Annotated in this window: 204 protein-coding genes, 40 tRNA genes, 4 rRNA genes, 2 pseudogenes, 3 riboswitches and 1 other annotated feature (1 of these 254 running past the window's edge); of the genes and pseudogenes, 181 read left to right on the top strand and 69 right to left on the bottom strand. The window is 37.8% G+C overall.

What is annotated here, in order from left to right; all coding sequences use genetic code 11:
• Window positions 1–167 precede the first annotated feature (167 nt).
• Complete coding sequence (locus tag JNUCC52_RS17900) at window positions 168–1610, bottom strand: sensor domain-containing diguanylate cyclase (RefSeq protein WP_337980471.1); 1443 nt, start codon at window positions 1608–1610, stop codon at window positions 168–170.
• Window positions 1611–2028: 418 nt separating this feature from the next.
• On the opposite strand from JNUCC52_RS17900, the gene JNUCC52_RS17905 reads away from it, so the two are divergent.
• From JNUCC52_RS17905 to JNUCC52_RS17945, 9 genes are all read left to right on the top strand, one after another.
• Window positions 2029–2625 carry a DUF1643 domain-containing protein gene (locus JNUCC52_RS17905; RefSeq protein WP_337980472.1) on the top strand — a complete coding sequence of 199 codons (597 nt, stop codon included), beginning with the start codon at window positions 2029–2031 and terminating at the stop codon, window positions 2623–2625.
• Window positions 2626–3009: 384 nt separating this feature from the next.
• The gene (locus tag JNUCC52_RS17910) at window positions 3010–3762 is read left to right on the top strand and encodes an alpha/beta family hydrolase (RefSeq protein ID WP_337980473.1); all 753 of its coding nucleotides are present in this window, start codon (window positions 3010–3012) and stop codon (window positions 3760–3762) included.
• Window positions 3763–4806: 1044 nt separating this feature from the next.
• On the top strand, window positions 4807–5883 hold the full coding sequence (locus JNUCC52_RS17915; protein ID WP_337980474.1) for a protein NO VEIN domain-containing protein: 1077 nt from the start codon (window positions 4807–4809) through the stop codon (window positions 5881–5883).
• 362 nt (window positions 5884–6245) lie between these two features.
• Window positions 6246–7163: an HNH endonuclease gene (locus tag JNUCC52_RS17920; RefSeq protein ID WP_337980475.1), complete on the top strand. Its 918-nt coding sequence runs from the start codon at window positions 6246–6248 to the stop codon at window positions 7161–7163.
• A gap of 213 nt (window positions 7164–7376) precedes the next feature.
• Window positions 7377–8210: a GIY-YIG nuclease family protein gene (locus tag JNUCC52_RS17925; RefSeq protein WP_337980476.1), complete on the top strand. Its 834-nt coding sequence runs from the start codon at window positions 7377–7379 to the stop codon at window positions 8208–8210.
• A 276-nt stretch (window positions 8211–8486) separates the two neighbouring features.
• Entirely contained in the window at window positions 8487–9212 is a 726-nt protein-coding gene (locus JNUCC52_RS17930) for a GntR family transcriptional regulator (protein WP_337980477.1), read from the top strand.
• Between the two features lie 64 nt (window positions 9213–9276).
• Window positions 9277–10578, top strand: a complete 1302-nt coding sequence (locus JNUCC52_RS17935; protein ID WP_337980478.1) for an SLC13 family permease — start codon at window positions 9277–9279, stop codon at window positions 10576–10578.
• Between the two features lie 9 nt (window positions 10579–10587).
• Entirely contained in the window at window positions 10588–11355 is a 768-nt protein-coding gene (locus JNUCC52_RS17940; protein ID WP_337980479.1) for an amidohydrolase family protein, read from the top strand.
• Window positions 11356–11563: 208 nt separating this feature from the next.
• The gene (locus tag JNUCC52_RS17945) at window positions 11564–12136 is read left to right on the top strand and encodes a hypothetical protein (protein ID WP_337980480.1); all 573 of its coding nucleotides are present in this window, start codon (window positions 11564–11566) and stop codon (window positions 12134–12136) included.
• A 268-nt stretch (window positions 12137–12404) separates the two neighbouring features.
• On the opposite strand, the gene JNUCC52_RS17950 is transcribed toward JNUCC52_RS17945, so the two are convergent.
• Complete coding sequence (locus JNUCC52_RS17950; RefSeq protein WP_337980481.1) at window positions 12405–14021, bottom strand: MFS transporter; 1617 nt, start codon at window positions 14019–14021, stop codon at window positions 12405–12407.
• Window positions 14022–14214: 193 nt separating this feature from the next.
• Complete coding sequence (locus JNUCC52_RS17955) at window positions 14215–14781, bottom strand: TetR/AcrR family transcriptional regulator (protein WP_337980482.1); 567 nt, start codon at window positions 14779–14781, stop codon at window positions 14215–14217.
• Between the two features lie 131 nt (window positions 14782–14912).
• On the opposite strand from JNUCC52_RS17955, the gene JNUCC52_RS17960 reads away from it, so the two are divergent.
• From JNUCC52_RS17960 to JNUCC52_RS18020, 13 genes are all read left to right on the top strand, one after another.
• The gene (locus tag JNUCC52_RS17960) at window positions 14913–16484 is read left to right on the top strand and encodes a class I adenylate-forming enzyme family protein (protein ID WP_337980483.1); all 1572 of its coding nucleotides are present in this window, start codon (window positions 14913–14915) and stop codon (window positions 16482–16484) included.
• Window positions 16485–16506: 22 nt separating this feature from the next.
• Window positions 16507–17670 carry an acyl-CoA dehydrogenase family protein gene (locus JNUCC52_RS17965; protein ID WP_173479495.1) on the top strand — a complete coding sequence of 388 codons (1164 nt, stop codon included), beginning with the start codon at window positions 16507–16509 and terminating at the stop codon, window positions 17668–17670.
• A gap of 21 nt (window positions 17671–17691) precedes the next feature.
• A complete protein-coding gene (locus JNUCC52_RS17970; RefSeq protein ID WP_173479496.1) occupies window positions 17692–18207 on the top strand; it encodes an FAS1-like dehydratase domain-containing protein in 516 nt (171 codons plus the stop codon).
• A gap of 11 nt (window positions 18208–18218) precedes the next feature.
• Window positions 18219–18659 carry a hotdog family protein gene (locus tag JNUCC52_RS17975; protein WP_173479497.1) on the top strand — a complete coding sequence of 147 codons (441 nt, stop codon included), beginning with the start codon at window positions 18219–18221 and terminating at the stop codon, window positions 18657–18659.
• A gap of 4 nt (window positions 18660–18663) precedes the next feature.
• On the top strand, window positions 18664–19830 hold the full coding sequence (locus JNUCC52_RS17980; protein WP_337980484.1) for a thiolase C-terminal domain-containing protein: 1167 nt from the start codon (window positions 18664–18666) through the stop codon (window positions 19828–19830).
• 6 nt (window positions 19831–19836) lie between these two features.
• Window positions 19837–20253 (top strand): Zn-ribbon domain-containing OB-fold protein, encoded by a 417-nt coding sequence (locus tag JNUCC52_RS17985; RefSeq protein ID WP_337980485.1) that lies wholly within the window; start codon window positions 19837–19839, stop codon window positions 20251–20253.
• 13 nt (window positions 20254–20266) lie between these two features.
• Window positions 20267–21436: an acyl-CoA dehydrogenase family protein gene (locus tag JNUCC52_RS17990; protein WP_337980486.1), complete on the top strand. Its 1170-nt coding sequence runs from the start codon at window positions 20267–20269 to the stop codon at window positions 21434–21436.
• A gap of 12 nt (window positions 21437–21448) precedes the next feature.
• Window positions 21449–22621 (top strand): CaiB/BaiF CoA transferase family protein, encoded by a 1173-nt coding sequence (locus JNUCC52_RS17995; protein ID WP_337980487.1) that lies wholly within the window; start codon window positions 21449–21451, stop codon window positions 22619–22621.
• 15 nt (window positions 22622–22636) lie between these two features.
• On the top strand, window positions 22637–23851 hold the full coding sequence (locus tag JNUCC52_RS18000) for a CaiB/BaiF CoA transferase family protein (protein WP_337980488.1): 1215 nt from the start codon (window positions 22637–22639) through the stop codon (window positions 23849–23851).
• A gap of 148 nt (window positions 23852–23999) precedes the next feature.
• Window positions 24000–24143, top strand: coding sequence for a hypothetical protein (locus JNUCC52_RS18005; protein WP_173479504.1), 144 nt, complete (start codon window positions 24000–24002; stop codon window positions 24141–24143).
• Between the two features lie 13 nt (window positions 24144–24156).
• On the top strand, window positions 24157–25824 hold the full coding sequence (locus tag JNUCC52_RS18010; protein ID WP_337980489.1) for a CoA transferase: 1668 nt from the start codon (window positions 24157–24159) through the stop codon (window positions 25822–25824).
• Window positions 25821–26600 carry an enoyl-CoA hydratase/isomerase family protein gene (locus tag JNUCC52_RS18015; RefSeq protein ID WP_337980490.1) on the top strand — a complete coding sequence of 260 codons (780 nt, stop codon included), beginning with the start codon at window positions 25821–25823 and terminating at the stop codon, window positions 26598–26600. The genes JNUCC52_RS18010 and JNUCC52_RS18015 overlap by 4 nt, the downstream gene beginning before the upstream one ends.
• A gap of 11 nt (window positions 26601–26611) precedes the next feature.
• The gene (locus JNUCC52_RS18020; RefSeq protein WP_139859698.1) at window positions 26612–27340 is read left to right on the top strand and encodes an enoyl-CoA hydratase/isomerase family protein; all 729 of its coding nucleotides are present in this window, start codon (window positions 26612–26614) and stop codon (window positions 27338–27340) included.
• On the opposite strand, the gene JNUCC52_RS18025 is transcribed toward JNUCC52_RS18020, so the two are convergent.
• The gene (locus JNUCC52_RS18025) at window positions 27337–28107 is read right to left on the bottom strand and encodes an IclR family transcriptional regulator (protein ID WP_337980491.1); all 771 of its coding nucleotides are present in this window, start codon (window positions 28105–28107) and stop codon (window positions 27337–27339) included. The two genes, JNUCC52_RS18020 and JNUCC52_RS18025, sit on opposite strands and share 4 nt — an antisense overlap.
• Before the next feature lie 89 nt (window positions 28108–28196).
• Window positions 28197–29720 (bottom strand): amidohydrolase, encoded by a 1524-nt coding sequence (locus JNUCC52_RS18030; RefSeq protein WP_337980492.1) that lies wholly within the window; start codon window positions 29718–29720, stop codon window positions 28197–28199.
• Between the two features lie 82 nt (window positions 29721–29802).
• Here JNUCC52_RS18030 and JNUCC52_RS18035 point away from each other — a divergent pair, with 82 nt between their 5' ends.
• Window positions 29803–30777, top strand: a complete 975-nt coding sequence (locus JNUCC52_RS18035; RefSeq protein WP_337980493.1) for an MBL fold metallo-hydrolase — start codon at window positions 29803–29805, stop codon at window positions 30775–30777.
• A 427-nt stretch (window positions 30778–31204) separates the two neighbouring features.
• Here JNUCC52_RS18035 and JNUCC52_RS18040 read toward each other — a convergent pair whose 3' ends face one another.
• Window positions 31205–31894, bottom strand: a complete 690-nt coding sequence (locus JNUCC52_RS18040) for an FHA domain-containing protein (protein WP_337980494.1) — start codon at window positions 31892–31894, stop codon at window positions 31205–31207.
• 189 nt (window positions 31895–32083) lie between these two features.
• Here JNUCC52_RS18040 and bla point away from each other — a divergent pair, with 189 nt between their 5' ends.
• Both bla and JNUCC52_RS18050 read left to right on the top strand, forming a co-directional pair.
• Window positions 32084–32923, top strand: a complete 840-nt coding sequence (bla, locus tag JNUCC52_RS18045) for a subclass B1 metallo-beta-lactamase (RefSeq protein WP_337980495.1) — start codon at window positions 32084–32086, stop codon at window positions 32921–32923.
• 1051 nt (window positions 32924–33974) lie between these two features.
• Complete coding sequence (locus JNUCC52_RS18050) at window positions 33975–34697, top strand: GntR family transcriptional regulator (protein ID WP_173479509.1); 723 nt, start codon at window positions 33975–33977, stop codon at window positions 34695–34697.
• 99 nt (window positions 34698–34796) lie between these two features.
• Here JNUCC52_RS18050 and JNUCC52_RS18055 read toward each other — a convergent pair whose 3' ends face one another.
• The 6 genes from JNUCC52_RS18055 to JNUCC52_RS18080 form a co-directional block, all read right to left on the bottom strand.
• Window positions 34797–36470 (bottom strand): amidohydrolase, encoded by a 1674-nt coding sequence (locus JNUCC52_RS18055; RefSeq protein WP_337980496.1) that lies wholly within the window; start codon window positions 36468–36470, stop codon window positions 34797–34799.
• Between the two features lie 12 nt (window positions 36471–36482).
• Window positions 36483–37424: an AEC family transporter gene (locus tag JNUCC52_RS18060; protein WP_173479511.1), complete on the bottom strand. Its 942-nt coding sequence runs from the start codon at window positions 37422–37424 to the stop codon at window positions 36483–36485.
• Window positions 37425–37456: 32 nt separating this feature from the next.
• Entirely contained in the window at window positions 37457–38875 is a 1419-nt protein-coding gene (locus JNUCC52_RS18065) for a sodium:solute symporter family protein (protein WP_173479512.1), read from the bottom strand.
• Window positions 38876–38899: 24 nt separating this feature from the next.
• Complete coding sequence (locus tag JNUCC52_RS18070; protein ID WP_173479513.1) at window positions 38900–39106, bottom strand: DUF3311 domain-containing protein; 207 nt, start codon at window positions 39104–39106, stop codon at window positions 38900–38902.
• Between the two features lie 462 nt (window positions 39107–39568).
• The gene (locus JNUCC52_RS18075) at window positions 39569–41236 is read right to left on the bottom strand and encodes an amidohydrolase (protein WP_337980497.1); all 1668 of its coding nucleotides are present in this window, start codon (window positions 41234–41236) and stop codon (window positions 39569–39571) included.
• 10 nt (window positions 41237–41246) lie between these two features.
• The gene (locus JNUCC52_RS18080) at window positions 41247–42188 is read right to left on the bottom strand and encodes an AEC family transporter (protein ID WP_139860486.1); all 942 of its coding nucleotides are present in this window, start codon (window positions 42186–42188) and stop codon (window positions 41247–41249) included.
• Window positions 42189–42724: 536 nt separating this feature from the next.
• Here JNUCC52_RS18080 and JNUCC52_RS18085 point away from each other — a divergent pair.
• Window positions 42725–43573, top strand: coding sequence for an MBL fold metallo-hydrolase (locus JNUCC52_RS18085; protein ID WP_337980498.1), 849 nt, complete (start codon window positions 42725–42727; stop codon window positions 43571–43573).
• A gap of 715 nt (window positions 43574–44288) precedes the next feature.
• Here the strand turns inward: JNUCC52_RS18085 and JNUCC52_RS18090 are convergent.
• Window positions 44289–45467, bottom strand: a complete 1179-nt coding sequence (locus tag JNUCC52_RS18090; protein ID WP_173479515.1) for a NupC/NupG family nucleoside CNT transporter — start codon at window positions 45465–45467, stop codon at window positions 44289–44291.
• 379 nt (window positions 45468–45846) lie between these two features.
• On the opposite strand from JNUCC52_RS18090, the gene JNUCC52_RS18095 reads away from it, so the two are divergent.
• From JNUCC52_RS18095 to JNUCC52_RS18105, 3 genes are all read left to right on the top strand, one after another.
• Window positions 45847–46554 (top strand): DNA alkylation repair protein, encoded by a 708-nt coding sequence (locus JNUCC52_RS18095; RefSeq protein ID WP_337980499.1) that lies wholly within the window; start codon window positions 45847–45849, stop codon window positions 46552–46554.
• 110 nt (window positions 46555–46664) lie between these two features.
• On the top strand, window positions 46665–47126 hold the full coding sequence (locus tag JNUCC52_RS18100; protein WP_337980500.1) for a GNAT family N-acetyltransferase: 462 nt from the start codon (window positions 46665–46667) through the stop codon (window positions 47124–47126).
• Window positions 47127–47229: 103 nt separating this feature from the next.
• Window positions 47230–48099, top strand: a complete 870-nt coding sequence (locus tag JNUCC52_RS18105) for a M23 family metallopeptidase (RefSeq protein WP_337980501.1) — start codon at window positions 47230–47232, stop codon at window positions 48097–48099.
• Between the two features lie 55 nt (window positions 48100–48154).
• On the opposite strand, the gene JNUCC52_RS18110 is transcribed toward JNUCC52_RS18105, so the two are convergent.
• Window positions 48155–48526 (bottom strand): hypothetical protein, encoded by a 372-nt coding sequence (locus JNUCC52_RS18110; protein ID WP_337980502.1) that lies wholly within the window; start codon window positions 48524–48526, stop codon window positions 48155–48157.
• A gap of 239 nt (window positions 48527–48765) precedes the next feature.
• Here JNUCC52_RS18110 and JNUCC52_RS18115 point away from each other — a divergent pair, with 239 nt between their 5' ends.
• Both JNUCC52_RS18115 and JNUCC52_RS18120 read left to right on the top strand, forming a co-directional pair.
• Window positions 48766–50448, top strand: a complete 1683-nt coding sequence (locus JNUCC52_RS18115; protein ID WP_337980503.1) for a methyl-accepting chemotaxis protein — start codon at window positions 48766–48768, stop codon at window positions 50446–50448.
• 350 nt (window positions 50449–50798) lie between these two features.
• Complete coding sequence (locus tag JNUCC52_RS18120; RefSeq protein WP_337980504.1) at window positions 50799–51095, top strand: hypothetical protein; 297 nt, start codon at window positions 50799–50801, stop codon at window positions 51093–51095.
• 173 nt (window positions 51096–51268) lie between these two features.
• Here JNUCC52_RS18120 and JNUCC52_RS18125 read toward each other — a convergent pair whose 3' ends face one another.
• Window positions 51269–57073, bottom strand: coding sequence for an NPCBM/NEW2 domain-containing protein (locus tag JNUCC52_RS18125; RefSeq protein WP_337980505.1), 5805 nt, complete (start codon window positions 57071–57073; stop codon window positions 51269–51271).
• A 238-nt stretch (window positions 57074–57311) separates the two neighbouring features.
• Window positions 57312–57395: riboswitch (cyclic di-GMP riboswitch) on the bottom strand.
• Between the two features lie 478 nt (window positions 57396–57873).
• Between JNUCC52_RS18125 and JNUCC52_RS18130 the strand changes: the two genes are divergently transcribed.
• Together JNUCC52_RS18130 and JNUCC52_RS18135 are read left to right on the top strand one after the other, a co-directional pair.
• Window positions 57874–58908, top strand: a complete 1035-nt coding sequence (locus JNUCC52_RS18130; RefSeq protein ID WP_337980506.1) for an ABC transporter permease — start codon at window positions 57874–57876, stop codon at window positions 58906–58908.
• Between the two features lies 1 nt (window position 58909).
• On the top strand, window positions 58910–59593 hold the full coding sequence (locus tag JNUCC52_RS18135) for an ABC transporter ATP-binding protein (protein WP_173479524.1): 684 nt from the start codon (window positions 58910–58912) through the stop codon (window positions 59591–59593).
• A gap of 178 nt (window positions 59594–59771) precedes the next feature.
• On the opposite strand, the gene JNUCC52_RS18140 is transcribed toward JNUCC52_RS18135, so the two are convergent.
• On the bottom strand, window positions 59772–60221 hold the full coding sequence (locus tag JNUCC52_RS18140) for an AraC family transcriptional regulator (RefSeq protein WP_337980507.1): 450 nt from the start codon (window positions 60219–60221) through the stop codon (window positions 59772–59774).
• 152 nt (window positions 60222–60373) lie between these two features.
• Between JNUCC52_RS18140 and JNUCC52_RS18145 the strand changes: the two genes are divergently transcribed.
• Window positions 60374–61015, top strand: coding sequence for a hypothetical protein (locus tag JNUCC52_RS18145; RefSeq protein ID WP_173479526.1), 642 nt, complete (start codon window positions 60374–60376; stop codon window positions 61013–61015).
• 571 nt (window positions 61016–61586) lie between these two features.
• Here the strand turns inward: JNUCC52_RS18145 and JNUCC52_RS18150 are convergent.
• Entirely contained in the window at window positions 61587–62486 is a 900-nt protein-coding gene (locus tag JNUCC52_RS18150) for a 3-hydroxyacyl-CoA dehydrogenase (protein ID WP_173479527.1), read from the bottom strand.
• Between the two features lie 475 nt (window positions 62487–62961).
• Between JNUCC52_RS18150 and JNUCC52_RS18155 the strand changes: the two genes are divergently transcribed.
• Entirely contained in the window at window positions 62962–64020 is a 1059-nt protein-coding gene (locus JNUCC52_RS18155; protein ID WP_173479528.1) for an S-layer homology domain-containing protein, read from the top strand.
• A 123-nt stretch (window positions 64021–64143) separates the two neighbouring features.
• On the opposite strand, the gene JNUCC52_RS18160 is transcribed toward JNUCC52_RS18155, so the two are convergent.
• Window positions 64144–64830, bottom strand: a complete 687-nt coding sequence (locus JNUCC52_RS18160; protein WP_337982235.1) for a ZIP family metal transporter — start codon at window positions 64828–64830, stop codon at window positions 64144–64146.
• Window positions 64831–65102: 272 nt separating this feature from the next.
• On the opposite strand from JNUCC52_RS18160, the gene JNUCC52_RS18165 reads away from it, so the two are divergent.
• The 3 genes and pseudogenes from JNUCC52_RS18165 (at window position 65103) to JNUCC52_RS18175 (ending at window position 69542) form a co-directional block, all read left to right on the top strand.
• Window positions 65103–65807, top strand: a complete 705-nt coding sequence (locus JNUCC52_RS18165) for a TspO/MBR family protein (protein WP_337980508.1) — start codon at window positions 65103–65105, stop codon at window positions 65805–65807.
• Window positions 65808–65929: 122 nt separating this feature from the next.
• Window positions 65930–67618 (top strand): annotated as a pseudogene (locus JNUCC52_RS18170) (FAD-dependent oxidoreductase).
• A gap of 235 nt (window positions 67619–67853) precedes the next feature.
• A complete protein-coding gene (locus JNUCC52_RS18175) occupies window positions 67854–69542 on the top strand; it encodes a GNAT family N-acetyltransferase (RefSeq protein ID WP_337980509.1) in 1689 nt (562 codons plus the stop codon).
• A gap of 69 nt (window positions 69543–69611) precedes the next feature.
• Here JNUCC52_RS18175 and JNUCC52_RS18180 read toward each other — a convergent pair whose 3' ends face one another.
• Complete coding sequence (locus JNUCC52_RS18180) at window positions 69612–70214, bottom strand: NUMOD4 domain-containing protein (protein WP_173479530.1); 603 nt, start codon at window positions 70212–70214, stop codon at window positions 69612–69614.
• Window positions 70215–70416: 202 nt separating this feature from the next.
• On the opposite strand from JNUCC52_RS18180, the gene JNUCC52_RS18185 reads away from it, so the two are divergent.
• The 11 genes from JNUCC52_RS18185 to JNUCC52_RS18235 all read left to right on the top strand — a co-directional run bounded on the left by JNUCC52_RS18185 (window position 70417) and on the right by JNUCC52_RS18235 (window position 80605).
• The gene (locus tag JNUCC52_RS18185; RefSeq protein ID WP_173479531.1) at window positions 70417–70620 is read left to right on the top strand and encodes a helix-turn-helix transcriptional regulator; all 204 of its coding nucleotides are present in this window, start codon (window positions 70417–70419) and stop codon (window positions 70618–70620) included.
• A 2-nt stretch (window positions 70621–70622) separates the two neighbouring features.
• Window positions 70623–70925: a hypothetical protein gene (locus JNUCC52_RS18190; protein ID WP_173479532.1), complete on the top strand. Its 303-nt coding sequence runs from the start codon at window positions 70623–70625 to the stop codon at window positions 70923–70925.
• 42 nt (window positions 70926–70967) lie between these two features.
• The gene (locus tag JNUCC52_RS18195; protein ID WP_337980510.1) at window positions 70968–71420 is read left to right on the top strand and encodes an SACOL1771 family peroxiredoxin; all 453 of its coding nucleotides are present in this window, start codon (window positions 70968–70970) and stop codon (window positions 71418–71420) included.
• Window positions 71421–71585: 165 nt separating this feature from the next.
• Window positions 71586–72221 (top strand): sugar transferase, encoded by a 636-nt coding sequence (locus JNUCC52_RS18200; protein WP_337980511.1) that lies wholly within the window; start codon window positions 71586–71588, stop codon window positions 72219–72221.
• 18 nt (window positions 72222–72239) lie between these two features.
• Window positions 72240–73364 (top strand): glycosyltransferase family 4 protein, encoded by a 1125-nt coding sequence (locus JNUCC52_RS18205; protein ID WP_337980512.1) that lies wholly within the window; start codon window positions 72240–72242, stop codon window positions 73362–73364.
• Entirely contained in the window at window positions 73357–75039 is a 1683-nt protein-coding gene (locus JNUCC52_RS18210) for a GNAT family N-acetyltransferase (RefSeq protein ID WP_337982236.1), read from the top strand. Before JNUCC52_RS18205 ends, JNUCC52_RS18210 begins: the two co-directional genes overlap by 8 nt.
• Complete coding sequence (locus JNUCC52_RS18215) at window positions 75020–75766, top strand: hypothetical protein (RefSeq protein ID WP_228134161.1); 747 nt, start codon at window positions 75020–75022, stop codon at window positions 75764–75766. Before JNUCC52_RS18210 ends, JNUCC52_RS18215 begins: the two co-directional genes overlap by 20 nt.
• Window positions 75754–76770, top strand: a complete 1017-nt coding sequence (locus JNUCC52_RS18220; protein WP_337980513.1) for a polysaccharide deacetylase family protein — start codon at window positions 75754–75756, stop codon at window positions 76768–76770. Before JNUCC52_RS18215 ends, JNUCC52_RS18220 begins: the two co-directional genes overlap by 13 nt.
• A gap of 196 nt (window positions 76771–76966) precedes the next feature.
• On the top strand, window positions 76967–78238 hold the full coding sequence (gene hutI, locus JNUCC52_RS18225; RefSeq protein ID WP_228134159.1) for an imidazolonepropionase: 1272 nt from the start codon (window positions 76967–76969) through the stop codon (window positions 78236–78238).
• A gap of 1 nt (window position 78239) precedes the next feature.
• A complete protein-coding gene (locus tag JNUCC52_RS18230; RefSeq protein ID WP_173479536.1) occupies window positions 78240–79238 on the top strand; it encodes an agmatinase family protein in 999 nt (332 codons plus the stop codon).
• A 479-nt stretch (window positions 79239–79717) separates the two neighbouring features.
• Window positions 79718–80605, top strand: coding sequence for a 5'-3' exonuclease (locus JNUCC52_RS18235; RefSeq protein WP_337980514.1), 888 nt, complete (start codon window positions 79718–79720; stop codon window positions 80603–80605).
• Here JNUCC52_RS18235 and JNUCC52_RS18240 read toward each other — a convergent pair.
• Together JNUCC52_RS18240 and JNUCC52_RS18245 are read right to left on the bottom strand one after the other, a co-directional pair.
• Window positions 80598–81101 (bottom strand): C39 family peptidase, encoded by a 504-nt coding sequence (locus JNUCC52_RS18240; RefSeq protein ID WP_337980515.1) that lies wholly within the window; start codon window positions 81099–81101, stop codon window positions 80598–80600. The genes JNUCC52_RS18235 and JNUCC52_RS18240 overlap by 8 nt on opposite strands.
• A gap of 133 nt (window positions 81102–81234) precedes the next feature.
• Entirely contained in the window at window positions 81235–81552 is a 318-nt protein-coding gene (locus JNUCC52_RS18245; RefSeq protein ID WP_337980516.1) for a thioredoxin family protein, read from the bottom strand.
• A gap of 489 nt (window positions 81553–82041) precedes the next feature.
• Between JNUCC52_RS18245 and JNUCC52_RS18250 the strand changes: the two genes are divergently transcribed.
• From JNUCC52_RS18250 to JNUCC52_RS18320, 15 genes are all read left to right on the top strand, one after another.
• The gene (locus JNUCC52_RS18250; RefSeq protein ID WP_139860528.1) at window positions 82042–84426 is read left to right on the top strand and encodes a 3-hydroxyacyl-CoA dehydrogenase/enoyl-CoA hydratase family protein; all 2385 of its coding nucleotides are present in this window, start codon (window positions 82042–82044) and stop codon (window positions 84424–84426) included.
• A gap of 51 nt (window positions 84427–84477) precedes the next feature.
• Window positions 84478–85650 carry an acetyl-CoA C-acetyltransferase gene (locus JNUCC52_RS18255; RefSeq protein ID WP_173479540.1) on the top strand — a complete coding sequence of 391 codons (1173 nt, stop codon included), beginning with the start codon at window positions 84478–84480 and terminating at the stop codon, window positions 85648–85650.
• Between the two features lie 71 nt (window positions 85651–85721).
• Window positions 85722–87506 carry an acyl-CoA dehydrogenase FadE gene (locus tag JNUCC52_RS18260; protein WP_337980517.1) on the top strand — a complete coding sequence of 595 codons (1785 nt, stop codon included), beginning with the start codon at window positions 85722–85724 and terminating at the stop codon, window positions 87504–87506.
• A gap of 472 nt (window positions 87507–87978) precedes the next feature.
• A complete protein-coding gene (locus tag JNUCC52_RS18265; protein ID WP_228134524.1) occupies window positions 87979–88332 on the top strand; it encodes an arsenate reductase family protein in 354 nt (117 codons plus the stop codon).
• 81 nt (window positions 88333–88413) lie between these two features.
• On the top strand, window positions 88414–88794 hold the full coding sequence (gene gcvH, locus JNUCC52_RS18270) for a glycine cleavage system protein GcvH (RefSeq protein ID WP_228134158.1): 381 nt from the start codon (window positions 88414–88416) through the stop codon (window positions 88792–88794).
• 257 nt (window positions 88795–89051) lie between these two features.
• A complete protein-coding gene (locus tag JNUCC52_RS18275) occupies window positions 89052–89393 on the top strand; it encodes a toprim domain-containing protein (RefSeq protein WP_228134157.1) in 342 nt (113 codons plus the stop codon).
• A 13-nt stretch (window positions 89394–89406) separates the two neighbouring features.
• Window positions 89407–89718, top strand: a complete 312-nt coding sequence (locus tag JNUCC52_RS18280; RefSeq protein WP_228134156.1) for a thioredoxin family protein — start codon at window positions 89407–89409, stop codon at window positions 89716–89718.
• 55 nt (window positions 89719–89773) lie between these two features.
• A riboswitch (SAM riboswitch) is annotated at window positions 89774–89878 on the top strand.
• 83 nt (window positions 89879–89961) lie between these two features.
• Window positions 89962–90990 carry a methionine ABC transporter ATP-binding protein gene (locus JNUCC52_RS18285; protein ID WP_337980518.1) on the top strand — a complete coding sequence of 343 codons (1029 nt, stop codon included), beginning with the start codon at window positions 89962–89964 and terminating at the stop codon, window positions 90988–90990.
• Window positions 90980–91648 (top strand): methionine ABC transporter permease, encoded by a 669-nt coding sequence (locus tag JNUCC52_RS18290; protein ID WP_228134154.1) that lies wholly within the window; start codon window positions 90980–90982, stop codon window positions 91646–91648. Before JNUCC52_RS18285 ends, JNUCC52_RS18290 begins: the two co-directional genes overlap by 11 nt.
• 62 nt (window positions 91649–91710) lie before the next feature.
• Window positions 91711–92565 carry a MetQ/NlpA family ABC transporter substrate-binding protein gene (locus tag JNUCC52_RS18295; RefSeq protein WP_228134153.1) on the top strand — a complete coding sequence of 285 codons (855 nt, stop codon included), beginning with the start codon at window positions 91711–91713 and terminating at the stop codon, window positions 92563–92565.
• Between the two features lie 363 nt (window positions 92566–92928).
• On the top strand, window positions 92929–93864 hold the full coding sequence (locus JNUCC52_RS18300; RefSeq protein ID WP_228134152.1) for a glycosyl hydrolase family 8: 936 nt from the start codon (window positions 92929–92931) through the stop codon (window positions 93862–93864).
• Entirely contained in the window at window positions 93839–94696 is an 858-nt protein-coding gene (locus JNUCC52_RS18305; RefSeq protein WP_337980519.1) for a diguanylate cyclase domain-containing protein, read from the top strand. The genes JNUCC52_RS18300 and JNUCC52_RS18305 overlap by 26 nt, the downstream gene beginning before the upstream one ends.
• On the top strand, window positions 94686–96125 hold the full coding sequence (locus tag JNUCC52_RS18310; RefSeq protein ID WP_337980520.1) for a hypothetical protein: 1440 nt from the start codon (window positions 94686–94688) through the stop codon (window positions 96123–96125). The genes JNUCC52_RS18305 and JNUCC52_RS18310 overlap by 11 nt, the downstream gene beginning before the upstream one ends.
• On the top strand, window positions 96118–97377 hold the full coding sequence (locus JNUCC52_RS18315) for a glycosyltransferase family 2 protein (RefSeq protein ID WP_337980521.1): 1260 nt from the start codon (window positions 96118–96120) through the stop codon (window positions 97375–97377). The genes JNUCC52_RS18310 and JNUCC52_RS18315 overlap by 8 nt, the downstream gene beginning before the upstream one ends.
• Before the next feature lie 11 nt (window positions 97378–97388).
• The gene (locus JNUCC52_RS18320) at window positions 97389–99440 is read left to right on the top strand and encodes a cellulose biosynthesis cyclic di-GMP-binding regulatory protein BcsB (protein ID WP_337980522.1); all 2052 of its coding nucleotides are present in this window, start codon (window positions 97389–97391) and stop codon (window positions 99438–99440) included.
• Window positions 99441–99536: 96 nt separating this feature from the next.
• On the opposite strand, the pseudogene JNUCC52_RS18325 reads toward JNUCC52_RS18320, so the two are convergent.
• Both JNUCC52_RS18325 and gltC read right to left on the bottom strand, forming a co-directional pair.
• Window positions 99537–99677: pseudogene (locus tag JNUCC52_RS18325) on the bottom strand (IS5/IS1182 family transposase); the annotation flags it as partial.
• A gap of 315 nt (window positions 99678–99992) precedes the next feature.
• Window positions 99993–100895 (bottom strand): glutamate biosynthesis transcriptional regulator GltC, encoded by a 903-nt coding sequence (gene gltC, locus JNUCC52_RS18330; RefSeq protein ID WP_173479794.1) that lies wholly within the window; start codon window positions 100893–100895, stop codon window positions 99993–99995.
• Between the two features lie 703 nt (window positions 100896–101598).
• Between gltC and sufC the strand changes: the two genes are divergently transcribed.
• The 14 genes from sufC (at window position 101599) to JNUCC52_RS18400 (ending at window position 114591) form a co-directional block, all read left to right on the top strand.
• Window positions 101599–102378 carry a Fe-S cluster assembly ATPase SufC gene (sufC, locus tag JNUCC52_RS18335; RefSeq protein WP_370635669.1) on the top strand — a complete coding sequence of 260 codons (780 nt, stop codon included), beginning with the start codon at window positions 101599–101601 and terminating at the stop codon, window positions 102376–102378.
• Window positions 102379–102396: 18 nt separating this feature from the next.
• Window positions 102397–103701 carry a Fe-S cluster assembly protein SufD gene (gene sufD / locus JNUCC52_RS18340; protein ID WP_173479793.1) on the top strand — a complete coding sequence of 435 codons (1305 nt, stop codon included), beginning with the start codon at window positions 102397–102399 and terminating at the stop codon, window positions 103699–103701.
• Complete coding sequence (locus JNUCC52_RS18345) at window positions 103701–104930, top strand: cysteine desulfurase (protein ID WP_173479792.1); 1230 nt, start codon at window positions 103701–103703, stop codon at window positions 104928–104930. Before sufD ends, JNUCC52_RS18345 begins: the two co-directional genes overlap by 1 nt.
• Window positions 104920–105348: a Fe-S cluster assembly sulfur transfer protein SufU gene (gene sufU / locus JNUCC52_RS18350; RefSeq protein WP_173479791.1), complete on the top strand. Its 429-nt coding sequence runs from the start codon at window positions 104920–104922 to the stop codon at window positions 105346–105348. Before JNUCC52_RS18345 ends, sufU begins: the two co-directional genes overlap by 11 nt.
• A 24-nt stretch (window positions 105349–105372) precedes the next feature.
• Complete coding sequence (gene sufB / locus JNUCC52_RS18355; RefSeq protein ID WP_173479790.1) at window positions 105373–106770, top strand: Fe-S cluster assembly protein SufB; 1398 nt, start codon at window positions 105373–105375, stop codon at window positions 106768–106770.
• Between the two features lie 103 nt (window positions 106771–106873).
• Window positions 106874–107731, top strand: coding sequence for a DUF72 domain-containing protein (locus JNUCC52_RS18360; RefSeq protein WP_337980523.1), 858 nt, complete (start codon window positions 106874–106876; stop codon window positions 107729–107731).
• Window positions 107731–108552: a sulfite exporter TauE/SafE family protein gene (locus JNUCC52_RS18365; RefSeq protein ID WP_173479786.1), complete on the top strand. Its 822-nt coding sequence runs from the start codon at window positions 107731–107733 to the stop codon at window positions 108550–108552. The genes JNUCC52_RS18360 and JNUCC52_RS18365 overlap by 1 nt, the downstream gene beginning before the upstream one ends.
• Before the next feature lie 16 nt (window positions 108553–108568).
• On the top strand, window positions 108569–109936 hold the full coding sequence (locus tag JNUCC52_RS18370; RefSeq protein ID WP_337980524.1) for a bifunctional metallophosphatase/5'-nucleotidase: 1368 nt from the start codon (window positions 108569–108571) through the stop codon (window positions 109934–109936).
• A 37-nt stretch (window positions 109937–109973) separates the two neighbouring features.
• On the top strand, window positions 109974–111083 hold the full coding sequence (locus JNUCC52_RS18375; protein WP_173479784.1) for a cyclic di-GMP phosphodiesterase: 1110 nt from the start codon (window positions 109974–109976) through the stop codon (window positions 111081–111083).
• A 65-nt stretch (window positions 111084–111148) separates the two neighbouring features.
• Window positions 111149–111898, top strand: coding sequence for a sporulation protein YunB (gene yunB, locus JNUCC52_RS18380; protein ID WP_337982237.1), 750 nt, complete (start codon window positions 111149–111151; stop codon window positions 111896–111898).
• Window positions 111899–112012: 114 nt separating this feature from the next.
• A complete protein-coding gene (gene lipA, locus JNUCC52_RS18385) occupies window positions 112013–112936 on the top strand; it encodes a lipoyl synthase (RefSeq protein ID WP_173479782.1) in 924 nt (307 codons plus the stop codon).
• A gap of 33 nt (window positions 112937–112969) precedes the next feature.
• On the top strand, window positions 112970–113323 hold the full coding sequence (locus JNUCC52_RS18390) for a YutD family protein (RefSeq protein WP_173479797.1): 354 nt from the start codon (window positions 112970–112972) through the stop codon (window positions 113321–113323).
• 491 nt (window positions 113324–113814) lie between these two features.
• Complete coding sequence (locus JNUCC52_RS18395) at window positions 113815–114348, top strand: D-glycero-alpha-D-manno-heptose-1,7-bisphosphate 7-phosphatase (RefSeq protein WP_337982238.1); 534 nt, start codon at window positions 113815–113817, stop codon at window positions 114346–114348.
• A gap of 57 nt (window positions 114349–114405) precedes the next feature.
• Entirely contained in the window at window positions 114406–114591 is a 186-nt protein-coding gene (locus tag JNUCC52_RS18400; protein ID WP_370635667.1) for a hypothetical protein, read from the top strand.
• Between the two features lie 162 nt (window positions 114592–114753).
• Here JNUCC52_RS18400 and JNUCC52_RS18405 read toward each other — a convergent pair whose 3' ends face one another.
• Window positions 114754–115020 carry a DUF3055 domain-containing protein gene (locus JNUCC52_RS18405; protein WP_139859850.1) on the bottom strand — a complete coding sequence of 89 codons (267 nt, stop codon included), beginning with the start codon at window positions 115018–115020 and terminating at the stop codon, window positions 114754–114756.
• Window positions 115021–115108: 88 nt separating this feature from the next.
• Between JNUCC52_RS18405 and JNUCC52_RS18410 the strand changes: the two genes are divergently transcribed.
• Together JNUCC52_RS18410 and JNUCC52_RS18415 are read left to right on the top strand one after the other, a co-directional pair.
• A complete protein-coding gene (locus tag JNUCC52_RS18410; RefSeq protein ID WP_139859848.1) occupies window positions 115109–115561 on the top strand; it encodes a DUF86 domain-containing protein in 453 nt (150 codons plus the stop codon).
• Window positions 115558–116319 carry a TIGR01457 family HAD-type hydrolase gene (locus JNUCC52_RS18415; RefSeq protein WP_337980525.1) on the top strand — a complete coding sequence of 254 codons (762 nt, stop codon included), beginning with the start codon at window positions 115558–115560 and terminating at the stop codon, window positions 116317–116319. Before JNUCC52_RS18410 ends, JNUCC52_RS18415 begins: the two co-directional genes overlap by 4 nt.
• A 121-nt stretch (window positions 116320–116440) precedes the next feature.
• On the opposite strand, the gene JNUCC52_RS18420 is transcribed toward JNUCC52_RS18415, so the two are convergent.
• Window positions 116441–116677: a YuzB family protein gene (locus JNUCC52_RS18420; protein WP_337980526.1), complete on the bottom strand. Its 237-nt coding sequence runs from the start codon at window positions 116675–116677 to the stop codon at window positions 116441–116443.
• Between the two features lie 406 nt (window positions 116678–117083).
• Here JNUCC52_RS18420 and JNUCC52_RS18425 point away from each other — a divergent pair, with 406 nt between their 5' ends.
• Window positions 117084–118151 (top strand): NAD(P)/FAD-dependent oxidoreductase, encoded by a 1068-nt coding sequence (locus tag JNUCC52_RS18425; protein WP_139859842.1) that lies wholly within the window; start codon window positions 117084–117086, stop codon window positions 118149–118151.
• Between the two features lie 86 nt (window positions 118152–118237).
• Here the strand turns inward: JNUCC52_RS18425 and JNUCC52_RS18430 are convergent, their stop codons facing one another.
• A complete protein-coding gene (locus tag JNUCC52_RS18430) occupies window positions 118238–118573 on the bottom strand; it encodes a YuzD family protein (protein WP_139859840.1) in 336 nt (111 codons plus the stop codon).
• Between the two features lie 84 nt (window positions 118574–118657).
• On the opposite strand from JNUCC52_RS18430, the gene JNUCC52_RS18435 reads away from it, so the two are divergent.
• The gene (locus JNUCC52_RS18435; protein WP_024364841.1) at window positions 118658–118894 is read left to right on the top strand and encodes a NifU family protein; all 237 of its coding nucleotides are present in this window, start codon (window positions 118658–118660) and stop codon (window positions 118892–118894) included.
• Between the two features lie 50 nt (window positions 118895–118944).
• Here the strand turns inward: JNUCC52_RS18435 and JNUCC52_RS18440 are convergent, their stop codons facing one another.
• Window positions 118945–119631, bottom strand: a complete 687-nt coding sequence (locus tag JNUCC52_RS18440) for a DUF2225 domain-containing protein (RefSeq protein ID WP_173479779.1) — start codon at window positions 119629–119631, stop codon at window positions 118945–118947.
• 183 nt (window positions 119632–119814) lie between these two features.
• On the opposite strand from JNUCC52_RS18440, the gene JNUCC52_RS18445 reads away from it, so the two are divergent.
• Complete coding sequence (locus JNUCC52_RS18445) at window positions 119815–120189, top strand: HesB/IscA family protein (RefSeq protein WP_173479778.1); 375 nt, start codon at window positions 119815–119817, stop codon at window positions 120187–120189.
• Between the two features lie 194 nt (window positions 120190–120383).
• On the opposite strand, the gene JNUCC52_RS18450 is transcribed toward JNUCC52_RS18445, so the two are convergent.
• Window positions 120384–120878 carry a GNAT family N-acetyltransferase gene (locus JNUCC52_RS18450; protein ID WP_173479777.1) on the bottom strand — a complete coding sequence of 165 codons (495 nt, stop codon included), beginning with the start codon at window positions 120876–120878 and terminating at the stop codon, window positions 120384–120386.
• Between the two features lie 328 nt (window positions 120879–121206).
• The gene (locus tag JNUCC52_RS18455) at window positions 121207–121698 is read right to left on the bottom strand and encodes a CarD family transcriptional regulator (RefSeq protein ID WP_173479776.1); all 492 of its coding nucleotides are present in this window, start codon (window positions 121696–121698) and stop codon (window positions 121207–121209) included.
• Between the two features lie 134 nt (window positions 121699–121832).
• On the opposite strand from JNUCC52_RS18455, the gene JNUCC52_RS18460 reads away from it, so the two are divergent.
• From JNUCC52_RS18460 to JNUCC52_RS18470, 3 genes are all read left to right on the top strand, one after another.
• Entirely contained in the window at window positions 121833–122285 is a 453-nt protein-coding gene (locus JNUCC52_RS18460) for a MarR family winged helix-turn-helix transcriptional regulator (RefSeq protein WP_370635741.1), read from the top strand.
• A 509-nt stretch (window positions 122286–122794) separates the two neighbouring features.
• On the top strand, window positions 122795–123292 hold the full coding sequence (locus JNUCC52_RS18465) for an NUDIX hydrolase (protein ID WP_173479774.1): 498 nt from the start codon (window positions 122795–122797) through the stop codon (window positions 123290–123292).
• 138 nt (window positions 123293–123430) lie between these two features.
• Window positions 123431–123760 (top strand): YuiB family protein, encoded by a 330-nt coding sequence (locus JNUCC52_RS18470; protein ID WP_173479773.1) that lies wholly within the window; start codon window positions 123431–123433, stop codon window positions 123758–123760.
• A 63-nt stretch (window positions 123761–123823) separates the two neighbouring features.
• On the opposite strand, the gene JNUCC52_RS18475 is transcribed toward JNUCC52_RS18470, so the two are convergent.
• Window positions 123824–124306: a divergent PAP2 family protein gene (locus JNUCC52_RS18475; RefSeq protein ID WP_173479772.1), complete on the bottom strand. Its 483-nt coding sequence runs from the start codon at window positions 124304–124306 to the stop codon at window positions 123824–123826.
• Window positions 124307–124430: 124 nt separating this feature from the next.
• Here JNUCC52_RS18475 and JNUCC52_RS18480 point away from each other — a divergent pair, with 124 nt between their 5' ends.
• The 7 genes from JNUCC52_RS18480 to cysI all read left to right on the top strand — a co-directional run bounded on the left by JNUCC52_RS18480 (window position 124431) and on the right by cysI (window position 131744).
• On the top strand, window positions 124431–125939 hold the full coding sequence (locus JNUCC52_RS18480; RefSeq protein ID WP_337980527.1) for a leucyl aminopeptidase: 1509 nt from the start codon (window positions 124431–124433) through the stop codon (window positions 125937–125939).
• A gap of 65 nt (window positions 125940–126004) precedes the next feature.
• Window positions 126005–126214, top strand: coding sequence for a uroporphyrin-III methyltransferase (locus JNUCC52_RS18485; RefSeq protein WP_173479770.1), 210 nt, complete (start codon window positions 126005–126007; stop codon window positions 126212–126214).
• Window positions 126215–126505: 291 nt separating this feature from the next.
• Entirely contained in the window at window positions 126506–127282 is a 777-nt protein-coding gene (gene cobA, locus JNUCC52_RS18490) for a uroporphyrinogen-III C-methyltransferase (RefSeq protein ID WP_337980528.1), read from the top strand.
• Between the two features lie 12 nt (window positions 127283–127294).
• Complete coding sequence (locus JNUCC52_RS18495) at window positions 127295–128044, top strand: sirohydrochlorin chelatase (RefSeq protein WP_337980529.1); 750 nt, start codon at window positions 127295–127297, stop codon at window positions 128042–128044.
• The gene (locus JNUCC52_RS18500; RefSeq protein ID WP_173479767.1) at window positions 128044–128193 is read left to right on the top strand and encodes a YezD family protein; all 150 of its coding nucleotides are present in this window, start codon (window positions 128044–128046) and stop codon (window positions 128191–128193) included. Before JNUCC52_RS18495 ends, JNUCC52_RS18500 begins: the two co-directional genes overlap by 1 nt.
• A 28-nt stretch (window positions 128194–128221) precedes the next feature.
• Complete coding sequence (locus JNUCC52_RS18505; RefSeq protein WP_337980530.1) at window positions 128222–130009, top strand: assimilatory sulfite reductase (NADPH) flavoprotein subunit; 1788 nt, start codon at window positions 128222–128224, stop codon at window positions 130007–130009.
• Window positions 130010–130025: 16 nt separating this feature from the next.
• Window positions 130026–131744, top strand: coding sequence for an assimilatory sulfite reductase (NADPH) hemoprotein subunit (gene cysI / locus JNUCC52_RS18510; RefSeq protein WP_337980531.1), 1719 nt, complete (start codon window positions 130026–130028; stop codon window positions 131742–131744).
• Window positions 131745–132126: 382 nt separating this feature from the next.
• Here cysI and JNUCC52_RS18515 read toward each other — a convergent pair whose 3' ends face one another.
• From JNUCC52_RS18515 to JNUCC52_RS18530, 4 genes are read right to left on the bottom strand one after another with little or no spacing between them, the layout of a single operon-like run.
• On the bottom strand, window positions 132127–133197 hold the full coding sequence (locus JNUCC52_RS18515; RefSeq protein ID WP_337980532.1) for a sulfate/molybdate ABC transporter ATP-binding protein: 1071 nt from the start codon (window positions 133195–133197) through the stop codon (window positions 132127–132129).
• Between the two features lie 15 nt (window positions 133198–133212).
• Entirely contained in the window at window positions 133213–134088 is an 876-nt protein-coding gene (gene cysW / locus JNUCC52_RS18520) for a sulfate ABC transporter permease subunit CysW (RefSeq protein WP_173479764.1), read from the bottom strand.
• Window positions 134089–134100: 12 nt separating this feature from the next.
• The gene (gene cysT / locus JNUCC52_RS18525; RefSeq protein WP_139860254.1) at window positions 134101–134934 is read right to left on the bottom strand and encodes a sulfate ABC transporter permease subunit CysT; all 834 of its coding nucleotides are present in this window, start codon (window positions 134932–134934) and stop codon (window positions 134101–134103) included.
• Window positions 134935–134945: 11 nt separating this feature from the next.
• Window positions 134946–135998, bottom strand: a complete 1053-nt coding sequence (locus tag JNUCC52_RS18530; protein WP_337980533.1) for a sulfate ABC transporter substrate-binding protein — start codon at window positions 135996–135998, stop codon at window positions 134946–134948.
• 520 nt (window positions 135999–136518) lie between these two features.
• Between JNUCC52_RS18530 and JNUCC52_RS18535 the strand changes: the two genes are divergently transcribed.
• From JNUCC52_RS18535 to cysC, 4 genes are read left to right on the top strand one after another with little or no spacing between them, the layout of a single operon-like run.
• On the top strand, window positions 136519–137220 hold the full coding sequence (locus tag JNUCC52_RS18535) for a phosphoadenylyl-sulfate reductase (protein WP_173479762.1): 702 nt from the start codon (window positions 136519–136521) through the stop codon (window positions 137218–137220).
• 16 nt (window positions 137221–137236) lie between these two features.
• Window positions 137237–138298 carry a sulfate permease gene (gene cysP, locus JNUCC52_RS18540; protein WP_443136927.1) on the top strand — a complete coding sequence of 354 codons (1062 nt, stop codon included), beginning with the start codon at window positions 137237–137239 and terminating at the stop codon, window positions 138296–138298.
• Between the two features lie 41 nt (window positions 138299–138339).
• Window positions 138340–139479, top strand: coding sequence for a sulfate adenylyltransferase (sat, locus tag JNUCC52_RS18545; protein WP_337980534.1), 1140 nt, complete (start codon window positions 138340–138342; stop codon window positions 139477–139479).
• A complete protein-coding gene (cysC, locus tag JNUCC52_RS18550; protein ID WP_139860680.1) occupies window positions 139476–140069 on the top strand; it encodes an adenylyl-sulfate kinase in 594 nt (197 codons plus the stop codon). Before sat ends, cysC begins: the two co-directional genes overlap by 4 nt.
• A gap of 141 nt (window positions 140070–140210) precedes the next feature.
• Here the strand turns inward: cysC and mnhG are convergent, their stop codons facing one another.
• The 7 genes from mnhG to JNUCC52_RS18585 are packed head-to-tail and all read right to left on the bottom strand — an operon-like array spanning window position 140211 to window position 145972.
• Window positions 140211–140579: a monovalent cation/H(+) antiporter subunit G gene (gene mnhG, locus JNUCC52_RS18555; protein ID WP_139860683.1), complete on the bottom strand. Its 369-nt coding sequence runs from the start codon at window positions 140577–140579 to the stop codon at window positions 140211–140213.
• Window positions 140563–140844, bottom strand: coding sequence for a Na(+)/H(+) antiporter subunit F1 (locus JNUCC52_RS18560; RefSeq protein WP_139860686.1), 282 nt, complete (start codon window positions 140842–140844; stop codon window positions 140563–140565). Before JNUCC52_RS18560 ends, mnhG begins: the two co-directional genes overlap by 17 nt.
• Window positions 140841–141320: a Na+/H+ antiporter subunit E gene (locus JNUCC52_RS18565; RefSeq protein ID WP_139860689.1), complete on the bottom strand. Its 480-nt coding sequence runs from the start codon at window positions 141318–141320 to the stop codon at window positions 140841–140843. The genes JNUCC52_RS18560 and JNUCC52_RS18565 overlap by 4 nt, the downstream gene beginning before the upstream one ends.
• 4 nt (window positions 141321–141324) lie before the next feature.
• A complete protein-coding gene (locus JNUCC52_RS18570; protein WP_173479760.1) occupies window positions 141325–142812 on the bottom strand; it encodes a Na+/H+ antiporter subunit D in 1488 nt (495 codons plus the stop codon).
• The gene (locus JNUCC52_RS18575; protein WP_173479759.1) at window positions 142805–143146 is read right to left on the bottom strand and encodes a Na(+)/H(+) antiporter subunit C; all 342 of its coding nucleotides are present in this window, start codon (window positions 143144–143146) and stop codon (window positions 142805–142807) included. The genes JNUCC52_RS18570 and JNUCC52_RS18575 overlap by 8 nt, the downstream gene beginning before the upstream one ends.
• Window positions 143146–143568 carry a Na(+)/H(+) antiporter subunit B gene (locus JNUCC52_RS18580; RefSeq protein WP_173479758.1) on the bottom strand — a complete coding sequence of 141 codons (423 nt, stop codon included), beginning with the start codon at window positions 143566–143568 and terminating at the stop codon, window positions 143146–143148. The genes JNUCC52_RS18575 and JNUCC52_RS18580 overlap by 1 nt, the downstream gene beginning before the upstream one ends.
• Window positions 143555–145972, bottom strand: a complete 2418-nt coding sequence (locus JNUCC52_RS18585; protein WP_337980535.1) for a Na+/H+ antiporter subunit A — start codon at window positions 145970–145972, stop codon at window positions 143555–143557. Before JNUCC52_RS18585 ends, JNUCC52_RS18580 begins: the two co-directional genes overlap by 14 nt.
• 154 nt (window positions 145973–146126) lie before the next feature.
• Here JNUCC52_RS18585 and JNUCC52_RS18590 point away from each other — a divergent pair, with 154 nt between their 5' ends.
• Window positions 146127–146690, top strand: a complete 564-nt coding sequence (locus tag JNUCC52_RS18590; protein WP_173479756.1) for a DUF5366 family protein — start codon at window positions 146127–146129, stop codon at window positions 146688–146690.
• 197 nt (window positions 146691–146887) lie between these two features.
• On the opposite strand, the gene JNUCC52_RS18595 is transcribed toward JNUCC52_RS18590, so the two are convergent.
• Window positions 146888–148738, bottom strand: a complete 1851-nt coding sequence (locus tag JNUCC52_RS18595; protein WP_337980536.1) for a transglycosylase domain-containing protein — start codon at window positions 148736–148738, stop codon at window positions 146888–146890.
• Between the two features lie 347 nt (window positions 148739–149085).
• Between JNUCC52_RS18595 and JNUCC52_RS18600 the strand changes: the two genes are divergently transcribed.
• The 3 genes from JNUCC52_RS18600 (at window position 149086) to JNUCC52_RS18610 (ending at window position 151561) form a co-directional block, all read left to right on the top strand.
• Window positions 149086–149673, top strand: a complete 588-nt coding sequence (locus JNUCC52_RS18600; protein WP_173479754.1) for a peptidylprolyl isomerase — start codon at window positions 149086–149088, stop codon at window positions 149671–149673.
• A 24-nt stretch (window positions 149674–149697) separates the two neighbouring features.
• Window positions 149698–149910, top strand: a complete 213-nt coding sequence (locus tag JNUCC52_RS18605) for a hypothetical protein (protein ID WP_173479753.1) — start codon at window positions 149698–149700, stop codon at window positions 149908–149910.
• Between the two features lie 298 nt (window positions 149911–150208).
• Window positions 150209–151561, top strand: a complete 1353-nt coding sequence (locus tag JNUCC52_RS18610) for an IS1182 family transposase (RefSeq protein ID WP_337980537.1) — start codon at window positions 150209–150211, stop codon at window positions 151559–151561.
• 182 nt (window positions 151562–151743) lie between these two features.
• Here the strand turns inward: JNUCC52_RS18610 and JNUCC52_RS18615 are convergent, their stop codons facing one another.
• Window positions 151744–152928, bottom strand: a complete 1185-nt coding sequence (locus JNUCC52_RS18615; RefSeq protein ID WP_337980538.1) for a MalY/PatB family protein — start codon at window positions 152926–152928, stop codon at window positions 151744–151746.
• Between the two features lie 73 nt (window positions 152929–153001).
• Here JNUCC52_RS18615 and JNUCC52_RS18620 point away from each other — a divergent pair, with 73 nt between their 5' ends.
• Window positions 153002–153262, top strand: a complete 261-nt coding sequence (locus JNUCC52_RS18620) for a DUF1871 family protein (protein ID WP_173479751.1) — start codon at window positions 153002–153004, stop codon at window positions 153260–153262.
• 117 nt (window positions 153263–153379) lie between these two features.
• On the opposite strand, the gene JNUCC52_RS18625 is transcribed toward JNUCC52_RS18620, so the two are convergent.
• Window positions 153380–154714: a sodium-dependent transporter gene (locus tag JNUCC52_RS18625; RefSeq protein ID WP_173479750.1), complete on the bottom strand. Its 1335-nt coding sequence runs from the start codon at window positions 154712–154714 to the stop codon at window positions 153380–153382.
• Between the two features lie 265 nt (window positions 154715–154979).
• Between JNUCC52_RS18625 and JNUCC52_RS18630 the strand changes: the two genes are divergently transcribed.
• The 3 genes from JNUCC52_RS18630 (at window position 154980) to yugI (ending at window position 157630) form a co-directional block, all read left to right on the top strand.
• Window positions 154980–155528 carry an RNA polymerase sigma factor gene (locus JNUCC52_RS18630; protein ID WP_173479749.1) on the top strand — a complete coding sequence of 183 codons (549 nt, stop codon included), beginning with the start codon at window positions 154980–154982 and terminating at the stop codon, window positions 155526–155528.
• Window positions 155521–157164 carry a hypothetical protein gene (locus JNUCC52_RS18635; protein WP_337980539.1) on the top strand — a complete coding sequence of 548 codons (1644 nt, stop codon included), beginning with the start codon at window positions 155521–155523 and terminating at the stop codon, window positions 157162–157164. Before JNUCC52_RS18630 ends, JNUCC52_RS18635 begins: the two co-directional genes overlap by 8 nt.
• Before the next feature lie 88 nt (window positions 157165–157252).
• Window positions 157253–157630, top strand: coding sequence for a S1 domain-containing post-transcriptional regulator GSP13 (gene yugI, locus JNUCC52_RS18640; protein ID WP_173479747.1), 378 nt, complete (start codon window positions 157253–157255; stop codon window positions 157628–157630).
• A gap of 56 nt (window positions 157631–157686) precedes the next feature.
• Here yugI and JNUCC52_RS18645 read toward each other — a convergent pair whose 3' ends face one another.
• Window positions 157687–158994 (bottom strand): AAA-type ATPase lid domain-containing protein, encoded by a 1308-nt coding sequence (locus tag JNUCC52_RS18645; RefSeq protein ID WP_173479746.1) that lies wholly within the window; start codon window positions 158992–158994, stop codon window positions 157687–157689.
• 148 nt (window positions 158995–159142) lie between these two features.
• Here JNUCC52_RS18645 and pruA point away from each other — a divergent pair, with 148 nt between their 5' ends.
• The 4 genes from pruA to JNUCC52_RS18665 all read left to right on the top strand — a co-directional run bounded on the left by pruA (window position 159143) and on the right by JNUCC52_RS18665 (window position 164878).
• Complete coding sequence (gene pruA / locus JNUCC52_RS18650; RefSeq protein ID WP_173479745.1) at window positions 159143–160687, top strand: L-glutamate gamma-semialdehyde dehydrogenase; 1545 nt, start codon at window positions 159143–159145, stop codon at window positions 160685–160687.
• A gap of 228 nt (window positions 160688–160915) precedes the next feature.
• Window positions 160916–162109 carry an ornithine--oxo-acid transaminase gene (locus JNUCC52_RS18655; RefSeq protein ID WP_173479744.1) on the top strand — a complete coding sequence of 398 codons (1194 nt, stop codon included), beginning with the start codon at window positions 160916–160918 and terminating at the stop codon, window positions 162107–162109.
• Between the two features lie 83 nt (window positions 162110–162192).
• Window positions 162193–163437: a Glu/Leu/Phe/Val family dehydrogenase gene (locus JNUCC52_RS18660; protein WP_173479743.1), complete on the top strand. Its 1245-nt coding sequence runs from the start codon at window positions 162193–162195 to the stop codon at window positions 163435–163437.
• Window positions 163438–163714: 277 nt separating this feature from the next.
• Window positions 163715–164878 carry an iron-containing alcohol dehydrogenase gene (locus tag JNUCC52_RS18665; protein WP_173479742.1) on the top strand — a complete coding sequence of 388 codons (1164 nt, stop codon included), beginning with the start codon at window positions 163715–163717 and terminating at the stop codon, window positions 164876–164878.
• Window positions 164879–164918: 40 nt separating this feature from the next.
• Here JNUCC52_RS18665 and JNUCC52_RS18670 read toward each other — a convergent pair whose 3' ends face one another.
• Window positions 164919–165911, bottom strand: a complete 993-nt coding sequence (locus tag JNUCC52_RS18670; RefSeq protein WP_173479741.1) for a cation diffusion facilitator family transporter — start codon at window positions 165909–165911, stop codon at window positions 164919–164921.
• Window positions 165912–165926: 15 nt separating this feature from the next.
• Window positions 165927–166649, bottom strand: coding sequence for an MgtC/SapB family protein (locus JNUCC52_RS18675; protein ID WP_173479740.1), 723 nt, complete (start codon window positions 166647–166649; stop codon window positions 165927–165929).
• 132 nt (window positions 166650–166781) lie between these two features.
• Between JNUCC52_RS18675 and JNUCC52_RS18680 the strand changes: the two genes are divergently transcribed.
• The 24 genes from JNUCC52_RS18680 to JNUCC52_RS18795 all read left to right on the top strand — a co-directional run bounded on the left by JNUCC52_RS18680 (window position 166782) and on the right by JNUCC52_RS18795 (window position 174831).
• Window positions 166782–167681 carry a DMT family transporter gene (locus tag JNUCC52_RS18680; protein WP_337980540.1) on the top strand — a complete coding sequence of 300 codons (900 nt, stop codon included), beginning with the start codon at window positions 166782–166784 and terminating at the stop codon, window positions 167679–167681.
• A gap of 271 nt (window positions 167682–167952) precedes the next feature.
• Window positions 167953–169505 (top strand): 16S ribosomal RNA (locus JNUCC52_RS18685).
• Between the two features lie 305 nt (window positions 169506–169810).
• Window positions 169811–172738, top strand: a 23S ribosomal RNA gene (locus JNUCC52_RS18690).
• A 102-nt stretch (window positions 172739–172840) separates the two neighbouring features.
• Window positions 172841–172956 (top strand): 5S ribosomal RNA (gene rrf / locus JNUCC52_RS18695).
• The 16S, 23S and 5S rRNA genes sit together here with 20 tRNA genes alongside, the layout of an rRNA operon.
• Before the next feature lie 10 nt (window positions 172957–172966).
• Window positions 172967–173042, top strand: a tRNA-Val gene (locus JNUCC52_RS18700).
• Window positions 173043–173045: 3 nt separating this feature from the next.
• A tRNA-Thr gene (locus JNUCC52_RS18705) sits at window positions 173046–173121 on the top strand.
• 7 nt (window positions 173122–173128) lie between these two features.
• A tRNA-Lys gene (locus JNUCC52_RS18710) sits at window positions 173129–173204 on the top strand.
• A gap of 25 nt (window positions 173205–173229) precedes the next feature.
• Window positions 173230–173314 (top strand) — tRNA-Leu (locus tag JNUCC52_RS18715).
• Between the two features lie 47 nt (window positions 173315–173361).
• Window positions 173362–173436 (top strand) — tRNA-Gly (locus JNUCC52_RS18720).
• Window positions 173437–173441: 5 nt separating this feature from the next.
• Window positions 173442–173530, top strand: a tRNA-Leu gene (locus tag JNUCC52_RS18725).
• A 15-nt stretch (window positions 173531–173545) separates the two neighbouring features.
• Window positions 173546–173622 (top strand) — tRNA-Arg (locus JNUCC52_RS18730).
• Between the two features lie 9 nt (window positions 173623–173631).
• Window positions 173632–173708 (top strand) — tRNA-Pro (locus JNUCC52_RS18735).
• 21 nt (window positions 173709–173729) lie between these two features.
• A tRNA-Ala gene (locus tag JNUCC52_RS18740) sits at window positions 173730–173805 on the top strand.
• Between the two features lie 26 nt (window positions 173806–173831).
• Window positions 173832–173905: transfer RNA gene (locus JNUCC52_RS18745), tRNA-Met, on the top strand.
• Window positions 173906–173912: 7 nt separating this feature from the next.
• Window positions 173913–173989 (top strand) — tRNA-Ile (locus tag JNUCC52_RS18750).
• A gap of 12 nt (window positions 173990–174001) precedes the next feature.
• Window positions 174002–174094, top strand: a tRNA-Ser gene (locus JNUCC52_RS18755).
• 53 nt (window positions 174095–174147) lie between these two features.
• Window positions 174148–174222 (top strand) — tRNA-Met (locus JNUCC52_RS18760).
• 3 nt (window positions 174223–174225) lie between these two features.
• A tRNA-Asp gene (locus JNUCC52_RS18765) sits at window positions 174226–174301 on the top strand.
• 37 nt (window positions 174302–174338) lie between these two features.
• Window positions 174339–174414, top strand: a tRNA-Phe gene (locus tag JNUCC52_RS18770).
• Window positions 174415–174419: 5 nt separating this feature from the next.
• A tRNA-Gly gene (locus tag JNUCC52_RS18775) sits at window positions 174420–174493 on the top strand.
• Window positions 174494–174496: 3 nt separating this feature from the next.
• A tRNA-Ile gene (locus JNUCC52_RS18780) sits at window positions 174497–174573 on the top strand.
• 4 nt (window positions 174574–174577) lie between these two features.
• A tRNA-Asn gene (locus tag JNUCC52_RS18785) sits at window positions 174578–174654 on the top strand.
• Window positions 174655–174666: 12 nt separating this feature from the next.
• Window positions 174667–174757, top strand: a tRNA-Ser gene (locus JNUCC52_RS18790).
• Window positions 174758–174759: 2 nt separating this feature from the next.
• Window positions 174760–174831 (top strand) — tRNA-Glu (locus tag JNUCC52_RS18795).
• A gap of 103 nt (window positions 174832–174934) precedes the next feature.
• Here the strand turns inward: JNUCC52_RS18795 and nadA are convergent.
• The 3 genes from nadA to nadB are packed head-to-tail and all read right to left on the bottom strand — an operon-like array spanning window position 174935 to window position 178428.
• The gene (nadA, locus tag JNUCC52_RS18800; protein WP_228134148.1) at window positions 174935–176038 is read right to left on the bottom strand and encodes a quinolinate synthase NadA; all 1104 of its coding nucleotides are present in this window, start codon (window positions 176036–176038) and stop codon (window positions 174935–174937) included.
• Complete coding sequence (gene nadC / locus JNUCC52_RS18805; RefSeq protein WP_228134147.1) at window positions 176025–176885, bottom strand: carboxylating nicotinate-nucleotide diphosphorylase; 861 nt, start codon at window positions 176883–176885, stop codon at window positions 176025–176027. The genes nadA and nadC overlap by 14 nt, the downstream gene beginning before the upstream one ends.
• On the bottom strand, window positions 176842–178428 hold the full coding sequence (gene nadB, locus JNUCC52_RS18810; RefSeq protein WP_337980541.1) for an L-aspartate oxidase: 1587 nt from the start codon (window positions 178426–178428) through the stop codon (window positions 176842–176844). Before nadB ends, nadC begins: the two co-directional genes overlap by 44 nt.
• Window positions 178429–178527: 99 nt before the next feature.
• Here nadB and JNUCC52_RS18815 point away from each other — a divergent pair, with 99 nt between their 5' ends.
• From JNUCC52_RS18815 to JNUCC52_RS18945, 27 genes are all read left to right on the top strand, one after another.
• Window positions 178528–179619 carry a cysteine desulfurase family protein gene (locus tag JNUCC52_RS18815; protein ID WP_337982240.1) on the top strand — a complete coding sequence of 364 codons (1092 nt, stop codon included), beginning with the start codon at window positions 178528–178530 and terminating at the stop codon, window positions 179617–179619.
• Between the two features lie 556 nt (window positions 179620–180175).
• Window positions 180176–180291, top strand: a 5S ribosomal RNA gene (rrf, locus tag JNUCC52_RS18820).
• Window positions 180292–180301: 10 nt separating this feature from the next.
• Window positions 180302–180377, top strand: a tRNA-Val gene (locus tag JNUCC52_RS18825).
• 3 nt (window positions 180378–180380) lie between these two features.
• Window positions 180381–180456, top strand: a tRNA-Thr gene (locus JNUCC52_RS18830).
• 6 nt (window positions 180457–180462) lie between these two features.
• A tRNA-Lys gene (locus JNUCC52_RS18835) sits at window positions 180463–180538 on the top strand.
• Between the two features lie 25 nt (window positions 180539–180563).
• Window positions 180564–180648: transfer RNA gene (locus tag JNUCC52_RS18840), tRNA-Leu, on the top strand.
• A 47-nt stretch (window positions 180649–180695) separates the two neighbouring features.
• Window positions 180696–180770: transfer RNA gene (locus JNUCC52_RS18845), tRNA-Gly, on the top strand.
• Between the two features lie 5 nt (window positions 180771–180775).
• Window positions 180776–180864 (top strand) — tRNA-Leu (locus tag JNUCC52_RS18850).
• Window positions 180865–180879: 15 nt separating this feature from the next.
• Window positions 180880–180956: transfer RNA gene (locus JNUCC52_RS18855), tRNA-Arg, on the top strand.
• 9 nt (window positions 180957–180965) lie between these two features.
• Window positions 180966–181042 (top strand) — tRNA-Pro (locus tag JNUCC52_RS18860).
• A gap of 21 nt (window positions 181043–181063) precedes the next feature.
• Window positions 181064–181139, top strand: a tRNA-Ala gene (locus JNUCC52_RS18865).
• Window positions 181140–181165: 26 nt separating this feature from the next.
• A tRNA-Met gene (locus JNUCC52_RS18870) sits at window positions 181166–181239 on the top strand.
• Between the two features lie 7 nt (window positions 181240–181246).
• Window positions 181247–181323, top strand: a tRNA-Ile gene (locus tag JNUCC52_RS18875).
• Window positions 181324–181335: 12 nt separating this feature from the next.
• A tRNA-Ser gene (locus JNUCC52_RS18880) sits at window positions 181336–181428 on the top strand.
• A gap of 53 nt (window positions 181429–181481) precedes the next feature.
• A tRNA-Met gene (locus tag JNUCC52_RS18885) sits at window positions 181482–181556 on the top strand.
• Window positions 181557–181559: 3 nt separating this feature from the next.
• Window positions 181560–181635: transfer RNA gene (locus JNUCC52_RS18890), tRNA-Asp, on the top strand.
• Between the two features lie 37 nt (window positions 181636–181672).
• Window positions 181673–181748 (top strand) — tRNA-Phe (locus JNUCC52_RS18895).
• Window positions 181749–181753: 5 nt separating this feature from the next.
• Window positions 181754–181827 (top strand) — tRNA-Gly (locus JNUCC52_RS18900).
• Window positions 181828–181830: 3 nt separating this feature from the next.
• Window positions 181831–181907: transfer RNA gene (locus tag JNUCC52_RS18905), tRNA-Ile, on the top strand.
• A 4-nt stretch (window positions 181908–181911) separates the two neighbouring features.
• Window positions 181912–181988, top strand: a tRNA-Asn gene (locus JNUCC52_RS18910).
• A gap of 12 nt (window positions 181989–182000) precedes the next feature.
• Window positions 182001–182091 (top strand) — tRNA-Ser (locus tag JNUCC52_RS18915).
• Between the two features lie 2 nt (window positions 182092–182093).
• A tRNA-Glu gene (locus tag JNUCC52_RS18920) sits at window positions 182094–182165 on the top strand.
• Window positions 182166–182354: 189 nt separating this feature from the next.
• A complete protein-coding gene (locus JNUCC52_RS18925; RefSeq protein ID WP_337980542.1) occupies window positions 182355–183566 on the top strand; it encodes a diaminopropionate ammonia-lyase in 1212 nt (403 codons plus the stop codon).
• A gap of 105 nt (window positions 183567–183671) precedes the next feature.
• Window positions 183672–184445, top strand: a complete 774-nt coding sequence (locus tag JNUCC52_RS18930) for a DUF7683 domain-containing protein (protein WP_337980543.1) — start codon at window positions 183672–183674, stop codon at window positions 184443–184445.
• Window positions 184446–184556: 111 nt separating this feature from the next.
• Window positions 184557–185318 (top strand): MerR family transcriptional regulator, encoded by a 762-nt coding sequence (locus tag JNUCC52_RS18935; RefSeq protein WP_337980544.1) that lies wholly within the window; start codon window positions 184557–184559, stop codon window positions 185316–185318.
• Between the two features lie 73 nt (window positions 185319–185391).
• On the top strand, window positions 185392–185841 hold the full coding sequence (locus JNUCC52_RS18940; RefSeq protein WP_173477637.1) for a TraR/DksA C4-type zinc finger protein: 450 nt from the start codon (window positions 185392–185394) through the stop codon (window positions 185839–185841).
• Between the two features lie 64 nt (window positions 185842–185905).
• Window positions 185906–186832 (top strand): dipeptidase, encoded by a 927-nt coding sequence (locus JNUCC52_RS18945; RefSeq protein ID WP_173477636.1) that lies wholly within the window; start codon window positions 185906–185908, stop codon window positions 186830–186832.
• A gap of 343 nt (window positions 186833–187175) precedes the next feature.
• On the opposite strand, the gene JNUCC52_RS18950 is transcribed toward JNUCC52_RS18945, so the two are convergent.
• Window positions 187176–188096, bottom strand: a complete 921-nt coding sequence (locus JNUCC52_RS18950) for a 1,4-dihydroxy-2-naphthoate polyprenyltransferase (RefSeq protein WP_173477635.1) — start codon at window positions 188094–188096, stop codon at window positions 187176–187178.
• Window positions 188097–188459: 363 nt separating this feature from the next.
• On the opposite strand from JNUCC52_RS18950, the gene JNUCC52_RS18955 reads away from it, so the two are divergent.
• From JNUCC52_RS18955 to JNUCC52_RS18980, 6 genes are all read left to right on the top strand, one after another.
• Window positions 188460–189845, top strand: coding sequence for an isochorismate synthase (locus JNUCC52_RS18955; RefSeq protein ID WP_337980545.1), 1386 nt, complete (start codon window positions 188460–188462; stop codon window positions 189843–189845).
• Window positions 189838–191562: a 2-succinyl-5-enolpyruvyl-6-hydroxy-3-cyclohexene-1-carboxylic-acid synthase gene (gene menD, locus JNUCC52_RS18960; RefSeq protein WP_173477633.1), complete on the top strand. Its 1725-nt coding sequence runs from the start codon at window positions 189838–189840 to the stop codon at window positions 191560–191562. The genes JNUCC52_RS18955 and menD overlap by 8 nt, the downstream gene beginning before the upstream one ends.
• Entirely contained in the window at window positions 191550–192359 is an 810-nt protein-coding gene (gene menH, locus JNUCC52_RS18965; protein ID WP_337980546.1) for a 2-succinyl-6-hydroxy-2,4-cyclohexadiene-1-carboxylate synthase, read from the top strand. Before menD ends, menH begins: the two co-directional genes overlap by 13 nt.
• Window positions 192360–192420: 61 nt before the next feature.
• The gene (gene menB, locus JNUCC52_RS18970; protein ID WP_173477631.1) at window positions 192421–193239 is read left to right on the top strand and encodes a 1,4-dihydroxy-2-naphthoyl-CoA synthase; all 819 of its coding nucleotides are present in this window, start codon (window positions 192421–192423) and stop codon (window positions 193237–193239) included.
• 134 nt (window positions 193240–193373) lie between these two features.
• Entirely contained in the window at window positions 193374–194813 is a 1440-nt protein-coding gene (locus JNUCC52_RS18975) for an o-succinylbenzoate--CoA ligase (RefSeq protein WP_337980547.1), read from the top strand.
• A gap of 570 nt (window positions 194814–195383) precedes the next feature.
• Window positions 195384–196532, top strand: a complete 1149-nt coding sequence (locus tag JNUCC52_RS18980) for a transglutaminase domain-containing protein (RefSeq protein WP_337980548.1) — start codon at window positions 195384–195386, stop codon at window positions 196530–196532.
• Between the two features lie 44 nt (window positions 196533–196576).
• On the opposite strand, the gene JNUCC52_RS18985 is transcribed toward JNUCC52_RS18980, so the two are convergent.
• The 4 genes from JNUCC52_RS18985 to ytzI form a co-directional block, all read right to left on the bottom strand.
• Window positions 196577–197626, bottom strand: coding sequence for a metal ABC transporter solute-binding protein, Zn/Mn family (locus tag JNUCC52_RS18985; protein ID WP_337980549.1), 1050 nt, complete (start codon window positions 197624–197626; stop codon window positions 196577–196579).
• Between the two features lie 106 nt (window positions 197627–197732).
• On the bottom strand, window positions 197733–197966 hold the full coding sequence (gene yidD, locus JNUCC52_RS18990; RefSeq protein ID WP_139860316.1) for a membrane protein insertion efficiency factor YidD: 234 nt from the start codon (window positions 197964–197966) through the stop codon (window positions 197733–197735).
• The gene (locus JNUCC52_RS18995; protein WP_173477629.1) at window positions 197963–198124 is read right to left on the bottom strand and encodes a hypothetical protein; all 162 of its coding nucleotides are present in this window, start codon (window positions 198122–198124) and stop codon (window positions 197963–197965) included. Before JNUCC52_RS18995 ends, yidD begins: the two co-directional genes overlap by 4 nt.
• Window positions 198125–198217: 93 nt before the next feature.
• Window positions 198218–198358, bottom strand: a complete 141-nt coding sequence (gene ytzI / locus JNUCC52_RS19000) for a YtzI protein (RefSeq protein ID WP_337980550.1) — start codon at window positions 198356–198358, stop codon at window positions 198218–198220.
• Between the two features lie 133 nt (window positions 198359–198491).
• Here ytzI and JNUCC52_RS19005 point away from each other — a divergent pair, with 133 nt between their 5' ends.
• Entirely contained in the window at window positions 198492–198809 is a 318-nt protein-coding gene (locus JNUCC52_RS19005; protein WP_173477628.1) for a transposase, read from the top strand.
• Window positions 198810–198843: 34 nt separating this feature from the next.
• Here the strand turns inward: JNUCC52_RS19005 and JNUCC52_RS19010 are convergent, their stop codons facing one another.
• Window positions 198844–200316: an L-lactate permease gene (locus JNUCC52_RS19010; RefSeq protein ID WP_337980551.1), complete on the bottom strand. Its 1473-nt coding sequence runs from the start codon at window positions 200314–200316 to the stop codon at window positions 198844–198846.
• Between the two features lie 257 nt (window positions 200317–200573).
• Here JNUCC52_RS19010 and JNUCC52_RS19015 point away from each other — a divergent pair, with 257 nt between their 5' ends.
• The 3 genes from JNUCC52_RS19015 to JNUCC52_RS19025 are packed head-to-tail and all read left to right on the top strand — an operon-like array spanning window position 200574 to window position 202421.
• Window positions 200574–201134, top strand: coding sequence for a helix-turn-helix domain-containing protein (locus JNUCC52_RS19015; protein ID WP_173477626.1), 561 nt, complete (start codon window positions 200574–200576; stop codon window positions 201132–201134).
• A gap of 59 nt (window positions 201135–201193) precedes the next feature.
• Window positions 201194–201661, top strand: coding sequence for an NUDIX domain-containing protein (locus tag JNUCC52_RS19020; protein ID WP_337980552.1), 468 nt, complete (start codon window positions 201194–201196; stop codon window positions 201659–201661).
• The gene (locus JNUCC52_RS19025; RefSeq protein WP_337980553.1) at window positions 201645–202421 is read left to right on the top strand and encodes an alpha/beta hydrolase family protein; all 777 of its coding nucleotides are present in this window, start codon (window positions 201645–201647) and stop codon (window positions 202419–202421) included. The genes JNUCC52_RS19020 and JNUCC52_RS19025 overlap by 17 nt, the downstream gene beginning before the upstream one ends.
• 272 nt (window positions 202422–202693) lie before the next feature.
• Here the strand turns inward: JNUCC52_RS19025 and JNUCC52_RS19030 are convergent, their stop codons facing one another.
• Together JNUCC52_RS19030 and pckA are read right to left on the bottom strand one after the other, a co-directional pair.
• On the bottom strand, window positions 202694–203653 hold the full coding sequence (locus JNUCC52_RS19030) for an alpha/beta hydrolase (protein ID WP_337980554.1): 960 nt from the start codon (window positions 203651–203653) through the stop codon (window positions 202694–202696).
• 103 nt (window positions 203654–203756) lie between these two features.
• Window positions 203757–205343 carry a phosphoenolpyruvate carboxykinase (ATP) gene (gene pckA, locus JNUCC52_RS19035; RefSeq protein ID WP_173477622.1) on the bottom strand — a complete coding sequence of 529 codons (1587 nt, stop codon included), beginning with the start codon at window positions 205341–205343 and terminating at the stop codon, window positions 203757–203759.
• A 202-nt stretch (window positions 205344–205545) separates the two neighbouring features.
• A riboswitch (SAM riboswitch) is annotated at window positions 205546–205664 on the top strand.
• 254 nt (window positions 205665–205918) lie between these two features.
• Here pckA and metK point away from each other — a divergent pair.
• Complete coding sequence (gene metK / locus JNUCC52_RS19040; RefSeq protein ID WP_139860749.1) at window positions 205919–207115, top strand: methionine adenosyltransferase; 1197 nt, start codon at window positions 205919–205921, stop codon at window positions 207113–207115.
• Between the two features lie 292 nt (window positions 207116–207407).
• Here metK and JNUCC52_RS19045 read toward each other — a convergent pair whose 3' ends face one another.
• Window positions 207408–207920 (bottom strand): gamma carbonic anhydrase, encoded by a 513-nt coding sequence (locus tag JNUCC52_RS19045; protein ID WP_139860748.1) that lies wholly within the window; start codon window positions 207918–207920, stop codon window positions 207408–207410.
• A 135-nt stretch (window positions 207921–208055) separates the two neighbouring features.
• On the opposite strand from JNUCC52_RS19045, the gene JNUCC52_RS19050 reads away from it, so the two are divergent.
• Window positions 208056–208862 (top strand): alpha/beta hydrolase, encoded by an 807-nt coding sequence (locus tag JNUCC52_RS19050; RefSeq protein WP_173477621.1) that lies wholly within the window; start codon window positions 208056–208058, stop codon window positions 208860–208862.
• Between the two features lie 129 nt (window positions 208863–208991).
• Window positions 208992–210500 (top strand): alanine/glycine:cation symporter family protein, encoded by a 1509-nt coding sequence (locus JNUCC52_RS19055; protein ID WP_173477620.1) that lies wholly within the window; start codon window positions 208992–208994, stop codon window positions 210498–210500.
• Window positions 210501–211225: 725 nt separating this feature from the next.
• On the opposite strand, the gene mnmM is transcribed toward JNUCC52_RS19055, so the two are convergent.
• Window positions 211226–211804 carry a tRNA 5-(aminomethyl)-2-thiouridylate-methyltransferase MnmM gene (mnmM, locus tag JNUCC52_RS19060; RefSeq protein WP_337980555.1) on the bottom strand — a complete coding sequence of 193 codons (579 nt, stop codon included), beginning with the start codon at window positions 211802–211804 and terminating at the stop codon, window positions 211226–211228.
• Window positions 211801–212757, bottom strand: coding sequence for a tRNA modification radical SAM protein MnmL/YtqA (mnmL, locus tag JNUCC52_RS19065; protein ID WP_173477618.1), 957 nt, complete (start codon window positions 212755–212757; stop codon window positions 211801–211803). The genes mnmM and mnmL overlap by 4 nt, the downstream gene beginning before the upstream one ends.
• Before the next feature lie 294 nt (window positions 212758–213051).
• Here mnmL and JNUCC52_RS19070 point away from each other — a divergent pair, with 294 nt between their 5' ends.
• From JNUCC52_RS19070 to JNUCC52_RS19080, 3 genes are all read left to right on the top strand, one after another.
• Entirely contained in the window at window positions 213052–214242 is a 1191-nt protein-coding gene (locus JNUCC52_RS19070; protein ID WP_173477617.1) for an MDR family MFS transporter, read from the top strand.
• A 131-nt stretch (window positions 214243–214373) separates the two neighbouring features.
• A complete protein-coding gene (locus JNUCC52_RS19075) occupies window positions 214374–214721 on the top strand; it encodes an ArsR/SmtB family transcription factor (protein WP_173477616.1) in 348 nt (115 codons plus the stop codon).
• A 95-nt stretch (window positions 214722–214816) separates the two neighbouring features.
• Window positions 214817–216598: a SulP family inorganic anion transporter gene (locus JNUCC52_RS19080; RefSeq protein ID WP_337980556.1), complete on the top strand. Its 1782-nt coding sequence runs from the start codon at window positions 214817–214819 to the stop codon at window positions 216596–216598.
• A 45-nt stretch (window positions 216599–216643) separates the two neighbouring features.
• Here JNUCC52_RS19080 and JNUCC52_RS19085 read toward each other — a convergent pair whose 3' ends face one another.
• Entirely contained in the window at window positions 216644–217207 is a 564-nt protein-coding gene (locus JNUCC52_RS19085) for a transposase (protein WP_337980557.1), read from the bottom strand.
• A 251-nt stretch (window positions 217208–217458) separates the two neighbouring features.
• Window positions 217459–217671 (top strand) — a binding site (T-box leader).
• Between the two features lie 91 nt (window positions 217672–217762).
• Here JNUCC52_RS19085 and leuS point away from each other — a divergent pair.
• The 4 genes from leuS to JNUCC52_RS19105 all read left to right on the top strand — a co-directional run bounded on the left by leuS (window position 217763) and on the right by JNUCC52_RS19105 (window position 223757).
• Window positions 217763–220180 (top strand): leucine--tRNA ligase, encoded by a 2418-nt coding sequence (gene leuS, locus JNUCC52_RS19090; protein ID WP_337980558.1) that lies wholly within the window; start codon window positions 217763–217765, stop codon window positions 220178–220180.
• A 229-nt stretch (window positions 220181–220409) separates the two neighbouring features.
• Window positions 220410–222161 carry a methyl-accepting chemotaxis protein gene (locus JNUCC52_RS19095; protein ID WP_337980559.1) on the top strand — a complete coding sequence of 584 codons (1752 nt, stop codon included), beginning with the start codon at window positions 220410–220412 and terminating at the stop codon, window positions 222159–222161.
• Window positions 222162–222301: 140 nt separating this feature from the next.
• Window positions 222302–222823: a sigma-70 family RNA polymerase sigma factor gene (locus tag JNUCC52_RS19100; protein WP_337980560.1), complete on the top strand. Its 522-nt coding sequence runs from the start codon at window positions 222302–222304 to the stop codon at window positions 222821–222823.
• Window positions 222810–223757, top strand: coding sequence for a hypothetical protein (locus JNUCC52_RS19105; protein ID WP_337980561.1), 948 nt, complete (start codon window positions 222810–222812; stop codon window positions 223755–223757). The genes JNUCC52_RS19100 and JNUCC52_RS19105 overlap by 14 nt, the downstream gene beginning before the upstream one ends.
• Before the next feature lie 64 nt (window positions 223758–223821).
• Here the strand turns inward: JNUCC52_RS19105 and JNUCC52_RS19110 are convergent, their stop codons facing one another.
• From JNUCC52_RS19110 to nikC, 7 genes are read right to left on the bottom strand one after another with little or no spacing between them, the layout of a single operon-like run.
• On the bottom strand, window positions 223822–225087 hold the full coding sequence (locus JNUCC52_RS19110; RefSeq protein ID WP_337980562.1) for a permease: 1266 nt from the start codon (window positions 225085–225087) through the stop codon (window positions 223822–223824).
• Between the two features lie 5 nt (window positions 225088–225092).
• Complete coding sequence (locus tag JNUCC52_RS19115; protein ID WP_173477609.1) at window positions 225093–225791, bottom strand: response regulator transcription factor; 699 nt, start codon at window positions 225789–225791, stop codon at window positions 225093–225095.
• Window positions 225792–225829: 38 nt separating this feature from the next.
• Entirely contained in the window at window positions 225830–226573 is a 744-nt protein-coding gene (locus JNUCC52_RS19120) for a sensor histidine kinase (RefSeq protein ID WP_337980563.1), read from the bottom strand.
• Between the two features lie 42 nt (window positions 226574–226615).
• Entirely contained in the window at window positions 226616–227608 is a 993-nt protein-coding gene (locus JNUCC52_RS19125) for an ABC transporter ATP-binding protein (RefSeq protein ID WP_173477607.1), read from the bottom strand.
• Window positions 227605–228618 carry an ABC transporter ATP-binding protein gene (locus tag JNUCC52_RS19130; protein ID WP_173477606.1) on the bottom strand — a complete coding sequence of 338 codons (1014 nt, stop codon included), beginning with the start codon at window positions 228616–228618 and terminating at the stop codon, window positions 227605–227607. The genes JNUCC52_RS19125 and JNUCC52_RS19130 overlap by 4 nt, the downstream gene beginning before the upstream one ends.
• A 13-nt stretch (window positions 228619–228631) precedes the next feature.
• Window positions 228632–229552 (bottom strand): nickel ABC transporter permease, encoded by a 921-nt coding sequence (gene nikB, locus JNUCC52_RS19135; protein WP_173477605.1) that lies wholly within the window; start codon window positions 229550–229552, stop codon window positions 228632–228634.
• Window positions 229553–229566: 14 nt separating this feature from the next.
• The gene (gene nikC, locus JNUCC52_RS19140; protein ID WP_173477604.1) at window positions 229567–230469 is read right to left on the bottom strand and encodes a nickel transporter permease; all 903 of its coding nucleotides are present in this window, start codon (window positions 230467–230469) and stop codon (window positions 229567–229569) included.
• Window positions 230470–230650: 181 nt separating this feature from the next.
• On the opposite strand from nikC, the gene JNUCC52_RS19145 reads away from it, so the two are divergent.
• Window positions 230651–230686, top strand: the 5' end (the start) of a protein-coding gene (locus JNUCC52_RS19145; protein WP_337980564.1) for a glutathione ABC transporter substrate-binding protein. 1524 nt of this gene lie beyond the right edge of the window; 36 of the gene's 1560 nt are visible here — the first part of the coding sequence; the start codon lies at window positions 230651–230653; the stop codon falls past the right edge of the window.

The following is a 230686-nucleotide window of genomic DNA, read 5'->3' on the forward strand; positions in this document are numbered from 1 at the left end:
TGGGATTGGTTCAGCCCCATTCAGATAAATAGTCGAAAATAATCTGCTTATATTACTTTCGCTGGTTACTTACTTGAAGGTAGGAGACTTCCGGGGGGACGTAAACATAAGAAAAAAATCCCTCGCTACTTTTCTGTAGTGGGGAATTTTTTTGGGAGGATGCCTGTCTAGTTACGGGCAAATTGGTTTCCCTTTTGCTTGAACTTTTCTTTATACATTTCCTTGTCCGCCAGTTCAAGGATTTCGTCAGGACTAAAGTTGCTTCCAGATTTATATTGATACAAACCATGGCTGGCTGAGATTGGATAGGGCTTTTGGTCAATTATAGCCATATCCTGAAACTCAATTTGAATGCTGGACCAGATTGCTTGTGCGACGTCTATTTGTTGATCGAAAATTAGAATTATAAATTCATCACCGCCAAGGCGGAAAAGGACATCCTTTTCTCTGATATGGTGTTTGATTGTTTCGCAGCAAGTAATAATTAGGTCATCGCCTGCAGAATGTCCGTACCTGTCATTTACCATTTTTAAATTGTTTACATCAATATAGCAGACAATAAAATCTGATGCTCCGTCTAGTTGTTGAGAAAGTATTTCCATTCCTCGCCTTCTGTTGAGGACCCCTGTAAGCGGGTCAAGCGATGCATGATTATAAAGCTCTTCTTCGGTTTCCTTCAAATTTGTAATGTCAGTGCTTCCAATAAGAACACAGCACTCTCCTAAATAATTGACCAGTTCAAAATTAAGCATTGACCATTTCTGTTCAAGTTTGACCATATAATTTTTTAAGCTCTGATGTTCTTCGAGTTTTTTTACTATCGTTTGTTTTTCCTCAGGTGTGGTCAGCATGAACCATCCATCAAGTTTTGCCATATCTTTATTTTTTAAATGAAAGTATTCGATAGCCTGCTGATTCAGGAGCAAAATATTGCTAGTTTTAAGGTTGAAAAGGACCAATGGATTAGGATTCATGTGAAATAATGTGCGAAAGCTTTCTTCATTCTTCTTTAGTTTCCATTCGTTTGTAAAATTATTTTTGCGAAATGAGTAGAAGGCATACGCTATCGTAAATGAAATGACAGCTGTACCTGTTGAATTCACCAGCTTAAATAGGAATGAAAAGTGATTTTCTTCCAGGAAGAACAACCCTGTAATGAAAAATAGATGAATTCCTGTGATGAGGCAAGCTTGGTGCTTTGGCCGAATTGGGAAGATAACACCAGCAGCTAAGAGAATAATAATATAAGCATAGATATTACCGTTATTAAGCTGACTATTGATTGAAGAGACGGCACCTATAAACAAATAAAGTAATAAATAGGTGAGAATAATCGACCCTTTGGCGTGGCCCTTACTTCGGCGGTAGAGGATTAAAAAGATTAGGGAAATTATTAGGCCTATGATATGGAAGGTTGATAGGATAAATTTATAAATCGGGTTGTTTAATTTAGCCAAAAGGATAAAGTCCACAATGTAAAAACAGGGATATGTGAAGATGAGCATATAGGAAACGTATTTAATTCGCTCGAATAAGAGGTTTTCATTACAATCGATAAATTGTTGCTCCATATCATTTCCACCCGTTGCGTGTTTTGCCAATAACTCCATCAGAACAACCATCCTTTATAATCGAATCACATCAGTATATTTTATCATTGAAAACAGTAACGTGTCACGGAAACTGGGGCCAGTTCTTGAAGAGGGACAGCACCACCTGACATGTACTGTCCCTCTTTCTATGATTTACGTTTGTATACCAGTTGCAAGTAAGGGACCATCTATAGTTACAAATAGTATACTGTTTATTCTAAATATAAAGAAAAATATTTTTTAATTTTGTAAAGTATGGATAGAAAGGGCGTATAATAAAAATTAATTTATATATATAATATTGTAAATTATTATAAATTTTATTTAAAAGTTCTTCTTTAACAGAAATTATAGAGATTAATAATCTGTTGATTTTTGTAAAGAATAGATTGAAATATTTACTCCATAGATATTTCGTATATAGAGGAGGGGAAGTATGGAAAGAGTAAAAAAAAGAATTTTCCACTATAAAAATGAGTATGTGAAAAGTGTTAAATTAGTACATCATGATGTTGCGACTAATAGAAGATATCGGTTAGATATAGAATTGAAGAATGGGGATAACGAAAAAGCTGTCCATTTAATGATGATCAATCCTAGTAAAGCAAATGAGGAAATTTCCGATAACACGCTTAATCGTATTATCAAATACGTTTCGTTAAATAATGTTGCTGGTGTTTTACAGGATATAGGAAAAATTATTATTACTAATCTTTATGTCGTATGTGAGACATATCCAGAAAAAGTGGATGAATATATTTCAGCACAAAGTTTGGATTTTGCTAAAGGGATAGATGCTGACGGAAAATATAATAATGATTCGATAATTGAAATGGCTAACAAAGAGGCCCAATTAATAATTATTGCTTGGGGCAAAGGATACATATTTGATTATGACAAGCGGATTCAAGAAATTTTTAGCTTAATGAAAAACAAGGTAATATATCAAATGGAAGATTTAACGCAAGAGGGGTACCCGAGGCATCCTCGAACTTGGGCTTATTCTTGGAAATTAAAAAGATACAGTATTTAGGGGGAAAGTAGGGGTGTTTTTTCCTTTCCCTTATATTAATCAATCTGAGTTTCGGGATTTTAAAAGGTAAACCTTAGTTGAATATCTAAAATGATGTAGCCATCTCAATTGAGGTGGTGTTTTTTATGTGCAAAGTAAGTTATGTCACTTTGCACCTCCAAGTGAAAACGAGATGCGGGTGCTATCATTAAAATAATGTTAAACTTTGTCGTGGGGATTGAAGGATGGCTCAGCGTATTAGTCAATCTTGAAGACAAAAAATGGACAGAACAAAATGTGAACGAGCATATTTTAGGGCTAGTATTAATGGGGAAGTGGATACTGGTACATAATTAGAACATTTTTGTATAGGTGAATATAATAAATAGGATAGGAGGATATCCGATGAAACAAAAGAAATCTTTAAAGTTTAAAATTTTTACTGGAATTTTTGCTTTATTAATATTACTTATTGCGGGATTTTTTATTTATGTAAGTTCATACTATAAGGCCAGCTCGTTGGCGTTGGATAGTTTGAAATCTGATGAACTCGTCAACGTAGAAGAAAATGGCGATATTTTATTTGAACCTGTATCGAATGCTAAAAATATCGGCTTTATTTTTTATCCAGGAGCAAAGGTAGAAGCTTCCGCATATGCACCGATAGCCAAAGAGATTGCAGCAAAAGGTTATACCGTTAGTATTGCGAAAATGAGCTTTAACTTAGCCATTTTTTCACCGAACAAAGCAGACAGTATAATAAGTAACCATAAAGAAATTGATACTTGGGTAATCGGAGGCCATTCTTTAGGGGGCGTCATGGCAGCAGATTACGCACTAAAAAATGATAAAATAAAAGGTTTAGTACTATTAGCATCTTATCCCCAATCAAAAACAAATCTAAGTAGTCAACCAATCAAAGTGTTATCACTGTGGGGAAGTAATGATAAAGTTGCAGACTTAAACAAAGTAAAAGATGCAAAAGAAGTTATGCCAAGTGACGCACGTTTTATAGAAATTAACGGTGGCAATCATGGAGGTTTTGGAGATTATGGACATCAAAAAGGTGACGGTGAATCTTCTATAACAAATAAACAGCAGATGATGGAAACGACACAATATATTGTAGAAATGTTGGATAGTTTAAAGAAGGAATAAGATAAAAATTCCATTATTAAAAACTACCTTAAATAGAACTGAACCCGAATTGTTAGACAAACAATTTAGGTGCAGTTTTTCTATGGCCTGCTGAAGCATTTAGTACAGGATTAGCACATGTACAAACACATTATAGTGCTGCAGCATTTGAGGGGAATGTGAATAATTTTTAAGAATAAAGATGATTTAGAGACTTTTTTACTAAACAAAAAGGAGAATGGAATAAACCTATTGAATTTGAATAAATGCCCTTTTAATAATCAAAGAAGCATACTATAGTATTTGTTAATTTTATAAACGATCAAAGACACAGACACTTCATACACGGAGGGGAAATATGGAGAGAGAGAAAAAAAGAATTTTCCATTATAAGAATGAGTATGTGAAAATACATACTTTTGAATACGTTGGTAATAAGCTGATTAAGAGTTTATACAGTATTGGTCTACTTTCAGCACCTCTCTATAGAAACTCAATCCCCTTGTGTATTAAAGTGATCCTAAAAGTTAGATACGGCTATTTCATTAGACAAATAAGTGCGGTGTTGCAGGGGACTCATAAGTCATTTTTATAAGTTTTAGTATTGTATTATTGTGAGCTAGAAGTATAGTTAATAAGTAAGCCAAGTACTACTAAAATCATACATACAAAACAAATAATAGTGAAGAATGTGATTTAAAATATAAGCCAAATAACAGTCATTGCCTTTTATTAACATAGTCTTTAATAGCAAAGATAGTATGCCCATTATAATTTTGCTTGAAGAAGTATCTTCACTAATACAAATCCTTTTTTAAAACACTAAAAGATAATTACCAGAATGATTATTCCAACTATTTGTAGAAATAAAGGGGCTGGGAAAACAACGTAAAGTGGCAACAAAGATAGGGTACAGCAATTAACATAGCATAAGAAGTCGTTAGAAAATGAGAATATTATTAAATAAAGATTAAACGCTTTGATTTTTTGATTAACTAGATATTGTATAAAACTACAAATAATAATGAGTTGTAAAACAAATATATTGTGTAAGGAGAATTATTAATGAAGAGTTTTATAGTTATGCAAAATAAAACATATAGAGAAGAATTGAATGGGGGATATATTTGGTCACCTCAAAAAAATAAAGCCGGTAATAAAAATCATGGATATGAGCGGATGAAGGAAGTAAAAAAGGGAGATAGAATTTTTAGTTGTTATAATCAGGCAATACAAGCAGTAGGTATTGCAATTGTAGATTGTTATGAATCACCTAAACCGCAAGAGTTTAATAATCAAAAGTGGGAAGTAAAAGGATTTAGAGTTGATATAGAATATTCAATATTAGAAAACCCTATCAAAATATCCGATGTTTGGGAAAATATGAAGCCATACAAACCAGCGAAATATTATGCTTTCAAAGAAAATGGAAGTGGAGTAGAAGCTTATTTGTTTCCTTGCCCAGTAGAATGGTCAAATATCTTTGAAAGAGAATCAAATTTTATTACGCAAGAAGTTGAAGTAGAAGAAGTTGATGTTGAAGCCATTATAGATGGTGAAATTGTAGAAGAGATAATGGCAATTTCAAGTTTTAAAAAAGGAAAAGAGAAAGTAAGAAATAGGATGAGTTCTAGTCGAGAAAAAGGAAATAGAGTATCGAGTCAAGATGAAATACAAAGAGATTTGAAAAAAAGGAAAGAAATTGGTGATATAGCAGAAGAAAAAGTATATACATACGTTCAAAAGAAAGTAGAAGAAGTTTTTGGAAAAGAATACCTAGAAAAAGTTGAGCATGTAGCAAAAACACAAGGTGATGGATTAGGGTATGATATTACTGCATTTGATTATCGAAATCCGTCGAATCCTCCAAGACCAATAAAAATTGAAGTTAAGGGAACAACTTTAACAGATAAGAGGGTTCCATATTTTATTTCATATTCTGAACTTGAGAAATTTATTAAGCACAAAGAAAATATTTGGGTAATTCGAGTTTTTGGTGTTACTAAGCAGGAAAGATTAGTAATTGAAATTGATGATAGTTTCGAACAATATGAGTCTGCAGCTGATTTATTGGAGAGAAAATATGCTTACATTCCATCAATTATTGAAGTATTTGGAGTGAAAGTAGAGGAAGAACAATAATTGTATAAAGTACTTTTCAATCAAAGTTGCTACACGTTTAATGAATTAAAAACGCTTATAACATAGGTATGGTAGGGTTTTTAGATCTATTACCCACTGTCTCCATAATAAAACTTCATCGAATTTCACTTAATCTCAAAGCCCTTGTATTTCAAGGTTTTTTTTAAGACCAAATTAATATGCAGTTCAATTATTGGATACTTTACTTTTACGTAAACAGTGTTGTAATCATGTATGTGAATCTCATTTATTTGTAATTAAGTACTTAAAAACTGAATTTATGTATTAACTCAATTCTATTTACATAACTACTTTGAAGACTTTAGCTATAATAGAAGTAATGAATAGAAGAGGAGAACATAATGAATCATTACATCGTCATGCAAGGGCACACCTATCAAGAAGAAAAAGAAGCAGAAATCATCTGGATACCACAAAAAGATAAAGGCGGAAACACTCCGCATTCATGGCGACGTGTGGAGGAAGTGAGCACGGGAGATCGTATCTTTCATTACGTAAAAGGAAAAATCGTTGCGATTAGCATTGCGTTGTCTGATTGTGAGGAAGGCAAAAAGCCCGTTTCTTTGACATCATATGACCAGTGGGAAGAGCAAGGTTTACTCGTGAAGCTACAATATCATGAATTAGAACAACCATTAACGATAAAAGATTATATTAATGAGTTGAAAGTGTTATTGCCTGTTAAATACTCAGCTTTCCAGCAAGATGGGGATGGAAATCAAGGCTATTTATATCCATGTAATGAAGAGCTTGCAATCAAGCTATTAGATATTATTAGTGATATGAATATTTATCAAGTGGATGATGAACAGCTAGAATTTGCGATTGGCACGGTAGTACGTACAGAACGAAATACGCTTATCCCTGTGATTACAGAAACAGAAGCGGAAGCAAAACGTAAAATTCGTATTGGCCAAGAGAAATTTAAAACAGCATTATTACCTTTATGGAATCATCAATGCGCACTTTGTGGTATCGAACTACCAGCTCTTTTGCGCGCAAGCCACTCTAAGCCATGGCGTGAAAGTTCCAATGAAGAACGGTTAGATCCGTATAACGGTGTATTGCTTTGCTGTAATCATGATGCATTATACGATCAAGGCTATATTACATTTGATGGAACAGGCTTAATTCATATTTCAGACCGAATTCCAGCAACGAATTATGGAATGTATAACCTTCATCAAAAGATGAAGGTTTCAAGGTATGAAGAGAATAAGCTATATTTTAGATGGCATCGGAAAAATATTTTTCGTTAAGTAGAGAGCGCATTAAAGCCTCTCTGCTTTTTTGTTGTCTGATGCACGGGATTAGTAAATTTATTCTAAAATTAGAAGTTGGAAGTAATAATTTAGTGGTAAAATAATCATAATACATAAGGTTGAAAATGATCTATAAATCCATATAAATGAAGTGCACGATTTGTGCTTGTGTAAAAGTAAATCGTGCATATGAATTAAAGGAGTGGTTCAATGAGTTTTGGTAAAACGATCAAAATGTTCTTAATAGATGGAGATCCCAGTGGAAGATTAACGTGTGAATTATCCAACTGGACAGGGCTGGCATATAGAATACCAAGAACCGAAGTGAAAAAATGCTCGGATCGTCCTAACTTGAATTCTACTGGTGTGTATATGTTATTCGGTCGAAATGATGAAGATAAAGAAGCGGTATACATAGGGGAAGCAGAAGAAGTTTATACACGATTACAAAGCCATTTGCGTGAAAAAGATTTTTGGAATGAAGTGATTGTATTTATAAGTAAAGATGAGAATCTCAATAAAGCACATATAAAATATATTGAAAATAAGCTATATGAAAAGGCTAAAGTCGCAAATCGTTACTTTTTAATGAATGGGAATATTCCTCCAATGCCTTCCATTTCTGAAGCTGACCGTGCAGAGATGGATGAATATATTAGCAATCTTACAATGATGGTCAACACACTGGGCCATAAATTATTTGAAGAGATCAAAGATAGCGCAGAAGTTAATGCAGATGATGTTTTATTTATCAAATCGACTCTTGGTGTCGATGCTAAAGGCGTTCAAACACAAGAAGGTTTTGTCGTATTAAAAGGGTCAAAAATTGCAAATAGAAAATCCTATTCAGAGCGTTTATTAGCAAAAAGAAAAGATTTATTACATACAGAACAAGTGAAAGTTGTGAATGATGAATTTGTAGTAATGGAAGATCTATTATTTACTAGCCCTTCGGCAGCAGCTGATATTGTAACGGGGCGAAGTGCGAATGGGTTGACTGAATGGAAAGATAGGAATGGAAAAAGTCTGAAAGATTTAGTTTGATTATTATAATATTGATAGCATCGAAAAAATATCCTTCACTAACAGAAAATGCAGAGAGGCTTGACTCCCTCTCTGCATTTTTTCTATGCTTTGAGACCCCCTCACCCCACTAAATTTTATACCAATATACCAAAATCCCCCTAAAATACAAATAAAAAATTCTAAAAATTATGTTGATTCTTAACTTTTAGTTCTGTACAATGTAAAACAAGTCATCTAGATGTATAGATGATGTGGGGTGTTTTGTAATTTAATTTCATTCATAGGAGGGTGAGCATGAGTAATAATTATAATTCTCTGATACCAAAGTATGTTCAGATTGCAGATAGGTTAAGAATAAAAGTAGATGAAATGTATAAAGAGGGAAATGAGAAGTTTGCAAGTGATGATGAACTCATCAAGATGTTTGATGTTTCTAGAATGACGATTCGTCAGGCGGTTCAAGTGCTTGTAGAGGAAGGACTTTTAAAACGTATCCAAGGAAAGGGTACCTTTATTGTTCGAAAAGAAAAATTGAAGACGGATATTGCTAAACTAGATACCTTTTTTAGAGGGTGGTACCTAGAAAACTTTACTGTGGAGTTGCTATATCGAGGTTCTGTTTCTTGCCCAGTAGGATTAGAAGAAAAGTTGGGGGTACAGCCTGGAGAAGAAGTTTATCAAGTAAAGCGTTTACGTCTTTCGGAAGGTATACCGATTGTTATTGATAACCGCTATCTTTTAAAAAAGTATGGTGAACAAATTACGGATGAGGAATATGTGAATTATTCTTTTTCTCATTTATTTTTAAATAAATTTAAGATGGCGCTTACTGAAGGAGAAATAGAAATAGAAGCCGTTCTTGCTAATCAAGAGATTGCAAACATTCTTGGTATTTCTGAAGGTGCCCCAATTTTATATAGAAGTGTTGACTTAAAAGTAAAAAATGGCTGTGTTTTAACAGGTGCTTCTTCCTATCGTGGAGACATGTATAAATACAAATCATTATTGAGTTTAGACTAAAAAATATAAAGTAGCTGTCCATTTTGAAAGCGCTTTATATGCATGTGACGACAAGGAGGAACTTATGTTTTATTCCATTTTAATTATATTGGCAATCATCATTGCCATCTACATGGGCGAAAAACTAGATATTAATACTGGTTTAGTAGCTTTAGCATTAGCTTATGTAATTGGTTGTTTTGTGTTGGGGATGTCGATTAATGATTTATTGGCAACTTTCCCGACAAAATTATTTTTAGTGATTTTCACATTGGCACTGTTTTTTAATTTTGCCGTGGTTAATGGTACTTTAGAGAAAATAGCTCAATTATTACTTTATCGTTTTCAAAAGCAAACAAAATGGTTGCCTTTAATTTTGTACTTTATTACAGCGTTAGTTTCTGGAATGGGTGCAGGTTTCTTTACCTCTGTGGCTGTGATGGGTGCCATTGCAATGGCATTATGTAAATCTTCAGGGATGAATAAATTAAATGCTTCATTCGCCGTTTCCTTAGGTTCCCTTTCAGGTGCGAATTTCATGTATAGTGCGCATGGGGTACTGTTTAACTCATTATTAAGTAACACGGCTGTTGCTGATCAGGCAGATATGTTAACAAGAGATATTTTTGTTGTATCATTTATTTATCCGATATTTATTATGTTAATTTTGATGTTTTTTGATAGAAAAAACAGTCAAAGCATTAACTTGAATATAGATAGACCAGAAGCTTTTACTAAAAATCAAAAAGTAAATATTTCATTAATCATTCTTCTTATGGTCATTGTTCTAGGCGTACCAATGCTGTCTAATTTTATGCCTGACAATGAAACAATTCAATTTATTAATGCACGTACGGACATTACGTTACTAGCACTTGTATTTGCAATTGTTGCGTATATATTAAAATTAGCTGGGGACAAACCGAAAGAAGTCATGGCAAGAATTCCTTGGAGTACGTTATGGCTTGTGTCAGGGGTTGGCATGTTAATTGATGTTGCAGTTGAAGCGGGGACTATCGATTTATTAGCCTCTATGATAAATAATATGCCGACTTTTATTGTGCCTATTGCGGTAGCACTCATTGCGGGTGTGATGTCGATATTTAGTAGTACGTTAGGTGTTGTTGCACCGCTTATGTTCCCGATGATTGCTGGTATAATAGGTACTACAGGTTACAGCCCTTCGTTAATTGCAGTGGCTATTATTATCGGTGCGCAATCATCAGCTTTAGCACCATTCTCTACGGGTGGGAGTTTAATTCTTGGTAATAGTGGTTTAGGTGAAGATGAATCTAAGAAGTTTTATAATGATTTACTTTATAAAGCAACACCATTAGGGTTAGGGTTTGCTGTTGTCGCAACTTTGATTTTAATGTTTATTTTGTAGGGGGTAGTTATGCAAAAAATATTTGACACTCATTTTCATATTATTGATCCGAAGTTTCCGCTTGTGGAAAATCAAGGATTTGTCCCTGACTTTTATACAGTCGATGATTATTTACAGGAACTGAAGGAAATGTCGATTGAGTTAACTGGTGGCGCCATTGTATCAGGCTCATTTCAAGGGTATCATCAGCATTATTTTGAGGAGGCAATTTCAGCGTTAGGTACTAATTTTGTAGGTATTACGCAGCTTCCATTTGATACAAAGGATGAAGACATTTTAAAATTAAATGATATCGGAATAAAGGGAATACGATTTAATCTATACAGAGGGCTATCTGCTTTACCAAAAGAAATTAATGAGCTTTCAGAGAGAGTTTATCATTTATGCAATTGGAAAACAGAGCTTTATGTAAATTTGCAGACCATTGATAAAGAGATTGAAGAATTAATGTTTACATTACCAAAAGTATCAATTGATCATCTTGGGATGCATCAGTGTTCGGTTGATAAATTAAAAAAAATTGTTCATGCTAATATACCAATTCGCTTAACAGGCTTTGGTCGAGTAGGATATGAACGTGAAGAAATACGTGAATTAATATCCATATTGTATAGCGAAAATCCAAATAGCCTGATGTTTGGTAGTGATTTACCATCAACCCGAGCAAAAGAGCGATTCTCCTATAATGATATTCAATTAATTCAAGAAACAGTAGGTAGTAAAGCACAAGATAAAATTTTCTTCGCGAATGGTGAAAACTGGTATTTAGATAAATAACTTAGACATCTAAATAATGATTTCAGTATTAGGACAGGTATTTCCTCCTTATAGTAAACGGTAAAAGGTAACTTTTGACCGTTTACTTTGGAGGGATTTTTTATAAATAGCAGGCGCTACAATACAAAGATTGTAATAGATTTCTTCAAATTACTACCCATCCTAAGCTATACTTATCATCAAAGCAATTGAATGGAGCTGGTAGCAAGTGTTAAAAACACAAATAGAATCATTAATAAACAACGAAGCTAATAGTAAATTACTAGAAGTAGAAAAGGCGTATGCTCAAAAGCACGCATTGTTAGATGAGGATGCAACAGTAGATACGATTGCATTGCAATTTGAAGTAATTGAACGTTGCAATAAGGAGACGGAAGAGTTAATTGTTGAAGAAACAGCTTCGTTTCTAACAAATTCAGTTCAATATTTAAAAGAGCATGCAAATGAATTTTTGTATGTGGCATCAGAACGTTTTGATGTGATTCGCGTCGATTCGTTTGCGCTTGAATTTGACGGGGCGTTTGGTGTGTATAGTGCCTTGTTTGGGCTTCGACTACAAAAGAAGTACAGTGAGTTTTTGCACTCGTATTTAAAAGCACATTTGCAACATGAGAAGATGACGTACAATGTGGCATTTTCTGGAGAAGACGGTCTTTGGGAAGTAAATCTTGCGTTAGATGCGCTGGATGGCTTTAGTGAGCAGCAGTCATTTGACGAAGTGTTAGCACAATTATATTCGCTTGTTTTTGAGCTTCTTGAAGAACTTGAAGCGGCTGTCTGATGAGGATGCTGATTTTAAGATTTAGAAGAGAATACTAGTTGATGGTAGCGAAGGTGGTGACTCCTGCGGGAATAGCACACAATGTAAGACGCAAAAAGACCGCGCGTTAGCGAGGGTTGCTCCTTATTGTAAACCTAAAGACATCCCCGCTAAAAGCGAGTAAATCGCCCGTAAACCCGCACATAGAAAGCACCGCCGTAGCGAACATCAACGTCTAAGCAAAAAGTGTTAGCTTGATCGCCATCAAGCTAACACTTTTTCTCGTCTCTTAAGAAACCGTCTCCTCGACAACGACCATTTCCGAGGCAATAACCGCTGTAGCAGGTGCCTTCTTTGCCTTTGGAATCAAGAAGCAAAGGAACAGAATCGTAGCAAACAATGCCATTGCAATATAGGCAATCGAATGGACAGCGGACGTAAGACCTGCTGCATTAGCCGTAGTATAGATGGACTCGAATGATACGCCTAAAGATGTAAGGTGTTCAGCTAAGGCACTGTTTTCGACAGTACCTGTTTGACCAGCGGCTAGTAGTGCGGCTGAATGCTCGCTTGTGATACCTGCTTCCGTTGCATTCGCTACTAATGTTTCTTTAAATGCCGCGTCTTTAAAAATGGAGAATAGTACAATACCTGAGACAGAGCCTAATGGTGTGCCGAAATCACGGATGAATGAGAATAGACCTGCGCCTGCCGCTAGTTTTTCTTTTGGTACTTCGTTTAAGGCGAATTTCATTAAGATTGGTGTATTGGCTCCAGAAACGAAACCGAGACAAACGGCTAATGTCGCAATAATATTAAATGGCATGGATGCGTCTAGCATTGTAAAAATAAACATAACAATCGTTGGGATAAAGAAAATGGCAATTAAAATGGAACGGCCATTGATTTTATCTGACAAGCGACCTACAACTAAGCCACCGATCGATGAGGCGCCGTATAAGAACATATAAAATAATCCTGTTTGGGAGGCGTCTCCACCTGGGCGTGATGTGATAAAGAAGTTCATGCAATAAATAAATAGCATAAAGGTTGCCACGATAAGCAAGTTAATGCCGACCGCCATGCTAAATAGTTTAATTTTTAATAACGACAATTCAACTAGTGGATTGTTAATGCGGTTTTCGCAAATCCATAACAGCGTAAGTGCCACGATTCCGACAATCAACGTAATGATTGTATACGAGGAAAAGAAGCCGAACGTTTTGCCGATTGTTGACACGGACAACAGTGTGGCTGATGTAACAAAGATAAGGATAAGACCGATGTAATCAAAGGATGATTGCTTTTCTCCCTTCGATTCCTCTACGAAAATTAAGACAACAATTAAGCCAAGAAACGCTAATGCCGCACTAATCCAATAAATAATGGGCCAGCCATATTGTAAAATTAAATAGCCAGCAATTGCCGCACCTGACATGGCAGCGATAGCTTGTACGGATGAAAAAATGCCCGATGCCATGCCGCGTTTTTCTGGTGGGAAAATAACACCGATATAAGCAATCGCTATGGGTAAGATAAACCCAACAGCTACGCCTTGGAATACCCGCGCAATAAGGAACACTGTGAAATCTGGTGCTATCGCAGCCGCAACTTCAGAAATAGCAAAAATGACCATGCCGATGAGCAACATCTTTTTTCGACCATACTGATCCGCAAGACGACCTACAATTGGATATAGTGTAGCAGAAGCAACATAAAAAGTTAGTAAAATTAAACCAGCTAAATAGGTTGGTAATTTAAAATGTTGCGAAATTACTGGAATGGCTGGTGCCTGAAATGCCATTGCCTCAATTGCTACAAATGCCCCAAAAACTAATGCTAAAAATTGAATCCATTGTGACCTCGTGACCTTTGCATTTTGTGGTTTACTTTCCGTACTTGCCATCTCTACTCATCCCCCTTAATGGTAATAAAGCGTTTACAATTCAATGCATCTCCTTCCGCAAGATTTTATTAAGCCCCATTATAAGAGATATATTTTTCGGAATTCAATCCACAAAATCTATGAAAATGTCGTATAAACAACAATGTCTTGTGCTTTGTTGTGTTTTTACTGATGTTTCGACATTTTTCTTTCTTTAACGATCTAATTGCTGACAAAGCATGTTGGACTCAAAAAGTTTTGTCGTTTCTTGCGCTATAAATTGTGCGGAATATTGATAATAGGTTTCCACACTCCAATGATAAATCATGCCTGTTATGACGGAGGCATAATACGTGGCAGCAATTTGAGGTGCTGGCATCTTGTCCTTTACTACAAGTAAAAATTGGTTATAAATTTCCGCAGAAAGTCTTTTCATAAAAGAGTCGCTAAACGTTAAAAAGGTGTGGAAGGCCACATAGTGCTGTTCTACATAGCTAAAGATTGCATGTTGTACATCATATTGAAAAAAGAAGGTTGGAGAAGGTTCGGCATACTGAACCATAATCCCGCAAATATCTTCAATGAAATCCAAAACAATTTGATTTTGTAAGTGTTCCTTTGTTTGAAAGTGCATGTAAAACGTAGAGCGATTAATATTACAACGAGCGACGATATCTGTAATCGAAACAACTGTAGAGCCTCTTTCTTGAACTAAAGCAATGTACGTTTGCTTGATTAAGTTACGCGAATGCTGTGCACGACGGTCTTTTTTTACCTTCATAAAAACACCCCACTTTTTTATTTCAGTTCCAATAAAAAAATTAAAAGTAATATTGCTATATTCGAAATTATATATTATCATAATCGAAATGACTATAATATTCTGAATATTCAATAAAGGAGTGTGGAGAAGTGAACGCATATTTGCTATTGTCAATTGCCTCAAGTATTGCACCAGAGCAAGAAATTTTAACTTTTTTTAAAAGGCGTCTAACTTATGGGCAACTATCCAAGCGTGTTGGTGCATTGGCTAGTCGGTTGGCAGCCGATGGTGTTAAACGTGGTGATCGAGTGGGGATTGTTTCGACAAATAGCCCTGAAGTAGTAGAAAGTTTTTTTGCAGCATTTCAACTAGGTGCAACCATTGTGCCGATTAATTATCGTGCTAAGCCAGAAGAGTTGGCATATATGCTACGAGATAGTGGGATTAAAGTTTTACTAATTGAGAGTCGCTATGTCCAATCAATCGAACAATTTTTAACTAACCCAATGTGCAATATTGACAAGACGATTGTAATTGGCGATGACGCACAAGGTTACGAATTGTATGAAACATATATTGCGAACAATGAGCCAATAATTGACTTTGCTGACATAGAAGAAGACGATATTGCGATTTTACTCTATACGAGTGGGACAACGAGCTTGCCGAAAGGGGTCATGCTTACTTATACACAGCTAACGAATTATGTGATGGGGCATACCGAAGCAGCAACGGGTTTGCCGAATGGTGCATCGTTAACATGTGTTCCGAATTATCATGTAGCGGGGGCAACAAGTATTTGTAACTGTATTTATGGTGGTCGCCGTATTGTATTGATTCGCCAGTTTGAGGCAGATACGTGGCTAGACACGTTAGAGCAAGAGCAAGTGACACATGCTTTTTTAGTACCTACGATGCTCAAGCGTATTATCGATCATCCACGCTTCGGACAAACTGATTTTTCAAGTTTACAAAGCTTATCGTACGGTGCAGCTCCGATGCCATTCCCGATTATTCGTCAGGCGATTGAGATGTTCCCTTTATCCGTCGATTTTGCCAATGCGTTTGGTATGACAGAAACGACATCAACAGTTGCTGTGTTAGGACCAGATGATCATAAGCTTGTAGGCACACCAGAAGAAATTGCACGCAAGATTGAACGCTTACATTCGGTAGGAAAGCCGTTGCCAAATGTGGATATTAAAATACTCGATGACAGTCAACATGAGTTACCGCCTAATGAAATTGGTAACGTTTACATCAAAACGGCAAAGGCGATGAAGGGCTACTGGAATCGTCCCGATGAATCGCAAGAAACGTTGATTGATGGCTGGATTAACACAAAAGATATGGGTTATTTAGATGAGGATGGCTATTTATTTTTAAAAGGTCGCAACTCGGACATGATTATCCGTGGTGGTGAAAATATTGCGCCGCAGGAAATTGAAAATGTGCTCATTGCTCATCCAGAGATTTCGGATGCAGCGGTGATTGGCGTACCTAGTGTGGAGTGGGGCGAAGAGATTTTAGCGGTCATTATTCCAAGTAATGCACTTGCACCGCCTGCTATTGCGGATATTACGGCTTATTGTCGAGAGCGACTCGCTAGTTTTAAATGTCCTAGAATAATAGAATTTGCAACGGAATTACCACGTACATCATCTGGAAAGTTATTAAAGCGTGATTTACGTGATCAATATACTACTAACTTAGTGGAATAAAAATAGAAAGGTGATGGGGGAAATGAAATTCGAATTAACAGCAGAACAAGAATTGTTACGAAAAACAATTCGTGAGTACTTGGCGGAGCAAATAACAGAGGAGTTAATCGAAGAGTTAAAAGATACACCTGAAGGGGGACCTATTTGGAAGTCGTACATTCAAAAGCTTGGTGAAGATGGCTGGCTCGGTGTTGGTTGGCCAAAGGAATATGGGGGGCAAGGTCTTACGCCGCTTGAGCAATATATTTTCATCGAGGAAATAGATCGTACAGGTGTCAATATTCCATTCATTACGCTAGAAACAGTCGGTCCAACGTTAATGAAATTAGGGACTGAGGAACAAAAAAATTATTTTCTACCAAAAATATTAAAAGGTGAAGTTGAGATAGCGATTGGCTATTCAGAACCGCAAGCAGGTACTGATTTAGCTGCATTAGAAACAACAGCGATTCGTGATGGTGATGACTATATCATTAACGGTCAAAAGATTTTTACAACCAATGCACATATTGCTGATTATATTTGGCTTGCCGCGCGCACAGATACAACAGTGTCAAAGCATAAGGGCATTTCGATTTTTTTAGTGCCAACGTCAGACCCAGGATTTTCAGTCACACCTATGGCATTAATGGGTGAGGAAACAAATGTTACGTACTATGAAAATGTGCGCGTACCAGCTTCGGCACTTGTTGGTGAAGAAAATAAAGGCTGGCAATACATTACGTCACAGCTATCCCTTGAGCGTTTAATGCTTTCTACATATGCACGGATGGAGCGTATGGTGGAAGAAACATTGGCATTTGCTCAAGATGCAGTCATTGATGGAGAACGTGTCATTGATCGACCGTGGGTAAAAGAGCATTTTGCACAAATGAAGATGAATTTAGAAGTATTGCGTTTACTCAATTACCGTGCTGCATGGGGCCATGACAATGAACAAGAAGCGCCATTTAGACCTTCGATGAATAAAGTGTTTGCAGCTGAAATTAATCAGCGTGTCTTTGATTCTTGTATGCATATTATGGGGCTATTTGGGCAAGTGCGAGATGGCTCTGATTGGGCAATCGCGAACGGCGATGCAGAAAGTTATGCAAAGAAACGCCTAGTGTTCTTATTTGGAGGCGGTGCCAATGATGTGCAACGTGATTTAGTCGCGCGTTTTGGTTTAGGCTTACGCCGTGCTTAATACAAAGGAGGGGATGAAGATATGTCATTAACAACAGAAATGTTACAATCGCTCGTTGGCATTGAATCAGAGGTGACAAAGGGCACTGACGAAGTGTGCCGTCCGATGATTCGCCATTATTGTGAGGTAATGGAAGATGCCAATCCACTCTATCATGATGACGCATATGCAAAGAATTCACGCTACGGGGAAATCATCGCACCACCAACACAGGTGCAAGTATATACGATGAATCCACTTTGGCCCAAAGTAGAGCGTGAAAAAAATTCAATGGAAAACTTAGTAGATTTACTAAAGGAGCATGGCTATTCTTCGATTGTTGCGACAGCGCAAGTACAAGAATATTTTGAGCCAATGAAAATTGGAGATGACATTAGTTATACGCTGTCCGTAAAAGAAATCTCACCGTTAAAGCAAACGGCACGTGGGCCAGGATACTTCTCGACATTTTTATATACCTTTTTAAATCAGCGCAATGAGGTTGTCTGTAAGCAGTCATTTACAATCTTATCGTATCAAGCACAAGTGCAAGAATAGGAGGAATGAGAATGGAAGCGACGACATATGCAAGCATAACGTGGAATGCCATTGAAGTCGGAACGGAATTGCCAACTACCTCTAGGGAGGTAACGGCAGCATTAGTTGTGGGCGGTGCCATTGCAGCGACGCATGATTATGAAAACGTCCATCACGATCATAGGGCAGCAAAGGCAGCTGGCGCAGATGATGTCTTTATGAATATTTTAACGACGAACGGTCTTGTTGGTAAGTACTTAACTGATTGGGCAGGGCCAGAAAGCACGTTGAAAAAAATTGCGTTGAAATTGGCAGTTCCGAACTATCCAAATGACACGCTCGTTTTTAGCGGTCATGTCAAAAACAAGTATGAGGACAATAATGAATGGCTAGTAGAGATAGAGTTTGTCGGTAAAAACAATCTAGGCTATCACGCATTAGGAGAAGGCGTTTTAGCAATACCAAGGGGGTAAAAGTGTGGAAACGATTCAAGGGAAAGCAGCAATTGTAGGAATTGGACAAACGGAATTTAGTCAAAATTGTGGAAGAACGGAATTAAGAATGGCTCTTGAAGCGATTCTAGCTGCAGCAGAGGATGCAGGTTTAGCTATAAACGAAATCGATGGCATGGTCAATTATACGATGGATAGTGCGACTCAAATAGATATAGTACGTGCACTTGGCATTCCTAACTTAAGCTACTTCAATCAAATTCCATATGGTGGTGGTGCGAGTTGTGGCACGGTTGCCAGTGCAGCGGCAGCTGTCGCATCGGGTATGGCGAACTATGTCGTTTGTGTACGGTCCATTCGTGATGCATCTGGTCCGATGCGTTATGGCGATTTCGAGCCAACACGTGTAAGTGGAGATTTGAACATGGGCATGTATCATCCATATGGCTTATTAACACCTGTGTCATGGGTAGCGATGTTTGCCAACCGCTACATTCATGAATATGGCATAAAGGATGGACAGCTAGCGTGGGCACCGTTAGTTAATCGTGAAAATGCGAACCGTAATCCAAATGCTATTTTTCATCATCGCAAAATGACGATGGAGGAATACTTAGAATCGCCAATTAATGTCGAGCCATTGCGTCGCCATGATTGCTGTTTAAGTACGGACGGTGCCATTGCAGTTATTGTAACAACGCCAGAGCGTGCAAAAGCATTAAGGCAAAAGCCTGCGATTATAGCTGGCGCGAGCCAAGGAATGTCTACAAATGGAGAAGTGATGACGAGTTATTACCGCGATGAAATTACGTTTTTGCATGAAGTAGAAGCATCAGGTAAAAAGTTATTCCAGCAAGCTGGTATTACACCGCAGGACATTGATGTGGCACAGATTTACGATGCATTTAGTCCATTAATTCCGATGCAACTGGAAGCACTTGGCTTTGTTAGTAGAGGCGAAGGGGTTGCGTTTTGTGAAGGCGGCACGCGCATTAATCGTCACGGGGAGTTACCGATTAATACAGCAGGAGGCTTAATGTCGGAAGGTTATTTACATGGCATGAATTTAATAACAGAAGGTGTTCGTCAAATTCGTGGTACATCCACAACACAAATAGATAACGTAGAAAATGTGCTTGTTACAGGTGGTACATGTGTGCCAACAAGTGGGCTCATTTTAAGAAGGGGGTAAAACAATATGGTGCAATATACGGGTATTGGCACGCCAAAGCCAAATATGAATGAAGATACGGAAATGTTTTGGCACAAGCTTCGGGAAACAAAGAAACTACATTTTCAACAATGTTGTAAGTGCGGTACAGTGTTACATCCACCGCGTCCTATTTGTTATAACTGCCATAGTTTTGACTTGGAATGGGTAGAAACGCCTACGAAAGGAACAATCTATTCTTATGTTGTGTATCACCGTTCGGTACACCCAGGATTTCAAACACCGTACGAAGTAGTATTAGTTGAATTAGAAAATGGTGCAAGAATTGTTGGCAATATGCTGGACGCTGCCCCAGATGAATTGGCAATCGGTATGCCTGTAGAAGTAGTCGTAGACGATCAGGTCTATGAAGACTTATCTCTTATTAAGTTTAAAAAAATATGAGGAGGGGTCGTAAATGGATTTTCATTTAAATGATATTCAAAAAGAGTTTAAACAAACTGCACGCAAGTTTTTTAAAGAGAAGTGTGCATTGGAGGAACTACACGCTTTTGAAAAAAATCCACATCATTTTTCAGAGAAGCTATATACCGAACTGGTAGATTTGGGCTTTGTCGGTCTTGTTGTGCCAGAGCAATATGGAGGCTTTGATGGAGACTTTTTAGATTTAGCGATTGTCATGGAGGAAGCGGGTTGGGGCTTATTCCAAGGTCCTTTCTTCTCCACAATCGTAAGTGGTGTCATGCCAGTACTTACACATGGTACGGAGACACAAAAGGAAACTTTGCTTCCTGCATTTACAAGTGGCGAACAAAAGGTCAGCTATGCGATTGCAGAGCCACATGCTCATAACAAATTGGAGCATTTGACACTAGAAGCGGTTTTTGCGGGCGACAAATATGTGTTAAATGGCACGAAGTTATTTGTTCCATTTGCACAGTCAGTTGAAAAACTATTTGTTGTAGCTCGTACAGATCAGGGTGCTGTTGGGTCAGAAGCAGGTTTGACAGTTTTCCTTATTGATAAGGCTACAAAAGGAATTGAAGTGAAAGACATTCCAACGATTAGTGCAGACGGTTTATGTGAAGTGCAGTTCAATCATGTAGAAGTAAGCGTGGAGCAAATCGTAGGAAAGGCTGGAGAAGGGTTCCGTGTAGCAAGCGATATGCTAACATTTGCGACTGCATTAAAGTCTATTGAAATGACAGGTGTACTCAGCCGAGCAGTTGATATTACCTCTGATTATGTGAAGGAGCGTCATCAATTTAATGTACCGATCGGTTCGTTCCAAGCGGTTCAACATCGCATGTCGGATATGTTAACAATTGTTGAAGGTGGTCGTCTAGCAGCCTTTCATGCCTTTTCAAGATTAGTAGAAGGCAAAGATGCGAAAACAGAAGTAGCCATTGCAAAAGCTTGGCTTAGCCAGGAAGGGCAAAAGGTAGTAACAGGTGCCCATCAACTGCACGGTGGAATGGGGATTGATTATGACTACCCATTACAGTTTTGTTACCGTCGCTTCAAAGGGCAACAACTAGCGTTTGGTTCATCAGAAGTTCATCTGCACAATCTAGGTGAATGGTTGTCCATAAAGCAAGAAGAACCTTCAAAAGTATCTAGTATGTAAGGGGGGGAGTAGATGACACAAACAGCATTAACACATCTGAAAGTACTCGATTTGTCCTGGCATATTGCAGGACCGTATTGTACCAAAATATTGGCGGATTATGGGGCTGAAGTCATTAAAGTGGAACGTCCTGAAACAGGAGATCCATCAAGAGCAGCGGGTCCCTTTAAAAATAATGAGGAAAATTTAAATGCGAGCGGTTTATTTGCTTATTTAAATAATAATAAGCAAAGTATTACTCTCGATTTAAAATCCGAGCATAGTATACGTATTATTAAGCAATTAGTGAAGGATATGGATTTACTTGTTGAAAACTTTGCGCCTGGTGTGATGCAGCGACTAGGCTTAGATTATGAAACGTTAAAGGCGATTAATCCTAAGCTTGTTATGGTATCGATTTCAAACTTTGGGCAACAGGGAGAGTTTGCGCATTATAAGGCAACAGAGATTATTACGCAGGCAATGAGCGGTTTTTTATCTTCAGTTGGTGAGCCGAATCGAGAGCCAGTTCGTGCAGCAGGACAATTACGTATTTTAGAGTATATCACTGGTACATTTGCCGCCTCCTCCGCTATTGCGGCATGTCGAGGGGCACGTGTAGCTGGAATAGGTGCACATTTAGATATATCCATCGCAGAAATGGGTTTATTACAGCGTTCCTATCCAACTGTTCAAAACTCTTATCCGACAAGTATTTTTAAGTATGAAGGACGTTATGTTATGCTGCCAGGCATTGAACAATGTAAGGATGGGCATGTCGGCATAAGTGTTCTGACAGGTCAACATTGGCAAGGGTTCTGCTTTATGATTGAGGCTTATGATTGGGTAGAAGATGAGCGTTTTACAACGTTACCTCAGCGATTAATGCATAAGGACATTTTTCAAGAGCGTCTTGATGCGTTTTTAATGGAGCGTACGACTGAGGAAGTGCTTGCTTTAGGCAATGAATGGCGTGTACCTGTAACGCTTGTTCCGACTTTTGAAGACCTACTATCCTTAGATCAGTATGTAGAACGTGAATTTTTCGTCGAGGTCAATCATCCAGAGCTTGGCATCATGAAGCAACCTGGTGCACCTTTCCGAATGTCGAAAACACCTTGGTCGATTCGTACAAGCGCTCCTTTGCTAGGTGAGCATAACGAAAAAACATTCAAACCATTTTATGATAAAAGTACACAAGTCTAGAAAGGGTGAAATCATATGCATCAACCATTAAAGGGAGTACGCATTTTAGATTTGTCGATGTGGTGGTCAGGCCCAATGTGTACATCTTATCTCGGTGCACTTGGTGCGGAAATTATAAAGTTGGAATCTATTCAATCACCAGATGGCTTCCGTTTTATGTTAACTTCCCCGAAGGAAGATTGGTGGGAGTTTGGTCCACAATTTAACGCTGCCAATCATAATAAATTAGGTGCAACGCTTAATTTAAATGATGAAGAGGGAAAAGCGTATTTTAAAAAGGTGATGGAAAAATGCGATATTGTTATTGAAAACTATACACCACGTGTGATGGAAAACTTTCATTTAACATATGACGTGCTATCTCAATATAAGAAAGATGTGATTATGCTTTCAATGCCAGCCTACGGGAAAACAGGGCCATATCGTGACCAACCTGGATTTGCTTATACATTTGAAATGTTATCGGGTATTGCACAATTAAATGGTTACCAAGATGGTAAACCGATGACTGTACTTGGCGTTGCAGATGTATTAGCAGGCTTTCATGCGGCGGCTGCCTTGTTAATTGCATTAGAGCATCGCGATCGTACTGGTGAAGGACAGGAAATTGAGCTTGCGCAAAATGAAGGCTGTGTGAATTACATGGGTGCACCTATTGCAGACTTTATATTGAATGGTGAAAATTGGAGTCGTGTAGGCAATCGTCAGCCAGGAATTGCTCCACAAGGTGTATACCGTACTCAAGGCAAAGATAGTTGGGTTGCGATTTCCATCACTTCAGATGAGGAATGGCAAAACTTATGCCAAGAAATGAATGCGCAATCGCTTCTAGAGGATGAGCGTTTCAAGACAGTAGCAGGGCGCATAGCAGCGCATGATGAATTGGATGCCATTATTTCGAAGTGGACGCAGCATGAAACACATCATGCAATTGCATCACGTCTCCAAAAAGTCGGTGTGCCAGCAGGTCCTGTATTGGAAGTGCATGAAATGGAGCATGATCCATTTTTAAAAAATATGTTTCAAGAAGTAACACGAGCGTATGTAGGAACACATCTATATCCGTCTTGGCCAATTAAATGGAACAATGAACGTGTTTTACATAAAGCACCCGCGCCATTACTTGGTCAGGATAATGAATATGTATTTAAGGAGTTATTACAACTTTCAGAGGAAGATTATAATCGCTTGCTAGAAAAAAATATTATCGGCAGTCAAATGCTTAGCTAAAGGGAGGGAGCGTAAATGACTATTAAAATCGGTACGAAATTCACATGCCCAAAATGTCAAAGCGAGTTCATTATGATGAAAATCGGTGAAGGACAATTAACTTGCTGTGGGCAAAAGATTAGTGAGAAAAAGTAAGGAGTGATGTACGATGGCGAATCAATTAGGAAAACGCTTTGAATGTTTGGAATGTGGGAGTGAAGTAATGTGCATCAAATCCGGTGAAGGTTCTGTACAATGTTGCGATAAAAATATGCAGGTGAAAAAGCCCGTCGCATTACCAACAGCGGACTAAGATAGGAGGTCGTATGATGAAGCAGCAAACACTTAAGGGCTGTCGAATACTGGAACTTTCAACAACGCTTGCAACGAGTTATGCTGCTGAATTATTACGGCAGCAAGGAGCATATGTCGAAAAAGTAAGTGTGAAGCAACCTTTCTTTTGTGATTCACAGAAGGTGCTTACATCATCGGTACAAACAGGGAGTGAATGGGATATTGTACTAACGGAAGATCGTAAGTGGAGAGCAGCGTGTTTTCCACAGGCAGTCACAATATTCATTAACTTTCAATCTTTTCAAACAGGTGATGAGCGTGAACTACAAGTGAAAGCTGGCTGGCTTAAGGAAAGTGAGCAAGAATCATCCCCTTCTATTGCCATCGGAGGTTTCCCCGCCTCTATATTAGTGGCAGCTCATATTGCTTTTGTCTCAGTTTGTCAGTTACTTGAAGGGCAACGCGGTGCCACAGTAGTTGTACATGTTGCCTCCATTTTAGCGAGTGCACTACATGGTCGCCTGTTTACAAAAGAAGAACAAGAGATTGTGCCGATGATCCTAACCCCTGCTGTGGATGGTCCACTGTTCATTGGTGCGCCTAGTGATGAACAGTGGGCATTTTTAACCCGTTGGGCACAAGTAGATTTACCAACTTGTACAACACAATTGGAACGACGGTTGCAAAAAAGCACTATCGAGGCTTCACTAAGTAAGTGGAGTTCCAGTCAGTTACGGCAAGAGCTAATGACACTCGGGCAAACGTTTAGATTACCTTTTGCTAGTGTCCAATCGCATCAGGAAGTAATACAATGTCCCCAACATAAAAGTCGAGGTTTTATTGAACAACAACGCATCATCCGCTCCCCATGGATTATGTCAAAAGGGCTGGCAGCAAACCAGTCCTTTTCTTTTACCAGTTTTAAGGCGTTGCAAATTGTGGATATGACAGCGATGTGGGCTGGCCCGTATTGTACACGTTTATTTGCGGATTTAGGAGCGACAGTAATTAAAATTGAAGCGCCCCATCGTCCAGATGGCATTCGCGGTAAGTCGGGATCAACTCCTTTTTTTGAAGAGCTAAATCGCAATAAAAAATCAGTCGTTCTAGATTTGAATGTGGAAGCAGATAAAGAGGTTCTATTACATCTCATAGAAGACAGCCATATTGTCGTAAATAATTTTAGCCCACGTGTAATGGTGAATTTTGGCTTGACGGATGATGTACTACAGCTACACAATGCATCAATTATTCATGCATCGTTATCCGCATTTGGTCAAACAGGACCTTTTCGAGATTATGTAGGCTATGGCTCGACATTGGAGTCAATGGGTGGAATCGTCGCACAAACAGTAGATCATACAGGGACACCTACGCTTCCTCTGTTTTCTATTAGTGATATGTTGGCAGGTGTTATCGGTGCCTTTTCGATTGCTCTTGCTTTGTATGAACAAACGACAACGTATGCGGCCTATATGATTGATGTCTCGCAATATGAAGTAGCGACGCTGGTTGCTTGGGTTCCTTATGAGCCTACTTCGGATGCATCAGGTGTCAACACAATGAATAACTGTGATGACAATATAATAGAAGAAACACTAAGTTCATGGCACGAACAGAAAGAAAGAGCACCTTATTTTGGTGAGCATACTGCTTTTTACAAGTCACATTATTCCAAAGAAAAGAGGGATACATTATGAATTATCAATTTATTAATATAACCCAACAGCAAGGCATCGCCTACATACAACTAGTAGACAGTAAAACACAAAATGAATGGCATGCACCCTTTATTCAAGAGTTGCGAGATATCGCTATTTATTTGCGTGATGCAACGAATATTAAGGTAGTTGTTGTCGGTTCGAGTGCAGATGAGTTTTCAATTGGCAGTAGACTCCCTGCATTTTCAGAGGAAGATGTTCCACAACAATATCAGACAGTAAGTCTTGCAACAGACGTACTTGAACTTTGGGCAAAGCTCCCATATCCAATTATTATGGCCATCCATGGGCAATGCACATCATTAGCATTTAGTTTTGCTTGTATTGCAGATATTCGGATTATTGCGGAAGATGTGCAATTTGCGGTACCTGAATTAGCTTACGGTTTAGTACCAGCAGGGGGCATTACACAGCGATTGCCAAGACTAATTGGTAAAGGCGCAGCGATGAATGTCTTGCTAGGTCAGTCTACTGTAGATGCGCAAGAAGCGATTGCACTAGGTTTAGCTACAACACAAGTGCCACGTGAGGAGCTATGGCAAACGGCTTGTACTGAAGGACTGCGTCTAAGCGAGCTTTCTACTTTATCATTACAGTATACGAAGGAATGCTTATACCGTGGTAGTGAGCTACCATTTGAGCAAGGGTTACGTTTAGAGTTAGATGTTTATTTATTATTACAAACTTCACGTGATCGTATGGAAGGTGTTGAAGCATTTTTAGAGAAGCGCAAGCCACATTTTATTGGGGAGTAGGAGGCGATTACATGGAATCAATCGTTTTATTAGAGAGAGATGAAAATATAGCTATTATTACATTGAATCATCCTGAAAAATTAAATGCCGTTAGTGTGGCGATGCGTGATGCATTGTATGAACAAATTTTAGCAGTACAAGCTGATCCTACAATCGATGGCGTTATATTACGTGGTAATGGCAAAGGATTTTGCGCAGGCGCAGATTTAAAGGAATTTGGCACAATCCCTTCTGTTATTGAGAAACGGAAAATTCGGATTCAGCATGATATATGGGAGGAATTCCGCCGATGTCCAAAGCCGATTGCCGCTATTTTGCATGGCTTTGCTGTTGGCTCAGGAATAGAGATGGCGATGATTTGCGACTTTCGTTTTGCAGCACCGAAAACAAAAATATCGTTGCCTGAATGTGCGCTAGGGATGTTACCAGCCGCTGGAGGGACACAAAGCCTACCCCGTTTAATGAGACATGGTTGGGCGATAGATTTTGCGATGAAAGGTTATTATTTATCGGCAGAGGAAGCGAAGGCTCGTCAAATTGTCACAGACATTTTTCCAGAAGAGCATTTATTTGATGAAGTAATGCGTTTTATGAAGCGTATAACGACGTATTCTAAAACAGCACAGCAAATTAAACGGCTCATTTCTAGTGGGATGGATCGATCTTTAGAGCAAGGGCTTGCATTTGAACAAACCCTTGTTAAGGAATGTTATAAGCAAAAGGTCATCGCAAATGGCTAGTGTTGTTGTTCAAGAAAATCTTGTGTAATTTTTGCTGTGTATTCTTGTACAATTTTTTCCATCTGTTCTTTGATGTCCTCATGATAACGGGCAAGCGGGAGGAGAATCGTGAGTGCAGCTAAAGGCTCTTCACTATTACCCCAAATAGGCGCGGCAACGCCAATCATACCATCTGCTCGCTCACCGAGGCTCCAAGCATAACCGTCTTGCTTGATGGTGGAGAGCTGTTGCTTAAAAAGTTCAATATCAAGTGTAGTTTCTGTATATTGGATATAGGTAGTGCGATTAAAATACGTTTGTAAATCTTTTGGCGACATGTAGGCCATATGTAATTTGCCGATAGCGCCATAATATAATTCATATTCTTCCCCAAGTGGCGTAGTGACTTTTAAAGCATGTTCACTCTCAACCCCCGATAAAAAGAGGTGTTTATTACCTGAGCGTATTGATAAGTAAACAGACTCTTTTGTTTTAGCTGCTAGTTCCACCATGTACGGTTGAGCAATCGAAACAATATCTGGCGAATGAAAGCGATTGACGATTTGGAAAATAATTGGCCCTGGCTGATACGTTTTACTATCCGAATTTTTTAAAAGCATGCCACGGTCAGTTAAAGTGGCAGCTAAACGAAATGCCGCTGTTTTACTAATTTTTAGTTCACGCTCAATATCAACTAGCCCAATGGATTTGTATTTTAAAAATAATGTGAGTAATGAGATGGCATTATCCACAGTACTTAATCGGTGGACGGTTTTTGTATTATCCATGGTTTTCACACCTTTACGTTTTTTGAAAATTGCGATTATAGCAATTAACTATTTATTATATATAGTTATTGTACGAATTACAATATTTGTTATAAAGAATGATAAAGTCGCTCACCAGCAATCCACGTCTCTAATACTTGCATATTTCGAAGCTGAGCCAATGTGCAGTTTAAGGGATGCTGTTCCACAATAATAAAATTAGCGTCATAGCCTGGTGCAAGTTGACCTATTCGTTGTTGTTCACCAATAACGAAAGCGGCATGGGTTGTATAAAGATTCAGAGCTTCCTGGCTTGACACAGCCTCTTGCATATTGACTGGCAAGCCATCCTTACTTTGCCTTGTACATGACGCATACATGCCAAGCCAAGGGGAGATAGGGGCGACAGGTGCATCTGAACCAGCTGCAACTGTTATACCGTGTTGTAGTAAAGAATTCACTGGATAAAGCCAACTGTGCTCACTGTCGTCTACTTGCTGTATGTAGCGATCACCATGAACGTCGATAAACGGAGGATTTGTGACGACTTGTATTTGATTTTCATGTAACATCTCAAAAAAAGCTTCGGGACATAAACTCAAATGTTCAAAGCGGCAAATTCCTTTTATTTCAGGGAGTTGCTGACGTACTGTTTGTAAAGCATCAATGGCATGCCAAACCATTTCAGGATTAACAACATGAATTGCCACTGGGCTATTTTCGAGAAATGCTTGTTTCATCATGTGTACAACGATATCTTGACGAGGGTAAATTTCTGGCATTGTCTCCAATACAATTTTTAAGGCATTGCGTTTAAATATGGGTATAGGTTGAAGCTGATTTGCAAGGTCATCAAAGTGAGCGCTACCTGTCATCCAGTGAACGGGAATTTTCCAAAATTGTTGAGCCGCTTTTTTCCATACTGTAAGCTGCGAAGCGGATGTCGTGGCAGATGCATCACAAACAGTAGTAATGCCTAAAGATAGAAGTTTTGATTGTAAAGTTTTTATACCAGCTAACCACTGCGCTTCAGGTAATTTCGGTAATACAAATTCGTTTAGGAAAGCATCGGCTCCATGAATAATACCTGTAGGCAGTCCAAAAGAATTTAGCTCCAAATGAATGCCTTCTTTAGAGTGACTTTCTAAAGCATGTTTAAAATAGTCCCAGGCATTGCTGTTTAACACGGATGTATGTCGTGTTACATAACGTAAACGGATTGGGTGTTCTGTAGAAAGCTCATCTAGCATCGCCATAGTGAAAGGCTCTATTTGCGAGAAATGATAAGGATGATAGCCATTAATACGAACCCAATTTCCAGTTGGAATGAGCGATATTTGCTCACGAAGATAGGCAAAAAGCGTCTCTTTCGTTTCGTATGAGGTCGGTATATGTATATTAAACTGCTCGCTAACCATCGCTTGTAAGTGACAATGTGCATCGATGAAACCAGGCAAAATCACTTTTTGCTGTGCATCAATATTTATTTTAGCTCGATAGGGTGAACAATCATTATGTCCAAATAAAGCGATGATTTTTCCGTTAAGAATGGCCATACTTGTAGCGATTACTACAGATTTTGATTGCGTTACGATAACGGCATTATAAATAAATAAATCGATTTGTTGTACCATAAGTTGGCTCCTTTCCATAAGAAGTGCTATTATCTTAACATAAAAAGACAGAATAATAGAATAATTAAGTAGAGGTGGAAAGATGCAAAATCAAAAGCTTTTAAATTGGCAAGTTGTTACATTGCCGATTCCTTATGATTTACGAAGTGTTAACTGCTATGTAATTGAAGAGCCTTCTGGAATTACAATTATTGATACAGGTGACGATAATGCTGAGTCGAAAGAAATATGGCGGCGGGTCATTGGTGAACGTAAAGTTAACCGTGTGCTTATCACACATTTGCATATTGATCATTTTGGTTTGGCAAAATGGCTCCAAGATGAGTATGAGGCAACTATTTGGATGTCTCAACGAAGTTACGAGGAATTAACAAGCAGACGGGAACGTTTTGAAAACGGCATTACCGACGATGGCAGTTTATCTTTTCTAGCTGATTATGGGATGGTGCAAGATCAAGCGGCATCAGCGGTATTTAATCGTTACGAACCATTTCAAGTACATGTCGATGTTATTTTTTCGGAGCATCAAATGATTGAAAGTGAAACCTTTAATTTGCAGCCAATTTGGACACCAGGTCACTCGGCAGATCATTATTGTTTTTATGAAAAAGAGGCTGGCGTTTTATTTTTAGGGGATCATTTATTAGAAATTATTAACCCGATTGTTATGCCTTCAACAAAAATGCAAAATCCGCTCGCCTTATATTTGGCGACATTTGAAAGCTTAGGTCAATTAAAAATTCATGATGCATTGCCTGCCCATGGGACACAAATTGAAGACTTTAATGAGCGCGTATCACGATTAATGGCACACTATACTGACAAATGTCAGCAAATTTTAAATGCAATACCTGAAGAAGGTGCCTCAGCACAGGAAATTACGAATCAGGTGTATGCACATAAGCCTGTAGAGCTTCGAGGAGCTGCTTTTATTCAAGTGATTACCTTTGTGCATTATTTAATGGAGCGCAATTATTTAATACGAAAGCGCAAAGGTCAAAGTTACAACTTTTATAGAAGCGGTTTGACAGATGAAAAGCCGTTTACACTTTGTTAAGGCGTATGCGCACTTTATCTTTCATGAAGTGTATTTTTGCCGTACTGGCAAGGATATACTTCTTTTTATTTTTCGCAAAAAACAATGGTAGTTCTTTTTCCTAATTATAAAAAATTTCTAGAAGGGGTGCATGAAAATAGAATAAGGCGATAGTGACCTTCTTCGCTTGGACAATGTTTTGGCAGGAAGGTATATAAGGGATTTATGTGAAATGGCTACAGACTGTGCAGAGTTAGCAAGTGGGGGATTATAAAGAAACGTCTTTGGTAGCAAGTGATTATGTTTGATACATACATAGTTAGGAGCTGCCCCATATATTTTTCGTCGCTGATGTATTACGAAAAGGGGGGCAGTATCCCAACAATGGTAGTAGTCTTGTTACAAATCTCATCTCATTTTTTTAAAGTAGATTATGTAGGAGTAGTGCTTATATGTCTAACATATATCCATACCGTGGGACCGATATAATGTTTTCCCCATATTTCCCTAATTTCTTTCGTAATCTATAGACAAGGGTATTAATTTCTTCTCGTCCTACGTCTGGTTTTTCATTTTGATATAAAATGCGTTCAGGCCAAACGGTAATTTTGATTTCATCATAACTTACTGCACAACCTTTATTTTGATGTAACAACCAAAATAGCCCTGTGTCTTTACTTGTAAGATAAATTTGAACACCGTCAATTAGTATTTCTCTTCGTTCGATATTAATCGTTAATCCAATACAATCATCCACATTGTTCTTTTGTATTATAGGTAACTCAAGAGTTTTATCGAGACTGCTCTTCGACTGATGGTGGAAAGTAAGAACAGAAGTGCCTTGCGCTAAACTAATAGTATCCATATCGTGAAGGAAAAAAGGTTTGTTCTTCTCAATGCTAGAATAATTAACTTCTGTTCCGTGTTTACTCATAAGATCAATAATATAAAAATTTCCACATTCCACACCAATTAAAGCATGTTTTCTTGAAATATATTGGCTAATAAAAGCAACGTCAGGTGTAAAATTGCTCCCTTCACGCCCTAATAAAACTTCGTTATTTGTAATAGTAATTCTATTTTGCTTAGTAAGTGTTTCTCCCTTATTTATTGAAATATAAACATCCTGATCTAACATCTCTATACTCCTTAAGGAACAAATTTTGTTTAAAGTATGCAAAATGTATCTTATCACATGAACTTAAAATGTAAAGAATCAGAAAAGGAGAAGTCCGTCTGATTACTGTTAGCGTTTTGTTAGCGTTATGTTATTGAACAAGGTAACCTCTCCTTCTAAAATAAACAAAGAAAAGGAGGAGTTAGAAACATGATGAAAAAATTATTGAGTTCAAAAAAAGCATTATTGTGTGTGTTAAGTTTCGCAGTAATTATTGGATCTTTCTTATTGCCAATAGAAAAATCGAAAACATACGCATCTACTAAAAGTGAGGAAAATGAGGGCGTTTTTAAAGGCAGAAATCAAACAGAAATTAGCAACGAGGATGGTACGGTTAAACTAACAAAAATAAATGATGAAGTTTGGGTCCACACTACCTATATAAATATGGATGGCTTTTCAGTACCAGCAAATGGTCTGCTTATTAACTCATCTAAAGGTCTTTATCTTATAGATGCTACTTGGAATGACCAATTAGCAAATGAACTATTAAAAATGATTGACCAAAATTTCCATAAACGTGTAAAGAAAGCGATTATTACTCATCATAAAATTGATCGTGTAGGGGGGATTCAAGCGTTATTGGATGCTAAAATTCCCGTTGAAAGTACGTCATTTATTGCAAAAATGATGAAGGATGAAGGCTATCCGCAAATTAAAACTACCTTGGATCGAAACCCTGTATTTAAAGCAGGGAAGGTTAGTATAGAGACATATTATCCAGGTGAAGCGCATACAAGAGATAATATTGTTGTATGGTTACCTCAATATAAAATTTTATTTGGCGATATGATTTTTGCACTTGAACAAGGTAATGTCGGAATAATCGACGAAGCAAATATGAATGCGTGGCCATATACAATGCAAAATCTCATTAATAAATATCCAGACGCAAAAGTAGTTATTCCTGGGCATAAAAGTTGGGGAGATTTTTCGCTTCTCACGCATACAATAGATAACTTAAAAAACTATGAATTAGCTAACCAATAAGTAAGCTTAAACAAGTGTGAGAAGTTAGCCTCTTCTAACTATTTCTATCTTGAAATTAGGCAAGCATTAGGATGTAAATAGAGTTTCATGCAATAACCACATGTGATAACTTTGTTGCAATCTTTAGAGCATTAAATGCTACAAATTATTATAGTGAACATGCATTTTATATATAGGACAGCAATAGAGCCATCTAACTATAGATGGCTCACAGCTTGTCGACAAAAGGGATTAAGAATAGAAATCTTACTCCCTTTTGTTATTTTTTATTGTAAAAAAGGGGTTCTTACTTTCGTGTTGCCATACTCTTCGAGCATCTCCTCCCTGTAAAGCTGTTTGCCATGATTATAGTAGACTGTTAGAAATTCATATAAAGTTGATTGGAGTGAAGGGCGGGTGACTCCTGCTCAGAAAGCACAGTACGTAAGACGCGGGCATTCCTCGCGTTAGCAAGGGTTGCGGCTTACGATGTGCCCGCGGAAAGCGCCCGCCCGTAGCGGAAATCAACGGCAGTAGACCTCTAATGTATTTAATGATTCAAGCAGACGGCTATCCTTATAATCAATGCGAAAATTGTACTGTATTTTAACTTTGTCCTGCGAAAAAGCATGTTGACACTATTTGATTGCAGCGGAGGGTGGGCGACTCCTGCGGGAACAGCACAAAACGTAAGACGCGGACATTCCGCGCGCTAGCGAGGGTTGCGACTTACGATGTGCCCGCGGAAAGCGCCCACCCATAGCGGAAATCAACCGCAGTAGTCATCACCTATATTAGTTTTTTTAAAAAAAGGACGATAGACAAATTCGAAAAACCTCGGGTTTGTCTACAGTCTGAGAGCCATCTAACTATAGATGGCTCTATTTAATTTAGAAGAATACCTTAAATGTAGAACGACAAGAATAGAGTAATTTACAACGCAATGATGTGGACGCGGTCTTGTCGGTCTAGATATAATAGAAGTAATGATAATTATGGGTATTCAGTTACTTTTAGGATTTATGATGATATGTACATCAATCTAATTATCCCTTTTGAAAGGAGTGCAAAAATGATTAACTCAAATAATCCAATACCTCTCCATATACAATTAAGAAAAATGATTGAAAAGAAAATTAATCAAGGTATATATATCGGTAAAATACCAAGTGAACGTGAATTAATGGAAGAATTCAATGTTAGTAGAAGTACAGTGAGAGAAGCCATCTCACATTTAGCAATAGACGGTATTGTGGAGAAAAGACATGGTAAAGGTACATATATTACGAGAAAACCAGTTCATTACTGGTTAGGTAATTTAATTAGTACGACTAAAAGTATTGAAAATATGGGAATGAAGCCAGGAACGAAGTTAATTAAACATGGGATTGTGACGGTTCCAAATGAAGTGAAAGAAGCGATCAATTTAACTGAAGCATATTTGATTAAGCGTGTACGTTATGCAGACGATATGCCAATCGCTATTGAGACACAATACTACCCAATTGAAATTGGCGAAAAGCTTTCTAAACTCGATATTAAAAGTGGTACATTGTATGACTTATTAGAGGATGAAATGAATATTCAATTACATGATGCAGATGAGGTTATTACGAGCAAGCCAATTTCCAAGGAGGATTGTAAATTGCTTGATATTAAGGAAAACAGTAATACACTCCATCTGACTCGCTTTGTTTACGATATTAATGGGGATCTTATTGAATATTGTATAGCTGATTATAATCCTGGTAAGTATGCATTTCACTTCAAGTCTCAACGGTTAAAGAAGCAATAAAACTGGATAATTAAATTTTAAAAACTACTGACAAATGGGGAGTCAGTAGTTTTTTAAAAAAATATATAAATAGTTACTATTGGGGAATAGTAATTATTTTCACTTTGAAAAAGCTAATTGTTTACTTTCATACACAAATTCACCATTAATAATCGTAGCTAAAATATGAATGTCTTTAATTGTCATAGGATCAACGGCTGTAGGGTCCTTATCTAAAATTGCGAAATCAGCTAATTTTCCTATTTCAATACTACCTAAATCCTGTTCGTCGAAGTTCAATTGCGCACCATAAATCGTCATAGATTTTAAGGCACTTTCAACATCAATTTTTTGTTCTTCTCCTAATACATGCCCATCTCTCGTTATACGGTTAACTGCTGCCCATACTGAAAAGAGTGGGGAAATAGGTGTAATAGGACAATCGGAATGTAATGTATATAATAAGCCTAAATCATCGGCTTCTTTTAATGGGTTCATTCTCGCTGCTCTTTCAGGCCCTAAAAAGATGTTTTTATGGCGATCGCCCCAGTAATAAACATGATTAATGAAAAATGAAGCAGCAATATTGTAGTCTTTCATTAATTTCAAATCTTCAGGTGTAGCAGTTTGCACATGTTCAATTCGATGACGATGATCGCTTTGTGGTGAAGTATCAAGTGCATACTGATACGCTTCTAAAATCGAGCCTATAGAACGGTCTCCATTTCCGTGTGTTGCTATTCTATAGCCACGATTATGGAAATCTAATACGTAATTGTTCAAAATATGTTGTGGGAAAATAAGATCTCCATATAAATTTGGATCATTATAATATGGTTGACGTAAAGCGCCAGTAAGTCCTTGAATGGAGCCATCTTGGAATAGTTTTGCACTATCTAACTTGGCCATGCCGTTAGAATCTTTTACTATTTTTTGATTTAGTTGATGTGCATCATATTCCTCGAAAATACCACCCTCCAATAATAAATCATTCATTATCATGAATCGCATTCGCATTGGATGTGCTTTTTCTTTCAATGCCTCAATATGGATATCGTACTCAATTGGACCTAATGTTAATCCAACCCCTGCATCCGTATTCGTTGTGATTCCTTGTGCTAAATAATCTTGAGAAGCTATGCGAATTAACTCAATTACTTCTTCGGTCGATGGAGTAGGGATACTATTGAAAACTAAGTCCATTGCAGCTGGCTCATATAAAACGCCATTTAAATTATTGAATGCATCCCGTCCAAAATGTCCCCCATCTGGGTCTTTAATAGAAGCATCTAACTGCGCGATTTCTAGTGCTTTTGAGTTTGCAACTGCAAGATGATTTGAAATATGGCGGATAAATATAGGTCGATCTGTACTTACTTTATCTAAGTCTTCTCGAGTAGGATGTCTATTTTCAGTAAGCATTGTATCATCATAGCCAAAGCCTAAAATCCAACCGCTATCAGCGCGTTCGTTATGGAACTCCGTTAACTTACGTAATATATCTGTAATGCTTTTATTATACGTCGGGGAACAATCTACTTGAGACTTGTTTAGCGCATAGATTAATAGATGGTTATGTGTATCGATAAAACCAGGAATTAACGTTGCCCCATTTAAATCTACTTCGTTAATGCTTTTAGTCAAAACTAAAGATTCTTTAACTCTAGTAAACTCATCCTCAGACCATAATCCTACAATTTTTCCCTCGTAAGAAGCTAAAACATTAGCACGAGTACTTTTGGCATCTAACGTAATAATATTTGCATTTTTAATAAGTAAATCAACTGTAATCATTTTATTGACCTCCTAAAAGTAATTTAATTTAACCAATATTAATAGAAGTAACGGTATCGATAACAATGAAAAGATTGTTGAAATAACTGTGACAATAGCACCTAATTTATCATTTGCATTATATTTACTAAATAAAATAGATGACAATGTTAGAGCAGGCATCGTTGCTTGAATTAGTAAAGTTTGTGCAATGATATGATCGACCGTAATAAAACTAATTATGATAAATACTACAATCGGTAAACCAAGAAGTTTCACTAAAGTAGGAATAATCGATTTACTTTTCAGTACTGTAAATTGAGATTTATTTACAGACATAATTAGTATCCCGATATAAAACATAGCAAGTGGTGATGCCAGTGCAGCTAATTGATTAGTTAATGTAATAAAAATAACGGGAGGACGATAATTAACAAAAGCAAAGAATAAGCCACATACAATTGCAATCGTAGGAATATTAATCATCGATTTTAACGTGCTAAATGAAAATTTCATCGTTTTTTGCAACAGCATAACCCCAACAGTCCAGATGACCAAGTCCACACCTGCATCAAAAATTGCGGCATATAAAGCACCTTTTGGACCTAAAATTGCAGCACATAAAGGTATTCCGATAAAACCTGTATTGCCAAGTCCAGAGAGAAGGGCAACTTCAGGTTTCATCGTACTTTCCTTATCAAAAATAGTAATCAATAGCCATCCTAAAAAAATGCCAATTAGACAAATCATTATAGATAATATAAATACCATGCCAATATTTTTAAGAATAGTAGGGCTAATCTCTACCTTAAATATGCTTGAAAGAATAATACAGGGCATCGCAACGTTCACGATGATTAGTGTATAGGTTTTACGAGTGCTTTCATTAATAGGTGTAATTCGAGCAAGTAATATACCTATTAAAATCATAAATCCTATTAATAGTATTGATTCAAAGACAATAGAATACTCCATTAAATGCACTTCCTAAAACGATCATTATTAAACTATTTCTCCATGCGTACAGCTACTATCGGTGTTAGCAACTGTTTGTTTTTAGATGTTAGTAGACTCACAATAATCAACACAGGGAAGTTGAAACATAATGCAATCAGTCCTGTATTAATTGCAAAAATACTAATACCTGCAAATTGGAAGGATAATGCGATTACCGTACCCGTTAGAATACCTGCACCAACCCCTATCGCAGTAGCTCTTTTCCAAAAAATAATGGAAAGAATACCAGGCAATATTTGACCAAAGCCAAAGTAAGCTGTGTTAATTAGATTTAGCATTAAACTTGGAAGAGATACAGTTAACAACATTGAAATTAATAAATAAACAATAACAACAACTTGTGACCATTTACGTTGTTTATTTTCTGGAATACTTGTCACAATGTTACGAGTAAAAATACCACCAACTACTAAAGAAATAACGGCTAGTACGAGTAGCCCTGATAGTGCGGCCCCAGCAGCTACTAATCCAACTACCCATGAAGGTAATAATTCAATGGAAGTTGCAATAAATGCATGGTTAGGGTTATCAATGTTCGGTAAAGCAACTAGAGCAAAATATGCCGAAGCAATTAAGAATGGATACATAAGCATATACAGTGGCATAAACCTTTGAGCACGCTTAATTGTCCCTTCTGATTTACTTGTGAACAATACATTTATAATAAATGGGAAACAATAGAAAGCTACTGCTTGGAAAATAATTGTCGTTATTGAAAACGTAACTTGTTCTGTCGAACCAAAAGATAATGAAGCACCGTGTTCTTTTGCAGTAGTAAATAGATTATTTACACCATCAAGTTTTGAAAAGGCTGCCCAACCTACGATAATAATAGCTGCGAATAAAAGAATATCTTTTAAAATTGATATAACAGCAGGTGCTTTTACTCCAGAAATCGCAACATACACATATGCAATAGCCCCAGCAATGATTACAGCAATAATAGGTGGGAAATCGAAGCCTAAAGCATTTAAAGCAACTATAAGCCCTTCAAACTGTAACTGTCCCCAAGGAATGAGGAATAGTAAACAAGTACAAGCCACTAGTAATTCTAAAGGTCTGCTAGAAAAATGGCTTTTGAATAAATCAGGAGCGGTCATCGCATTGTAGTGTTTGCCAGCCCGCCAAATAAGAGGTGAAAGGAAGTAGCCTACTGGATAGGCTAAAAGAATGTATCCTAGAAACCAAATTCCGTAGCTAGCCCCTTTTGCGTATATACCTCCAGGAAACCCAATAATTGTTCCGATACTATACACTTCACCGATTGCAAGGAAGAATAAGATAAATCCGTTAAAAGATCTTCCACCAACTAAATAATCTGCTACGTTGTCTTTTTTCGATTTACCTTTTGAAAGAACTGCTAGAATTAGAGAAAAAATAAGAACACCTATGAAAATTGCAACTGCCATTATCCATCCCACCTTGTAAATTAATTAATCATAATTTTTTTTATCGAAGAAAAACCAAGAACAAGAAATACAAATAGATGTCAGAATGAACCATAAGAACATCCAAAAATAAAGAATAGGAAAACCTAAAATAAAATGTTCGGAGTAACGAAAATAAATTAACCCACCAGGTATACAAACAACTGGTATAACAAGACCAATAAAGACATTCAAAATTGTTTTGCGGGACATAGTATAACTCCTTTCTAAAAAGTAAATAACTATAACTTGTCATGACGTACGTACCAGTTGCGTTATATTCATTTACATTTCCATGGTTTATTTTGGAATAGTATATAAATTTTAAAAAAGGTTGTCAACATAATAATGGTGTTAAAGTAGAAAAAAATGATTTAAAAGAGAATTATTATTTAGTATATAAATATCTTTTATAGGTATTTTCACTTAAATTTGAAGGTGGAAAAGAGGATATTGGGACTCGGAAATGTGATGAATAAAGTATGTCTAAAGATTCTGATAATATCAACGAAGTAATAGAATAATTTTACTAAGAGAACAATGAAAACACAGGGGAATGAAGGGCGCAATACAGAACTGGTATGATTTTTGAATATTCGGAAAACTACTGACGGATGGGGATCGTCAGTAGTTTGTCTAACATTTATAAATAGTTACTATTTGGGGAGATAGTAATTATTTTAACTTTGATAATGCTAACTCTTTATTTTCAAATACAATTTCACCATTAATAATGGTAGCTAAAATATGAATATCTTTTATCGTCATCGGATCAACGGCTGTTGGATCCTTTTCTAAAATTGCAAAATCAGCTAATTTCCCTATTTCAATACTACCGATATCTTGTTCGTCGAAGTTCAATAGGGCGCCGTAAATCGTCATTGATTTTAAAGCGGTTTCAACATCAATTTTTTGAGCTTCACCTAGTACGTGCCCTCCGCTCGTTACGCGATTAACCGCTGCCCATATTGAGAAAAGCGGGGAGATTGGCGTAACAGGGCAGTCCGAATGTAATGTAAACAATAAACCTAAATCATCTGCTTCTTTCAATGGGTTTATTCTCTCTGCTCTTTCTGGCCCTAAAAAGATATTTTTATGGCGGTCACCCCAGAAATATATATGATTAATGAAAAATGAAGCAGCAATCTGATAGTCTTTCATAAACTTCAAATCATCTGGTGTAGCTGTTTGCACATGTTCAATTCGATGACGATGGTCACTCCGAGGAGACGTTTCAAGTGCATGCTGATAGGCTTCAAGGATCGAACCTATCGCACGATCTCCATTACCGTGTGTGGCAATTCTAAAGCCCCGATTATGGAAATTTAATACGAAGTCATTCAAAGTTTGTTGTGGAAAAATAAGATCCCCATATAAACTTTGATCACTATAGTATGGTTGTCGTAATGCTCCTGTAAGCCCCTGAATAGAGCCATCTTGGAATAGCTTCACGCTATCTAATTTAGCCATGCCATTAGAGTCCTCTAAAATTTTTTGATTTAGTTGATTTGCATCGTATTTTTCGAAAAAGCCATCTTCCAACAACACATTGTACATAAACATTAAACGCATTCTCATTGGATGTATATGATCGTTTATTGCATCTATATGAATATCATATTCTGCCTGTCCTACCGCTGCATCTGTATTAGTAGTGATTCCTTGTTCAACATAATCTTGCGCAGCAATACGAATTAAATCCATGAATTCTTCTTTTAAAGGAGCAGGAATATGATCGTAAACAAAGCTCATAGCAGCATGTTCATATAAAACCCCATTTAAATTATTCGCAGCATCTCGTCCGTAATGACCGCCTTCAGGATCGTTCACAGAAGCATCAATATTCGCAAGTTCCAGTACTTTGGAGTTGACAACGGCAATATGATTTGAAATATGGCGGATAAATATAGGGCGATCTGTACTTACTTTATCTAAGTCTTCTCGAGTAGGGTGTCTGTTATCTATGAGCATTGTATCATCATAACCAAAGCCCAAAATCCAACTGTTGTCATCTCGCTTCTTATGAAACGCCTCTAAATTGTATACGATATCTGCAATGCTTTTATTATGCGGAGATGAACAATCTACTTGGGCCTTATTTAAGGCATACATAAATAGATGATTATGTGTATCAATGAAACCTGGGATTAATGTTGCCCCATTTAAATCGAGTTCCTTTGCATTTATTTCGAGAACTAACGAATCCTCTGCCTGCTTAAATTGCGCTTTAGACCATATTCCTACAATTCTTCCTCTATAAGAAGCTAAAACATTAGCACGAGTATTTTGAGCATCTAAAGTGATAATATTTGCATTTCTTATAAGTAAATCAACCTTCATCATATAATTCCTCCTAAAAGTAATTTAATTTAACAAAAATTAAAAGAAGCAATGGTATTGACAATAAAGAAAAAATTGTTGAAATTACTGTTACAATTGCACCTAATTTATCGTTCGCATTATATTTACTAAATAAAATAGATGACAATGTCAAAGCAGGCATTGTAGCTTGAATTAATAAAGTTTGTGCAATTACATGATCGAGCGTAATAAACCTTATCATTATGAATGCTACAACCGGCAAACCTAGGAGTTTAACGAGTGTAGGAATAATCGATTTACTTTTTAGTGCTGTAAATTGCATTTTATTTACAGACATTATAAGTATTCCGATATAAAACATGGCGAGTGGAGAGGCAAGTGCGGCTAATTGATTTGTTAACGTAATAAAAATCATAGGAGGACGATAATTAACAAAAGCGAATAATAAGCCACACACAATTGCAATGGTAGGAATATTAATCATCGATTTCAGCGTGTTAAATGAAAATTTTACCGACTTTTGCAGCAACATAACGCCAAAAGTCCAAATGACCAAATCAACACCTGCATCAAAAATGGCAGCATATAAGGCACCTTTAGGCCCTAAAATAGCCGCACATAATGGTATGCCGATAAAGCCTGTATTGCCAAGTCCAGAGAGAAGGGCAACTTCAGGTTTCATCGTACTATCTTTATCAAATATAGTGATGGATAGCCATCCTATTAAAATGCCAACTATACTAATAATAATTGACAGCCCAAAGACTATACCAATATTTTTAAGAATAGAATGATCGATTTCTACTTTAAAGATACTCGATAGAATAATACAGGGCATCGCGACATTTACGATAATGAGCGTGTAGGTTTTACGAGTACTATCATTAATCGGCGTAATCCGAGCAAGTAATACACCTATTAAAATCATAAATCCTATCAATAAAATCGATTCAAAGACAACAGTATACTCCATTAAATGCACTTCCTAAAACAATCATTAGTAAACTATTTTTAATGCACATAGAGACTTAGATTTCAGTAAACTGACAATATAACGTTTTAAGTTCAGTAAAATGCAAGAGGAACACTACATAACCACATAGTATTGATGGATAGAGAATAACTCCTTTCTAAAAAGTAAATAAAATAACTTATTGTGATGTACGTACCAGTATAGTTAGGTTTATCTACCTTTTGAGGTTTAATTTGGAATAGTATATAAAATTTAAATTACGATTGTCAACATAAAAATGGTTTAAAGTAGAAAAAAATAATTCGAAAGAGAATTATTATGCATTTTCAAAAATGTGACATAGTTATTTCTAGTATATAATTTTTTTATAGCTATTATTACTGTTGCATTATCTAAGTATTGGACAACAAAGAACGGTACTATTTCCTTCGTCTGGTTTAGCGTATTTACCCTCTTTTGTATTAAAAAACTTCTTCTAAATAGTAAATTTATGCTTTTTGAATTAAACTATTATAAACGGAAGGAGATAATTTATTATGCATTCAATTAACAAAATAGGTGACCGTTTTTGGTTTATTACGCCAATCTCAGAAACCGATCGTCCCATTCTAGGAATGGTAGTAGGCAATAACAAAACATTAATGATCGATGCAGGTAACTCGGAAGATCATGTACAGTATTTTCAGGATGAACTTTTAAAAATGGGGGTTCCTAATGCGGATATGGTAGTTTTAACGCACTGGCATTGGGATCATATTTTTGGCCTTTCAGCATTACGTAATCTCGTTTCCATTGCTAGCAGCGCAACAAAGGAAGAAATGGAGAAATTAATTCCGTTCTCTTGGTCAGATGAAGCGATCGATGAGCGTGTAAAAGAGGGAATTGAAATTGAATTTTGCGCTAGTGCGATTAAAGAAGAATTCAAAGATCACCGTGATATTAATATTGTTTTACCAGATATGACGTTTGATAAACGGGTGGAAATTGATCTAGGTGGGATAACTTGTATTGTTCAACATGTTGGAGGGGACCATGCAGCGGATTCTGTAGTTGTCTATATTAAAGAAGAAAAGATTCTTTTCCTTGCTGACTGCATTTATCCTAATCTTTATGCTGTAAAAGAAAATTATACAATTAAGGAAACACTGCGATTATTGGATGTTTTAGAGCAATTTGATGCAGACACATATATCCCTTCCCATCAAAAGCCGATTTCAAAAGAAGAGTTTAATCAAGAAGTGGTGAAGCTTCGAACAATTGCCAACTTTACAGATCGTCTTGGTGGAGACCAACAAAACATTATTAAGGAATATGAAAAACACGTTCAAAGAGAACTGACAGAAGACGAACGCGAAACAATCGCTAACTTTGTAAATGGTTATTAATTCAAAATAATAATACTGCGGTTGATTTCCGTTACGGGCGACGCTTTCCGCGGGCACAGAGTAAGCCGCAACCCTCGCTAACGCGCGGATTGTTGCGTCTTACGTGCTGTGCTGTTCCCGCAGGAGACGCCCCCCTTCACTCCAATCAACTAGTGTCACATTCTCTTGCAGAGGAAAAGTATAAAATACAGCACAATTATCGCACTTAGTCGTCTGCTTCAATTATTAAAAAATAACTTTAGAAGACTACTGCGGTTGATTTCCGTTACGGGCGACGCTTTCCGCGGGCACAGGGTAAGCCGCAACCCTCGCTAACGCGCGGATTGTTGCGTCTTACGTGCTGTGCTGTTCCCGCAGGAGACGCCCCCCTTCACTCCAATCAACTAGTGTCACATTCTCTTGCAGAGGAAAAGTATAAAATACAGCACAATTATCGCACTTAGTCGTCTGCCTCAATCATTAAAAGATAAATTTAGAAGAATACTGCGGTTGATTTCCGTTACGGGCGACGCTTTCCGCGGGCACAGGGTAAGCCGCAACCCTCGCTAACGCGCGGATTGTTGCGTCTTACGTGCTGTGCTGTTCCCGCAACTAGTGAAATTGTTTGAGAATTGTTTGAGTGCCTGACACCGATAAAAAAGGCATTAAGAATGACTTCTTAATGCCTTTTGTCGATGAACTGAGGAAGTAGTGTCCGCCACTTCCTTTTTCTTTTTTATAAAATTAAGCTAACAATAATACCTGATAGCACGCTTACAAGTGTAGCACCAAATAATAATTTTAAGCCAAAGCGTGCGACTACATTACCTTGCTTTTCATTGAGACTTTTTACAGCACCGACAATGATACCAATCGATGAGAAGTTGGCAAAGGAAACAAGGAATACAGAAAGAATACCCATTGTACGTTCACTAAAGTGATGATCGCCTCCTGATAAATCCAACATCGCCACAAATTCATTCGTTACCAGTTTAGTCGCCATAATTGATCCAGCACTAACTGCTTCAGAGAAAGGAATCCCCATGATGAAGGCAACTGGTGCAAAGATATAACCTAGAATACTTTGGAACGAAATGCCGAACAATAGCTCAAACACACTATTGAATCCAGCCATCAATGCAATAAACCCAATTAACATGGCGCCGACGATAATGGCAACCTTAAAGCCATCAAGAATATATTCACCAAGCATTTCGAAGAAGGATTGCTTTTCATGTTCTATTTCTAAAATATCCTCGTTCGGGTCAATTTCATACGGATTCATAATTGTAGCGATAATAAAACCACCAAATAGATTTAGAACTAATGCCGTCACAATATATTTTGGTTCTAGCATTGTCATATAAGCACCTACGATGGACATGGATACAGTTGACATGGCCGATGCACATAGAGTATATAATCGCTGTTTAGAAAGTAGACCGAGCTGTTTTTTTAATGTGATGAAAACCTCTGATTGGCCGACCATCAATGAAGCAACAGCATTATAAGATTCAAGTTTTCCCATTCCGTTTACTTTACTTAATACCCATCCAATTCCTTTCATAATAAACGGAAGGATTTTTAGATGCTGTAAAATCCCAATTAATGCAGAAATAAATATAATAGGTAGTAATACTGTTAAAAAGAATGGCGCTTCCCCTTCGTTCGCTAAGCCGCCAAAGACAAAGGAAACCCCTTCGCTTGCATATTCGAGCAACTTGTTAAAAACAGTAGCTATGCCCTTAATAATAATTAACCCAAATTCTGTATTTAACAATAACAATGACAATAGAATTTGAATAACAATCATGGTGATAATTGGTTTGAATTTTATTTCTTTACGATTGGTACTTGCCAACCATGCCAAAAATAGCACAATAAGAATACCTATAATTGAAATAATGTATTGCATATGTAACCTCCTGATGAATTAAAACATGATGTGTTAGCTTTTCATAAAACCTTTCGCATTAGAAACTTTTTTTATTTTGATTGTAGTTATAATGTGTATATTGCCCAATTTAATAAAAAGAAACCGTACGTATTAATTTTAATTAAGCTTTTCTGTTTAATGGTAACTAAGTGATATTAATAGAAAGTTGATAAAAAAGCAAAAAAAATGATTATAAACGAGTTTTTTGGTGAGTCTTAGGAAATAAAAGGATGAAAAATACACTTATTTACATACCTGAATTTAGTTAATAGCTCGGCTGACAAATGATACTTAGATATAGGATAATGGTGATATATTCGAAATAGACAAACCTATTTAATGAAGGGAGTGCAAATTAATGAATGTGGAAGAGGTAATGCAAGAACTTGAGGCGCTAGGGAAGGAACGAACTAAAAAAATATACATGTCCAATGGTGCACATGAGCCACTTTTTGGAGTGGCAACAGGTGCAATGAAGCCTATAGCGAAGAAAATAAAAATTAATCAACCTTTAGCTGAAGAGCTTTATGCATCGGGGAACTATGACGCAATGTATTTTGCTGGCATTATTGCCGATCCTAAAGCAATGACGGAGTCCGATTTTGACCGTTGGATGGATTCGGCATATTTTTATATGTTGTCTGATTATGTAGTAGCTGTTACGTTAGCCGAAGCGGATATTGCCCAACAAGTTGCTGATAAATGGATTGCTAGTGGGGAAGAGCTGAGGATGTCAGCGGGCTGGAGCTGCTACTGCTGGCTTTTAGGAAATCGTAAAGATATTGAATTTTCCAAGGATAAGATTGCCACTATGCTAGAAAACGTGGAAAATTCAATTCACGATTCGCCAGAAAGAACGAAATCTGCCATGAATAATTTCCTAACGACAGTAGGTGTTTCGTATATACCACTGCACGACATGGCGCTTGCCACTGCTAAAGCGGTGGGGCTAGTAGAACTAAAAAAGGACAATAAAAAAAGTAGCTTCCTTCATGCTTATGAAAGTATTCAAAAGGAAGTTTATAAAGGAAGAATTGGCTTTAAACGTAAATATGTTAGATGTTAAAAGTACCGAAATCACCTAGTGTGAGCATCATTAACCCTTGAGTTTCGAGGGTTTTTTATTACTGCTAAATAGACATTACCCCGCAAGTTAGTCTTGTAAGGAGGACTTTAATGAACCAACATAAAATCTCTGTTATACCATACAGCCCTGAATTTTCTAGGGAAACAGTAGCAATGTGGCGTGATAGCAAGGAAAAGGCCATTGGTCAAAAAGAAATACACAGCTTTGAAGATCATGTTTATTTTTTAAATCATATATTACTTGAGCAATATCAAATAGATTTAGCATTTATGGAAGAGTCAGTTGTTGGGATGATTGCCTATCATGATAGTGAGATAAGCCAACTATATATTCATGTCGATTATCAAGGGTTTGGTATAGGTCGCACATTATTAAATAAAGCAAAAAGCCTATCAAGTGGGAGATTAACATTATATACATTTGAAATAAACGAAAAGGCACAACGTTTCTATGAAAAACATGGATTTGTAGTTATCGGTAGAGGGCATGAAAATGAAGAAAATTTACCTGATATTCAATATGAATGGATAAGTCAACATAATAACTCCTAGCGAAAATTTCCAGGTTTGTGTGCCTGGCACTTTACAGGTGAAACTTATTGCCGAAACAACCGTATATGTTTAATAGTAAGATTTTGTAAAGGGGATATTACATATGCGAAGTCGTTCTATTAAACAAGTAACACCTCAAAATTTCGGGATAGTTTTTTTACATGAGCAATTTGATGAGATTTATAAGCAATGTAATGAAGACTTTAAAGAGATGATTTCTTATGAGCAGTTTAATGAGCTGGCGAGGTCCTTTAACTCGAATGTTAAAAACTATGAATTAATTAGTGAGACAACATTAAATTATGTACATTCATATGTTTGGGTAGATGATCAGCAAGAAAAAGCTATAAATGTCATGATGGATTCACACAATAGGATACATGGGTTATTATTAAAACCTTTTTTGAGTTTTCCAGAAAGTGATAAAAAGTATACGCAAAATACATATATCATGCCTTTGAATGAAGAATGGTATGTATTTTGGGGTGGGGTAAATGAATTTATCAATTACCATTATGCTTATGAAACGCAAAGGTATGCATATGATTTAGTAATTATGAAGAACGGTACAACATTTAAAGATTCTGCAATGTGCAATGAAAACTATTACGCTTTTAATAAAGAAGTGCTGGCACCAGCAGACGGTAAAGTTGTACAGGTAATTGATCATTTAACTGATAATGCTCCTGGCGAAATGAATGCATTACAACCAGCTGGAAATTTAATCGTTATTGAACATAATAATAAAGAATATAGCATGGTAGCCCATTTGAAAAATAAATCCAGTCTTGTACAAATAGGAGATACAGTTAAACAAGGAGATGCGATTGCCCTGTGCGGAAATTCAGGAAATTCCTCAGAGCCACATATCCATTTTCAAGTGATGGACTCCCAAGACTATATGAATTGTCAGTCGATACGTATTCGTTTTCCAGAAGGTAAAGAACCGATACAAGGTGATTTTACAAAATAATAGACAAAAAAGAACCGATGAGCGAATTTCTTGTTCATCGGTTCTTTCTTGTTTTTTAAATGCTTTGGATTAACTCACTATATTTAAGTGAAAGCAGGTTAAGGGAGTAGTTTTTAATTTTATCGGTTGCAATGATGCCTGTTAGAATACACTCAATCATGTCTTTATATTGGTAAATTAAGTGTATTTCGTTCATAAAAGGTGTATCGATAGTAATGCCATCTTGAATAGTTTTTAACACTACTTTTTGTTCCTCATATACATAAACTAGTTCGTATTTTGAATTGTAAATTAATGTAGTGATTTCTGGGAAAATTTTCTTATCGTTTAAAACCTCTAAAATGACATCAACCGATTTTACACCTTCTATAGATTGCAAATGTGAAAAGGTTTCACGTAGTTTTTTTTCTAAAAAATCAGTACTCATTGAAAATCTCCTTCTTTTTAAAAATTTTATATCCATTTTTATAAACTAATTATTAATTTTGTGATTATAGTATCAGATGGCAGTAGTAATAATTATTAAAATACTTACTGTTTTTTGAATTAATCGGGATAGTTTCATTTTAAATAAATTTTTAATGGTAGTAAATACTGTATAGATAAAAATTCAAATATAGTCTATAATGACTAATTATAACCATTATATTGAAAAAGGGGTCTAGTATGTCTATCACAAAGAAATTAGTTTTAGGTTTTATGACAATGATGTTGATAACACTTGTATCTAGTTCAAGTATTTATTTACAAATTGTCGATATCGGTAAGCATTATAATAGTACTTTAACAGTCGGTCTCCCACAGCTCTATGCGACAGGGGATCTCAATAAATACATAGCTTTGGAAGGGTCACAAGTACAAACATATCTTTTAGGAGATGAGGAGTCGTTAAATCATGTGCGTGAAACACAAGCGATAGTAGATGAAACGATGAGTTTACTGAAGGAACAATTCGATTCAGAGGAAGCGAAACAAACGTTAAGTAATGCAAGTGAAAAAGTGGATACGTTTGAAAATGAACTTGAAAAGGTCATCGCATTAAATCAAAATGAAGACGTTTTTGCAGCTGCTGCTTATTACACGAAAAATGTTATTCCTATTCGTGGGGAAGCAATAGATGCATCTGATGAGTTAAAAGATTTAATTGAAGCCAATTTCGATCAAGCTCAGCAAGAAGCAAATCAAAATGCAAAAGAATCATTCCTTATCGCTATTAGCATTATTTTAGTGTCGATTTTAGTAGGGAGTGGCATTGCTTATGTATTGAATAGAAAGATTGCAATACCCCTACGTCAATTACAGCAAGGAGTAAAGACAATTGCAGCGGGGGATTTAACCGCTGACGATATTCAACTTCGCTCTAAGGATGAATTAGGTCAACTTGCGGTAGATTTTAATTCTATGAAAGATATTTTGAGAAGACTTTTAAATCAGTTTGCAGAAAGTGCTAGTCAATTAAGTGCGTCTGCTGAACAATTAAGTGCTTCAACGGAAGAAGTGACGGCATCTTCTGTTGATATCGCAAATCAAGCAGAAGTCGCATCTGAAAACACGTTGACGACTGCAACATCAGCACGGGAAAATGCTGTCGCAATGGACGAAACAGCTAGTGCTGTACAACATATTGCACAATCTTCACATGTCTTACGAACTTCCGCTTCTGAGACAACGGATGTTGCAAGTCAAGGTGTCATAAACATTCAGTCGGCAAGTGACCAAATGTCAACAATTTATGATGCAACGAAAGTAACGACTGAACTTATTCAACGTTTAAGTAAACAAACCGAAGATATCGAGCATATTTCAAAAGTTATAACAGGCATTACAGAACAAACGAATCTGCTGGCATTAAATGCTGCTATTGAGGCAGCACGTGCAGGGGAGGCTGGGAAAGGATTTGCTGTAGTAGCTGATGAAGTAAGAAAATTAGCAGAGGAATCGAATAAATCTGCAGGACAAATTGTCACACTTACGAATGAAATACAAAAGGATACAAAAAATGTGGAGCAGGCAATGCGTGACAGCTTACATACAGTAGAAACAGGTGTCGAAATAATCGAAAATGCTGGGACTTCTTTCAATGATATTGTACAAGCAGTTGATCATATGAGAACGCAGATTGAAAACATTTCTGCTGTGACAGAGGAAATTTCCGCAAGTACTGAACAAGTTTCTGCCTCAGTCACACAAATTGCTGCTTTATCAGAAACGACAGCTGAACAGGCAGAAGGCTCACAAGCAGCTTCACAACAACAGCTTTCAACTTTACAAGAAATAAGCGCAGTCGCAAATGATTTAAGCAATCAAGCAATGGACTTACAAACAATTGTTAGTCACTTTAAAATCTAAATGACTACAACACATAATGACGAACAGCTTAAAGTGCTTAAAGTGCTGTCCGTCATTTTGTTTCTTCCGATGTTTAGCTGAAATAAATATGGTTCTTCTCTACACTAACTCTTTATTTCCATGGTACTATATTGCCAGTTTTTCCGTCTCATAGCATCCCGCTTCAGTAATAACAGGGTTAATAAATGAAACACCGATTAAACGTAAGCCTAATGCAGTCATTTCATAGTCTTTTTCATATTTAACTCCTCCTATATATTTTAACGAAATTATTGCAAAAAGTTTTTTGGTCAAATAAAAATAGTCAAATAAAAAAAGAAATTTTACAGCATTTTATGGAGGTGCAAAGTATGAATTATGTTACGGTAGAAATAATTGATACTGTGGGGTTAAATCCAAGAGAAAGAATAATGTTGCAAAATACGGTGTTAAATTTTGTTGCTATGAGTAATGCGTTAATTTTGAAAGAAGATGTAGTAATCAATCCTTTGGAACAGGACAATGAAAATATTGGCGTTGTCTTAGTTTATGCAAAACCATTAAATGATGAACAAAGTGAGGCCATCACACAAGCTTTGTCCAAACGATTCATCACGTATTTTAAAATGAGTGAGTTAGATTTGGAAGCTCTTATTAAAGTTCATTGATGATGGCATAGTGAATAGAGAATATGAATTAAACCTCGAATAGGAACGCTTCACCAAAGCGGGACGTTTGGGGTTTTTCTTGTAAGCACGCATTTATCTACAATCAAAAACGCCCACGGACAATCCGTAGGCGTTTATTTAAAAGGGGAGGAGTTTTTATGACAGCAACATGGCTAGTTTTTTACAAAATAAGTTAATTGGATAAGTGTATCTGCGTTTAGCTTATACGCAATGACTAGCATGTACATGCCTTGTTCTTCTTGAGAAAGATCGATTGTAAAGTGGTCTGCATTCGGTGCAAGTTGGTCCACATCTACTGAAATTTCTTTCATTGTTTTCGTATTTCTAAGTGCTATTTGGTAAGGGTTTAGATAGTTTCCATCTAATCCTTTAACTAGATTTTCCACTGTTAGTTCTGGCCCCGTTAAGCTAGATACCTCCACAACTTGTGGGTGTGCAGTAATGTTGTCTAATTGACTTAGATTTTTCAATGGTGAGAAATCTGAAATACTATTACCCGAAATATCGAGGGATGTTAAGTTTTTAGCATATTGTAAGCCTTCTAGACTTGAGATACGAGCATTTGGTGCATGTAGACTTGTCAGTGTAATCATATCACCTAAAGTGATTTCTCCAGACAGTCCAAGTGTTTGCTGAATAGCCACTTTAAGATGGTTGTCGGCAATCGCAATGATTTGATTAAAGTCAATTTCTACGAGCGAAGCTTTTGCTTGTGTTAGCTCCTCTAAAGCTTGGTCGATTTGGGCTTGCGTAGCTTGTGCATTTGCAAGCAGTTCTTCAGCTTTCGCCATGCTCGCTTGTAAAGCTTGAATTGATTCTTCTGTATAGTTTTCTAAGTTAATAGTTTTCGCATCTTCAAGTGCTACTGTTAAATCTTCAGTGAATACGCGATCAGCATTAGCAAAGTGTAATTTTGTATCACCCCATGATGCATGGTCAGAGCCATTGCCATTGCCACCGTCTGTTACGACAAGTTTCAATTCTTTCGCGCCAGTCACGTTTACTTCAATGTACTTTTCAGGGTCACGAGATTGCATTAAGCCACTGTCAAATTGTTTTTCGCCATCAACAAACACTTGGAATGTAACAGAGCCGATTGAACCATACATTTGACGGTCCACACCAACATAAGCAGAGAAGATATCTGCGTTTTTATCTGTTAAATCATAGATGATGGTTGAGTTTGAATGTGCACCGATGCCTCGTTCATATGTTTTCTCACGACCATCGTCGCCTGTTAAGCGGATTGCATGGTGACTAATAGAGATATCTTTAACAGGTGCTGCATAGCTGTTTTGTGTAGATTGCCATTCAAAATCAGTTAAGTAATGATAATCTTCCATATTTACTACAGAAATTGTGCGTTTTTTCGTTACTTCATTGCCATCACTATCCACGACTGTGTACGTAATGTCGTAGTGACCAGCTCGATTGAAGTTCACTTGTTCTAAGCCAGTAACTTGTACTTGAGACGTTAAATCACCATCTTCAGCGTCGATTGCTGAATAGGTTTCGTCGATATTAATAGGCGTTCCTACTGTTGTTGCGACTGATTTAGGAATTGTTAATTCTGGCTTACCATTTGAAAGATAGAATTTAGCGTCAGCAAAGTTTGCATGATCTGAAGCATTGCCATTGCCAGAATCATTAGCAACTAGTTTTAATTCTTTCACACCTTGAAGCGGTACTCTCACAAGTTTTGCTTCTGTTTGATATTTCATAACACCACTGTTATATACTTCTTGCCCATCAGCTAATACTTTAAATGTCACGCTAGAATTTCCGTTTTCAGCGATATTGCGATCAATACCAACAAGTGTTTCAAAGTAATCGTAGTTTTTATCTGTTAAATCATAGACGATTTCAGAGTTTGCGTGTGTACCAATCCCTTTGGCAAATTCCTTCACGTCTCCATTTGTTAATACTTTTATTGAACCACCTGAAGAAGATTTGTCTTTGTTGACAGTACTATACGCTGTTTGAGCAGATTTCCAGCCAATATCTGAGGCGAATTTCTCATCGCTATAGACATATACATTTCTTGTCGCTGTTGCAACGTTATGATCACTATCCTTTACTGTATATTCGATTTGGTAAATACCTGTTTTATTTGTATTGAAGCCATTCGTTGTTACTTGGATGTGCTTGCTTAAATCGCCATCCTCAATATCAGAGGCAGTTACATCTTTTAGAACATCAAATTCACTGTTTAATTTAACGAGAGTCAAGTCTTCAGATAATTTTAACGTAGGGAGACTTGAGTCTTTACCAAATTTAGCATCTGCCCAAATTGTATGGTCGGATGAATTGCCGCTATCATTGGCATCCGTTGTAATTAACTTTACTTCATTTGCACCTGTAACAGGAATGTTAACATAGCCATGGTCAGTATTGGCTCTGAAGACATCACTTGCAAATTTCTTTTCACCATCGACCCATACTTCAAAAGTAGCAGAAGATTTTTGGCCTTTTGCTGCTTGATCGATGCCGATATAGCTTTCAAAGAAATCAAAGCCTTTTCCTTCAATATCATATACGACTTCAGAGTTTGCATGAGCACCAAGCCCTTTTGCGTAGGTAGCATCCATACCTTGTCTTAGTAATGTAATGGTACCGCCAGCAATTGATTTATCTTTTTGTAATGAGCCCCAACCTACTTTTGCCGATTTCGCTGTCATATCAGAAATATATTGCATGTCGCTTATAACGTTGACGTTCATTGTTTTTGTTTGTTTGATGCCTTCATCATTTATTTCATAAACAACTTCATAGCTACCTTTTTGTGTAACATCTACCGTATTGGATTTGATGCTAATTGTTTTCGTAATATCTTTACCACTATAAGAAATTGCTTTTACATAATCCATTGGATCAAATGCTTGATGTAGTTTAATAGTGACAAAGTCTTCAGTAGATAGGGAAGGTGTAAATGCCTTAACCTCTACTGGTTTTAGTGTATTTAACTTCTTGTCATAACCAACCACTTTATACGTATAATTTTTTGTTGTATCCACATTTTTATCGATAAATTGTGCAGTGCTAGTAAAGCCGATTAATTCATCATCTCGATAAATTTCATAGCCTAAGAAATCATCTTGGTAGGCTTTATCGATTGATAAATTTAATGTATTAGTTTTGGCAGCTTGGTTTGCAGCAAATGATACATTTACTTCTTTACCTTTCAAACCATTACCTTTATAGTCGAATGCACTATTATTTAAATACCATATTTTTTTATCTGGTTTTGGATATTTGCTTGTTTTTTCTTTCGTTTCGTTAGTTACAACAAACCCGTGACGAGCAAAATGTTCACTTAAATCTAAACCAAGTACTTCTGAAGAGAATTCGACTAAATATTGTTGCTTAGATTGTTCACCATCTTTTAATGAAACATTACGTTCACGATATAATGAGTTTAATTTACCCCAATAGCCTGGACTATACATTTCAAGTTGCCAATAAACAGCAAGTTTTTCAAATAGGCCTTGGTCGTTATAATCTTTTGTGTTTTCTTTCAGTACGTTTTTATAGATGTTCGACTCATATGGAATACGTTCATCAATTTTGCCGTAAAATCCTGACATATACTGTGGTAGCATATTATTTGTTACTTCACCGTAAGTTCTTACGCCGATATCCATACGGTGCCCGATTTCATGTATAACGCCCCATGATCCGCCTTTTTCTTCGATAGGTACTAAAATATCAGACACAACATCATCTAATGTGCCGATATGATCGCCAGCTGCATACATATATGCATAAGGCTGCGCAAGTCGTACATTTTCTCGAATTAATTTCGGATCATTTTTTTCATTATGACCATCTAAACCGTTATATTTAAATAATTCGTCCATTAGACGATTGTACGATTCAATAGTTTGTAGTGGGCTATAGCCATTTTCAATATACGTTTTATAAGCACCTGTTGCAGTACCTGTCCAGAATAAATGGTCACTAACAACTTCTACGATATCAAGTACTTCTCGATCTTCAACCTTTGGATGCTTCGCTTTGTCTTCATCTAACTTCTTCTTATAGTCGATTAAAAATTGTTTGAACTCATCAACATTCGTCGATTTCGTTGCAAAAGGAATTCGCTCAACGCCTTCAAAACGTAATGTCGGTGCTTTTCCTTGCTGTTCAGCTGTATAAGGGTTATCAATGTAAATTGTGCCCCCTGGTGTAACAGCCTTGTTATAAGCTGAAGTTTTTGGAATAGCAGGCACCGTAATCACGTTTTTACCAACATTTAAGCTGACATCTCTTCTCCAACTGTTCCAAGCACCTTCTTGTTGTGTAAAGGATAAGCGAGGTAGTGGACCATTTGCCACTGCGTCAACATAAACGATGATTTCATCGCCTGGTTGGGCAGCAAGCCCTGTTGGTTGAAGGTTATTACCTAAACCGATTTTTAAGTTTTCGTTAGCATGCTTCACCATGTTGCCGTGTTGTTCCGCTACGATAATTCTTCCTTCTGTAACGACCTCACCTTTAATGACTTTCTTAGCTAACTCAATGTTTTCTTGATAAGTAGTATATAGTGGATGCGATTTTGCTTCTTCTTCTAGTGCATGAATTAGCTCGATACTATTGAATTCTGGTGAAACAGTATTCATCGTTCCATCTGTAAATAACTTCGCCATCTTATCGTTTACTGTATCTTCTTTATAGAACGCTAATTCAGAAAGTGTTGCCCAATTTTGATTGGACTTTTTAAATTTGAATTTCACTCGTTTAAATGTTGTTGGTTCAAACTTCGCTTCTACTAATCCAGCAACCATATTATGTTTACCTGTTGCAACAAGCTCATAAGTATCACCTTTGGATGTTTGTGAAGCGTAAATTTCAAATTCCTCTGCAAAGCCTTTACGGTCCGATGGTCTTGCTCCATAGACAACGCGATTTAATGTTACAGGCTCTATAAATTCGACTTCTACTTCATTTGAGAATGTAGCTGTGTTGCTACTATTCGTTTCCCAATATGTATTGACATTACCATCGATGGCATTTTCTATAACAGCACTAGCCCAGTGCCCGCCGTTATTGCGAATGCTCTTAATGTTTTTGTAGTCCATTCTAAATAACTGAGAGTAGGCTTCGTTTGCAAAATGGCTAAATGTTGAAGTTACTGCTGTTGTTGCATCGATTGCTTCTGTGCTTAGTAGTGCTTTTGCATTGTCGATATCTTCTTTAAATTGAGCGTAGAACGGATGTCCTTGTGCTTCAGCATCTAATTGATTGATTGCATCAATCGAATGGAACTTGTCACTAACAGCGCTCATTGTGTCGTCAGTAAAAAGAGTTGCCATTTTGTCAGAGATTGTATCTTCTTTATAAAACTGAAACTCTGAAGCACTTGCCCAATCTTGATTTGCTTTTGTGAATACGAATTTTACTCGTTTAAATTCTGTAGGTTGGAACTGAATTTCAACGATATCACCAGTAGATCCTTTATATTCACCTGATGAAACAAGTGTAAAGTCATCACCTGCATCCGTTGTTGAGCTATAAATCTCAAACTGTTGGGCAAAGCCTTTGCCTTTTGTAGATGATTGACGAGCTGCATAAATCATTCTATTTAACGTAGTTGCTTCATTGAACTGAATTACGACTTCGTTTGTGAACGATGCACTATTTGGCTTTCCAGTTTCCCAGTGGGTATTCATGTCGCCATCAATTGCTTTATCAATAGATGAATTTGCATATTTTCCACCGTTGTTCGTAATCGACTTAATGTTTGTAATGGCCATTTTAAATACATCATCGTATGCTTTTAAAATATCCTTACCATACAAATCAAATTTCTTCACTGAAGCGATCGAATGCTTAGTACTTGCTTCAGCTGTAGTTTTGACAATATTCCCATTAGGATTTTCACTTGCCAAAACATTCAATGGTCCGCCTACTAAATTTAAAGCTAGAGCAGACACGGTTACAATCTTTACAACTTTCATATTACATTCCTCCTTATGAAGTTTTGAATTTCTTCCTATGGAGTACATAAAAAAACTACTCACAAAAGAGTAGCTTTATCTCAAATAAGGATATAAAAAATATACAAATATACCCATTTGTAATGGGCACTGAAAAACTAAAAGATAAACGATTTATCTTTTAGAAGTTATATTAAAAAAATATTTTTCAGTAATTTGTTTTTTTATGACCTTACTAAACAAAAAGTAGTATGTACTCTTCGGCAACTGGCTGACATAGTTATAAACCTTAGTCCCTATAGCTTTGCGTCCCTAAATTTCCTTAGGTTTGCCTATTCAATTTTTCTACTATAAAGAATAGCATAGTGAAAATAATTACCACAGAACAATTTGTCCTATATTTTACCACCCTTCTTTAGGGTAAAATGGTGAAGGTTTATGACTGAATGGTATAATAATGTATTCTATTGATAGGCATTATGTTAGGTGTAAATTACTTTAGTAAGAGAAGGGTAGTTTAGTTGTAAACTACTTTTGTCACGTGTTGATAAACAAAAATATTTTCAGCGGCGACATTAGTACACAATTAGCGAAAACAACTTTCAAAATGGTGGAATGCTAAAATATTGCTGTACATGTTTTTCTGGTTTTAGAACTGTTAACTTTCTACTTTGTTTTATGAGTAGAAGGTTTTTTACTTTAATGAGGTACAATATTTCATTTGTAATGGTTTGTTCATTCTCCGTTCATTTTCAGTTCATGCTCTGTTCATGTAGGCTCTATATTCTAAAAATGTGAAAAGAAATAGGAGGGGTTTTAAGATGAACCTGGCTTTAAAAGAAATGAAGAAAAATAAAGTGCGATTTGTGATTTTAGGTTCCATTGTTTTTCTGGTGAGTTTACTAACCTTTATTATTTCAGGTTTGGCAAATGGATTATCACAAGACAATGCTGCGTTAATTAAAGATTTACCAGCAGGACAGTTTTATATGAATGAGGAGGCAGATGAAACGTACAATCTGTCAAAAATAGATAGCAGTACCCAAAATGACATGTTAAACAAACAAAAGGACGCTGTAGCTTTTTCAATTCAAATGGGCTTTATAAATGATGAGGCTGGCAAGCAACAAAGCGTTGCCTTTGTCACTGCTACCGATTCACCACTATTTGAAAATGTGAAACATGAGGAAATTATTTTAGATAGCTCACTAAAGGATAAAGGTATACAGGTAGGCGATACAGTAACGAATAATCAATTTAGTGGCAAGTTTATTGTAAAAGGCTTTGTTGAGCAAAAGAAATATAGTCATGCACCTGTAGCTTATATTAGCATGGAGGATTACAAAGAAATTTATCGAGTTGATGAAATGCAATTAGTTTTCACGCCAGATGGAGATGCTTCACAAGCGTATACGGGCTTACAAGCATTTTCGAAAAGTGATTTTTTAAATACGATTCCTAGTTATAGCGCAGAACAGATGTCTCTTAATATGATTGTTTGGTTTTTAGTTGTGATTAGTGGCATGTTGTTTGCAATCTTTTTCTATATGATGAACGTTCAAAAGATTGGTTTGTACGGTATTTTAAAAGCAATCGGTTTAAAAACAAGTAAGCTATTTAAAATGATTTGGACGCAAATGGTCGTTATTACCGTTATTTCACTGGCGTTATCGATTGCACTGAGTCAAATTTTTAATCAAATTGCACCGCAAGGAATGCCGTTTAGTTTAAGTTTGGCAACGACAACACAATTGTCGATTGTATTCCTTATTATTGGATTTATTGGTGCAACGATTTCAGGTGTTCAAATTAAAAAAATTCAGCCATTACAAGCGATACAGCAAGGAGAGGTCTAATATGACACTATTTACAATGGAGAATGTTAGAAAAACGTTTACGAATGGTGAAGTGCAAGAAGAAATATTAAAAGGCATTAATATGACGCTTAAAGAAGGAGAAGTAACAGCTTTAGTAGGTGCTTCGGGGTCTGGTAAAAGTACACTATTAACGATTGCTGCTGGGCTACAACCTACATCGCAGGGCCAAGTAATTTTTCAAGGGAAAAATATGACGGCTTTGACTGCTGAGCAAGTGCGACAAGTGCGGGCAAGTGAATTTGGTTTTGTTTTTCAATTTGCACATTTAGTTCCCTTTCTAACAGTAGAAGAACAGCTATTACTTATGCTCGAAGTGTCGGAATCAGCATTAAAGAAACACGAGCAGCAAAGAGAGGTAGAGCGTATTTTAAAATTAGTAGGGATGGACCATCGGAAAAATGCATATCCTTCGTCCTTATCAGGAGGAGAGAAGCAACGAGTAGCCATTGCGCGAGCGATTATTCATAAACCGAAAGTTCTTTTTGCCGATGAACCTACAGCAAGTTTAGATTCCAAAAGATCGAAGGACGTCATGGAGTTAATTAGAGACCTTACCAAAACATTAAACATTACAACGTTAATGGTTACTCATGACGAAGAAATGTTAGCTTATACAGATCAAGTCATTAAAATGAATGATGGCAAAATTGTTCAAAATGTGTGATTCATTTATAGTCTAAAAGGTTTTCGGAAAAAGTGTTAGATTGACACCCATGTCAATCTAACGCTTTTTTGCTGTATGCTGTTTTCCTCTAATATGGCGGTTACTTTCTGCGTAGCCGACTATAATCTGTAAAGCTCAATCGCCTTCGCTTCTATCGACTAGAAATGCTAAATAGGTTTTACTGAATAGGGACTAATATTTCACATAGATGATTATCAATCATTTGCAATGTATATCTTTCAATGATTGGCTGTTGTCTGATGGATAGATGATTTTTGGCGATTTCAGAAAAAATATTACCCCAAAATTCGCTGACTGCCTCTTTCGTATGGTCTAACAAGAAAACTGCATATTTCCCGCCAGGTAATGTTCCACTCTGAGCAGGCTTTGCCACATGGAAATCATTTGGAATCATGACGCAAACATCATATCGACACTCTTCTTTAGGTGTAACTTCAGGATTATCTTGAGGAATGGCAAAAATGGGTGAATCCTCAAATAAGGCATTTAGCTGTGCCCATTGTTTAAAAGATTCCATTAGCTCTTTGTTGTGCTCTTCACCGTATTCACCGACGTTTCTAAAGTAGGCAATTTTTGATTCTGCCAATTCTTCGATAGTAATTTTCAATATTTCATCCCCCTTCCTAAGTAAAGGTAATATGATTAAAAATGTTTCTCAAGTGCTTTTTAAAAGTTTTTTTGAGGGAACATCCTCTATGCATTCGGTTAGGGCATTTTTTATGTCTTCGATGACATACCTTCTTAAGTAGGGGGGATAGCATGTTTAAAAGGAAATGGATATTTGTAGGAATCATTACTATGGCAGTAGCTATATTTAGCCTAGTCGCAAAACTTATGGAGGTTGAAAGTACGGAAAATAAAGAGGTGCAGCAATCTTTCATTACGAAAGAACAGTTAAGCATTGCGAAATTGAAAGAAAAACTGCGTGAAATATATGTTGGAGTTGATGTGAAAACGACGCCAAAGAAACAATTAGTGTTACAAGTTGTAGCAGATGAGGATTATTTTAATTTAGTAAAAAAAGATATGGAGCCGATTGCAAAAAGTGTTATGGAAACTTCTCCATTTAAGGACTACACAGTTATTTTTGAAAGGTGGGAATTTACCTCAGAACAGGATGATAAAAAACTTATAGATAAAGAGCTTTCTAATTTTTTGAAAGCAATTGTAGTAGGGCTTCAAGAATTTGATGTATTTAAAAATATAACGACAGATCATCACACATTTATTACTGTGCAAACTTCTATCATTGGTTCGGAGAAAAATGCACAAAAGGTTGCATTAGAAATGGAAGAAATCATATATGGAATTTTACGTTCACAAGAGAAAAATGAAGGGACTCCGATCAATGAATATAAGGTGAAAGTAATGAATTCGCAAGGGGAAGTATTAAATGAGTAGAAGATAAAATTGTGTGGGTGGCAATTGTGTGAGTGCCTGACACTCAGTTCTAGCATAATACTGGCTCCTAAAATCGTAAAAATCTACTGCGCTTTCCGAGGGCACGACGTAAGCTGCAACCCTCGCTGACGCGCGGCTTGTTGCGTCTTACGTTACGTGCGTTCCCGCAGGAGTCTCCGTAGATTTTTACTCAGTTAATCCTTGTGGGAGCGCTATTTAGATACGAAATTGTGTGGGTGCCTGACACTCAGTTCCAGCATAATATTGGCTCCAAAAAACGTAAAAATCTACTGCGCTTTCCGAGGGCACGACGTAAGCTGCAACCCTTGCTGACGCGCGGCTTGTTGCGTCTTACGTTACGTGCGTTCCCGCAGGAGTCTCCGTAGATTTTTACTAAGTTAATCCTTGTGGGGGAGCTATTTAGATACGAAATTGTTTGGGTGCCTGACACTTTCCCTGTATTAAAAAAATCCACTGCGCATTTTTAGGGCACAGTGGATTTTTATTATGCTCGTCATCAAATGGATGACGAGCGTAGTAAATTGTAGTTAATTGTTTGAGTGCCAGGCACTTATTTTTTAAGGAAATCAGGTTTAGAGAAGCTTGGGTTAGGATATTTGTAGAAGCCTTCTCCTGTTGCGCGTCCTAATTTGCCTTTATCGATGTACTCTGTTTTTAATAAGTTTGCTAGCTTTTTCATGTTTTCATCACCAGTTGCAGCAGCTTTTGCCTCTACAATGTTATGAGCGGTATTAATACCTACAACGTCTAGAATAGCAAATGGTCCAAGAGGAGCGCCTGTCCCAATCATCCAAGTTTTGTCGATTGTTTCAGGGTCAGATACTTCTTTTACTAATAGCATTTCAGCTGCATCTAAAAATGGCACGAGTAGAGAGTTCAAAATATAGCCAGGTTGTTCTTTATATAATGTTAACGGCACCATTCCAATAGCTCGAGCAAATTCAACAACTTCATCAAACACCTTCATATCTGTACCTGGATGTTTCATAATTTCGGCTGTATTATTTACCCAAATCGTATTAGCAAAATGTAATGCTAAAAATTTCTCAGGGCGACCTGTAGCTTCAGCAAATTGACTTGGTAATAAAGTAGATGAGTTTGTGGCGAAAATTGTTTTTGCTGGAGCAACTTTGCCAAGGTTTGTGTAAAATTCTGTTTTGATTTTTACAACTTCAGGAATAGCCTCAATAACAAGATCTGCATTTGCTACAGCCTCTGCTAAGTCGCTTTTAAAAGTAAGACGAGCATATGCAGCATCTACTTCTTCCTGTGTTGCGCCCAAATCGTGTTGGTATAATGGTTTTAACTTTGTAATGCGCTCCTGTGCATTTTTTAAAGCATCGTCATTAATATCGTATACAGTAACGTTGAATCCTTTAAAAGCAGACTGATAAGCAATCTGACTTCCTAATACGCCACTTCCTGCTACAGTAATGTTTTGATAATTCATCCTGACTTCCTCCTCTGAAATAGTTACGTTAATATAATAGTTTCTAAATAAAATAATTTTCTTATTACAATTTCATACTACTGCTTTCAATGAATGAAAATCAAATTATAAACTCAAATATTATAATGGTATAAAATTATGTTTGATTACTACAGAAATTTATACTTTCAAGTATGTGCTTATCAAGAAGGAATATAACCATTACCTATATTCATTTATTGAATGGAGACTATAAGAAATATACAAAATAGCGAAAAAGGATTATTATGTAATATTTTAAATTTATAGGTATTTAAACCTTTAGTAGATAATTACTTCGAATATTTAGACTTAGATACATAATGATTTAGTCGGACTGTATGATTGTGTAAAAATAGGTCTATTATATAATTTTCAATAATTTACATATATTTATAGATTTGTTAATAGGTGTTTTAGTAAACTGAGTTTATGAATTGAAAGAGGGGTAAGAAGAATGAAGAAAACAATTTTAGCTGGAGCTCTAAGTATTGCATGTTTTACAGGAGGTTTTGGCTTACAAGCACATGCACAAGAAAAAGTAGAAGTTGCCAACATTATTCATCCAAAACAAGTCGTTGCATCGACAAATCAAGTACAATCGATGTCCTATCAAGATATTTACAAAATGTTTTTACTTTCTAAGTTAGGCTTTGAAAATGATGATGTAACATTAGTTACAACTAAAAATAGCATTACGATAAAAATGTCCCTTAAAGCAATAATGGCATCCTATACAGATGGGACAAACTTATTCCCAGAAGGGGAACAGGCGTTACAAGAAAACTTTGATGAGTTTAAAAAGTTGTTCGGCGATGCGATTCAAATGCGCATTACTCAATCTGGCAATGGCTTCAAGGCTGAAATTTTTACAGCGGGGAAATGGGAAGCAGCAAGTAATGCAGATATGAATGATTTAATTACAGTATTTAACCGTGCTGACCTTGATTTAAAACCAGGTGGGTATTTTACAGATGCGATTGGCCATTGGGCTGAAAGCTATATCCAATTACTTTATCAAGCTGGCATTGTAACTGGAACTACTGATACGACATTCAATCCGAATGGGCAAGTCACTCGTGGGCAATTAGCTGCAATGATTTTCCGTGCGTCAGGCTTAGATGTAAATGAAGATTATGAAGGACCTGCTTCATACAAAGATATGCAAGGTTTCTGGGGAGCTAAGGAAGTAGCAATTTTACAAGAGTATGGCTTACTCGAAATTTTTGATGGTAATTATTTTGAACCAAACAAGCCTGCTACTCGTGAAGAGATGGCTCATGTAACAGTAAGTTACTTAGAAGCAATGGAGTTCGATGTAGCAAAGGCTAACAAAAATAATACCTTTACAGATAAGAATCAAATGCGTCAGGAAGCTGTTGAATCTATTGGCTTATTACAGCAATTAGGAATTATTGACGGTGCAAACGGAAAGTTTAATCCAAAAGGCAATTTAACACGTGCACAGTTTTCTAAAATTTTAGCACTTACGTTGATGACAGTAAGTGAAGAGTAATACTTTCTAAGCTAAAATATAGAACTTAAAATAATCCACTTCGCAGTGCTTTGCTGGCGAAGTGGATTTTTTAAATACCTTTTTAAGTGCCAGTCACCCGAACAATTCTGATAATTTTAGCGCTTATTCCACGAATATATGAAACATATAGCTTAAAAAATAGCCCAATAAAATATATGTTATAAAGGATTTTAAGGTTACTGCTCGTACATGGTGCAAAATAAACTCTGAAATACTAGCCGTTCCGATTAACCCTATTGATAGTCCCATCAACACGCCTTGTGCCTTAATTGTTAAATTCCAATATTGACCAACTAAAATAAAAAGTATAAAAAACATCGAGAATCCGATGAAATAAATAAATAGTTTCCACAGCTTTCCGTTTTGTGAAAGAGATGCTGTTGTAAGTGCAAACCCCTCAGGAAGATGATGAAGAATGATGGATGCTGTCATTGTAATACTAAGTGCGGAATTGCCAAGTAAGTTACCAATAGCAAGACTAATAGGAACTGTATGGATGACCATTGCGATTGCAAGCAAAGAAACGGAGGGATTTTGTTGATTTGTAGGGTGAAATAAACTACTAAGTAATTGAAATATTAAATAGCCAATTAGAATGCCTAATATAATTCCAAACGACTTGTACACTTGAAAAGAAGATGGAATGATATCTAGTACGAGCAAGCCGACTAAAAATCCGCCACATAATAATGATAATCCTTGGGTTGTATGTTGAAAAAGCTTAGAGAAAACCCAAGCGATTGTTCCTCCTATGCTAACACTGAAAAAAAGAAATCCACCAATAATCATTGCACTCAACTGCGAAATTCCTCCGCCCTATAATAATCTAAGTTCGTTTTACAAAATATATGCAACGTAAGAGGTTATATGATGGAGCCCAGTGAAAATAAATGACCATTGCTGCGTGTAAGCAAAATAAACTATGACAACTAGAACAGAACGTACAAAGAATTGAAATGATAAGCTTTCCCAAAAAGATTTTATTTTTTAAAAAAGGGTAGTTATATTTATGAATTAATAAGTTATATAGTAGCTTAATTATGTATATTAGGGGGATTGCTATGAAGTGGGTTGCGCTTTTAAGCTTTTTATTAATGATTACCATTAATGGTATAGCAAGTACAATAGGTATTAATGGCAAAACGACAGGAGAAATTTCGAACCAACAACAGGTGCTGTTTATGCCAGCAGGCTATGTTTTTTCTATCTGGCTTGTAATTTATATAGTATTAGGAATATGGATGGCTATTCAATTATTTCGTAAGAAAGCCAATCAGGAGACTGCTATTTTAAGTCTTTTTACATCAACTTGTTTATATAACATTGCTTGGCTTTTATGTTGGCATTATGAATACTTTACATTATCGATCGTCATGATGATTGGTCTCCTTGTTAGTTTAATCTTTATTTATAGAAGTTATCCGAAAGGGGATTGCCGTTTTGCAGGGAGATTACCATTTTCGATTTACATGGGCTGGATTAGTGTTGCTTTAATGGCAAATATTAGCTATGTACTTACATATTATCAGTGGGACGGCTTTGGTATAGCTGATGTATGGTGGGCGAATTTGTTACTTTTGGTTGCCACATGTCTTGCTATTTATATTCGCTACGTTGAAATCGACGTTTTGTTTCCAATCGTTATTATTTGGGCTTTTATCGGTATTGCTGTAAAAAATGGAGTAGATGCTGGAAGCTTATTCTATATGCCTTTACTGTATAGTGCCATCCTTGTTATCTCTATTTTCATCGGCAAAAGAAAATAATATCGTCTGGAAAAAAGAGGGTACATTCAATTGACTGAATATTACTTTAATTCTATACTTTTGAATAGTAACACTAGATTCATAGATGTAGTTAACTACTAATGAAGGTGAGGAATGTAAGTATGAGATGGGATGCAAGTTATGATGTAGTAGTAGTAGGATCAGGCGCTGCAGGTTTGACAGCAGGACTCACAGCAAAGTTGCAAGGAATGAAGTCATTAGTCATTGAAAAAACTGATCGTTACGGTGGAGCATCTGCCTTATCAGGTGGGGCACTATGGATTCCAAATAATCATGTGATTAAAGGTGCAGGTGTTCCTGACACACATGAACTAGCACGTTTGTACTTAGATTCTACTATTGGTGAGCGTGTACCAGCCGCTTTAAAAGAGGCATATATAACACGTGGGCCAGAAATGTTAAAATTTTTAAGTAATCATACAAACCATATGCGTTTCCAATATGCCAAAGGCTATTCGGATTATTATCCTGAAAAGCCAGGCGGTTTATCACAAGGGCGGTCGATAGAGCCACTTATTTTTGATTTGCAAAAGATGGGAACTTTAGCTGATACAATGCGACGATCTACTATGTCGACTAAAGGTTTCACAATGAATAGCTATGAATTCCATAAGGTCAATATGATTAGACGTACAATGAAAGGAAAAACAACAGCACTAAAGCTTGGTATGCGCTTAGTGAAGTCTAAAATAACAGGTAGTGAGCCTATAGCATTAGGACAATCTTTAATTGCACGCTTACGTATGTCACTTGCGGAAGCGAATGGAGATTTATGGGTTTCAACTGCATTTAAAGATTTTATCGTAAAAAATAATCGTGTGATTGGTTTGATAGTAGAACGAGATGGACAAGAAATGCAGATTGAAGCCAAACACGGTGTGGTGCTTTCATCTGGGGGCTTTTCTCATAATCAAGCATACCGTGAGAAATATTTGCCTTCACCAACCAATGCCAAATGGACATCAACGCCAGAAGGGCAAACAGGGGATTGCATTGAACCGAGCGTTAAAATTGGGGGAACATTAGATTTAATGGATAAAGGTTGGGGGGCACCTTCCGTAATTGATCCCGAAGGACATCCTTTTTTCTTAGTGGCAGACCGTGGTGTACCAAATATGATGGTTGTGGACAATTTAGGCAATCGTTATTTAAATGAAGCTGCCCCTTATCATGAGTTTGTAGATAATATGTTTGCACACCATAAAAAAACGAATACAGGGATACCTTCTTGGATTGTTATTGATGCAACTGCGAAGAGTCGATATATATTTACAGGTTTGTTCCCTGGACAAGCTTTTCCAAAAAGCTAGTTCGAAAATGATATTGTAAAAAGCGGTAAAACAATAGAGGAATTAGCAAATCAAATGGGTGTCCCATCAGAAAATTTACTTGAAACGGTTGCGCGTTTTAATACATTTGCACGTAATGGAAGTGATGATGATTTCCATCGAGGTCAAAGTGCGTACGATAACTATTATGGAGATCCTACTTTAAAAAATCCGAACTTAGCAGAATTGAAGGATGCCCCTTATTATGCGCTCCGTTTATATCCAGGTGATATTGGCACAAAAGGTGGGCTCGTTATAGACGAGCATGCAAGGGTAGTGAAGCAAGATGGAACACCGATTGAAGGCTTGTATGCATCTGGTAATTGCTCTGCTTCGATTATGGGTGAAACGTATCCAGGCCCAGGTGCTACGCTTGGACCTGGAATGACGATGAGCTATATTGCAACATCGCATATGGCGAAATGTAGTAAGCAAGAAATAGCAGCTCTTATTGAAGCATAATTTGTTCTATACTAAAAACCTTCTTATTCTTTCGATAAGGAGGTTTTTTTCCATTAATAACTTGAGAAGTGTACAGATAGAAAAGGGCCATTGTTCTAATTTTGTTCGTTTTTGAATATAGTGGCTACTGGGTGAAGAAATAGGATTGCACATTGGAATGCTAAAAACCCAATATTGGGGTTTTATAAGGAAGGCGATGCTTTGTTATTGAAAGTAAAAAGGAGTGACTACACACGTGCTAGAGTATAAACTCGTGACAACGATTAACGAGCTAGAGACATATAAGGATACTTGGTCTGAAATACTTGAACGTGAAAAAAACGACAATCCATTTATAGAATATGAATGGATTTCAACCTGGTGGATGATAGTGGGGCACGATGAGAATGTGGAAATTTACATTGTTGAGCATAACGGGGAAGCTATCGCATTTTTTCCGTTTGTTCATACAAGTCGATTTGGTGGTATTCATCAGTTTAGCTTTTTAGGACAAGGGCTTGCTTCTTATATGGAGGTAGTTGCCGAAAAAAGATGGAAAGAGCAGGCTGTGCATTATTTATTGAAGGAACTTATAAGCAAATTTACACGTGTTCTCTTCGTATTACATGGCCTTCTTGAAAGTAAGGATACTTCTCCAATATTAGAGAAATATACAATAGCACATCAATTGCCCTATTCGGTTTTTCGTGTTGTCACACCTTATATAGATTTTAAGTCGATTGAATTACCCGATTTTTTAAAGAAGCATAAGCGAAGATTTAAAAGTATTGATCGTCGAGAAAAGCGGTTGAAGGAACTTGGAACAATAACATATCAAAAAGCACATGCTGGAAATTTAGATAACATGTTTCAATTGTTTGAAAGAAGATGGCAAAAGAAAATGGATACGAGTGGTTTTACAGCACAACGGACAAAGGCTTTTTTTGAGCAGCTCGCAAAGCAGCAAAATGGGGCATTAAGTTTAAAAGTTCACAGTTTGCAATTCGAAAATATTTGGATTGGTTTTACATTAGATATTTGTTGTCGAGGAAGAAATTTTTGTCATGCGATGGGGCATGAGCCAGATTTCAATATGTTTGGACCTGGACGTTTAATTGAGAAAGAAAATATGTTGAAGGCACATAGTATGAACGTTCGTCTATACGATTTTGGTATTGGGTATGAGCCTTATAAGTTTGACTGGTATACACATTTAGATTTCACAAGAAAATTCATCATGAGTACTGCAGGGGTGCGGGAGCGAGCGCTTCGTACTGTAATGGTGCTACAAGAATCGTTATTAGCGTTGGTGAAAACAAATCGCAGAATTGTAGAATGGAAACGTAATACATTAGGTGAATTACGATACTTGTTTACAAAAGCTGATAAGAATGAATGGCTGTCCATGCTAAAATGTAAGGTGTTTAATGGACATAAATTTACGATTTATTATTTAGAACAAAAATTAGGCCAACATCAATCTAACTTTCAGGAAATAAATATTCAATCAGTGCTCGAAAACGATCAGCGAACGGAGCTTCTTGCCCATTATTTTAAAGGCTATAAGCTCTATGGACAGAAACAGGACATTTCCTTTTTGCGACATGATCAATTTATCCACGAGGAAGCGGATGGGTTTAAGCAAGAATTGCCACCAAATACTACATATATTAAAAATTATGAACTACCAAAACTCCAAATGATTGTAGATGAAGTGCAACGAGAAGGGCTTGCAATTTGTACCTCTGCTAATTGGTTTGAGTGGCGAAAACGTAAAACGTTAACTGCATTAGGTTTTCGAAAGGTAGAACGTGTTTTAATAACTCAACTGTTTAAGTGGAAAAAGGTGCATCGTCATGAAAAGAAATGGGTAAAATTTTTTTTGAAACACGGACAGCAAACAGAACAACGCTGGCACCTAGCACTACTTTCCTTCCTAATATAACAAAAAATCCTTAGCGTCTTCTTTACGCTAAGGATTTTTATTTGTCATGTAAAAGAGCTTATGCTCTTATTAAAAGTGAATACCTGGCTTGTCAATTAGCTTACAGCCTGTGCCATATTTCGCTTTTAAGGCACCTTTAAAGTTTGTTTGTTCAAGCTCTGGGAATGCCTGCTTCCATAGTTCGAATACATTATGATTCGCTGCAACGCCGTTTTTTGTTAAACGGACAATATGAAAACCATATTCATCATTGCAACGAGCTAATGGGCGATTTTCGCGTACGGTAATAATACGTCCGCTTTCAGTGATTTCATAGAGTTCTTCATAGCCTGCAATTGCACGGCTTTTTTCATCCAAATTAGTTGTTTTTATAACAGTCTCTTTAACTGGTTTTTGTTCATTAGCCCCATTAGAAACTGCTGTCTTATTTTCCTCAGGAAGTTGCTCGACGATAATAAAATCCTTATTGGATGCCTTATCACTCATCGTCGCCATTACGTTCATAATGGAACCTACATAATGCATTGGTTTGTCGTTACCTTCTTCATATACGAAAATATTATAGTCGGTTTTATTAATCTTTTTCATAATAATATTTCCTGTTAAAATCGTAAAACCGATAAATTTGTTTTTATTAAGTGCTTGTAGTGCTTGTTGTTTGGTTAAAGTCATTACTAAATCTCCTAAAAAATTGTTTTTTCTATTTTACCATAAAATAAGTTTTGCTGTTTTTCAATGGATGTAGTTAGCCAAAGCAAGTATAACATTGTGTTATTTTCCGAAAATTCGAGAGAATATGTAAAGTATGCTTTACAAATGATGGTTAGTAAAGTAAACTTTACGTAAAGGTTGCTTTACATTGGGGTGGTGAAAAATGGAACAACGTATAAAAGAATTAAGAGCATCATTTGGTTGGACGCAAGAACAGTTAGCCGAAAAACTAGGAGTTTCAAGGCAAACAATTATTTCTATAGAAAATGGTCGTTACAATCCTTCTTTAGAGCTTGCCTATAAAATTGCAAAATCATTTCAACTAAGCATTGAGGAAGTATTCATTTTTGAGAAAGGTAGTGATTGAATATGAGTTTGGAACAAATGTTAGGTTTTCTAGGTATAGTACTTGGCATTTCGGGAGGCCTATTTGGACTATGGTGGGGACGTAGGATGGCAGCACGTAAAAATGGGCTGGATGAAAGATATGAAAAAATTACAGTAAGCTCACTAGCGAACGGGTGGAAAATAACAGTTATTTCTATTTATGTTCTATTTCTATTATTAATAGCTGGTGTTCAGTTTTCTACCGCTCAAGCTTTAGGAATTCTTTTACTCATTCATATGGCTGGATGGGCATTTTCGACACTTTATTATAATTTAAAATATTGATTATAAGTAATGGAATTATAGAGAAAAGGAGCATTATATATAATGGAGCATAAGTTTAGTATGAATTTATCTTGGTCAAATGGAAGAAATGGGACAGGGAACTTAACAGCTAGCAATTTGAATACAATCGTTTCTATTCCTCGGGAAATGAATGGACCAGGAATCGGAACAAATCCAGATGAAATGTTATTAGGTGCTTCAGCAACTTGTTATTTAATTACCTTTGCCGCATTGCTGGAAAACGCCAAAATACCAGTAGTGGCGTTGTCGATGGATTCAGAAGGGTTTGTAGATGTAACGGATGGAGTTTTTACATATGTTAGAATTGTCCATAGACCTAATGTAAAAGTCTCGCAACTAACCGAACATGAAGAAAAACGGATGCATCGGCTAGCTCAAAAAGCAGAACAAACATGTATGATTAGTAAGGCGTTGAAGGGAAATGTGCAAATCGAATGCTACCTTGAAATTGAGCAGTCGTCTAATAGTCAGTAAGTAATTTAATATTTCCATAAAAATTAAAGGAATTATGCCAGAAGTTTTTCTGGTGTAATTCCTTTTGTCATATTTACAGGGTATTTGCTTTGTCTGAAATAGTTCTATAAATGTGCGAAATGAATATATAAAGTTAAGCACTAAAAAAATGTAAAGGATGATGTATTGCACGTCCAGACAGCTGAGACAAACACATTTTATGGTCAGTATGGAAAACGAATTTTTGATATAGTTGGGGCAATTCTATTATTACTTATGACAATTCCTCTTATGTTAGGTGTACTCCTCCTATTACTTATGACTACAGGACGCCCCATTTTTTTTAAACAAATTCGAACTGGTTACGAACATCAACGTTTTATCATTTGGAAATTAAGAACGATGACGATTCAGGCTACACCTGTCAATATGCCTGCATTATGTACAGAAGGTATTCCAGATGATTACTATTTTAAAACTGACCAAGATACGCGCATTACAAAAATCGGAGCAATCTTACGTAAGTTAAGCATTGATGAAATTCCGCAGCTTTTGAATGTAATGAAGGGTGAAATGAGTATTGTTGGACCGAGGCCAGAAGTACCGACAATTACAAATAGTTATAGCGCTTTACAGGCACGCCGTCTAGAAGTGAAGCCAGGTTTAACAGGGCTTGCACAAATTAACGGACGATCCAATATTTCGCATGGTCAAAAAATTTCCTATGACATTCATTATGTAGAGAACGTAACGTTTTTGATGGATTTAAAAATTGTTGTGAAAACCTTTTTCGTTGTTCTAGCTAGAACAGGGGCTTACTAAAAGAGCAAGAGGTGAAGGATGCTGAAGATTGTTCAACTTATAACACGTATGGATAAAGTAGGCGGCGCTCAAAAACATGTGGAGGCACTTGCCATAAAGCTAAAGCGAGATGCCCATGAAGTGACGATTGTGACAGGTTATTATGATGCATCATTATGGCGCTTACAAGATGAGCAAATTAATGTCATCAGTATCCCTGCCATGCAACGGGCGATTCATTTAACAAAAGATATCCAAGCACTTTGGCAATTACGAATTGCTTTAAAAAAAATCCAGCCCGATGTGATTGCAACACATTCTTCTAAGGCAGGAGCAATTGGACGTATCATCGGAGGTCTTTTGCATATTCCAACAATTTTTACTGCACATAGCTGGAGTTTTACAGAAGGGGTTCCACAAAAAAAGCAACTGATGTATCGACAGCTTGAAAAAACCGTCCAGCCATTAACAACTAAAATCATCACCGTTTCTGATTATGATCGTAAGCTGGCGTTAACGAAAGGCATTGCACCTGCTCATAAATTACAGACTATTCATAATGGCATTGAACAATTAGAAACGACTCTAGTACCAAATAGAGTGAAACATGAGCATCCGCAAATCGTTATGGTTGCTCGCTTTGAGGTGCCAAAAAGGCAAGATTTACTGTTGGAGGCTTTGCTGGAGCTAGCAGACATACCATGGCACCTGCAATTTATTGGCGACGGTTCTTTACGACCTCAGCTAGAAAGCTACGTAAAAGATAAAGGTTTTTCAGAGCGAGTTACGTTTTTAGGCAATCAATTAGATGTCACAAAATTACTTGCTCAAAGTCAGATTTTTGCACTGCTATCAGATTGGGAGGGATTACCCATCTCAATTATTGAAGCGATGAGAGCTGGACTTCCTATCATTGCCACAAACGTTGGTGGAGTCAATGAGTTAGTGACGGATAAAGAAAACGGTTTTTTAATCGCTCGGGACGATCCAAACCAACTGAAAATAAGACTTAAAGAGCTTTTAATGGATGAAACGCTATGTAAAAAAATGGGCGATATAAGTGAACGTCGTTTTTTACGAGATTTTACGTTTGTTCCTATGTACAAAAAAACAGTATCTATCTATGAACAGGCGATTTCAAAGTTTGCTAAAAAGGGTGATTAAATTGCAATTAATTCGCATTAGAACAGAAGATGAACTTGCGTATTATAAGGGGATTTGGGATGAGATATTAGCGAATGAACACAATGATAATCCGTTTATTGAATATGCATGGTTTTATAACTGGTGGATTACTATTGGAAGAAAGGAACGCGTAGAGCTATATGCTGTGCAAAAGGATGAGGATATTGTGGCATTTTTGCCATTGAAGGTGCGAATACTTTGGGGTGTTCGTGTATATACCTTTACAGGTGAAAATGTAGCGAATTATTCAGGTATTATCGCTAGGAAAGTGTGGCAATTACCTGCTATAACGTTTGTATTTGATGAGCTTATAAAAAAGCATCATCACGTGTTGTTTTCATTTCATGGATTACTTGAAAGTAAAGAGTCATCGAAAGTCATTGAGCAGTATTTTGTTGAACGGCAATTGCGGCCACATATTTTTCGAGTAGTAACACCGTATCTTGCCTTTCAAGACGTTGACTTCAGCAGTCATTTCCATAACCGCAGAAAAATACATGGTATAGATAGAAGAGAAAAAAAGCTGCGAAATTTAGGTTCTTTACGTATAAAAACACCTGAGCAAGAAGACCTTTGGCAAATGTTTAAATTATTTGATCGACGTTGGGCAAAAAAGGTGGATACGAGTGGTTTTACAAAAGGAAAGAAAAAGGAATTTTTTGAACGTCTTTTTCACCTTAAAGGGGAAGCAATGCAAGTAGAGGTAGACGCACTTGTTTTTGAAAATCACTGGCTAGCCTTTAACTACGGTATTTGCTGTCGAGGGCGTTATGTCACTTATGCGCTTGGGCATGAGCCAAACTTTAACATTTTTGGTGTCGGTCGTTTACTTAATCAAACGACGATCAAGCGCACTTTTTCAGAAAATTATCATATGTTCGATATGAGTATTGGTTACGAGGCGTATAAATTCGATTGGCGCTCTGGCATCGATTTTACAAGGCGTATCGTTGCAAGTAGTAAAACAAAACGAGCAAAGTTGTTGCTTGGATGGTTTGTACGGAAGGAACGTCTAAAGGAAATGCTGAAAAGTAGTCAGCGTTTCGTTGGATGGAAACGTCACACTCTTGGTGAGATGCGCTATTTAGTAAAGTATGGAAAAGTGAAAGATTGGCTAGAATATGGACAACAATTCGTTGAAAAGTTTGTTCGTTTGAAGCAAGTGGATTTGTACGAGTTATCCCCATCTGATCGAGTCATTCCACAACAACCAGTAGGGGAGTTGTTCGAGGAAATGTCGATTCAAGAGGCAATGCCACTCGATCAAGAAGAGATTATTTCAATATTTTATAAGGGGTACATTCTTTATAAAGATTCCTTTGCCCAGACGACGAAGCCTGCATTTGCATTACATACTGACAACTTACGTGTGGATGCATTGCAAATTGTTGAACCTTTGCCAAAACAAACCTACTTTTTACACTATGATTTCTATAAAGATATAGGCGTTATTACAGCTTTTATTCAAAAAATAAAGCCAAATGAAACACTTTGGGTGACGGCAAGCTTTTGGCAATGGCGTAAGCGAAAACGATTGCAGCAATTAGGCTATAAACGTATTTCTCGAATGAAGCATTTTAAATGTGCTCGTTATGAGCGCAATCATGTAGAAAATTATACAGAGAGTGGGGGCGATGTTCATTCTATCCATTAAAAGTAAGCGATGGAATATCGCGATGCAGCATATTTACTTTGCAGAAAAGTTGGCAAATACTAGAAAATCAATGAAATTAGTTTGTCACACACATTCACTTGTTCCGAGCCGTAAGCTAGTTAAACGTGAAGCCGTTCATATTCCTTTAACAGATCATGCGAGCATGATGTATTCAGCACTTTCGAAAAACAACCGAAAACTGCTACGTCGTGCACAGGAAGAGCCCTATCAAGTACTATTATATAACGAGCCTTCAGAGGAAAACTTGCGAGCATTTCAACAGTTTTATAATGAGTTTGCAAAAAGAAAGAAAATCGAACAAATTACTAAATCACAAATGGAATCCATTATGCTATTAAATCAAAAAAATGCTTTGCTATTAACAGAAGTACAAAGTATTTGTGGACAAACATTATGCTATCGTTTGGATATTGTCCATTCACAAAAAGCGATGTCCTATTATGTAGCAACCTGTGATGCTTTAGTCGTGCCTGCCCATTTAAAGCGGCCATTACGGTATGCAAATCGTTTCTTGTTATGGCACAATTTAATGTATTTAAAGCAACAGGGATTTGTTCTATATGATATGGGCGAGCTAACAGATGTGCAAACGATTCGTCAATTCAAATCGAGCTTTGGTGGACAAGTCGTTAACGTATATTCAGGCTACATCGCACAATCGAAAATGAGTGCGTTGTTATTGGGCGTGCAAAAGTGGAGAAAATAGCAATCAATGCAAATCATGGTGGTTTAGTGATTTCACTGGACTTTGAGTTAAATTGGGGTGTCCATGACGTTTTTCGACATGGGCAATATAATAAAAATTTATATGGTGTTCGTCAGGCATTACCTAAAATTTTAATGCTGTTTAAGCAATATGAAATACATGCAACATGGGCTACTGTTGGCTTATTATTTGCCGAATCTAAAGGTGAGATGGCACATTATTTGCGAGGTATTCCAGTGAAATATAAACAGATGCGGTATGCAGCACATTCACAGCTTGCGAAAGTAGGGGAAAATGAACAAGAAGATCCTTTACACTTTGGTAAAGCATTAATTGAAGAAATCATGCAAACACCCCATCAGGAAATTGGTAGTCATACTTTTTCTCATTTTTATTGCTTAGAAAGTGGACAAACTGAAACGGATTTTCTTGCGGATTTACAAGCGATGAATACAATTTGTGATGGCTATATTGAACCGATGAAGTCCATCGTTTTTCCACGCAATCAAGTAAATGACAGTTACTTTGCAATTTGTCAGCAAGCAGGATTTGTGTGCTATAGAGGAAATGAACTACACGATTTATACAACCCTAAAAAGTTTACTAAAAAAAATCGACTATCGTTAGGTGCAAGGAAATGGCTGGATAGCTATATCAATGTCACGGGCAATCATATTGTACGATTAGAAGAGATGCAAGAAAATTCATTTATTAATGTTCGTGCAAGTGCATTTTTAAGACCATATAGTAGCTTGTTACGCACATTTGAGCATCTCAAAGTAAAACGAATTAAAGAAGGAATGCTTGCTGCTGCAAAGGAAGGTGCATTTTATCATTTGTGGTGGCATCCGCATAACTTTGGAAAACATATTGATAAAAATTTGGCGATGCTGGAAGAGCTTTTACAATATTATCAAGAATTACAGAAGGATTATAATTTTCACAGCTATTCCATGCATGAGGTCGCCATGCTATGTAATGTAAGCAATAACATTTCTGAATAGAGTGTTATTGCTTTTTTATTTTACATGCAAAATTCATCTTCTACTTCATAGAAATTTTAAGAGAATAAGAGGGAAATTACCTGAGTGTGACGAAGATGTAAGTTACTTAGTGTTATTTAAAATTGAAGGGTGTATGCACTATATAGAATAGCAGAAGGAATGAAGTAGCTTTCTACATAACAAAGGGGAGTTAGGAATGATGGAAAAGCAACAAAAGCCCATTTGGATTCAAAATATTTCACAATTAGTGACAGTTGCAAGTGACAAGAAGGGCCCACGTGTACGTGAAGAAATGCGCGAGCTCGGAATTATTGAAGGCGGAAGCGTCTGGATTGAAAATGGCACTATTCAGGATCTCGGTACAACGCGTGACATGATTCTAAAATATTTGCCGCGGGCTGAGGAAGCAGAGATTGTAGATGCAACGGGGAAAATTGTGACACCAGGATTAATTGATCCTCATACACATGTTGTTTTTGGTGGAAGTCGTGAGCATGAATTTGAGATGCGTTTAGAAGGTGCCAGCTATATGGACATTATGAATGCAGGGGGAGGCATTCATGCAACAACTCGAAAAATGCGCACATTGACAGAAGAACATATTTTCAATCAAACGACGAGACGCTTGGACTTATTTTTACAGCATGGTGTCACAACATTGGAAAGTAAAAGTGGCTACGGCTTAGATGTAGAAAATGAGTTAAAGCAACTACGTGTCATGCAGCGCTTGCAAAAAAAGCATCCAATGGACATTGTGCCAACATTTATGGGAGCACATGCCGTACCAGAGGAATACCGAGAAAATCCAGAGCAGTTTGTTGATTTAGTTATAGATGAAATGATTCCTGCAGTTGTACAAGAGAACTTAGCAAAATTTATTGATGTATTTTGTGAAGTTGATGTCTTTACACCAGAGCAGTCAGAACGTATTTTATTGGCTGGCAAGGCACAAGGGCTCATTCCTAAAATACACGCTGATGAAATTGAGGAAAATAAAGGGGCACATGTTGCGGCAAAAGTAGGGGCTATTTCTGCTGAGCATTTATTAAAAGTTTCGGACGAAGGAATTGAAGAGCTTGCGAATTCGGGTGTTATTGCGTGTTTACTACCAGCGACAGCATTGTATTTAGGAGAGAAACCAGCACGCGCTAGAGACATCATTGACGCAGGTGTGCCTGTAGCTATTTCGACTGATTGTAATCCAGGCTCATCTCCAACAATTTCGCTTCCTCTCGTCATGAACCTTGCGTGTATTACAATGAAAATGACACCAGCTGAAAGCTTATGCGCCGCAACGTATAATGCTGCTTGTGCATTACAAATTGAAGATCGCGTTGGCTCCATCGAAGTAGGGAAGCAAGCCGATTTAGTTTTGTGGGATGTTCATAATCATCAAAAGCTACATTATATATTTGGTGTAAATCATGTGAAAAAAGTGTGGAAAAAAGGTGTAAAGGTGGTAGGTTAAGATGTTCATCCAACCTGAATGGCAGTGGAAACAAGAAAATGGCTCAGGTATGCATCAGTGGATTAAGCAAAAACAAAATCCACATGCAAATGATGTAGATATTATTGTATATGGAGCACTACTATCATATGCAAGTGACCCATCCAAGAAAGCACAGTATCCTAATGCTTTTCGGAAAGCATGGTCCAGTTTTCAATCATATAATTTAGACGAACAAGTTGATTTACGAGCATTAGCAATTGTAGATATAGGAGACGTAGCGATAGATCCGACAAATCGAATGCTTTCGGAATCTGCATTAGAGGCGGCAGCGGAAAACTTAAGTATTGCCTATCCAAAAAGCTTTACATGCCTTATTGGTGGAGATCATGCGATTACAGCTTGTTCCTTAAGAGGAATTAAAAATGCTTATCCGAAAGAGCGAATTGGCATTATTCAGCTTGATACACATTTAGATGCACGGAATCAGGAAGAAATCGGATTAGCGATGAATTCGCCGATTCATCAACTGATTGCATCAGGCGTTGTAGAGGGGAAGCATATTTATCATGTCGGCCTACATGGCTTTTTTAATTCACCTGAAATGATTTACTATGCCCGTGAGCAGGGAATGCATATGATTACGTTAAAGCAGATGCGCCGAGACGGTATTCAGTTAACTATCCGCGAAATGCTGCGTCAGCTTATGCATGAAGTGGACAGAATTTATGTATCTGTGGATTTAGATGCCCTTGATATTACGTTTGCACCAGATGTTCCTGCGGCTACTCCTGGTGGTTTAACGGCCTATGAATTATTTGATATTTTAAAGCTAATTGGTGAAAATGAAGGTGTACGCCATATTGACTTTATATACGCTGATCCAAAACAAAATGAACTTCGTATAGAAACGGTGAAAACAGGCGTTACAGTATTTTTGCAATGGCTAACGGGCATTCAATTGGATCACCGCAATCGCATATCAAGGAAAGAAAAAGCAGGCTATGGGGCTACCCCATAGTCTGTTATTTGCATTAAGCAAAATATTACCGTTGATTTCCGCTACGGACGGGCGCTTTCCGCGGGCACAACGTAAGCCGCAACCCTCGCTACGCGCGGTTTGTTGCGTCTTACGTTTTGTGCGTTCCCGCAGGAGTCGCCCGTCCTTCGCTCCAATTAAATGGACATGGAAGAAAGGTCTCGCTTTTTTATTTTATAAATAAAGAAAAATATTAATGTTGATTTCCGTTACGGACGGGCGCTTTCTGTGGGCACACCTTAATTGTTTGAGTGCCTGTCACTTTCAACTTATGCAGTTCCCTTAGGAGCGTCTAGGGTTTTTCTGTGAGTAAAGAGAAAAAATACGTGACCAACATGGTAAATTGTTTGAGTGCCTGGCACTAATTATTAAGTCGATATTTTGCTATAATAGAAAAATGCTTATTATTCTTTTGATAATGACTAAACGCTAGAATAATAAATTAGAGAGGATTTTTTATTATGACTACAAAACCAAAATTGCTTATTGTTGATGGCATGGCATTGTTATTTCGTTCTTTTTTTGCTTCAGCAGCAATGGGGCATTTTATACGCTTAGAGGATGGCACACCTTCTAATGGTGCACAAGGATTTGTCCGCCATGTTTTGACGGCACAATCTATTATGAAACCAACACATTTAGCTATTTGCTGGGATATGGGTTCGCAAACATTCCGCAATGAATTATATGATGGCTATAAGGCGAATCGCCCAGCGCCGCCAGAGGAGATGCTGCCACAATTTGATATGGCTAAAAATTTATCTCAACATATTGGGTGGCAAAATTTCGGCGTTGTCGGTATGGAGGCTGATGACTTAATCGGCTCAATGATTACTAAATGGCAAGATGAAGCTGATATTACGGTCATTAGTGGGGATAAAGATTTATTGCAACTGTTAACACCTTCAACGCAAATCGCGTTTACGAAAAAAGGCTACACAGAGTATGATCTTTACACACATTCCCGCTTTAAAGAAGAGTACGGTATTGAACCATTTCAATTTGCACAAGTAAAAGCTTTTATGGGTGATACGAGTGATGGCTATCCAGGAGTAAAAGGAATTGGTCCAAAACAGGCGCTGACACTTATCCAAATGTACGGATCTATCGACAATGTCATTTCTTCCCTAGAGGAATTAAAGCCAGGACAACGTACGAAAATTAAAGATAATCTGGACATGCTGAAGTTATCACACGAACTAGCAACAATTCAAACGAATGTACCGATTGAAGCAGATTTTGCTCAATTAGTAGTACCAAATTATGAGCACCAAACTATTAAAGCGATAGAAGAACGTGGCTTTACACTTATTGCAAAGCAGGCACGTTCATTGTATTCCCTTATTTAGGTGCTATTTTAACGAAGCTTAACACTTTTTCATTATTTTCTAGTAGAGCAGTACGGATTTGGCTGGCACGATTTTTGCCACCATTATCGTGGAAAATCAACAATAGCCCATCATCTTGCACTGCATAGCCAATGAGTGGTACCCAATGATAAACAAAGGTAGATTTTCTATTCAACCATTGTAAGCTAAAATAACGGTCAAAGCGCATTGCAACGGGGCGTCCTGCATCAATTTCAAGCAGCGCCTCTTTTAATGTACAGCTGCGTATGTCCCATGTCGGTAACAGTTTCCGTAGATTATAAATTAAACGCCATTTAAACAAGCCGATTTTTGTACCACCGAGTAGAAGATAAAGGTCGTTTACTGATGGGGCTGAGAGATTATAGTAGTGCAGTATCACATGGATGGTTGTTGGCCCGCAGGCAGAATTTCGATATTGAGGTGCAATGGATGCATCGTATTGTGATTTTCCTTGCAATGGCAAATACTGTTTCATAAAAATCTCCCTTCGACAATGAACGAATGAAATACATGTCATGTAAGTTGCAAACGGATACCTTCTATAAATAAGAAAAAATAGTATGCCAAGAAACACCTAGCATACTATTTTTGCTTTTGTTGCGCTTATTTTATTGTTGAGCAGCTAAAAACTCAGTCACTTGCTGAGGCGATTTAGCGTTAGCACTATGTAAGTGTGCTAATTTTTCGCCATTTTGGAAAATTAATAAGCTTGGAATACCCATTACATCGTATTTATCAGCGATTTCAGGAAGCTCATCGCGATTAAGCTCATACCAATCAAATTGGTTGTACTCTTCAATAATTGGATCGATAAACATGTTCATGCGTGTGCAATCAGGGCACCATCCAGCATAAAATTTTACGAGCACTTTTTGTTGACCAGAGATAAGCTCATTAAATTGTTCAGCAGTTGTTATTGTTTTCATTAGTAGTTCACTCTCCTTGCTATCCATTTTACACATTTTCTCTTCATCCTGAAAGTTATCTGTTTGGAATAAGTGGACTCTACTTATTGTCTTGTTTTCGCTCGTAAAAAACAAAAAAAGTTGTATATTGCAAAAATAAATGAAGAAAAAAGATTGCTAATTTAGACAAAATAATCTACACTAAAAACAGAAAAAGTAGTTTTATTTTCATTCAGTGGAAGACTTTTCACACGATGTAGCTGTGTTGCATATCAACTGACTGAAGATAAGTCTCTGGCGCTTGTCACAGATTATGATATGACATCAGTTAAAATCTTTTAGCTAAAAATCTAAGACAATGTAAGTGATTGCAACTAACTGGCATACATTGTAAAAGGTCACCATGAATGTCTAAATCGAAGCAAAAAAACGCCAAAGCGAAACTTTGATTTTTTTTGGCTAAAAAATGAATGGCTATTCATTCAATGGGAGAATAAGGGGGAATTGCTTGTGACTTATAACATTAAAAAAGCGGCTGTTCTAGGTTCTGGAGTAATGGGCTCTGGAATTGCAGCACATTTAGCAAACATCGGTATTCCAACATTATTATTAGACATTGCACCGAAGGAACTTACGAAAGAAGAGGAAGCAAAGGGGTTATCTTTAGAGCATCCAGCTGTAAGAAATCGCTTTGTGAATGGTGCTCTTCAAAAGTTAATAAAGCAAAAGCCAGCACCACTTACTTCTAAGAAAAATTTATCGCTACTAACGGTGGGGAATTTTGAAGACGATTTAGCCAAACTGAAAGATGTAGATTGGGTTATTGAAGTTGTTGTTGAAAATTTAGCAATTAAACAAAGTTTATATGAAAAAATTGATGCTGTACGTACACCAGGTACAATCATTAGTTCGAATACATCAGGCATTAGTATTAATGCGATGGCGGATGGACGATCAGAGGATTTCCAAAAACATTTTTTAGGGACACATTTCTTTAATCCTCCGCGCTATTTAAAATTACTTGAAGTAATCCCTGCAACGACAACTGCACCAGAAGTTGTAGACTTTATGAAAAAATTTGGTGAGGATATTCTTGGCAAAGGCGTCGTGTTAGCTAAAGATACACCAAACTTTATTGCCAATCGCATCGGCACATATGGTCTGCTCGTAACTTTGCAGGAAATGCTAAAAGGTGGCTATTCAGTCGGTGAAGTAGATTCAGTGACAGGTCCACTTATTGGTCGTCCAAAATCCGCTACTTTCCGTACGTTAGATGTTGTTGGCTTAGATACTTTTATCCATGTAGCGAAAAACGTATATGACCAAACATCAGGAGATGAACAGCAAGTATTTGCAGTGCCAGAATTTTTACAAAAAATGGTTGAGAACGGTTGGCTAGGAGCTAAGTCTGGGCAAGGTTTCTTCTTGAAGCAAGGGAAGGAAATTTTAGAAATTGATCCAAACACTTTAGCGTATAGTCCAGCAAAAAAATTACAAACACCTTCAATTGAAATGGCGAAACAAACGCGTGGATTAGCTAATAAAGTTAAAGCATTAACGTATGCGAAAGATCGTACAGGTGAGCTGTTATGGGGAATTTTTGCACCGACATTAATTTACTCTGCACAGCTACACGGTGAAATTGCTGATGATATTGTGGCAATAGATAATGCAATGAAATGGGGCTTCGGCTGGCAACAAGGTCCATTCGAAATATGGGATGCCATCGGTGTTGCAGAATCGGTTGCTAAAATGGAAGCGGAAGGTCGCGAAGTTCCTGTATTTGTAAAAGATATGTTAGCTAAGGGCTTTACTTCCTTCTATTCAGAACTTGAAGGTGACGTAGCGTATTATAACGGTTCACAATACGTAAAAGTTCCTGTTAATGAAAAAGAAATTAACTTGAAGCGCTACAAAAAGAAACATGGCGTTATTAAGTCCAATACAGGTGCTAGCTTAATAGATTTAGGTGACGGAATTGCCTTACTTGAGTTCCATTCCCAATCTAATGCCATCGGTTTAGATATTATTCAAATGATTAACTACGCGGTAGATGAAGTAGAAGCAAATTATAAAGGCTTAGTTATTGGTAACCAAGGGAAAAACTTCTGCGTCGGTGCTAACTTAGGAATGATTTTAGTAGAAGCACAGGATGATAATATTTTCGAACTAGACTTTGTTATTAAAGCATTCCAAGATGCTATGCAAAAAATAAAATATTCTAACAAACCAGTTGTGGCGGCACCGTTCGCTATGACGTTAGGCGGAGGAGCAGAAGTATGCTTACCTGCTGCCCATATCCAAGCGACGATGGAAACTTATATGGGGTTAGTAGAAGTCGGTGTTGGTTTAATTCCAGGTGGCGGCGGTAATAAAGCGCTTTACCAAAAGTTCTTGAAAGGTTTACCGAATGGCGTTGAGGTAGACTATCAAAATATTGCTAATAAAGTATTCGAAACAATTGCGATGGCGAAAGTTTCAACTTCAGGTGAGGAAGCGCGCGATAATAACTTCCTTGATTTTGCAGATGGTATTTCAGTCAATGCAGATCACCAGATTTACGATGCAAAACAGGCTGCTTTGGCACTTTATGATGCAGGTTATCAACCACCAGTGCCAACAAAGGTTCCTGTTGTCGGTGCATCGGGTTACGGTACGTTACTAATCGGTGCTCAAGGAATGTTTGAATCAGGTTTCATCAGTGAACATGATTTAAAAATTGCTAAAAAGTTAGCATATGTAATTGCAGGTGGAAAAGTTCCATATGGCACATTAGTAGATGAGCAATACCTATTAAATTTAGAGCGTGAGGCATTCCTAAGCTTAGTTGCAGACCCGCTATCTCAACAAAGAATGCAACACATGTTATTAAAAGGGAAACCACTTCGTAACTAACTACTAACTAGACTAAAATGTTTGCACATGAAACAAAGGGGGATTTAGACGATGCGTGAAGCCGTTATTGTAGCAGGAGCACGAACTCCTATTGGAAAAGCGAAAAAAGGTTCATTAGCAACAGTAAGACCAGATGATTTTGGGGCAGCAGTTGTCAAAGAAACATTAAAAAGAGCAGGCTATGAAGGTCCTGTCGATGACTTAATTTTAGGTTGTGCAATGCCAGAAGCGGAACAAGGGATGAATGTAGCCCGTAGTATCGGAGCACTAGCAGGGCTACCTGATACTACACCTGCGCTGACAATTAATCGATTTTGTTCATCGGGTTTACAGGCAATCGCATATGCTGCTGAACGTATTATGCTTGGTCATTCAAAGGCGATTCTTGCTGGTGGTGTTGAATCAATGAGTATGGTACCAATGGTGGGCAATACACCGCGCTTAAATCCAACATTAGCTGAAACTGCACCACAATATTATATGGGGATGGGGCATACAGCAGAGGAAGTAGCACGTCAGTATAATGTGAGTCGAGAAGATCAAGATGCATTTGCTGTACGCTCGCATTTGCTAGCAGAGAAAGCAATTAAAGAAGGTAAATTCAATGATGAAATTGTGCCGATTGAAGTGGAACAACATTATGTGGATAACAATAATAAACTACAAGTGAAGAAATTTACCTTTAGTGTCGATGAGGGTGTTCGTCCAGGCACATCCGTTGAAGGCTTAGCAAAGCTTCGTCCTGCATTCCATGTAAAAGGTAGTGTTACAGCAGGTAACGCTTCTCAAACTTCAGATGGTGCTGCGGCAGTTCTTGTAATGGATCGTGAGGAAGCAGAAAAGCAAGGAATGACACCGATGGCAAAGTTTTTAGGATTTGCGGTTGGCGGAGTACCTCCAGAAGTAATGGGAATCGGTCCAATCGTAGCTGTTCCAAAAGCGCTTGAAATTGCAGGTTTATCTATTCAGGATATTGATTTGTGGGAAATTAACGAAGCATTTGCCTCACAGTCATTACAGGTTGTTCGTCATTTAGGTATCGACCAAGAGAAAGTGAACGTTAATGGTGGAGCAATTGCTTTAGGGCATCCACTTGGCGCAACAGGCGCAATTTTAACTTTGAAATTAATTCATGAACTGAAACGTCAGGGCAAAAAATATGGTGTTGTAACAATGTGTATCGGCGGTGGTATGGGCGCTGCTGGAGTATTTGAGATTTTATAAGTTATGTGAAATTGTTTGAGAATTGCGAATTGTATGAGTGCCTGGCACCTAAAAATAAGGAGGAATTTAACATGACAGAAAAAACAACAGATATCATTAAAGGCGGCGGATTTATCATTGAGGACGTGGCACTAGATCGCGTATTTACACCAGAAGATTTTACAGATGAGCATAAAATGATTGCCAAAACAACTGAAGAGTATGTTGCGAATGAAGTATTACCTGTAGTAGAAAACTTAGAGCATCATGAGTTTGAGCATTCAGTGCGTTTACTAAAAAGCGCTGGCGAACTTGGTTTACTAGCGGCGGATGTACCTGAAGAATATCAAGGTCTTGGCTTAGATAAAGTATCTTCTGCGTTAATCGCAGAAAAAATGTCTGTAGCTGGTGGCTTCTCGATTACACATGGTGCACATGTAGGGATTGGTTCACTACCGATTGTGCTATTTGGTAACGACGAACAGAAGCAAAAGTATTTACCGAAGCTAGCTTCTGGTGAATTGATCGCGGCTTATGCGTTAACAGAGCCAGGTTCGGGATCAGATGCTTTAGGTGCCAAAACGACTGCCAAGCTAAATGCTGCAGGTACTCATTATGTATTAAACGGTGAAAAACAATGGATTACTAACGCAGGTTTTGCTGATGTGTTTGTTGTGTACGCCAAAATTGATGGCGATAAATTCTCAGCATTTATCGTTGAACGTGCCTACAACGGTGTTTCTGTTGGGCCAGAAGAAAAGAAAATGGGTATCAAATCTTCTTCAACTCGTACATTAGTGCTTGAGGATGCTGAAGTACCTGTTGAAAATCTACTTGGTGAAGTAGGTCGTGGACACGTAATTGCATTTAACATTTTAAATATTGGTCGTTATAAATTAGGTGTGGGAACAATCGGTGGCTCAAAACGTGCTTTAGAGTTGGCAATTCAATATACAAACCAACGTCAACAATTCAAAACGAAGCTTTCTGATTTCAACTTAACGAAAGAAAAACTATCGACAATGGCGTCTCAATTATATGCTTCAGAGTCATTAAATTATCGTACGGTTGGTTTATTTGAAGATCGTTTAAGCCAGTTAAGCCCTGAAGAACAAAAGCAAGGAAAAGTTATTGCAAATGCAATTGCTGAATATGCCATTGAGTGTTCAATTGCTAAAGTGTTTGGTTCAGAAACATTGGACTATATCGCAGATGAAGCGGTGCAATTACATGGTGGCTATGGCTTTATGGCTGAATATGAAGTAGAGCGAATTTATCGCGATTCAAGAATTAACCGTATTTTCGAAGGTACAAATGAAATTAACCGCATGATTGTACCAGGTACATTTATGAAAAAAGCATTAAAAGGTGAATTACCATTATTGCAGGTCGCTCAAAACTTGCAACAAGAACTTCTTATGCTAATGCCTGAAGAAGTAGGCACAGAGCCGCTAGCACAAGAAAAATATCTTGTGAAAAACGCGAAGAAAATTGCTGTATTAGCAGCAGGTATGGCAGCACAGCGCTATGGAGCGAAACTTGACCAAGAGCAAGAAGTATTAGTGAACATTGCCAATATCGCTAACCAATTATTCGCTATGGAGTCTACTGTGTTACGTACAGAAAAGGCGATTGCGCGTGAAGGTGCAGAAAAGTCTCATCAAAAATTACTTTATACACAAATTTTCTGCCAAGAAGCATTTGCAGAAATTGAGAAAGAAGCAAAGGATACAATTCTTGCTTCAGCAGATGGGGACGCTGCACGTATGACATTGTCAGCTTTACGTAAACTAACTCGTAACAACCCTTATAACCTTATTGCTAAAAAACGTGAAGCTTCTGTTAAACTAATCGAAGCAGAAAAATTCATCGTATAATATAATCTTTAACCTAGCTCTTTACTAACGGTAGGAAAAATCAAAGTTTCGAAAAAAGACAACAAGTAAATCAACTTGTTGTCTTTTTTATTGAAAGGGAGGGTGTCAGGCACACAAACAATTAATGCCAAAGTGCCAGGCATGCAAACAATTCTCACTTTGCCAATTAAAACTATCTAAGTAAAAATCCACGAAGACTCCTGCGGGAACGCACGTAATGTAAGACGCAACAGACGGCGCGCTAGCGACGGTTGCGGCTTACATCGTGCCCGCGGAAAGCGAAGTGGAATTTTACGAAATAGGAGCAGACAGAATGCCAGTTGCCCACACTAAAGTGACAGGCACGCAAACAATTTAAGCCAAAGTGACAGGCACGCAAACAATTATGAAATTAACCAATAAATGTTTCTTTTTGGCTCATACTAGTTATGATGGTATACTACAGGAAATGATAGCAGAGGAGCCTATAAATATGATTCAACTTATCCATTATCCTAAATGTACAACTTGTAAAAAAGCACAGAAGTGGTTAAACGACAATGGCGTTTCATACGAAGAGGTACACATTGTTGAACAAGCACCTACGAAAGAGCAAATTAAAAGTTATTGGCAGGCTAGCGGGCAGCCATTAAAGAAATTTTTCAACACATCTGGCATGAAATATCGCGAACTTGGGTTGAAGGATAAACTGGCGGAAATGTCGGAAGATGAACAGCTCACACTACTTGCTTCTGATGGTATGTTAATTAAGCGACCAATCGTTACTGATGGAAAAAAAGTAACGTTAGGATTTAAAGAATCAGATTTTGAACAAGCGTGGAAATAACAGCTTTAATCCTTGTTTTTATGAAAGAAGTATGGCACACTGAAAGTGAATATATTACATATTTATGGAGGGGTTTTTGGCATGAGCACACCTAAAGACTTACGTTACTCTGAAGAACACGAATGGGTAAAATTAGAAGATGGTAAAGTACGTATCGGTATTTCGCATTTTGCACAATCTGAATTAGGAGACATCGTTTTCGTTGAGCTTCCACAAGTTGGCGACGAAATTAAAACTGATGATCCATTTGGCAGCGTAGAATCAGTAAAAACTGTTTCTGAATTATACGCACCGATTTCAGGTACTGTAGTGGAAGTAAATGCAGATCTAGAAGATAGCCCAGAATTCGTAAACGAATCACCATATGAAAAAGCATGGATGATCGTTGTAGAGCCTGCTGATGCTTCAGAGCTTGAAAACCTTATGACTGCAGAACAATACGAAGAAATGATTGCAGAATAATCAAGCCTATAATAGAAAAACGTCGGAGTACATACCGGCGTTTTTTATTATATAACACAGGTATGCAATTGTTTTTTGAGCTGTACAAAGCGTGACTCTTCAAGTAAATGAAAGTCCAAGTAACTCACATAAAATGTTATCCAAATTGCAAAGTGACATATAGAAAATATTGTTAACGTGTAGATCTATGCATAGTGTGGAATCCTATAATTGCAATAAATTGTTGTCGTAGATAACTGCTAAATGGGGGTGGCGTGATGTTCGAAGGGAAATGTTTAATTGTGGAAGGCCGTTCGGATAAGCTTCAAATAGAACCTATTTTGAGTGAAGATGTTACAATACTTTGTACAAATGGTACAATTGGTGTGCATCAATTAGAAGAATTACTCGACCCATATGAGGGCTATGAGCTCTATACATTTTTTGATGCAGATGCATCTGGAGATAAATTACGAGCATTGATGGACAGACATTATCCTGAAGCAGAGCATTTGCGAACGATGCCTACTTATAAAGAAGTAGAAACTACACCGAGGAAAGTGCTTGCAATGATTTTATTGCGTGCGCATTTTTCCATCCATAATGAATATATTTTGTAAGGTTGGTTGAAAAATGGAAGAATGGTCAAAAGAGCAGTGGGAAACAGCAGTAAAATCTGGTGAAAAAACTGCCTTTTATTTATATACACCGATGTGCGGAACGTGTGCAGTTGCATCTAAAATGATGGATATCATAGAACAATTATTGCCACAGTTAAAATTAGGCAAGGCAAATATTAATTTTTTAGAGCAAATAGCTTATGATTTTCAAATCGAAAGTGTACCGTGTTTACTCGTTAGTGATGGTGGATCAGTTAGAGAAAAGGTTTATGCATTTCAATCCGTACCTTTTTTATACGAATTGTTAAAAAAACCAATTGACTGAACTTTGCTAGCATGGTAAAGTAACAACTATATTAAAAACTATTAAATATATCGAACTCTTATAAAGAGCGGCGGAGGGAAGTGCCCTATGAAGCCCGGCAACCATCACAAATGTGAAAAGGTGCCAAATCACTCAAAGATTTTTCTTTGAAAGATGAGAGAACGGTTTAGCGTATAAAGTACGTGACCCCTTCTACTTGTCTGTGAGTGAAGGGGTTTTCTATATGAGAAAAGGAGTTTCGCTATGATACAGCTTCAAAATATTACGAAGAAATACAAAACCGCAAATGGCGAATTAACTGCTGTTAAAGATGTTAATCTTACAATTAACAAAGGTGAAATTTTTGGCATTATTGGCTATAGTGGCGCTGGTAAAAGTACGATGATTCGTTTATTAAACGGTTTAGAAAAGCCGACAACTGGTTCGGTGAAGGTGAATAACCAAGAATTTTCATCTATTAAGGGTCAAAAGTTGCGTGATGCTAGACAAAAGGTAAGTATGATTTTCCAACATTTTAACTTACTTTGGTCAAGAACAGTTGCAGAAAACATTGCATTTCCACTTGAAATTGCAGGTGTAGCTAAAAGTGAGCGAGACGCACGTGTGAAAGAACTTATTGCACTTGTTGGTTTAGAAGGTCGTGACAAATCGTTTCCATCACAACTGTCAGGTGGTCAAAAGCAACGTGTTGGCATAGCACGAGCACTTGCCAATAATCCTGAAGTGCTGTTATGTGATGAAGCTACATCAGCACTGGATCCAGAAACAACGGATGCAATTCTTGATTTGCTTGTCGATATAAACGAACGATTAGGCTTAACAATCGTATTAATTACTCATGAAATGCATGTTATTCGCAAAATCTGTCATCGTGTAGCGGTAATGGAAGCTGGAGAAATTGTTGAACGTGGTGAAGTACTACAAGTGTTCCAAGCACCACAAGCAGCGATCACTAAAAAATTCGTATCACAAATTACCGATACGAAGGAAACGCAGGAGACAGTTGCACAGCTTAGAATGAACTATCCAACAGGACACCTTGTTAAGCTTGTATTTGTTGGTGAAAAAACAGAGCAGCCAGTTATATCACATTTAGTAAAACAGTTTGATGTAGAAGTTAGCATTGTCCATGGTAATATCTCGCAAACGAAAAATGGTGCATACGGTACTCTTATTGTACAAATTGATGGTACAGAGACAAATGTAGCAGCTGCATTAAATTATTTAAATACAGTTGAAGTACAAACGGAGGTGATTGCAAATGCTAACTAGTCTCTTTCCGAATGTCGACTGGGAAAAAATGTGGACAGCCACATATGAAACACTTTATATGACCACTCTATCTACAGTCGTAACATTTATACTTGGTTTAGCCATTGGCATAATCCTCTTTTTAACGAGTCCAAACCAGTTATGGGCCAATAAAATTGTTAACTTTTTAACAGGATCGGTCGTTAATATATTCCGTTCGATACCATTTATCGTGTTAATTATTTTACTTATTCCATTTACGAAGTTTTTACTTGGGACAATCCGAGGAGCAAATGCAGCCCTACCAGCACTTATTATTGGTGCTGCCCCATTCTATGCACGAATGGTACTAATTGCATTACGTGAAATTGATAAAGGTGTTGTTGAAGCAGCACGCTCGATGGGGGCTAAAACGTCCACGATTATATGGAAGGTTCTAATTCCAGAATCATTACCAGCACTTATTTCTGGGATTACTGTAACGGCTGTAGCACTTGTTGGATATACGGCAATGGCTGGTATTATTGGTGCTGGCGGTCTAGGAAACTTAGCCTTTTTAGATGGCTTCCAACGTAATCGCCAAGATGTGACATTAATGGCAACTATTTTGATCTTAGTAGTCGTATTTATCATTCAATGGATTGGCGATATGATTACAACGAAAACAGACAAACGTTAAAAAGGTTAAACCGGTATTTACCGCTAACATATTGTTTGAACAAATAAAGGGAGTGTATACAAATGAAGAAGTTATTAGCAGGATTATTTTTATCAGTACTTGTATTGGCTTTAGCAGCATGTGGTGCTGGTAACAAAGACGAAGCAGGATCAACAACTGGAGATGACAGTGCAAAAACTGAAGATAAAGTAACATTAAAAATTGGTGCTTCTAACACACCTCACGCAGTTATTTTAGAACAAGCAAAACCGATTTTAGCAAAAGAAGGTATTGATTTAAAAATCGAGACGTACCAAGATTATGTATTACCTAACCAAGATTTAGAGTCAAAAACTATTGATGCAAACTATTTCCAACATATTCCTTATCTTGAATTACAAATTAAAGATAATGGCTATGATTTTGTAAATGCAGGTGGCGTACATATCGAGCCAATCGGTATTTACTCTAAAAAATATAAATCACTTGAAGACCTTCCTAAAGGTGCAACAATTTTATTATCGAACTCAGTTTCAGACCATGGCCGTATGTTGTCACTATTAGAAGCAAAAGGCTTAATTAAATTAAAAGATGGTATCGACAAAACAGCAGCAGAAATTAAAGATATTGTAGATAATCCAAAAGACTTTAAATTCGATGCAAATACTGCACCAGAGCTACTTGTGCAAATGTTTGAAAACGAAGAAGGCGATGCAGTACTTATTAACTCTAACTATGCAATTGATAATGGACTAAACCCAATTGAAGATGCAATTGCTTTAGAAGATAAAGAATCTCCATATGTAAATATTATTGCAGTTCGTGCTGGTGATGAAAATAAACCAGAAATTAAAAAATTATTAGAAGTATTAAAATCTGAAGAAATCCAAGACTTCATCTTGAAGGAGTGGAAAGGTGCAGTAGTACCCGTTAAATAATATCTATATATTAAAAAATAGTACAAGCCATGAAAATGGTTTGTACTATTTTTTTAGGGAAAGATAAATAATGGTGTGAAATCCAATAATTAAATTCTATTATTTTTCCTAAACTGTTTAGAATTTGTTTAGATTCATTTAATATGATTACTGTTATAATATAATTCGCTAATCATACTGAAGGATTTTGGTACTTAGTCCTAGTGGAGGTGAAATCCTATATTAAAAAATTTTTATTGTGGTATTTTAGTTATATTTTTCCTTTCTATCGTTTTAATAGGCTGCTCTCAAGGGAAAGAAGAAGTAACTAAAGTAACTAAGGAACCAATTTCATCAACAGAACAATTTGTTATTGAGGAATTAATGACAAAAGATAACTTATTACGTACTGATTTAACGCAACAAAAAGATGTGTTTTTATCTGAATCTGTCGGTTTATGGTTGACCTATTTACTAGAAAAAGATGATCAAGCTCGCTTTGATGAGCAGTTTGAGGTGATTAATCATTATTTTTTAGAGAAGAAATTTATAGTATGGCGAATTGATGGTAAAAAACAAGCTACTGTTAATGCGCTGATTGATGATTTGAGAATTATGCGAGCGCTATTTGATGCAGGTGAAAAGTGGAATGATGAGCGTTATATTTCGTTAGGGAAGACCATTGGTAAAAACATTGTAAAGTATGGAATGCAAAAAGGTACGTTTGTAGATTTTGTTGACGTTCATACACATAAGAAAGCGAACACAATTACATTAAGTTATATTATGCCTTCTGCACTTTTAAAGATGCGACAATATGATGTTTTATCTAAAGAACAACTAGAGCAACAATTATCGATTTTAGCAAAAGCGCCAAAAGCTCAAGCAGGCTTTTTTCCAAAGTATTATGATGTCGTAACCAATAACTATGAATATGATACGGAGTTACATATGATCGATCAATTGTATACGGCTTATCATAGTGCCACGTTAGGTTTGGAAACGAAGCCATTTACTAATTGGATGCTGTCTTTATATAGTAGAGATCAAAAATTGTACGGCCGCTACGATGCTACTACTGGTGAGCCAGCTGTATCATTTGAATCACCTGCTGTGTACGCAATGGCTACTCGTTATATGTTAGAAATTCATAATGATAGGATGGCTGAAGAGTTTTTCCGTAAAATGGAATCTCTCAAAGCTGATGCAAATACGGGGTATGTAGATGTGCAAACAAATGCGACACATATATTCGATAATTTATTACCACTTCTAGCGGAAAGAGAGGTCGACAATGCGAACAGCAATAAAATGGAATAAAGCTATATTTGTTTATGGCGTTTTACTTATTTTGCTTCTACAATTACCTGCTTATTTTTTACTACATCAGGATAGTGAAAGTTTATTATTATATATCTTCTTAATACTTTTAGTCATTATCACACTGTGGAGAGGTACGGTTACGGGGCTAATAAGTAGTTTGTTATTTATTTTTATCAGTGGCTCAACCTTACTGTATATCGGTATGACAGGTTCTATAGCATTGTTAAGTACAGCATTTTCAATGCAACTATTTTTGGCATACGGTGTTGTATTACTACTACTAGTATTATGCGCTGGAAAAATTCATGAGTTATTGATGGCACAAGAAAAATATATGAAAAATTTACAGCAGGATGTCAAAAACTTTGTAGCAATTGATGTTGAAACTGGTTTTGATAATGAATCGCGTATGCGTGTCATTGTTAATGAAGAAATGCGAAGAGCAGATCGTCATCAACATACTTTTGTGTTTATTATGCTAAAGCTTGAAAACTATGAAAAATTTAAAAAGCTTTATGGTTTTAAAGAAGCACAATATTTGTGGAGGCAACTGGCGGAAAAATTACAGCAATCTGTTAGACAAACAGATAAAAAATTCCGATATCGTGAAAACTACCTTGGCATTTTATTAATTGATACGTCAGAACAATACATTGATATTATTTACGAGAAGTTAGATCAAGCTTTAAAAAACCATCAATTATTAAATAAGCGATGGGTGACACTAAGCTATAAAACAAGTTATTTTACTTACACTCCCCAGATGGATCAAAGTTTTGAAGACTTGTTAGCAGAAATGGAAAGAGAGATGAAAACAAGTGCGCTTTAAACTAGGCTTGTTCGTCTTCATTGTCCTTTTTATTTTGTTTAGTATGCCACAGCATTATTTAGCAAGTGCCGATAGCAAAGACATTGCACTTATTTATGTAACTAGCAATCAACAATTAGATGAAGAAGTGCAAATTCTACGAGAAATGCTAAATGCTTATACAGATGTCGATGTCATACCAGTGGAAAATATTAAAGAAGATTCTTTGGATGTTTATAAACGTATTGTTATTTTAAACTCCTATAAGATGCATATACCATTGCCAGCATTAGAAGCTATGAATAATTTCCAAGGACCCGCTGTTGCTATAGGGGAAAATATTGAACAGTTTCCCTCATTCGAACATTGGCAAAAGGGGAAAAAAGTGGAGTTACGAAAAGTCGGGGAACATGTATTGGATCGGCCGATTGAGTGGGCTGTAGTGAACCCACCTAACGATGCTGAAGTAATACAAATGGCATCCACATTTAATGAAGACTTCCCTTTTATTGTGAAAGAAAAAAATAGCAATTGGTCTTATATTGGCAAGATGATTCAATCTTCCCCTTTAGTATATGACTGGCCTTCAATATTTGGTGAGCTATTGAAATTATCATCTACCAACTTACATCCTGCCTTCATTGTGTTAACAGATATTAATATGGAAACGGATGTTTTGAAGTTAAAGAAAGTAGTTGATCAATTAAAGCAATTTGATGTTCCTATTAACTTACAGATAAGCCCGCTATATGAGAAAGATGGCGCTATTTATTATTTACAGGACAATAAAGCGTTATTGAAATATTTACAACAGTTACAGCAGGAGGGGGTAGCTTTTATTTTATCTTCTCCACAAGCTAACATTGAAAAAAGTCTAGATTATTTAGTGTTGAGAAAAATTTACCCTACCTACATTCTAGAGGATAGTGCGCTTTTTAGTGGGGTATTGCGACAACAAGACAATCATTTTTATATAACAGAAAGAGATGAGCAAAAAATTTATCCCTATACAATAGCAGCAATAAATGATGCGAGTGTATACCCACTGTATGCTGTGCAGCAGTCAATTCGTCATATGAATAAAGCGCCAGGTTCAACGATTGGAATTCAATATCCTAGTTATTTAGGGGCTCACCATGTGCAAGAGCTTGTTGAACTCTTAAACAAACAAGTAGAGCTAGAATGGCTTGATTTTAGAAAAACAGAACAGCTTGTTCAGACATCAAAGGTTTCAATAATGCAATCAGCAAATGGAGAGCAAAAAATTCAGCTTTCTTTTACCAAACTGGATCGCTTAAAAAAGATGTTTGATGAGCGGCCATTTGAAGTAGTTTTATGGCTGTTAGTAATCATTGTATCGTTATTTGTTATTGTATTTTTTATGAATACATTGCGACTACGTATAACACTACGAAAGCGATTATTTGAGGAGAGGAAAAGTAATGGCTGATATTTTGTTTTATATTTCATTGTTTCTCATATGGATTATGTTGTTATACCATATGTTTTTAATGCAAGGGGGCTATTTGCATTTTCGATCTTATGAAAAGGTAATCGATGAATGGTCAAAGAAAATGATAGATGTTCCAACAGTGAGCGTCTTCATTCCTGCACATAATGAAGAGGTTGTTATTGAACAAACTTTACGTGCCATGTCCCGATTGTTTTATCCGAAAGATAAGTTAGAAGTAATTGTCATTAACGATAATTCATCGGATAGAACAGGAGAGATTGCAAAAAAGTTTACAGAAAAATACCCATTTATACGAGTAATTGAAACAGTAGAACCTTATAAAGGGAAGGGGAAATCTTCAGCATTAAATGCTGCATTAGCCGATTCCACTGGGGAAGTAGTTATTGTCTATGATGCAGACAATACACCAGAGCGTATGGCAGTTTGGTATTTAGTCATGGGGCTTGTCAATGACCCGAAAGCTGCAGCTACTGTAGGGAAATTTCGTGTGGTAAATGCGACGGAAACATGGTTAACACGATTTATTAATATTGAAACAATATGTTTTCAGTGGATGGCACAAGGTGGTCGTTGGAAGTGGTTTAACATTGCAACGATTCCAGGCACAAATTTCGCCATTCGCCGTAGTATTTTAGAGCAATTAGGTGGATGGGATGTAAAGGCGTTAGCGGAAGATACTGAATTAACGATTCGTGTCTATAATTTAGGCTACCATATCCGCTTTTTCCCTAAGGCTATTACGTGGGAACAAGAGCCAGAGACGTTGAAAGTATGGTGGAAACAACGAACACGCTGGGCAAGAGGAAACCAGTATGTAGTGCTAAAGTTTTTAAGCCAATTTTTTACCTTAAAAAGAAAAAGTATTATTTTTGATTTGTTTTATTTCTTTTTTACTTACTTTTTATTTTTCTTCGGCGTTATTTTGTCCAACATTTTATTTATCACCAATCTTTTTTACGATATTGGGCTAACAGTTGGAGATATTGCTATTGTCTTATGGGTATTGGCTTTCTTGTTATTTTTAGGTGAAGTGATGATTACCTTAAGTATTGAAAAAACAGAAATGAATCGTAAAAATTTTTTCTATGTCATTTTAATGTATTTTACATATTCACAAATGTGGATTGTATTAGTTATTTGGTCGCTATTTTTAGAGATCAAAAGAGTTTTTACTGGTCAAGAAGTGCAGTGGTATAAAACTGAGCGCTTTGCAAAGAAAACAAAATAAGGAGAACAATAATGAGAGTCTTACTTTATATTTTAACAATCTTAATCAGTTTGCCGTTCCTAGCTACGCATGCCCTAGCTGCACCAATCACAGTAGAAAAACAAACAATAGCTATTGAGGCAAACAGCTTAGCAAAAAAACCATTGTTGTCTCAGGCAATTGAATTACAAGGGCCTTCCTCTTCAAGAGATTTCTATTACACGCTCAGTCAAGATATAGAGGCAAAGGGACAAACAGTTTCATTTCAAATACAGCAGTCAGAGCTGTTAATAGCTCCATCCTCTTTTACGATAAAAGTGGACGATATTGCAATTAAATCGATTGCCTTAACATCAGATTTATTGAAGCAAACGGTAACTGTTACTTTACCCGAAAGTGCTTTAGTGAAAGGGACGCATAAAATAACAGCTAGCTTTTATGGTGTGTTAAAAGAAGGTGTCTGTGTAGCTCCAGGGAATGAGGGCAATTGGTTACGTATCGATATTTTATCGTCCATTTCCTCTTTTAATGATAGTGAACAATGGTCATTGAGCAGCTATCCTGAAGCGTTTGTAGGCTATGAAGATTATAGTACGACGCTTATTGTACCTGATGAAGCTTCAGAACAATCATTAAATGCTAGTTATCAACTTGCTGCTTATTTGTCAGGGCAAGGAGAGAAAGACGTTAATATTAAACGAGAATCAACTGTTGCACGTGTTGCTGGACCAGTTATTGTTGTAGGCGCAAAAAATGAATTTAGAACAAATTATATGATTAAAATGCTTGAGACTGCCCACAGTCAATATGAAGATGGCCTGTCACTTAATGTTCATAGTCTTAAAAATGATGACAGTAGTCAAAGTGTGCCTATCCTGTTTGTCACAGCCGCTACGCCAAATGCACTTCAAGAGCGAATTTCGTTATTGACGGATACGAAATTATATAGTCAATTTTCAGGAAGTACGTTGACAGTGGATGATTTACCGATTGTGGATACTACTGATAATTCAACGCTGCTATTTTCTCAACTAGGTTTTGACCATCAAATATTATCGAGTCAAGCAACGATGACGCCGCACTATTATGTGTCATTGCCACAGGTTGAGGCTGATAAAGAAGCAAACATACGATTAGTTTTAAAGAAATCTGCTCTACTACCTGAAAAGGGTAACAGTAATGAACGTGAAGTGGAATTGATTGTATGGGTGAATGATGTACCGCATGCAGTTGACCTGAAGAAGTTAGAGTCAATTTCTTCAGATTTATATGAAGTGAATGTGCCGATTGAAACAAATGTATTAAATAAACAATCGATGACAGATATCCAATTTGAAGTAACTGGGTTTCAATTAGAAGATCCATGTGAAACGACGAATGAACGTTATTGGATTTATATCGATGGTAGCAGTACATTATCAATTACAAAAGAAGCGACAACACCAACATTTACATTAAGGGATTTCCCGAATGCATTCCAAGAACAAGCTTTAATTATTGTTCCGAATAAAACAGTGATAAACGATACACAAATGCTCTTGCTGTATAAGTCTTTAATGATGAATGGTGAAATGGCTCAAACAATATTGACAAAAGAACAAGACGTTAAGGAAGAGGAATTAAAACGAAGTGCTATTATTTTTGCTGGAGCTTCCGCTGATTTCTCGACGCTTATAGGAAACAATAATGATGTCCCTCAATCGTCAGAGGATTATTTAAAGCAAGGTTTTCTTCCAGAAACAATTGCTCAGTATACATTTATCACAAAAAGTTTTTGGGATGATAAACAGCCGCTATTAATCATTCAAATGTTGGATGAAGCAGCAAATCAAAAAGACTTTTTAGCGCAATTGAAGGGAACAAATGAACAGGTAACCTCTGCTATTGAAACAAAAGAGGGGAAATTTGTCGTTGCGGCTAGTAGTGCAGCAGACATTGAAAAATCTGCCTCAGAGCAGAAAAATTCTATTTCATTTGTGCTTATAGCAGAATTTGCTGTGCTGATTTTAGTGATCGGGCTTATTTTATATTTTATTTTACGTAGAAGAAGAAAAAATCTAGTTGTTGAGGATGAAGAAAAGTAGCATCTGAATTTCATCTTACGTTGTGAAATTTAAGCAGGAGACATTTACTTTGCGCTTCAATTAACAAAAGAAAAGGCATCAAGAACTTGATGCCTTGAGGTTTTCGACTAATGGATAGATAAACGAAAAATCAATCGCTGCCTCTAGTTTTCGAACTAAATGGTCTTGTGGCACCAATTGGTCAATTGTCAGCATTTCTAATTGTTCACGTTTATTGATTTGATTTTTCGACATCATTTTCCATCACCTCAATTAGATTATTTTATTTATAGTTGATTGATAGCAATTCATATCAAGTTGATTGGAGCGAAGGGCGGGCGACTCCTGCGGGAAAGCACAGAACGTAAGACGCAACAAACCGCGCGTTAGCGAGGGTTGCGGCTTACGTGTGTGCCCGCGGAAAGCGCCCGAACGTAGCGGAAATCAACGGCAGTAGACATCTATTTTTATTTTAAAATGAAAAAGACTGTAGGCATCAAGAACTTGATGCCTTTTCTTGATATTGTGAGACCCAGTGCATTTCACTGGGTCTTTTCGTGTTATTTAAAGGTGTTACTGAAACTGCGAAAGTCGGGAAAAGAAATTAGTGACGAAGTCTAAAAATATTTTTTCAGATGGTGCGATTTCTCGATTTACAGGTGAAATAATGCCAACTGTTCTTGGTATTGTAGGCGATTCTATTGGCACTTTGATTGTGAAGCGGGCTGCTGAATCGTATAGGGAGCTCTCAGGTAGTAGGCTGACACCAATTCCAGCGGCCACTAAACCTTTTAAAGCATCTAAGTCCTCTCCTTCAGATATAATATTTGGTAAGAAGCCTGCAGCACGGCAAGCATCCATCGCAACTTTATGTAATATATAGCCATCTGGAAAAAGAACAAAAAGATCATTACGTAAATCTGCTAGCTGAATACTTTCCCGTTTTGCTAAAGGGTGGTTAGCTGGCAATAAAGCTGCAATGTTTTCGGTGAATAATATGTTTGATTGTATTGCTTCGTCCTTCGGTGGCAGCGGTCCTAAAAATGCTAAGTTAAGCTCGCGGTTTTTAACAGCGTCAATTAAAAAGCGATAAGAGCCTTGGCGCAATTGGAATTGCAAATCTGGGTATTCACGCTTAAAAGCTGAAATAACAGTTGGTAATACATAACTTGCTAAGCTTGTAGGGAAACCGATTTTAATAGTTCCTTTAGCAGGATCTAAATATTCCTCAACTTGCTTGGCGGCAAAATCTATTGCTTTTAAAGCGGTGATTGTATGTTCAAGAAAAGTTTTACCTATCGGTGTTAATTTTACATTTCTGCCGACACGTTCAAAAAGTGGTGTACCTAATTCGTCTTCTAAATTAGCAATTTGACGACTTATTGCTGATTGGGCAACATGAAGGTGTTCTGCAGCTTCAGAAATATGCTCACGCTCTGCAACCTCCACAAAATAACGTAATTGACGTAACTCCACTGGATATTCACCTCTATCTAATCGCAAAATCCGATTAATTATATTTTAATTATATAATATTTAAGATATAAAAAGACTGAAAAAAATAACATCGTGCTAAAAAATGATTTAATGATTACGTTGGATTGCGCCAATTGTATAACAAGCTGAATGTTCCTATTTAAATGGAATATATATATAACGCCTTAAATAATGCAGTTGTGCTATATATGCTAGACACACTTCTGATGAATGCAAAGAGTATTTTTTTAAGTAGGAAAGTGTATGACTGTTTGATGTGAATAGAGGAGTGCTTTTTAGCAAAAGAATTGGTATTAATAGCGCTATTACTCTATAATTTTATTTTCTTATAGTGATTCCATTCTAATGAAATAGGATATAGTATAGGTATGGCAGTTTGTGCATTTTTGTCACAAAACCGCTACAATTAACGCTTTATGCGAGGTTTCCACTATGAAGCTAGATGAAATCCATTCTCATTTAGGGATATTTCATTGAAAATAGACTTTACCAATTCTCATTGGCGGTTTCGATTCTCAAAAATCTGAAAATGCTTAAAAAGTCTTTATAATTCAAGATTTCATCATTGAAAAGTGAAAGTGGTTAAAATGGTTTGCATAGAGAACGATTTTCAGTTAAGATTAGAATGATGATAATTAAGGAATGGTTGCCCATTCACAGAACACACTATGGAGGTATTTTCATGTCAACTTTAGTAATTAAAGATCTTCACGTTGAAATCGACGGGAAAGAGATTTTAAAAGGCGTAAACCTTACAATTAATACAAATGAAATTCATGCAATTATGGGACCAAACGGAACTGGTAAATCAACACTAGCTTCTGCTATTATGGGACACCCAAAATATGAAGTTACTTCTGGTACAGTTGAACTTGATGGTGAAAACGTACTTGAAATGGAAGTTGATGAGCGTGCACAAGCTGGCTTATTCCTAGCTATGCAATACCCATCAGAAATCGCTGGTGTAACAAACGCTGATTTCTTACGTTCAGCTATTAATGCACGCCGTGAAGAGGGCGACGAAATTTCATTAATGAAATTCATTCGTGAATTAGATAAAAATATGGAATTCCTTGAAATGAACGAAGACATGGCACAACGTTATTTAAACGAAGGTTTCTCTGGCGGTGAGAAAAAACGTAACGAAATTCTTCAATTAATGATGATTAAGCCAACTTTCGCTATTTTAGATGAAATTGACTCTGGTCTTGACATTGATGCATTAAAAGTTGTTTCTAAAGGTATTAATGCAATGCGTGGCGAAGGTTTCGGCTGCTTAATGATTACGCACTACCAACGTCTACTTAACTACATCACACCAGATCATGTACACGTAATGATGCAAGGTCGTGTAGTAAAATCAGGTGGCGCAGAATTAGCACAACGTTTAGAAGCAGAAGGTTATGACTGGATTAAAAAAGAATTAGGTATCGAAGAAGAAACAGAAGAACAAGAAGCATAAGAAGGAGGACGAATTAGCATGACAGTGGAACTTAACTTGCCTGTAACAGTACAGGACGTGCGCTCGTTCTCAGAAGCTAATGGTGAACCAACTTGGTTTGCAGAGCTTCGTACGGCAGCACTAGACAAAGCAGCTGGTTTAGATATGCCAAAACCAGATAGAACAAATATTTCAAAATGGGATTTCATGAACTTCCCAAGCCATTCAGTAGTTAGTGAAAAATACACTTCACTAGATGAACTACCAGAAGAGGCACGAGGCTTAATTAACCTTGAGCAAGAAAACCTATATATTCAACGCAACAATACACCTGCGTTTATTAAAACATCACAGGAGCTAGCTGACAAAGGCGTTATTTTTACAGATATGTTAACAGCTATCCGTGATCATGGGGAGCTTGTTCAAAAGTACTTCATGACGGAAGCGGTAAAAGTTGATGAACATAAATTAACAGCACTTCATGCAGCACTTGTGAATGGCGGCGTATTTGTTTACGTTCCAAAAAATGTAATTATTGAGCAACCGTTACAAGTTGTCTTTTTAAATGATAATGCAGAAGCTTCACTTTATAACCATGTATTAGTTGTAGCTGAAGCAAATTCAGCTGTCACATATGTGGAAACATACATTTCTACAGTTGAAGAGGCAAAAGCACAAGCTAACATTATTTCAGAAGTCATTGTACAAGATAATGCACAAGTAATTTACGGTGCGGTAGATGTACTTGCTAAAGGTTATACTACTTACGTAAACCGTCGTGCTCGTCTAGCGCGTGATGGAAAAGTTGACTGGGCTCTTGGATTAATGAACGATTCAGATACAATTTCTGAAAACATTACACACCTTGTTGGTGACGGTTCACATGCTGATACAAAAACAGTTGTGGTTGGTCGTGGAGAGCAAAAACTAAACTTCACAACAGAAGTTCGTCACTGGGGTAAAAACTCAAATGGTCACATCTTGAAACACGGTGTGATGAAAGATGCAGCACAATCAATTTTTAACGGTATTGGCTATATCGAACACGGTGCTACAAAAGCAGATGCGCAACAAGAATCACGTGTGTTAATGCTTTCTGAAAAAGCACGTGGCGATGCTAACCCAATTCTATTAATTGACGAAGACGATGTAACAGCAGGACACGCAGCATCTGTAGGACGAGTAGATCCACTACAACTTTATTACTTAATGAGTCGTGGTATCTCGAAAGCAGAAGCAGAGCGCCTTGTTATTCATGGATTCCTTGCGCCAGTTGTTAAGCAATTACCTATCGAAGGCGTTCAAAAGCAACTGACGGAGGTTATCGAAAGGAAAGTTCGCTAATGATCAATAAAGACATTAAAAGCTATTTCCCAATCTTAAATCAACAAGTAAATGGTCATCCACTTGTTTACCTTGATAGCGCAGCAACATCTCAAAAGCCTACTCAAGTAATTGAAGCAATTAAGCATTATTATGAATTTGATAACTCAAATGTACACCGTGGTGTACACACATTGGGGAATCGTGCGACTGACAAATACGAGGGTGCTCGTGAAAAGGTACGCAATTTCATTAATGCAAAGTCAACTGAAGAAATTATTTTTACACGTGGTACAACAACTGCGTTAAATACAGTAGCTTCTAGTTATGGTCGTGCAAATGTTGAGCAAGGTGATGAAATTGTGATTACACATATGGAGCATCACTCCAACATTATTCCTTGGCAACAGCTTGCAAAAGAAAAAAATGCAACATTAAAGTACATTGACCTTGAGGCAGATGGCACAATTGATCTTGAAAAGGTTCGAGCAACAATAACACCGAAAACGAAAATCGTGTCAGTATCAATGGCATCAAATGTTCTCGGTACAATTAATCCGATTAAAGAAATTGCAAAAATTGCACATGCTAATGGTGCCGTAATGGTAGCAGATGGGGCGCAAGCTGCACCGCATATGAAAATTGATGTGCAAGATTTAGATGTAGATTTCTTAGGGTTTTCAGGACATAAAATGTGCGGACCGACTGGAATAGGTGTACTATATGGTAAAAAAGAGCACCTTGAAAAGATGGAGCCAATTGAATTTGGTGGCGAAATGATTGATTTTGTTGGACTACATGATTCAACGTGGAAGGAATTACCGTGGAAATTTGAAGGTGGTACGCCTATCATTGCAGGTGCAATCGGTTTAGGCGCTGCTATTGATTTCTTAACTGAAGTAGGGTTAGACAATATTGCACAGCATGAGCATAAACTTGTAGGCTATGCAATGGATCAACTTGAAACAATTGAGGGACTTAAAATTTTCGGTCCGCGGGATCCAATGAAACGATGTGGTCTTGTTACGTTTAATTTAGATGATGTACATCCACATGATGTGGCAACAGTTCTTGACATGAATGGTATCGCTGTTCGTGCAGGACATCATTGCGCTCAGCCACTAATGAAATGTCTCCAACAAGTAGCTACAGCGCGCGCAAGCTTTTATCTGTATAACACGGAGGAAGATATTGACCGCTTAGTTGCCGGGTTGCGTTCTGCGAAGGAGTATTTTGGCGATGTCTTTTAATAATTTAGATCAACTATACCGTTCAGTTATCATGGATCATTATAAAAATCCTCGAAACAAAGGATCTTTAGAAACTGATGCTGTAACAATTGATATGAACAATCCGACTTGTGGTGACCGCATTCACTTAACGCTTAAAGTGAATGATGGTATTGTAGAAGATGCGAAATTCGATGGCGAAGGCTGTTCTATTTCGATGTCCTCTGCATCAATGATGACACAAATTGTCAAAGGAAAAAAAGTAGAAGAAGCATTAGAGCTTGCTGATATTTTCTCGAAAATGATGATGGGTGAAGAGTATAGCGATAAATACGACCTTGAGGATGTTGAGGCACTGCAAGGTGTGTCTCAATTCCCTGCACGAATTAAATGTGCGACTTTGGCTTGGAAAGCAATGGAAAAGGGCGTAAAAGAATAATAATTTGTGAACGGAGGAGAAATAATGGCTAAAAAAATGCCGGATATTGGCGATTACAAATACGGATTCCATGACAAGGACGTATCAATTTTCCGTTCAAAACGTGGTTTAACTGAAGAAATCGTCCGTGAAATTTCAAATATGAAACAAGAGCCTGAGTGGATGCTTGAATACCGCTTAAAAGCGCTTGAAACTTTCTATACAAAACCAATGCCACAATGGGGTGGCGACCTTGGAGATTTAAATTTTGATGAAATTACGTACTACGTAAAACCATCTGAAGCTACGCAAAAATCTTGGGATGAAGTACCTGAAGAAATTAAAGCTACATTTGATAAATTAGGTATTCCTGAGGCAGAGCAAAAGTATCTTGCAGGTGTATCTGCTCAGTACGAATCTGAGGTTGTATACCATAACATGAAACAAGAACTTGAAGACCTTGGTATTGTGTTTAAAGATACTGACTCAGCTTTACGTGAAAACGAAGATATTTTCAAAAAATATTGGGGTAAAGTAATTCCATATACTGATAACAAATTTGCTGCATTAAATTCAGCAGTTTGGTCAGGTGGTTCATTTATTTATGTGCCACCAGGTGTAAAAGTTGAAACACCCCTACAAGCTTACTTCCGTATTAACTCTGAAAACATGGGGCAATTCGAACGTACGCTAATTATTGTTGATGAAGGTGCACATGTACACTACGTTGAAGGATGTACAGCTCCTGTTTATACAACAAACTCTTTACACTCAGCAGTAGTAGAAATTATCGTTGAGAAAAATGCTTACTGCCGTTATACAACGATTCAAAACTGGGCGAACAACGTTTACAACTTAGTAACAAAACGTACAGTTGTTGAAGAAAACGGTACGATGGAATGGATCGATGGTAATATCGGTTCTAAATTAACGATGAAATACCCAGCTTGTATCCTAAAAGGTGAAGGCGCTCGTGGTATGACATTATCAATTGCATTAGCTGGTAAAGGACAACACCAACATGCTGGAGCTAAAATGATTCATATGGCACCTAACACATCTTCTACAATCGTTTCAAAATCGATTGCGAAACAAGGTGGTAAAGTAACATATATGGGTCAAGTACGTTTCGGTCCTAAAGCAAGTGGTGCACGTGCCAACATTGAATGTGATACGTTAATCATGGATAACCAGTCTACTTCGGATACAATTCCATACAACGAAATTTTAAATGATAATGTTTCTTTAGAGCATGAAGCGAAAGTTTCAAAAGTATCAGAAGAGCAATTATTCTACTTAATGTCTCGTGGTATTTCTGAAGAAGAGGCAACTGAAATGATCGTAATGGGCTTTATCGAACCATTTACTAAAGAATTACCAATGGAATACGCAGTAGAAATGAACCGTCTCATCAAGTTTGAGATGGAAGGTTCTATCGGCTGATTTATTGTTGATGTACATGCGACTAGAGCTATTTTAGCTTTAGTCGCTTTTTGTTTTTGTAAGTATTTGCGTGCTATGATTATGTACATAAGGAGGGAGTCACTTGATTCGAGTTGGGTTAACAGGCTGGGGCGATCATCCTTCGTTGTATAGTGGTGTTACTGCCTCAAAGGACAAATTATTTGATTATGCAGGTCATTTTTTAACGGTAGAGTTAGATACGTCTTTTTATGCCATTCCATCAATTGACAATGTTCGAAAGTGGTGTGAGCTAACACCAGATTCATTTCGTTTTGTAATAAAGGCATACCAGGGAATGACAGGACATTTGCGAGGAGAAATTCCATTTGAATCCAAAAACGATATGTTCAATGCATTTATCGAATGTGCAAACGAATTTAAACGTCATGGCAAGTTAGCGATGATATTAGCGCAATTCCCACCATGGTTTGATTGTCAGTCAAAAAATGTACAATACTTATTGTATATTAGGCAACAATTAAAAGATTTCGATGTGGCAATTGAGTTTCGAAATCAGACATGGTATGCAGAGAAGGTAGTTAAGCAAACAATGGATTTTTTAAAGGAACATCAATTTATTCATACTATTTGTGATGAACCACAAGCTGGTGTTGGTTCTGTCCCTTTTTATCCTGAAGTAACGGCAAATAAGGCACTCGTCCGTATTCATGGACGCAATATTCATGGTTGGCGTAATACGGGCAATTCGGAAAACTGGCGCAAAGTTCGTTTTTTATATGATTATAATAAGGAAGAACTATACCAACTCGGACAGCAACTTCAAAGCATAGAGCCGAATGTGCAGGAGCTATTTGTTTTATTTAATAATAATTCTGGACAGCATGCTGCGAAAAATGCTAAAGAACTTCAGGAGATGTTAGCTATTCGAGATGTTGGTTTAGCACCAAAACAATTAAATATGTTTGAAGGAGAAGTATAATGGAGTTTATTCTTTTAGTAGTGATTGCACTAGCCTCGGGGCTCATTGGTTCACTTGTAGGGCTCGGCGGAGGGATTATTTTAGTACCTGCAACCTTATTTGTTGGACTAAACCTTGGGATGCTCCCTGATATTACACCACAAAAAGTGGTCGGGCTATCGGTTGTAATGATGATCTTCACTGGCCTTGCATCAACTTTAAGCTACATGAAATCCAAAACAGTAGATTATAAAAGTGGGTTTATATTCTTTTTAGGTAGTATTCCAGGGACGATGTTAGGGGCATGGGTAAATAAAGGTTTAGATTTACCGTCATTTAACTTATATTTTGGAATTTTATTAATTGTTATATCGATAATTTTACTTGTACGCGATAAATTGAAACCTGTACAATGGTTTGTGAAAAATGGTACACAACATCAGTTTATCGATACATCTGGTCAAACGTTTATCTACGGATATCCAATTTGGTTTGCATTAATATTCTGTTTTGCTGTTGGCTTTGCCTCAGGATTATTTGGTATTGGTGGCGGCTCAATGATTGTGCCTGCCATGATTATTTTGTTTTTATTTCCGCCACATGTTGCCGTTGCAACATCGATGTTTATGGTGTTTTTAACTTCAATTGTTAACTCAGCGAGCCATATTTATTTAGGACATGTACCGTGGCTTTATACAATTCCAGTTATTCCTGGTGCTTACATTGGAGCTAAACTAGGGGCAGCACTCAATAAAAAAATTAAATCCGATACACTTGTCCTAGCACTACGAATTATTTTATTATTATTAGGAATTCGTTCCATTATAGAGGGCTTATTGTAAAGAAGAGGTGGCTTGAATGCTGGAAAAAATTCATATTTTTCACACAAATGATGTGCATAGTCATTTTAAGTATTGGCCACGAATGCAAAAGTATGTGAAAATGCAACGTGCTCAGTATGAGGCATTAGGTGAAACGAGCTATTTAGTTGATGTTGGGGATCATTTAGATAGGTCGAATATTTATACAGATGCTACTATCGGTAAGGGCAATGTCCAATTATTAAACAAAGCTGGTTATGACGTTGTAACAATAGGTAATAATGAAGGGATAACACTGTCGCATGAAGAGCTATTTCATCTATATAATGATGCGCAATTTGACGTCGTAGTAGGAAATGTAAATGCAGCAGAAGGTGAAAATCCAACGTGGTTGAAACCTTACGTTGTGTTAACGACAAAATACGATACAAAAATTGCAGTCATTGCTGCGACTGCCATGTTCGAAATTTATTATAAGGAATTAAACTGGCAAATAGATGATGCTCGAAGCTCCCTAATCCGTTTAACCCACCAACTTCGTAAAGAAGTTGATATTGTTGTTTGTCTGTCACATTTAGGAATTACTGAAGATGAACTATTAGCAGAGGAATGTCCAGAAATCGATGTCATCTTTGGTTCACACACTCACCATACGCTACCAAATGGTAAGGGTATCAATGGTGTATTGCTCACAGGTGGAGGGAAATTTGGACAATATACGGGACATCTTGTGCTAGAATACGATAAAAAAACGAGGGAAATTGTTGAAAAAAAGGATACTTTAATTCATAATAAGGACTTGCCAATTGTTGAAAATGAAAATGAGTTTCTGCTATCTTTAGAAGAAGAAGGTAAAAGCTTATTAGACAAGCCTGTATTTTCAACGAAAAAGACGTACAATAAAGAATGGTTCCATTATTCACAATTATCACATCTATTTGCGCAAGCCATATTAGAAAAAAGTGGTGCGGACTGTGCGTTATTTAATGCAGGGATTTTTTTAGATGGCCTTCCAAAAGGAACGGTAACAGCGCTTGATTTGCATAAAATTTTTCCACATCCTATTAATTTATGTACAATTGAATTGTCAGTTTCGGAAATAAAAGAAATTTTTCAACAATCGAAAAATGAAGAATGGCCCAATATGGAACTTAAAGGGTTAGGTTTTAGGGGCGTAATTTTTGGTAAGATGCTGACATATGGCTTTGCTATGAATGAGGATCGTCAATTGCTCATAAATGGTAAGATTGCAGATAATGATCGTACTTATAAATTAGTGACACTTGATTTGTTTACGTTCGGTTATTTTTATCCAAGCTTTAAATATGCAAAGAAAAAATATATTTTACCTGATTTTTTACGAAACATTATGTTAGATTATGGGCAAAGTTTCTTTAAGCGATAGATAAACAAAGCTTTAAGAATGGATTGGGGAAGAAGTCATGCGATTAATTTCAATCGATGTATTAAAAGAAGGTATGGTATTAGGAAGGACCATTTGGAATGAGGCAGGTCATCCACTTTTAAAGAAAGACGTTGTCATTAATGAACGTATTATTGAAAGACTTCAACAGTTGAATACGCATTATTTATATATAGACGACAAACTTTCTGAAGGTATTGAAGTAAAGGAGACGGTTCCTCCTGATGTCCGAAACAAAACCATTTCGACCATAAAAAATTCTTTTCAATCAATAAATGGTTTAAGTACGGTTAATGCCTCTTATATACTTGATCAGCAATCGAAAGCGATTGTCACGATTGTCGATGAACTACTCTCAGCTGTTACAGGTAATAATGAAATTTTGACGGTTTTAACGGATGCTTATTTATTCGATGAATACTTATATCAGCATTCTTTTCATGTAACTTTATATTCGATTGCTATCGCAAAAGAATTAGGTCATTCCGCCGAAGATCTTCGTTTAATCGGTATTGGGGCCTTATTGCATGATGTTGGAAAGCTTATGGTGCCGAAAGAGATACTAAAAAAACCAGGTCGCTTAACGCATGAAGAATTTGAAATGATGAAAATGCACACGCGTTTTGGATTTGATTTATTACGAAATTTACATTCCATTTCCTTACTGGTTGCACATTGTGCTTTTCAACATCATGAACGCATTGATGGAAGTGGCTATCCACGTGGTTTAGTTGATTTTGAAATCCATCCATTTGCTAAAATTATTGGCGTTGCTGATGTATTTGATGCGGTGACGACAAATCGCGTATATCGTGAAAAAATGCTTCCTTCACAAGGGCTTGCCATTGTGGAAGCTGGTTCGGGAACACTTTATGATGCGCGTATTGTCAACGCATTGAAAAAATCAGTTGTCCATTATCCGAATGGACTGATTTTAAAATTATCAGACGGTCGTCGAGGCATTGTTTCTAAGCAAAATAATTTGGATTCATCCTTGCCATGGATTCGGATTTTTGAAGAACAAAATGAATTACTCACAGCGACATACGAAATTAATTTAGTGGACTATCCAACTGTAACAATTGATAGTATTGAAACCGATTATGTAGTGCCATCGCGAGTCGTATAATTTGCTCCTCCTGTTCATAAGTTGTAGAACAGGAGGAGATTTTTTTGTTTTTCCCTCGAAAAAGGATGAAATTGCGAACGAATCATAAAAGAGGAATGCAGCTTAATCGTTTAACCTTATTAATAGTGGCTAGCATTATTTGTATTGTATTTTTTCTATATTTTTTAAATGAACGTCTTAAACCCACATATTTGGAATATGCCGAAGTGCAGACAAATAAAATTGCATCTTATGTTGTCAGTAAAGCCATTAACTCACGTACTTCTAACGTATTAGACGTTAATGATATAATCGAAGATGTACCATCTGGCACCTCAGTAACGACCAAATTTAATACAGAAATTATTAATAGAGTACGTGCAGAAACACTCGAACTTGTAAAAATGTATTTAGAGCAGGCTGAGCATGGAGAGTTAGCCCATTTACCTGATTTAGATAATGTCGAATATGATGTAAACAAAATTCAAGAAGGTGATGGCATTGTCTTTTTCGTCCCACTTGCACAGGCGGCTGATCTTCCTTTACTCGGTAATTTAGGGCCGAAAATACCAATTCGCTTTCATGTAATTGGTAATGTTCATAGTAATGTTACATCCGATATACGGGAATTTGGCATTAATAGCGCCTATGTAGAAGTAGGTATTCATATAGAAGTTAATGTCCAAATAATAGTTCCATTTGCTAGTAAATCAACGACGGTATCACAGGATATTCCAGTAGCAATGGGGTTAACGAGAGGGCCAGTACCAAACATTTATACAAATGGTGGAGATGCAGTACAACCATCAATAGAAGTACCAGTTCCATATCAATAGAAAAGTTTAAGCTGAGAGTAAATGTTAGTTGTTGCCGTTCGTGTAATATGATACATTGACAACAGTGATGGTAGATAATATTCAACAAAAGATAACTGATAGGGGCGAATTTGTATGACATCCTGTAAACCTACTAGCAATGCTAAAGAAGAACATGTAAGAAAACCAGATTGGCTTAAAATTAAACTAAACACGAACGATGAATATAAAGGTCTTAAAAAGCTTATGCGTGAAAAAAATCTTCATACAGTATGTGAAGAAGCGCGCTGTCCAAATATTCATGAATGCTGGGGTGAGCGCCGTACAGCAACAATGATGATTTTAGGATCAGTTTGTACACGTGCTTGTCGTTTCTGCGCAGTAAAAACAGGTTTACCAAATGAGTTAGATCTTGCAGAACCAGAACGTGTTGCAGACTCAGTAGCTATTATGAATTTAAAGCACGTTGTTATAACAATGGTAGCACGTGACGATCTAAAGGATGGCGGTTCAGAAGTTTTAGCTGAAACCGTGCGTGCTATTCGCCGTAAAAGTCCTTTCACATCTGTAGAAGTACTACCTTCTGACCTTGGTGGTTTGAAGGAAAATCTGCAACTTTTAATGGATTCTAAACCTGATATTTTAAATCATAATATTGAAACAGTACGTCGGTTAACACCAAGAGTCCGTGCGCGTGCAAAATACGAACGTTCATTAGAGTTTCTTCGTTTAGCAAAAGAGATGCAACCAGACATTCCAACAAAGTCATCATTAATGATTGGCTTAGGGGAAACGCATGAGGAAATTTTAGAGGTAATGGACGATTTACGTGCAAACGACGTAGATATTATGACAATTGGTCAATATCTGCAACCAACAAAAAAACATTTACCTGTAAAAAAATATTATTCACCAATTGAATTTGGCAAACTTCGCAAAATTGCAATGGAGAAAGGCTTTAAACATTGTGAAGCAGGACCACTTGTACGTAGTAGTTATCATGCTGACGAGCAAGTGAATGCTGCAACGAAGGAACGACAACTACAAGCCGAAGTATAATGTGGAATGATAGACGAGAAAGGTGGTGTCACTTTGATAATTATAGAAGGATATGAATATGAAGTAGTTGAAGATTACCGTGAAGCTTTTCAAGAAGAAGTATTTAAAGAGCGGTACTCAGATATTTTAGTCAAATATGATTATATTGTAGGCGACTGGGGCTATAATCAACTACGTCTAAAAGGATTTTTTGATGATAAAAATCAAAAATCCACCTTTGATACGAAAATTAGTACGCTTCAGGATTACTTATATGAGTATTGTAATTTTGGCTGTGCTTATTTTGTTTTACGTAAAGGTGGTAAAGTTATTTTACAGCCCGACGTTGTAGTAAATGAAGTAACCGAAGTGACAAAACCAAATGACAATGAACAAATAGCTGAATAGCCATAAAAACCTGATGCAAAGTTTGCATCAGGTTTTTTATTTTTCGACGGTTGATATTTCCGTTATGGGCGGACGCTTTCCGCGGGCACGCCGTAAGCCGCAACCCTCGCTGTCGCGCGGATTGTTGCGTCTAACGTGCTGTGCGTTCCCGCAGGAGTCGCCGCCCTCCACTACAATCAACAAATGTGTTTTTTTCAACCATTAGTTAGTGCCAGTAGCACGAATAACATCCAAGTTTGGTGTGAGTATTTTGTATATAATATTCCAATAGATTTTTCATTTAATACAAAAGACTTAATAGCATATATAAAATGAATGAATTCTTCAATTCAAATTTTAGCATTCATAGGTTTAATGACAATAGGAAATAATAATATTCACATGCTTCAAAAGATATCCTTTAAAGTGAAATGAGCTTTTCCAGCATGTTCGAAAAACTGGACGCAATTTAGGTTAAGGCGTTATTGATTATTATTAAAGGTGTGATTTATATAAAAAGAGCAGTATTTTTAGACAGAGATGGCGTAATTAACGAAGTGTTGACCAAAAGGGTGAAATTTGTTAACAAACCGCAGCAACTTTTTTTCTTACCTGGTGTTCCAGAAGCGATAAAAAAATTGAACGAGTGCTTTGATTTTGTCTTTGTTGTAACAAATCAAGGTGGTGTTGGATTAGGATTTATGAAGGAAGGTCAATTAAAAAAAATACACGTTCATATGGCGAATGAATTGAAAAAGCAAGGTGCTACAATTCATGAAGTAGTGTATTGTCCTCATAAACCAAAAGCTGGCTGCGATTGTCGTAAGCCCAATAGTAAGTTAATTGTGGATCTCGCTGAAAAATATAGTGTCGAGTTATCTAAATCCTATATGGTGGGGGATACAGACACAGACATTATTGCAGGGAAAAGAGCTGGTACAAAGGGTGTATTTTTAGGTAAGCGTGATCCGCTTGCAGATGCAGTATACCCCGATTTAATAAGTGCAGTTGACTGGATCATAGAAGATGCAAAATTAAACGCATAACATAATGAAGTATAAATTCCTTAAAAAAGGATAATTTAAAAATTGGAGGTGATAACTTTGGCTAACGAGAAAAAAAAGCAAAAGCAAAAACAATTAAACCGAGAAGAATACGGATACGGATTTGATATTAGTGTTGATGATTTAGCTGTTATTGGGCAAAATAGACAAGCTAAAAAACAAAATGATAATGAAAATAAAGATAAACCACATAATAAAGACAACCCTTCAACTATAAATAAATAATGAAGTATAGGTTGTCCTACTTTCCATTAGTCAATGAGATTTTTGACCAAAAAAATTCCGCTTTATTCTAGCGGGGCAATGAATGTCAGTTTGTGCGACTTACGGATTGCCCCGAGAAAATAATTAGCGGAATTTTTTTGTATTTAAATCTTTAAACGGGTGTCAATTAAGCAATTCACGTAAGTATTCACGTAATTCAATCGTGTCTTCTTCAGAACGGTTGTACACGTGTTCTAGGTAGCCAGGTTCTTCGACATCGTCAGGCCCTATAATAGCGAAACGGCCAAATTGAATATCCATTACAAGTACTTTGCCAAAGAAGCGGCCAGATTGTAAAATGGCTAAATCATAACGCAGTTTTTGCCCTGCGAAACTTACAAAGCGTGTTTTTGTATCTTCTACATCATCATATAAGAAAAAACGTTCCATCTTTTAATCTCCTTCCAGTCCTATAGATATGGTACTATAGAAGAGAAAAGACTATCAACTTTAAATGATTTGAATGGGGGCTTTCCTTGTGTATTTTGTAGATCGAAATAAAATCACAACAAACTTACAGTACTTAGATAAACTATTAGCTATTTTTGAGGCAGAGGAAAATTGGCTTCAAAGTGATATTACGAAATTAGCAGTCGAGCGAATCGGTCATAATGTGATGGAATCAATGATGGATGTAGGGAACTTGATGATTGACGGCTTTATTATGCGTGATCCAGGTAGCTATGAGGATATCATTGATATTTTAATCGATGAAAAAGTTGTCTCAACTGACATCGAAGCATCGTTAAAGGCTGTTGTAGGCTTACGTAAAATGCTTGTTCGTGAATTTGTTTCTGTAGATATTACTGAAGTAGTGAATGTTTTAACAGCAAGCTTACCTGCTTTAAAGCAGTTTGCACCAGCTGTGAATAGTTACTTAACAAATGAGTTAGGTCCCGTATCAGCATTTTTACCTGAGGATCATCAATGAAAACTTATAAAGCTTATTGCTTTGATTTAGATGGCACTGTCTACCGCGGTAAGGAAGGTATTCCTTCTGCGGTTGCTTTTATACAAAGATTACAGCAACAGGGGATTGAACCCTTTTACGTAACAAACAACTCTTCTAAAACAAGAGAACAATTACAACAGTCATTACAAGCGATTGGAGTAGTAGCACCGCTTCATCATATTTATTCAAGTGCCTTAGTTACGGCAAAGTATGTAGCACTGAATTTTTCAGGCAAAAAAGTAGCGATGATGGGTTCCGATGGTATTAGATTGGCGTTATTAAACGAAGGAATTGAACCTGTAGACAATGAGCCAGATGTATTTGTTATGGGAATAGATCGAACTTTGGATTATATGGCATTAGCAAAAGCGACTGTTGCATTGCAAAATGGGGCGATATTTATCGCAACAAATCAAGATATTAAGTTTCCAACAGAATATGGCTTTTTACCTGGGAATGGTGCATTTGCACGTTTAGTAGGAGAGGTAGCGGGGGTCGAGCCGATTTACATCGGTAAGCCATCACCTGCAATGCTCGACATCATTGCAATAGAGCATCATTTGACAAAAGATGAGATGGTGATGATTGGTGATAACTACGATACAGACATTATGTGTGGTATTCGTTTTGGCTGTGATACAATTCACGTCAACACAGGCGTTACACCAACAAGTGTCGTGCGTGAAAAAGAACAGCAACCTACTTATTTACTAGAAACGCTCGTATGGGAAGACTAATTGTGGTGGGACTTAACAAAAAATAAAGGATGTTATACCGATTATCGGTATAGCATCCTTTTCATATGTGTAATTTTTTTATTTTACAAGACTCGACATGTCTATTATATAAACAATTATATTACCATAATGGATTTTCTTCGATAAATTGATATATAGCTTTTGTGAGCTCATCAGGAGAAGCAGCTTCAACTAAATCACCATTTACAATTGCATAAAAGGATTCAGAACACTTCGTACAGTAGCTGAGGCAGCCATATTCCAAAACGTCGATATTTGGATCGCGTTCGAGGATTTCATAAGTTTTCTGTGAGCCATTTGCTAAATTACTTACACAAAATTCAACCATTGGATTCATATGTTCACCTCACCATTGTTATGCTACTAGCTTTTGAAACGTTCGTCAATATTTTAACTTCATTCAACAAAAGCCAACCCTTTTTTTGTGGGAGAAAAAGGCCAAGCTATGGACGTAGTTTTGTAGCCGTTCATACTTGAGATGAATGGATGTAAAAGATTACGGAGAATGTCACACATTTAAAAATGTATTTAACAAGCAAGCGAACTAAAAATCTAGATGCTATAAGCTCGAGGTGTAATTGATCTTGTATGAATTGTTGTTAAAAAACCCAAAGAAGTTATCGATATTGTGAAATCTTTCACAAAAAGTGCAATCTGATATTGTGAAACTTCTCACAATCGGTTATACTCAATTGTGGATACTTTGTGAACAATTATTATTAGATACATTAAAGGAGACTATTATGGGGAAATTAGTACTTTTAGGTGGCGGCTACGGTAATATGCGTGTCATGCTTCGACTTTTACCAAACAACTTACCGTTAGACACGGAGATTGTGTTAGTAGATCGAGCGCCTTACCATAGTTTAAAAACAGAATTTTATGCATTAGCAGCAGGGACATCGACAGATAAAGAAATTCGTGTAAGCTTCCCAGAGCACGAGCGTTTAACGGCGGTATATGGTGAGGCCGTTGAAATTAATCGTGCCGAAAAAGTAGTCATTCTAGAAGATGGGCAACGTATTGAATATGATGATTTAGTAATTGGTCTAGGCTGTGAAGATAAATATCATGGTGTACCAGGTGCAGAAGAGTACACATACAGCATTCAGACGATGGCTAAATCACGTGCAACATTCCAAGCGTTATGTGGTTTACCAGCTGGCTCGACTGTCGGCATTGTAGGTGCTGGTTTAAGTGGTATTGAGTTAGCGAGCGAACTGCGTGAAAGCCGCGCTGACTTAAATGTGAAGTTATTTGACCGAGGTCCACGTATTTTAAAAGACTTCCCTGAGAAGCTTAGTAAATATGTGAAAGCTTGGTTTACTAAACATAATGTAGATGTAATAGCCAATTCTAATATAACTAAAGTAGAACCTGGTAAAATATTTAATCATGAAGAAGAAATTCCGCTAGATGCCATAGTATGGACTGCAGGGGTACAGCCTGTTAAAATCGTCCGTGATATGGATGTTGAAAAGGATCGCCAAGGTCGTCCAATTGTTACACAATACTTTAATGTGTTGGATGATGAGCATGTATATGTTGTAGGTGATTGTGCTTCTTCAGACTTTTCTCCAAGTGCACAATTAGCGGAAGAACAGGCAGAACATATCGTCAAAGTTTTACGCATGCGTTGGAGAGGCGAGCGTTTACCAGAAAAAATGCCAGACATTAAATTAAAAGGTTTCATGGGCTCATTGGGCAAAAAGCAAGGCTTCGCGTACCTAGCTGATACTACTGTTACAGGCCGTATTGCACGTTTAATGAAGTCTGGATTACTATGGATGTATAAATATCAAAATGATTAATAGAATGCTCTTATGTCACTGAGCATTCATATATAATAAAAAGGGATTGCTCAAAGCACGTTTGAACAATCCCTTTCCTATTTTCTTTAAACAGTTTCGTCTGGTGTAAAGCCAAGGTTTTCAAGTGCTGTGAAGACTGGTTTTAATTGGACATAGCCTTCTCCTACTACTTCATCATTGATTAAGACAAGTGGATAGAAAAATTCATCTTCTTGGATACGTGTAGCGTAATCCTGGTCACGATCATTCTCAATTGGACCTTCAATATCGACATAGCGAATATCATAAGCTTGGTCTGGGTATTTTCGATTAATGGCAGCTTGTAGCCATTCATATGTATCTTTTGAAGAAGGTGCATTGACACAGCTAGCACAAATGACAGCTGTTCCGTAAATTTCAATGGTTGGTTTTGATTGACTCATAGTATTTATTCTCCCCCGTGATTCTATATTGGATTTTTTCTGTTGCTAACATTATAATCATTATAAGGAAAGGAGTCGAGACAAATGGCAGAAGCAACGATTAACGACCAAGTTCAAGAAGTATTAGATAAATTACGTCCATTCTTACTACGTGACGGTGGAGACTGTGAATTAGTAGATGTAGAAGATGGTGTAGTAAAATTACGTTTATTAGGTGCATGCGGTAGTTGCCCTAGTTCTACGATTACTCTAAAAGCAGGTATCGAGCGTGCTTTATTAGAAGAAGTACCAGGTATCATTGAAGTAGAGCAAGTTTTCTAATCACTGCATATAAAAAGTTCTAGCTGAAAAATTCAGGCTAGAACTTTTTTTTACGCATGTCGAGCTTTTTCTTCACGAATTAGTGTCCATTGTTCCTTTGCCATATCGATTATTTTTGCTTCGCCTCCGTGGCTTTGTTTCTCAATAACTTTCGAAAAGAAGCGTGTCGCATTTTCAATATCCCCGATACGACGAGATAATTCGGCAATCATATACATAATGCGAATATCTGACATTTGAGTAGAGCTATAATCCTCATTTGAATAAGATTCCATATAAAGATCACGTGACATTTTCATAAAACGTTGCTCTTGCCCTTCATTTTTTAATGAACGATATAACCATGCAAGACGTAATGTAAGACCAGCCGTAGCAACAAACTTTTCCTTTTTAATTGTCCCGCATAAAAACGCTAATTTATAAGCTTGAATCGCTTGGAATATAGTACGTTCGCCTTTGAAATCATGATGTACCCATTTTTCTGTAATTTGCGTCTGAATAACATCCTGTACGCCAGGCGCAAAATATTTTGAAAAGTCTTCAGTAAAGGAGAAGCCACAATGCTCACAAACGAATACGTTGTAGTAAAGAGCATTGACATCGTCTGCATAAATCGGCTGAAAATCGGTTTCGGTATGATCTACTTTTATGAATTTAGAGCGTACTTTTAATGTAGGAAATTCTTTTTTACAATTAAGACATTGTACTTTCTTTTCGTAATATGGTGAAATCTCCATAATTGATACCTCTTTCATAGATGTAATTAAAACTATTATACCAATCCATAGGTTTTGTACATGAATAAAAAATACTAATTAAGTGAATAAATCGGGAATTTTTGCTAATAATCAAATCGAAGCTGAATGTTTGTCATACAATAGTCAAAATTGATATGATAAGTAAGAAGGAAGGTGACTGGGATGACAAGTTCAAAACAAGTAATAGAAGTGACTGAGGCAGCAGTTTTTCATATTAATGAAATGATGGAGCATAACGAGGAACGAGGTTCTTTTTTACGCGTAGCTGTTAATGGTGGCGGATGTAGTGGCCTATCGTATGGAATGCATTTTGATAAAGAGAAAAAAGACGATGATTTTGAGGATGTACAACATGGTTTAACAATTCTTGTTTCCCGCGAAGATGCGCCTATCTTAATGGGAACAAAAATTGACTATAAACAATCGCTAATGGGCGGTGGCTTCACAATCGATAATCCAAACGCAATCGCATCTTGCGGCTGTGGCACAAGCTTTAAAGCAGCGAAACGTGAAGGTACGCCTGAGGTTTGTGATTAATAAAACCTTTTGAGATAGAATTGTTAAAAAAACCGACTTGATGTATTTAGGAAAGTAGATACGTAGCCTTTTTAATTTGTATGTTGCAAAGCATTACAAATTGAGGAGGCTTTTTTGTATGGTTTTTTGAGGATATCTGCTACTAACCTCCTAGCATAAACGATTTGTCGTTAAAAAATTGTGAGTGGGGCTACTTATAGTAATAGAGACATAAAATACTCATCTACAAATTGACCATCAATACATAAAGAGTGTCTTTTAACGCCTTCAATTTCAAATCCCATTTTTTTATATAAATGAACAGCAACATCATTTGAAGCAATAACGGTTAAATCTAATCGGTGCAATTCCACTTGTTGTGCCCATGCTATAACATGTGTAAAAAGGGCTTTACCTACGCCTTGGCCACGGCTTTCACTATGTACGCCAATTACTATATTTGCTCGATGTGCTATACGTATGGGCTTTTCATTTTGGACAATTAAATATCCTACAATTTGTTCACCTACACATGCAACAAATACTCCTGCTTTCGGATTACGATGAGTTGTATCGATATATTTAGCGAACTTTTCAGGATTCACTGCTCTTTCTTGAGGAGAAAATAACATAAAACCTGATTCTTCTGCATTTGCCATAACATTTACAATCTTTTCTGCATCACTATAAATTGCTTTTCTTACTATCATAAATTGTAACCACCTTTCTTCTAACTTTTAAGTTGATAGCTTAATGTTAACACTTTAAATGATAATTTAGTATATATATGGAAAAAATGTGTAGGGTGAAAAGTTCTGTGTTTAATAGGTGTATAAAAAGTATTTAGAAGGAAGTAATACTACATTCACATTACCCTGTAAGAAAGGTTAGAGAAGCATTTGTGATTTATGGTGAATGGTTTAGAGAAAGAGGTTTTAAACAGGCATAAGGAGATCAGTACATTACATTTAGTACGAAAAAAAAGAAGCCTCGATTATCTTCTTACCTGTGGGCTTCTTTATGTACCTTTAAGAATGTTTAACTAAGTTTAGCTAATACATCTTCATAAATTTCTTCTGAAGGTTTATCGAGTGCAATGGAAAATTCGGAAAATATAATTTCTTGTAAAGAGTGCAATAACTTTTCTTCTTGAAGTGGGAATTTTTTCTCGTTTGCTTCATATTCAAACTTTTTGCGTAGCAATGTATTTAAAAGGTACGCCTGTTTTTGTCGATCGCCTGTTTTAATAATTTCTACGTGATTTCTCATACGATGTGTGTTTTGTTCAATCCATTCAACACCAGGAGACGTAAAGGAACTTAAAATTCTAATGGCTTCATCTTTTTCAATAATATCTCTCAGCTGTTTTTTTGCATTATCGATAGGGGTACGGATTGTTAATTTTGAATCGTTTAGTGGTTGTAATACGTAGTAAGTTTTAGTAATGTCGCTAAAGGTTTGTTCACAAATATCTTCAACTGAACAAAGTCCATGTGATGAATAAATGACTACATCGCCAACATTGTACATGTATAATCCCTCCATCAAACATTATTGTCAACTAAGTTGACTAAATTAATTGTAAACAATAAAAGAACTTTTGTCAACTTAGTTGACGACTGGTTCGTTTTTTTGTATAGTAATTACGAAATTATGGAATGAAGGTGAATGAGTTGAAGGACGAATTGCAAAATCGAGATGTCATTGATTTGTTGAGCGAACGTCATGAAATACTTCGACGACTTGCTGAAGAGAAATGGAATAAAAATAATACACTCCATATATCTAACTCAGAATGGCATATTTTAAGTAAAATATATAAAAAACAACCTACTATTTCAGAGGTAACGAAAGTTGTTGATTTTTCTCGCCAGGCAACTCACAAATTTATTAAAAGTTTAGAAGCTAAAGGCTTGGTAGAAGTGAGTAATGCTGAGCATAGTAAGAAGCACAAAGTAATCCGAATGACGAATTTCGGTGAAGTTTGCTATGAACAAAACGAACGTAACAAAGCGGAAATTGAACAGCAATTGGTTCGCACAATTGGAGAAGAATCAGTCGCAATATTAAAAAATATATTAGAGCTTAATTGGAGTTTTGAGCAGTTAGAGGCGTAAGAGTGGGTTATAAACAATGGATACCTACAATTCCTTAATTCTTCAAATTGTCGATAAAAGGAATCAAGAATAAATTTCTTGATTCCTTTTGTTTTATCAATACATAGAAAATCGATTGGTGAGGACGGGGCGACTCCTGTGGAAACGCACGCATAGTAAGATGCAACAAACCGCGAGTTAGTGAGGGTTGCGGCTTGCATTGTGCTCACGGAAAGCATCCGACCGTAGCAGAAATCAACCCCAAAAAGAAGTTATTGAAAGGAGCTACTATCATTACCTAACCAGTTGATTGGAGCGGAGGGCGGCGACTCCTGCGGGAACGCACGCATAGTAAGACGCGTGCATTCCGCGCGTAGCGGAAATCAACGTTAAAGTATGGTACACAGGATTTTACCTTTTTCAATCCGTGCAGCTATATTTTTACCATTTATTTATCTGCTTTTTTAAAAATTATTGCTTCTAAGAATAGAAATGAAAAAGCTATAATATGGACATAGAGGTGAATGGAAATGAAAAAAGATCGTGGCAAAGTTTGGTTAGGTGTTGCGGGTTGCACAGTTAATGAGCATGGACAATGGCTCGTCGTTAAAAAGGCCTATAGTGGTTTAAAAGGTCGATGGTCATTACCAGCGGGGTTTGTCAATGCAGGAGAAACAGTAGATGAAGCGGTTGTTCGAGAGCTAAAAGAGGAAACTGGCATCGATTGTTATGTTTCGGGCTTAATAGGTTTTCGTACAGGTGTTATTCGTGGTGAAATTAGTGATAATATGGCCATCTTTTATTGTAAGATGAAGGACGAACAACAACAGCTATTTATCCAAGAAGATGAAATATTAGAAGCTAAATGGCTGTATCCTAGTGAGCTTGCGCAGGATGAAATGACATCTGTTATGTTAAAGGAAATGGTGGCTAATCCATTTGAACAACACCAATTAGATGCCATCGAAGGCATCGATCCCGGGGAAATATTTGGCTACACATCTTATCGTTTGTTCTTTAGAAAATAGTGGAAGAAACACTGCTGCTTTTACTAGAAGTAGGTTTTTTTCTAAAATATGACGAACATGCGAAATGAAGGATATGTTCATTGAAAGCACTCTCATAATCATGTAAACTAATGAGAGGAAAACGGAGGTTATACATACATGGGTGGTTCAGTTTCAATTGTGCAGTTAATCATTTCAATTGTGTTATTTTTCGTCATGTTTTTTGGTATTGGATTTTTATTGAATATGTTGCTGCGAATGACATGGTTAATGGCAGTTATATATCCAATTGTAGTAATCTTTATTATCGATAAAGTTAGCTTTTTAGATTATTTTTTTAAACCAGGCACAGCTTTCCCCGCATTGCTTGATAAATTTCGAGCACTGCATGTAGTAGATATTTCTATTTTATCTGGAGGCTTTGCAGGGGCAATTGTAGCAGGAATTGTTATGATTTATTTACGAAAAAGTGGATATCGCATGTTTTAACTTTACAAAGAAAAAATGGATATCTAAAAAGAGCTGGTTCGAGGATGTGAACCAACTCTTTTTTTATAGAATGAATTGATAGGTTATGATAGCGATAAAGATGCCTGTTAATGCTCCAAAAAACACCTCACTACGCTTATGACCAAGCAAAGTTTTCAACTCTTCCATTTTTTCCTGCCCATCCATCTGTGGCCAATCTTTTATATCACGTAGCAATGTTTGAAAATCTTTGCGGAGTTGATTTAATACAACCGCATGCTGTCCTGCTTGGAAACGAACACCACTTGCATCATACATAACAATGAACGAAAACATTGCGGCTATGGCGAAAACAGGTGAGTCTAAACCTGTTTCATAAGCTATCGATGTTGTTAAACCAGTAACAGAAGCTGAGTGAGAGCTAGGCATTCCTCCAGTGGATGTAAATAGGCCCCATTTTATTTGTTTAGTCATTAAAAAATGGATGGGGATTTTAACAAACTGTGCAAAGAGAACAGAAAAGAGGGCGACGAGTAGAGGGGTATTTTGAAGTATCGCCAAATTCATCACAACCTTCACTTATAATTGCCTTTATTATAACATTCATTATTTTCTAAAAGAAGAAATAGCTAAATATTACGCGCTTTTTTGAAAGTTAGGTATAATGGAAATATTGAATGGAGGAATAATTATGCATATTGTTAAAGAAGCAAAAACATTTGAATCGATTTCTACAGAATTATTAGTTGTAGGGGTTACTAAACATCGTGAACAAATGCAAGATTGGGCAAGTTTTTCAGCATTTTACGGAGATTCGCTAAATGCCTGGCTTAGTGCAGGTGATGTCTCAACAGAATTAAAATCTATTACTAAATTGCCATTTGTGAAGGAACATGCCAATTTAAAACGTATTTTATTTGTTGGCTTAGATGAGCGTAAAAACTTAACAGAAGGTGACTTACGTGCTGCCTTTGGATTAGTTGGCAAAGAGCTTAAAGCTTTAAAAGTAAAGGACTATTCAATTTGGCTTGAATCATTTACTACAGAAGCAATAACTGTAGATGATGTTGCATTTATAGCAGGTGAAGGAACTACGCTAGGCTATTATTCTATTCCACATTATAAAACAACTTCAAATGAAGTAGATAAACGTATTGAAGCTGTACATTTAGTGACAACTGCTGAGGATTTAGATAAAGTTGTGGCAAGCTTTGAAGTTGGTATTATTTATGGTGATGCGGTTAATGAAGCTCGTAGTTTAATTAATTTACCACCAAATCTATTAACTGCGACAGACTTAGCAAATTATGCGCAGTCACTTGCAATTGAATATAATTTTGAAGTGGAAATTTTAGATAAAGCTCAACTAGAAGAACTGGGTATGGGTGGTATTTTAAGTGTTAATCAAGGCTCATATGAGGAACCACGTTTAATCACGTTAAAATATAAAGCAACAGAAGACTTCACTGATCCAATTGGTCTTGTTGGTAAAGGCGTTACGTATGATACGGGTGGTTATTCTTTAAAACCTAAAGATTCTATGGTTGGTATGAAGGGCGATATGGGTGGTGCAGCAGCAGTACTCGGTGCTATGAAAATTATTGGTGAACTACGCCCTAATAAAAATGTAGTGGCAGTTATTGGTTCAACTGATAATATGGTTTCTGATACAGCCTTTAAACCAGATGATGTTATTACAACATATAGTGGTAAAACAGTGGAAATTTTAAATACGGATGCTGAAGGACGTTTAGTTTTGGCAGATGCTACTACATATGCTAAACAACAAGGTGCAACAGCACTTATTGATGTTGCTACTTTAACGGGTGGTGTTATTACAGCACTTGGCCTTGATAAAACAGGTGCACTTTCAAATGATGATGCATTCTATGCTAATTTCATGGAAGCAGCACAAGAGACAGATGAGTTTGTATGGCGTATGCCATTAACAGAAAGTGATAAAAAGCGAATTCGCAAATCAGATGTTGCCGATTTGAACAACTCTCCTGGTCGCGATGGTCATATGATTTTTGGTGGTGGCTTTGTAGGCGAATTTGTTGGTGAATTACCTTGGATTCATTTAGATATTGCAGGCACATCGGATGCAGTAGCTGCTCATGATTTAGGACCAAAAGGTGGTACGGGTGTCATGGTGCGTACATTAGCAAACTTTGTGCAACGATTAGGTGAAGAAAAATAGAGTAGGCAAAGAACTCGCGGGATATGTATCTCCCTTCATACGATAGAGAAGAAGGGAGGGAGCCTATGCGAAATTTCGGAGGTTATCCAGGAGGCGGCTTTGGTGGCGGTGGCTTCTTTTGGCCAATAGGTGTACCATTTGTTGGCGGCTTATTAGGAGGCTTTCTAGGGTCACAATTTAACCGATATCCATACTATCCATATTATCCAAACTATCGACCATATCCACCTTATCGACCAGGTCGACCATATCCGTGGAATCGTAGACCTTGGTGAATTAAACGGATGTCAGGTAGCTTACTTATAAAGAAAAAAATGCTAGGAGCAAATACTCCTAGCATTTTTTTGTTTTTACAAGAATGGCTTAGCTCCAGTGTTAAAACTTTTTAAAATGAATAAAACAACGGTTGACAGAATATACTAAATTATTTATTATTCTTATTATATTACTAAGAATTAAAAATGGAAGCTGACTAGTAAACTAGAGGCTCTTATTATTCACAGGCAATTCTTTGCCTATGGATAGTATGAGTCTCTTTTTTTATCTATAGAAAGGAGTGACATGACTTGGGGAAGGTGTACATTGTTGGAGCAGGTCCAGGAGATATTGATTTAATTACGGTGCGAGGATTGCGCTGCATTGAACAGGCTGATGTCATTTTATACGACAGACTGATTAATAAGGATTTATTAGCGTATGCGAAAAAAGGTGCCAAGTTAATATTTTGCGGTAAGTTACCGAATCGACATGCCATGATTCAGGACCATATTAATCATTCTCTTGTAAGCTACGCACAGCAAGGCTTTATTGTCACAAGGTTAAAAGGGGGTGACCCATTCGTTTTTGGTAGAGGTGCTGAGGAAGCAGAAGTGCTTGCACAACATCGTATACCATTTGAAATCGTACCTGGGATTACTTCTGGTATAGCTGCACCAGCTTATGCGGGCATTCCTGTTACACATCGGGATTTAAGTTCTAGCTTTGCAATGGTCACAGGACATATGCGAGAGGGAAAAGATGATGTTATACAGTGGGAAAGTCTTGCGAAAGGCATAGATACACTTGCGATTTACATGGGGGTTGGAAATTTACCTTATATCCAACAGCAGTTAATAAAATACGGTCGTGATGAGCAAACGCCTGTCGCACTTATTCATTGGGGAACGTGTCTGCAACAAAAAACTGTCGTCGGTACATTAGGGAATATCGTGGACGTGGCACAGCAAGAAAATATTCAAAACCCAAGCATGATAGTAATTGGTGAAGTGGTGACATTACGGGAAAAAATCCAATGGTTTGAGGAAACTTGTCCTGAAATGCCTTTAAAAGAAATTTCAGTATAGGGAAGTGTTTTAATGCAGGCTATTTTATATGTGGCACATGGTAGTCGTGTAAAAGCTGGTGTGGAGCAAGCAGTTGCATTTTTACAACGTGTGCAACAAGACGTGGATTTACCGATTCAGGAAATTTGTTTTTTAGAGCTAGCCCAACCGACGATTGCACAAGGTATAGAAAACTGCGTACGCCAAGGGGCTACAGCTATAGCAATTATGCCTATCCTTTTGTTAGCTGCTCAGCATGCGAAGCACGATATCCCTCAGGAGATGGAAAAGGCAAAACAGCGATACCCAACAGTATGCTTTACATATGGAGAGCCACTTGGCGTACATGAGCTATTAATTGACACATTACAAATGCGAATTTTAGAAACTGAGCTGGATGCTAACAAGGCAAGTGTCTTACTCATCGGTCGTGGAAGTAGTGATCCAGCAGTTAGGGAGGATTTAGCAAAAATTGCGTTAAGACTTCGTGATAAATATAGTTATGTAGCCGTTGATACGTGCTTTTTATACGGAGCGGGTCCTAGTTTAGAAGACTGGTTAAGGCAAAGTCAACAATATAATCGACGTGTATTTATCGTGCCGTATTTATTGTTTACTGGCATTTTACGTCAAAGTATTGCCAAGCAATTGCATGGGTATGAGGAAAACAACCTGATTTTATGTAATAGCTTAGGCTATGACGACAATGTAAGGAAAGTATTAGTAGAACGTATTGTTCAATTAGTGCAACTAAATTATTTGGAGGAAGGGTGTTTTTCGTAATGGTAGATAAGAGAAAAGAAAATGTCAATCTAGCATTAGATAATGTCCGACAAATTTTAAATACAGTTAACCATGGTTCGATTACATTAATTGTACAAAATTTTTACGTTGTACAAATTGAAAAGAAAGAAAAAATTCGTCTTAGATAATTTTAAATTATACGTGAGGTGGCATAGTTTGAAACTGCAAGTAATAAACAGTCCTTTTAATGAGGAGCAGGTGAAGCTATTAAATGAGCTATTACCTAATTTAACAGGAGAACAAAAAATTTGGTTAAATGGTTACTTAAGTGCCCCACTAGCAACCATCGATACTAATGTAGTAGAAGAAGAAAAATTGTCAGTTGCCCCAACAACAAAAACAGTAACATTGTTATATGGTTCACAAACTGGAAATAGCCAAGGCTTAGCTGAAAAATATGCAGCTGCATTAAAAGCTAATAATGTTGAGGTGACAGTCACTTCTTTAGCGAAGTTTAAGCCAAATAATTTAAAGAAAATAACGAATTTATTGCTCGTAGTAAGTACACATGGGGAAGGGGAACCACCTGATCAAGCAATCCAATTCTATGAATTTTTACACAGTAAGCGTGCACCTAAATTAGAGCATTTGCATTTTTCCGTACTGGCATTAGGCGATAGCTCCTATGAATTTTTCTGTAAAACAGGTCAGGATTTTGACGAGCAATTTGAAAAGCTAGGCGCAACACGTATCGTGCCACGAACAGACTGTGATATCGATTACGACGAAGCAGCTGCCAATTGGTTTACGGCTGTTCAACAGGCGTTATTACAGCACACAAATACGGCAACAAAAACCGATCAAAAGCAAATAGTAGAAGGTGACGCTACATATTCCCGTAAAAATCCGTATTATGCTGAAGTATTGGAAAACATCAATTTAAATGGTCGAGGCTCAAATAAGGAAACGCGTCATATTGAGTTAGCGATTGAAGGAGCAAATTTTCATTTTGAGCCTGGAGATAGCATCGGTATTCTTCCAGAAAATGATGAATCAATAGTGAACGCATTAGTAACAGCATTACAGTTTAACCCACAGGCACAAGTAACTGTGTTTGATGAAGTAATGCAATTAAAAGATGCGCTACAGAAAAAGTTAGAAATTACGGTGTTATCGAAGCCACTTCTACAAAAAATCAGTGCCTATACGGTGCATGAGGAATTTGCCAAGCTAATTGAAAGTGCTACAGCTTGGAAGGACTATGCCAGAGGAAGAGATTTAGTAGATATCGCTGAAGATTTTGCTCCATTTACTTGGGATGCACAACAGTTTGTTAACCTGCTACGTAAAATACCAGCTAGACTTTATTCCATTGCGAGTAGCCAATTGGCAAATAGTGATGAGGTCCATTTAACAATTGGAAAAGTAAGCTATGAAACGAATGGCCGCGTACGTTTCGGGGTGTGCTCAGGTAGTGTTGCAGGGCGCGTTAATATTGGTGATACATTGCCAATTTATGTTCATAAAAATCCAAACTTTAGATTGCCAGAACAAGCTGATACACCAATTATTATGATTGGTGCTGGCACAGGAGTTGCTCCATATCGTGCATTTTTAGAGGAGCGAGAGGAATTAGGGATAGCGGGCAATACTTGGTTAATTTTTGGTGATCAGCATTTTGTAACGGATTTCCTTTATCAAACAGATTGGCAGCGTTGGCTTGCGTCAGGAATATTAGCTCAAATGGATATCGCCTTTTCTCGTGATACAGATAAAAAAATATATGTTCAACATAAAATCGAGGAGAAGGCACAAGCCTTTTACGAATGGCTGGAGCAAGGGGCTGTTATTTATGTATGTGGCGATGAAAAATCGATGGCAGCGGATGTCGATCAAACAATCCGTCGCATAATTGAGCAACAAGGGAACAAAACGCCTGAAGAAGCGAAAGCGTATATTAATGAATTGAAACAGCACAAGCGCTACCAACGTGACGTTTATTAGTAAAGGAGCGAAAAAAATGACTGAAAAAATTATTTTACCGCCACAACCTGGAACACCTAGTGATGTAGAACGCATTAAAAGTGATAGTAACTACTTACGTGGGTCACTTGAACGGACAATGAAAGATCCATTAAGCTCAGGAATTCCCGAGGATGACAATCGATTAATGAAATTCCACGGAAGCTACTTACAGGATGACCGAGATTTGCGAAATGAGCGGCAACGTCAAAAGTTAGAGCCAGCCTATCAGTTTATGGTGCGAGTACGAACACCTGGTGGTGCTGCAACACCTGCACAGTGGCTTGTAATGGATGAGATGGCTAGAAAATATGGCAATGGATCATTAAAATTAACGACACGTCAGGCATTTCAAGTACACGGCATATTGAAATGGAATGTCAAAAAATATATGCAAGAAATCAATGAGGTATTGTTAGATTCACTTGCTGCCTGTGGAGATGTGAATCGAAATGTAATGTGTAATGTCAATCCAAACCAATCGGCATTACATGAGGAAATTTACAATTGGTCAGCAAAGTTAAGTGAACATTTATTGCCAAGAACACGTGCCTATCACGAGCTATGGCTTGATGGCGAAAAAGTAGTAGATAGCCAAGAAGAAGAAATCGAGCCTATTTACGGTGCACAATATTTACCACGTAAATTTAAAATTGGCATGGCAATTCCACCAAGCAATGATGTGGATGTTTACTCACAGGATATCGGTTTAATCGCAATCATTGAAGAAGAACAGCTAGTCGGCTTTAACGTAGCTGTTGGTGGTGGCATGGGGATGACACACGGTGACCATGAAACATATCCACAGCTTGCTCGAAGTATTGGCTTTATTACACCTGACAAATTGCTTGAAACGGCAGAGAAAATTATTACGATTCAGCGAGATTATGGTAATCGTTCAGTTCGAAAAAATGCACGTTTTAAATATACCATTGATGCGCGTGGACTCGACTGGTTTAAAGCAGAATTACATCGTCGTTTAGGTTGGGAACTACAGGAGGAGCGTCCATTTACTTTTGAACGCACTGGAGATGAATTTGGTTGGGTCAAAGGTGCTGAAGGTAAGTGGCATTACACATTATTTATTCAAAATGGGCGTATTAAAGATTTTGAGGATTACGAACTGCTAACAGGGCTGCGAGAAATCGCCAAAGTGCATACTGGAGATTTTCGATTAACACCAAATCAAAATTTAATGATTAGTAATGTATCGCAACAGCAGAAGAAAAAAATTGCTGACCTTATTGAGCAATATAAGCTAACAGATGGCGCGCATTACTCTGCACTACGCCGCAATTCAATTGCTTGTGTATCGTTACCTACGTGTGGCTTAGCAATGGCAGAGGCAGAGCGTTATTTGCCTTCACTCATTACGAAGATTGATACGATTATTGATGAAGCTGGTTTACATGATACCGAAATTGTTATTCGTATGTCTGGTTGTCCAAATGGCTGTTCACGTGCAGCAATGGGTGAAATAGGCTTTATCGGCAAAGGACCAGGCAAGTACAATATGTATCTTGGCGCAAGCTTTACAGGTAATCGGTTGAATAAAATATATCGAGAAAATATTGGGGAAGAAGAAATTTTAGCAGAATTACGTCCAATTCTTTTGCATTATGCAAAGGACCGTTTAGATGGTGAACATTTCGGGGATTTTGTTATTCGTGCAGGTTATGTATCAGCCGTCGTTGATGGACGTGAATTTCATAACTAAAATATATGCAAAGTAGAAAAAGTGTTAGATTGACTGCCATCAATCTAACACTTTTTTGCTAGGCCATTAATGTCTACTACGACGGATGCTTTCCGCGGGAAGGTAGTATAGATACCTATCATAAGAATGACTTCCTAAATCGTAAAAATCCACTGCGCTTTCCGCGGGCACAGTGTAAGCCGCAACCCCCGCTGTCGCGCGGTTTGTTGCGTCTTACAACTTGTGCTGTTCCCGCAGGAGTCTTCGTGGATTTTTACTTGGAAAGTTATAAAATTACATTGCTAGCAAGGAAATAGATATGTGCCTGGCACCCTACCTCCGCTAAGAGTAAAAATTTACGAACACCTTCTTCCCGCGTGCACAAAATTTTAACCCAACCTTTTTAAATAGAAAAATCCTCTGGAATAAATACCTTTAATTGCTTTGGTCTTACAAATACATTGTCGCCTACTTTTAGCAAGAGATTGGTAAATTGATCTTTTGTCAGCTCTGCCTCTAAAAATTCATCAATATCAAGACGACGCAGTTCAATTTGTACGATTGGTCCGAGCAAATGAATATGGCTTATTTGAGCAGGGACAGTGCCTGGCACCGCTGTTTTTTCGATTTGGATATCATGTGGTCGAACATAGCCTACAGCATCGTCCTGCGAATGTGCGTGTGTGTCTGGCACATCTATGGCAAATTCTCCATGTGTCAGCTTTCCGTTATGTAAACGCCCTTTGAAGAGGTTGACATTACCTAAGAAATCATAGACGAATGGACTTTTAGGGTTGGTATACACTTCATCTGGACTGCCAATTTGCTCAATTTTACCGTTGTTCATGACGACAATACGATCAGCCACATCGAGTGCTTCCTCTTGGTCATGCGTTACAAAAATGCTCGTTATATGAAAATCATCATGCAGCTTCCGCAACCAGCGTCTTAATTCCTTACGTACTTTCGCATCAAGTGCACCGAATGGTTCATCTAATAAAAGTACTTTAGGTTCGACAGCGAGTGCTCGAGCGAGTGCAACACGTTGACGTTGCCCACCAGATAGCTGTGTTGGATAACGATCTGAGAAATTTTCAAGTTTAACAAGTCGCAGTAATGTCATTACTTTATCGTTTATTTCTGCTTTGCTTGGTCTAGATTTCCTTGGTCTTACTTTTAGCCCATAAGCGACATTATCAAAAACGGTCATATGGCGAAAAAGCGCATAGTGCTGAAATACAAAGCCAACGTTGCGTTCCTTTGGATGATGATTAGTAATCGTTTGACCGTCAAATAAAATTTCGCCGACATCCGAAGCTTCAAGTCCTGCTATTACACGCAGTAATGACGTTTTACCAGAACCAGAAGGACCTAGCAGTGCTACCAATTCACCAGATTGGATATCGATGGATACATCTTGAAGTGCTTGAAAAGAACCAAATTTCTTTGATACATTTTGAATTTGTATACTCAAGCAAGTAAACCTCCTTTAAATTGATTTTGATTTCCACGCAACAATATCTTTTATAATAAGCGTGATGATGGCTAGCACACTCATTAATGATGCAACAGCAAAGGCTGCTGAAAATTGATATTCATTGTATAAAATTTCGATATGAAGTGGCATCGTATTCGTCATGCCCCGAATATGACCTGATACAACAGAAACAGCACCGAATTCACCAATAGCACGGGCATTACACAATATTAAGCCATATAATAAACCCCATTTAATGTTGGGTAATGTAACATACCAAAACGTTTTAAAGCCATTCGCACCGAGAGAAATAGAAGCCTCTTCCTCGGATGTTCCTTGTGCCTGCATTAATGGCACAAGCTCTCTTGCTACGAAGGGCAAAGTAACAAAAATAGTAGCAAGTACAATGCCTGGTAAGGCAAATACGATTTTAATATCATTGGCAAATAGCCAGTTCCCAAAAAGACCTTGTGCACCGAATAGCAATATAAACACTAAACCTGCGATAACTGGTGACACAGCAAAAGGTAAGTCAATGACCGTAAGTAATAGATTTTTTCCCTTATAGTTAAATTTCGTTAGTACCCAAGCGGCCATTATACCGAACATTGCATTTAAAGGAACTGCGATTGCTACTACAGTTAAAGTTAACTTTATAGCAGCTAATGCATCTGGATGGGTAATGGCTGCAAAATAAACATCTGCTCCTTTTTGAAAAGCTGTTATAAAAATGGAAACGAGGGGAAGAACGATAAAACATGCTAAAAAAGCAAGCGCAATAAAAGTTAATACATAACGAACAATGCGAGGCTCCTGAAGGGCAGCTGGCTTTGCCGTGGCAATATGTGATTTACGAGCAAATGGTTCGATTACCGTTGATTGATCCATAAATACCTCCTCCTAATGTACAAAGCGACGGTTTGCCAGCCACTGTATCAAATTTATGGTGAATAATAAGACAAAGGATGTAATAAGCATGACAGCCGCGATAGATGTAGCGCCTGCATAGTCATATTGTTCAAGCTTAGTCATAATAATTAACGGTGTAATTTCCGTCTTCATCGGCATATTTCCCGCAATAAAGACAACTGATCCATATTCCCCTAAGGCACGTGCAAAGGCTAACGAAAAGCCTGTTAAAATAGCAGGTGCCAGTTCAGGGAAAATAATTTTCGTGACGGTTTGGAGACGGGTTGCTCCAAGACTTGCCGAGGCTTCTTCGACTTCAGTACTTATATTTTGTAAAACAGGTTGCACAGTGCGCACTACAAATGGAAGTCCAATAAAGGTTAGCGCAATGATAATACCAAGTGGTGTAAAGGCAATTTTAAAATCGAAAAATTGCCCGATCCAGCCATTCGGGGCATAAAGAGATGTTAACGCAATTCCTGCTACAGCTGTAGGTAAAGCAAATGGTAAATCTACGAGACCGTCAATGATGCGCTTGAACGGAAAATCGTAGCGCACAAGTACCCAAGCGATAATGGTACCAAAGACGACATTAAGTAACCCAGCGGCTAACGCTGTGCCAAAGCTAAGCTTATAGGAAGCAACGGCACGAGGATCAGTTATAATGGTCACAAACTCAGCCCAGCTCAAGGACATCGTTTGAATAAAAATCATTGCTAAAGGCAAGAGCACAAGCAAACTAACGTATAGCATTGTATAACCAAGAGAAAGATGGAAGCCGGGAATAACACGTGCCGGCTTCTTTTTTACTGTTAGGCTACTCATCATATGCCTCCTTATTGTGGGACGTAAATTTCATCGAACGTGCCGCCGTCTTTAAAATGCTTCGACTGTGCTTCTGTCCAACCGCCAAAATCTTCAATTGATATGAGTTCAAGCTGAGGAAATTGACTTTGATATTTTGCTAAAATTTCTTCATTGCGTGGTCGGTAATAGTTTTTTGCAGCAATTTCTTGCCCAATATCGCTATATAAATGTTGTAAGTATGCTTCTGCCACTTTGCGTGTTCCTTTTTTATCTACAATTTTGTCAACAATTGCGACAGGGGGCTCTGCTAAAATACTCAATGAAGGTGTAACGATTTCAAATTCGTCCTCCCCTAATTCATTGAGAGATAAATAGGCTTCATTTTCCCAAGCAATTAATACATCACCTATTTTCCTTTCAACAAACGTAGTCGTTGCGCCTCGAGCACCAGAGTCAAGTACTTCCACATTGCTATACAATGCCTTCATGAACTCCTTTATTTGCTTCTCGTCATTGTTATACAACTTCGCAGCATACCCCCATGCGGCTAAGTAATTCCAACGTGCACCGCCTGAAGTTTTAGGATTTGGTGTGATGACTGATACGTCGTCTTTTGTTAAATCACGCCAATCTTGTATAGCTTTTGGATTGCCCTTTCGAACTAAAAAAACAATTGTGGAAGTGTATGGTGTAGAATTATTTTCAAATTCTGTTTGCCAGTCTTTGTTTAGTAAATCGCGAGCTTGTGCAATTTCATCAATATCGTAGGCAAGTGCAAGTGTTACAACATCAGCTTCTTGACCATCAATGACTGCGCGTCCTTGTTTACCAGAACCACCATGCGATTGATGAATCTTCACATCTTGACCTGTTTCATTTTTCCACTTGGCAATAAAGTCTTTATTAAATTCGTCATAAAGCTCACGTGTTGGATCATAAGAAACATTTAGTAGCTCAACTGGCTTTTTTATGTCTTCCGTACTAGTATCGTTGTCTGTGGACGCGCTATTACATCCTGTTAACAGTAAAGTTAAGCCAGATAACAGTACGAACGATTGGAAAATATGCTTTCTTTTTTTCATCCAAAATCTCCCCTTTTTCATCAAAAGAACATAAAAGGCCATCTGTCAAAAACGTGTACAAACACATTTTGAGTAGATGGCCTTCAGATCCTCTGATCAGCATTTTTTTGTTTTAATTAGCTTATTACCACATTAAACATATATTTCCTATTAGTCAACAAGGAATTAAAAAAATTTCTCTTTTTAGACAGACAAAGTATGTGTCATGCAATTGCTGAGTAGCAAAGGGCGAATGACGTGAATAATATTATTTGAAGGTGCCACTAAATGGGAGAGAAGACGATATTGCAGAAAAAAGTTCAGATTTTTTAGAAAACCTAGTTGACTACTAGGTGTAATTTAGTATATATTTGGTAATAAGAAATTGATTGATAAATGAGGTACAAGATTACTAGTTTACAATCATCCATAAAAGCTGGCTAGTCAAACTAGAGGCGTTTTAACGAAGACACACTACCATAATTGTGTCTGTTGTTAAAACGCCTTTTTCTATATCCGAAAATGTTTCGAGGGGGATTACATGTTAACGTATGCAACTTGGCAGGAGCCAACGACTAACTTTGGAGTGGATGAAACCTTTAAAGGTGCACTAGAGGTTTTACAATGGAGCTATGCACAATATGGGGATGACATCGTGTATGCTTGTAGCTTTGGTATAGAGGGAATCGTCTTAATTGATCTGATCTCAAAGGTTAAACCTAATGCTACTATTGTTTTTTTAGACACAGATGTCCATTTTAAGGAAACATATGACACGATTGAAAGAGTTAAGAAAAAATATCCACAGCTTAATATCATCTTGCAGAAACCCAAGCTTACGCTTGATGAGCAAAAGGCTCAATATGGAGATGAATTATGGAAGTCCAACCCTAATAAGTGCTGTGATATTCGAAAAATTAAGCCGTTGCATGAGGCTTTATCAGGAGCTACTGCTTGGATTTCAGGTTTGCGTAGGGAACAATCACCGACACGACAACAGACGAATTTTATTAATCGTGATGATAAATTTAAGTCGATTAAAATTTGTCCGCTCATTCACTGGTCGTGGAAAGATGTATGGCGTTATGTATCAAAGCATGATTTAACTTATAATCCGCTACATGATCAAGGCTATCCGAGCATTGGCTGTGAACACTGCACACAACCAGCATTTACAATGGATGACCTACGTGCAGGCAGATGGCAAGGATCTGCTAAAACTGAATGTGGGTTACATGAATAGGGGCGGTTAAATGATGCTGGAATATATTGCGATAGCCATTAGTTTATTTTTTGCAATGAATATTGGTGCAAGTGGAGCTGCCGCTTCAATGGGTGTAGCCTATGGAGCGGGGGCTATTAAAAAAGCTTGGCACGCATTACTAATTTGTGCAGTAGGGGTTTTTGCAGGCGCCATTTTAGGTGGTGGGGAAGTTGTAAAAACGATAAGCTCAGGGATTATGCCACAAGAGTATATAACTGTAAAAATCGTTGTGATTATATTAATTTCTGCCACAAGCTCATTGTTCCTTGCCAATTTACTAGGTATTCCATTATCAACAAGTGAAGTTACTGTAGGGGCAGTTGTTGGTGTAGGAATTGCTTATCGTGTGCTATATGTCAAATCATTACTTGTTATTATGGCCTTTTGGGTCATCGTTCCTCTGATTGCATTTGTTATTGCACTCGTAGTTGGCAAGTTACTTTATAGATTTCGAGGAAAGAGCTTTTTGACAAACCATCCGTTGTTAACAGTGCTCCTTGTACTTGCAGGATTTTTTGAAGCCTTTTCAGCAGGTATGAATAATGTCGCCAATGCTGTTGGCCCACTCGTAGGTGCTGGGATGATAACTGTCACAAATGGCATATGGCTTGGTGGTGCATTTGTTGCACTAGGGGCAATGCTATTAGGAAGACGCGTACTCGAAACAAATGGGAAAAAGATTGTTCGCTTTGAGAAAGCTGAGGGCATTTTAATTTCAAGTACAGGTGCATTGCTTGTCGGTATCAGTTCATTGTTTGGATTGCCTGTACCACTAACACAAGTAACGTCATCCTCTATCATTGGCATAGGGATGGCGAAAAGCGGCAAACAAATTTTTCATAAGCACATCGTAAAAAAAATTATGTGTATTTGGATTGTTTCACCTATTTTTTCATTAGCCATTTCTTATAGTCTAGTTCAGTTATTTATGGAGAAAGATTTATATGCCATCGTCATAATGGGAAGCGTCATAATCGGAACGCTGGGTGCAATTAGTTTAATGCGAACAATGCGTGAAGAAGAACGGTCAATATACGATGCAGGTGAAGGTATTTAACTATAAAACATACTATTTAAATCAATTTAGGGGGAATGAAAATGACGTTACAACCACATGGCGGAGCTTTAGTGCAAGCCTATCATCCACAAAAATCGATAGTACATATTACAAAGGAGATCGAATTGGATGCAATCGCATTAAGCGATTTAGAGTTAATTGCAATTGGTGGATATAGCCCAATCGATGGCTTTTTCACTAAAAATGATTACGAATCTGTCGTTGAACATACAAGGTTGGCCTCTGGCATTGTGTGGAGTATTCCTATTACACTTCCTGTTGACAAAGAGTTGGCTGCAACATTACAGCCAGGAGATGAAGCGAAATTAGTATATGGCAACGATGTTTATGGGATTATTGATATTACTGATATATATGAGCCAGATAAACAAAAAGAGGCATTACTCGTTTACGGTACACAGGATTTAGCACATCCTGGCGTGAAAAAGCTCCATGAGCGGCAGGCCATATATGTAGGCGGTAAAATTTCATTAATTAAGCGCCTTGAGCAAAAATTCCCTACGTATTCATTTGATCCAAAGGAAACACGTCAGCTATTTAAGGAGAAGGGTTGGCAAACTATTGTGGGCTTCCAAACACGTAATCCAGTCCATCGTGCACATGAGTATATTCAAAAGGCGGCATTAGAAACAATTGATGGCTTATTTTTAAATCCATTAGTTGGTGAAACGAAGTCGGATGATGTATCAGCTACGATACGTATGGAGAGCTATGAGGTGCTATTAAAAAATTACTATCCTCAAAATCGTGTGCAATTAGGTGTCTTTCCAGCAGCTATGCGTTATGCAGGACCAAAGGAAGCTATTTTCCATGCACTTGTGCGAAAAAATTACGGCTGCACCCATTTTATTGTAGGACGTGATCATGCTGGTGTAGGCGATTATTATGGCACATATGATGCACAAAAAATCTTTGAACAATTTACAGAAGATGAGCTTGGTATTGTACCGTTAAAGTTTGAGCATAGTTTCTATTGCACTACATGTGAAGGGATGGCAACAACCAAAACATGCCCGCATGATAGCGCATCCCATGTTATTTTATCTGGTACGAAGGTGCGCGAAATGCTGCGAAACGGGGAAGTACCTCCAAGTACATTTAGCCGCAAAGAAGTGGTCGATGTTCTGATTAAAGGAATGCGTCAGGAGGTTTTAAAATGAGCTCTAATATCGTTTGGCATGAATCATCCATTACAAAAGAAGAACGCCGCACTCAAAATAAACATCAAAGCTTTATTTTATGGTTTACAGGGCTATCAGCTTCAGGGAAATCATCCGTAGCAAATGCACTTGCCCGTGCACTATTTGAACGAGGGAACCAGGCATTTGTACTTGATGGCGATAATGTACGACATGGTTTAAATAATGATTTAGGCTTTGATGAAGTAAGCCGTAAGGAGAATATTAGACGTATCGGGGAAGTTGCCAAGCTTTTTGTGGAAAGTGGTCAAATTGTACTTACAGCCTTTATTTCACCTTATAGAGAGGATCGCCAAGTTGTTCGAAAACTTGTGGAAGAGGGAGAATTTTTAGAGGTGTATGTTAGCTGCTCTGTAGAAACGTGTGAGCAGCGCGATCCAAAAGGTCTTTATAAAAAAGCCCGCAATGCAGAAATTGCTAATTTTACAGGTATTAGTGCGCCATATGAAGAACCAGAACATCCCGAATTTATTTTGGACACTGAGCGCTATTCTATTGAGGAATGTGTCGAGCAGCTCACGACGTTTTTAACGGCGAAGGGCTATATTTAAATGGTATATCGCCGATAAAAGTCCGCGAATCGCCGATTAAACTTGAGAAATCGCCAATAAACCTGCGGAGAGTAACGACATAGAAAAAGTGTTAGATTGATTGCAGTCAATCTAACACTTTTTGTTTTTGTTTAAGTCTTTTTATTTGATACCTTGTTCTTTTTTCATTTTATCAATCTCAGGACCTAGCTCGTCACGAACTGTTCCTTTCCAAGGTTTCACCCCTGCTATATAGGAGGAACGGGTCATAATATGTCCACCGACAGGGCCTGTAATAAAGAGAAACAATATACCGAGTAAAATACGAGGGTTAAAATGATCCTCGATAAGCCAAAAGTGAAAGAATACACCAATCAATACACACATAACACCGAGTGTTGCACTTTTAGAAGCGGCATGTGCCCGTGTATACAAATCTGGTAATCGAATGAGCCCTATAGCTGTTACGACGATAAATAGTACTCCGATAGAAATGAACAGAATAACTAAAGTATTAGCGAGAATTGTCACGTTTAATGATGTCTCCTTTCTCTATGAATTTAGAGAAAGCAACTGTACCGATGAACGATAAAATCGCTAACAATAATACAATTTCTAAAAAGAAGCTCGTTTCCACTAAAATCGAAAATAACGCGATTAATGAAATGAGTGATACCCCTAAGGAATCAAGTGCTACGACGCGATCGGACGCAGATGGTCCTTTCACCATACGGAAAATTACTGCTATCATTGATAAGCAAATCACTACGATCGCTGCAATAATAAACGTCATCATGATTTACTCACCTCCAAAATGGCTTTTTCAAAAGAGTCTCGGATGGATGCAATGGCATCGTCCACATCACTAATATCAATAGCATGGACAAACAATGTTTTGGCATCATCCGATACATGTACGACGACGGTTCCTGGTGTTAATGTAATGAGACTCGATAATAATGTAATTTCCCAATCTTCTTTTAAGACAGTTGGATAAGCAAAGAAGGCAGGTTGCATATCTAGCTTAGGTTTTAGCACAACTTTTAGTACTTGAATATTTGCTAATATTAACTCCTTAAAGAACAGGATCGTAAGTTTAATGATTGCCCATATACGGAAAACATAGAGCCTTTTAAAAAAGAATCTCCTCATAATCACGAGCAAAATAATACCGAGAATGAAGCCTACTATAAAGCCTGTTGCTGTATAGTTCGATGAAAGAAACATCCAAACGAAGGCAAGAGCAAAGTTTAAAATAATTTGAAATGCCATAGCTCTAATCCTCCTTCATTACAGCATCTATATAAATAGATGGGTCATTTAATAGTTTTGCAGCATCATCCATAAATGGTGTAATCCACTCTGAACCGACACCGTATGCTACTGTAATAAGCACTAATACGACAGTTGGCACAAAAAGGGTAGTATATACTTTTTTATCGACAGTACCTGTTGTTTCTTTTTCCTCACCCCAGAAGGCATAAAGGAAAATACGAATAACAGAAAGTAACACAAGTAAAGAGGAGGCTAAAATAAAAATACTACTCCACATGCTTCCAGCCTCAAAGCCCCCTTGAACGATTAACAGCTTGCCCACAAAACCACTAAGTGGGGGAATGCCAGCTAAACCGAAGGCAGCTATTAAATAAAACCAGCCTAGCACAGGGTACTTTTTCATAAGACCGCCCATCTTACGTAAATCTGATGTGCCTGTAATGTAAATGACAATACCAATCAACATAAAGAGAGCAGCCTTAATTAGCATGTCATGGATTAAGTAAAACATCGCACCCTTTAACGCTACTTCATTCATTTGAGATACACCAAATAAAATGACACCGACTGCAATCACAATGTTGTAGATAATAATAAGTTTGACATCGAAATAGGCAAGTGCCCCGATACAGCCTGCAATAATCGTTCCAATCGCTAATATCATTAACAAATGATGTGTATACGATAAATCATGGACGAAAAATAATGTATATGTGCGAGTAATCGCATAAACGCCAACTTTTGTTAAAAGTGCCCCAAATAGTGTTAACACAGGAATGGGTGCAGCTGCATATGAAGTTGGAAGCCAGAAGTAAAGCGGGAAAATCGCCGCTTTTAAACCAAATACCATTAAAAATAACACAGCAATAACGGTTATGATACCTGGCTGATTAATGTCGCTAATTTTCACTGCAATGTCTGCCATATTCAATGTGCCTACAACGGAGTAAAGAAAAGCTACCGTAATAACAAACAATGCAGAAGAAATGACATTGATTAAAATATATTTAATGGAGCCTTTCAGTTGTCCTTTTTCTCCACCTAGTACAATTAATAAATACGACGCCATTAACAGTACTTCAAAGAATACGAATAAGTTAAAAATATCCCCTGTCGTAAATGCGCCATTCACACCTGTTAAAATAAACATAATACCAGGGTAATAGAAAAAGCGTTCTCGCTCTTTTGTGATAGAACCAAAGCCATACCACACAACGAAGAATGCAATGAGCAATGTCGTTGTTACTAATAGTGCTGACATCATATCAGAAACCATTGTTATACCATAAGGTACTGGCCAATTCCCGAATGTCACCTTTTGCAGACCATCATGTTTTACTTTCATCAATAGGGAAATGGCTGATATGAAAGCGAGTAGGATTCCCAGTAAAGCAAACGAGCGCTGATATTTTAAATTTTTCTGCCCAAACATTAAAATCATACCGAAGAAGAACGGAATGATGATTGGTAGTAAAAGGAAGTTATTCATCCTCATCACTTCCTCTCATTAAACTAATATCATCAGTTTCTAGCTCCTGATACGAGCGATAGGCAAGTACTAGGAAGAAAGCCGTTACCCCAAAACTAATAACAATCGCGGTTAAAATTAAAGCTTGTGGTAAAGGGTCCGCAAATGTTTTGGCCCCATCTTTTAATACAGGAGGAGCTTCCCCTGTCAGTCCACCCATTGTTAAAATGAGTAAATGTGCACCGTGACTTAAAAGTCCAGTACCAATAATAATGCGTAATAAGCTTTTCGATAATATTAAATAAACAGCTGCCATAAACAAAAAGCCAATGACAAACGCCATAATTATTTCCATTATTCATCCTCTCCAATCGTTTGAATAATGGTCATCGTAACGCCAACAACAACCAAGTAAACACCGCTGTCAAAAAGCATGGCAGTGTGTAAGGATTGCTTACCTAGAAGCGGTAAATCGAAATAATCAAAGAAATGTGTGAAAAATGGTTTCCCTAAAAACATAGGGAATGCCGCTGTTGCAAGTGCCAATAATAAGCCCGTTGCAGTTAAATACGTATAGTTAATCGGTAAAACATTGCGTACAGTGTTTAAATCAAAGGCAAGTACTAAAAGCACGATGGCACTGGATGTTAAAAGTCCACCAACAAAGCCTCCACCTGGTGTATAATGACCAGCTAAAAAAATATGAATGGAGAAGAAGAAAATAATGAAGAATACAATTTTAGCTGTAAATTGTATTATCACATCATTTGTTTTCATGCGATTTCTCCTTTCTATTCATACGCAGCTTAATCATTGCTAAAATTGCCATTCCAGCAATACCTAACACTGTAATTTCAAATAATGTATCAAAGCCACGGTAGTCTACTAAAATAACATTGACGATGTTGCCGCCACCCGCTAAAGAATAGACGGTTTCTTCGTAATATTTTGAGATAGTCGGCACAAGCTTTTGAGAATGTGCCGATAAAGCTATAAGCGTCACCATCACACCAACTGCGATGGAGATAACTGCACGATTTAACTGAAAGCGCATGCGTTCCTCACGTTTTCCGAGTTTCGGAAGATGATAAAACGCCAATAAAAATAATGCAACAGAAATAGTTTCAATTACTAGCTGTGTTAATGCTAAATCAGGTGCATTGAACATAACGAAGAATAATGCGACAGTGTAACCGACAGAGCCAAGTCCAATAATTGCTGTAAGACGTGACTTCGCAAAAATAGTTATCGCTGTGCCGATAATTAACACGACAATTAAAATTAATTGGTAAGATCGAATTGGTGCCGCACCTTCAAATGATAATGAAAAGGCATCCTTGGCAAATAATGTCCCAATGGAAATAACGGCAATAGCACTAAACATATACAATAAGTAGTGGCGCATTGAACCAGTCATATAAAGACGGGATACACGATTTAATCCGACATCTAAACCGTACATTGCTTTGTCATAGGCATTATTGAGCGTAAGAGCACGTGGGAATAGATTATAAATGCCTTGCCATTTAGGTAAGCCAACAAATAAAAGGACACCTATAATGACAATACCGATAGTCATGATTAATTCTGGTGTTAGACCCCCATGCCAGGCAGCCACGTGAATATTGATATCTTCAGGAAGATCATATAAAAAAGGCTGAATAGCTTGTACTGCTGGTTTGACAAACGTATCCCCAATAATATTAGGGATGAAGAAAATAATGACTACTAATGATGCTAAAATCATCGGTGATATTAGCATACCAATTGGCGCCTCATGTGGTTTATGCGTGTAAAGCTCTGGTTTATATTTTCCTGTAAATGTTCTAAATACAAAGTAGAAACTATAAATAAACGTAAAAATACTCGCTATCCAAGCAACGATAGGGAAGAGAACACCCCATGTATCAAAACCAAAAAATTCAAAATTTTGAAGTGCTAACATAGCTGTTAAAAACATTTCCTTACTTAGAAAACCATTAAATGGTGGTAAACCTGCCATTGAGAAGCTGCCAATAGCCGCCACTGTAAAGCTAAGCGGCATAATGCTCATTAATCCTCCAAGCTTACGAATATCACGAGTACCTGTTTCATGATCAATAATCCCAGCAATCATGAATAAGCTACCTTTAAATGTGGCATGGTTGATTAGGTGGAAAATGGCTGCAAAGGCCGCATATTTAAACACTGAATCAGCTGCACCGTTTACATGAAATGCAACTGCCCCAGCGCCGAGTAACGACATAATTAATCCAAGCTGACTGACAGTAGAAAATGCTAAAATTCCTTTTAAATCGGTTTGTTTTACTGCAAAGAACGAACCCCAGAATAGTGTTAACAAACCTATTCCTGTAACAAGCCAAACCCATAGCTCAGAAGCTGCATAAATTGGTGTAAAGCGAGCAACTAAGTAAATGCCTGCTTTTACCATTGTTGCAGAGTGTAAGTATGCGCTGACAGGTGTCGGTGCTTCCATGGCATCTGGTAACCAAATGTAGAATGGGAATTGTGCAGATTTTGTAAATGCGCCTAGGAGTAATAAAACAAGTGCCCATGTGAACAATGGATGTTGCACTAGGTTTGGTGCCATTGCAATGAGTTCACGAATTGAATATGTTCCACCCATTAAATAAAGAAGGATAAATCCTCCTAACATCATTAAGCCGCCAAAGACTGTAATCATCATGGATTTTAGTGCACCAAAGCGAGAAGCATCACGTGTGTACCAATATCCAATAAGTAGGAATGATGAAATCGACGTTAACTCCCAGAAGAAGTACAATGAAATTAAATGGTCAGATTGTACAACCCCGAGCATTGCAGTCATAAATAATAATAAGTAAACATAAAAATTATGTAGTTTTTCTTTATGTTTATCTAAGTAGAAAATGGAGTAAAGCACAACGAGTGAGCCAATTCCTGTAATGAGTAACGAAAACAGTAAACTAAGTCCATCTAAATACGATACGATCGAAATATCGAGCGATGGAATCCAAGGTATCCCATCATAAAACACTTCTCCTTGGGCAACTCTCGCTATATAAGTTGCGTAAATAATGGCGAGTGTTGCAGGCACTGCAAGAACAAACCAGCCTGTGTGAATATTTTTAATGCTTTTATATATAAAAGGCACAAATATTGCAGCAAGCATCGGGATGAAAATATAGAGTACTTGTAACAAAAAAATCCTCCTTTATGCAGGTAAGTGTAATAATTATAACGTACTTTCGTAGGGAATGCATATGGCCTAACAGGATTTAGCTTGGATAGCAGGGGAATTTTAGCTATATTATAAATAGGAAGTTATCAAAAAAAAACAGAGGAAAAAATTTTTTATGAGGAACCCTTACATATATGGTTATTTACCATTAATTACAATTTTATTGTTTAGTTTAACGTTCGGTATGTATGCAGTAGGCGAAGCATTACAAATCTTCCAAGCAATCGGTGTTTATTCAGGAATGCGTGAATTTTTATCGGATTTTGAATTACGTGTATTATTGCTTGTTGTATTTGCAGTTATTTTTTTTATGGCAATTTCAGCGCTTAAATTAGTTGGAGAAACAATTCATGAACTAGGAATGTTATTTTTTTCAAAAGATAATGAAGGGGCAGCGGTAAGCCAAGCACGTGGAGGCTATGTCATTTTATTTATTGGAGCTATGTGTTCTGTCTTTGCTATTCAATCGATTTATGCATTAGCGGGTATATTCGTATTAACGATTTTTGTTTATTTCATTTATCTTATCTATAAAATGAGCCTTTTTATGTCCATGGGGGGAACGATTGGATTACTAATATTTGAGCTTTTCATGTGGACAATATTATTTTCGTTATTAGTTTATGTCATTTTAAAATTGTATAACGGTGTACTGGCAAGCCTTCCTTTTGCAAAATAGAGTGACAGGCACCGAAACAATTCTGAATTTTGTCAGTAGGAAATAACCAAGTAAAAACCCACTTAGACTCCTGCGGGAACGCACGCAAAGTAAGACGCAACAGGCGGCGCGATAGCGACGGTTGCGGCTTACAGAGTGCCCGCAGGAAAGCGAAGTGGGTTTTTACGCTATAAGAAGTCGTTTTTTGCAAGGAGATATTACTCTAGTAAAACATTAAATAGCTTGTGATGGATTTTATACGCTTCTAGTTTTTCCATTGGTTGAGGTTTATCATAGCCTAGCCAGACAGCGGCTGTATACTGATCATTTAAGCCCGCGAGCCAATAATCGCGGTAATCATTTGTCGTACCAGTCTTAGCCCCAACATAATTACTATTATTATAAACACCTTGCCCCGTCCCATTTGTTACAACCTCAGCAAGTAACTCCCGCATATATTTTACCGTTTTGGGCGACCATATTTGATCGCGTTCCGAATCCCAGCTATATAGCACGGTACCATCATTTGCCGTCACCTTGCGAATACTATGTGCCAAGACATATGAGCCATCAATAAAGCTTGTATAGGCATCTGCTAGCTCAAGTGCTGTGACACCGTACGTTAATCCACCCAATGAAGCGGCGTACGTATGATCCTTTGCTACGATGGAGCGGAAATGGAATCGATCAAGGTAACTAAATGCCGTATCCACTCCAACAGCGTTAAAAAGACGAAGCGCGGAAGTATTATAACTATTACGGAATGCTGTACGAATAGTCACATCCCCATATTTATACCCCCCATAGTTTTGAGGGCAAAAAGAACCGACACAATAACTACCACCGTTTACGATGGAATCAGGCGTATGTGTGCTCGTTTCAAAAAAAGGTGCGTAGACAGCAAGTGGCTTAAATGCTGAACCAGGCTGTCTTGGTCCTTGAAAAGCTCGATGATAGTCAAACTTCTCGTAATTTTTACCAGCATAGAGGCTGATAATTTCACGCGAAGTGTTATTAATAACAGCTCCTGCTGCCTGCAATTCCCCAGTTCCTAATATAGCTGTCATATGCTGTTCATCATAATTTTGTTTAGCTGGATCAAGGGCAGTATAAATAGTTAACCCATTTTGAAACAAAGTGTGGAGACGGTTGTCTAGTTGTGTTTGAATCGACTTTTTTTCTTCTTCACTTTGTGTATTTTGAAGTCGATCTTTGTAGCCCTCTTTTTCGGCTACAAGCCAACGTAGCTCTTGAAGAACATAAGTGCTATACATCGGATAGCTTTGCATCTTATTTTTGACATTTAATATTATTGGTGCTGCTTTATAAGAAGTGGCATCTTCTTTTGTAATTGCGCCACTTGCAGCGAGTGTATCGAGTAGCCGTTCCTGTCTTGCCTTTGTTTCATCAAAATTTTTCAAAGGATTATAAAGTGATGGGTTGTTTGGAATAGCGGAAATAAAAGCAATTTCAGCAATTGATAAATCTTGAATTGATTTTTGAAAATAAAAAGTCGCGGCACTTCCGATGCCATAAACTTGGTTGCTAAAATAAGATTCATTTAAATACATTGTTAAAATTGCATCTTTATCGTATTTTTTTTCTAGTTCGTAGGCATAAAATAATTCCGTTAATTTACGTTCGTACGTTTTTTCATCAGATAGATAGCGCATTCGAACAAGCTGTTGTGTAATGGTACTGCCACCTTGTGATGTGGCATTAGCGTTAGAGTTTGCGACAACAGCACGAATAATGGCACTTAGATCGAAGCCGATATGTTCATAAAAGTCAGCATCCTCACTAGCAATAAAAATTTCCTGGGCAATTTGTGGAATTTCTTGCAGTGTTAATGGTTGTCGCCATTCGACATATTCTTCGCTAAAGGTTTGACCATTCTGATCTATTAATGTAACGGGAAGTTGAACTTGTACGTCAGGCACATCAATTGTCCCTTCGATTTGTTCTTCGTGCGCTTGAGCTGTATTCAACTCTGTTCGTATATTCGTTCCAATCCACCAAATGGTAGGTAAACATAGAGTAATAATAATAAAACCAAAAACCTTTTTCATATATGCCTCCAACTTTGAAAATAAGTCTTTCAACAGAATAGCATATTTTGGATGCTTTCCAAATACTCGTTGAGACCTATTTACGCAATACAAAACTATAAAAACAAATGACAGCGGTAGTCTGTTTCTTCCACCATTATTTTGGGTTATACTACCATAGGTACCAAGCAGAAGTTTCGCTGTTATCGCAAATATAATTGGTTGAACGATTGTAAAATTACAAAATTCGTCAATACTTAGATGGAGAAAACAGCTAGGAAGTATGTTAGACTAATATGAGGTCAGAAATGATCTAGGATGATCATTTTCATTGAAACTGAAATTTTACATTTAAAGGAGAGACTCCAATGTTTCCACAATTAACAACAGAAGTACAAGAAGGCGAAGTACTAGTAGAAATGAAAACAACTTTAGGTGCTTTAAAAATTAAACTATTTCCAAAACAAGCACCAAAAACTGTTGAAAATTTCTTAGGTCATGCAAAATCAGGTTATTACGATGGCATCATTTTCCACCGTGTTATTCAAGATTTCATGATTCAAGGCGGTGACCCTACTGGTACAGGTATGGGCGGTGAGTCAATTTGGGGTAACTCATTTGAAGATGAGTTTTCTGATGAATTATTTAACCTACGTGGTGCACTTTCAATGGCAAACGCTGGTCCAAACACAAATGGTTCACAATTCTTTATCGTACAAATGAAACACCTGCCAAGCGATATGCTGCGCCAACTTCAAGGTGCTGGTTTCCCAGAAGAAATTATTGAGGCATATGCTAAAAACGGTGGGACACCATGGTTAGACCATAAACACTCTGTATTCGGTCATGTTGTAGAAGGTATGGATATCGTTGATAAAATTGCTGATGTAGCAAAAGATAACCGCGATAAACCGCTTGAAGATGTTAAAATTGAGTCAATTACAGTTTTTGAATAATAATTGTAAGGACGTGTAGAAAATATGGAACATTTAATGTATCAATTTTTATATTTCCCTGAAGATAAAACAGCGTACATTCCAGCAGCTTTCGAATTTTTAATCATGCTTATTTTATGTATAGGCGTATTTATGATTTTCCGTAAAATCTCTAAAAAGCAGGAATTAAAGTCTAAGGAAATCGAAACACGTATTTTAGCTGAACGAAATAGCACAAACAATCAACAAAACGTATAAAAAAAGCACTCTGCGAAAGAGTGCTTCAGACTGTAGACAAACTCGAAAAATTTCGAGTTTGCCTACAGTCTTTTTTCATTTTAAAATAAAAATAGATGTCTACTGCCGTTGATTTCCGCTACGTTCGGGCGCTTTCCGCGGGCACACACGTAAGCCGCAACCCTCGCTAACGCGCGGTTTGTTGCGTCTTACGTTCTGTGCTTTCCCGCAGGAGTCGCCCGCCCTTCGCTCCAATCAACTTGATATGAATTGCTATCAATCAACTATAAATAAAATAATCTATTTGAGGTGATGGAAAATGATGTCGAAAAATCAAATCAATGAACGTGACCAATTAGAAATGCTGACAATTGACCAATTGGTGCCACAAGACCATTTAGTTCGAAAACTAGAGGCAGCGATTGATTTTTCGTTTATCTATCCATTAGTCGAAAACCTCTATTCATCTTTAGGGCGTCCAAGTATTGACCCCGTTGTTCTCTTTAAAATGACCTTTATTCAATACGTTTTTGGTATTCGCTCTATGCGTCAAACTATCAAAGAAATTGAAACGAATATGGCCTATCGCTGGTTTTTAGGTTTTGGCTTCCATACAGAAGTTCCTCACTTCTCTACCTTCGGTAAAAATTATGCACGACGCTTCCAAGACACAAATGTGTTTGAACAGATATTCTATCGTATTCTAAAAGAAATTATGAATCGAGGGCTCCTTCATGCGGACCATGTATTTATTGATTCGACGCATGTAAAAGCGAGCGCCAATAAACGAAAGTATGATAAAAAAGTCGTTCGAAAAGAAACACGTGCTTATGAAGAGAAACTCCAACTGGAATTAAATATTGATCGTGAGGAAAACGGAAAAAAGCCCTTCCCTCCACAGAAATTTAAAAAAGATGAATGGAAAGAAATCAAAGAAAGTACGACAGACCCTGAGAGTGGTTATTATGTTAAGGATGAACGGACTAAGCAGTTTGCGTATTCATTTCATGCAGCGACAGATGAAAAAGGCTTTGTATTAGGAACGATTGTGACTCCAGGAAATGTGCACGATAGCTATGTATTGCAGCCACTTGTTGAAAAAATCATTGAAAAAGTGAAAAAGCCATTAGCGATTGCTGCGGACGCTGCTTATAAAACACCTGCCATCACTAACTTTTTATTAGAGAATCAAATGTTACCTGTTCTCCCTTATACACGTCCTAAAACAAAAGATGGTTTCTTTCGAAAGCACGAATATGTGTACGATGAGTACTATAATTGTTATCTTTGCCCACAAGGGCAGGTATTGAAATATACGACAACGACGAAGGAAGGGTATCGCCAATATAAATCGAATCCAACGATTTGTGCGAATTGCCCCTTGCTATCACAATGTACAGAAAGCAGGAATCATCAAAAACTGATTCAACGGCATATATGGGAAACCTATATGGAAGAAGCTGAACATTTGCGCCATTCCTATGATATTAAACAAATTTATGCAAAGCGCAAAGAAACGATAGAACGTGTCTTTGCGGATGCAAAAGAAAAGCATGGTATGCGATGGACAACCTTAAGAGGTCTTAAAAAATTGTCCATGCAGGCGATGCTTACTTTTGCTGCCATGAATTTGAAAAAGCTTGCTACTTGGACATGGCAAGCTGCTTCATAGAGAGGAAATGCTCGAAGAGTATGGTCAAAATTAAAGTAAGAACCCATTTTTTACAAAGAAAATAACAAAAAGGGATTAAGAATTCTATTCTTAATCCCTTTTGTCGACAAGCTGAAGCACTCTGCGAAAGAGTGCTTTTTTTTATGGCACAACCACCATTAAGTGACTGGCACTTTAAAGATTCAGAATTGTTTGAGTGACTGGCACGCAAGCTTAAAGCGAGCGACTGCATCTTTTACAGTATCAAATGAGCACGCGACGTTCATGCGTAGGAAGCCACGGCCTTCTTCACCATATTTTGAACCTGGTTCTAATGCAAGTTTTCCAACTTCAAGCAGTTGCTTCATTATTTCTTTTTCGTCGATGCCTAATTGACGACAATCAATCCACAGCAAGTATGTGCCTTGAGGTTTTGCAATGTGTATGCCAGGTAATTGCGTTAACTCGCTAATGACATAATCCATATTATTAGAAATATAAGGAAGTAACTCTTCTAGCCATGGTAATCCTTCAGTGTAAGCGGCTTGCAGAGCAATAGGAGCAAAGCTGTTTAATGATCCTTGACCACTGGCCATATTAACTGCCTCTAATAGAAGGCGTTTTTTCTTATCTGTTGCAATAATATAAGACACTTGGATACCTGCAAGGTTAAATGTTTTTGTCGGTGCCATACATGTAATTACACGATCGATTTCATCACCTGCAATTTTTGCAAGCGGAGTATGCTGGGCACCATCTAACATTAAATCTGCGTGGATTTCATCTGAAATAATTAGAACGTCATACTTTGCACAAAGACGAATAATCTCTTTTAGTGTGGCTTCATCCCATACATAACCACCTGGATTATGTGGGTTACACAATATGTAAGCTTTAATATCTTGGGCAAGTGTTTGTTCAAATGCCTCAAAATCATAGACAAACATACCGTCTTTTTCTACTAACGGACAAGTTACGACCTCACGACCATTGCTTTTTGGGATATTAAAAAATGGCGGATAGACAGGTGTTGAAATAAGTACCTTATCACCTACATTAGTCAATGCGGTTAGAATATTTGCTAATGCTGATACAACCCCGTGGCTAAAAGAAATGAATTCTTTTTCGATGTGCCAATTATAACGATTGTATTGCCAGTCAACTATCGACTGTTTTACTTCCTCACATACAAAGCCATAACCAAAAATGGCACCCTCCGCATGCTTTTGTAATGCCTTTGAAACAGCTGTTGGTGGAGCAAAGTCCATGTCTGCTATCCACATTGGTAATATTTCTGTCGTATCGTTTAGGCCATAAATTTTCTCCATTGCGTCCCATTTTACTGAGTTAGTATAGCGACGATTTAAAGTTTGATCGAAAATAGACAAGCAAATCACTCTTTTCTTTTTTTTTTACTATGGTATCATACCTATTAAGATTAAAGGATAATAGGTGAGTATTTTGGAAAATATAAAAATGAATCGAGCAGCCGTACATCTGCTAGCGGAGTGGGATCCTTTCCACATCGGAGCTGAGCATTATGATACAGAAACAGCAGATGTTGTTGCAGCATTACAAAGTATTGATGACCCCTCAGCACTTGCAAAGGTCATTCAAGAAACTTACGAGCACTCGTTTGAGCAATGGATTCCAATTGAAGATTGTGTTGCCATTTCATACAAACTAATTGCCATTAAGTTTGAAGCAAAATGCATTATTTAATCGACATATAGTGTTTTTCTATTGGAAATAGCTTGTAGGGCTAGTATTTATGCGAATTACCAGCTGCTTCCTTATAAAAGTGAGGTTGTCTTTACAATAGTAGACAACCTCATTTTCTTATTTAAATAACGGCAAAATCCCTTGGATGAAAATAAGAAAAATCGCAATAGGTGATACATAGCGAATTAACAAGTACCAAATGTTAAACATAAGGCTTGATGAAGCAAGCTCTTTACGGGAAATATCTTTTGTATAGTAATAGCCTGCAAAAATAGAAATAAGTAATGCACCAATTGGCATACCTACGCTATTTGTAAGGAAGTCTACAAAATCAAAAATGGAACGATCTAATAGTTGTACGTCAGAAAGAATGCCGAAAGATAGAGCACTTGGAATACCGAAGCCGAAAATAATAATACCGCCAATCCATGCAATTTTTTTACGCTTCTCTGGCTTGTCTCCTATAGCAATAGCTACTACAATTTCTAACATTGAAATTGAGGATGTCACTGTAGCAAACAATAAGAGAATAAAGAAAATTGTTAGGAAAAGACCACCAAGTGGCAATTGTTCAAAAACAGCAGGCAAAATAATAAAAACAAGTCCTGGTCCTTGGTCAGGTGTGTAGCCTAGCGCGAATACCGCTGGGAAAATAACTAAACCTGCAAGTAGCGAAATTATTATATTCATTGAAGCTACATTGATAGCAGAGTTACCAATCTTCTCGGTTTTTGGGAGGTAGGATGCGTACGTAATCATCACGGCAATACCGACACTTAATGAGAAGAATGCTTGTCCAAGTGCTTTCAAAAATGTTTCAGCATTTAAGTAAGACCAGTCAGGGACAAACATAAATTTTACGCCTTGCATTGCACCGTCAAGTGTTAAGGAACGGATAACTAACACAATGAAAAAAATGAATAATAATGGCATCATCCATGTACTAGCCTTCTCAATCCCACCTTTAATGCCTCCTGATACAATGGCGATTGTTAAAAGTAAAAATAACCCTTGTACAAGAATCGCTTCAAATGGGCTGGAGATGATATTGTTAAATAAATCAGCGTAATTTCCATCATTACTTGATAATTGGAAAGTCAAGGAACGCCCTAAATAACTTAAAATCCAACCGCCCACTACGCTATAGAAGGATAGTATCAAACCAGCAATAATCATGCCGCCCCATCCTATTAAGTACCATGGCTTTCCTGGCGCTTGTTCTTTGAATGACGTAACAGCATCTTTTTGCCCACGACGGCCAATCATAAATTCTGCGATTAACACTGGCAAACCGATGAAAAATGTACATAAAATAAACAATAAAATAAATACACTCCCACCGTTCGTTCCCGCCATATAAGGGAATTTCCAAATAGCCCCCAATCCAATGGCACTTCCAGCAGCAGCTAAAATAAATCCAATTTTTGATGTAAATTGATCTCGAGATGACACAAAAATAAAGCCTCCTTATACTAAAGTTCTATTTTACCGTAAAAACTTTATAACACAAGGCAAATTTCTGAAAATTGATTATAGATACTTTTTTTCTAACCACGTCCAAAAGGGAAGTTGAAGTTTTCGTGTAAAAGTGTCATTTTAACTGAACAAAAGCTGATGCAATCAGTTTTATTAACGTAAACTATGCTCTAGCATCAATTCAGTCAAAATGTAACAATTAGGAAGAATGGATCGTTACATAAAAAAGGGGGGATAACGAGTGAATGAGTCCGAATTAATCGAACGAGCACAACAAGGAGACAAAGATGCCTATATCGAACTAATTCGCATCCATCAGCGAACAGTTGAAAAATTTGCCTATCAATGTGGCGTACATAGCAGTGATTTAGCGGATGTTGCACAAGAAGTTTTTGTAAAACTGTACCGCTTTTTACATCAATTTAAGCAGGATCGATTTACGACATGGCTTTATAAAGTGACACTCAATGCTACGCGTGACTACTATCGTAAGGAGCAACGTGAGCAGGCTAAGGAGGAACTGTTAAATGCTCAGCGACAAAATTATAGTCCTTCGGCTGAAAAACACGTATTGAATTTTGAGGAAGATCGATTATTACACCAAACTATTCAAGCACTTGATGAAAAATATCGCTATCCACTTGTATTGTTTTACTTTCATGAGTTGAAATACGAGGAAATTGCAGAGGTGCTTGGGATTTCTTTGTCGGCGGTCAAAGTACGAATTTTACGGGCAAAGGAAAAACTAAAAGTCTCTTTGACACAGGAGGGGAGTGTTGAAAATGGATGACAAACAATTTGATAAACGCATGGCACTATTGAAAAAATCTTATGACCGAATGGAACAACAATTAAATCCAGCAGATGTTTTCAAGCAAATCGAAGAAGAAGAAGCACTCGCAAAGCAAACGATTGCCACTCAAAAGAAGCCCTCCCCAAAATGGCAAAAGCCAGCAGTCTGGCTAGCGAGTATTGCAAGCGTATTGTTAGTTGGTCTGTTAGTGACGCTCTATACAATGAAACAGCAAGAAAATACCCAAACGGAAGTGCCGCAAAGTATTCCTGTAAAAGAGGCTGAAGAGGAAGATGCAGCCGACTATATAACGAAAAAATATAATAGTCGAAAAGAGGATATTAGAAGAGAATTAAAAGTTTCGAAAGATGAACTGCAAGCATTTGAATTTATTCAAACAGCAGATACAATGTTAGATTTTTATATAGCAAATAACTTACATTCGTCCTCAAGTGATAGTGCACAGAATGTAGAAGAATACGTCTTATACTATTTAATGACTCCTAAAAGGGCTATAGAGACGATTAAAACATTTAACAATTTAACTTTTGATGAATCGTATGAAGTTTATAACCAATACATTATTTCTGTTGAAGAGTTGGAGAATTTTTATAGTAAGCTACTAGAACCGTATAAACCACTACTGAAGAAAGCTGATGAAAAGCAATATCCATCAGATTTAAAAGCTATTATTGAAGCTGCTAACAATCAATATATGGAGCTGAAAATGGATGATAAAGGCTCGTTTTATTTTAAAGCGAACCCTATCGATGGAGAATTTGCACCAGCCTATATCAATCAATTACATCCGGATGTTTTTGGGTATTTTGAATATTTAAAAATGGGCTATTTATTATTAGTTGATGATTTACGCTATTCACGAGAAGAAACAGCAAAATCGCTTAAAGTAATGGAACGTACGTTATTAGCGGATGTCAATGCGGGTTCTCCCAACTACAAGTTATTACAAGAAACCTTTAAAAATACGTGGGTGGCTCTATTGCTAGGCACTAAACAATATCCTGCCTTAGCGGAAGATGGGCAACCTGATAAGAAATATTTAACGTTTTTACAAGAAGTGGCTGCAGGTAAGTATGGGGAGGTCATGAAAAAGACAGTTGCCACAATCTTAAAAGAATTCCAGCAAACGAATCACTCTCAAACATTATCGCAACTTGCAGCTTATGATATATGGACAATTCTTTTACAGACACGGGAAGAAACAGCAGGTTATATTAACGATAGTGATTTTAGTGTTGTTGATATGGATGATTCTCGTATCGAGCAAATTAAGGGAATATATGAGCAATACAAGCAAAATAGCGATGTAGCTATATTAAATCAACTTCGCCCAATAAATATTGCTGCGCTTTACTTATATGCCATAACTATTGGTGATGAATCATTGCAAAATACCTTATTAATGCCAAATTCCGAATTGAATATAAGTTTGTTGTTACAAACGATGAAAGATTTAAACATATTTAGTCAGCTAGGTGAGTACGATGGGATTTATCCAATTGTAGCTGCTCGTGTTGCTGTCAATAAACAAGATCAGTACGGTAGGCAATTTCTTATAAAATTTTCAAAACAAGAGGAAGGCTATTATCGTATAACGGAGATCATTGATTAGTGGGACGATTTTTTGCTCCAGATATTGACGTATGTTATAATTTAACGTGATATATACGTAGCAAACATATAGAAAGTGGGCAAAGGTTATGGCAAAAAAATATGAATTAGGAGACGTATTGACCGGAAAAGTTACAGGTATTCAACCGTACGGTGCGTTTGTAGCACTTGATGACGATACACAAGGGCTCGTGCATATTTCTGAAATTACGTACGGCTTTGTAAAAGACGTCAGTGAGTTTTTATCAGTAGGGCAAGAGGTCGAAGTGAAGGTACTTGAAATCGATGAAGCGGCCGAAAAAATTAGTTTATCGATCCGTGCCTTACAAGAACGCCCAGTAGCAATAAGAAAAAAAGACGCAACACCACGGAAATCATTACAGGATCGTGTAGATGAATCCGATGCAAATGGCTTCAATTCCCTAAAAGATAAACTACAGGACTGGATCGAACAGTCAGGACATTAAAAAACGAGGATGCTTCCATGAGAAGGCATCCTCGTTTTTTATAAACAGTATTAGGATTAATCTTTTTTCATCTTCCGTATGCGATACTGCAAGTTTTGGCGACTCATGCCAAGTGCACCAGCAGCCTTTGTTATGTTACCTTCATATAGATTTAAGACATTTTGCACATAATAGGATTCGGCTTCTCGTAAATAAGCATCGAGCGGCATGACATCATTTTGCTGTTGGAACATGAAAAATTCAGGTTCGCGTTCAGAAGTATCCTGGCTTTGCACTTTAAAACGAAAATGAACTGGGAGTAAATCGAATGTAACAGTTGTTTCAGTTGTCATAAATGACACAATTTCATCAAGTAATAATTCGAGTTCTTTTAGATTGCCAGGCCAATCATACTGTAAGAATAAAGCTTGTACATCAGGTGCTAGTTCTTTTACGTTTGATGCAAAGCGCTCACGATGGCGACTAAAGTAATCATCCACAAACGGTAAAATATCTTCTTTTCGGTCTGTTAAATTAGGAATGGTGATAGACATGGTTGCAAAGAAATAATACAAAGATTTTGAAAGCTTTTTCTCCGCTATCAATGTAATTGGATCACTGCCGACACTACCAATCAGCATATATTTTGATTGTGGAAGGGACTGTAATAGTTCGAGTAATTGCTCCTGAATGGGGAGGCTTAAAAAATCGATGCGTTCAAAGAAAAATGTATATGCTTTATCATCCTGCAAAAGCTCTTCCATTTTATCAAGCACTGATTTTGCTGAACGTCGACTAAACAGTGTAACGAAAGCTTCAGGATCAGACGAAGCGGCATGATGAATACTTTCTGCAACTAAATCTTTTCCAGTACCAGACTCTCCGATGAGCAATATAGGTAATTTTACTGCGGCAGCTTTTTTAGCATTTACAATTACTTGTTGCATCGTCTCTGAAACAGCAGTAATCATATCAAAAGTTAAAGGCTCACCATATCGACGGAGAGGCTGATATACTAATTTTTCTAAAGATGTTATATCACGTGCAAATTCTATAGCACCGATTAGTTGATTGTTTTTAAAAAGTGGAAAAGTATCGTTAATCGTTGTAATTTCATGACCATTTTTATTCCAATAGGTTTGTTTCACATTCATTTCTTGTAAGCCTGTTTGTAATACCCGCATCAAAGTACTTTCATGTTGACGGAAGGAAAACAACTCAATAATTGAACGATCTGCTAATTCATCAAAATGAAATCCTTCAATTTCTTTCATTTTTGAATTATAGATAATTGTTTTACCTGTTTCGTCAATCGCATGTATACCAACGGATACATTAGTTGCAATAAACTCATAAAAGGGTAATAAGGGTTCAGAATTTTTCATAAAATGTGCACCTCAAAAATTTTTTACTTGAAATATGCAACGAAATTTTGCATTATAATAAGTGTAAGAATATTTTATACGCAAAAATATTTTGCGTCAATGTTTTTTGCACACTAAATATTTACAGCTCACAAAAGGAGGATATAGTATGATTCCATACAAACACGAACCATTTACAGATTTTTCTCAAGAGGCAAACTACAACGCTTATTTAGAGGCATTAAATAAAGTTGAAGGTTATTTAGGTCAAGACTATCCACTAATCATTGGCGGAGAACGTATTACAACAGAAGATAAAATTGTTTCATATAACCCAGCAAAGAAAACAGAAGTAATCGGTCGCGTTTCAAAAGCAAGCAGAGAATTAGCTGAAAAAGCGATGCAAGCAGCAGATGAAACATTTAAAACTTGGAAAAAAGTAGACCCAGCTATTCGTGCTGACGTGTTATTCAAAGCAGCAGCAATTATCCGTCGCCGCAAACATGAATTCTCAGCACTTTTAACAAAAGAAGCTGGTAAACCTTGGAATGAAGCGGATGCTGATACAGCAGAAGCAATTGACTTCCTTGAATACTATGGTCGCCAAATGTTACGTATTAAAGACGGCCAACCAGTAGAAAGCCGTCCAGGCGAATACAACCGTTACGATTATATTCCATTAGGTATTGGTATTGTTATTTCACCATGGAACTTCCCATTTGCTATTATGGCTGGTACGACAGTTGCAGCTTTAGTAACAGGGAACACAGTATTATTAAAGCCAGCTTCAACAACACCAGTTGTTGCTTATAAATTTATCGAAGTTTTAGAAGAAGCGGGACTACCTGCAGGTGCAGTTAACTATGTACCAGGTTCAGGTGCAGAAGTTGGGGATTACTTAGTAGATCATCCAAAAACACGCTTCATCAGCTTCACAGGTTCTCGTGATGTAGGCTTACGTATTAACCAACGTGCTGCAACACATAACGATGGTCAAATTTGGATTAAACGTGTTATCGCTGAAATGGGCGGTAAAGATACAATCGTAGTTGATAAAGAAGCAGACTTAGAATTAGCTGCACAATCAATCGTAAAATCAGCTTTCGGTTTCTCAGGACAAAAATGTTCAGCATGTTCTCGTGCCGTTATTGTAGAAGATGTATATGATACAGTTGTTAACCGTGTAGCGGAGCTTACAAATGCGTTAACAGTTGGTGACCCAGCTGACAATAGCAACTTCATGGCGACAGTTATTGACCAAGCAGCATTTAATAAAATTACTGAATACATTGAAATTGGGAAAGGTGAAGGTCGCCTTGTAGCAGGTGGTACAGCTGATGATTCAGTTGGTTACTTCATCAACCCAACAGTATTCGCAGACGTAGACCGTTCTGCTCGTATTATGAAAGAAGAAATCTTCGGACCAGTTGTGGCAATTGCGAAAGCAAAAGATTTCGATGAAGCAATCGAAATTGCAAACGACACAGAGTACGGCTTAACAGGTGCGGTTATTACAAACAATCGTATGAACTTAGAAAAAGCTCGTGAAGATTTCCATGTTGGTAACTTATACTTCAACCGTGGTTGTACAGGTGCTATCGTTGGTTACCAACCATTTGGTGGCTTCAACATGTCAGGTACTGACTCAAAAGCTGGTGGCCCAGACTACCTACAACTTCATATGCAAGCAAAAACAACTTCAGAAATGCTTTAATTTTTACTGATTTGAGTGGCATAAAACCACATGTTCAAAGATGGATTGTTTAAATAAGAAGAAAGAGCTAGCAAAGCCTCGTAGATTGTAATACCTACGAGGCGTGCAGCTTCATTAATAGCAGACGAATTTTCATGTTGTTTCTATTAAATAGCTCCTTTATTAAAACTGTTAAACAGACCAATCTTTTTTGATTTTCATTTTAAGTTAGTAGGGAGAGAATGCTATATGACAAAATCACAACAAGTTATTGAACAAACACAAAATTACGGTGCTGCAAACTATCATCCACTGCCAATCGTTATTGCAGAGGCTGAAGGTGCTTGGGTTAAAGATCCAGAAGGAAACAAATACTTAGATATGTTATCAGCATATTCTGCAGTGAATCAGGGGCATCGCCATCCGAAAATTATTGCTGCATTAAAAGAACAAGCTGATAAAGTAACTTTAACTTCTCGTGCATTTTATAGTGAAAACTTAGGTGAATGGTATGAGTTAGTAGGTAAATTAACAAATAAACAAATGGTTTTACCTATGAATACAGGTGCAGAAGCTGTAGAAACTGCATTTAAAGCTGCTCGTCGTTGGGCTTATGATGTAAAAGGCGTAGAAGAAGGTAAAGCAGAACTAATCGCTTGTAACGGAAACTTCCACGGACGTACGATGCTAGCAGTATCTTTATCATCTGATGAAGAATACCGTCGTGGCTTCGGACCAATGTTACCAAATATCAAACTTGTTGATTATGGTAATTTAGAAGCGTTAAAAGCTGCAATTACACCAAATACAGCTGCATTTTTAATTGAGCCAATTCAAGGTGAAGCTGGTATTGTTATTCCACCAGAAGGCTTCTTAAAAGCTGCACGTGAATTATGCCGTGAAAATAATGTTTTATTTATTGCGGATGAAATTCAAGCTGGTTTAGCTCGTACAGGTAAAATGTTTGCATGTGATTGGGAAGAAGTAGAACCTGATATGTACATCCTTGGTAAAGCATTAGGTGGCGGTGTATTCCCTATTTCTTGTGTAGCTGCTAATCGTGAAATTTTAGGTGTCTTCAATCCTGGTTCTCACGGTTCAACTTTCGGAGGAAATCCTTTAGCGTGTGCGGTTTCTATCGCATCTATTAAAGTTTTATTAGATGAAAAATTAGCAGAGCGCTCACAAGAACTTGGTGAATATTTCAAAGGTAAACTACGTGAAATTAACAACCCAGTGATTAAAGATGTTCGTGGCCGTGGTTTATTCATCGGTATGGAATTAACAGAAGCTGCTCGTCCATATTGTGAAAAACTAAAAGAATTAGGTTTATTATGTAAAGAAACACATGATACTGTAATTCGTTTTGCTCCACCACTAGTTATTTCTCAAGAAGATTTAGATTGGTCTATTGCTCAAATTGAAAAAGTATTTAAACTTTAACAAAATGTTCACATTTTAATTAAGAAGTGTGTTACAATGATGCCGATATACAATCATTAAAAAAAACAAAGAGGCGATTTAAAATGTCTGAAAACTTAAATCTGTTCACATCAACTCAAGATGTTATTCAAGAAGCTCTTAATAAACTAGGCTATGACGAAGCAATGTATGAACTACTAAAAGAACCGCTTCGTATGCTACAAGTCCGCATTCCAGTTAAAATGGATGATGGAACTACAAAAGTATTTACTGGTTACCGTGCACAACATAATGATGCAGTAGGACCAACTAAAGGTGGAGTACGTTTCCATCCAGCTGTATCCGAAGAGGAAGTTAAAGCGCTTTCAATGTGGATGACATTGAAATGTGGAATTGTAGATCTACCATATGGCGGAGGTAAAGGCGGTGTCATCTGTGACCCACGTCAAATGTCTATGGGTGAAATCGAACGTCTAAGCCGTGGTTATGTTCGTGCGGTTAGTCAAATCGTTGGACCAACAAAAGATATTCCTGCTCCAGACGTATTTACGAATGCACAAATTATGGCATGGATGATGGATGAATACAGTCGTATGGACGAATTCAACTCTCCAGGTTTCATTACTGGTAAGCCACTAGTTCTTGGTGGTTCTCAAGGTCGTGACCGTGCAACTGCTCAAGGTGTAACAATCGTTATCGAAGAGGCTGCGAAAAAACGTGGTATCGACATTAAAGGTGCTCGCGTTGTAATCCAAGGTTTTGGTAACGCAGGTAGCTTCTTAGCTAAATTCATGAATGATTTAGGTGCCAAAGTAATTGGTATTTCTGATGCTTACGGTGCACTTCATGATCCTGAAGGTTTAGATATCGACTACTTATTAGATCGTCGTGATAGCTTCGGAACAGTAACAACTTTATTTGAAAACACAATTTCAAATAAAGATCTTTTAGAGCTTGATTGTGATATTTTAGTTCCAGCTGCAATTGAAAACCAAATTACTGCAGACAATGCGCATAATATTAAAGCAAACATTGTCGTTGAAGCAGCAAATGGCCCAACAACTTCAGAGGCGACTAAAATTTTAACAGAGCGTGGCATTTTACTTGTACCAGACGTATTAGCATCTGCTGGTGGTGTTACAGTTTCTTACTTTGAATGGGTACAAAATAACCAAGGTTATTACTGGACTGAGGAAGAAGTAGAAGAACGCCTTTACAAAAAAATGGTTGATGCATTTGAAAATGTTTATACGACTGCGACTACACGTAACATCAATATGCGCTTAGCTGCATATATGGTTGGTGTGCGCCGTACTGCAGAAGCATCTCGCTTCCGTGGTTGGGTTTAATCAATAGATATTTAAAAAGACATTCCTAATTAGGGATGTCTTTTTTTATGTAAAAACTTAAATGCCGTTAATTTGAGCTATAGGGCGCTTTTGCTCAGCACATCGTAAACCGTCACCTCGCTTTCGCATACAAGTTGTTTGTGCAGACGAAGTGGATTTTCCTTTAGTATGCATCGAAATTGTGTGAGTGCCTGTCACCCATTGCATTTTTTGGTTTTAAATCTTTGCTTTCTGCATTGTAATTATGAGAAAATCCAACTAGAAAGGGGCGAATTCAATGGATTCATTTACATTTTTTAACCCAGTAAAATTACACTTTGGTGAAGATGCGCTGGAAAAATTACCGAAAGAGTTAGCGCAGTATGGAAGTAAGGTGCTAATGGTTTACGGTGGAGGTAGTATCAAGAGTAATGGTGTATACAATGCTGTTATTGAGAAGCTACAACAAGCAGATAAAACAGTATTTGAATTAAGTGGGGTAGAGCCTAATCCGCGAGTAGAAACGGCGCGAATTGGTATTGAGATTTGTAAAAAAGAAGGTATTGATCTTGTGCTTGCTGTTGGTGGCGGCTCTGTCATTGACTGTTCTAAATTAATTGTTGCTGGTGCTAAATATGATGGCGACGCATGGGATATTGTTAAACGAAAAGTATTAGTTCAAGATGCTTTGCCACTTGGAACAGTTTTAACATTAGCTGCTACAGGATCCGAAATGAATTCAGGCTCTGTTATTACAAATGCAGCAACAGAAGAAAAGTTAGGGTGGGGTAGTCCTGCTGCGTTCCCTAAATTTTCGATTTTAAATCCAGCATACACAGTGTCAGTACCGAAAAATCATACGGTTTACGGTATGGTCGATATGATGTCCCATGTTTTGGAGCAATATTTCCACAACACGACGAATACGCCTGTGACTGATGAAATGTGTGAGGGTGTTTTACGAACTGTTGTGACAACAGCACCTAAATTACTAAAAGATTTAGAAGATATTTCATTACGTGAAACGATTTTGCTAGCTGGAACGATTGGTTTAAATGGTTTCTTATCAATTGGCTCACGCGGAGATTGGGCATCACATAATATTGAGCATGCGGTATCAGCAATTTATGATATACCTCATGCTGGTGGTTTAGCCATTTTACAACCTCATTGGATGAGATTAAATGTGCCTGTAAACCCAGAACGTTTTGCAGGTTTAGCCACTCGCGTTTTCGGTGTAGATGCGACAGGAAAAACGGCAGAAGAAATTGCTTATGAGGGAATTGATCGTTTGTCAGCATTTTGGACTTCTTTAGATGCGCCAAACCGTTTAGCTGATTATAATATCGATGATTCGAAATTCGATCAAATTATTGAACATGCAATGCAAAACGGACCTTTTGGTAACTTTAATAAGCTACAAGAAGACGATGTTCGTACAATTTTACAAAACGCATTATAAAAATAAAGCCAATTGCCAGTATAGGCAATTGGCTTTAATGTTATTGTTTTTTATAGGCAATTGAAGGTCTTTCACCGACGTGCACCCAGTTAACTTTACCATCATCTTCATCAAATAAAATAGCTACTTTTGAGACGCCTTTTTGACTTAGAATGACTTCTGTTAAATGATCGCGGACATCATCTAGAAAGGCAAGTGATAAATTTGCATCTGCTTCAGCGACTAATTCAACATGTAAAAATTCGCCTTCTTTTACAACCTCTAAGCGGAAAATATCTTTAATATTAGGATCATCCATTACGAGATGGGCGATATGATTGAGCATTTCTTCATCTGTTTCACCAATTACCCCGCGAGCGTTATCTAAGAAAACCTTTCCGACTACATAAAACATCATACAGCCGATAATAATTGAAACAAGTCCTTCGATTCTCGTCCAACCTGTAAAATGTGCAATTAAGATAGCGACAAAGGCTAAAACATTACCACCTGTTGCTACTAAATCTTCCATAAAAACTAATTTTGTAGCAGGCTTGGCACGATTTAAAAAACCAAATGCTTTTGGAATAGACATCATACCAGCTTTTTCTTGTCCTGCTTCGTGAAGTACTTCGACTGCCGCTTTGGCAAGAACAGTTCCTTCTAATACAATCCCGATAAATAAAACACCAAGTGCAATCAGCATTCCTTTTGATTCACCAGAAGGATGCATAAAATGATGCCAGCCTTCTTTTATCGTCTCGTAAGAAAGAATAGCTACAATTATAACGGCAAACAGGCAAACTAGATTGACGATTCGACCAAAGCCCCCAGGGAATTTTTTTGTAGGGGCTTTTTTAGATAACGCTGAACCAATATATACGAATAGTTGGTTTGCTGCATCTCCAAGTGAGTGCATCATTTCGGCAAACATAGCGACATTGCCTGTGAAAAAGAAGGCAATTCCTTTTATGATACCTAAAAATGCGTTGACAAATGCAGCCATTAATGAAGGCTTATTACCTTCCTTGAGTAGTTTTAATATTTCTGTCATTAAAGAATCCTCCAGCTAGTTTAAAATTTCCATTTCAATTTTTTCAATATAAGGTAAGGTACGTAATGAACGATAAAACGACAGTAAGTTATCTGAGACAATCAACGATAAACGGAAATCTAATTCGTGTAACACTTGATTATTACCTAAAGGAATGTCTTTTATACGAATGTTTTCAATTACAATATTGCTGTCCTTTAAAAATAGAAGGAATGATTCCGTGTTACTATCATCATCAATTTGAATTTTTAACGAAACTTCTCGCATACGAATTCTTTTTGGTCCAATCTTCATAAGAAATGGAGACAATACTTCAATACCGAACACAATAATAATTACAGCTAAAGTAGCATCCATATAGAAGCCTGCGCCAACAGCAATTCCGATACCAGCAGCTCCCCAAATCATAGCAGCGGTAGTTAAACCCGAAATGCTATCATTACCGCGTCTTAATATGACTCCCGCTCCAAGAAACCCAATGCCACTTACTATTTGGGCTGCCAGACGAAGAGGGTCCATCGTTATATTAATGTCTGTTCTTGGAGGAGTTGAATATGCGGTCTCAATCGAGATAATTGTAAGTAAGCAGCTGAATGTAGCAATAACTAAACTGGTTTTTAATCCAACAGGTTTCTTTTTTAATTCCCTCTCAATGCCGATTACTAAACTTAATGTGGCTGCAATAACTAATTTTATGCCAACTTCATATGTAATCATATTCTCCAATAATGTTTCCAAACGCACCCCTCCATTTATATTTCGTATTGCTAAGAGATATGCAAGCTGTCATTATTATATGTACATTACTTTTTTGTATTGTACATCATGAAAGTAATGATGTATAAGCTTTTTTTCTGGAGGTCGATTTCAATGAATGAACCAAAGATTCATCCGTATATCCCAATTTTTATTGGCGTTATATCAGTATCTTTATCAGCCATTTTTGTAAAATTAGCAAATGCGGAGTCGGGTGTTATTGCTTTTTATCGTATGTTGTTTTCTGTCATAATCATGGCACCGTTATTTTTCATGAAATATACGAAAGAATTAAAGCATTTATCTAAGAGGGATTGGCTTTTTTCTTCAATTGCTGGAGTATTTTTAGCATTTCACTTTATTTTGTGGTTTGAATCACTAAATTACACATCTGTTGCAAGTTCAACTGTGCTTGTGACACTTCAGCCACTTTTTGCGTTTGTCGGTACATACTTTTTCTTTAAAGAGGCTATTACTTTAAAAACCATTCTAGCTGGAGCAATTGCCATCGTTGGTAGTGTATTAATTAGCTGGGGGGATTTTAAGCTTAGTGGCTCTGCTTTCTATGGAGATATGCTTGCATTAATTGCTTGCGCACTTATTACAACCTATCTTTTATTTGGCCAGGATGTACGAAAACGACTTTCACTTGTAACCTATACAATGATTGTTTACGTAGTGAGCACAATTACATTGTTTTTCTATGTACTAATAAAAGGGGAATCATTCGGTCCTTATTCTACGATGGACTGGACGTGGTTTATTTTATTAGCCATTGTTCCTAATTTATTAGGTCATACTTTATTTAATTGGTCTATTAAATATGTTAGTACGAATGTGGTATCAATTGCTATTTTATTCGAGCCAATTGGAGCAGCTATTTTAGCTCTTATTATTTTCAAAGAGTATTTAATCGCAACACAGATTGTTGGTGGATTAGTTGTAATAGTAGGGATTCTATTGTTTGTAGTGGACGAGAAAAAGATTTTAAAGTTTTTTAAGAAAAAAGCTTGATTTTTATATTGCTATATTATATATTATTACTTGTCCTTAACAAGAGGGACGGCTTGAAAATAACGATTTAAAAAAGTTGTTGACTTCTTGTTAAAAACAAGTTATATTAATAAAGTCGCTAAAAACAAGCGACTACGAAATGAACCTTGAAAACTGAACAAGCAAAACGTAATCAATATAGTTTTTAGTAACTAACTTCGTTAGTGAACGAAACAAAATTTTGGACATCAAAATTGATGCCAGCAAAACAATTTGAGCTAATCAAATTTCTTTTATGGAGAGTTTGATCCTGGCTCAGGACGAACGCTGGCGGCGTGCCTAATACATGCAAGTCGAGCGGACAGATAAGGAGCTTGCTCCTTTGACGTTAGCGGCGGACGGGTGAGTAACACGTGGGCAACCTACCCTATAGTTTGGGATAACTCCGGGAAACCGGGGCTAATACCGAATAATCTTTTGTCTATCATGAGACAATTCTGAAAGACGGCATCTCGCTGTCGCTATAGGATGGGCCCGCGGCGCATTAGCTAGTTGGTGAGGTAACGGCTCACCAAGGCAACGATGCGTAGCCGACCTGAGAGGGTGATCGGCCACACTGGGACTGAGACACGGCCCAGACTCCTACGGGAGGCAGCAGTAGGGAATCTTCCACAATGGGCGAAAGCCTGATGGAGCAACGCCGCGTGAGTGAAGAAGGATTTCGGTTCGTAAAACTCTGTTGTAAGGGAAGAACAAGTACAGTAGTAACTGGCTGTACCTTGACGGTACCTTATTAGAAAGCCACGGCTAACTACGTGCCAGCAGCCGCGGTAATACGTAGGTGGCAAGCGTTGTCCGGAATTATTGGGCGTAAAGCGCGCGCAGGTGGTTTCTTAAGTCTGATGTGAAAGCCCACGGCTCAACCGTGGAGGGTCATTGGAAACTGGGAGACTTGAGTGCAGAAGAGGATAGTGGAATTCCAAGTGTAGCGGTGAAATGCGTAGAGATTTGGAGGAACACCAGTGGCGAAGGCGACTATCTGGTCTGTAACTGACACTGAGGCGCGAAAGCGTGGGGAGCAAACAGGATTAGATACCCTGGTAGTCCACGCCGTAAACGATGAGTGCTAAGTGTTAGGGGGTTTCCGCCCCTTAGTGCTGCAGCTAACGCATTAAGCACTCCGCCTGGGGAGTACGGTCGCAAGACTGAAACTCAAAGGAATTGACGGGGGCCCGCACAAGCGGTGGAGCATGTGGTTTAATTCGAAGCAACGCGAAGAACCTTACCAGGTCTTGACATCCCGTTGACCACTGTAGAGATATGGTTTTCCCTTCGGGGACAACGGTGACAGGTGGTGCATGGTTGTCGTCAGCTCGTGTCGTGAGATGTTGGGTTAAGTCCCGCAACGAGCGCAACCCTTGATCTTAGTTGCCATCATTTAGTTGGGCACTCTAAGGTGACTGCCGGTGACAAACCGGAGGAAGGTGGGGATGACGTCAAATCATCATGCCCCTTATGACCTGGGCTACACACGTGCTACAATGGACGATACAAACGGTTGCCAACTCGCGAGAGGGAGCTAATCCGATAAAGTCGTTCTCAGTTCGGATTGTAGGCTGCAACTCGCCTACATGAAGCCGGAATCGCTAGTAATCGCGGATCAGCATGCCGCGGTGAATACGTTCCCGGGCCTTGTACACACCGCCCGTCACACCACGAGAGTTTGTAACACCCGAAGTCGGTGAGGTAACCTTTTGGAGCCAGCCGCCGAAGGTGGGATAGATGATTGGGGTGAAGTCGTAACAAGGTAGCCGTATCGGAAGGTGCGGCTGGATCACCTCCTTTCTAAGGATATTTTCGGAATACAAACCTTGGGTTTGTAAGATTACGTTTTGCGTTCAGTTTTGAAGGTTCATCAATTAGATGAAATACTTCAAAACTTGTTCTTTGAAAACTGGATAAAACGACATTGAAATTGTAACAAACACATTTATTTTTTTAAGTTTTTTTATAGGCTTAATAACATTAAAAGGTTTCGAGATACGAGTAAGACAAGGAAGCGATTGAGTGAGTGAAGGAGCGTACTTTCGTACGTGACTGATTGAACGAATGAAGCTGACGCTGTATTACGATGTATATCGGAAGCTGTAGGTTAAGTTATTAAGGGCGCACGGCGAATGCCTTGGCACTAGGAGCCGAAGAAGGACGGCACTAACACCGATATGCTTCGGGGAGCTGTAAGTGAGCTTTGATCCGGAGATTTCCGAATGGGGGAACCCACTACGTTTAATCGCGTAGTATCTTGACGTGAATACATAGCGTCTTGAAGGCAGACCCAGGGAACTGAAACATCTAAGTACCTGGAGGAAGAGAAAGAAAAATCGATTCCCTGAGTAGCGGCGAGCGAAACGGGAAGAGCCCAAACCAAGAGGCTTGCCTCTTGGGGTTGTAGGACACTCTATACGGAGTTACAAAGGAATGAGTTAGATGAAGCGACTTGGAAAGGTCCGCCAGAGCAGGTAAAAGCCCTGTAGTCGAAAGTTTATTCCCTCCAGAGTGGATCCTGAGTACGGCGGAACACGTGAAATTCCGTCGGAATCCGGGAGGACCATCTCCCAAGGCTAAATACTACCTAGTGACCGATAGTGAACCAGTACCGTGAGGGAAAGGTGAAAAGCACCCCGGAAGGGGAGTGAAAGAGATCCTGAAACCGTGTGCCTACAAGTAGTTAGAGCCCGTTAATGGGTGATAGCGTGCCTTTTGTAGAATGAACCGGCGAGTTACGATTACGTGCGAGGTTAAGCTTTAGAAGGCGGAGCCGCAGCGAAAGCGAGTCTGAATAGGGCGAATTAGTACGTGGTCGTAGACCCGAAACCAGGTGATCTACCCATGTCCAGGGTGAAGGTGAGGTAACACTTACTGGAGGCCCGAACCCACGCACGTTGAAAAGTGCGGGGATGAGGTGTGGGTAGCGGAGAAATTCCAATCGAACTTGGAGATAGCTGGTTCTCTCCGAAATAGCTTTAGGGCTAGCCTCGTGATGAGAATACTGGAGGTAGAGCACTGTTTGGACTAGGGGGCCATCCCGGTTTACCGAATTCAGACAAACTCCGAATGCCAGATATTTATACACGGGAGTCAGACTGCGAGTGATAAGATCCGTAGTCAAAAGGGAAACAGCCCAGACCACCAGCTAAGGTCCCAAAGTAATCGTTAAGTGGAAAAGGATGTGGCGTTGCACAGACAACCAGGATGTTGGCTTAGAAGCAGCCATCATTTAAAGAGTGCGTAATAGCTCACTGGTCGAGTGACGCTGCGCCGAAAATGTATCGGGGCTAAACGATTCACCGAAGCTGTGGATTGACATCTACGATGTCAGTGGTAGGAGAGCGTTCTAAGTGCGTTGAAGTCAGACCGGAAGGACTGGTGGAGCGCTTAGAAGTGAGAATGCCGGTATGAGTAGCGAAAGACGGGTGAGAATCCCGTCCACCGTATGACTAAGGTTTCCTGAGGAAGGCTCGTCCGCTCAGGGTTAGTCGGGACCTAAGCCGAGGCCGATAGGCGTAGGCGATGGACAACAGGTTGATATTCCTGTACCACCTCCTCACCGTTTGAGAAATGGGGGGACGCAGTAGGATAGGGTAAGCGCGCCGTTGGTTGTGCGCGTCCAAGCAGTAAGGCGTGTGTGTAGGCAAATCCGCACACTGTAACGTTGAGCTGTGATGGCGAGTCCGTATGGACGAAGTTCCTGATTTCACACTGCCAAGAAAAGCCTCTATCGAGGTGAGAGGTGCCCGTACCGCAAACCGACACAGGTAGTCGAGGAGAGAATCCTAAGGTGTGCGAGAGAACTCTCGTTAAGGAACTCGGCAAAATGACCCCGTAACTTCGGGAGAAGGGGTGCTCTTGAGCGTGCAAGCGCACGAGAGCCGCAGTGAATAGGCCCAGGCGACTGTTTAGCAAAAACACAGGTCTCTGCAAAACCGTAAGGTGACGTATAGGGGCTGACGCCTGCCCGGTGCTGGAAGGTTAAGAGGAGTGGTTAGCGCAAGCGAAGCTGCGAATTGAAGCCCCAGTAAACGGCGGCCGTAACTATAACGGTCCTAAGGTAGCGAAATTCCTTGTCGGGTAAGTTCCGACCCGCACGAAAGGCGTAACGATCTGGGCACTGTCTCAACGAGAGACTCGGTGAAATTATAGTACCTGTGAAGATGCAGGTTACCCGCGACAGGACGGAAAGACCCCGTGGAGCTTTACTGTAGCCTGATATTGAATTTTGGTACAACTTGTACAGGATAGGTAGGAGCCAGAGATCTCGGAGCGCCAGCTTCGAAGGAGGCGTCGGTGGGATACTACCCTGGTTGTATTGAAATTCTAACCCATGCCCCTTAGCGGGGCAGGAGACAGTGTCAGGCGGACAGTTTGACTGGGGCGGTCGCCTCCTAAAAGGTAACGGAGGCGCCCAAAGGTTCCCTCAGAATGGTTGGAAATCATTCGTAGAGTGTAAAGGCACAAGGGAGCTTGACTGCGAGACCTACAAGTCGAGCAGGGTCGAAAGACGGGCTTAGTGATCCGGTGGTTCCGCATGGAAGGGCCATCGCTCAACGGATAAAAGCTACCCCGGGGATAACAGGCTTATCTCCCCCAAGAGTCCACATCGACGGGGAGGTTTGGCACCTCGATGTCGGCTCATCGCATCCTGGGGCTGTAGTCGGTCCCAAGGGTTGGGCTGTTCGCCCATTAAAGCGGTACGCGAGCTGGGTTCAGAACGTCGTGAGACAGTTCGGTCCCTATCCGTCGTGGGCGTAGGAAATTTGAGAGGAGCTGTCCTTAGTACGAGAGGACCGGGATGGACACACCGCTGGTGTACCAGTTGTCTTGCCAAAGGCATCGCTGGGTAGCTATGTGTGGACGGGATAAGTGCTGAAAGCATCTAAGCATGAAGCCCCCCTCAAGATGAGATTTCCCATTACGCAAGTAAGTAAGATCCCTCAAAGACGATGAGGTAGATAGGTTCGAGGTGGAAGTGTGGTGACACATGGAGCTGACGAATACTAATCGATCGAGGACTTAACCAAAAAAGTTTGAAACATTCAATGAACCGTTTATCCAGTTTTGAAAGAATAACACTTTCAACCTAAGGGTTTCAAGATACGATGTATATTGAAAGCCGTAAATAGTCTAGTGATGATGGCAAAGAGGTCACACCCGTTCCCATACCGAACACGGAAGTTAAGCTCTTTAGCGCCGATGGTAGTTGGGGGCTTCCCCCTGTGAGAGTAGGACGTCGCTAGGCATAATACCCAGGAGGATTAGCTCAGCTGGGAGAGCATCTGCCTTACAAGCAGAGGGTCGGCGGTTCGAGCCCGTCATCCTCCACCATATGCCGGTTTAGCTCAGCAGGTAGAGCAACTGACTTGTAATCAGTAGGTCGTGGGTTCGATTCCTATAGCCGGCACCATTTTTTTGAGCCATTAGCTCAGTTGGTAGAGCATCTGACTTTTAATCAGAGGGTCGAAGGTTCGAGTCCTTCATGGCTCACCATTTTTATAATTGCCAACAATAATATGCGGGTGTGGCGGAATTGGCAGACGCACTAGACTTAGGATCTAGCGCCGCGAGGCGTGGGGGTTCGACTCCCTTCACCCGCACCATTTATTTTTAATTTCATAATTGCCAGGATAAATAATCTTATGCACATGCGGAAGTAGTTCAGTGGTAGAACACCACCTTGCCAAGGTGGGGGTCGCGAGTTCGAACCTCGTCTTCCGCTCCAAATGTGCCGGGGTGGCGGAACTGGCAGACGCACAGGACTTAAAATCCTGCGGTAGGTGACTACCGTGCCGGTTCGATTCCGGCCCTCGGCACCATTTTTTAAATAGTAAGCGCCCGTAGCTCAATTGGATAGAGCGTCTGACTACGGATCAGAAGGTTGTGGGTTCGACTCCTGCCGGGCGCGCCAATAAATGAACGGGAAGTAGCTCAGCTTGGTAGAGCACTTGGTTTGGGACCAAGGGGTCGCAGGTTCGAATCCTGTCTTCCCGACCATTTCCTAACACATATAATTATGGGGCCTTAGCTCAGCTGGGAGAGCGCCTGCCTTGCACGCAGGAGGTCAGCGGTTCGATCCCGCTAGGCTCCACCATAATTTATAACCAGTATAAAGATCCTGGCGGTGTAGCTCAGCTGGCTAGAGCATTCGGTTCATACCCGAAAGGTCGTGGGTTCGACTCCCTCCGCCGCCATCTTAAAGGACCTTTAGCTCAGTTGGTTAGAGCAGACGGCTCATAACCGTCCGGTCGCAGGTTCGAGTCCTGCAAGGTCCACCATTTATATACTACGGAGGTATACCCAAGTCTGGCTGAAGGGATCGGTCTTGAAAACCGACAGGCGGGTAACACCGCGCGGGGGTTCGAATCCCTCTACCTCCTCCAGTTTTTATTTAGTAAATGGTGTGCTAACAACTCGATATAATAAATAGTATTTTCGCGGGGTGGAGCAGTGGTAGCTCGTCGGGCTCATAACCCGAAGGTCGTTGGTTCAAATCCGGCCCCCGCAACCAAATGGTCCCGTGGTGTAGCGGTTAACATGCCTGCCTGTCACGCAGGAGATCGCCGGTTCGATCCCGGTCGGGACCGCCATTTTTTAAATAAGTTGATAACTTAGTAAGAAGTATATGGGTCAGTAGCTCAGTTGGTAGAGCATTAGATTGAAGCTCTAAGTGTCGGCGGTTCGATTCCGTCCTGACCCACCATATACGCGGGTGTAGTTTAATGGTAAAACCTCAGCCTTCCAAGCTGATGTCGTGAGTTCGATTCTCATCACCCGCTCCAAATGGGCCTATAGCTCAGCTGGTTAGAGCGCACGCCTGATAAGCGTGAGGTCGATGGTTCGAGTCCATTTAGGCCCACCATTATTCCGAAGTAGCTCAGTTGGTAGTAGCACCTGACTGTTAATCAGGTTGTCGCAGGTTCGAGTCCTGCCTTCGGAGCCATTTTTTATTTGTGGGGAAGTACTCAAGAGGCTGAAGAGGCGCCCCTGCTAAGGGTGTAGGTCGGGTAACCGGCGCGAGGGTTCAAATCCCTCCTTCTCCGCCATTGGCCCCTTGGTCAAGCGGTTAAGACACCGCCCTTTCACGGCGGTAACACGGGTTCGAATCCCGTAGGGGTCATACTAAAGCACAGTCGATGTGAACAAATACATCGACTGTGCTTTTTTTATTAGGAGAAATAGGAAAAATCGTCTACCAATAAATAGGTAGACGATTTTTTCGCTTATGCACGTGATAGCATTCTTTCAAGTGAGCTACGAGCTTCCTTTGCCGTTGACGCATCTACTTGGATACGGTTATGGGGCTTGCCCTGAACAATGCTCTCAAGTGACCACAGTAAATGTGGAAGGTCAATGCGATTCATTGTAAGACAAGGGCAAAAGTTTTCGTTTAAAGAAATAATATGTTTATCAGGATGTTGTTGAATAATTCGGTTTACTAAATTCATTTCTGTGCCAATTGCCCACGCTGATCCGCTTGAAGCATTATTAATCGTATCAAGGATATATTTTGTAGAGCCTGCATCATCTGCAGCTGCGACAACTTCACGGCTACATTCAGGATGAACGATAATACGCATATTTGGATGTGATTGACGAACCATTGCTGTATGTTGCACTGTAAAGCCTTCATGTACCGAACAGTGTCCTTTCCACAATATTACTTGAATATTTTCTGGCGATTGATCTGTTTCAAGCGTATTCGTATGTGGATTCCATACGGCCATATTTTCGAGTGGCACACCTAAGTCGAACGCTGTATTTCTTCCTAAATGCTGATCTGGTAAAAATAATATACGCTGTTTTTGTGTAAATGCCCATTTTACCATTTCTTTAGCATTAGAAGAGGTTACACAAGCACCGCCGTGACGTCCAGTAAATGCTTTAATCGCGGCAGTAGAATTAACATATGTTAACGGCAAAATTGTATTGCCGAAAAGTTGCTGTAGAATTGGCCAAGCTTGTTCAGTTTGATAAATATCTGCCATATCAGCCATCGAACACCCTGCACGCATATCAGGTAGGTAGACATGTTGCTTCTCCATAGTAAGCATATCGGCTGTCTCTGCCATAAAATGCACACCACAAAAAACGATATGCTCGGCTTCTTTATTAGCAGCGGATATTTGAGCAAGCTGTAAGGAATCCCCTGTAGCATCAGCAAATTGTATTACTTCATCTTTTTGATAGTGATGGCCAGGTATAAAGAGTGTCTTACCAAGCTTCTTTTTTATAGTTCGAATACGAGATTCCATTTCGATTGTTGATAATGTTCGGTAATGCTCAGGAAGTAATGAGGTTTGTTGTAGTAAACTAGTGATGGACAAGTGTATGCTCTCCTTTCATTTGTACAAGTGCACTAATATCAAAAGTTTTTACGGAATGAGTTAATGCACCTAATGATATCCATTGAATGCCTGACTTTGCATAAGCATTGAGGTTTTCTAATGTAATGCCACCAGAAGCTTCAGTAGCGATATGTGCTGGAACGATTGGAAGCCAAGCATGTATTTCTTCAGGTGTACGATTATCGAACATAATAATGTCAGCCCCTGCTAATATAGCTTCTTCTAATTGTGCCTTCGTTTCAATCTCGACTTCGATTTTTACCGTGTGCCCAATTTTCTTGCGAGCAGTTTGTACAGCTTTGGTAATACTTCCTGCAAAGGCAATATGATTATCCTTGAGCATAATTGCATCGTATAAGCCACTTCGGTGATTATAGGCACCTCCTACTCGTACCGCATATTTGTCGAGCATACGTAATCCTGGAATGGTTTTGCGTGTATCACAAATTTTCGCAGAGGTTCCTACAGTTTCACGAACAGCTAAGTTGGCTGCTGTAGCGATAGCAGACATGCGTTGAATAAGATTCAAAATGACTCGTTCACCTAATAATAATTTTTGTAGAGGTCCTTTAATAACAGCAAGGACATCTCCGTAATTCACAGCATCCCCATCATTTTTATGCATAGTTATATGCATCGAAGGATCAAGTAAACGAAATCCATGTTCGATAATAGGCGTTCCACAAAAAATACCGCTGTCTTTTGCATAAAAGGAAAAGGAGCCTATTTGGTCGATTGAAAAGATTAGTTCACTTGATAAATCTCCATCTCCTATATCTTCATTAAAAAATTGCTTGAGCATTTCCTCGAGTTTGATGATATTCATACAATGAATTCCTCACTTTCATTTGTCCTTGTTGAAAAATAATCCAGCGCTGTGCCCACTTTGCTTCACTGTTAGGTTTATCATTCCGAATGTGTGCACCGCGTGTTTCTGTTCGCATGATAGCTGCATGGAGCATCAATGATGCAACAATATGCATCATGTAAAGTTCGAGTTGCTGTTGATTTAAGTCCATTACTTTTACTTGACGTAGATTTTGTAATGAAGGTAGTTGTTCTTTCAAAAGCTGCATATCGAAAGGGTCTCGGACAATGCCTAATGAGCGCATCATTGTTTGTTGTAAGTTTTCCTTTGTGAATAATGCTGGCATTGATTGATAATCATTAACAACAGCAGGTGTGAAATTAGTTTGCTTACAACCTGCTTTTATAATAAATTGAGCCATTTTATGACCAAATGTTATGCCTTCGAGTAATGAATTGCTCGCTAAACGGTTTGCACCATGAACTCCTGTACATGCTACCTCACCAACAGCATAGAGATGAGAAATCGAGGTTCTTCCCTTATCATCCGCAATCACACCACCCATTAAAAAATGGGCGCCTGGAGCTACAGGAATTAGGCCGTCTTGTATATCTATACCGTTTCCAATACAAAGTTTTGTAATTGTAGGGAATTTAACTTCAAATCCCTGAATGTTTGAAATATCAATAAATGTTTCGTGCCCTGAGGCGCGTTTAGTATATAATGTGTGTGCTGTAATATGGCGCGGAGCTAAATCGAGCAATGGATGCACACCTTCCATAATTGGTTGACGCCCTGCATTAACAAAAATTCCTCCTGCTCCCCGAACAGCTTCAGAAACCAATCCTTTAGCTTCACCATTACACCATAATAGACTTGGATGAAATTGCATAAATTCCATGTCACTGATAGCAGCGCCAGCACGGTAAGCTAATGCAATGCCGTCTCCAGTATTCGTGGCAAAGTTCGAAGTGTTTGAGTAGAGAGCACCTGCACCACCTGAAGCCAGAATGACGTGATGAGCAAAGTAACGTTTTATTTCTTTTTCACTTTTTGCTAGTACGCCAATACAAGCACGATCCGTATTCAGTAACAAGTCATAAGCCATCTCATTGCTATTAATGTGAACGTTTGAAGATAGATGCTGAAGCAAATAATCAATTAGCACTTGGCCCGTCCTATCACCACCAGCATGTATAATTCGTTGATGGCTATGTGCTCCTTCTAAGCCTAGAGCAGGTTCGCCATTTTCTTGCCGATCGATAGGTAAACCCTCTAATAGCAGTTGCTGTATAATCGTCATTCCATCGTTTATTAGTACATCAACGAATTTGTTTTCATGATGGTGTTCACCTGCCGTCAGTGTATCAGCAATATGAAAACTAGTATGATCTTCTGGACTAGTAACAGCAGCTATTCCTCCTTGTGCACGATAAGAGCTACTCATTTTAACTGAGGATTTTGTAACAATCTGTACTTGAAAATATTGTCCGAGTAGTCGTGCAGCTTGAAGTGACGCAATGCCGCTACCAATAATAAGTATGTCTGTCTTTACATCCATAGCAATACCTTCTTTACAGTTGTCTTGACACATATCTTTACATAAAATAAAAAGGAAAACAAGACTTGATGACTAGAAAGGGAGAATTAGATGATTTATATGGATTATGCAGCAACATCTCCAATGTCCAGTAACGCACTTCAGGCTTATTGTGATGTAGCAAAACGTTATTATGGAAATAGTGCGAGCTTACACGATTTAGGAGGACAAGCAAATTATTTTGTGGAGCAGGCAAGAACTGTACTAGCCAAAACTCTCGGCGTTGAACGGAATGGGATAATTTTTACTGGGAGCGGCACAGAGGGAAATATACTATCAATTTTGTCACTAGCTTTAGCTGCAAAACAGGGTAAGCATATTATTTCATCCCAGGCTGAACATACATCAGTTCATGCAGCATTAAATACACTTGAAAAAATGGGGTTTGCCATCACGAAATTACCTTTACAGCTAAATGGGTGTATTGATGTAGAACAAGTTCGAAAAGCAATAAGGGAAGATACAGCATTAATAACGATTCAGCATGTAAATTCCGAAATAGGTTCCATCCAACCTGTAGAGGAAATCGTCGAAATAGCAAATAATGCAAATATATTTTTTCATGTGGATTGTGTGCAGTCATTTAGTAAACTAGCAACATATTCATTTAGTGCAAATGTAGATGCGATAACGGTTTCAGCCCATAAAATAGGAGGACCAAAAGGATGTGGGGCTATTTTTATCAATCCGAAAATTCGAGTTCCAGCATTAACGCCTGGTGTAACGCATGAACGAGGTTTACGAGGAGGAACATTAGATACACCTGCCATTGTTGCATTTGCGACAGCTATTGAAAACTATCAATATGAGCGTCAACATTATGAATTACTGCGCCAATATTTACGAAACAATTTACCGTCAACTTGTCAGTTGATTGAATGTAACAATCAACTGCCTAGTATATGCGGCTTGATAATGGAAAAAGTAGAGGGGCAATATGTGTTGTTAAAATTAAACGAAGCAGGTATTTGTATTTCAACGGGGAGTGCTTGTGATATTCACAGTGAGTCTGGTACAAAGGCAATTTTATCAATGGGCTATACGATGGAGGAGGCACGCCAATTTTTTAGAATTTCCTTTGGACCAACAACATCATTTGAAGAAATTGATCAGTTAGTTGCTGCTCTTACTAATGTTTTTGTAAAATACTAAACGGAAATATAAATGTTAGTAAAATATTTTATAAAAAAGCTTTAGATTTTCACTTAGAGTCCCCACTTTCAGTGAAAATCAAAGGCTTTTCTTAAATATGATTAGGAAATACATTGAAGGGTAGAATATTAAAGTTTTTATCTAATATCTATCCAAGTAGTTTCAAATAAAAATCTATTGGGGAAACTGTACACAGGCACATTCGTAATATGCGCGCTTGTTGTGTATCGCTAGACTGCAAAAAGGGTAGTAGTTTTGTTTGTTAGTTTTCTTTAGCATGCTTTTACTATGTGCTTATACGATAAAGTTTTTATTTTTATTAATAAAATGTTTTCTTTTGAAAAAACAATTGCTATAATGATTAGCAGAGCGATAATTTCTCTCACATAACAAAAATATCTTCAAAAAGTAATAATTTCTTTTTTTTATAAAAAAGGGTTGCAATATGTTGATAATCGTTATACAATAATTCTTGTCTTGAAGGACAGGTAAACAACTTCAAAACGACATACATAAAGGTTTCATGAATATGTAGTAAATTAGAAACCAAACATAGTCTAGTGATGATGGCAAAGAGGTCACACCCGTTCCCATACCGAACACGGAAGTTAAGCTCTTTAGCGCCGATGGTAGTTGGGGGCTTCCCCCTGTGAGAGTAGGACGTCGCTAGGCATAATACCCAGGAGGATTAGCTCAGCTGGGAGAGCATCTGCCTTACAAGCAGAGGGTCGGCGGTTCGAGCCCGTCATCCTCCACCATATGCCGGTTTAGCTCAGCAGGTAGAGCAACTGACTTGTAATCAGTAGGTCGTGGGTTCGATTCCTATAGCCGGCACCATTTTTTGAGCCATTAGCTCAGTTGGTAGAGCATCTGACTTTTAATCAGAGGGTCGAAGGTTCGAGTCCTTCATGGCTCACCATTTTTATAATTGCCAACAATAATATGCGGGTGTGGCGGAATTGGCAGACGCACTAGACTTAGGATCTAGCGCCGCGAGGCGTGGGGGTTCGACTCCCTTCACCCGCACCATTTATTTTTAATTTCATAATTGCCAGGATAAATAATCTTATGCACATGCGGAAGTAGTTCAGTGGTAGAACACCACCTTGCCAAGGTGGGGGTCGCGAGTTCGAACCTCGTCTTCCGCTCCAAATGTGCCGGGGTGGCGGAACTGGCAGACGCACAGGACTTAAAATCCTGCGGTAGGTGACTACCGTGCCGGTTCGATTCCGGCCCTCGGCACCATTTTTTAAATAGTAAGCGCCCGTAGCTCAATTGGATAGAGCGTCTGACTACGGATCAGAAGGTTGTGGGTTCGACTCCTGCCGGGCGCGCCAATAAATGAACGGGAAGTAGCTCAGCTTGGTAGAGCACTTGGTTTGGGACCAAGGGGTCGCAGGTTCGAATCCTGTCTTCCCGACCATTTCCTAACAGATATAATTATGGGGCCTTAGCTCAGCTGGGAGAGCGCCTGCCTTGCACGCAGGAGGTCAGCGGTTCGATCCCGCTAGGCTCCACCATAATTTATAACCAGTATAAAGATCCTGGCGGTGTAGCTCAGCTGGCTAGAGCATTCGGTTCATACCCGAAAGGTCGTGGGTTCGACTCCCTCCGCCGCCATCTTAAAGGACCTTTAGCTCAGTTGGTTAGAGCAGACGGCTCATAACCGTCCGGTCGCAGGTTCGAGTCCTGCAAGGTCCACCATTTATATACTACGGAGGTATACCCAAGTCTGGCTGAAGGGATCGGTCTTGAAAACCGACAGGCGGGTAACACCGCGCGGGGGTTCGAATCCCTCTACCTCCTCCAGTTTTTATTTAGTAAATGGTGTGCTAACAACTCGATATAATAAATAGTATTTTCGCGGGGTGGAGCAGTGGTAGCTCGTCGGGCTCATAACCCGAAGGTCGTTGGTTCAAATCCGGCCCCCGCAACCAAATGGTCCCGTGGTGTAGCGGTTAACATGCCTGCCTGTCACGCAGGAGATCGCCGGTTCGATCCCGGTCGGGACCGCCATTTTTTAAATAAGTTGATAGCTTAGTAAGAAGTATATGGGTCAGTAGCTCAGTTGGTAGAGCATTAGATTGAAGCTCTAAGTGTCGGCGGTTCGATTCCGTCCTGACCCACCATATACGCGGGTGTAGTTTAATGGTAAAACCTCAGCCTTCCAAGCTGATGTCGTGAGTTCGATTCTCATCACCCGCTCCAAATGGGCCTATAGCTCAGCTGGTTAGAGCGCACGCCTGATAAGCGTGAGGTCGATGGTTCGAGTCCATTTAGGCCCACCATTATTCCGAAGTAGCTCAGTTGGTAGTAGCACCTGACTGTTAATCAGGTTGTCGCAGGTTCGAGTCCTGCCTTCGGAGCCATTTTTTATTTGTGGGGAAGTACTCAAGAGGCTGAAGAGGCGCCCCTGCTAAGGGTGTAGGTCGGGTAACCGGCGCGAGGGTTCAAATCCCTCCTTCTCCGCCATTGGCCCCTTGGTCAAGCGGTTAAGACACCGCCCTTTCACGGCGGTAACACGGGTTCGAATCCCGTAGGGGTCATACTAAAACGCAGTAAATGTGATTATCACATTTACTGCGTTTTTTTTGTTAGAGTGAAAGATAGCTAATAAATAAAGCGAAATTTTACGACTTATATAGAATAGTATCTACTATAGTACATACTATTATTCTTTTTAATTGAATTTTCAGGTAATATAGTAATGAACGCTAAAATAGAGGGGGATAAGGATGAGCCATAACTTGAAATGGATAGACAATCAACAATTTCATTTACAGGAAAACATAGAGCGATTAGAACATGCACTACAAAGTTTTACAGCGGAACAGGTGAATCGTGTGGAACGATTTCATCGTACATATGAAGGTTTTAAACAGACACCTTTACGTAGTTTAGATTTTTTAGCATCCCATTTAGAGGTCAATAAAATTTTCGTGAAAGATGAGTCATTTCGATTTGGCTTAAATGCATTTAAGGTTTTAGGGGGCATTTATGCAATTGGCCAGTATGTTGCGAAATTGCTAGGTCAACATATTGATGATCTGTCATTCGAACAATTAAAGTCGCCTGATGTAAAAGAACAACTAGGCAATTTAACCTTTATTTCAACAACAGATGGCAATCATGGACGAGGGGTTGCATGGGCTGCTAGAGAACTAGGATGTAAAGCACGGATTTATATGCCAGCTGGCAGCGCGGAAGAGCGTTTGCAAAATATTAAGAACGAAGGGGCATACGCAGAAATCACGACAATGAATTATGATGATACCGTGCGTTATACGTCACAGCTTGCAGATAGCAATGGCTGGGTTATTATACAGGATACGATGTGGGAAGGATACGAAGAAATTCCTTTATGGATTATGCAAGGCTATACAACATTAGCAAAAGAAATAGTCGACCAATTAGAAGAAGCACCGACACATGTATTTTTACAGGCAGGAGTAGGTTCATTTGCTGGAGCAATCGTCGCTTTTCTCCAACAATTTTATGGACGGAAGATAACATTTGTGTTGGTAGAGCCAGATGTAGCGAACTGCTTTTATGAGAGCTTTAAACTTGGCACTGACCATTTTGTTACTGTCGGTGGAGAAATGCAAACAATTATGGCAGGGCTAGCGTGTGGAGAGCCAAATCCTTTGGCCTGGGATATTTTAAAAGCGTATACGAAAGTAAGTATTTGCTGTGATGAAACGACAGCTGCTACGGGCATGCGTGTGTTAGCAAATCCACTTGGTTCGGATCATCGCATTGTTGCAGGCGAATCAGGTGCAGCACCGTTCGGATGTTTTTATGAGTTAATGACGAATGAGGATTATGCAGAATTAAAGGCGACATTACAGCTAAATGCACAATCAAATATACTCTTTGTGAATACAGAGGGAGACACGGACGTAGAAAACTATCGAAATATTGTGTGGCATGGTAAGTATGCAAAATAGTACAAGTGAGCATCTCTTTGTTGATTGAGATGCTTTTTTATATTAATTCTTGCAAATTATTTTTACATTTATTCATAAAATAAAATAAATAAAGAGGTGATATTATTGAGTAACCACATAAAATACCAATGGCGAATAACGAAATATAATCCTGACTTCCGAAATAATGAGGGGCATTACACGAAGGAGGTGGAATGGACAAGTCCATCTCACATTGGGAAGACAATCGATGGTGAAACCTTTACAGTAGAAAAATATATAGAGGTCGAAACTGCCTATATTGCTACAATCATGAAGTTTTTACATGTCAATGATATAAAATCATTAACAATGATTAACACGACTTATATTGATGTAGGGTTAGAATCTGCTTTGTATAACCAATTGTATGATGAAAAATTTGACAATCTTCACTTAAAAGATGATCAAGAGGTAACGATTGATCAAATTCCTCTCATTGCAAAAATGGTGTTACGGGGTTTTCTATTTTGTCATTTCATCGCTGCAGATTTTTTTGTCCATTTTGGAGATGACTATTATATGTTTATTGGAACAAATCATTATCAAGAGGAACCATTACAATTTGCTCGGGAACATCATTTATTTGTAGAAGAAATGATTTCTCCATTTTATATTCGTGAAGAGAGCATCGAAAGAATGATCATGTGGACGCCAATTCATGAAGATACCGTAGTAGGTGAGGAAATACTAACAGACATTTCATTAGAGAAATATAGGGAAATATTGCATCTTTCCACTATTCATCCAGTTGTCGGGGTCTTTCCAATTACAGCGAGTAACCAACCATTTTTTCAAAAAAATTTAAAACATAAAATGGATATGAATAAGTATCAATATTATCTAAGTGCGGGGGATTGATGATAAGCGCTGTGGCAGGTAGTAAAGTGGCCACAGCCTTTTTTTTATTTAAATAGCCCTTGACCTTAACGCTACGTCAAGGTTTACAGTATGAATATGGAGGTGAGAGCAATGGAATATACGATTCAGCAACTTGCCAAATTGTCTGGGGTCAGTACGAGAACGTTACGCTACTATGATGAAATCGACTTGCTAAAACCAGCAAGAACGAACGAGGCAGGCTATCGCTTTTATGGTCAACATGAAGTCGATATACTTCAGCAAATTTTGTTTTATAGAGCACTCGATATGAAACTAGTGACGATTCACAACATTATTCATGCACCTGATTTTCAACATACTGCTGCATTAAAAACACATCGTGATGCTTTACTACAACGAAAAAAACAGCTAGATCAATTATTAAAAACAGTGGAACAAACAATTCAATCGATTGAGGGGGAACGTCCAATGACGAACGAAGAGAAATTTGAAGGCTTTAAAGAGCAGCTAATTGAGGAAAATGAAAAGCAATATGGTCAAGAAATTCGTGCAAACTATGGTCAAGAAACAGTTGATGCATCGAATGCAAAATTTAGAAATTTAACAGAGGAGCAGTATAAAGCAATGCAACAATTAGAACAGCAATTATTTGAACGATTAAAAGAGGCGATGGCAATAGGAGATGCGAAAAATGATGTTTCAATGGAAGTTGCAGAGCTTCATAAACGCTGGTTGAGCTTTTCGTGGCCGCAATATACAAAGGAAGCACATGCTGGTTTAGCACAAATGTATGTAGCAGATGACCGCTTTACAGCTTATTACGATAAGCATGTATCTGTTGGGGCTACTCAATTTCTGCATGATGTAATTAGAGAATATACACAAAACTAAAGGAATCCTTCTCATACTGATGTTTTAGAAATAAGTATTTAGGAAAAAATGAATGTATGAGGAGGAGATTTTCATGGAACAACAAATGATAGAAAAGTTTAAAAAACAATTGCAGCAGGAATTACAGGAAATAGAGCAGCAGCTAGAGGAATCAGAGCGACCACAGGCAACAGAGCTCTCCAATTATGATAATCATCCAGCTGATAATGCGAGTGATTTAACTGATCAGCTTACAGAAATGGCTATTGATGAGCATCGTAGTGACCATGCGGAGGAAATCAAAAACGCCCTGCAAGCTATTGAAGATGGAACGTACGGCAAGTGCGCAGAATGTGGGGAAGAAATTCCGCTAGGTCGATTAGAAGCGATGCCCCATGCATTGACATGTGTAGAGCATGCGGAGCAACGAGAGGAACAAATACGACCAGTAGAAGAGGATGTACTATCATCCTTACCAAAATCTGATGATTTCGAAGAGCTTGAGGAATTTGGTTCGTCAGATACGCCATCAGATAAAATGTAAAAAATACGAGCATTTCTTCCTAATTATTCCCTTGAACAGTATAATAGCTTTATGGGGTGATAACATGGAAATAATTGATTTACATTGTGATGTATTGTATAAGCTAACAACGCTAGATGCGCCAAAATTTGCGGATGATGTACGATTACATGCAAGTAAAGAAAGATTACAATTAGGGCAAGTAAAGGCGCAGGTATTCGCTATTTTTATCGACCCTGCAACACCACAAAATATGCAATTTTTAGAGGTCATGCGTCAAATTGAAGCCTTTCATACACAAGTATTACAAACTGAAGGCATGGTGCATATTACGGAATGGTCACAACTAGATACTTTAGCGCCTCATGAAATTGGTGCTATTCTAAGTTTAGAAGGCTGTAGCGCAATTGGCGATGATATGACAAAGCTTTCAGCAATTTTGGATGCAGGTGTAAAGTTAGTAGGACTTACATGGAATGAAGAAAATGCTGTAGCCTATGGCGCAGAGCAGGATGCTAGTCTAGGGTTAAAACCTTTCGGTAAAGAGGTTGTCAATATGCTAAATGCGCGGGATATTATTATTGATGTATCCCACTTAAACGAGCAAGGGTTCTGGGATTTGCTGCCGCTGGCAAAACATCTTGTCGCAAGTCATAGCAATGCACGTGCGATTTGTGACCATCCACGTAATTTAACAGATCAACAAGCAAAGGCACTTATAGAGCATGGGGGTCATATACATGTAGTCTACTTCCCAAAATTTATTGGTGACAATGCAACAATGGATGATTTAATTGCGCATGTAAAGCATCTGGCGAGTATTGTTGGGATTGACCATCTCGGAGTAGGATCTGATTTTGATGGCATCAATGTAACAGTTAAAGGCCTAGCGCATGCAGGTGAGGCGCAAAATTTATTGGAGCAACTACGAGAGCATTTTACAGATGAAGAAGTTCGTGGAATAGCGCACAATAATTTTAGACAATATATAAAAAAAGCAGCAACCAAATAAGGTTGTTGCTTTAGAGTTTTGACAAAAGGAAAAAGAATTTCGCTCTTGAGCCTTTTGTCATTTTTATTATTTGGAAATGGCATTTTGCTAACAAAGTGAATATACTCTTCAAGCGTATCATCTCTTTTAAGTAGCTTGTCATGTTGCATCTTCTACATTTTCCATGTTCCGCATAATCACTTTATTTAGTTGATTGGAGCGGAGGGCGGCGACTCCTGCGGGAATGCACAGCACGTAAGACGCAACAAACCGCGCGCTAGCAAGGGTTGCGGCTTACGTGTGTGCCCGCGGAAAGCGTCCACACGCAGCGGAAATCAATTGCAGTCGTCACTATTTGTGCATATTAATAAAAGAAATAATTCACTAATAATCCGAGTCCTAATAGGAAACCGAAGAATGTATTTGTTTGCGCTGTATATTTCATCGCTGGCATTACTTCCTTGGCTTCTTTTTTATCGCGGAAAATTTGGATAGCACGTAGCGGCTTCGGAATACTTAGGAAAATAATAAGCGCCCAAAAAGTAATACCGTCAATTGCTACTAATGCAATTACCCATAGGTAGGAAACGATAAAAAAGCCAGATAGTACAGAAATAGCACGGTCACGACCTACTAAGATGGCAAGCGTTTTCCGTCCACCTTCTGTATCGCCAACAATATCACGAATATTATTAGATAGCATAATGCCACCTACTAAAATCATACTCGGAACAGAGAGTAAAACCGCATCCAATGTTACAGTACGTGTTTGAATAAAAAAGGCAATTAAGACAATACCCATACCCATGACGGCCCCTGAAACAAGCTCTCCAAATGGCGAATATGCGATAGGATAAGGTCCTCCTGTATATAGAAAACCAATCAGCATGCAAACTAGTCCAACTGCAGCAAGCCACCAAGAAGTTGAGGCACAAATATAAATGCCAAGAAGCATGGCTAGTGCATAAAAGCTTAAAGCAATCAACATAATTGTTCTCGGCTGTACACCGTGACGGACAATTGTGCCGCCAATGCCGACAGAATGTTCATTATCTAATCCTAGCTTGTAATCATAATATTCGTTGAACATATTCGTTGCTGCTTGAATTAGCATACTAGCTATCAGCATCGCAAAAAATAGTCCAAAATTAATTGTTTCTTTTTCAATTGCTAGAGCAATTGCTGTTCCTAAAAATACTGGAACGAATGAAGCGGTTAAAGTATGTGGGCGCGTTAAATGCCACCAAACTTTAAAACCCCTATCAGCTTCAATGACTTTGGTCATAAGGTCTTTCTCTCCTTCAACTATTGTAGACTCTTCTTATTTTATACGAAGAAAGAGAAAATGGATAGGTTCACAGCTTATTACATACAGTTATGTTTAAAAAAATGATACAATAGTACATGCATTTGAGAGATGGGAATACAAATTAAGCTAATCGTAGCAGTAGAAAGATTAAAGCCGTCAAACAAATAGGACGGCTATTTTAGCGCAACAAGTAATGCGAAAGACGGATGTCACAGGTCTTTTTGTGTGTGAATTCGAAGCGACAGACGTATGATGTTATGTACGTGGAATTTAAAGCAACACGTACAATAGCGCGAAACATAATTGATTATGTACATTGCAATAACGGAGGTAATTTTCATGCAACAGAAGTGGTACCAAGCCACAGAAGTAGAAGTGGACTCTTTGGGCCAAAACCTTCATTTTTATATGGAAACAATCGAAGTAAGTCGCTTATCAGCCCTTGCATTTTATGCAGCGGGCGAGGAGCGTTATAAAGGTGAACGATTTTATTGGCAAAATAGAGAAAAAACAATGACATTAGTAGGGCTGGGACATACCCACACAATTCAAAATAACGCAAAAAGCGACCGCTTTGATGCTGTAGAAGCTGAATGGAAACGCTTAACGAAAAATTGCGTAAAAGGACAAGCAGAACTACAACCCATTTTATTTGGTGGTTTTACATTTGATCCGCAAAATAATGTGAATGGTGAGTGGACAGACTTCCCAGAAGCTTATTTTGCCTTGGCAACGTATCAGCTAGTATTACGTGATGACAAAGCCTATGTAAGCATAAATCTTATCGCAACAGCTACGCAGGCAGATGAACAATTAGAGGCACTGCGTAAAGAGCGAGATCATTTAATCCATGCTGCGCAAGTAAAAGAAGTGAAAATGTATGCGAAGCCTGAAATAACGAATTATTTTGAGCCATATAAGGACCCATATTTAGCGTCAATTGACCATGTGACTGCACTAATAAAAGCAAAGCAAGCAGATAAAGTAGTCATTGCACGTTCACTTGCACTGCAATTTAAGGAGCAAGTATCGTCACCTCAAGTATTAGCTCAAATTATTCACGAACAGCCTGAAAGTTATTTGTTTGGGCTAGAGAGGGACGATTTATTATTTTTTGGAGCATCTCCAGAGCGCCTTGTGAAGGTAGCAAATGGTCTTGCATACTCATCATGCGTCGCAGGGTCAATTCAACGAGGTAAAACAGCTGAGGAAGATGACGCATTTGGACAAAACTTATTAAATGATCCTAAAAATGGTGGCGAGCATCAATACGTAGTCGATATGATTGCGGATACGTTCCGTAAAAACTGTGTTGCGATGAAAATACCAGATGGACCACGTTTATTAAAAATAAGAGATATCCAACATTTATATACACCTGTTGAAGGTCAGCTTAACAATGAGGCAACTATATTACAGTTAACGAAGCATTTGCACCCAACGCCAGCTTTAGGCGGTGTGCCAAGAAAAGAGGCCATGACTGCTATACGTAAATACGAGCCAATGAACCGTGGGCTTTATGCTGCGCCAATTGGTTGGCTAGATGCAGAGGGCAATGGGGAATTTGCGGTTGCGATTCGTTCTGCTGCGTTAATAAAAGATAAAGCTTATTTATATGCAGGTGGCGGTATTGTAGCTGATTCAGAGCCACAATCTGAATATGAGGAAACATTAGTGAAATTCCGTCCAATGCTTCGAGCGTTAGGAGGACAAGTACATGAGTGAACGAAAAATATTGACTGATTATGTTTATAAAATGGTTGCATCACTAGTGCAGGCAGGTGTCCAGCATGTTGTTGTAAGCCCTGGATCACGGTCAACACCACTAGCTTATGCTTTTGCCTCTACAAAGCAACTAACGATGTACCGTCAAGTAGATGAACGAGCTGCTGCATTTTTTGCACTAGGAATTGCTAAAGCTACTGCTAAGCCTGTTGTATTGTTATGTACATCAGGTACTGCTGCAGCCAACTATTATCCTGCGATTGTAGAAGCAAGTTATGCGCGAGTACCTTTAATTGTTATAACGGCTGATCGCCCACATGAATTACGTGAGGTAGGGGCACCACAAGCTATTAATCAGACAAATTTATATGGAGCACATGTAAAGTGGAGTGTCGATTTTCCACTTCCAGATGGTGCTGCACCGACATTGCCTTTTATTGAGCGTCATATCGCACGTGCAGTAGCCATTGCGACAAGTGCACCTTTTGGTCCAGTGCATATGAATGTACCGTTCCGTGAACCGTTGCTTATTGATTTTTGTGATGAGCTTCCTAATGTTACATTTAAGCAAAGTATTATTGGACAGTTAACACCACCTAAGGATGCACAGCTAGAACTTACATCTATATTACGACAAACGAAAAAAGGGTTTGTCATTGTTGGTGAGCTTCCATTAGGGACAGATTTAACTGTTATGTGGGAGTTTGTACGCCAATTAAAATGGCCGATTATTGTTGAAAGTCTATCAAATATGCGAACTTCTGTGCCAACTGATTGCCTACCATATGTAATTACAACCTATGATGCAATTATGAAAAACGATGACTTTAAAGCGCTTGTTGAACCTGAAACAGTTCTTCGCATAGGAGCTCAGCCTGTATCGAAGTTTATTATGCAGTTTATTACAAAATCGCAGCCACAAGCTTATATTGTTGTTGATGAAGATCCGATGTTCCGTGATTCTACAGGGGTATCCACTCATTTCTTACATGCAAGCATTGGTGAATGGCTTATTCAATTAGATCTTTCTGAAACAGCGCTCGAAGCGGCCTATTTAGCTGAATGGCAAGATGCCAATGACATCGCATTAGAGTATATTGAGCATTATGCAGAAGGCGCAATTGACGAGGGAGCAATGGTGAGCCGCTTACTTGAAGTAATTCCAAATGGTAGTGATGTATTCGTCAGCAGTAGTATGCCAATACGAGATATTGATACATTCCTTATGACAACATCAAAAGATATTCGTATTTTTGCAAACCGTGGGGCAAATGGTATTGATGGCGTTGTATCGACTGCGATGGGATTAAGTCAAGGAAACAATCGTGAAACCTATTTGCTCATTGGCGATTTAGCTTTTTTACATGATGTCAATGGTCTAATTGCTTCACGCTATCAAGCATGCAATATAACCGTTATTGTGATGAATAACGATGGTGGCGGTATTTTCTCTTATTTACCACAATCAACTGTAGAGGCGCATTATGAGAATCTATTCGGTACACCGACTGCGCTCGAATTTCAAGATATTGCTCGCATGTATGACATGGACTATATTTGTATCGAAGATATTGCACAGTTAGTACCTAAATTTAATATGGTGAAAAAAGGACCATTACGTTTAATCGAAATTTTTACAGATCGTGAAGAAAACGTTTATGCACATCGCGCTCTTTGGAATCGTATTAATGCAGGATTAAAAGCATGGCAAAGCTAATTATTCGTGGTCTTGAGACACATGTAGATATTTGGAATGAAGCTGCAGGGCAAACAATTGTTGCATTGCATGGCTTTACAGGAAGTACTGCTACATGGCAAAGTTTAGCGAAGAATCTTCCTCATATGCGAATCGTAGCAATTGATTTAATTGGTCATGGTCAAACAGCTGTGCCTGAACAAGAGAGCCGCTTTACAATGGATGAACAATTGCGTGATCTAGAGGACATTGTTAGTCAATTACAATTAGAGACATTTACTTTGCTTGGCTATTCAATGGGGGGACGGATCGCATTATCCTATGCAATCGAATACCCGCATCGCGTGGAGAAGTTATTGTTAGAAAGTGCTTCTCCTGGTTTGCGAACATTAAAAGAGCGTATGGAGCGTTGTGAGCGTGATGATGCGTTAGCCACGAAAATTATGATTAATGGTGTGCTGTCCTTCGTTAATGCGTGGGAAAATATACCGTTGTTTGAATCGCAAAAGCGGTTATCTCATAATGCAAGGCAAGCGGTTCGAACAGAACGTCTGGCCCAAAGGGAGATGGGCTTGGCTGGCAGTTTACGGGGAATGGGAACTGGTGTACAGCCATCTAATTGGGACAAGTTAACACAATTAGAATTACCTGTGTTATTACTGACTGGTTCATTAGATAGTAAATTTTGTAATATTGCTTTAGAAATGAAAGCGTTATTAAAAAATGGAAATCATATGACAGTAAATGACGCTGGACATGCAATTCATGTGGAAAATCCAGCTGAATTTGCTACAATAGTAAATGAGTATTTAACGTAATGATTTTTACGTTAGCGCTTCATCTTAGTTATGAGGCGAATTTTAATTAGGAGGTATTTCAATGTCACGTCAATGGACTACATTACATACTTACGAAGACATTAAGTATGAGTTTTATAACGGTATCGCTAAAGTAACGATTAACCGTCCTGAAGTGCGTAATGCATTTCGACCAAAAACTGTTATGGAAATGATTGATGCATTTTCTCGTGCTCGAGATGATAAAAATGTAGGTGTTATCATTTTAACAGGTGAAGGCGAGCAAGCTTTCTGTTCAGGTGGTGACCAGAAGGTACGTGGCCATGGTGGCTATGTAGGTGATGATGAAATTCCACGCTTAAACGTACTTGATTTACAACGTTTAATCCGTGTTATTCCTAAACCAGTAGTAGCGATGGTTGCTGGTTATGCAATCGGTGGAGGACACGTATTACATGTTGTATGTGACCTTACAATCGCAGCAGACAATGCTCGTTTCGGACAAACTGGTCCAAAAGTTGGTTCATTTGATGCTGGTTACGGTTCAGGCTATCTTGCACGCATTATCGGTCATAAAAAGGCTCGTGAAATTTGGTACCTTTGCCGTCAATACGATGCACAACAAGCGCTTGATATGGGCTTAGTAAATACAGTTGTTCCTTATGCACAATTAGAAGACGAAACTGTGCAATGGTGTGAAGAAATGCTACAAATGTCTCCTACAGCTTTACGCTTCTTAAAAGCAGCTATGAATGCTGATACAGACGGCTTAGCTGGTCTTCAACAAATGGCAGGCGATGCTACACTTCTTTACTACACTACTGATGAAGCAAAAGAAGGTCGTGACGCATTTAAAGAAAAACGTCAACCAGACTTCGGTCAATTCCCAAGATTCCCTTGATTTGAAAGGTGCAGGCTCGTATCTCTTTGTAGATACGAGCTTTTTCTATTTTTATAAAAGGGGAAACAGACGAATAGACCAATGATGGAAAAAGCGGTACCATTATCATTGTAAATGATCGGAGGAAGCAAATAATGTACCCAAACTGGATTTTGCAGCGTGCGTATGTAACACCATTACGGAGCGCTCTCACATACGAAGGACAAACATGGACGTTTCAACAATTAAATGAGCTATCTTTAAAACGCGCTCGGCAATTAACAGCGCTGGATATTAAGCAAGGGGAACGTATCGCGATTATGGGACCGAGTACGCCTGCACTTGTCGTTATGATGTATGCTTGTATGCATTTGCAATGTGAAATGGTCATGCTTAATCGTAGGCTTTCTCAAGCCGAAATCGCTTATCAACTAGAAGATTCACAAGCAGAGGCTGTGTTCGTTGCAGATGAAGATGTAGAAAAATTACCACCCCAGACGTCTTATTATTTATTTTCTGCCATTGAGAATGGGACAGAACAGCATGTTGATATTGCAAAAGAATGGTCACTCAATCAAACAACATCTATTATGTATACATCTGGGACGACTGGCTTTCCAAAGGGAGTTCGCCAAACGGTTGGCAATCACCAGGCAAGTGCAACGGCTTCTGTTCTTAACATAGGTTTACAAGCAGATGATGTTTGGTTGTGTGCAGTACCATTATTTCATATAAGTGGATTTTCTATTTTAGTGCGTTCATTACTATACGGCAATAAAGTACAGCTATACGAGCATTTTAATGTAGATGCTATTGCACAAAACATAATAGATGGCGATGTCACACATATGTCGGTAGTCGCTGTTACATTAGAACGTATTTTAAATACATTGGAGCTAAACAAGGCACAGGCGTCACCACAATTTAAATTGATGCTAGCTGGTGGCGGCCCTGTACCAGTAGATTATTTAAAACGAGCAAGTGCACTACATTTAGCTGTAGCACAAACATATGGTATGACAGAAACTTCATCGCAAACAGCTACACTAGCGAGTGAAGATGCCATGAATAAAGTTGGTTCTGCAGGTAAGCCATTATTTTTTAATCAAATAAAAATTTCAGCCCCAAATGCGCAAGGTGAAGGTGAAATATGTATTAGAGGCCCACATGTAACACCAGGGTATATTGGACGCTTTGCTGAAAGAAGTGCAACCGAGGAGGGATGGCTTCATACTGGAGACATTGGCTACATGGATGAGGAAGGCTATTTATTTGTTGTCGATCGTCGAGCAGATTTAATTATTTCAGGTGGTGAAAATATTTATCCAGCTGAGATAGAAAATGTGTTATTGGCACATCCTGCTGTTCAAGAAGCGGGTGTGTGTGGCATTGATGATGATAAATGGGGGCAAGTTCCAATAGCTTTTGTTGTTTTAAAGGAACAGCTAGCTATGGAAATTTTACAGCGGTATTGTGAAAACAATCTTGCTAAATATAAAGTCCCAAAACAATTCATTATAATCGATGAACTTCCACGGAATGGAGCAAATAAGCTACTAAGAAGAAAATTATTAGATTTACTTCCAAGTGAATAACTTTCATTAAATTAGAATGCCTTACAAGGGGCTTCGTTTAAAAGAAACAGCATGCTAGAAGCGCACTTCTAGCATGCTGTTTTTATATTTAGTGCCAGTCACTCAAACAATTTCGAATTTTATGTCATATCCGAGTAAAAATCCATGAAGACTCCTGCGGGAACACACGCAATGTAAGACGCAACAGGCGACGGTTGCGGCTTACAACGTGCCCGCGGAAAGCGCAGTGGATTTTTTCGATGATGTCGATATTTTGTTAGGTGTCTATACGATAGTGCCCGTCATTCAACACTTCGCCACAAAGCACAGTCAATTTTTTAAGACATAGAAATTCGGGTATTATGCTGATATAGAAGTAAAGATCAATAGTCCTGTAATTTCAAGTACAGGCGACGCATTTTGCCGACATTGCTTTGCATTATTCTCCTCGTCACTGTTTTGCTACATCCTTTTCCACCATGCTCTGTCATTAAATTTTCCAATCCTCCATTTTTTTAGATTAAATTAATGATTCATTAACATAATAAGTAATGAGCGGCATAAACTATTTAGTAAAGGAGAATGACTCATATGAGAAAATATATATATAATGTTGTCATTATATTATTTGTTTTACAAATGAGTCATGTGCAAGTATTCGCAAATTATGAAAAACAAAATATAGCAACGGCTAATTCAATAGAAACATTACAACAGCAAATTCAGAATGAAGTGTTGCAACTGTCTACTGAATTTGATATTCGATACACTGGTAATATATCTGACTTAAAAGACCAACTAACAGAGCTTATTAAACATGCCATTACCGATCCATATATTTACGCCAATATTTCTAGTTTTAAATGGAAATATGATGGCTACGCAAATAATATTGTCATTCAATTTCAATTTACCTATCATATCTCACAGGAAGAGGAGGCATTTGTCGAGCAAACATTGACAACTATTGTTGGATCTATGCATGGATTAAGCAAGCTGGAGAAAATACAAGCTGCACATGATTATATCGTCTTAACTTCTGAGTATTCAAAGGATAGTGTAGGAAGTCAATATTCCCCTTACACATTGCTTACTGAACACAAAGGTGTTTGTCAGGCCTATGCTTTAGTACTATATCGGATGTTAGAGATGCTAGATTTTGAAGTACAATATGTACCAGGCAAAGTGGGAGAACAATTGCATGCATGGGTATTAGTGAAGCTTGATAATGAATGGTATCATATTGATGTTACATGGGATGATCCATTGCCAGATCATAAAGGTGAAGTTCGCTATAATTACTTTCTTGTTTCCGATAAGCAATTAGCAAAAGACCATACTTGGGATTATGCAAGTTTTCCAGCGGCAACAAGTGAAAAATATGCTGATTGGCAGCAACTAACTAAAGTTGAAGTTCTTACGAAACCTTTAACAAACCATTTTAATTTTAATAGTGGGCTCGCGATGCTAGATAAAAATACACATATTATCAAACAATTAGTAGAACCATCTCCACTATTATTGAAACAAGACGAAAAAAGCAGCAAGTCTGTTCAAATAGTTTTCAATGCACAAAATGATAAAATTATTCTAGAGAGAAGTTTTACGCTTCGTCCAGTTTTTGCATATGTAAAGACGAATGCTAAGGATGGACAAAAGAGAATTATTAGCGTTGACAGAACTGAGAAGAGAATGCCACAAGAAAAATACGTCATAATAAAGGAGGTGTCCCCTGTGTAGTTGGGGCACCTCCTTCTTCAAACTACCATGTACGGTTGTTTGGATTACTGATGCTCATTAAGAGCTTTCTCTAACGTTTGTAAATTTTTCTTCATTAATGTAAAGTACGTTTCCTTATTTTTTACATCATCGTTTGTTAGCACACTTAAATTATGAAGTACAAGTGATTGAGCACCAACTTCTTTTTGAATGACTTCTGCTAATTTTGAAGAAACATTTTGCTCGAATAAAATGTAATGAATATTTAAGTCATTTGCTTTATCGACGATAGCTGTTAGCTCTTTTTGAGATGGTTCATTTTGTGAGTTTAAGCCTGCAATTGGGACTTGTGTTAAACCATATTGGCCAGCAATGTAGCCAAATGCTGCATGCGATACAAAAAATGTTTTGTCTTGAGTTGCATCAGCCATTGCTTTATATTCAGTGTCTAACTCTTGTAGCTCTTTGACTAAAGCTTCATAATTTGCTGTAAAAGTCGCTTCTTGAGCTGGCATTTTTTCAACTAATGTATTTTTAATAGATAGTGCTAAATCTTGACTAATAATAGGTGAAAGCCAAACGTGTGGATCAACACTACCATGATCATGAGCTTCATGCTCATCATGGTGATCTTCCTCCGTTGCATCATGCTCATGGTCAGCATGATCTTCCTCCGTTGCATTATGCTCATGGTCTGCTTCTTCTTCTTCGTCATGCGAATGACCAGTGCTAACCGCTAATTTTTCGTCCGAAATTTGAGCTGCAGTTGCAACCATTGATACATCTTCGTTGGCTAACGTTTTTTTAGCATTTTCAACAAAGCCCTCTAGCCCTAAGCCGATGTAAAAAAATATATTTGCATCTGCTAATTTCATCATATCTTTTTGTGTTGGCTCAAATGTATGCTCGTTTGCACCAGGAGGATAAATAGAGGACACTTCTACATATTCGCCCCCAATTCGCTCTGTAAAGTAGCTCAATGGATAGACTGTTGTATAGACAGACAACTTGTCTTTATTGTCCGCCGTCTGTTTTGCTGTTGATGATTTATCACCGCAGGCAGCTGTAAATAGTGCAAGCACAGTAATCAGGAAAAATAGAAATACTTTTTTCATATAATAGATACCTCTTTCAAATAGTAATCATTACGATTTATTTTTTTGACAGTTTCTATAATAACGTACATCGGAAAAAAGTACAAGAAAAAATGACCTTCGAAAATTAATTCTTTTTCGAAGGCCATTTATCGGGCACAGGATCAAAGCCACCAGGATGAAGTGGTTGGCATTTTAAAATCCGTATTACGGTTAATATTAGTCCTTTAATAGCACCGTGCTTTTGAAAAGCTTCTAATCCGTAGGAAGAGCATGTAGGGTAGAAACGGCACGTTGGTGGCGTCATAGGTGAGATGAATTTTCTGTAAAACTGAATGAGCCATATAAAGGGATATTTCATGCTTGACCATCCTTATGATGTGAATTTGTTTGCTCAGGCTTAGCATCGATTGTTTGGGTAAAAAAGTCGCCTTTTTTCTTAAGAATAACAATGACGGAAACTCCAAACATTAGCATCATCATAGCAATCATAATTATTATTGGTAATGGCACACCCATTGTTTTCACTCCAATTTCTTTTCGTTATTGTAATTTCAAGTTTTCGAGCAAGCTCGAAAAAATCTGGACGCAAATACGCCTTAGCGTAATTGATTATTCTTGATGAAAGTTTTGTTTAGGCTTTTCATCTACCGTATGTTTAAAGGCATAGGCACGGTTGACACTTATTATCGTAGCAGTTGTAACTAAAATAACGATAATAATTGCTACCGTTAAGAGCGAGACCAAACTCATTGCAATCACTCCGTTCTTGTTCATTATACCTATTATAAAATAGATGCTCTAGTTTAGTTGTGAAGGAAGTTTGACATTCCAGCGAATAAAACAAACGCTTTACCACCATACTATGGAAAAAGGGGTGTTGTTAATGGATCGTCAGCGTGTATATTTTTCCCTTGCCCATAAAACATATTATACAAATCCATATGAGGGTCAATGGAATTTCGAGCTTAATGTAGATCGACAAGCATTGGATGTTTTCGAAAAAATATTTCAACAAATGCAACTGTTAGAAATTGCGAATGGATGGCGTGCGCAATTACCTTATTTACAATATCATTTGGACAGAGAAAATGACGAATTAGATTTACGATTAAAGAAAATTTACGCACTCATTCACGAATATGGAGACGAGGATACAAAGGAATTTGTTGAACAGCTCCCATATTTTAATAAACGTGTCTAGCTTTTTGTGCTAGACATTTTTTATGTTGAATATCTCACTGTAGGAATAGTAAATGGATAATGATTTCTATAAAAATAATGGCAAGTGTGCCTAGACCAACCATAGCTAATTTTATTTGTATAGTGTTTTCAAGTGTAGTAGTTATTTTACAAACAGAACAGCTTAAGGCGACTCGAGATGGGTTTACCATTGTCATTAAAGATGAACTAACATTTTGGATACAAGCGAGTAAAGTGGGAGAAGCTCCAATTTGTACTGCAGTTTCTGTTTGTAAGCGAATAAACATCGTATTTGAAGCCGTATTACTGCCAGTTAAAAATCCTCCCGTAGCGCCAATTAAAGGTGTAATAAATATAAAAAGCGAACCAAAAGAGTTTGCAGCAGTTAAAGAAAGTAGTTGTATCATCTTTGCCTCCGACATCATTTCAGAAACAACAATATATAAAAAAGTAGTAAGCAATACTGGATAACATTTATTGATAGTTAACTTTATGCTATCGAGTATTGATGTTTTATTTAAACGGAAGAGTAAGCATGTAAAAAGACAAACAATGAAGAGAAAAAATCCTGGTGAATATAGAAAAGATAACTGAAAATGATACGACGGTATTGTTATCGTCAATAAATGACTTAAAAAACTTTGAATGGGTGGAATGGTTCTAGAAACAAATAATAGAACAATTAATAGCAAATAGGGAGAAATATTTTTGATAAATGCATTAGAAGGATTTTGATTGCCCCTCTTGTGTAAAGTAATCATAATAAAAATAGTTGAAACAACAGTTAAAGAGCCAACTAAACCTGCAAGCTCGACACTGATGAAACGATTACAAATCCACACGCTAAAGCCTAATAACAATCCTATCCAAAGTATTTGCACTTGTTTCTTTTTCATGGCTTTTTTTCCTACCCCAATGTAAGTAACGAGGAAGGCGAAATAAATATAAAGAGGGATGCACATTAGGGCACTACCGACACCTAAATCTTCTAATGGAATGTTTCCTATTGATGCACCAATAATTGTACCCATCGCTAGTGTACCCCAAGGAATTATACATAAACTAATTAATGCTATGAGGGAAGATTGAATAGCATTAAATTTTAAAGCTATTAAAATAGGTGCAATAACAATTACCGCTAAACCAAACCCACTTACCGATTCAATTAAAGGTGAGAGGCCTAGAGCCAACAATAACACCTGATATGTTTTGTCATCGGTAGAGGTAGCAATGGCCGAAGCAATTTTTTGTATAGCCCCTGATTTCTCCATTAAATGAAATAATAAAATACCAAAAAATAAAATATAAATAACTGGTACTGTTGTAAGAAAACTTTTAATGAAAGGTTTAGGAAGTAACTCGACGCTTGTGTGAAAGGCAGGAGAAATAGCGATACCTGTTGTAAGTATGCAAGCTATAATACCTGTATAAATAGAAGATTTTTTTAAAATAAATATCATAAATAAAATACTAGCTAAAGGTAATAGTGCTAAAATGACTTTTAACATTAAACATCACTCCTATGTATAATTTATTCACTATAGTATATTTTATTTTAACTAAAGTGTAAATATGTGTTGCTAGTCATTGTTTCTAGAATAAGGGTATACATTTTATAAGTTGATTGTTGTAGAACATGTGCAATATCATAGTAGAAGGACAATCTCTGAATAGAAAAGAAATTTTCACTATAGTAAAAATAATAATAGGACGAACTAAAATGGATAAGATCGCTTAAACTGCAGTAGTGAGAGGAGCTTTTATAATGGGATTTGGAAAGCAAGTAAATGCTATTAGGAAAAAAAATAAGATGACATTGCAGGAGCTTTCAGCAGTAAGTAATGTGAGTGCCTCGATGCTATCTCAAATTGAAAGAGAAGAAAAAAATCCAACGATTCAAGTAGCCTGTCAAATTGCGGAGGCTTTAAATACAACTCTTTCTGCATTGTTAGATCAGCAAGAAAAAAGGGATATTGTCGTGATAAGAAAAGATGAACGCCCAATCTATGTCGACGAAAAGTCTGGGTTTCAACGCCACTTATTATCACCTTCTGTTCCTTCTAGAGGCATTGAGTTTGTTTTAAATATCATTCCTGCCAATAAAGAATCAGGCATTTTCCCAGCTCATAAATCAGGAGTGAAAGAGTATATTTTTGTTAAAAGCGGAAAGTTACGTGTTGAATTAGGACGTGGCGCTTTTTGTGAAGAATTAGACGCAGGAGATTCCTTCTTTTTTGAAGCAGATACAGAGCATCGATTTATCAATAAGACGAATGAAGAATGTCACTATTTCCTTGTGATTGATTCCTCGCAGTATATGAAATAATAAGTCAGCAAAATGTAATGAATACATTCGTTACAATATAATAATAGGAGTGGAATGGAATGTTTTCATTTACAGATTTAAATGGTTTTCAAGTAGATTTAAGCTTTACAAGAGGGGAGTTTGAAGTGGAGCCTAGGCATGTACTCATCTTGTTAAAGCATAAAAATAAATGGCTATGCACGATTCATAAGCGACGTGGCGTGGAAGTGCCAGGTGGTAAGGTAGAACCTGGGGAAACTTTAGAACAAGCTGCTGTTAGAGAAGTATTTGAAGAAACGGGTGTACATGTGAAAAATCTTCGTTGGTTTGCAGAATATGCTGTCCACGGTGATCAATTATTTTGTAAAACAGTATTTACTGCGCAATTTGTAAGTCAAGACAAAGTGGAGTTTGATTTGGAGACATCAGGTATGGTTTGGCTCACAGATGAAGAGTTTGCTAACCATCCAAATTTAAGCTTTCATATGAAAGATGAAGGTATGCAAAAAATGCTAGAGGAGCTGAAGCGCTATGACGATCAATGGTGAAATAGTTGAAAAACGTCCATACCCTTCACCGAATCCAGCTATTCGCTTATCCGAAATTACTTATGTATCACTTGGATTACGGGTTAAAGGCTTGCTAGCTGAGCCTAAGGCAGAAGGTACATACGATGGTTTTTTATATTTACGTGGTGGAATGCAAAGCATCGGTATGGTGAGACCAGCACGTATTGCCCAGTTTGCCGCACAAGGTTTTATCGTTTTTGCCCCATACTATCGAGGGAATAGAGGAGGAGAAGGTCGTGATGAGTTTGCTGGTCAAGATCGTTATGATGCAGTGCATGGAGTAGATGTGCTAAAGCAATTTTGCAATGATAATATTCATGTGTTTGGCTTTTCACGCGGAGGTATTATGGCACTGTGGACGGCAATTTTGCGAAAAGATATTACATCTGTCGTTACGTGGGCAGGGGTGTCGGATGCGACAGCAACTTATTGGGAACGTACGGATATGCGCCGTATGATGAAGCGTGTAATTGGAGGTACGCCTAATCGTGTACCAGAGGCATATGATGCACGTACACCATTATTTGAAGTTGAACACATTACAGCCCCTGTGCTTATTATTCACGGCTATCGTGATGAAAATGTCGATATTGAACATGCAAGGCAATTAGCATTTTACTTAGAAGATGCCAATAAAACGTATGAAACATGGTATGATCATCGTTTTGCACACCAATATCCACCTGCTCAAAATCGTGAAACTGTGCGTGCTTTGTGTAAATGGATGAAGCAACAATGAGATGCAAATAAAGGGACAATTGGTGAGGTGGTGACCGAGAGGGTGACTGGCACTAATTGTGTGAGTGTCTGGAATTGTTTGAGTGACAGGCACAAAATTATTATAAAAATCCACTGCGCCTTCTGTGGGCTATAGGGAAGCCGCAACCGTCGCTAGATGCGTCCTGTGTTGCAGCTTACGCTATTTGGTTACCATAGAAGCGTTCGTGGATTTTTATTATTTTAGTTGTAAGAAATAGGACTAGTATAGTGAATTGTGTGAGTGACAGGCACTTATTCGTTTACGTAGGCACTTAAGAAGGCTTGAATTGTTTCCCAATATGTTGCTCCTGCGACATTTTCAGCTCTACCGTGTCCAGCCCCTTCAACTAGTAATTTTTCTTTTGGCACATTGGCAGCTTCATAGACTTCATCTAGCATTGAAGAAGGCACGAATGTGTCAGAACTACCATGGATAAACAGCATCGGTGTTTGTGATTTAGCTACTTGTTTTACTGTATCGGCTTCACCAAGCGTATAGTCTGCTTTGATTTTCGTTACAGCTGAAGCAAAATTCATGATTGGAAATGCAGGCAGATGGAAGATTGCTTTAAGCTGATACGAAAATTCGCCCCAAACAGAAGAATAGCCACAATCCTCAATGATTGCCTTTACATTTTTAGGTAATTCTTCGCCAGAGGCCATCATCACTGTGGCGCCGCCCATCGACACTCCAAAAAGGACAATTTCAGCATCATTATTTAATTGCACCGTATTGTCAATCCATGACACGACATCTAAGCGATCATGCCAGCCCATTCCGATATAGTCTCCTTCACTTTTGCCATGGCCTCTCGCATCAGGAATAAGTATATTGTAGCCCATGTCGTAAAAGTGTTTTGCATACTTGGTCATCTGTAAACCATCACTTGAATATCCATGGAAGATTAGGGCCCATTTATTTGAATCATTTTGATTTTTAATGGAATAAGCATGTAGCTTAAGTTGATCGAAAGATGGAATCGTTGTCTCTTCGTAATGACTGTTGAACCATGTTTCACGAGCTTCTTTCTCTTTCACTTCATTCGGATTAGAATCAATTAAATTATGTGGGGCATCCAGAACGGCTGTTTTATCAGATTGCGGATTTAACGCCAAGTTATAAAAGTAATTGCCTGCAATAAATCCAGCTCCAATAAACAACACGACTAATGATACTAGGATGCCAACTAGTATTTTGTATTTTTTTTTCATATGTATCCTCCAATACTATCCAAAAAATGAACATTTGAAGATTATTTTTTATAGAAATGGGTAAAAAAAAGGGAACGAATAAATCGTTCCCTTAGTCGCATTATTATTTTAATGGACCACCAAGTTTAGTGATTGCTTCAGAAACGTTTGAGAATTTCTTGAAGTTATCATTGAATAAACCAGCAAGTTCTGCAGCTTTTACATCATAAGCAGCTTTGTCTGCCCAAGCATCGCGAGGGTTAAGAACTTCTGAAGGTACACCTTCAACTGCTGTAGGGATGTGTAAGCCAAATACAGCGTCCTGTGTCGTTTCAACATTGTTCAGTTTGCCATCGATTGCAGCACGTACCATTGTACGAGTGTATGAAAGCTTCATACGGCTACCTGTACCGTATTCGCCACCAGTCCAGCCAGTGTTTACAAGGAATACTTGTGCGCCATGCTCATCGATTTTTTGACCTAACATTTCAGCATAAACAGTTGCTGGAAGTGGAAGGAATGGAGAACCGAAACATGTAGAGAATACTGGCTCTGGCTCTGTTACACCACGTTCAGTACCTGCTAGCTTCGAAGTGAAACCACTTAGGAAGTGATACATTGCTTGTTCTTTTGTTAATTTACTGATTGGAGGTAACACACCAAATGCATCAGCAGTTAAGAAGACGATTGTTTTTGGATGACCTGCAACAGATGGATCAACAATATTTTCAATAAATTGGATTGGGTAAGCAACACGTGTGTTTTCTGTTAATGAAACATCATCGTAGTCACAAACACGAGTTTCAGGATCTACAGCTACGTTTTCTAGAACAGAACCGAAGCGGATTGCGTTATAGATTTCAGGTTCTTTTTCAGCAGAAAGGTTAATTGTTTTTGCATAGCAACCACCTTCAATATTGAATACGCCGTTGTCAGACCAGCCGTGCTCATCGTCACCGATTAATTTGCGGGCAGGGTCAGCTGATAAAGTTGTTTTACCAGTACCAGATAAACCGAAGAATAATGCCACATCGCCAGCTTCACCTACGTTTGCTGAACAGTGCATTGATAGGATGCCTTGTTGTGGTAGTAGGTAGTTCATAATGCCGAAAATAGATTTTTTCATTTCACCAGCATATTCAGTACCACCGATTAGGATGATTTTCTTTTCAAGTGATACAATAATGAAAGTTTCAGAAGATGTACCATCGATAGCTGGATCCGCTTTAAAGTTAGGAGCTGAAATAACTGTGAATTCAGCAACATGAGAAGCTAATTCTTCTTGTGTTGGACGGATAAATAATTGATGGGCGAAAAGATTGTGCCAAGCATATTCATTGATTACTTGGATGCTTAATTGTGAATCTTTGTCAGCACCAGCAAAACCTTTGAATACGAATAATTCGTCACGTTCTTTTAAGTATTTAACTACTTTTACATATAAGTTATCGAACACTTCCGAAGAAATTGGTTGGTTTACTTTACCCCAGTCAATTTTATCTTTTGTGCTTTCTTCTTCTACCGTATATTTATCTTTAGGTGAACGACCAGTGTATTTGCCAGTTTCTGCACGAACTGCGCCATCTACTGTTAACATTGCCTCACCACGAGATGTAGCTTTTTCCGCTAATTGTGGTACTGAAAGTTGAACGTTAATGTTCCCACCGTTTAATAATTCCTTCAGTTCGTTTGCAATTTCTACTGAATTCATCGATTAAATACCATCCTTTTTTATAATATTCCCTTGAGTTTGAGGGAGTTTTTCTTAATTTCAAAAATAGTATAACACAATTGCTTTAATAATCTATACTAATTCAAAAATTATTTTCGTGTTTTAAATAACTTTCAACAAAAAGTCATAAAATAATTGACAACGTTCGACCTTTTACGTAAGATGAGGAATTGAACGGATACTCTTATCCCGAGCTGGTGGAGGGTCAGGCCCTGTGAAACCCGGCAACCTGCATGAACTATTTCACGACATGCGCTGGTGCCAACCTGATGCAAGGGGAAAACCCTTGAACGATAAGAGTGAAAGGTTACGAAGTCATTATTCCTTTCCTCATGTAAAGACGTGAGAAAAGGATTTTTTTTATTTTCATAATGAATGTAAAGGTAAGTATATACAATTCTTTCCTTATTATAATGACGGATCTTTCGAAATCCTCATGTTAAAAGCAACAACGGCTTGAAAGTTCTATCCTTCAGGAGCGAACTTGACATGGGTAATGAGTACCGTATTAATTTCGCAAATGCTATTTGTAAGAGTAATAGGAGGAAAACCAAATGACAAACCGTCGATTGTTTACATCAGAGAGTGTAACAGAAGGACATCCTGACAAAATTTGTGACCAAATTTCGGATGCCATTTTAGATGCCATTTTAAAAGAAGATCCAAATGCACGTGTAGCGTGTGAAACAACTGTAACGACAGGATTAGTACTAGTAGCAGGAGAAATTACTACTTCTACTTATGTAGATATTAAAGGTATCGTGCGTGATACTGTAGCAGAAATCGGCTACACACGCGGTAAATATGGCTTTGATGCTGAAAACTTAGCAGTACTAGTAGCAATTGGTGAACAATCACCAGACATTGCCCAAGGTGTAGACCAAGCATTAGAAGCGCGTGAAGGTTCTATGACTGATGCAGATATTGAAGCAATTGGTGCAGGTGACCAAGGATTAATGTTTGGTTACGCTTGTAACGAAACACCTGAATTAATGCCTTTACCAATTAGTTTAGCGCATAAATTAGCTCGTCGTTTAACAGAAGTTCGTAAATCAGGTGAACTAGCATATTTACGTCCAGACGGTAAAACACAGGTGACAATTGAGTATGATGAACACAACATCCCAGTCCGTGTCGATACGATTGTTATTTCAACACAGCATGATGAAGAAGCGACATTAGAGCAAATTCAATCAGATTTAAAAGAGTTAGTAATAGCTCCTGTAGTACCTAGTGAGCTATTAGATGCTCAAACAAAATATTTCATTAACCCAACAGGTCGTTTTGTTATTGGTGGACCTAAAGGAGATGCTGGTCTTACAGGACGTAAAATCATCGTTGATACATACGGTGGCTATGCACGTCATGGTGGTGGAGCATTCTCTGGTAAGGATGCTACAAAAGTGGACCGTTCTGCTGCATATGCAGCGCGTTATGTAGCTAAAAACATTGTTGCTGCAGGTTTAGCAGAACGTGCTGAAGTACAACTTGCTTATGCCATTGGTGTAGCACAACCCGTATCAATCGCAGTAGATACATTTGGTACAGGAAAAGTAAGCGAAAGCGATATCGTAAAATGGGTTCGCGATTTATTTGATCTACGTCCAGCAGGCATTATTAAAATGCTTGATCTACGTCGCCCAATTTATAAACAAACGGCAGCTTATGGTCACTTTGGCCGTACAGATTTAAATGTGCCTTGGGAAAATACGGACAAGGCAGATGCTTTAAGAGAAAAAGCAGGTCTATAAGCAATGGAAAGGGGCTACTTCATGGCCCCTTTCTAACTTGCTTCAGCATTCATACCTCACGTTTAAAGGTTGGGTTTGAATGCTGAAGCAAGTTACAGATTTTTGAAGAGCTTGTCAAGCATACAAAAAATCTGGACGGCAATTATGGATAGGCGTAAATGATTGCAAAAAAATTCGCGTCTTTCCGTTTACAGTTGGAAGGAAATCGCGAATTTATTTTTTATCCTGTATAAATGTGTTTTTACAAGAGCACCTACGCCTATATCGGCAGCCCTCGTATTTAGGGCATCCATTATTTTTGAAGAGATTTGTAATATTGACCTTTTTCGGCGTATTCTCTAACGATACGTTCCATGTCTTCTTTATCTTCAGCATTTAATTCACGTACGACTTTTGCTGGACGACCTAATGCTAAGCAATTAGGAGGAATGACTTTACCTGGAGGTACAAGACTACCCGCACCAATAAAAGCACCTTCTCCTATCTCTGCCCCATCCAACACGATTGATCCCATACCTATTAATGCATTTTTTCGAATTGTACAGCTATGTAAAGTTACTTGGTGTCCAACTGTTACTTCATCTTCGATTATTAATGGATATTTTGGACTCTGATGTAGACAGCAAAGATCTTGGATGCTTACTCGTTTACCAATTATTGTTGGCGATACATCGCCTCGAATAACAGTATTAAACCAAATAGTGGTTTCGGCACCAATCGTTACGTCACCAGTAACGGTTGCATAGTCAGCAATAAAAACCGATGGATCGATATTAGGGGTCTTGTCTTTAAACGGATAAATCATGCTAAACGCCTCTTTTCTTTCTTTGATGTAGTATTATCGTATCAAATGCGCAATTTTATGCAAATATAATTTTATAATGACGAGAATATTTCGTTATAATCAGTGTGTAACTATTTAATTAGGAGGACTATGTGAATGTGGAAATGGGAAGCTGATGGACAAGCGAAGGCTGTGATTGCTATTGTTCACGGTGCTTATGAAAATCACCGTTGGTACGCATGGCTTATTGAAAAACTCAGAATGGAAGGCTTCCACGTAGTCATGGGGGATTTACCAAATCATGGGGCAAATGCAAAACTATCACGAGTCCATGATGAGGACTTTAAAGAGTATAACAAATATACAAGGCATTTAATTGAAAATGCTTTTTCATATGATTTGCCAGTGTTTTTAATAGGGCATGGACTAGGAGCAACGTTATTATTGCATACAATGCATAAGAGAAAATATGAATGTGCAGGTATTGTTTTAACTTCGCCTTGGCTACATTTGAAACTACAGCCTGGTAAGTTATCAAATGCATTAACTAGCTTAAGTGCTTTAACGGCAAGTGTTAAAATGACACACGATATTTCTTTTGACAAATTAACGCGCAGTATTGAAGGCAGAGAGGAAATGAGGGACGAGTTTCCTTTTAAGTCAGTTATATCAGTGAAGTGGTATCGCGAACTCCAGCAAATGATGCGCAATTTAGCCGTCATGCCTAAAGCAGAATTTCCGAATACGCCTATGCTTATTATGACTGGCGAAAAAGATAGTATTACGGAAACGAGACAAACACGTAATTGGCTACATCAGCAAGAGTTTGCAGAATTCCAATTTAAGGAATGGGCAAAATGCTACCATAATCTATTCCATGAAATAGAGCGTGAAGAGATTTTTGTCTATATCCGAGATTTTGTTAATAATGCCTTGCGTAGAATTGGATATATAATTCAATAGAATGTTTCCCCTTCGAAAAATATTGTTGAATAAGATGTATAGTAACTTAAAAATAATGTTGTAATTTTCAGAAAAATGTAATACTATAATGTCTTAAAGTAAGAATATTCATATTTTGGGAGGGGTAAAATGGAAGGTATTGTAAGTTTTCTGAACAGTATTTTATGGGGACCGTGGTTTATTTATGGTATTTTATTGATTGGTTTATTCTTTTCGATTATTACACGGTTCCTACAAGTAAGACTCATTAAGGATATGTTCGTCTTAATGTTTAAAGGAGAAAAATCGGAAAAAGGAATTTCTTCTTTCCAGGCAATGTCGATTGCATTATCAGGCCGTGTAGGTACAGGTAATATTGCTGGTACGGCAACTGCAATCGCAATGGGGGGGCCTGGTGCAATTTTTTGGATGTGGGCAATTGCCTTCATTGGTGCTGCGACAGCTTATGTTGAGTCGACATTAGCACAAATTTATAAAGAAGAGAAAGATACCGAATACCGTGGTGGTCCAGCCTTTTACATTGAGAAAGGTATGGGGCAAAAGTGGTTTGCGGTAATTTTTGCGATTGCTGCGTTAATTGCAATGTTAATATTAATGCCTGGCGTTCAATCAAATGCAATTTCTGTTGCTGTTGAAAACGCTTTCGGAATGGATCCTTGGATTACAGGAATTATTATTATTGTATTATTAGGTGCCATTATTTTCGGTGGGGTTAAATCGATTGCAAATGTTGCACAAGTTGTTGTACCGTTCATGGCTTTAGCTTATATTTTAATGGCAATTGTTATTATTTTCATGAATATTTCTCAAGTACCTGCTGTATTTTCTTTAATTTTCTCTAGTGCTTTTGGTGCACAAGAAATATTTGGGGGTATTATTGGTTCAGCAATCGCTTGGGGGGTTAAGCGTGGGATTTATTCAAACGAAGCTGGTCAAGGAACTGGAGCGCATCCAGCTGCAGCTGCAGAAGTTTCGCATCCCGCTAAACAAGGTATTGTGCAAGCAGCTTCTGTGTACATTGATACATTATTAGTTTGTTCAGCTACTGCATTTATGATTTTATTTACAGGTATGTATAATGTTCAGAATGAAAATGCTACTGAAGGTACAGATCCATTTATTTACGTTGGGGAATTTAATCAAAACGGTCTTACAGGAGACGAACAAATTACGTTTGCGAAAAGTATTAAAGAAGGTGCTGCGTATACACAATATGCAGTGGAAACTTCATTGCCAGGGATTGGTTCAGAATTCGTAGCGATTGCATTATTCTTCTTTGCATTTACGACAATCATGGCGTATTACTATATAGCGGAGACGAATGTGGCCTATTTATTCTCAGGTCAAACCGAAAAGATTTTTATTTGGATAGCTAAGATTGCCTTTTTAATTGCTACATTTTATGGAACGGTTCGTACGTCGGACCTTGCATGGGCAATGGGGGATGTTGGCTTAGGTTTAATGGTATGGATTAATGTTATAGCTATCTTAATAATTATGAAACCTGCGATTCTAGCATTAAAAGATTACGAGAAACAGAAAAAAGAGGGCAAAGACCCTGTATTTGACCCTCGTAAACTAGGAATTAAAGGTGCAGATTTCTGGATTGATTACAATGATAAACGAAAAAATAAATAATGGATAAAAAGGGTCCTCTCAATGAGAGGACCCTTCAGACTGTAGACAAACTCGAAAAATTTCGAGTTTGCCTACAGTCTTTTTTCATTTTAAAATAAAAATAGATGTCTACTGCCGTTGATTTCCGCTACGTTCGGGCGCTTTCCGCGGGCACACACGTAAGCCGCAACCCTCGCTAACGCGCGGTTTGTTGCGTCTTACGTTCTGTGCTTTCCCGCAGGAGTCGCCCGCCCTTCGCTCCAATCAACTGGGGTCAACAAGCTCTTTCGAAGGGAAAGTTAAAATACAGTACAATTATCGCACCGCACTTATAAATATATCTGCTAGGAGAGGTTTACTGCCGTTGATTTCCACTACGGGCGGTCGCTTTCCGCGGGCACAACGTAAGCCGCAACCCTCGCTAGCGCGCGGAATGCCCGCGTCTTACTTATTGTGCAGTTCCCGCAGGAGTCGTCCGTCCTTCACTCCAAACATTTCGTATCCAATCCTCAGCTCTAATCAATTGTACAATATCAAAAGGATAAAAAATTGACAAAAATATCATGAGTCACCTGTTTAATGTCTTTTGTCTATGATTTGATGAATAAGTAGAATGCTATCATATAAGACATCTAGCTAAAGTTATATAAAAACAGTATTTTCTTTATTAAAAAGTATTCCATCATAATTCTTTTTAATTCTGAAAAAAAGCCCAAAATTTCAAGTTCGGGCTTTTGTATCAGGCGTTAATCGGTAGGTAAGTCTTTCATTTTTTCTAGGGCAATAATAAATGGTGGATCGTTTTGTTGGTTTAGAAATTCGTATTTTAACACATGTACATTTTTTTGTGGTAAATGACTGACAAATTCAATAACCGCGTCTCGTTCTTCTTTGCCACCCTGATGACCATGGTAGATAACAAGGACAATTAAGCCTCCGATTTTAAGGAGTTGTAGTAAATCTTTAATCGCTTGTATCGTAGTATTCGGTTTTGTCACGATATCATGATCACTACCAGGTAAATAGCCAAGATTAAAAATTGCAGCAGCTACTGGCTTTTGCACATGTTTGTTAATATTTTCGTGCCCAGTATGTAGCACTAGGGCGCGATGCTCTAACGCGTTATCTAGCAGACGATGCAAAGTAGCGTCGACAGCACTTTTTTGCACATCAAAAGCATACACTTGTCCGTTATCACCAACAAGCTGTGCTAAAAATAATGTGTCATGACCATTTCCTGCTGTGGCATCTACAACTGTATCGCCTTCTTGTATCGTATTTACTAATAAATGCTGAGCATATTGTAAAACTCGTTGAAGCTTCATTTTGTTACCTCAGCATTATAAAATTTACCTTGCCAACTGCCACGTCGTTCTAATTCCGCATCAATCCCATTTAGTACTTCCCATTTATTCACACTCCACATCGGTCCAATCATTAAATCGATTGGTCCATCACCTGTTATACGATGAATAACCATTTGGGGTGGCAAGATTTCTAACTGATCGGCTACTAATTTTGTATAAACATCCTGGTCTAAAAATTCTAGCATACCTTTTTCATATTGTTTGACCATTGGTGTCCCTTTTAATAGGTGAAGTAAATGAATTTTAATGCCTTGGACATCGAGCTTAGCAACTGCGCGGGCAGTTTCCATCATCATGTCATAGTCTTCAAGTGGCAGACCATTAATAATATGAGAACATACGCGAATCCCATGTTTACGCAGTTTTTCAACACCTTCCACATATGTTGCATAATCATGTGCACGATTAATGAGATTTGCTGTTTTTTCATGAACTGTTTGAAGTCCAAGTTCTATCCATAAATAAGTCCGTTCGTTTAGTTCAGCTAAATATTCTACAACATCATCTGGTAGGCAGTCTGGACGTGTCGCAATTGAAAGTCCTACTACACCTTCTTGTGCTAATGCTGCTTCAAATTTCTCTTTTAAAACAGGCAGCGGTGCATGGGTATTTGTATACGCTTGGAAGTAAGCCATATACTTGCCATCTTTCCACTTTTGATGCATTTTGTCACGGATTTCGGCGAACTGCACATCAATTGGGTCTACCTTATTACCAGCAAAGTCTCCTGACCCTGCAGCACTACAAAATGTACAACCCCCAAATGCAACGGTACCATCACGGTTTGGGCAATCAAAGCCTGCATCGAGCGCTACTTTAAATACTTTGTGGCCGAACTGATCCCGTAAATATCGATTCCATGTATAATATCTTTTCCCCTCTGTGGGAAAAGGAAAGTTTATTTCTGTCATGTATTTCACTCCTCTAACGTTATATTTTATCATGTGTGTCAGGTTCCGTCATGGATAAGAATTTTAATATGGAAGTGTAGTTGCATTGCAAGTTTATTCACTTAAATAACCACTGTATTTCTAGTCGAGAGGAAAGTACATATAGCTCGGTTATAGCCAGAGCGCAATGCAGAAAAATGTATATTCAAAAAAGGAATATTTTATGAAGAAAAGGTAAATTTATTTTCCTTGTACTTTTTTATTTTTCAGCATAAACTAGCTATTTAGAGAAACGAAATAATGGAGGTCAAGAATATGCCAAAAAGTGTTTGGTTTTTAATTATCGGTATGCTTGTGAACACGACGGGCAACTCTTTTTTATGGCCTTTAAATGCCATTTATATGCATGACTACTTAGGAAAGTCACTAGCAATGGCTGGCTTTATTTTAATGTTAAATTCAGCTGCAGGTGTGTTAGGGAATCTTTTAGGTGGCTATTTATTTGATAGAATTGGTGGCTACAAGTCTATTATGCTAGGTATTCTTTTAACAGTTGCCTCGTTAGTCGGCTTAACGATTTGGCATGGCTGGCCTCATTATGTGTGGTTTTTAACCGTACTTGGTTTTAGTGGAGGCATTGTATTTCCAGGTATGTTTGCACTAGCAGGAGCTGCTTGGCCTGAGGGCGGACGTAAAGCGTTCAATGCGATTTATTTAGCACAAAATGTTGGGGTTGCTGTTGGTCCCGCATTAGCTGGAATTGTTGCAGATTATCAATTTGATTATGTCTTTGTTGTCAATTTAGCAATGTATATTTTATTTTTCTTTATAGCGTTGATTACATTTAGAGGAATAGATTCAGAAAATATTGCACTGAAAAATGTAGTAAGTGAGAGTAAACGCATTACAAATAAAGCACCATTTTACGCGCTATTAATTTTAAGTATTTCTTCCGTATTATGCTGGCTTGCGTATTCACAATGGAGTGCGACGATTTCATCGTATACGCAAGATTTAGGTTTAGGATTAAAACAATATAGTTTACTTTGGACTATAAATGGACTACTAATTGTCGTTGGGCAACCTTTAATCGCGCCACTTGTGAGACGTTGGGAGCATCAAATAAAGAGACAGCTAGTATTTGGTATTACGCTCATAGCAGCATCATTTGGAATTATAGCATTTGCTGAAGATTTTAAAATGTTTGCAGCTGCAATGGTCGTATTAACATTTGGCGAAATGTTTTATACACCAGCGTTACCAACCATCGCGAATCAGCTTGCACCAAAAGGGCGCGAAGGTTTCTACCAAGGAATTATTAATAGTGCGGCAACAGCTGGCCGTATGATAGGTCCTTTATTTGGTGGGATAATGGTCGATCAGTTTGGTATGATTGCGCTTGTTTCTATTTTAGTTGTCATCGTATTAATAGGTATCTTCCCATGTTTAATGTATGACCGACCATTACTTTCGAGTGGCAGGCACGCAAACAATTCTGAAAATTAAAGACTGTTTTTAGTAAAGCGAATGTAAATCATTCGCTTTTTATTTTTGGGATTGAAATCAACCTCACAAAAAGATACAATCATACATATTCAAATATTTGAATATGTAAATATAATAATGGGGGGATTAATGTGGAAGAAGGCTTACAACAGTTTAAAGCCGATTTTTTTAAAGCTTTAGCACACCCGTTACGAATTAGAATTCTTGAATTATTGGTGGATGGTAAGAAAAGTGTGAACGAGATTCAAAGTTGTCTTGAAAAAGAGGGCTCAGCGGTGTCACAGCAACTAAGTGTATTACGGGCAAAAAATATTGTGTATGGCACGAAAGAAGGGAAAAAAGTTTATTATTCTTTAAGTGATCCGATGATTGTTGAGTTGCTGCGTGTTGCCAAAGACATTTTTAACAACCATTTAATTCATACAATTTCAAGATTAGAAGAAATGACCGTCAGTGAAAATGATGAAGAGATGATATAGGGTCATATTTTTATTCCCCCTTAGAAAACAGCCTAGTATGAAAGAAACACGGTCTGGATTCAAAGAATTTATTATTTCGAAGGGAAGATTACTGTATGAAATCACTGTTTACGGGGCGGTATGAAGGGTATTCAGCTGATCATTTTAAAAAGGATTTATTGTCTGGAATTATTGTTGGTATTGTTGCAATTCCTTTAGCAATGTCATTTGCCATAGCTTCTGGTGTAAAACCAGAGTACGGTATTTATACAGCATGTATTGCAGGCATACTGATTTCACTATTTGGTGGTTCGAAATATCAAATTGGTGGACCTACTGGTGCTTTTGTGCCCATTTTATTAGGAATTGTATTATCATACGGCTATGAAAATCTATTGATTGCAGGGTTAATGGCGGGTGTTCTGCTATGCTTAATGGGCATTTTTAAGCTTGGCACTCTTATCAAATTTATTCCACGTCCTGTAACGATCGGATTTACTGCTGGTATTGCGGTTATTATTTTTACGGGACAAATTGCAAATTTTTTAGGGCTGACCAATATTACGCGGCATGAATATTTTATCGCAAATATGAAAGAGCTCTTTCTGCACATCGGTACAATAAATTATTATAGTATTTTCATAGCGATCATTTGTCTTGTAATGATACTAGTGACACCGAAAGTTTTTCCGAAAGTACCTGGCCCATTAGTAGGCATTGTAGTTTCGACGCTTGTTGCTAGCTTCTTTTTTTCGGGACAAGTTGCAACAATTGCTACAGCTTACGGTCAAATACCAAATACATTACCAGAGATTAAAATACCTGAAATTACGTTAGAGCGATTGCAATTATTAATAGGGCCAGCATTTGTCATCGCTATGTTGGGGGGGATTGAATCTCTTTTATCGGCGGTCGTTGCGGATGGTATGACAAATAGTAAGCATAATAGCAATCGTGAGCTAGTAGGGCAGGGCATAGCGAATATCATTACACCTTTATTTGGTGGAATTCCTGCTACAGGGGCCATTGCGCGTACGGCAACAAATATAAAAACGGGTGCAACATCCCCGATGTCAGGTATTATTCATGGTGTTTTTGTATTAGTAACGCTGTTGTTATTGGCACCTTTTGCATCGCATATTCCGTTAGCTAGTATGGCACCAATTTTGATGGTCGTTGCGTGGAATATGAGTGAACGGAAGCATTTCGCACATATTGTGAAAGCGAAATCAGGAGATTCGCTCGTTTTAATGATTACATTTTTACTTACGGTTTTCACTAGCCTAACGGTAGCTGTAGAAGTAGGACTTGGTTTGGCAGTTGTGTTATTTGTTAAACGAATGAGTGAAAAGTTGGTTGTAGATAAGGTTTTACCAGACCATACAAAAAACAATGGCAAAGTACAGCCGCATGTTGTCAATCAAAAGCATGATTGCCCTCAAATTAGTATTTATTCAATTGAAGGACCGTTATTTTTTGGTGCAGCACAAACATTTGAGCAAACATTGCTACATTCAATGCAAGTTCATCCAAAAGTTTTAATTTTGCGTATGAGTAAAGTGCCTTTTATGGATTCTACTGGGGAGTCCTATTTTAGCAATATTGTTGAAAGCTTTAAAATGCAAGGTGGCACTGTGTTAGTAACGGGTATCCATGAAGAATTAAAAGGGGCACTGTTACGAAATGGTCTATACGATCAAATTGGAAAAGATAATTTCTATGAACATACAGGCGATGCTATTAACAGGGCATTGAAGGATTTGGATATGAACAAATGCTACGGATGCAAACATTTTGCCTTCCGTGAATGTGTAGACCTTTCCTCAAGCGACCCTCGAGTGACAGGCACAGAAAAAATTCTGACAATTGAAGTTGGTTTGAATAAAAGCTCCACATGATGAATTTTCATGTGGAGCTTTTTTTAGTTTGTGTTGCAAAAACAATTACTCGTTTTGTTGAACCTCGCAATATTGACAATAGCATGGAGAGTGAAACTGTGAGGTTTGAAGTATACAATTTTTGAGAATACTCGTATTAAGAAATGGGTAATCTGGTGATGTATTATGTTTATAGTGATGATAGGAGCTATATGGATAATCCTCCATGTTGTCAACAATAGGTGGAGCTGTTGAAATAGGATTGCGGTGGATATAGCGGCTAACACTGAGCATATCTAGTTGTGAGGGAACAAGATCTGCAAAGTAGCGACTCTCGTACAGATGACCGCAATATTGATATTTCTTTTTAAAGTAATTACTGTAACGCCAATTGATGATCGCCATCAATTTCCCTAGTGGAACATCCTTTGACTGAATCAGAAGATGGTAGTGGTTAGACATAAGGCAATAAGCGACAATGCTAAAAGTGTGTTTTTGATAAGCATATTGCAGTATACGAAAAAAAGCATCGTAATCAGCAACATTCAAAAAAATCATTTGACGATTGTTACCACGCATAACGACGTGATTATAATGATGTGGAGACCAAAGTCGTTTTTTTCTTGGCACACAATACTACCTCCTTTGTCGTTTTCTTTAGCATAAAAATGAAGATCAATAACGTCAAATGTACAAAAATCACTAAAATACCTAATATTTTAATTTTTTTAGCGAAAAAAGGCTGGAATTTTACAACGCTATCCAAAAATCATAGGAAATAATTTTTTTAGCTAATTGTGTGAGAATTGTGTGCGTGTCAGGCACCGATAAAAAGAGGCTTGTGCTTTTATGCACTTTCCATTAGAATAAATGCAATACATGTAAAGACAATGATGAGGAATAGTAAATTTGTGGTTCTTTTTAGAGAGCTAGCGGTTGGTGGAAGCTAGTAGGGATGCAAATTGAACTCGCCTGCTGAGTCTGCGTACATAAGTGTTATGTGTGCCGTCATTTCCGCGTTAAGGAAGCTTGAGCCGAGTGTAATCACTAATTTGGGTGGTACCGCGGGAGATAAGAATGCTCTCGTCCCTTTCTGACAAAGGAAGGGGCGAGTTTTTTTATTTTTTAAATATTTTGTCAATTCTTACGATAAGTGGTATTGAACATATATAAGGAGGAAATAGTATGAGCTTTAATCATCAACAAGTTGAAAAAAAGTGGCAGCAATATTGGGATGTCAACAAAACATTCAAAACAGAAAATGAAACGGATAAACCGAAATTTTATGCACTTGATATGTTCCCATATCCATCAGGAGCGGGACTTCACGTAGGGCATCCAGAAGGGTATACAGCAACTGATATCCTTTCACGTTTCAAACGTATGCAAGGCTTTAATGTTTTACATCCAATGGGATGGGATGCATTCGGTTTACCTGCAGAGCAATATGCTTTAGATACAGGAAATGATCCAGCAGAATTTACAGCAAAAAATATTGCAACATTTAAGCGTCAAATTCAAGAGCTAGGATTTAGCTATGATTGGGATCGTGAAATCAACACAACAGATCCTGACTATTACAAATGGACACAATGGATTTTCATTCAATTATATAAAAAAGGCTTAGCGTATGTAGATGAAGTGGCTGTAAACTGGTGCCCTGCATTAGGAACAGTGCTTGCCAATGAAGAAGTCATTGATGGAAAATCAGAGCGTGGAGGACATCCAGTAGAACGTCGCCCAATGAAACAATGGATGCTGAAAATTACTGCCTATGCGGATCGTCTAATCGATGATTTAGAAGAAGTTGATTGGCCAGAATCGATTAAAGATATGCAACGTAACTGGATTGGACGCTCTGAAGGTGCTGAAGTAACTTTTGGCATTGAAGGAACAGATAAAAACTTTACGGTATTTACTACACGTCCTGATACGTTATTCGGTGCTACTTATACAGTACTTGCGCCTGAACATAAACTAGTGGCTGAAATTACAACAGCTGAACAACAAGCTGCTGTAGAGGCGTATCTTGAAAAAGTAAAAATGAAATCAGACTTAGAACGTACTGATTTAGCTAAAGAAAAAACAGGTGTATTTACTGGAGCGTACGCAGTGAATCCTATTAACGGTAAAAAAATGCCGATCTGGATTGCTGATTATGTATTAGCGACGTACGGCACTGGTGCTATTATGGCTGTTCCTGCTCATGACGAACGTGATTATGAATTCGCTAAAGAGTTTGGCTTAGACATCGTAGCTGTGCTTGAAGGTGGCGACATCGACAACGAAGCGTTCACAGGTGACGGTCAGCACATTAACTCGGACTTCCTTGATGGTTTAAACAAAGCAGATGGTATTGCGAAAACGATTGAATGGTTAGAAGAAAAAGGTGTAGGTGAGAAAAAAATATCTTATCGTCTACGTGACTGGTTATTCTCTCGTCAACGTTATTGGGGAGAGCCAATTCCAATGATTCACTGGGAAGATGGCACAACAACTCCAGTACCAGAAGCAGAATTACCTTTAATGCTTCCGAAAACAGATAATATTCGTCCATCAGGAACAGGTGAATCACCATTAGCTAATATTACTGATTGGGTAAATGTTGTAAATCCTGAAACAGGTATGAAAGGTCGCCGTGAAACAAATACAATGCCTCAATGGGCAGGGTCTAGCTGGTACTTCTTACGTTATATTGATCCGAACAATACAGAAGCGATTGCTGATCCTGAGTTATTAAAACGTTGGTTACCAGTCGATATTTATATTGGAGGAGCAGAGCATGCAGTATTGCACTTACTATACGCACGCTTCTGGCACAAAGTACTGTATGACCTAGGTGTAGTTCACACGAAAGAACCATTCCAAAAATTATTTAACCAAGGCATGATTCTTGGTGAAGGTAATGAAAAAATGTCTAAATCAAAAGGTAATGTCGTGAACCCAGATGAGATTATTGAGTCTCATGGTGCAGATACACTTCGCCTTTATGAAATGTTCATGGGTCCATTAGAAGCTTCCGTTGCATGGTCTACGAATGGCTTAGATGGTGCTCGTCGATTCTTAGATCGTATTTGGCGTTTATTTGTTAATGAGGAAGACGGCACATTATCAGTGAAAGTTCAACATTCAGACGATAAGTTCCTAGAAAAGTCATATCACCAAACAGTGAAAAAAGTAACAGAAGACTATGAAGGTATTCGTTTCAATACAGCTATTTCACAAATGATGGTATTCATTAATGATTGCTACAAAGCAGAAGTACTTCCTACGGCTTACGCTGAAGGATTTGTAAAAATGCTAGCACCAATTGCACCACATGTCGCAGAGGAGCTATGGCAGCTGTTAGGTCATGATGCAACATTATCTTACGAACAATGGCCAGCATACGACGAGTCTAAACTAGTAGACGATGAAGTAGAAGTGGCTGTTCAAGTGGCAGGTAAAGTGCGTGCAAAAATCATCGTTGCAAAAGATGCTTCAAAAGAAGAAATTGAAAAAGTAGCATTAGCTGATGAAAAAGTACAAGAATACATGGCTGGTAAAGACTTGGTAAAAATTATTGTAATTCCAGGTAAACTTGTTAATATCGTTGTTAAATAAATAAAAGGAAGAACCGTGATTTTACGCTTATTATTAGCGTAAAATCACGGTTTTTTTTCGCCAATTTCTAATAGTAAGTCTGGAGATAATGCGACATGATTTGACAAAACATAGGTAAAAAAGATATTAATTTAGATTTTTATAGCAAAATATGTATCTTTTGGCGTTAATAAAGGTTAAAATTCTCTATGTATATAGTAATGAAAATGATGCGAAAAGGAGAATATTTATGAAAAAATCACAGAGATTGAGCGATAAGGTATTATTGTTCGCTAGTATTGTGGTAGTCCTTATTGTAGGACTAGTGATAGGTATTTTATATATGAATACGAATAATTCAGTTGAAGGAGCAATAGGTCGTGATGGCGTATCGAAAGCACAAACTATCGCCTCACTTGTAGATGTGGAATCATATAAAAAATTAATTGATTCTGATGATGATAAGTCAACGTTATATAAAGATTTGCGTGAAGAATTAAATACATTACGTATACATAATGGTCTTTTATATGCTTATGTTTTATATCCACCTACAGAGGGTGAAAATTTGAAATTTTTAGTCGACGGTTTACCGTTAGATGAAGAAATGGCTGGCGCTATGGGGGACCCATCTGAGGTTCTTACATATAAAGATGGTCAAAAGGCTATTGATCAAGATGGCTATTATTCAGCAATACAAAAAAGTGAAACATACGGGTCTCTAATGTCAGCTATTACCCCATTAAAAGATAGTGAAGGAAATACGGTTGCCTTTGTCGGTGTAGATATGATGGCAAATGATGTGCAGGCTGTTCAAAGCGATGTGTTAAAACATACGATTCCTTATATTGTTATTATTTTATTAATTGGTGGCGTAATTTTAATTGGTATTATTCGCTTTTATACAAATCGCTTATTACAGCCTCTTGTTGTTTTAAAAGATGTAGCAGAGCAATTTGCTGATGGAGATATTCGCAGTGCTGAACAAGGCTTAGATGCAATTAAAGTAGCAGGAAACAATGAAATTTCTGCTTTTGCCAGAGCATTTACACAATCCATGTATAAATTAAAGGAAACATTCCATTTGATTCATGGGACTGCTCTTAATTTACAACAAGCCATTGATAATATTCATTCTTCGACGGGAACAGTAAGTAGTTCGAACAGTGAAGTGGCAAATAGTATTGTGACGATTGCAAGTGGTAGCGAACAGCAACGTGCTAACAATGAAGAAGTTGTTCGTGCGATGGAGGAAATGGTATCAGGCATTCAACGTATGGCAGACGCTACATCGAATGTGGCGGAGTCATCGAACGATATTACGGATCGTGTACAAACGGGAGTGGCAGATTCTGAAAATGTTGTATTTAAAATTCATCAAGTTGAGAAATCTGTTCTAGCAACTTCAGATCATGTTACAGAAATGGGTAAGCAATTCCGCTCTATTGAAGAAATGGTAGCTGTTATTACAAGTATTGCAGATCAAACTAATTTACTAGCATTAAATGCGGCGATTGAAGCAGCCCGTGCAGGTGAGGCAGGTAAGGGGTTTGCCGTAGTCGCTGATGAAGTAAGAAAATTAGCTGAAATGTCTCGTGTTTCAGCTGAAAACATTCAAAATCAATTACAAAGTTTTAGCATTACGACAACAAAGGCATTGGAAGAGATGCAGACTAGCGCTACAAGTGTGAAAGATGGTAGTGAAGAAGTAGGCAAAATTGGCCAAGCATTAGTGATGATCTTACAAGCTGTGCAAAGCGTCAACCAAGAAATACAAGAAAACTCTGCTATTATTGAGCAAATGTCAGCAAGCTCAGAGGAAGTATTGGCATCTGCTGAACAAATGAATAATGTCATTATTATGAATGCAAATCGTGCAGAAAGTGTTGCACAGGCTTCAGACCAACAAATGACGATTGTCCATGATTTAGAGTCAGTCGTGGAAGAGCTAGAAAACAGCTCTAAAAAAATGTTTGATGCTATCAATCATTTTAAAATTTAACGACTTGCGTTGAGACTTTAACAATTGACAAAGTATACTTAAGAAAAAAGTGCCTGAAAAATGGGCACTTTTTTTCATTTTAGTGAAACTATCTTAAAAGATTTTACGACTATAGGATGAGTGGAAAAGGGGGGGCTCTCGTGAGTGAGCATTTAACAGCCATAATGGAAGAGCACGGCGAATATTGCCTACGTGTGGCTTATTTATATGTGCGAGACTGGTCGATTGCTGAAGAAATTGTGCAAGATGTATTTCTCGCCTATTACTTGCAACAGAATCGCTTTGAACAAAGAGCTTCGCTTAAAACCTATTTAGTAAAAATTACAGTACATAAAAGTCATGATTATTTAAGAAGCTGGAAAAATAAACGCCATCAATTATTTGGCAAGCTTCATTTTGGTGTAAGTAAAAGTACTCCAGAAATAGATCTCATCAAAGCCGATGAACGAGTGACGTTGAAAGCAGCTTTATTTGAGCTACCCATAAGTTATAGGGAAGTGTTAATTCTTTATTATTATCAGGAATTAAAAGTGCGTGAAATAGCAGATGTGCTTGGTTGTACTGAAAATACAGTAAAAACAAGGTTACGTAGAGCAAGGCAAATGCTACAAGACAAACTCGAACGAAGCGATTGGGAGGTGCTTGGAGATGACATCTTTTAAAAAGAAGCTGGATGAGGAAATAGGAGAAGCACCACGTTTTACGAAAGCATTACAGGAGCGTATTGTACATCGTACGGAGCAACATCATCGGCACAAACAATATGGTGGTTGGCAGTACCCTACAATTATAGTAGGCGCAATAGTAACGTTGCTTTTTTTAATCGCTGTAGGACCGTGGCAACGAACAGAGTATGTTCAGCATGCTTCAATTGTTGAACTAGCACAAAATGAAGAAATACAACAATTGTCCATCGTACAAAATTGGGATGAAGATAGGATTAACGTGGGAAGAATAGGTTGGGTAATAGGGCAACAAGAGTTTACAAAAGGGACTGAAACTAAACTAATTGAGAACGTACTTCAAAATGCCGTTGTAGCACAGAAGAATGATGATTACTATGGAGTGAGTGATGTATGGGTAGCGTTTGACAATGGGCAAACGGTAAAGGTGAAAATGTTTAAAAATAAGGATAAGGAGCAACTTGCATTTCTCGATATACAGACAAATACCTTTTATCAGGTTAATGATGAGCAAGCTGTAATCGAATTTACAAATTTCCTTTTCAAGGAAGATCCATTTAACTTTACCGTATTTCTCCTATGGATTGGTGTTATTATTCTGGGTGCTTGGATAACTGAAAGAGCGGTTCGTTGGAAATTTAACATCCCGAAAGAGCCGAAGTATGTAAGTGTTAATCATCAGCGAGTGGTATTTACGTTTAAGGTCATTAATATTATTGCAATTACTATATTTAATTTAAAAGGTTGGATTATATATATTGCTGCAGATTTTACGTTAATTATTACTTTAACATTAATTAATGTAGCAACCGAATATTATTTTGGACGACATGAAAAAAGACATTATGTAGCGGTCACAACAACAACCTATTTGCTTATTGTATTTACCGCTTTTATCATTTGGGTTCAATAATAGAAAAAAGATGGTTCGCTAGCTGGCGAACCATCTTTTTTAGCATGATATGTAAATGAATTGGCTAATCGTCTGCTGATGGAAAACGTCTAGCCTGCTGAAGCATGAATTGATAAATGCAAGAGATGATAAAGCTTACGGCTAGACCGTATAAAGCACTAAAATAGAGGCCAACAATAATGCCAATCATAATAGAGAGCAATATGGCGAACCAGCTATGCTTATGAATCGTTCTCTTTGTAAATAGTAGAATAATGATAAACGGTAACATTGTAATATGGATAAAGGCAAAGCAATATATTACGCCTAAAATCGTTATTTTAATGGATAAAAATAGACTAAATAATAGCACCATTAAGCCTATTAAATAGTAATAATAGGGTTTACGTGTAGAAAAGAAGTGTTTTGTTGCACGCATTTCTACAATTAATGTAGTCACAATTGCCAAAATCGTAATTACAAGAAAAGCAAATGTAAGAAAACCTGGCTGGACCTCATATAAAAAAGTGAGCACTAAAATTTGAAATTGGCCGTATGAGCCACTATACAGGGCAATCATTAAGATTGCTGTAAAGGATAACGTTAATAAAGCTAAAACGACACCTGAAGAAAATAAGCTTCGGCGTACTTTTTTAGGTTTAATAAAGGCAACTAAATACCAAGTCGATTTATCAAACAGCACTTGTCCTAAAATAGCTAATTGGATGACAACATAAAACAACAGGATTTCGCTGTTTTTAAAGTAAAATAAATATGGATGGTATAAACGAATTCCTTCATAAACAGTGCTTGCTCCATTTTGCACAAAATAAAAAATAGGGATAAAAATGAGTAGAGAAAATAACAGTATAATAAATAACGTATCTAGCCATAATATCCCTTTTAAAGACATGAAACGGTCCAATACTAACATGCCAACTAGAAACATTGCTAAAGTGATTGGCACTGGTATATTGAACATAATAGTTGATAATACACTAATACTAATGAATTGAATGAGCCAAATTTCAATGCCTGTAAGCAAGTAAAACAGCCGTATGACTTTTAAATTGATTCCACTTAGTTTTTCATGCATTCTCACCATCAAAAAACTTTGTTGGTGTTGGCTTTGAGAATAGCCGCTTTTATTTAAAAAAGAACCGAGAACGATAAACGAAATGGCTGTTGCAATTGTATAGCAAATACCCGCCATAAAACCATAAGAAATAAGTGCAGATGGGGAGGATAATAAAAAATTACCACTAATCCATCTTGCTAATAATATGATAACACCTGCTGTCGTACTTAAACTTGCTAGCGGTACAAGAAGTGAAAGTTTTTTAAAATACATATGTTTTACTGCCCTTTATACTTTTGTGATACTTTATATTGACGTGGCGACTGATGATATTTTTTCTTAAATGCGACACTGAAATAATGCTGACTATTAAAACCACAACTTTCAGCAATCGTAGACATACTGGCTTCCATGTTGTCATTCATCTTTTTTATAGCCATCTCTAATCGGTAATTATTAATATACTCGTTAATGCCAATCGATTGCTCCTCTAAAAATTTACGGCTTAAATAGCTTGGATTTAAATGGATTTTTTCAGCAATAATATTGAGTGTAAGTTTTTCGTAATAATTTTCATGAATATAGGAAAGTGCACTTTGAATGGCATCGTGGTTGGAACTCCACACTTTATATTTTTCAACAATAGCATTTAATTCACTCGCAATAACTGGCTTTGTTAAATAATCCGTCACCCCGATGCGTAGAGCTTTTTGTGCGTATTCAAAGGTCTGAAATGCCGTAACCATAATAATATCTAATTCATAAAGATCCTTTAATTCCTTGCTCAACGTTATACCATCCTTTCCAGGCATTTGGATGTCTAAAAAGGCGATGGTCATACGATGCTTTTTTGCTAATTGTAATGCTTGAGAAGCATCGAGAGCCGTGTGAAATTTCCAATTTGGAAAATGTGGCTTTAATAAATAAATCATTTGTTCTAGTTCTAATGGCTCGTCATCAGCGATTAATATATTCATGTTGCTTCATCCTTTCCTTTAGGACTTACTTCTATTGCTTACGCAGGAACATGAATAGTAACGGTATAAATTTCCTTCTCGCTAACGGTCGAAAATAAAATATTTTCAAGTCCGTATATAAGTTGGAGACGTTTTTGAACATTTTCAAGTCCATAGCCTTGCTGCAATGCATCATCAGTATGGTTAATTGCCGAATCAATTGGCTGTGTATTTTTTATTTCAAGCAATAAAATATTGTCCATTTTTTTTATATAAATAGATAGCTCTGCAGGTCCGATATGCTTCTCAAAGCCATGTTTAAAGGCATTTTCAATAATTGTTTGAAAAAGAAACGGCGGTATTTTGACTGAGAGAGCATCATTATCGATAAATTTATTGACGGTTAAACGATGACCGAAACGTAGCTGCTGAATATTTAAATAGCTCTCAACAAATTGGACCTCGTTTTTTAAAGCGATTAAGACATCGTGATCATTATATTTAAATTTAAAAAACGTTGCTAAAGCTTCAATACCTGCAACTAAGTCTTCTTTACGATTAATGCGGGCTAGGCTTAACAAAGAATTTAAAGCATTAAAAAAGAAGTGTGGTTGTATTTGCTGATTCAGTTGAAGTATATTCGCACGCTGCAAATCCTGCTCTAGCTCCAAATGTCTTTTTTCTTCCTCAAGACTATCAATCTGTTTTTCAAAAATAAATATAAATGTAAGCAGAAAAGCTCCAATGATTGGAGCGATTACACATAGGAGAATATATATGTTGAATGTTTCTAGTTGTAACATAATAAAAATGACCTCTCCCGTTTAGTATAAGTGTAAGTTACATTAAACTAAATTTTCTGCAAAATGGCAAGCTACCTGATGCGTTTGATTTATTTCCCGTAGCGCTGGAATTTCAACTTTACATTTATCTGTTGCAAACGGACAACGTGTATGAAAGCTACAACCTGAAGGAGGATTTAGAGGGGATGGAATATCTCCCTTCAAAATAATGCGTTCCTTCCGATGCTGCTTATCGATAATTGGTATAGACGAAAATAGTGCTTTTGTATAAGGGTGAAGCGGCTGAGAGAAAAGGGAATGCTTGTCGGCTATTTCGACAACTTTTCCGAGATACATTACCATAACACGATCAGATATATGTCGCACGACACTTAAATCATGCGAAATAAATAAAAACGTCAAATCTAAATCACGCTGTAGTTTTTTTAGTAAATTTAATATTTGAGCTTGAATAGACACATCTAATGCAGATACCGATTCATCACAAATAATAATTTTTGGATTGACTGCAAGTGCTCTCGCAATACCGATACGTTGTCGCTGTCCACCAGAAAATTCATGTGGATAGCGCTCGAGGTATTCTGGACGTAAACCAACGAGAGTCATTAATTCTAGCATTCGTGACTCTTGTTGCGCTGGCGGTACAATTTTTTGAATAGACATCGCCTCTGTCAGCATTTTGCGAATCGTTCTGCGCGGATTAAGGGAAGCGTAAGGGTCCTGAAAAATAATTTGCATATCCTTTCTTGCAGCCCGTAGTTCTTTTTTATTCATCTCTACTAAGTTTTTGCCGAACAATAATACTTCGCCTGATGTCGGTTCATCCAATCGTAAAATAGCACGACCTGTTGTCGATTTCCCACAGCCTGATTCCCCAACAATGCTTAGCGTTTCACCTGGCATAATATTGAAAGAAACACCATCTACAGCTTTCACAACTTGCTGTGGACCAAAGAGTTTTTCTTTTTTTAAGAAAAAATGCTGTTTTAAGTCGTTTACTTGTAATAATGGTTGCGCGTTTTTATTCATCGTCATACTACCATCTCCTCCTTCACTGATTCACCTTGCCATTCTTCACTATACATCCAGCATCTTACCTTTTTATCGGACTCTACAGTAATGAGCTCTGGTTGCTGCACACGACATAGCTCCGTTGCAAACGGACAGCGTTCAGCATAACGGCAGCCATTCGGATAGTGATATGGACTTGGTACAGTACCGTGGATTGTCGATAGCTCTTCTTGATCTTCATAAAGCTTTGGTAATGATTGAATTAAACCCTTTGTATAAGGATGGAGAGGCTTCTCAAAAAGGCTATCTGTAGAGCCTTCTTCTACTACTTGGCCCGCATACATTACCGCAATTTTATCGCAAATTTCTGCTACTACTCCGAGGTCATGTGTGATAAAAATAATGCTCATTCCTAATTGCTGTTGTAAGTTTCGAATAATATCAATAATCTGTGCTTGAATCGTTACATCTAGCGCGGTTGTTGGCTCGTCAGCAATTAATACATCTGGTGTGCAAGCTAAAGCCATTGCAATCATAATACGCTGTCGCATTCCGCCACTTAATTGATAAGGCTCCTGCTTTGCTCTTTTTTCTGGAGCTGGTATGCCGACTAGACGAATCATTTCAACTGCCTGTTGCCAAGCTTCCTTACGGGACAACCCTTGATGTAAACGTATTGTTTCAGCAATTTGCTCACCAACTGTTAAGACGGGATTTAGGCTCGTCATCGGCTCCTGGAATATCATTGATATTTTATTGCCCCTTATTTTCCGTAGCTCTTCTTCTGACAGTTTCATTAAATCTGTATTGTTTAGTAGTATTTCACCATTAATAATTTTACCTGGTGGTGAAGGTACTAATCTGAGGAGAGAAAGAGAAGTCATGGATTTTCCACAACCCGATTCACCAACAATGCCTAACGTTTCTCCTTTATGAAGTGTAAACGATACGCCATCTACAGCCTTTGCGACCCCTTCACTAGAATAAAAATATGTTTGTAAGTTTTTTACTTCCAATACAGTATCTCGTTTCATGATCATTTCCCCCCTAATTTAAATCAATTCGTTTATTAAATATTCTGTATAAAATATCGACAAAGAGATTGATAACAACAAATATTAATGAAGCTACAAGTACGCCGCCTTGTACAACGGGTATATCTCGAGTACGAATAGCATCCACAATCATACGACCAAGTCCGTTTACGGCAAAAACAGATTCAACTAATACTGTTCCTCCAAGTAAAGTACCAAACTGTAATCCTACTACTGTAATGACAGGTATTAATGCATTGCGTAATGCGTGTTTTAGAATGATAACGTAACCTTTTAATCCCTTTGCTTTTGCTGTACGGATGTAGTCTTGATTGACAACTTCAAGCATACTGGAGCGTGTCATTCGTGCGACAATAGCAGCACCTCCAGCACCGAGTGTAATGGCTGGTAAAATAATATGCTTTGCACTTTCCCATCCAGCTACTGGCAGCCAATGTAGCTGTACTGAAAATACATACATTAATAAAATGCCAAGCCAAAAGCTTGGTAGAGAAATGCCGAGTAGCGCAACAATCATTAACCCAACATCTAAAATTGAATAGGGACGTATTGCTGAAATAATTCCTGCAATAAGACCTAACACAATGGTAATTAAAATACTATATATCGCCAGCTCAATTGTAATCGGTAAGCGTGCCGTAATTTCCTCAAAAACGGGTTGCTTATTTTTTAAGGAATTCCCCATATCGCCATGTAAAAGATTGTTTATATATTCTCCGTATTGAACATATAAAGGTTTGTTTAACCCTAAGTTTTCACGTAATTCTTCAACCGTTTCATTTGAAGCACCTTCACCAGCTAAAATCAACGCAGGATCACCAGGGATCATCTGCATAATTAAAAACACAACGAGTGTTACACCTAATGTAACAGGGATAATTTGCGCAATTCGTTTTAAGATAAATAGTGTCATATCGCTACACTCCTTTAATTTTTCATTCTCGGATCAAGTGCATCTCGTAAACCATCTCCAAATAAGTTAAAGCCGAGTACAAGTATCGAAATCATCAGCCCAGGAAACATCGCCATATATGGAGCAGTAAAAATAAAATCTCTACCGTTAGAGAGCATGGCTCCCCATTCTGGTGATGGAGGCTGAGCACCTAAACCTAAAAATGATAAACCAGCAGCTGATAAAATGGCTGTAGCTAAACGCATAGATGCTTGCACAATAATTGGTGATAAAATATTAGGGAAAACATGCTTCGCTAAAATTGTCACATCGTTCGCACCGAGTGTTCGGACAGCATCAATGTATTCCAATTTTTTAACTTCCATCGTAGAACCGCGCACGATACGAGCGAACATCGGTATTGAGAAAAAGCCAACAGCAATTGTGACGTTAATTAGGCTTGGTCCTAATGCACTGACAATCGCCAATGCTAGTAAAATACCAGGGAAGGCGAGCATGATATCTAAAATTCGGCTAATAATGGAATCAATCCATCGGCCATAATAGCCTGCAATAAGCCCTAATAACGTGCCAATCGTTCCACCAAAAAGTACGGCTGAAAAACCGACACCAATTGACAGGCGTGAACCATATAGTATTCGACTAAAAATATCACGACCTTTATCATCCGTCCCCATTAAATGATCCAAGCTAGGTGCCTGCAATTTTTGATCCAACTGCACATCATATGGATCATAAGGAGCAAAGATTGGCCCGATAAGAAACATAATTAAATAAAGAAGAATAATGATACCACCTGCAACAGCTGCTTTATTTTTTTTAATTTTGTTGAGAAAACCAATCATATTTTTTTTCCGAGATGCTTTGCGCGCATCCGATAATATAGAATGATCTATCGTTGTAGTTACTTTCTCCATAATGATTTCTCCTTTTTTTTTAGATGTGATATCAATTTATTGAAAAGAGAACAGAAAGTAAATATTCCAGAACGTATTAGTCAGAAAATTTAAAAAACAAGTAAAGATTTTAAAAAACAAGTAAATTTTATTTCTTTATAATTCGAAATGTAAGCAACAATTTAACAAGGAGGAGTAATTTATGAAGAAAATGAAATTGTTTTTATTTTTAGCGCTT

Origin of the sequence: Lysinibacillus sp. JNUCC-52 (genome assembly GCF_015999545.1) — a bacterium.
GTDB lineage: Bacteria > Bacillota > Bacilli > Bacillales_A > Planococcaceae > Lysinibacillus.

What these genes read in the sequence shown, in the direction of transcription:
- JNUCC52_RS19030 (WP_337980554.1), bottom strand. Translation starts at nt 203,653, where the DNA reads ATGAAAAAAAAATACAAAATACTAGTTGGCATCCTAGTATCATTAGTC.
- JNUCC52_RS19120 (WP_337980563.1), bottom strand. Translation starts at nt 226,573, where the DNA reads ATGTTACAACTAGAAACATTCAACATATATATTCTCCTATGTGTAATC.
- JNUCC52_RS18240 (WP_337980515.1), bottom strand. Translation starts at nt 81,101, where the DNA reads ATGAAACAGTATTTGCCATTGCAAGGAAAATCACAATACGATGCATCC.
- JNUCC52_RS17905 (WP_337980472.1), top strand. Translation starts at nt 2,029, where the DNA reads ATGGAAAGAGTAAAAAAAAGAATTTTCCACTATAAAAATGAGTATGTG.
- JNUCC52_RS17935 (WP_337980478.1), top strand. Translation starts at nt 9,277, where the DNA reads ATGTTTTATTCCATTTTAATTATATTGGCAATCATCATTGCCATCTAC.
- JNUCC52_RS18535 (WP_173479762.1), top strand. Translation starts at nt 136,519, where the DNA reads ATGTTAACGTATGCAACTTGGCAGGAGCCAACGACTAACTTTGGAGTG.
- JNUCC52_RS18145 (WP_173479526.1), top strand. Translation starts at nt 60,374, where the DNA reads ATGTTTAAAAGGAAATGGATATTTGTAGGAATCATTACTATGGCAGTA.
- JNUCC52_RS18260 (WP_337980517.1), top strand. Translation starts at nt 85,722, where the DNA reads ATGACAGAAAAAACAACAGATATCATTAAAGGCGGCGGATTTATCATT.
- lipA (WP_173479782.1), top strand. Translation starts at nt 112,013, where the DNA reads ATGACATCCTGTAAACCTACTAGCAATGCTAAAGAAGAACATGTAAGA.
- pckA (WP_173477622.1), bottom strand. Translation starts at nt 205,343, where the DNA reads ATGAATTCAGTAGAAATTGCAAACGAACTGAAGGAATTATTAAACGGT.
- JNUCC52_RS17910 (WP_337980473.1), top strand. Translation starts at nt 3,010, where the DNA reads ATGAAACAAAAGAAATCTTTAAAGTTTAAAATTTTTACTGGAATTTTT.
- JNUCC52_RS18670 (WP_173479741.1), bottom strand. Translation starts at nt 165,911, where the DNA reads ATGACAGAAATATTAAAACTACTCAAGGAAGGTAATAAGCCTTCATTA.
- menD (WP_173477633.1), top strand. Translation starts at nt 189,838, where the DNA reads ATGAGTGAACGAAAAATATTGACTGATTATGTTTATAAAATGGTTGCA.
- JNUCC52_RS18680 (WP_337980540.1), top strand. Translation starts at nt 166,782, where the DNA reads ATGAATGAACCAAAGATTCATCCGTATATCCCAATTTTTATTGGCGTT.
- JNUCC52_RS18655 (WP_173479744.1), top strand. Translation starts at nt 160,916, where the DNA reads ATGACAAAATCACAACAAGTTATTGAACAAACACAAAATTACGGTGCT.
- JNUCC52_RS19005 (WP_173477628.1), top strand. Translation starts at nt 198,492, where the DNA reads ATGGATCGTCAGCGTGTATATTTTTCCCTTGCCCATAAAACATATTAT.
- JNUCC52_RS18050 (WP_173479509.1), top strand. Translation starts at nt 33,975, where the DNA reads ATGATTAACTCAAATAATCCAATACCTCTCCATATACAATTAAGAAAA.
- JNUCC52_RS18190 (WP_173479532.1), top strand. Translation starts at nt 70,623, where the DNA reads ATGAGTTTGGAACAAATGTTAGGTTTTCTAGGTATAGTACTTGGCATT.
- JNUCC52_RS17920 (WP_337980475.1), top strand. Translation starts at nt 6,246, where the DNA reads ATGAATCATTACATCGTCATGCAAGGGCACACCTATCAAGAAGAAAAA.
- JNUCC52_RS18085 (WP_337980498.1), top strand. Translation starts at nt 42,725, where the DNA reads ATGCATTCAATTAACAAAATAGGTGACCGTTTTTGGTTTATTACGCCA.
- JNUCC52_RS19125 (WP_173477607.1), bottom strand. Translation starts at nt 227,608, where the DNA reads ATGACGATGAATAAAAACGCGCAACCATTATTACAAGTAAACGACTTA.
- JNUCC52_RS19080 (WP_337980556.1), top strand. Translation starts at nt 214,817, where the DNA reads ATGAAATCACTGTTTACGGGGCGGTATGAAGGGTATTCAGCTGATCAT.
- JNUCC52_RS18165 (WP_337980508.1), top strand. Translation starts at nt 65,103, where the DNA reads ATGAAGTGGGTTGCGCTTTTAAGCTTTTTATTAATGATTACCATTAAT.
- JNUCC52_RS18290 (WP_228134154.1), top strand. Translation starts at nt 90,980, where the DNA reads ATGCTAACTAGTCTCTTTCCGAATGTCGACTGGGAAAAAATGTGGACA.
- JNUCC52_RS17995 (WP_337980487.1), top strand. Translation starts at nt 21,449, where the DNA reads ATGACACAAACAGCATTAACACATCTGAAAGTACTCGATTTGTCCTGG.
- JNUCC52_RS18935 (WP_337980544.1), top strand. Translation starts at nt 184,557, where the DNA reads ATGGAATATACGATTCAGCAACTTGCCAAATTGTCTGGGGTCAGTACG.
- JNUCC52_RS18280 (WP_228134156.1), top strand. Translation starts at nt 89,407, where the DNA reads ATGGAAGAATGGTCAAAAGAGCAGTGGGAAACAGCAGTAAAATCTGGT.
- JNUCC52_RS18235 (WP_337980514.1), top strand. Translation starts at nt 79,718, where the DNA reads ATGACTACAAAACCAAAATTGCTTATTGTTGATGGCATGGCATTGTTA.
- JNUCC52_RS18665 (WP_173479742.1), top strand. Translation starts at nt 163,715, where the DNA reads ATGGATTCATTTACATTTTTTAACCCAGTAAAATTACACTTTGGTGAA.
- JNUCC52_RS18125 (WP_337980505.1), bottom strand. Translation starts at nt 57,073, where the DNA reads ATGAAAGTTGTAAAGATTGTAACCGTGTCTGCTCTAGCTTTAAATTTA.
- JNUCC52_RS18980 (WP_337980548.1), top strand. Translation starts at nt 195,384, where the DNA reads ATGAGAAAATATATATATAATGTTGTCATTATATTATTTGTTTTACAA.
- JNUCC52_RS18590 (WP_173479756.1), top strand. Translation starts at nt 146,127, where the DNA reads ATGAGGAACCCTTACATATATGGTTATTTACCATTAATTACAATTTTA.
- JNUCC52_RS18315 (WP_337980521.1), top strand. Translation starts at nt 96,118, where the DNA reads ATGGCTGATATTTTGTTTTATATTTCATTGTTTCTCATATGGATTATG.
- nadB (WP_337980541.1), bottom strand. Translation starts at nt 178,428, where the DNA reads ATGGATGTAAAGACAGACATACTTATTATTGGTAGCGGCATTGCGTCA.
- JNUCC52_RS18430 (WP_139859840.1), bottom strand. Translation starts at nt 118,573, where the DNA reads ATGAGTCAATCAAAACCAACCATTGAAATTTACGGAACAGCTGTCATT.
- menB (WP_173477631.1), top strand. Translation starts at nt 192,421, where the DNA reads ATGTCACGTCAATGGACTACATTACATACTTACGAAGACATTAAGTAT.
- JNUCC52_RS17985 (WP_337980485.1), top strand. Translation starts at nt 19,837, where the DNA reads ATGGTGCAATATACGGGTATTGGCACGCCAAAGCCAAATATGAATGAA.
- gcvH (WP_228134158.1), top strand. Translation starts at nt 88,414, where the DNA reads ATGAGCACACCTAAAGACTTACGTTACTCTGAAGAACACGAATGGGTA.
- JNUCC52_RS17955 (WP_337980482.1), bottom strand. Translation starts at nt 14,781, where the DNA reads ATGAAGGTAAAAAAAGACCGTCGTGCACAGCATTCGCGTAACTTAATC.
- JNUCC52_RS18135 (WP_173479524.1), top strand. Translation starts at nt 58,910, where the DNA reads ATGACACTATTTACAATGGAGAATGTTAGAAAAACGTTTACGAATGGT.
- JNUCC52_RS19020 (WP_337980552.1), top strand. Translation starts at nt 201,194, where the DNA reads ATGTTTTCATTTACAGATTTAAATGGTTTTCAAGTAGATTTAAGCTTT.
- JNUCC52_RS18635 (WP_337980539.1), top strand. Translation starts at nt 155,521, where the DNA reads ATGGATGACAAACAATTTGATAAACGCATGGCACTATTGAAAAAATCT.
- JNUCC52_RS17965 (WP_173479495.1), top strand. Translation starts at nt 16,507, where the DNA reads ATGAAATTCGAATTAACAGCAGAACAAGAATTGTTACGAAAAACAATT.
- JNUCC52_RS18565 (WP_139860689.1), bottom strand. Translation starts at nt 141,320, where the DNA reads ATGGCATTTCAAATTATTTTAAACTTTGCTCTTGCCTTCGTTTGGATG.
- JNUCC52_RS18000 (WP_337980488.1), top strand. Translation starts at nt 22,637, where the DNA reads ATGCATCAACCATTAAAGGGAGTACGCATTTTAGATTTGTCGATGTGG.
- JNUCC52_RS18605 (WP_173479753.1), top strand. Translation starts at nt 149,698, where the DNA reads ATGGAACATTTAATGTATCAATTTTTATATTTCCCTGAAGATAAAACA.
- JNUCC52_RS17950 (WP_337980481.1), bottom strand. Translation starts at nt 14,021, where the DNA reads ATGGCAAGTACGGAAAGTAAACCACAAAATGCAAAGGTCACGAGGTCA.
- JNUCC52_RS18060 (WP_173479511.1), bottom strand. Translation starts at nt 37,424, where the DNA reads ATGGAGTATTCTATTGTCTTTGAATCAATACTATTAATAGGATTTATG.
- JNUCC52_RS18415 (WP_337980525.1), top strand. Translation starts at nt 115,558, where the DNA reads ATGAAAACTTATAAAGCTTATTGCTTTGATTTAGATGGCACTGTCTAC.
- cysT (WP_139860254.1), bottom strand. Translation starts at nt 134,934, where the DNA reads ATGAGTAGCCTAACAGTAAAAAAGAAGCCGGCACGTGTTATTCCCGGC.
- JNUCC52_RS18465 (WP_173479774.1), top strand. Translation starts at nt 122,795, where the DNA reads ATGAAAAAAGATCGTGGCAAAGTTTGGTTAGGTGTTGCGGGTTGCACA.
- JNUCC52_RS18985 (WP_337980549.1), bottom strand. Translation starts at nt 197,626, where the DNA reads ATGAAAAAAGTATTTCTATTTTTCCTGATTACTGTGCTTGCACTATTT.
- cysW (WP_173479764.1), bottom strand. Translation starts at nt 134,088, where the DNA reads ATGGATCAATCAACGGTAATCGAACCATTTGCTCGTAAATCACATATT.
- JNUCC52_RS18160 (WP_337982235.1), bottom strand. Translation starts at nt 64,830, where the DNA reads ATGATTATTGGTGGATTTCTTTTTTTCAGTGTTAGCATAGGAGGAACA.
- JNUCC52_RS18595 (WP_337980536.1), bottom strand. Translation starts at nt 148,738, where the DNA reads ATGAAAAAGGTTTTTGGTTTTATTATTATTACTCTATGTTTACCTACC.
- leuS (WP_337980558.1), top strand. Translation starts at nt 217,763, where the DNA reads ATGAGCTTTAATCATCAACAAGTTGAAAAAAAGTGGCAGCAATATTGG.
- JNUCC52_RS19095 (WP_337980559.1), top strand. Translation starts at nt 220,410, where the DNA reads ATGAAAAAATCACAGAGATTGAGCGATAAGGTATTATTGTTCGCTAGT.
- JNUCC52_RS17925 (WP_337980476.1), top strand. Translation starts at nt 7,377, where the DNA reads ATGAGTTTTGGTAAAACGATCAAAATGTTCTTAATAGATGGAGATCCC.
- JNUCC52_RS19010 (WP_337980551.1), bottom strand. Translation starts at nt 200,316, where the DNA reads ATGTTAAAAGTCATTTTAGCACTATTACCTTTAGCTAGTATTTTATTT.
- JNUCC52_RS18295 (WP_228134153.1), top strand. Translation starts at nt 91,711, where the DNA reads ATGAAGAAGTTATTAGCAGGATTATTTTTATCAGTACTTGTATTGGCT.
- JNUCC52_RS18435 (WP_024364841.1), top strand. Translation starts at nt 118,658, where the DNA reads ATGGCAGAAGCAACGATTAACGACCAAGTTCAAGAAGTATTAGATAAA.
- sufC (WP_370635669.1), top strand. Translation starts at nt 101,599, where the DNA reads ATGTCAACTTTAGTAATTAAAGATCTTCACGTTGAAATCGACGGGAAA.
- JNUCC52_RS18255 (WP_173479540.1), top strand. Translation starts at nt 84,478, where the DNA reads ATGCGTGAAGCCGTTATTGTAGCAGGAGCACGAACTCCTATTGGAAAA.
- JNUCC52_RS18215 (WP_228134161.1), top strand. Translation starts at nt 75,020, where the DNA reads ATGTTCATTCTATCCATTAAAAGTAAGCGATGGAATATCGCGATGCAG.
- JNUCC52_RS17940 (WP_337980479.1), top strand. Translation starts at nt 10,588, where the DNA reads ATGCAAAAAATATTTGACACTCATTTTCATATTATTGATCCGAAGTTT.
- sufU (WP_173479791.1), top strand. Translation starts at nt 104,920, where the DNA reads ATGTCTTTTAATAATTTAGATCAACTATACCGTTCAGTTATCATGGAT.
- JNUCC52_RS18015 (WP_337980490.1), top strand. Translation starts at nt 25,821, where the DNA reads ATGAATTATCAATTTATTAATATAACCCAACAGCAAGGCATCGCCTAC.
- JNUCC52_RS18575 (WP_173479759.1), bottom strand. Translation starts at nt 143,146, where the DNA reads ATGGAAATAATTATGGCGTTTGTCATTGGCTTTTTGTTTATGGCAGCT.
- JNUCC52_RS18475 (WP_173479772.1), bottom strand. Translation starts at nt 124,306, where the DNA reads ATGAATTTGGCGATACTTCAAAATACCCCTCTACTCGTCGCCCTCTTT.
- JNUCC52_RS18180 (WP_173479530.1), bottom strand. Translation starts at nt 70,214, where the DNA reads ATGACTTTAACCAAACAACAAGCACTACAAGCACTTAATAAAAACAAA.
- JNUCC52_RS18365 (WP_173479786.1), top strand. Translation starts at nt 107,731, where the DNA reads ATGGAGTTTATTCTTTTAGTAGTGATTGCACTAGCCTCGGGGCTCATT.
- JNUCC52_RS17970 (WP_173479496.1), top strand. Translation starts at nt 17,692, where the DNA reads ATGTCATTAACAACAGAAATGTTACAATCGCTCGTTGGCATTGAATCA.
- JNUCC52_RS18470 (WP_173479773.1), top strand. Translation starts at nt 123,431, where the DNA reads ATGGGTGGTTCAGTTTCAATTGTGCAGTTAATCATTTCAATTGTGTTA.
- JNUCC52_RS18450 (WP_173479777.1), bottom strand. Translation starts at nt 120,878, where the DNA reads ATGATAGTAAGAAAAGCAATTTATAGTGATGCAGAAAAGATTGTAAAT.
- JNUCC52_RS18600 (WP_173479754.1), top strand. Translation starts at nt 149,086, where the DNA reads ATGTTTCCACAATTAACAACAGAAGTACAAGAAGGCGAAGTACTAGTA.
- JNUCC52_RS18245 (WP_337980516.1), bottom strand. Translation starts at nt 81,552, where the DNA reads ATGAAAACAATAACAACTGCTGAACAATTTAATGAGCTTATCTCTGGT.
- sat (WP_337980534.1), top strand. Translation starts at nt 138,340, where the DNA reads ATGACGTTACAACCACATGGCGGAGCTTTAGTGCAAGCCTATCATCCA.
- JNUCC52_RS18055 (WP_337980496.1), bottom strand. Translation starts at nt 36,470, where the DNA reads ATGATTACAGTTGATTTACTTATTAAAAATGCAAATATTATTACGTTA.
- JNUCC52_RS18645 (WP_173479746.1), bottom strand. Translation starts at nt 158,994, where the DNA reads ATGAAAAATTCTGAACCCTTATTACCCTTTTATGAGTTTATTGCAACT.
- JNUCC52_RS18995 (WP_173477629.1), bottom strand. Translation starts at nt 198,124, where the DNA reads ATGGGTGTGCCATTACCAATAATAATTATGATTGCTATGATGATGCTA.
- menH (WP_337980546.1), top strand. Translation starts at nt 191,550, where the DNA reads ATGGCAAAGCTAATTATTCGTGGTCTTGAGACACATGTAGATATTTGG.
- JNUCC52_RS18230 (WP_173479536.1), top strand. Translation starts at nt 78,240, where the DNA reads ATGTTCATCCAACCTGAATGGCAGTGGAAACAAGAAAATGGCTCAGGT.
- mnmL (WP_173477618.1), bottom strand. Translation starts at nt 212,757, where the DNA reads ATGACAGAAATAAACTTTCCTTTTCCCACAGAGGGGAAAAGATATTAT.
- ytzI (WP_337980550.1), bottom strand. Translation starts at nt 198,358, where the DNA reads ATGAGTTTGGTCTCGCTCTTAACGGTAGCAATTATTATCGTTATTTTA.
- JNUCC52_RS18195 (WP_337980510.1), top strand. Translation starts at nt 70,968, where the DNA reads ATGGAGCATAAGTTTAGTATGAATTTATCTTGGTCAAATGGAAGAAAT.
- JNUCC52_RS18425 (WP_139859842.1), top strand. Translation starts at nt 117,084, where the DNA reads ATGGGGAAATTAGTACTTTTAGGTGGCGGCTACGGTAATATGCGTGTC.
- pruA (WP_173479745.1), top strand. Translation starts at nt 159,143, where the DNA reads ATGATTCCATACAAACACGAACCATTTACAGATTTTTCTCAAGAGGCA.
- JNUCC52_RS18950 (WP_173477635.1), bottom strand. Translation starts at nt 188,096, where the DNA reads ATGACCAAAGTCATTGAAGCTGATAGGGGTTTTAAAGTTTGGTGGCAT.
- JNUCC52_RS18265 (WP_228134524.1), top strand. Translation starts at nt 87,979, where the DNA reads ATGATTCAACTTATCCATTATCCTAAATGTACAACTTGTAAAAAAGCA.
- JNUCC52_RS19130 (WP_173477606.1), bottom strand. Translation starts at nt 228,618, where the DNA reads ATGAAACGAGATACTGTATTGGAAGTAAAAAACTTACAAACATATTTT.
- JNUCC52_RS18285 (WP_337980518.1), top strand. Translation starts at nt 89,962, where the DNA reads ATGATACAGCTTCAAAATATTACGAAGAAATACAAAACCGCAAATGGC.
- JNUCC52_RS18320 (WP_337980522.1), top strand. Translation starts at nt 97,389, where the DNA reads ATGAGAGTCTTACTTTATATTTTAACAATCTTAATCAGTTTGCCGTTC.
- JNUCC52_RS18440 (WP_173479779.1), bottom strand. Translation starts at nt 119,631, where the DNA reads ATGGAGATTTCACCATATTACGAAAAGAAAGTACAATGTCTTAATTGT.
- JNUCC52_RS19070 (WP_173477617.1), top strand. Translation starts at nt 213,052, where the DNA reads ATGCCAAAAAGTGTTTGGTTTTTAATTATCGGTATGCTTGTGAACACG.
- cysC (WP_139860680.1), top strand. Translation starts at nt 139,476, where the DNA reads ATGAGCTCTAATATCGTTTGGCATGAATCATCCATTACAAAAGAAGAA.
- JNUCC52_RS18305 (WP_337980519.1), top strand. Translation starts at nt 93,839, where the DNA reads ATGCGAACAGCAATAAAATGGAATAAAGCTATATTTGTTTATGGCGTT.
- JNUCC52_RS18105 (WP_337980501.1), top strand. Translation starts at nt 47,230, where the DNA reads ATGCGAAGTCGTTCTATTAAACAAGTAACACCTCAAAATTTCGGGATA.
- JNUCC52_RS18815 (WP_337982240.1), top strand. Translation starts at nt 178,528, where the DNA reads ATGGATTATGCAGCAACATCTCCAATGTCCAGTAACGCACTTCAGGCT.
- yunB (WP_337982237.1), top strand. Translation starts at nt 111,149, where the DNA reads ATGAAATTGCGAACGAATCATAAAAGAGGAATGCAGCTTAATCGTTTA.
- JNUCC52_RS18100 (WP_337980500.1), top strand. Translation starts at nt 46,665, where the DNA reads ATGAACCAACATAAAATCTCTGTTATACCATACAGCCCTGAATTTTCT.
- JNUCC52_RS19015 (WP_173477626.1), top strand. Translation starts at nt 200,574, where the DNA reads ATGGGATTTGGAAAGCAAGTAAATGCTATTAGGAAAAAAAATAAGATG.
- JNUCC52_RS18375 (WP_173479784.1), top strand. Translation starts at nt 109,974, where the DNA reads ATGCGATTAATTTCAATCGATGTATTAAAAGAAGGTATGGTATTAGGA.
- JNUCC52_RS18095 (WP_337980499.1), top strand. Translation starts at nt 45,847, where the DNA reads ATGAATGTGGAAGAGGTAATGCAAGAACTTGAGGCGCTAGGGAAGGAA.
- JNUCC52_RS18010 (WP_337980489.1), top strand. Translation starts at nt 24,157, where the DNA reads ATGATGAAGCAGCAAACACTTAAGGGCTGTCGAATACTGGAACTTTCA.
- JNUCC52_RS19110 (WP_337980562.1), bottom strand. Translation starts at nt 225,087, where the DNA reads ATGTATTTTAAAAAACTTTCACTTCTTGTACCGCTAGCAAGTTTAAGT.
- JNUCC52_RS19115 (WP_173477609.1), bottom strand. Translation starts at nt 225,791, where the DNA reads ATGAATATATTAATCGCTGATGACGAGCCATTAGAACTAGAACAAATG.
- nikB (WP_173477605.1), bottom strand. Translation starts at nt 229,552, where the DNA reads ATGACACTATTTATCTTAAAACGAATTGCGCAAATTATCCCTGTTACA.
- JNUCC52_RS19045 (WP_139860748.1), bottom strand. Translation starts at nt 207,920, where the DNA reads ATGATTTATCCGTTTAAAGACAAGACCCCTAATATCGATCCATCGGTT.
- JNUCC52_RS18075 (WP_337980497.1), bottom strand. Translation starts at nt 41,236, where the DNA reads ATGATGAAGGTTGATTTACTTATAAGAAATGCAAATATTATCACTTTA.
- JNUCC52_RS18025 (WP_337980491.1), bottom strand. Translation starts at nt 28,107, where the DNA reads ATGGATAATACAAAAACCGTCCACCGATTAAGTACTGTGGATAATGCC.
- JNUCC52_RS18030 (WP_337980492.1), bottom strand. Translation starts at nt 29,720, where the DNA reads ATGGTACAACAAATCGATTTATTTATTTATAATGCCGTTATCGTAACG.
- JNUCC52_RS18530 (WP_337980533.1), bottom strand. Translation starts at nt 135,998, where the DNA reads ATGAAAAAAAGAAAGCATATTTTCCAATCGTTCGTACTGTTATCTGGC.
- JNUCC52_RS18610 (WP_337980537.1), top strand. Translation starts at nt 150,209, where the DNA reads ATGATGTCGAAAAATCAAATCAATGAACGTGACCAATTAGAAATGCTG.
- JNUCC52_RS18040 (WP_337980494.1), bottom strand. Translation starts at nt 31,894, where the DNA reads ATGTTAGATCAGGATGTTTATATTTCAATAAATAAGGGAGAAACACTT.
- JNUCC52_RS18495 (WP_337980529.1), top strand. Translation starts at nt 127,295, where the DNA reads ATGCAGGCTATTTTATATGTGGCACATGGTAGTCGTGTAAAAGCTGGT.
- yidD (WP_139860316.1), bottom strand. Translation starts at nt 197,966, where the DNA reads ATGAAATATCCCTTTATATGGCTCATTCAGTTTTACAGAAAATTCATC.
- JNUCC52_RS18020 (WP_139859698.1), top strand. Translation starts at nt 26,612, where the DNA reads ATGGAATCAATCGTTTTATTAGAGAGAGATGAAAATATAGCTATTATT.
- JNUCC52_RS19055 (WP_173477620.1), top strand. Translation starts at nt 208,992, where the DNA reads ATGGAAGGTATTGTAAGTTTTCTGAACAGTATTTTATGGGGACCGTGG.
- sufB (WP_173479790.1), top strand. Translation starts at nt 105,373, where the DNA reads ATGGCTAAAAAAATGCCGGATATTGGCGATTACAAATACGGATTCCAT.
- JNUCC52_RS17990 (WP_337980486.1), top strand. Translation starts at nt 20,267, where the DNA reads ATGGATTTTCATTTAAATGATATTCAAAAAGAGTTTAAACAAACTGCA.
- JNUCC52_RS18150 (WP_173479527.1), bottom strand. Translation starts at nt 62,486, where the DNA reads ATGAATTATCAAAACATTACTGTAGCAGGAAGTGGCGTATTAGGAAGT.
- JNUCC52_RS18955 (WP_337980545.1), top strand. Translation starts at nt 188,460, where the DNA reads ATGCAACAGAAGTGGTACCAAGCCACAGAAGTAGAAGTGGACTCTTTG.
- JNUCC52_RS18035 (WP_337980493.1), top strand. Translation starts at nt 29,803, where the DNA reads ATGCAAAATCAAAAGCTTTTAAATTGGCAAGTTGTTACATTGCCGATT.
- JNUCC52_RS17975 (WP_173479497.1), top strand. Translation starts at nt 18,219, where the DNA reads ATGGAAGCGACGACATATGCAAGCATAACGTGGAATGCCATTGAAGTC.
- JNUCC52_RS18570 (WP_173479760.1), bottom strand. Translation starts at nt 142,812, where the DNA reads ATGAATAACTTCCTTTTACTACCAATCATCATTCCGTTCTTCTTCGGT.
- JNUCC52_RS18925 (WP_337980542.1), top strand. Translation starts at nt 182,355, where the DNA reads ATGAGCCATAACTTGAAATGGATAGACAATCAACAATTTCATTTACAG.
- JNUCC52_RS18940 (WP_173477637.1), top strand. Translation starts at nt 185,392, where the DNA reads ATGGAACAACAAATGATAGAAAAGTTTAAAAAACAATTGCAGCAGGAA.
- metK (WP_139860749.1), top strand. Translation starts at nt 205,919, where the DNA reads ATGACAAACCGTCGATTGTTTACATCAGAGAGTGTAACAGAAGGACAT.
- JNUCC52_RS18155 (WP_173479528.1), top strand. Translation starts at nt 62,962, where the DNA reads ATGAAGAAAACAATTTTAGCTGGAGCTCTAAGTATTGCATGTTTTACA.
- JNUCC52_RS18445 (WP_173479778.1), top strand. Translation starts at nt 119,815, where the DNA reads ATGACAAGTTCAAAACAAGTAATAGAAGTGACTGAGGCAGCAGTTTTT.
- JNUCC52_RS18090 (WP_173479515.1), bottom strand. Translation starts at nt 45,467, where the DNA reads ATGCAATACATTATTTCAATTATAGGTATTCTTATTGTGCTATTTTTG.
- JNUCC52_RS18500 (WP_173479767.1), top strand. Translation starts at nt 128,044, where the DNA reads ATGGTAGATAAGAGAAAAGAAAATGTCAATCTAGCATTAGATAATGTC.
- nikC (WP_173477604.1), bottom strand. Translation starts at nt 230,469, where the DNA reads ATGGAGAAAGTAACTACAACGATAGATCATTCTATATTATCGGATGCG.
- bla (WP_337980495.1), top strand. Translation starts at nt 32,084, where the DNA reads ATGATGAAAAAATTATTGAGTTCAAAAAAAGCATTATTGTGTGTGTTA.
- JNUCC52_RS18185 (WP_173479531.1), top strand. Translation starts at nt 70,417, where the DNA reads ATGGAACAACGTATAAAAGAATTAAGAGCATCATTTGGTTGGACGCAA.
- sufD (WP_173479793.1), top strand. Translation starts at nt 102,397, where the DNA reads ATGACAGTGGAACTTAACTTGCCTGTAACAGTACAGGACGTGCGCTCG.
- JNUCC52_RS18130 (WP_337980506.1), top strand. Translation starts at nt 57,874, where the DNA reads ATGAACCTGGCTTTAAAAGAAATGAAGAAAAATAAAGTGCGATTTGTG.
- nadC (WP_228134147.1), bottom strand. Translation starts at nt 176,885, where the DNA reads ATGAATATCATCAAACTCGAGGAAATGCTCAAGCAATTTTTTAATGAA.
- JNUCC52_RS18405 (WP_139859850.1), bottom strand. Translation starts at nt 115,020, where the DNA reads ATGGAACGTTTTTTCTTATATGATGATGTAGAAGATACAAAAACACGC.
- JNUCC52_RS18005 (WP_173479504.1), top strand. Translation starts at nt 24,000, where the DNA reads ATGGCGAATCAATTAGGAAAACGCTTTGAATGTTTGGAATGTGGGAGT.
- JNUCC52_RS17915 (WP_337980474.1), top strand. Translation starts at nt 4,807, where the DNA reads ATGAAGAGTTTTATAGTTATGCAAAATAAAACATATAGAGAAGAATTG.
- cysI (WP_337980531.1), top strand. Translation starts at nt 130,026, where the DNA reads ATGACTGAAAAAATTATTTTACCGCCACAACCTGGAACACCTAGTGAT.
- JNUCC52_RS18560 (WP_139860686.1), bottom strand. Translation starts at nt 140,844, where the DNA reads ATGATGACGTTTATTATTGCAGCGATCGTAGTGATTTGCTTATCAATG.
- JNUCC52_RS18660 (WP_173479743.1), top strand. Translation starts at nt 162,193, where the DNA reads ATGTCTGAAAACTTAAATCTGTTCACATCAACTCAAGATGTTATTCAA.
- JNUCC52_RS18275 (WP_228134157.1), top strand. Translation starts at nt 89,052, where the DNA reads ATGTTCGAAGGGAAATGTTTAATTGTGGAAGGCCGTTCGGATAAGCTT.
- JNUCC52_RS18120 (WP_337980504.1), top strand. Translation starts at nt 50,799, where the DNA reads ATGAATTATGTTACGGTAGAAATAATTGATACTGTGGGGTTAAATCCA.
- JNUCC52_RS18455 (WP_173479776.1), bottom strand. Translation starts at nt 121,698, where the DNA reads ATGTACAATGTTGGCGATGTAGTCATTTATTCATCACATGGACTTTGT.
- hutI (WP_228134159.1), top strand. Translation starts at nt 76,967, where the DNA reads ATGATGGAAAAGCAACAAAAGCCCATTTGGATTCAAAATATTTCACAA.
- JNUCC52_RS18065 (WP_173479512.1), bottom strand. Translation starts at nt 38,875, where the DNA reads ATGGCAGTTGCAATTTTCATAGGTGTTCTTATTTTTTCTCTAATTCTA.
- JNUCC52_RS18370 (WP_337980524.1), top strand. Translation starts at nt 108,569, where the DNA reads ATGCTGGAAAAAATTCATATTTTTCACACAAATGATGTGCATAGTCAT.
- JNUCC52_RS19025 (WP_337980553.1), top strand. Translation starts at nt 201,645, where the DNA reads ATGACGATCAATGGTGAAATAGTTGAAAAACGTCCATACCCTTCACCG.
- JNUCC52_RS19105 (WP_337980561.1), top strand. Translation starts at nt 222,810, where the DNA reads ATGACATCTTTTAAAAAGAAGCTGGATGAGGAAATAGGAGAAGCACCA.
- JNUCC52_RS18485 (WP_173479770.1), top strand. Translation starts at nt 126,005, where the DNA reads ATGCGAAATTTCGGAGGTTATCCAGGAGGCGGCTTTGGTGGCGGTGGC.
- JNUCC52_RS18480 (WP_337980527.1), top strand. Translation starts at nt 124,431, where the DNA reads ATGCATATTGTTAAAGAAGCAAAAACATTTGAATCGATTTCTACAGAA.
- JNUCC52_RS18945 (WP_173477636.1), top strand. Translation starts at nt 185,906, where the DNA reads ATGGAAATAATTGATTTACATTGTGATGTATTGTATAAGCTAACAACG.
- JNUCC52_RS18345 (WP_173479792.1), top strand. Translation starts at nt 103,701, where the DNA reads ATGATCAATAAAGACATTAAAAGCTATTTCCCAATCTTAAATCAACAA.
- JNUCC52_RS17900 (WP_337980471.1), bottom strand. Translation starts at nt 1,610, where the DNA reads ATGGAGTTATTGGCAAAACACGCAACGGGTGGAAATGATATGGAGCAA.
- JNUCC52_RS18580 (WP_173479758.1), bottom strand. Translation starts at nt 143,568, where the DNA reads ATGAAAACAAATGATGTGATAATACAATTTACAGCTAAAATTGTATTC.
- JNUCC52_RS18300 (WP_228134152.1), top strand. Translation starts at nt 92,929, where the DNA reads ATGACAAAAGATAACTTATTACGTACTGATTTAACGCAACAAAAAGAT.
- mnmM (WP_337980555.1), bottom strand. Translation starts at nt 211,804, where the DNA reads ATGAAGCTTCAACGAGTTTTACAATATGCTCAGCATTTATTAGTAAAT.
- JNUCC52_RS18205 (WP_337980512.1), top strand. Translation starts at nt 72,240, where the DNA reads ATGCTGAAGATTGTTCAACTTATAACACGTATGGATAAAGTAGGCGGC.
- JNUCC52_RS18070 (WP_173479513.1), bottom strand. Translation starts at nt 39,106, where the DNA reads ATGTCCCGCAAAACAATTTTGAATGTCTTTATTGGTCTTGTTATACCA.
- JNUCC52_RS18080 (WP_139860486.1), bottom strand. Translation starts at nt 42,188, where the DNA reads ATGGAGTATACTGTTGTCTTTGAATCGATTTTATTGATAGGATTTATG.
- JNUCC52_RS18115 (WP_337980503.1), top strand. Translation starts at nt 48,766, where the DNA reads ATGTCTATCACAAAGAAATTAGTTTTAGGTTTTATGACAATGATGTTG.
- JNUCC52_RS18420 (WP_337980526.1), bottom strand. Translation starts at nt 116,677, where the DNA reads ATGAATCCAATGGTTGAATTTTGTGTAAGTAATTTAGCAAATGGCTCA.
- yugI (WP_173479747.1), top strand. Translation starts at nt 157,253, where the DNA reads ATGGCAAAAAAATATGAATTAGGAGACGTATTGACCGGAAAAGTTACA.
- JNUCC52_RS18975 (WP_337980547.1), top strand. Translation starts at nt 193,374, where the DNA reads ATGTACCCAAACTGGATTTTGCAGCGTGCGTATGTAACACCATTACGG.
- JNUCC52_RS19050 (WP_173477621.1), top strand. Translation starts at nt 208,056, where the DNA reads ATGTGGAAATGGGAAGCTGATGGACAAGCGAAGGCTGTGATTGCTATT.
- JNUCC52_RS18110 (WP_337980502.1), bottom strand. Translation starts at nt 48,526, where the DNA reads ATGAGTACTGATTTTTTAGAAAAAAAACTACGTGAAACCTTTTCACAT.
- JNUCC52_RS17930 (WP_337980477.1), top strand. Translation starts at nt 8,487, where the DNA reads ATGAGTAATAATTATAATTCTCTGATACCAAAGTATGTTCAGATTGCA.